This is a genomic window from Sphingobacterium sp. CZ-UAM, from assembly GCF_002000245.1.
Classification (GTDB): Bacteria; Bacteroidota; Bacteroidia; order Sphingobacteriales; family Sphingobacteriaceae; genus Sphingobacterium.
Genome location: NZ_MTCM01000002.1, coordinates 749729 through 912244, shown reverse-complemented (window position 1 = coordinate 912244; position 162516 = coordinate 749729). Strand labels below are relative to the sequence as shown.

Annotated in this window: 147 protein-coding genes, 3 tRNA genes, 1 rRNA gene and 1 pseudogene (1 of these 152 running past the window's edge); 86 read left to right on the top strand and 66 right to left on the bottom strand. The window is 38.8% G+C overall.

Features of this window, described 5'->3' with window-relative positions; all coding sequences use genetic code 11:
• The 3 genes from BWD42_RS13910 to BWD42_RS24770 form a co-directional block, all read right to left on the bottom strand.
• Positions 1 to 183, bottom strand: a 16S ribosomal RNA gene (locus BWD42_RS13910); the annotation flags it as partial.
• A gap of 77 nt (positions 184 to 260) precedes the next feature.
• Positions 261 to 566, bottom strand: coding sequence for a hypothetical protein (locus BWD42_RS13905; RefSeq protein ID WP_139351156.1), 306 nt, complete (start codon positions 564 to 566; stop codon positions 261 to 263).
• Positions 567 to 1237: 671 nt separating this feature from the next.
• Positions 1238 to 1411: a hypothetical protein gene (locus BWD42_RS24770; RefSeq protein WP_175992061.1), complete on the bottom strand. Its 174-nt coding sequence runs from the start codon at positions 1409 to 1411 to the stop codon at positions 1238 to 1240.
• Between the two features lie 370 nt (positions 1412 to 1781).
• Between BWD42_RS24770 and BWD42_RS13895 the strand changes: the two genes are divergently transcribed.
• From BWD42_RS13895 to BWD42_RS13870, 6 genes are all read left to right on the top strand, one after another.
• On the top strand, positions 1782 to 2966 hold the full coding sequence (locus BWD42_RS13895; RefSeq protein WP_254846234.1) for a Pycsar system effector family protein: 1185 nt from the start codon (positions 1782 to 1784) through the stop codon (positions 2964 to 2966).
• Positions 2967 to 3014: 48 nt separating this feature from the next.
• Positions 3015 to 5027, top strand: coding sequence for a polyphosphate kinase 1 (gene ppk1, locus BWD42_RS13890; protein ID WP_077436969.1), 2013 nt, complete (start codon positions 3015 to 3017; stop codon positions 5025 to 5027).
• Positions 5028 to 5031: 4 nt separating this feature from the next.
• A complete protein-coding gene (locus BWD42_RS13885) occupies positions 5032 to 5928 on the top strand; it encodes an SdiA-regulated domain-containing protein (RefSeq protein WP_077436968.1) in 897 nt (298 codons plus the stop codon).
• Positions 5929 to 5933: 5 nt separating this feature from the next.
• Positions 5934 to 8543 carry a BamA/TamA family outer membrane protein gene (locus BWD42_RS13880; RefSeq protein WP_077436967.1) on the top strand — a complete coding sequence of 870 codons (2610 nt, stop codon included), beginning with the start codon at positions 5934 to 5936 and terminating at the stop codon, positions 8541 to 8543.
• Between the two features lie 13 nt (positions 8544 to 8556).
• On the top strand, positions 8557 to 10917 hold the full coding sequence (locus BWD42_RS13875) for a GAF domain-containing protein (RefSeq protein ID WP_139351155.1): 2361 nt from the start codon (positions 8557 to 8559) through the stop codon (positions 10915 to 10917).
• Positions 10918 to 10983: 66 nt separating this feature from the next.
• Positions 10984 to 11595 carry a trimeric intracellular cation channel family protein gene (locus BWD42_RS13870; RefSeq protein WP_077436965.1) on the top strand — a complete coding sequence of 204 codons (612 nt, stop codon included), beginning with the start codon at positions 10984 to 10986 and terminating at the stop codon, positions 11593 to 11595.
• A gap of 56 nt (positions 11596 to 11651) precedes the next feature.
• Here BWD42_RS13870 and def read toward each other — a convergent pair whose 3' ends face one another.
• On the bottom strand, positions 11652 to 12233 hold the full coding sequence (gene def / locus BWD42_RS13865) for a peptide deformylase (RefSeq protein WP_077436964.1): 582 nt from the start codon (positions 12231 to 12233) through the stop codon (positions 11652 to 11654).
• A 267-nt stretch (positions 12234 to 12500) separates the two neighbouring features.
• Between def and BWD42_RS13860 the strand changes: the two genes are divergently transcribed.
• The 3 genes from BWD42_RS13860 (at position 12501) to miaA (ending at position 15413) form a co-directional block, all read left to right on the top strand.
• Positions 12501 to 13280 carry a hypothetical protein gene (locus BWD42_RS13860; RefSeq protein WP_077436963.1) on the top strand — a complete coding sequence of 260 codons (780 nt, stop codon included), beginning with the start codon at positions 12501 to 12503 and terminating at the stop codon, positions 13278 to 13280.
• Positions 13281 to 13344: 64 nt separating this feature from the next.
• Entirely contained in the window at positions 13345 to 14517 is a 1173-nt protein-coding gene (locus BWD42_RS13855; protein ID WP_077436962.1) for a Gfo/Idh/MocA family protein, read from the top strand.
• Complete coding sequence (miaA, locus tag BWD42_RS13850; protein WP_139351154.1) at positions 14514 to 15413, top strand: tRNA (adenosine(37)-N6)-dimethylallyltransferase MiaA; 900 nt, start codon at positions 14514 to 14516, stop codon at positions 15411 to 15413. The genes BWD42_RS13855 and miaA overlap by 4 nt, the downstream gene beginning before the upstream one ends.
• A 50-nt stretch (positions 15414 to 15463) precedes the next feature.
• On the opposite strand, the gene BWD42_RS13845 is transcribed toward miaA, so the two are convergent.
• The 5 genes from BWD42_RS13845 to BWD42_RS13825 all read right to left on the bottom strand — a co-directional run bounded on the left by BWD42_RS13845 (position 15464) and on the right by BWD42_RS13825 (position 21006).
• Positions 15464 to 17017, bottom strand: a complete 1554-nt coding sequence (locus BWD42_RS13845) for a ribonuclease E/G (RefSeq protein WP_077436961.1) — start codon at positions 17015 to 17017, stop codon at positions 15464 to 15466.
• A gap of 305 nt (positions 17018 to 17322) precedes the next feature.
• The gene (locus BWD42_RS13840) at positions 17323 to 18159 is read right to left on the bottom strand and encodes a tetratricopeptide repeat protein (protein WP_077436960.1); all 837 of its coding nucleotides are present in this window, start codon (positions 18157 to 18159) and stop codon (positions 17323 to 17325) included.
• Between the two features lie 18 nt (positions 18160 to 18177).
• Positions 18178 to 18462 (bottom strand): HU family DNA-binding protein, encoded by a 285-nt coding sequence (locus BWD42_RS13835; protein WP_028071165.1) that lies wholly within the window; start codon positions 18460 to 18462, stop codon positions 18178 to 18180.
• Between the two features lie 247 nt (positions 18463 to 18709).
• Positions 18710 to 19756 carry an aminotransferase class I/II-fold pyridoxal phosphate-dependent enzyme gene (locus BWD42_RS13830; RefSeq protein ID WP_077436959.1) on the bottom strand — a complete coding sequence of 349 codons (1047 nt, stop codon included), beginning with the start codon at positions 19754 to 19756 and terminating at the stop codon, positions 18710 to 18712.
• 281 nt (positions 19757 to 20037) lie between these two features.
• Complete coding sequence (locus BWD42_RS13825; protein ID WP_077436958.1) at positions 20038 to 21006, bottom strand: D-2-hydroxyacid dehydrogenase family protein; 969 nt, start codon at positions 21004 to 21006, stop codon at positions 20038 to 20040.
• A 169-nt stretch (positions 21007 to 21175) separates the two neighbouring features.
• Here BWD42_RS13825 and BWD42_RS13820 point away from each other — a divergent pair, with 169 nt between their 5' ends.
• The 4 genes from BWD42_RS13820 to BWD42_RS13805 all read left to right on the top strand — a co-directional run bounded on the left by BWD42_RS13820 (position 21176) and on the right by BWD42_RS13805 (position 26098).
• Positions 21176 to 23323 carry a carboxypeptidase-like regulatory domain-containing protein gene (locus BWD42_RS13820; protein ID WP_077437019.1) on the top strand — a complete coding sequence of 716 codons (2148 nt, stop codon included), beginning with the start codon at positions 21176 to 21178 and terminating at the stop codon, positions 23321 to 23323.
• Positions 23324 to 23466: 143 nt separating this feature from the next.
• Positions 23467 to 24081 carry a tetratricopeptide repeat protein gene (locus BWD42_RS13815; protein WP_077436957.1) on the top strand — a complete coding sequence of 205 codons (615 nt, stop codon included), beginning with the start codon at positions 23467 to 23469 and terminating at the stop codon, positions 24079 to 24081.
• Positions 24082 to 24088: 7 nt separating this feature from the next.
• On the top strand, positions 24089 to 25156 hold the full coding sequence (locus BWD42_RS13810) for a sensor histidine kinase (RefSeq protein WP_077436956.1): 1068 nt from the start codon (positions 24089 to 24091) through the stop codon (positions 25154 to 25156).
• 192 nt (positions 25157 to 25348) lie between these two features.
• On the top strand, positions 25349 to 26098 hold the full coding sequence (locus BWD42_RS13805) for a LytR/AlgR family response regulator transcription factor (protein ID WP_077436955.1): 750 nt from the start codon (positions 25349 to 25351) through the stop codon (positions 26096 to 26098).
• A 119-nt stretch (positions 26099 to 26217) separates the two neighbouring features.
• On the opposite strand, the gene BWD42_RS13800 is transcribed toward BWD42_RS13805, so the two are convergent.
• From BWD42_RS13800 to BWD42_RS13780, 6 genes and pseudogenes are all read right to left on the bottom strand, one after another.
• The gene (locus BWD42_RS13800; RefSeq protein ID WP_077436954.1) at positions 26218 to 26682 is read right to left on the bottom strand and encodes a hypothetical protein; all 465 of its coding nucleotides are present in this window, start codon (positions 26680 to 26682) and stop codon (positions 26218 to 26220) included.
• 10 nt (positions 26683 to 26692) lie between these two features.
• Positions 26693 to 27169 (bottom strand): hypothetical protein, encoded by a 477-nt coding sequence (locus BWD42_RS13795; protein ID WP_077436953.1) that lies wholly within the window; start codon positions 27167 to 27169, stop codon positions 26693 to 26695.
• Positions 27170 to 27314: 145 nt separating this feature from the next.
• Positions 27315 to 28442, bottom strand: coding sequence for an SH3 domain-containing protein (locus BWD42_RS13790; RefSeq protein WP_077436952.1), 1128 nt, complete (start codon positions 28440 to 28442; stop codon positions 27315 to 27317).
• Positions 28439 to 28585, bottom strand: a complete 147-nt coding sequence (locus tag BWD42_RS24765; protein ID WP_175992060.1) for a hypothetical protein — start codon at positions 28583 to 28585, stop codon at positions 28439 to 28441. The genes BWD42_RS13790 and BWD42_RS24765 overlap by 4 nt, the downstream gene beginning before the upstream one ends.
• Positions 28586 to 28596: 11 nt before the next feature.
• Positions 28597 to 28986: pseudogene (locus BWD42_RS13785) on the bottom strand (CPBP family intramembrane glutamic endopeptidase); the annotation flags it as partial.
• 503 nt (positions 28987 to 29489) lie between these two features.
• Entirely contained in the window at positions 29490 to 30527 is a 1038-nt protein-coding gene (locus BWD42_RS13780) for a LytTR family DNA-binding domain-containing protein (protein WP_077436950.1), read from the bottom strand.
• Between the two features lie 437 nt (positions 30528 to 30964).
• Here BWD42_RS13780 and BWD42_RS13770 point away from each other — a divergent pair, with 437 nt between their 5' ends.
• From BWD42_RS13770 to BWD42_RS13755, 4 genes are read left to right on the top strand one after another with little or no spacing between them, the layout of a single operon-like run.
• Positions 30965 to 31774 (top strand): hypothetical protein, encoded by an 810-nt coding sequence (locus tag BWD42_RS13770; RefSeq protein ID WP_077436948.1) that lies wholly within the window; start codon positions 30965 to 30967, stop codon positions 31772 to 31774.
• Positions 31774 to 32538, top strand: coding sequence for a methyltransferase domain-containing protein (locus BWD42_RS13765; protein ID WP_077436947.1), 765 nt, complete (start codon positions 31774 to 31776; stop codon positions 32536 to 32538). The genes BWD42_RS13770 and BWD42_RS13765 overlap by 1 nt, the downstream gene beginning before the upstream one ends.
• A gap of 10 nt (positions 32539 to 32548) precedes the next feature.
• Positions 32549 to 34720 carry a 7TM diverse intracellular signaling domain-containing protein gene (locus tag BWD42_RS13760; protein WP_077436946.1) on the top strand — a complete coding sequence of 724 codons (2172 nt, stop codon included), beginning with the start codon at positions 32549 to 32551 and terminating at the stop codon, positions 34718 to 34720.
• Between the two features lie 59 nt (positions 34721 to 34779).
• A complete protein-coding gene (locus BWD42_RS13755) occupies positions 34780 to 35865 on the top strand; it encodes a hybrid sensor histidine kinase/response regulator (protein WP_077436945.1) in 1086 nt (361 codons plus the stop codon).
• Positions 35866 to 35890: 25 nt separating this feature from the next.
• Here the strand turns inward: BWD42_RS13755 and BWD42_RS13750 are convergent, their stop codons facing one another.
• The gene (locus BWD42_RS13750) at positions 35891 to 36355 is read right to left on the bottom strand and encodes a response regulator (RefSeq protein ID WP_077436944.1); all 465 of its coding nucleotides are present in this window, start codon (positions 36353 to 36355) and stop codon (positions 35891 to 35893) included.
• Positions 36356 to 36604: 249 nt separating this feature from the next.
• On the opposite strand from BWD42_RS13750, the gene BWD42_RS13745 reads away from it, so the two are divergent.
• The 8 genes from BWD42_RS13745 (at position 36605) to BWD42_RS13710 (ending at position 45528) form a co-directional block, all read left to right on the top strand.
• Positions 36605 to 37078 carry an RNA polymerase sigma factor gene (locus BWD42_RS13745; protein WP_077436943.1) on the top strand — a complete coding sequence of 158 codons (474 nt, stop codon included), beginning with the start codon at positions 36605 to 36607 and terminating at the stop codon, positions 37076 to 37078.
• A complete protein-coding gene (locus BWD42_RS13740) occupies positions 37068 to 37658 on the top strand; it encodes a hypothetical protein (RefSeq protein ID WP_077436942.1) in 591 nt (196 codons plus the stop codon). The genes BWD42_RS13745 and BWD42_RS13740 overlap by 11 nt, the downstream gene beginning before the upstream one ends.
• Positions 37659 to 37666: 8 nt before the next feature.
• On the top strand, positions 37667 to 39553 hold the full coding sequence (locus BWD42_RS13735; protein ID WP_077436941.1) for a serine hydrolase domain-containing protein: 1887 nt from the start codon (positions 37667 to 37669) through the stop codon (positions 39551 to 39553).
• 101 nt (positions 39554 to 39654) lie between these two features.
• Positions 39655 to 40080 (top strand): hypothetical protein, encoded by a 426-nt coding sequence (locus tag BWD42_RS13730; RefSeq protein WP_077436940.1) that lies wholly within the window; start codon positions 39655 to 39657, stop codon positions 40078 to 40080.
• Between the two features lie 542 nt (positions 40081 to 40622).
• Complete coding sequence (locus BWD42_RS13725; protein ID WP_175992058.1) at positions 40623 to 41468, top strand: helix-turn-helix domain-containing protein; 846 nt, start codon at positions 40623 to 40625, stop codon at positions 41466 to 41468.
• Positions 41469 to 41793: 325 nt separating this feature from the next.
• Positions 41794 to 43005 carry a TCR/Tet family MFS transporter gene (locus BWD42_RS13720; protein WP_262507832.1) on the top strand — a complete coding sequence of 404 codons (1212 nt, stop codon included), beginning with the start codon at positions 41794 to 41796 and terminating at the stop codon, positions 43003 to 43005.
• A gap of 664 nt (positions 43006 to 43669) precedes the next feature.
• On the top strand, positions 43670 to 43849 hold the full coding sequence (locus BWD42_RS13715) for a hypothetical protein (RefSeq protein ID WP_077436937.1): 180 nt from the start codon (positions 43670 to 43672) through the stop codon (positions 43847 to 43849).
• 41 nt (positions 43850 to 43890) lie between these two features.
• A complete protein-coding gene (locus tag BWD42_RS13710) occupies positions 43891 to 45528 on the top strand; it encodes an FISUMP domain-containing protein (RefSeq protein WP_077436936.1) in 1638 nt (545 codons plus the stop codon).
• A gap of 449 nt (positions 45529 to 45977) precedes the next feature.
• Here BWD42_RS13710 and BWD42_RS13705 read toward each other — a convergent pair.
• Positions 45978 to 46050: transfer RNA gene (locus BWD42_RS13705), tRNA-Lys, on the bottom strand.
• A gap of 221 nt (positions 46051 to 46271) precedes the next feature.
• Here BWD42_RS13705 and BWD42_RS13700 point away from each other — a divergent pair.
• From BWD42_RS13700 to BWD42_RS13665, 8 genes are all read left to right on the top strand, one after another.
• Entirely contained in the window at positions 46272 to 47405 is a 1134-nt protein-coding gene (locus BWD42_RS13700) for a tyrosine-type recombinase/integrase (RefSeq protein WP_077436935.1), read from the top strand.
• 118 nt (positions 47406 to 47523) lie between these two features.
• Entirely contained in the window at positions 47524 to 48537 is a 1014-nt protein-coding gene (locus BWD42_RS13695) for a hypothetical protein (RefSeq protein ID WP_077436934.1), read from the top strand.
• A 151-nt stretch (positions 48538 to 48688) separates the two neighbouring features.
• A complete protein-coding gene (locus BWD42_RS13690) occupies positions 48689 to 49165 on the top strand; it encodes a hypothetical protein (RefSeq protein ID WP_139351153.1) in 477 nt (158 codons plus the stop codon).
• Positions 49166 to 49258: 93 nt separating this feature from the next.
• Complete coding sequence (locus tag BWD42_RS13685) at positions 49259 to 51112, top strand: hypothetical protein (RefSeq protein WP_077436932.1); 1854 nt, start codon at positions 49259 to 49261, stop codon at positions 51110 to 51112.
• Between the two features lie 469 nt (positions 51113 to 51581).
• On the top strand, positions 51582 to 52049 hold the full coding sequence (locus BWD42_RS13680; protein WP_077436931.1) for a RadC family protein: 468 nt from the start codon (positions 51582 to 51584) through the stop codon (positions 52047 to 52049).
• Between the two features lie 274 nt (positions 52050 to 52323).
• On the top strand, positions 52324 to 52605 hold the full coding sequence (locus BWD42_RS13675) for a hypothetical protein (protein WP_077436930.1): 282 nt from the start codon (positions 52324 to 52326) through the stop codon (positions 52603 to 52605).
• A gap of 178 nt (positions 52606 to 52783) precedes the next feature.
• A complete protein-coding gene (locus tag BWD42_RS13670) occupies positions 52784 to 53098 on the top strand; it encodes a hypothetical protein (RefSeq protein WP_077436929.1) in 315 nt (104 codons plus the stop codon).
• Positions 53099 to 53155: 57 nt separating this feature from the next.
• Entirely contained in the window at positions 53156 to 53788 is a 633-nt protein-coding gene (locus BWD42_RS13665) for a hypothetical protein (protein ID WP_077436928.1), read from the top strand.
• A 472-nt stretch (positions 53789 to 54260) separates the two neighbouring features.
• Here the strand turns inward: BWD42_RS13665 and BWD42_RS13655 are convergent, their stop codons facing one another.
• The 4 genes from BWD42_RS13655 to BWD42_RS13640 form a co-directional block, all read right to left on the bottom strand.
• Complete coding sequence (locus BWD42_RS13655) at positions 54261 to 56897, bottom strand: type I restriction endonuclease (RefSeq protein ID WP_077436926.1); 2637 nt, start codon at positions 56895 to 56897, stop codon at positions 54261 to 54263.
• Positions 56898 to 57004: 107 nt separating this feature from the next.
• Positions 57005 to 57943 carry a hypothetical protein gene (locus BWD42_RS13650; protein ID WP_077436925.1) on the bottom strand — a complete coding sequence of 313 codons (939 nt, stop codon included), beginning with the start codon at positions 57941 to 57943 and terminating at the stop codon, positions 57005 to 57007.
• A gap of 1039 nt (positions 57944 to 58982) precedes the next feature.
• Positions 58983 to 59849 (bottom strand): carboxypeptidase-like regulatory domain-containing protein, encoded by an 867-nt coding sequence (locus BWD42_RS13645; RefSeq protein ID WP_139351152.1) that lies wholly within the window; start codon positions 59847 to 59849, stop codon positions 58983 to 58985.
• Positions 59850 to 60128: 279 nt separating this feature from the next.
• Positions 60129 to 63332 carry a S41 family peptidase gene (locus tag BWD42_RS13640; protein WP_077436923.1) on the bottom strand — a complete coding sequence of 1068 codons (3204 nt, stop codon included), beginning with the start codon at positions 63330 to 63332 and terminating at the stop codon, positions 60129 to 60131.
• A 501-nt stretch (positions 63333 to 63833) separates the two neighbouring features.
• On the opposite strand from BWD42_RS13640, the gene BWD42_RS13635 reads away from it, so the two are divergent.
• Positions 63834 to 65024, top strand: a complete 1191-nt coding sequence (locus BWD42_RS13635; RefSeq protein ID WP_077436922.1) for an MFS transporter — start codon at positions 63834 to 63836, stop codon at positions 65022 to 65024.
• Positions 65025 to 65324: 300 nt separating this feature from the next.
• On the opposite strand, the gene BWD42_RS13630 is transcribed toward BWD42_RS13635, so the two are convergent.
• Together BWD42_RS13630 and BWD42_RS13625 are read right to left on the bottom strand one after the other, a co-directional pair.
• A tRNA-Arg gene (locus BWD42_RS13630) sits at positions 65325 to 65396 on the bottom strand.
• Positions 65397 to 65722: 326 nt separating this feature from the next.
• Positions 65723 to 65803: transfer RNA gene (locus BWD42_RS13625), tRNA-Tyr, on the bottom strand.
• A gap of 287 nt (positions 65804 to 66090) precedes the next feature.
• Here BWD42_RS13625 and BWD42_RS13620 point away from each other — a divergent pair.
• From BWD42_RS13620 to BWD42_RS13595, 6 genes are all read left to right on the top strand, one after another.
• The gene (locus BWD42_RS13620) at positions 66091 to 66723 is read left to right on the top strand and encodes a peroxiredoxin (RefSeq protein WP_077436921.1); all 633 of its coding nucleotides are present in this window, start codon (positions 66091 to 66093) and stop codon (positions 66721 to 66723) included.
• 85 nt (positions 66724 to 66808) lie between these two features.
• Entirely contained in the window at positions 66809 to 67123 is a 315-nt protein-coding gene (locus tag BWD42_RS13615) for a thioredoxin family protein (protein ID WP_077436920.1), read from the top strand.
• A complete protein-coding gene (locus tag BWD42_RS13610) occupies positions 67104 to 67358 on the top strand; it encodes a DUF6952 family protein (RefSeq protein WP_077436919.1) in 255 nt (84 codons plus the stop codon). Before BWD42_RS13615 ends, BWD42_RS13610 begins: the two co-directional genes overlap by 20 nt.
• A gap of 391 nt (positions 67359 to 67749) precedes the next feature.
• A complete protein-coding gene (locus BWD42_RS13605; protein ID WP_077436918.1) occupies positions 67750 to 70203 on the top strand; it encodes a PIG-L family deacetylase in 2454 nt (817 codons plus the stop codon).
• Between the two features lie 9 nt (positions 70204 to 70212).
• Positions 70213 to 70422: a hypothetical protein gene (locus BWD42_RS13600; RefSeq protein WP_077436917.1), complete on the top strand. Its 210-nt coding sequence runs from the start codon at positions 70213 to 70215 to the stop codon at positions 70420 to 70422.
• A 97-nt stretch (positions 70423 to 70519) separates the two neighbouring features.
• Entirely contained in the window at positions 70520 to 72235 is a 1716-nt protein-coding gene (locus BWD42_RS13595; RefSeq protein ID WP_077436916.1) for a sodium:solute symporter, read from the top strand.
• Between the two features lie 201 nt (positions 72236 to 72436).
• On the opposite strand, the gene BWD42_RS13590 is transcribed toward BWD42_RS13595, so the two are convergent.
• From BWD42_RS13590 to BWD42_RS13555, 8 genes are all read right to left on the bottom strand, one after another.
• Positions 72437 to 73306 (bottom strand): N-acetylmuramoyl-L-alanine amidase, encoded by an 870-nt coding sequence (locus BWD42_RS13590; RefSeq protein WP_077436915.1) that lies wholly within the window; start codon positions 73304 to 73306, stop codon positions 72437 to 72439.
• Positions 73306 to 74343 carry a DUF3078 domain-containing protein gene (locus tag BWD42_RS13585; protein ID WP_077436914.1) on the bottom strand — a complete coding sequence of 346 codons (1038 nt, stop codon included), beginning with the start codon at positions 74341 to 74343 and terminating at the stop codon, positions 73306 to 73308. Before BWD42_RS13585 ends, BWD42_RS13590 begins: the two co-directional genes overlap by 1 nt.
• A gap of 21 nt (positions 74344 to 74364) precedes the next feature.
• Positions 74365 to 75117 carry a hypothetical protein gene (locus tag BWD42_RS13580; protein WP_139351151.1) on the bottom strand — a complete coding sequence of 251 codons (753 nt, stop codon included), beginning with the start codon at positions 75115 to 75117 and terminating at the stop codon, positions 74365 to 74367.
• A 70-nt stretch (positions 75118 to 75187) separates the two neighbouring features.
• Positions 75188 to 76018 carry a glucosaminidase domain-containing protein gene (locus BWD42_RS13575; RefSeq protein WP_077436912.1) on the bottom strand — a complete coding sequence of 277 codons (831 nt, stop codon included), beginning with the start codon at positions 76016 to 76018 and terminating at the stop codon, positions 75188 to 75190.
• A gap of 15 nt (positions 76019 to 76033) precedes the next feature.
• Positions 76034 to 76555 (bottom strand): glucosaminidase domain-containing protein, encoded by a 522-nt coding sequence (locus BWD42_RS13570; RefSeq protein WP_077436911.1) that lies wholly within the window; start codon positions 76553 to 76555, stop codon positions 76034 to 76036.
• 22 nt (positions 76556 to 76577) lie between these two features.
• Positions 76578 to 77213 (bottom strand): O-methyltransferase, encoded by a 636-nt coding sequence (locus BWD42_RS13565; RefSeq protein WP_077437018.1) that lies wholly within the window; start codon positions 77211 to 77213, stop codon positions 76578 to 76580.
• Positions 77214 to 77454: 241 nt separating this feature from the next.
• Positions 77455 to 78084, bottom strand: coding sequence for a GTP cyclohydrolase I FolE (gene folE / locus BWD42_RS13560; protein WP_077436910.1), 630 nt, complete (start codon positions 78082 to 78084; stop codon positions 77455 to 77457).
• A 28-nt stretch (positions 78085 to 78112) separates the two neighbouring features.
• Positions 78113 to 78526, bottom strand: a complete 414-nt coding sequence (locus tag BWD42_RS13555; RefSeq protein WP_077436909.1) for a 6-pyruvoyl trahydropterin synthase family protein — start codon at positions 78524 to 78526, stop codon at positions 78113 to 78115.
• A 173-nt stretch (positions 78527 to 78699) separates the two neighbouring features.
• Between BWD42_RS13555 and mqnB the strand changes: the two genes are divergently transcribed.
• The 3 genes from mqnB (at position 78700) to BWD42_RS13540 (ending at position 81308) form a co-directional block, all read left to right on the top strand.
• Positions 78700 to 79341 carry a futalosine hydrolase gene (gene mqnB / locus BWD42_RS13550; protein ID WP_077436908.1) on the top strand — a complete coding sequence of 214 codons (642 nt, stop codon included), beginning with the start codon at positions 78700 to 78702 and terminating at the stop codon, positions 79339 to 79341.
• A 123-nt stretch (positions 79342 to 79464) separates the two neighbouring features.
• The gene (locus BWD42_RS13545; protein WP_077436907.1) at positions 79465 to 80451 is read left to right on the top strand and encodes a pyruvate dehydrogenase complex E1 component subunit beta; all 987 of its coding nucleotides are present in this window, start codon (positions 79465 to 79467) and stop codon (positions 80449 to 80451) included.
• A gap of 101 nt (positions 80452 to 80552) precedes the next feature.
• Positions 80553 to 81308 carry a DUF6263 family protein gene (locus tag BWD42_RS13540; protein WP_077436906.1) on the top strand — a complete coding sequence of 252 codons (756 nt, stop codon included), beginning with the start codon at positions 80553 to 80555 and terminating at the stop codon, positions 81306 to 81308.
• A 159-nt stretch (positions 81309 to 81467) separates the two neighbouring features.
• Here the strand turns inward: BWD42_RS13540 and gcvH are convergent, their stop codons facing one another.
• Positions 81468 to 81848 carry a glycine cleavage system protein GcvH gene (gene gcvH, locus BWD42_RS13535; RefSeq protein ID WP_077436905.1) on the bottom strand — a complete coding sequence of 127 codons (381 nt, stop codon included), beginning with the start codon at positions 81846 to 81848 and terminating at the stop codon, positions 81468 to 81470.
• Between the two features lie 100 nt (positions 81849 to 81948).
• Between gcvH and BWD42_RS13530 the strand changes: the two genes are divergently transcribed.
• Complete coding sequence (locus BWD42_RS13530) at positions 81949 to 83145, top strand: anhydro-N-acetylmuramic acid kinase (RefSeq protein ID WP_077436904.1); 1197 nt, start codon at positions 81949 to 81951, stop codon at positions 83143 to 83145.
• Between the two features lies 1 nt (position 83146).
• Here BWD42_RS13530 and BWD42_RS13525 read toward each other — a convergent pair whose 3' ends face one another.
• The 10 genes from BWD42_RS13525 to BWD42_RS13480 form a co-directional block, all read right to left on the bottom strand.
• Positions 83147 to 83818: a DUF2461 domain-containing protein gene (locus BWD42_RS13525; protein ID WP_077436903.1), complete on the bottom strand. Its 672-nt coding sequence runs from the start codon at positions 83816 to 83818 to the stop codon at positions 83147 to 83149.
• Between the two features lie 7 nt (positions 83819 to 83825).
• The gene (locus tag BWD42_RS13520) at positions 83826 to 84626 is read right to left on the bottom strand and encodes a phosphatidate cytidylyltransferase (RefSeq protein ID WP_077436902.1); all 801 of its coding nucleotides are present in this window, start codon (positions 84624 to 84626) and stop codon (positions 83826 to 83828) included.
• A 1-nt stretch (position 84627) separates the two neighbouring features.
• Complete coding sequence (locus BWD42_RS13515) at positions 84628 to 84837, bottom strand: DUF2007 domain-containing protein (protein WP_077436901.1); 210 nt, start codon at positions 84835 to 84837, stop codon at positions 84628 to 84630.
• Complete coding sequence (locus BWD42_RS13510; protein ID WP_077436900.1) at positions 84812 to 85735, bottom strand: CPBP family intramembrane glutamic endopeptidase; 924 nt, start codon at positions 85733 to 85735, stop codon at positions 84812 to 84814. The genes BWD42_RS13515 and BWD42_RS13510 overlap by 26 nt, the downstream gene beginning before the upstream one ends.
• Positions 85736 to 86121: 386 nt before the next feature.
• Positions 86122 to 89442, bottom strand: coding sequence for a S41 family peptidase (locus BWD42_RS13505; protein WP_077436899.1), 3321 nt, complete (start codon positions 89440 to 89442; stop codon positions 86122 to 86124).
• Positions 89443 to 89655: 213 nt separating this feature from the next.
• A complete protein-coding gene (locus BWD42_RS13500; RefSeq protein WP_077436898.1) occupies positions 89656 to 90408 on the bottom strand; it encodes a zinc ribbon domain-containing protein in 753 nt (250 codons plus the stop codon).
• Complete coding sequence (locus tag BWD42_RS13495) at positions 90408 to 91508, bottom strand: Nif3-like dinuclear metal center hexameric protein (RefSeq protein WP_077436897.1); 1101 nt, start codon at positions 91506 to 91508, stop codon at positions 90408 to 90410. Before BWD42_RS13495 ends, BWD42_RS13500 begins: the two co-directional genes overlap by 1 nt.
• Positions 91498 to 91983, bottom strand: a complete 486-nt coding sequence (locus BWD42_RS13490) for a hypothetical protein (RefSeq protein WP_077436896.1) — start codon at positions 91981 to 91983, stop codon at positions 91498 to 91500. The genes BWD42_RS13495 and BWD42_RS13490 overlap by 11 nt, the downstream gene beginning before the upstream one ends.
• 17 nt (positions 91984 to 92000) lie before the next feature.
• On the bottom strand, positions 92001 to 92759 hold the full coding sequence (locus BWD42_RS13485; RefSeq protein WP_077436895.1) for an alpha/beta hydrolase: 759 nt from the start codon (positions 92757 to 92759) through the stop codon (positions 92001 to 92003).
• A 218-nt stretch (positions 92760 to 92977) separates the two neighbouring features.
• Positions 92978 to 93688, bottom strand: a complete 711-nt coding sequence (locus BWD42_RS13480) for an SAM-dependent methyltransferase (RefSeq protein WP_077436894.1) — start codon at positions 93686 to 93688, stop codon at positions 92978 to 92980.
• Between the two features lie 149 nt (positions 93689 to 93837).
• On the opposite strand from BWD42_RS13480, the gene apaG reads away from it, so the two are divergent.
• The 4 genes from apaG (at position 93838) to BWD42_RS13460 (ending at position 100164) form a co-directional block, all read left to right on the top strand.
• The gene (gene apaG / locus BWD42_RS13475; protein ID WP_077436893.1) at positions 93838 to 94224 is read left to right on the top strand and encodes a Co2+/Mg2+ efflux protein ApaG; all 387 of its coding nucleotides are present in this window, start codon (positions 93838 to 93840) and stop codon (positions 94222 to 94224) included.
• A 364-nt stretch (positions 94225 to 94588) separates the two neighbouring features.
• Complete coding sequence (locus BWD42_RS13470; protein ID WP_077436892.1) at positions 94589 to 96454, top strand: ABC-F family ATP-binding cassette domain-containing protein; 1866 nt, start codon at positions 94589 to 94591, stop codon at positions 96452 to 96454.
• Between the two features lie 93 nt (positions 96455 to 96547).
• A complete protein-coding gene (gene mnmG, locus BWD42_RS13465; protein ID WP_077436891.1) occupies positions 96548 to 98407 on the top strand; it encodes a tRNA uridine-5-carboxymethylaminomethyl(34) synthesis enzyme MnmG in 1860 nt (619 codons plus the stop codon).
• A 77-nt stretch (positions 98408 to 98484) separates the two neighbouring features.
• Positions 98485 to 100164, top strand: coding sequence for an Ig-like domain-containing protein (locus BWD42_RS13460; protein ID WP_077436890.1), 1680 nt, complete (start codon positions 98485 to 98487; stop codon positions 100162 to 100164).
• A 49-nt stretch (positions 100165 to 100213) separates the two neighbouring features.
• Here BWD42_RS13460 and BWD42_RS13455 read toward each other — a convergent pair whose 3' ends face one another.
• Complete coding sequence (locus tag BWD42_RS13455) at positions 100214 to 100720, bottom strand: gamma carbonic anhydrase family protein (protein ID WP_077436889.1); 507 nt, start codon at positions 100718 to 100720, stop codon at positions 100214 to 100216.
• A 5-nt stretch (positions 100721 to 100725) separates the two neighbouring features.
• Positions 100726 to 102318: an L-aspartate oxidase gene (gene nadB, locus BWD42_RS13450; RefSeq protein ID WP_077436888.1), complete on the bottom strand. Its 1593-nt coding sequence runs from the start codon at positions 102316 to 102318 to the stop codon at positions 100726 to 100728.
• Positions 102319 to 105049: 2731 nt separating this feature from the next.
• Between nadB and nadA the strand changes: the two genes are divergently transcribed.
• Positions 105050 to 106045, top strand: coding sequence for a quinolinate synthase NadA (nadA, locus tag BWD42_RS13445; protein WP_077436887.1), 996 nt, complete (start codon positions 105050 to 105052; stop codon positions 106043 to 106045).
• Positions 106046 to 106196: 151 nt separating this feature from the next.
• Positions 106197 to 107249 carry a thiamine-phosphate kinase gene (gene thiL / locus BWD42_RS13440; RefSeq protein ID WP_077436886.1) on the top strand — a complete coding sequence of 351 codons (1053 nt, stop codon included), beginning with the start codon at positions 106197 to 106199 and terminating at the stop codon, positions 107247 to 107249.
• 116 nt (positions 107250 to 107365) lie between these two features.
• Here the strand turns inward: thiL and BWD42_RS13435 are convergent, their stop codons facing one another.
• Entirely contained in the window at positions 107366 to 108154 is a 789-nt protein-coding gene (locus tag BWD42_RS13435; protein ID WP_077436885.1) for a segregation and condensation protein A, read from the bottom strand.
• Positions 108155 to 108315: 161 nt separating this feature from the next.
• On the opposite strand from BWD42_RS13435, the gene dxs reads away from it, so the two are divergent.
• Both dxs and dnaA read left to right on the top strand, forming a co-directional pair.
• Positions 108316 to 110244: a 1-deoxy-D-xylulose-5-phosphate synthase gene (dxs, locus tag BWD42_RS13430; protein WP_077436884.1), complete on the top strand. Its 1929-nt coding sequence runs from the start codon at positions 108316 to 108318 to the stop codon at positions 110242 to 110244.
• Positions 110245 to 110776: 532 nt separating this feature from the next.
• On the top strand, positions 110777 to 112201 hold the full coding sequence (dnaA, locus tag BWD42_RS13425) for a chromosomal replication initiator protein DnaA (protein ID WP_077436883.1): 1425 nt from the start codon (positions 110777 to 110779) through the stop codon (positions 112199 to 112201).
• A gap of 223 nt (positions 112202 to 112424) precedes the next feature.
• Here dnaA and BWD42_RS13420 read toward each other — a convergent pair whose 3' ends face one another.
• The 7 genes from BWD42_RS13420 to BWD42_RS13390 form a co-directional block, all read right to left on the bottom strand.
• Positions 112425 to 112835 carry a hypothetical protein gene (locus tag BWD42_RS13420; protein ID WP_077436882.1) on the bottom strand — a complete coding sequence of 137 codons (411 nt, stop codon included), beginning with the start codon at positions 112833 to 112835 and terminating at the stop codon, positions 112425 to 112427.
• Positions 112836 to 112905: 70 nt separating this feature from the next.
• Positions 112906 to 113292, bottom strand: a complete 387-nt coding sequence (locus tag BWD42_RS13415) for a hypothetical protein (protein ID WP_077436881.1) — start codon at positions 113290 to 113292, stop codon at positions 112906 to 112908.
• Between the two features lie 386 nt (positions 113293 to 113678).
• Complete coding sequence (locus tag BWD42_RS13410) at positions 113679 to 114047, bottom strand: hypothetical protein (RefSeq protein ID WP_077436880.1); 369 nt, start codon at positions 114045 to 114047, stop codon at positions 113679 to 113681.
• An 81-nt stretch (positions 114048 to 114128) separates the two neighbouring features.
• Positions 114129 to 115178, bottom strand: a complete 1050-nt coding sequence (gene lpxK, locus BWD42_RS13405) for a tetraacyldisaccharide 4'-kinase (protein WP_077436879.1) — start codon at positions 115176 to 115178, stop codon at positions 114129 to 114131.
• On the bottom strand, positions 115178 to 115642 hold the full coding sequence (locus tag BWD42_RS13400; RefSeq protein ID WP_077436878.1) for a gliding motility lipoprotein GldH: 465 nt from the start codon (positions 115640 to 115642) through the stop codon (positions 115178 to 115180). Before BWD42_RS13400 ends, lpxK begins: the two co-directional genes overlap by 1 nt.
• Positions 115643 to 115696: 54 nt before the next feature.
• Positions 115697 to 117079, bottom strand: a complete 1383-nt coding sequence (locus BWD42_RS13395) for a stage 0 sporulation family protein (protein WP_175992057.1) — start codon at positions 117077 to 117079, stop codon at positions 115697 to 115699.
• A gap of 10 nt (positions 117080 to 117089) precedes the next feature.
• Complete coding sequence (locus BWD42_RS13390; RefSeq protein ID WP_077436876.1) at positions 117090 to 118232, bottom strand: ATP-binding protein; 1143 nt, start codon at positions 118230 to 118232, stop codon at positions 117090 to 117092.
• Between the two features lie 209 nt (positions 118233 to 118441).
• Here BWD42_RS13390 and dnaN point away from each other — a divergent pair, with 209 nt between their 5' ends.
• The 10 genes from dnaN to BWD42_RS13340 all read left to right on the top strand — a co-directional run bounded on the left by dnaN (position 118442) and on the right by BWD42_RS13340 (position 126245).
• Complete coding sequence (gene dnaN, locus BWD42_RS13385) at positions 118442 to 119563, top strand: DNA polymerase III subunit beta (protein ID WP_077436875.1); 1122 nt, start codon at positions 118442 to 118444, stop codon at positions 119561 to 119563.
• 14 nt (positions 119564 to 119577) lie between these two features.
• The gene (locus BWD42_RS13380; protein ID WP_077436874.1) at positions 119578 to 120240 is read left to right on the top strand and encodes a DedA family protein; all 663 of its coding nucleotides are present in this window, start codon (positions 119578 to 119580) and stop codon (positions 120238 to 120240) included.
• Positions 120241 to 120265: 25 nt separating this feature from the next.
• The gene (locus tag BWD42_RS13375; protein ID WP_077436873.1) at positions 120266 to 120913 is read left to right on the top strand and encodes a DedA family protein; all 648 of its coding nucleotides are present in this window, start codon (positions 120266 to 120268) and stop codon (positions 120911 to 120913) included.
• A gap of 43 nt (positions 120914 to 120956) precedes the next feature.
• The gene (locus tag BWD42_RS13370; RefSeq protein WP_077436872.1) at positions 120957 to 121529 is read left to right on the top strand and encodes a CAP domain-containing protein; all 573 of its coding nucleotides are present in this window, start codon (positions 120957 to 120959) and stop codon (positions 121527 to 121529) included.
• A gap of 93 nt (positions 121530 to 121622) precedes the next feature.
• A complete protein-coding gene (locus tag BWD42_RS13365) occupies positions 121623 to 122498 on the top strand; it encodes a YicC/YloC family endoribonuclease (protein WP_077436871.1) in 876 nt (291 codons plus the stop codon).
• A gap of 2 nt (positions 122499 to 122500) precedes the next feature.
• Positions 122501 to 123070 carry a guanylate kinase gene (gene gmk / locus BWD42_RS13360; protein WP_077436870.1) on the top strand — a complete coding sequence of 190 codons (570 nt, stop codon included), beginning with the start codon at positions 122501 to 122503 and terminating at the stop codon, positions 123068 to 123070.
• A gap of 8 nt (positions 123071 to 123078) precedes the next feature.
• Positions 123079 to 123654, top strand: coding sequence for a nicotinate (nicotinamide) nucleotide adenylyltransferase (gene nadD / locus BWD42_RS13355; RefSeq protein WP_077436869.1), 576 nt, complete (start codon positions 123079 to 123081; stop codon positions 123652 to 123654).
• A gap of 236 nt (positions 123655 to 123890) precedes the next feature.
• On the top strand, positions 123891 to 124646 hold the full coding sequence (locus tag BWD42_RS13350; protein ID WP_077436868.1) for a hypothetical protein: 756 nt from the start codon (positions 123891 to 123893) through the stop codon (positions 124644 to 124646).
• Positions 124627 to 125406, top strand: coding sequence for a hypothetical protein (locus tag BWD42_RS13345; RefSeq protein WP_077436867.1), 780 nt, complete (start codon positions 124627 to 124629; stop codon positions 125404 to 125406). The genes BWD42_RS13350 and BWD42_RS13345 overlap by 20 nt, the downstream gene beginning before the upstream one ends.
• Positions 125403 to 126245 carry an SUMF1/EgtB/PvdO family nonheme iron enzyme gene (locus BWD42_RS13340; RefSeq protein WP_217700074.1) on the top strand — a complete coding sequence of 281 codons (843 nt, stop codon included), beginning with the start codon at positions 125403 to 125405 and terminating at the stop codon, positions 126243 to 126245. The genes BWD42_RS13345 and BWD42_RS13340 overlap by 4 nt, the downstream gene beginning before the upstream one ends.
• Positions 126246 to 126272: 27 nt before the next feature.
• Here BWD42_RS13340 and BWD42_RS13335 read toward each other — a convergent pair whose 3' ends face one another.
• From BWD42_RS13335 to kduI, 3 genes are all read right to left on the bottom strand, one after another.
• On the bottom strand, positions 126273 to 127037 hold the full coding sequence (locus tag BWD42_RS13335; RefSeq protein WP_175992064.1) for an SDR family oxidoreductase: 765 nt from the start codon (positions 127035 to 127037) through the stop codon (positions 126273 to 126275).
• 5 nt (positions 127038 to 127042) lie between these two features.
• Positions 127043 to 128170, bottom strand: coding sequence for a DUF4861 family protein (locus BWD42_RS13330; RefSeq protein ID WP_077436864.1), 1128 nt, complete (start codon positions 128168 to 128170; stop codon positions 127043 to 127045).
• 89 nt (positions 128171 to 128259) lie between these two features.
• Complete coding sequence (gene kduI / locus BWD42_RS13325) at positions 128260 to 129105, bottom strand: 5-dehydro-4-deoxy-D-glucuronate isomerase (RefSeq protein WP_077436863.1); 846 nt, start codon at positions 129103 to 129105, stop codon at positions 128260 to 128262.
• Positions 129106 to 129637: 532 nt separating this feature from the next.
• On the opposite strand from kduI, the gene BWD42_RS13320 reads away from it, so the two are divergent.
• From BWD42_RS13320 to BWD42_RS13265, 11 genes are all read left to right on the top strand, one after another.
• Positions 129638 to 130639, top strand: coding sequence for a helix-turn-helix domain-containing protein (locus BWD42_RS13320; RefSeq protein WP_077436862.1), 1002 nt, complete (start codon positions 129638 to 129640; stop codon positions 130637 to 130639).
• Positions 130640 to 131259: 620 nt separating this feature from the next.
• On the top strand, positions 131260 to 131880 hold the full coding sequence (locus BWD42_RS13310) for a hypothetical protein (protein WP_077436860.1): 621 nt from the start codon (positions 131260 to 131262) through the stop codon (positions 131878 to 131880).
• 126 nt (positions 131881 to 132006) lie between these two features.
• Complete coding sequence (locus BWD42_RS13305) at positions 132007 to 132687, top strand: hypothetical protein (protein ID WP_139351150.1); 681 nt, start codon at positions 132007 to 132009, stop codon at positions 132685 to 132687.
• A gap of 126 nt (positions 132688 to 132813) precedes the next feature.
• Positions 132814 to 133623 (top strand): 5'/3'-nucleotidase SurE, encoded by an 810-nt coding sequence (gene surE, locus BWD42_RS13300; RefSeq protein WP_077436858.1) that lies wholly within the window; start codon positions 132814 to 132816, stop codon positions 133621 to 133623.
• Positions 133613 to 133873, top strand: coding sequence for a hypothetical protein (locus tag BWD42_RS13295; protein ID WP_077436857.1), 261 nt, complete (start codon positions 133613 to 133615; stop codon positions 133871 to 133873). Before surE ends, BWD42_RS13295 begins: the two co-directional genes overlap by 11 nt.
• A 75-nt stretch (positions 133874 to 133948) precedes the next feature.
• Entirely contained in the window at positions 133949 to 134818 is an 870-nt protein-coding gene (locus BWD42_RS13290) for a menaquinone biosynthesis family protein (RefSeq protein ID WP_077436856.1), read from the top strand.
• A gap of 321 nt (positions 134819 to 135139) precedes the next feature.
• Positions 135140 to 138427, top strand: a complete 3288-nt coding sequence (gene secA, locus BWD42_RS13285) for a preprotein translocase subunit SecA (RefSeq protein ID WP_077436855.1) — start codon at positions 135140 to 135142, stop codon at positions 138425 to 138427.
• A gap of 20 nt (positions 138428 to 138447) precedes the next feature.
• A complete protein-coding gene (locus BWD42_RS13280; RefSeq protein WP_077436854.1) occupies positions 138448 to 138906 on the top strand; it encodes an SPOR domain-containing protein in 459 nt (152 codons plus the stop codon).
• 13 nt (positions 138907 to 138919) lie between these two features.
• Positions 138920 to 140110, top strand: a complete 1191-nt coding sequence (locus tag BWD42_RS13275; RefSeq protein ID WP_077436853.1) for a M20 family metallopeptidase — start codon at positions 138920 to 138922, stop codon at positions 140108 to 140110.
• 10 nt (positions 140111 to 140120) lie between these two features.
• The gene (locus tag BWD42_RS13270) at positions 140121 to 140693 is read left to right on the top strand and encodes a hypothetical protein (protein ID WP_077436852.1); all 573 of its coding nucleotides are present in this window, start codon (positions 140121 to 140123) and stop codon (positions 140691 to 140693) included.
• Positions 140690 to 141187, top strand: a complete 498-nt coding sequence (locus BWD42_RS13265; protein WP_077436851.1) for a GNAT family N-acetyltransferase — start codon at positions 140690 to 140692, stop codon at positions 141185 to 141187. Before BWD42_RS13270 ends, BWD42_RS13265 begins: the two co-directional genes overlap by 4 nt.
• On the opposite strand, the gene BWD42_RS13260 is transcribed toward BWD42_RS13265, so the two are convergent.
• Positions 141184 to 142488 (bottom strand): M20/M25/M40 family metallo-hydrolase, encoded by a 1305-nt coding sequence (locus tag BWD42_RS13260; RefSeq protein WP_077436850.1) that lies wholly within the window; start codon positions 142486 to 142488, stop codon positions 141184 to 141186. The genes BWD42_RS13265 and BWD42_RS13260 overlap by 4 nt on opposite strands.
• A gap of 266 nt (positions 142489 to 142754) precedes the next feature.
• On the opposite strand from BWD42_RS13260, the gene BWD42_RS13255 reads away from it, so the two are divergent.
• Genes BWD42_RS13255 through BWD42_RS13245 form a run of 3 tightly spaced genes read left to right on the top strand, consistent with a single transcriptional unit; the run spans position 142755 to position 143611 of the window.
• Positions 142755 to 143069, top strand: coding sequence for a rhodanese-like domain-containing protein (locus BWD42_RS13255; protein WP_070562591.1), 315 nt, complete (start codon positions 142755 to 142757; stop codon positions 143067 to 143069).
• Between the two features lies 1 nt (position 143070).
• A complete protein-coding gene (locus BWD42_RS13250) occupies positions 143071 to 143367 on the top strand; it encodes a PLDc N-terminal domain-containing protein (protein ID WP_077436849.1) in 297 nt (98 codons plus the stop codon).
• 1 nt (position 143368) lies between these two features.
• The gene (locus BWD42_RS13245; RefSeq protein ID WP_077436848.1) at positions 143369 to 143611 is read left to right on the top strand and encodes a DUF6358 family protein; all 243 of its coding nucleotides are present in this window, start codon (positions 143369 to 143371) and stop codon (positions 143609 to 143611) included.
• Between the two features lie 82 nt (positions 143612 to 143693).
• Here the strand turns inward: BWD42_RS13245 and gcvT are convergent, their stop codons facing one another.
• The 6 genes from gcvT to BWD42_RS13215 all read right to left on the bottom strand — a co-directional run bounded on the left by gcvT (position 143694) and on the right by BWD42_RS13215 (position 148093).
• A complete protein-coding gene (gene gcvT / locus BWD42_RS13240) occupies positions 143694 to 144776 on the bottom strand; it encodes a glycine cleavage system aminomethyltransferase GcvT (protein ID WP_077436847.1) in 1083 nt (360 codons plus the stop codon).
• Between the two features lie 80 nt (positions 144777 to 144856).
• Entirely contained in the window at positions 144857 to 145675 is an 819-nt protein-coding gene (locus BWD42_RS13235) for a DUF6929 family protein (RefSeq protein ID WP_077436846.1), read from the bottom strand.
• Positions 145669 to 146361 carry a pseudouridine synthase gene (locus tag BWD42_RS13230; protein WP_077436845.1) on the bottom strand — a complete coding sequence of 231 codons (693 nt, stop codon included), beginning with the start codon at positions 146359 to 146361 and terminating at the stop codon, positions 145669 to 145671. The genes BWD42_RS13235 and BWD42_RS13230 overlap by 7 nt, the downstream gene beginning before the upstream one ends.
• Position 146362: 1 nt before the next feature.
• Positions 146363 to 146731 carry a DUF4359 domain-containing protein gene (locus tag BWD42_RS13225; protein WP_077436844.1) on the bottom strand — a complete coding sequence of 123 codons (369 nt, stop codon included), beginning with the start codon at positions 146729 to 146731 and terminating at the stop codon, positions 146363 to 146365.
• A 145-nt stretch (positions 146732 to 146876) separates the two neighbouring features.
• The gene (locus BWD42_RS13220; RefSeq protein ID WP_077436843.1) at positions 146877 to 147374 is read right to left on the bottom strand and encodes a DUF4112 domain-containing protein; all 498 of its coding nucleotides are present in this window, start codon (positions 147372 to 147374) and stop codon (positions 146877 to 146879) included.
• Between the two features lie 2 nt (positions 147375 to 147376).
• Complete coding sequence (locus tag BWD42_RS13215) at positions 147377 to 148093, bottom strand: SIMPL domain-containing protein (protein ID WP_077436842.1); 717 nt, start codon at positions 148091 to 148093, stop codon at positions 147377 to 147379.
• 162 nt (positions 148094 to 148255) lie between these two features.
• Between BWD42_RS13215 and BWD42_RS13210 the strand changes: the two genes are divergently transcribed.
• Entirely contained in the window at positions 148256 to 148447 is a 192-nt protein-coding gene (locus BWD42_RS13210) for a cold-shock protein (protein ID WP_046672593.1), read from the top strand.
• 116 nt (positions 148448 to 148563) lie between these two features.
• On the top strand, positions 148564 to 148770 hold the full coding sequence (locus BWD42_RS13205; RefSeq protein ID WP_077436841.1) for a hypothetical protein: 207 nt from the start codon (positions 148564 to 148566) through the stop codon (positions 148768 to 148770).
• Between the two features lie 105 nt (positions 148771 to 148875).
• Here BWD42_RS13205 and BWD42_RS13200 read toward each other — a convergent pair whose 3' ends face one another.
• The 3 genes from BWD42_RS13200 to BWD42_RS13190 form a co-directional block, all read right to left on the bottom strand.
• Positions 148876 to 149364: a DUF805 domain-containing protein gene (locus BWD42_RS13200; RefSeq protein WP_077436840.1), complete on the bottom strand. Its 489-nt coding sequence runs from the start codon at positions 149362 to 149364 to the stop codon at positions 148876 to 148878.
• Positions 149365 to 149608: 244 nt separating this feature from the next.
• A complete protein-coding gene (gene recO, locus BWD42_RS13195) occupies positions 149609 to 150331 on the bottom strand; it encodes a DNA repair protein RecO (RefSeq protein ID WP_077436839.1) in 723 nt (240 codons plus the stop codon).
• Complete coding sequence (locus tag BWD42_RS13190; protein WP_077436838.1) at positions 150315 to 150581, bottom strand: hypothetical protein; 267 nt, start codon at positions 150579 to 150581, stop codon at positions 150315 to 150317. Before BWD42_RS13190 ends, recO begins: the two co-directional genes overlap by 17 nt.
• A 218-nt stretch (positions 150582 to 150799) precedes the next feature.
• On the opposite strand from BWD42_RS13190, the gene rpmB reads away from it, so the two are divergent.
• The 7 genes from rpmB to BWD42_RS13155 all read left to right on the top strand — a co-directional run bounded on the left by rpmB (position 150800) and on the right by BWD42_RS13155 (position 159515).
• Positions 150800 to 151033, top strand: a complete 234-nt coding sequence (gene rpmB / locus BWD42_RS13185; RefSeq protein WP_046672597.1) for a 50S ribosomal protein L28 — start codon at positions 150800 to 150802, stop codon at positions 151031 to 151033.
• 78 nt (positions 151034 to 151111) lie between these two features.
• Positions 151112 to 151294: a 50S ribosomal protein L33 gene (gene rpmG / locus BWD42_RS13180; RefSeq protein ID WP_002998409.1), complete on the top strand. Its 183-nt coding sequence runs from the start codon at positions 151112 to 151114 to the stop codon at positions 151292 to 151294.
• Between the two features lie 54 nt (positions 151295 to 151348).
• Positions 151349 to 151516, top strand: a complete 168-nt coding sequence (locus BWD42_RS13175; RefSeq protein WP_077436837.1) for a DUF4295 domain-containing protein — start codon at positions 151349 to 151351, stop codon at positions 151514 to 151516.
• A gap of 134 nt (positions 151517 to 151650) precedes the next feature.
• Complete coding sequence (gene ftsY, locus BWD42_RS13170; protein ID WP_077436836.1) at positions 151651 to 152613, top strand: signal recognition particle-docking protein FtsY; 963 nt, start codon at positions 151651 to 151653, stop codon at positions 152611 to 152613.
• Between the two features lie 145 nt (positions 152614 to 152758).
• Positions 152759 to 154096, top strand: coding sequence for a 30S ribosomal protein S12 methylthiotransferase RimO (rimO, locus tag BWD42_RS13165; RefSeq protein ID WP_077436835.1), 1338 nt, complete (start codon positions 152759 to 152761; stop codon positions 154094 to 154096).
• Positions 154097 to 154502: 406 nt separating this feature from the next.
• Complete coding sequence (gene bshC / locus BWD42_RS13160; protein WP_077436834.1) at positions 154503 to 156092, top strand: bacillithiol biosynthesis cysteine-adding enzyme BshC; 1590 nt, start codon at positions 154503 to 154505, stop codon at positions 156090 to 156092.
• 243 nt (positions 156093 to 156335) lie between these two features.
• On the top strand, positions 156336 to 159515 hold the full coding sequence (locus BWD42_RS13155; RefSeq protein WP_077436833.1) for a TonB-dependent receptor: 3180 nt from the start codon (positions 156336 to 156338) through the stop codon (positions 159513 to 159515).
• Positions 159516 to 159674: 159 nt separating this feature from the next.
• Here BWD42_RS13155 and ctlX read toward each other — a convergent pair whose 3' ends face one another.
• Positions 159675 to 160628 carry a citrulline utilization hydrolase CtlX gene (gene ctlX, locus BWD42_RS13150; protein ID WP_077436832.1) on the bottom strand — a complete coding sequence of 318 codons (954 nt, stop codon included), beginning with the start codon at positions 160626 to 160628 and terminating at the stop codon, positions 159675 to 159677.
• Between the two features lie 559 nt (positions 160629 to 161187).
• Here ctlX and gcvP point away from each other — a divergent pair.
• On the top strand, positions 161188 to 162516 hold the 5' portion of the coding sequence (gene gcvP / locus BWD42_RS13140) for an aminomethyl-transferring glycine dehydrogenase (protein ID WP_077436830.1). The gene runs 1545 nt beyond the window's last position; only the first 1329 of its 2874 coding nucleotides appear in the window; it begins with the start codon at positions 161188 to 161190; the stop codon falls past the right edge of the window.

The following is a 162516-nucleotide window of genomic DNA, read 5'->3' as shown; positions in this document are numbered from 1 at the left end:
TTATGCGGTGTTAATCTCTCTTTCGAGAGGCTATCCCCCTGATAGAGGTAGGTTGCTCACGCGTTACGCACCCGTGCGCCACTCTCACCAGTGGTAGCAAGCTACCACTGGATCCCGTCCGACTTGCATGTATTAGGCCTGCCGCTAGCGTTCATCCTGAGCCAGGATCAAACTCTCCATTGTAAAATGAAGTTTTTGATTCTAACTATTTACATAATCAGAATTCTTTTTTTATATCTCTGATCTTGGATCGAATTGAACTAATTCTTGAATTTGTTCATGACTTTCGTTTGTCTACTCGTCACGCTACATGATTGTGTTTTCTTAAAGAACTTTTTGCGCTTCAACTTCCGTATCCGCTTTATTCCGATGGACATTGCATCCCTCTTTATCTTTTTCTGTTTCCCTCCGTTTCCGTTGGGACTGCAAAGGTAGAAATCTTTTTTGAACTTCCAAAAAACTTTTGAAGTTTTTTTTTCTTTTTCTCTTTTCTGATTTCCGCGTTTAAAATAAGCTGAACGGGATTTTAAATCCTGCCAGGCTCTCTTAAACCTTTCTTTTTTCATGGCTGCCTGCTCTGGCGGCAACCGTCCCTCCCTTGCGGAGTGGTGCAAAGATAGGGAGTTTTTATAATCACTTCCAAGCTTTTTGTTCTTATTTCTTTTATTTTTCTGCTAACTGGCTGGAACGGTGGGGGATTGTTTTTCCCAGCAGGGGGGGCTAGTGGGGCCGTGAGGCTCCGGCGGGGGCCGACAGCGGCGAAGGGGGTGTCGGTAAAGACAGATGGTGGGTTAGTACCGGATCTGCGGCGGGATTGGGGGCGGGATTGGAGACGGCGCTCCGGAGGAAAGGCTCCGGAAGGGGGAGGATAGTACCGGGAATACGGTACGGGCAGGGATACCACGGACCGCAAAGGGGCTTTCGCCGGGTCCCCTAGCGCAATGGCGAACCGAAGGGCGGCGGGTTCGGCCTTTCTCCGTCACCTGTCCGTACCTGCTTCGCCCTTCCTTCGGCTTCCACCTATCTTTTACCTATCGTTTCCCTATCCATTCCCTATCATTTAGATAGGTGGACGATAGGGAAACGATAGAGAATGGATAGGGAATTTCCGAACAGGGGGCGAAGCGGGGGCGAACGAGACCCGAACCGGAGTAGAAAAAAGCCGATTTTGTCTTATACTGAAATAGGTTTACATCTACCGAACAGATTACTATATAGATTTTACATCCTATTTTTTCTACTGGATATGTTTGTCATTGTCCGTTTTCTTACTGTTATCGTTTGTCCTTTCCCAGACCACAGTTTCCCTAGTTTTGCTGCGGGACTTTTTAGCTTCAGGGCTACGTCTTTGAAACACCTTCGGAACTTTATGGTTCTGCCATTGCTGATGTGCCTGCTGTGGAGATATCATGTCGCAGGCCATATGTGGTCTAAAATGATTGTATATTTAAACTGCTTTGACCAGCTGTGCAAGTGCCGTTTTGTAGTTCGGAAAAGTTTCAGATATTCGATATTCGCTTTTTAGGATACCATTCAGCCTTTCTGCCACAGCATTGTCGTATATGATCAAGTATGCGCAGAGATTTAAATTCATTACGAAAGACAAATGACTAGAATAATGGTAAACAGTAAAAAGACATCTGGTATAAAAAACGATGACTCTCATCTTACTTAGGATATTAAATTGATCTAGATCAAAAAATTACGAAAAGGAGGGAGTACATATACTAGATATTAAAGATATTGAATACTTTTATTCTAAATAAAATACCCTACTGGTCATGATAGATTATAACGAACTTCTAAAACAAGTCGAAGAATATTCTAACACTTATATTATACAGAATATCTCATCCTGCCATTGTTTTCACAACAGTCTGCATACGCATTCGGTAGTTCAGGCGGCCGAAGAGATTTCATCTTATTATAAGTTAAATGATGAAGATCATTTTATTGTGATCAGTGCGGCCTATTTTCATGACTTAGGTTATGTAAAATCTGACAATGCAATCGGTCATGAGAAAAAAAGCGTAGAGATCGCCATGGATTTCCTAGCGGATAAAGGCATATCCGAAGAAGCGAAAGAAAAAATAAAAGGTTGTATTCTGGCGACAAGAATGCCTCAGGATCCAAATAATCTATTAGAACAGATTCTTTGTGATGCTGATCTGTTTCATTTCGGGAATGATGATTTTGAGAACAGGAATAAGCTCATGAAGGCCGAAGCTGAAGCCGTTTTAGGTAAAGAAATTGACAAGGATGTTTGGCGTGCTGGCACAATAAAACTCTTGTCAAGCCATCATTACCACACAGCCTATGCACAGCAGAAGCTCAATGCGAAGAAAGAAGAAAACTTAAAAGAACTTGAACGTAAGCAGGAAAAATCCAAGGACAAAAAAAAAGAAGACAAGAAAGAAATAAAAAAAGAGAAAGACAAAAGCGTGAAACCGGAACGCGGTATAGAAACCATGTTTCGTATAACATCGTCCAACAATCAGCGGCTGAGCGACATGGCAGACAATAAGGCTAATATATTATTAACGGTCAACTCCATTATCCTATCTGTCGTTATCGCGGTCTTATTTAGAAAATTAGATAGTAACGAACATCTGATCTTCCCGACAATTATTCTAACGGTAATTGTCGTGGCAACCATGGTCATGGCCATATTATCGACTATTCCGAAAATACCATCCGGGAAATTTTCAAAACAGGAAATTGAGAATAAAACCGTCAACCTATTATTTTTTGGGAATTTCTATAAAATGAAACTCGATGACTACAATGAGGGGATGCAAAAAGTAATGACTGACTCCGAATTCTTATATGGTATGCTTACAAAAGATGTTTATTCCCAAGGCGTGGTTTTAGGCAGAAAATACAAGTTGCTACGGTATGCCTACGGTATTTTTATGTTTGGCCTGGTCATTTCTGTTATTTCTTTTGTGATCGCAACCCTATTATAAAATAGTGAAAGCATCGCTAACCTTATTGCTTCTTAGATTATTTTGCAGATGAAAAAAAAAGACTTATATATCAATAGAGATATCAGTTGGCTATCGTTTAATGACAGGGTACTCGACGAAGCGGGGCGTCAGGAGGTTCCACTGTTGGAGAAATTACAGTTCCTCGCCATTTTTTCATCAAATCTAGATGAGTTTTACCGTGTACGGATGCCGGTATTGATGGCATGGAAGAAAATTAAAAAGAAGAGCAGTGATCAAGAGGTTCCGAATCTCGATATTGGAACCTATAAAAAGGCTACTAAAATTATTGATAAACAGCAGGAAAAATTTGGCCTATTTTTAACTGATATCATTCATCAGCTAGCTAACGAAAAGATTATACTGATCTATAACCAGGAAATCCCATTAGCGATAAAATCGCTTGTAGCTAATTATTTTTTTAGTACGATTGCTTCTTATCTGCAAATAATTCGCATAGACGAAGAATTTTCCTTTTTTCCGATCAACAACTGCCTGTATTTTGCCCTGACCGACAATAATACAACAGATTTATTCATTGTCAATATACCTTCAGATCGTATCAATCGTTTCTTTACATGTCAGTTCGATGCTAGTACGTACGTTGTCTTTATCGACGATATCATTAAGCTATTTCTGCCTGACTTAATAAAGAATAGCAATTTAAATTTCTATTCTTTTAAAATTACCCGTGACGCTGAACTCAATCTACAAGATGAGTTCGATGGCGATATCGCACAGAAAATAGAAGCAGAGGTCAATAAAAGGGACCTTGGCTATGCCACCCGATTTTTACATCAGCCTGGTTTTCCAGATTCGCTCATTGAAAAGCTTGCCGTTCTTTTCGACCTTCGAAAAAGTAGTATTGTTGCAGGGGGGTATTACCATAATCTGAAAGATTTTTTCTCCTTCCCCATAAAACGGAACGAACTGTCTTTTCCGAAACAGCAGCAGCTAGCAGCACATCAGGATTTTGAGCGCTCCATTTTTGAACAGCTCGATCAGCATGATATGCTAATCTCTACGCCTTATGAGTCCTTTGATCCCATCCTTCGTTTTTTTAACGAGGCCGCAATAGATCCTGATGTAGCCGAAATTCATACTACACTCTATCGAATTGCCAGCGATTCACTTATCGCCCAAGCACTGGCTACCGCAGCAAAGAATGGCAAGAAGGTACATGTATTTGTTGAATTGAAAGCTCGTTTTGATGAGGCCAATAATATGCGTTGGTCAAGAATTATGAAAGAGCAGGGGGTAAAGATCAGTTACAGTATTCCAAATCTTAAAGTGCATGCTAAAATTGCACTTGTCAAACGAAAAGACGGAAAAGAGAGCGCATTATTCGGGACAGGCAACTTAAATGAAAAAACAGCCAAGGTATATACCGATTACTTCTTAATGACATCCAATCGTCTATTAACAGCAGAGTTAAGCCTGTTATTTGAGTTTCTGCCCAACAGAAAGAAACCGGACAAGCCGACAGATATCCCATTTCAACAGCTTCTGATCGCTCAATTCAATCTAAAACAGACTTTTGTTACTTTGATCGATGAAACCATTGCTCAGGTAAAAATGGGCATCCCCGCATCTGTAAAAATTAAGTTAAACAATTTAGAGGAAGAATCGTTAATCAATAAACTATACGAAGCCAGTCGGGCAGGGGTGAAGGTACAATTATTGGTCAGAGGCATCTGCAGGCTAAAACCCCAGGTCAAGGAGCTAAGTGAAAACATTGAAATAAAACGGATCGTAGGTCGCTATTTAGAGCACGGGAGAATCTTTATATTCCAATATGGAGCGCAGACAAAGGTGTATTTAGGTTCCTCAGACTGGATGAATCGCAATATCTACCGTCGGATAGAAACCTGCTTCCCGATTATGGACCCTGCATTGGCCAACAGGATTCAGCAACTCTTTGAAATTCAGTTTGCCGATGATGTTGAAGCAACTCTCCTTGATGAGATGGGCCGTAATATACCTGTCGAACATTCGATTGGCAATAAATCGCAACAACAAATTGTTGACTACTTAAAAAAATGAACTGATGAAAGACGCTACACGACTAACAGCTCTTGCTTTCGGAATGATTTCCACTGCATTACTGGCTTGCAACCCCAGTAATGGAAATAAAGAACGTACAGCTAATGTAACCAACGTTACAGCTGATAAACAGCAGCAACCGACAATTCCGTATAAATTATCATCCGGAAAAAAGATAAACTTGCCCGATGAACTGCTCGAAATATCAGGAATCGCATTTCTCGAAGGACAGGATGAAGATATTTATGCCATTCAAGATGAACAGGGGCTGCTTTTTAAATACCATTTATCCAACCAGAAGCTTACATATAGTCCCTTTGGAAAGGACGGTGATTACGAAGATATCGGCATTAGTAAAACCCACTTCTTTATTTTGAAGAGCAATGGATCTGTGTATTCCTTTCCCATAACGGAAAAAGATAACATACAGACGGTCGTTGAGCAAAAAGATATTTTGCCGAAAGGTGAATATGAGGGACTTTTTGTGGACAAAACAAGTAACCTGGCCTATGTCCTCTGTAAAGAATGCCGGGTAGACAAAAAACAATCACAAACAACCGGATATATTTTCGCCATTGAGCGTGACGGCAAATTTACCCCGAAAGGTGAATTTGCGATTCAGATTCATGAACTGAAGCAATTTGATCCAAAAATCAAAAAAACATTCAAACCTTCGGCCCTTGCAAAGAAAACCGACAGCAACGAGTGGTATATTTTATCCTCGATTGATAGGGCTCTTGTGGTAACGGATGAGAGTTTCCGTGTCAAATCCATAACATCCTTAGATCCAAAGCTATTCCCTCAACCAGAAGGGATCAACTTTGATTCAAAATCCAACCTTTACATCAGCAGTGAATCTGGTAATCAGGATAAGGGAATCATTTATAAATTTGAAAAATAACAAGTATGCAACTGGTTTTACCATTCGTTTTACTTTTTCTCGCGATACAGACGTCCGCCCAGCAGAAGAACAAGTCCAATCCTGCGGCTGATGCCCACAAAAACGAGGCTCTCCCACAGGCTTTGATCAAAGACAGCACGACTGTCGTAGCAAATGCGAAGTACGGGCAGGCGAGCAGATTTAAGAAATCTTTTCTTGGGGAAAATTACCGTAAAGAATGGGCGGCCGAAACGACATTGCCACTGCTGCAGCTCTCTACATTATTTGGCGGTCTAACACCGCTCAAACAGGGTGGCGGGATGCAGTCTGTATCCCTCAGGCTGGCTGATCCGACAGGAAGGGAATGGGCGCTTCGCTCGGTCAATAAACGGACAGAATCTTTGATTCCGGTAGAATTACACGGCACTTTTGTACAAGATGTGCTGGACGATGCGACGAGCGCACAACACCCTTATTCCGCATTGATGATTCCTGCGCTGGCCAATGCGGTCAATGTGCCACATGCACACCCGATTATTGGCGTAGTTGCTCCAGACACAATCTTGGGTGAATACGCACCATTATTCGAAAATACGGTTGCCCTTTTGGAAGAACGGGAGCCTTTAGGCGACTCGGACAATAGCCTAAAAGCGGTACGCAAACTGCAGGAGGACAATGACGATAATTTTAAACCGAAGGCTTACCTTAGAGCTCGTATGCTAGACGTTATTGTAAGTGACTGGGATCGTCATGAAGATCAATGGCGCTGGTATAATGAAAATCAAGACACGGACGATAAAGACAAAGACTATATCCCAATTCCACGCGACCGTGATCAAGCCTTGCGCGTGACCCAGGGTTTTTTGATGAAGGACATTTACCAACGTTTTGTGAATCCGGTTATGCAGGGGTTTACGACAGGTATACCAAATATTCGATATTCGCTTTTTAAATCCAGATTTTTAAACGCACATCCCAGTAACCAACTCTCCCATAAAGAATGGACAAAAGAGGTCGAACAGTTTGTCGCCCGCTTGACAGACTCGGTACTCCGACAGTCTGTCAACAGTCTACCCCAATCGTCCATTGCCATTCGCGGGGAACAGATTTTCCGTACCCTTCAGAGCAGGCGTGATGCTTTGCCCGCTGCAATGGAAGAATATTATCGTTTTATCAATAATATTGTCGATATCCATTTCAGTGATAAAAACGAAAAGGTAGCGATTGCCAACACCAAAGATGAGGGCTTAAAAATCATTGTCTCCAAAATCAACAAAGATGGGAAGGTGACCAAAACCCTGATGGATAAAACTTATGAAAAGAACCTAACAAAAGAAATCCGGCTATACCTTTCTGAAGGTCAGGACTCGATATCCATAAATAACGTAAATTCGCCTATAAAACTGCGTATTATTGGCGATAGCCTGCCAAAGACCTATATAGTCAACAAGAGCAGATCAAAGATAAAGCTCTATGAGAACACGCGTAACTCTACATTTTTAGGAGAAAAAAGCAGGATCAGGCTTCATCAGGGTAAAGATAGCCTGAATACACAGTTCGTTCCCGTGAATTTATACAATTCCTGGTTACCCTTATTAACGGCGGGCTATAATGCTGATGATGGCTTTTCTCTCGGACTTGGTGCCGCATATACACATCAGCGGGGATTTAGAAAAGTACCTTTTACCTATAAACAGCAGGTTACTGTAGCTGCGGCATTCCGAACAGGGGCCTATAAAATTCATTATCGTGGCGAATGGGAAGATGTTATCGGCAATGCAGACTTCGTCATTGATGCATTGGCAAAAGCGCCTGACAATACACAGAACTTCTTTGGTGTAGGTAATGGTTCGCAATTTTTAAAAGATCAGTATGGCGCGAAATACTACCGTAGCCGGTTCAATATTTTCAATGTCAATCCGCTACTGCGGTGGCATCCATCATCTACACTGAATTATGCTATCGGCCCCCATATCCAGTTCTATCACCTCGATCCAGCTGAAAATCAAGGTCGTTTTATCTTAAATCCACAGGCACTGCACTCTTATGATAGTGTTTCTATTACCAATGACAAAGCTTTTGTCGGGTTAAATGCTTTTCTGACACAGGATACACGTAACCGCAAGATCAATCCAAGTAAAGGAGTATTTATTAAGGCAGCATTACATTCTTTCTTGGGCCTAAATAAATATTCAAGAAATTCAGGGCAACTAAGTGCAGAAATGACAGGCTATTTTAGTGCTCTAAATGAAGGTATTGTATTCGCTAATAGAGTAGGCGGTGGAACCGTGGTGGGTAACCCTACATTCTATCAATATCTATTTTTAGGTGGTCATGAAAACCTTCGTGGTTTTCGTCAATATCGGTTTGCTGGCGAACAAATGGTATACAATAACCTAGAAGCCCGCGTCAAGATTCATGAGGTAAAAAGCTACGTTCTACCGGGAGAATTAGGAATCATGGGAATGTATGATATCGGGAAAGTGTGGGCAAAAGACCACAACAGTAAGACAGTCCATCAAGGATTCGGTGGCGGACTTTATTATATCGTCGCCAATGCATTGCCGCTTCATTTTGTAATGGCCAAATCCAATGAAGGTTGGTACCCCTATTTTAGTACCGGATTCCGCTTTTAAAAGTGTTCGATACATGGAAATCAAAAAAGTACAACTGACTAAAGTCAAGACCACATTGTATAACTCGGATAAAAAACTTCTATTTGAGCCTTTTTTTCGGTACCTGGAATCCTTTACTGGAAGCGCTGTATCTTCTGATGACATGATCCCACTAGTTGCACTAGAACGGGTAAGAGAAATTGAACAGGTTAGTGGCAAACTCTGCGATCGCAATCTTAATGCCTATAAAGATATTTTGCAGCTCATTTATAGTCTTTCGGTGTCCCTGATCGATACTGATCCCAAGCAATATTGGGCCCTGGGAACAGCACTCGCTGAAGAAACATTTTATGGAACAGAGGCTTTTTTCAAACTCTGGAAAAATAAACTGGTGGAACAAGAGATACAGGATCAAATGCAAGATGAAGGAATTCTGAACAATCAGGAAAAGCTGCTGTATACACTGATCTTCGAGCGGCTGTACGGTCTCCCCACTAAAGAAAATAACACAATTGTCTACCATCACCTAAATGAACAGGGCGAAATCATTGACTATTACGATCTAAATATAGATTTCAAATTTGTTGACATTAAGCCCAAAAAAGAACTCCCGAAATTTGATGTAAGGAGTTTGACCAAGAACACCAACGATGTTTCTTTACTTGATTGGAATAATATTGTCAACGCCATTAAGATCGAAGATTTTGAATTGTCGGGTTTCACCATCCTTACCGCCCAAAAGAGTAGTCTAGCACATACCCGCACGAGAATACAATCTATCTTATTGGATCTTGCAACCTATAACTATCATCTTTTTTTATCAGATCTGGAAAAGATTATTGCTCCGATCCTCAAGGGGAAAGATACAATTTTCAGTCTGTTTCCGTTGTTCCAGCTCAACGGCCTGCCTTTTTTTGATTATTCCATTACAAATAAAAGTATTTTAATTTCCGAACCCTACACCAGCAACAGGTATACGAATATCAATCCAGCAATCGCTAATTATTTAAAACATCCGCACTTTATCTTTTACAATACCCTTGATACGATTAAAAATACCACATCTATTTTTGACGAACGCATCAAGGCCTCGGGTGTCAAAACTTACCTGTGCATCCCACTGGTACATAACCATGCATTATCTGGTATCCTAGAAATATACAGTCATCAGCTCGATCAGCTCGATAATGAGACGATACACTCTCTCCGTGAGCTTGTGCCTTTATTATCCCAGCTTTCACATGATATCACAACAGAGTTCAAAAAACGTATCGACGAGATTATCATCAACCGATTTACCACCATACAACCTGCAGTTCAGTGGAAGTTTAATCATGTTGCGGCTCAATATATCCAGGAATTCGAACAAGATGAGCAGAATGTACATATCAGACCCGTTATTTTCGAAGAAGTTTATCCGCTCTATGGGGCCATAGATGTAAAAGATTCTACCATCATCCGCAATGCGTCAATTTTAAAGGATTTTAGTTTCAAAGTGAAACAATTGGCGCTTCTTATTGACGAATTGTCATTGGACGGCAGGCATCAACTCATTGTTGATTTTTCAAAACGGGTCGATCAGATTACCGCGTCGCTGGATCAAATCTCCTTTGACGAGTCTATGGTCAGGATCATTGAATTCTTCCGGAAAGATGTACAACCTTTTCTCGATGCGGCGAGAAAGCAGTTCCCTACAAAACATGCGATTATCGAGCATTATGCGCGTCACTTTTTTACCAATCGAGAAACGGGGGAGTTCTATCGGAATGAATTTGAGACTTCATTACGCCGGGTAAATCATATTATTAGTAAGGAGCTCAATCATTTCAACAGCTTTATCCAGGGAAATTATCCATCCTATTTCCAAAAATTCAGAACTGATGGTATCGAATACGATATCTATATTGGCGAATCTATTACACCGCAGCAAACATTCAGCAAAGAATTCATCAATGTCTTTCGGCGGCAACAGATTATCTCCATGGCCCGGATTGCACTGAAAACATATCATGCGAAGCAAGATTTACCACTTTCCCTGGAGACAACACAGCTCATCTTCATCAATCCACATAGCATTGATATCAGTTTTAGGGAAGACGAGCGGCGATTTGATGTAGAGGGATCATTGAATATCCGTTACGAAATCATCAAAAAAAGAATAGACAAGATAAGGATAAAACGCACAAAGGAAAGGCTCACACAGGTCAACAAAATTGCCATTGTCTATCTTTCGGATGAAATCTTAGAAGACCTAAATCTGAGTATACAGGCGATTTATGATATGGGAATTATTGAAAATAGTGTTGAACATCTAAAACTAGAGGATGTACAAGGAATTGTAGGATTAAAAGCCATTCGTCTTACAGTGAACTTAAACTACAGAGATTTCTCCTAAATTTGTCGGAATCTTGCATAGATAGATTAAAGAAATAGGGAAAATATTTTTAAATACGTATTTACAATGATAACAGATGCCAACTACTTTTATTTGAGCGATTTGCTTGGCACCTTATTTTTTGCGATATCGGGCACCTTGTCCGCGAAACGTAAGGATATTGACATCTTTGGGGCCGCATTCCTCGGTTTTGTGACCGCTATTGGCGGCGGATCCATGCGTGATGTATTTTTAAACTTGCGTCCAGTATGGGTAAATGACAGCAATTATCTCATTGCCATTTTTCTGGGTATCTTGATTGCCATTATTTTCAATCGGCAGCTGTATAGTTACTATCGTACACTAACCCTCTTTGATGCTATAGGAATCAGTTTTTTTACCATCTTAGGCGTACAAAAATCGTTAAATTATGAAAGTAACGTCTATGCGGCCATCATCTTTGGAATGTTTACTGCCGTATGTGGTGGCATGACACGTGATATACTCCTGAATGAGACGCCTTTGATTTTTAAAAAGGAGGTATATGCAACAGCCTGTCTAGCCGGCGGATTAATTTATATCTTGCTTGTTCATCTTGACCTTGATCTATCCTGGGCAGCTTTTATTGCTGCCGGAGTAGTCTTCCTGATCCGAATGACCGCTGTTAAGTACAGGCTATATCTACCGCGGTTGGATTGAGCGGGGAAATCTGAACGAAATCCTTGTCGATAAAATAAAAAAAGCGTTAGTTTGGACTAACGCTTTTTCTTTTGCTGTGGGAATTTCATTTTGTAACCCACCCGGATATTGCCTTTGGCAATCGCATCCAATCTACCCTTCAGCATCGTTTTCTTCAGGGTGCTCAATTTATCCGTAAACAACTTCCCTTCAAGGTGATCATATTCGTGTTGTACAACACGTGCCGCCAATCCCGTCAGATCCACTTCGTGCTCTTCAAAATTCTCGTCCAAATAATTGATACGGATATTTTTATGGCGAAGTACATCTTCATTAATATCAGGGATACTCAGACAACCTTCACCAAAGGCCCATTTTTCCCCAGATTCTTCAACCATTATCGGATTGATAAACACCTTTTTGAAGGACTTCAGCATTTCTTTATTATCTTCATCATCTTCCGCAAAAGGTGTTGCATCAATAACGAAGATACGTATTGGCAGGCCCACTTGTGGTGCTGCTATCCCAACACCATGCGCCGCATACATGGTATCGAACATATCGTCAATCAGTTTTTTTAAATCTGGATAGTCTTCATCTATTTCTTCAGCAACCTTTCTTAGTACTGGGTCGCCATACGCCACTATCGGAAGTTTCATATGTAAATAATTATTTTATAAGTGTCGATGTTCACTATTATATATGAACTCTTACACTCGGTTTGTTTTTTTAAAGTCCTATGGAATATCCCCTTATCTTATCTAGCACAAGTGTCTCTCAATACCCTCTATCCCGCTTCATGTCCCTCTCTGTATATATCTTCAAAACTCGGTATTTCAAGGTGCTATTATATTTTGCACAAAGATACGGATAATTATTAAAAGCGAATATTTCGTCGGAACTTCCCTAAAAGTTACTTTTGTTTTATGAATGCATCCTTTAAAGATCTCGTTATTCGGCTTAAAAACGAACTCGGGCGACAACTCGAGCTGGGACTAACCCTGCTCGAAGGAGATGGATTTATACAAATTGAATCTTCTGAATCAACAAAAAAAATCTTTCTTTACCCCAATGAGCGACGTCTTCGCTTCCTAAGCATTGATTCTGGTATCCATATAGATGAAGATCAATTGGAACAAAAATTCGATCTTATTGTCCAACGTATCGTTGCTCAATCGATAAACAACCGTCGTATTTATGCACGAAAGACTGTTGTTGCCCGACTTGATAAAAAAGTAAGTCAGCAGTTTCTCCTGGAACATCATCTGCAAACACCAATCTTGGGAAAATATCGATATGGGCTGTATGAACAAGGTGAATTAGTTTCCATTGCTATCTTTTCCGGAGGGCGACGTATGAATGATAAAGACGATGCCTATCGCTCCTTTGAATTATTGCGTTTTTGCAATAAATCCGGTTACAATGTAATCGGCGGATTGAGCAAATTGATCAAAGCTTTTGTGAAAGACTTCTCGCCGGGGGATATCATGACCTATACAGACCGCGACTGGAATCAGGATTCCTCGTTGGAAAAAATCGGCTTTATAGCGAAAGAAATTACGGCGCCCATCCACTTCTGGGTAACAGGAGCAAACAGGTACGCATATCGTACCGAAGATGAGCTGAAAGCATTGATAGCTCAGGTTCCAATCGGCTTTCCTAAGGAAAACTTGGGGAGCATCAAGATGATTTTATATATAAAATAAGCTAAATTGTGTATATTGTACACTGTAAAAATTTGAAAAATAAATAATCAAAAATAATAACGTTATGAAGAGAAAACTTCGCATGGGTATGGTCGGAGGCGGAAATGACGCCTTTATTGGAGCTGTACACCGCATCGCTGCTTTTATGGATGGCAAGATTGAGTTGGTTTGTGGTGCATTTAGCATCGATCCCCAGATTTCAAAACAATCTGGGGAGGACTTATTTGTCGCTCCAGAGCGCGTTTATTTAAGCTACGAAGAGATGATCGAGAAAGAATCTCTGCTTCCCGAGGGTGAACGCATGGATTTTGTAACGATTGTTACGCCCAACTTCCTACATTTTGCTCCAGCAAAATTGGCCATGGAAAAAGGTTTCGATGTTGTGGTTGAAAAACCAATGACTGTATCTGTTGAGGAAGCAAAAGAATTGCAGGAGATTGTAGAGCGTACAGGCCGTACATTATGTCTGACACATACTTATTCAGGCTATCCAATGGTCAAACAGGCCAAAGCGATGATAAAAGAAGGGCACTTCGGTAAAATAAGAAAAATTGTTGTTGAATACCCACAAGGCTGGTTGAGCCGTTTAACCGAGCGTGAAGGCAATGCTGGTGCAGCATGGCGCGCAGACCCTAAACGTTCGGGTAAATCATTGGTGATGGGCGATATCGGTACCCATGCGGCCCATCTTGCGGAATATGTTTCGGGATTAAAAATTGAAGAGTTATGTGCTGATTTGACAACATTTGTTGAAGGCCGACTATTGGATGATGATGGTTCGGTATTGTTGCGTTTCGAAAATGGTGCAAAAGGGGTATTAATGGCATCACAGATCTCAGCAGGAGAGGAGAACGCTGTCCGTATCCGTATTTACGGGGAAAAAGGAGGGTTAGAGTGGGCCAACGAAGATCCGAACAACCTGATCATCAAAATGCTTGATCAGCCACGTCAATTGTACCGTACCGGAAATGCATATGCAGCTCCATATACATTGAGTTCTTTCGCTACGCATAATACACGTATTCCTGCTGGTCATCCAGAAGGTTTATTGGAATCCTTTGCAAACATTTACCGCAACTTTACATTGACGGTCACTGCAAAACGAGAGGGCAGAACCCCGACCGCTGAAGAACAAGATTTTCCAACTGTATACGATGGTGTAAGAGGTATGACTTTTATTGACACCGTTGTAAAAAATAACGAAGGAACAGAAAAATGGACTAAATTTGTCGTGTGATAGACAGATTAAGACATATACTTTCTCTTTTGGAACAGGAAAACGTTCCAAAAGAGAAAGTTATCGTTATACTGGGGCCTACAGCCTCCGGAAAAACCAAACTGGCCGTTCAACTTGCCCAACGAATTGATGCCGAAATCATCAGTGCGGATTCCCGTCAAATTTACAGACGCATGGATATCGGTACCGGAAAAGACCTTAGTGAATATCGAGATATTCCTTATCATCTCATTGATATACAAGAACCCGGAACAAAATACAATCTTGGAAATTTCATTATAGATTTCAATCAGGCGTATCAATCCGTTTTGAAAAAGGATAAATATACAATTCTGTGCGGAGGTACGGGCTTATATCTGCAGAGCGTTATCCAACAGAAGCCTTATGCACTGATTCCTAGTATAACAGGATTCAAAGAAGCGCTTGTGGGCCAGACAAGGCCTGCGTTAATGGACCGGCTAAAGACCTACACCTGTCCCTTAGACTTACAGATAGACTGCTCAACAGATAAACGCATTATACGGGCCATCGAAATATTGGAGTTTCTCCAACAAAACCCGGACTTCAAACCCCAGCAGCAAGCGCCAGAAGTGTTCGTTATTGGTCTAAATCCACCTTTAGAGAAAAGGCGAACAGGCATCAGCAAACGACTGAAAGAGCGCATAGAAAACGGTTTTTTGCAAGAAGTCGAACAATTACTGGCCGGAGGGCTTACCCATGAACAGTTGCAATACTACGGTTTGGAGTACAAATATGCCTCACTCTATCTTCTTGGAGAAATGGATTACAGCATTTTCTTCACCAAGTTAGAAACAGAAATACACAGATATGCCAAACGCCAGATGACTTACTTCCGAAAAATGGAAAAAGATGGGATCAACATCCATTGGATATAAACAAAAAAGGGTTAGTATCACTACTAACCCTTTTCGTTAATCTCTTTCTATTATAACTTGATTTCTTCATCCTTCGCATTGAAGAAATGGAATTCCGTTAGATAATACGAGGTCATGGGATTTACTTTTATCCATTTTCCGTACTTCATAAACCATTTCATTCTTTTAGAAATCAGACCAGACTTAATGTAGGCGTCTATGTAAGGGTGAACACACAAGGTCACCTTCTTTTCGTTTTGTTCTTGAAGAATAAAGCTCAAATTATTTTCAATATCATCCATTAGGACAATACTTGATCGGATTTCACCTGTACCATCACAAGCCGGACATTTCTCGTTTGTGACAATATTCATCTCAGGTCTTACACGTTGACGGGTGATCTGTACCAGGCCAAATTTACTTGGCGGCAGGATCGTATGTCTCGCTCTATCCGACACCATACATTCTTTTAAGAACGTATACAACTCTTTTCGATGATTGGGCTTATGCATATCAATGAAATCAATGACTACAATTCCCCCCATATCACGCAAGCGCAGTTGTCGCGCAATTTCCTTTGCTGCTTCCATATTGACCAGCAATGCATTATCCTCCTGATTCTCCTTATTTGCAGAACGGTTACCACTATTGACATCGATTACATGCAGGGCCTCGGTATGCTCGATAACGAGATACGCGCCGCCGGGCAAAGTAACAGTTTTGCCAAAAGCTGCCTTGATTTGCTTTTCAACTCCGAAATGGTCGAAAATTGGTTCTTTATGTTTGTAAAGTTTTACAATTTTCTCCAGATCAGGAGATATATCGTGTATATATGATTTTGTTTCTTCGAAGATCGAAGGATCATTAACATAAATATGCGAAAACTCATCCGTCAGGATATCCCGTAGAATAGTGGATGCACGATCCATTTCGCCGAGAACCTTTTGTGGTGGTTCAGCATTACGAAGACGTTTGGTAAATAGCTCCCATTTTGAGATCAGGTCCAATAAGTCACGTTGTAGTTCCTCGACACCTTTACCTTCGGAGACTGTACGGATAATTACACCAAAATTAGCGGGTTTAATACCTTCGACAATCTTTTTGAGGCGGTTACGTTCGTTACTACCTTTGATACGTTTGGAAATGGAAACAGTACTTGAGAAAGGTACCAAAACGACAAAACGACCTGCAATTGAAAGGTCTGAGCTCAGACGAGGTCCCTTTGTTGAGATGGGTTCTTTGGCGATTTGTACTGGCACGAGCATGTTTTTGCTCAAGACATCAGAGATCTTACCAGCTTTATCGATATCCTTTTCAAGTTTTAAACTATTGAGCAGTTTCTCTTGATAACTGCCATTCTTTACGATACGCGTAAGCTTTAGCAAAGATTGAACCTGAGGACCCAAATCCAGGTAATGTAGAAATGCATCCTTTTCGTAGCCTACATCTACGAAAGCCGCATTTAGCCCCGGCATTATCCGCTTGATTCGTCCAAGATAAATATCCCCGACAGCGAAATTGTTATTTGCGGGCTCGCGGTTAAGTTCAACAAGCTGCTTATCTTGTAGTAAAGCAATAGTTACCCCTTTATCAGGAGTTGAATCGATAATTAATTCCTTTACCAAAAGCTACTCATTTTTGATACCTATGCAATATCCTATCGCAATTTTTGGTATCTGATTAAACATTTAAAGAACGTTGTTACGAAAAAAACAATCTACATATCCTTTAAAAGACATGTAGATCATTTCGTAAAGCTATCTCAGCAAAATGGGCCAAGATGTTTAAAAGCTCATCACAAGACTATTTTTTCTTGTGTCTATTTTTTCTTAAACGTTTTTTACGTTTGTGAGTAGCCATCTTGTGTCTTTTTCTTTTTTTTCCGCTTGGCATAGCTAAATTTTTTAATGATTATAAAATAATAAATTAATTACTTGCTCAATTCCCCGATCTTGCGGTCGATGAATTGTGATAGGGATGGATCAGCAGCCAGCTCCTTGCTTTTTTGAAAAGCAGCTACAGCTTCCTTTTTCATCCCAATATTTTCATAGCCTGTGGCTAAGTAAAAGTATGACTCTGCATCGGGCTTCTGATCGATAACGGTCTTAAAGCGCTCGATAGCTTTGTCAAACTGACGGGACTGTAACGAAAACAATCCCAAAGTTTTATTTGCTTCTAAATTTTTCGGATCAGCAGCAACAACTTCACGCAATAAAGCAATACCTGCCATTGGGTTGTTTGTGCCAGATACCATTGCGGCACCTAACCCTGTTTTTGCATCAAGACTACTTGAATTTGCTTTTAATGCCGCCTCATACGCATGAATCGCATTCTGGTTAAGCGCTTGGGCTAAAGTAGAATCTTGCAAGTTTGTGTAAGCTGCACGATACGCATTACCCGCTTTCAACCAATACTCAAATTGAGGAGAAACCTTTGCCATTTCCTCATACACAAATGCCTGAGGGGCTGGTTTTGCGACATCGTCCCACTTATCTGCCAACTGTTGCAACAGCTTTATCTTATCTTCACCAGAAGCTTTTGCAACTTGGGCCTCAATATCGGAAATTTCTTTGACTAAACTAGCATCTAAACCTTGTTTTGTCATCGAAGAGATATTTTCCAAATTTACTTCATTGGAAGGTTTCGATTCAGATGCTGCAGCAGTTTGTTTTTCTTTGTCCACCAAACCTTTAATAGGCTGCGCAAATAGCACAGCAACTAAGGCTACTACTGCTCCTATGACTATTATCTGTTTGGTTTTTGCCATTTTAATCTATTTTAAAGATTATTTATTGCCGTTTTTTACTTTCTCAACGAAAATCTTAGCTGGCTTGAAGCTAGGAACAAAGTGCTCTGGAATAATGATCGCTGTATTTTTTGAAATGTTTCTTGCAGTCTTCTCAGCTCTTTTTTTGACTACGAAGCTACCAAAACCTCTTACATATACATTTTCTCCTCCGATCATTGCGTTTTTGACAACTTTGAAGAACGCCTCTACGGTCTCTTGAACATCTACCTTCTCTAAGCCAGTTTTGTTAGAGATTTCTGCAATAATTTCTGCTTTAGTCATATCTATTTTACTGTAATTATTTATTTTTCAACCCTTAAGCCAACTAATGTTTGGGGATGCAAAAGTATTGTTTTAAAATGAGGAATGGAAATTATTTAAATACTTTTTTGATAAATAAGCTTCCAAAAGCCAAACATTTACAATCAATTAACGAGATTACACAACGCGCAAACCGCTAAATAAATTCCAAAATTAACAACAATTTCCTAATTTACAACAAGTTGATTCATTGGATGTCATAAAAAAATCAAGATACGCCAATTGCATGGCTAATACGTTTTAAATCTTCCAAGGTATGATGTGCATTGACAACAATTCTATTCAATAATGGGTCTGTAGCAAGCGGATAAGGAAAACTTGACACCACTATACCTGCCTCCATCAGCCTTGCATAGAGACCGCTATCTGCGGAAGAGAAGACCGGGAAATTAGCGGTGGCATTTAAATGTCCGTGGGCAAGTGATCCGAAATACTGGATGTTCGCCTGTAACTTTTCAAATTGCCGGCGATAGAGGTGCTCCCCATTTACAAAAGCATAAAGACTCGCGGGTGAACTCGGGGAGGCTCCAGTATAAAAATTTGATTTTTTAAGCTGTGCTATCCGTTTCTGGCTGGCCAAAATCAGGCCCGCGTCTGTCGCTAAGCCCTTTGCCAAGGAGGCCACGACAATCAGCTCGATATTGTCTCTCAGAAAACCACGATCAGCTAAGGAAATGCCATTGTCATACAATACGCCTATACCATGGGAATCGTCCAATACCAAAGTCACTTGCTTATTCGCTGCAATTGTATCAAATATTGAAAAATCATACTGCTCCGGCTTCATATTATCCAGGCTATTGCTAACGATAACAAATGAATTTGTTTTGGACTGATTGATATAATCGACTGTACGTGCACTCCAAGACTTAAAATCACCGCCTATATCCGGATTCATATCAAGCCACAGAGAAGGATGAGTCGCTGGTGCATAAAGCATTTCACCTTCCTTTGATAACGTTTTAACAACAAATTGGGTTGCCAAGTAACCGCTTGACAGCAATAACCCTGCATCAAATCCAAATCGCTGGGCCGCATATTCTTCCGCTTGGTCAAATATAGCCTGCTGTACATTATTGTTTCGGGAAGTCCCGTTGTTAATCCCATAACGTTGTACTCCCTCAATAAAAAGTTCGGCATAAGCTTTATCCGTTGCCAAGCCCAGATAGGATGTTCCTCCAAAAAAGAGGTATTCCTTTTCATCCAGGTATATCGAACGCCCCGTAGGCTGATCAAGTTTTGTGAAATTTCTCATTTAAACTCTTAGGCGGCTGTCCTCTAAAAGGAAAGACAGCCCATTTTTCTTTCATACTGCTCGTGTCCTCAAACACCCTTCTTTAAATTTTTCAATTACCGAGGGGAGCGCTTTTCCTTTTGGACAGTTTGATTTCAATCAATAATACACATTTGGTTTGACATCTATCCCATTGCGGCGGGACATTTATTCCCTAATCTTTTGATCTACTCATAAACAAAGGGTAGCGTTTCAAGTTACAATTTCCTAGATTACGAACCAACTGTCAATAGACATTCCCATCAGTCCTTCAAAACCTCTGGGTTGGCGATATGTTGTGGTGTACCTTTCTCAAAAGCAACAATATTTTCAAAAGCTAACTTAAACAGCTGTTCATAGCCATTCTCTTCCACGTAGCCCAAATGCGGGGTGCAGATCACATTTGGCATCTGGAGCAAGGAATAATTGGGATCCACGATCGGTTCTGACTCGTAAACGTCAACCGCAGCTGCACCTGGAACCCCACTTTTCAATGCGTCCAAAAGTGCACCTTGTTCAAGCAATTCCGCACGCGAAGTATTTACGAATAGCGCTGATGTTTTCATGGAACGTAGATCTTCCAACTTTACGATACCTCTGGTTTCTGGCACCAACCTTAGGTGCAGTGTTACCACATCCGCAAAATGAAAGAAATCCGACTTACTGGACGCGGCTAAGAACCCATCTTTTACAGCCTCTTCCCGAGAATTCTCGCTACCCCATACAATCACCTCCGCGCCAAAGGCCTTGGCATACTGGGCAACACGGCGCCCAATCTTTCCGTAGCTCCATATCCCTATCGTTTTCCCCGCCACAGACTGCCCTATATTCGTCTGCCATTGCCCTGCTTTCATTGCTGCAATCGCTTGTGGCAGTCGGCGCAGACCGTTCATAATTAACAGCCAAGTCAATTCTGCAGGCGCAACAGGGGAGCCTATGCTTTCTGCCACAGCGACCTGATAAGCACTGCAGGTCGCCAGATCAAGGTGGTTGGAAATTTTACCGGTTTGGCTGATGAGCCGGAGATCTGGGAGCCTGCTGAGCAGATCTGCCGTGATTTTCGTCCGTTCCCTGATCAGTACCAATGCCTCCGTATTTTTTAGCTTTTCTGCCAATTCAAGGGGATCTGAATAGGATTGTTTCAATATCTGAACATCATGACCATCAAGTATTTTGAAACAATCCAACTTTCGGACAGCATCTTGATAGTCATCTAAAATGGTAATTCGCATCTTTCCGTGACTTAATTTAACCGTCCATTAAGATGACCGGCTTCATTTTAGACATTAATTTAAAGCATAAAATCGGAATACCACATTTCATCATGATATTTTGACATTTCATCCACTCTTTTTCGGGGAAGCAGTTGCTGCATTCCATTTTTGGGTAAAAATCAACAAAATGAAGCTTCTATTAACCTTACTATTTTTAAGTACTTCCACTATTTTCGCACAGTCTATTCTCAAAGGCAGGGTAGTAGCGAAAAATGGTAAACCTATCTATTTAGCTAATGTTTATATAGAAGGTACCTACGATGGGAGTACAACAGACTCGCTCGGAAATTTTACTTTTGAAACCAATGAGCGGGGTGCCAAGACAATCAAAGCGTCCGTTGTAGGTCGTCCACTGTATAGCAAACCTATTGAATTACCATATAAGGAACTTTTGATCATTCAATTGCAGGGTAGTGAGAATCGATTGCAAGAGGTCAGTATTCAGGCAGGGGCCCTTCAAGCCAACAGCTCAGGCAAAAACACGGTGATGAGCCCCTTGGACATCGTCACGACAGCAGGAAGCATGGGCAACATCATTAGTGCTTTGTCAACATTACCGGGCGCACAAGTTGCGGGAGAAAACGGCCGTCTCATGGTTCACGGCGGAGATGCCTCCGAAACACAGACTTACATTAATGGAATACGGGTAGCGCAACCCTATACCGCAACCCCAAATGAAGTTCCTGTCAGGGGTCGGTTTTCGCCAATGCTCTTTAAGGGCGTCAATTTTTCTACCGGAGGTTATTCCGCGGAATTTGGCAATGCCTTATCCAGCATTTTGGCCCTTAGTACAGAAAACACCATTGAACAACCCGAGACAGAAGTTTCCTTATCATCTGTAGGCCTTGGTCTTGGGCATACATTACAATGGGGTAAAAATTCACTGACATTCAACAGCAGCTATACAAACTTAAAGCCCTATTCAAAAATCATTACCCCTGATATCAGATGGACCAAGCCCTATGAAAACGCTTCCGGAGAACTGATCTATCGCCATCAGTTTAAAAAAGGTTTTCTAAATATTTATGGGGCGTACAATTTTGAGAATATGGGGCTTTATCAATCCGACATCAATTACGAAGAGCCTATCCCATTGAAAAAGAAGTCAAACAATAACTACGCCAACATCACCTATAGTCAAGACCTAGGAAATCGCTGGGCATTCCATTCAGGTGTTGGAATAGGCTATCTGAGAGACAAGCTCCATTACAGTGATATTTACCTGCCCAACGACGAAAAGAGCCTCCATTTAAAAGGAACCATAAGGAAAACCTGGAAAAACAGTATAAAAAGCATTTGGGGAATAGAATATTTTGACAACAATTACAAAGAAGAATACCATCGCCAAGAACTCGCCTACAGCTATGGATACCATAGCAAAATGACTGCACTGTTTACCGAAACCACTTTTGGCCTATTACCTAACCTTATTGGAAAGATCGGACTACGGGGAACTACCTCCAATTTACAAAGCAAAAAAACAATAGAGCCAAGGGCATCCTTGGGCTACGCTTTGAACAAGTACACTCAGCTCTCGCTGGCCTATGGAACGTTTCATCAACAAGCCCCCAGTTCACTTTTAAAATATGATCCTCAGCTGGGTTGGCTAGCCGCCAAACATTATATCGCAAATTACTTTTACGAGAAAAGTGGACACCTGTTGCGTCTGGAAGCCTACCATAAGACATACGACAACCTGATAAAATATAACAGCCAAACAGCAGGGTACGACAGTCAATATGACAACAATGGCAACGGCAAAGTCAAAGGCTTTGATGTATTTTACAAAAACACCGGTAGCGTAAAGAATCTACAATACTGGATTTCATACTCCTACACGGATAGCAAAAGAGATGAAGCGAACTATCCCCATACAGTTACTCCCTCTTATGTTTATAAGCATAGCCTTTTTATTGTTGGAAAATACTGGTTTACAAGCCTCCGTTCACAGCTCAGTTTGACAAATTCGATTGTTTCAGGAAGAAATTACAACGATCCTAACCAAACCACTTTTATGAATGGTCACACCAAAGGATATAATAATCTATCTATGAGTTGGTCATTCCTCTACAGTCAGCAAAAAATTATCCATTTCTCTGTCAGTAATGTGCTCGGAGCTTCACCAATCTATGGATATCAATATGCAGACCGACCGAATACTCAGGACATTTATGACCGGAGACCTATTGTGCCTACAGCTAAACGCTTTGTCTTTTTGGGCTATTTCTGGACAATAAGTAAAAATGAAAAAAACAATCAACTGGATAATCTATAACAATCAACAACTCATCATCAAAATATGTCGGTTCATCCAAAATTATTCCCGATTGCCGGCAACTATTGGCAACTTCACTGGAGTTCAACAAAATATGAACCCGCTATCGAAGAATCAAAATGTTAACTACTAAACGAAAAATCATGAAATCAATTATTATCGCCATTATCTGCTTCATAAGCAGCACCGCATTTGCACAAAGCAACTATGAAAAAAGTATGAGGCAAGCCATGGGCCTATGGCAGTCTGGAGAGATACAGAAAGCGTCTGCACTCCTGGAACGAATCAGCCAAGCCGAAAAAGACAATTGGATTCCGATCTATTATCAGGCAATGATCCTAACGACAGCCGCCTTTAGGGAAAAGAACAAAGAAACGCAAGCAAAATACATACAATCTGCCGAAGACATCCTGAATAACAGTACGCAGGACAACAACTCGGAATGGCTTGTGTTGCGGGCAATGAATAAAACCGCATTAATGGTAACCGATCCCATGACAAAAGCCAAGGAGCTATCACCGACCATCATTGGTTTGTATAAAAAAGCATTGGCAATCACGCCAAATAATCCACGGGCGATGTTAGGGCTAGCTGAATTCCGGATGAACGCCAAAAAATATTTCAATCAGGACAGCAGTAAAGAATGCGAGGATGTCAAGAAAGCCCTATCTTTATTCAATGAAGAAAAAGTGACTGCTCCATTTTCCCCTTCTTGGGGTAAAGACCGGGCAGAACAAATACTGAAAGAGTGCAAATAATATTGCTGTGAAAAGATTCCCATTTAAAGCCATTATTCAGGCCATATTAGCAAGTGTGGTTGTCTCCATCTATTTTGTAGTTGTAGCCAAACTCGATCATAAAGATGTCCCTTTGTTATCGATCATCTTGCACCCTAATATGGTCAGAGGTATATTGTATGGTTTTTTTCTCTTTCTGAGTCATGGCTATCTATCAAAATGGGTGGCGGATAAGTACCCAAACAGTAAAGACTTTGGAAAAAAAATGGTTGTTTTTTATAGCATCAGCTTTATCTTGACCATATTTGTCGTTTTTTTAGTGAATGCTTTTCTTTCGGGTCTTTTTATCCCGACTGGTTCCAAAGACTTTCTCCAGCGCTTCAATCATTTCATTAATCAGCAGCGTGTTGCTTACTACTTTCAACTTGCGATTATTTCCTGGTTTATTTCAATGCTGTTTTTTGGATTCTATTTTTATAAAAGGTTCAAAGACTATCAGATTAAAGAATCTGAACGGGAAAAACAACAGATCACGGCGCAGTTCGAATCTTTAAAAAACCAATTGGATCCACACTTTCTGTTCAACAGCTTAAATGTGCTGAATGGACTGATTGAAGAAGATCCCAAAAAGGCTAGCCTTTTTACCACAGACCTATCCAAGATATACCGCTATGTACTGGATCACAAAGACAAGAGTCTTGTTTCTTTACAGGAAGAGATTACGTTTTCAAAAGCTTATTTGAATCTTTTGAGTCTACGGTTTGAAGCAGGTATCCAGATTGATCTACATATTCATGAAAACGAGATCAATGGTTTTATTTTACCGCTTTCGCTTCAATTGCTCATCGAAAATGTAGTCAAGCACAATGTTATTTCGTTAAAGAGTCCACTGATGCTAAAGATTTATCGTAAAAAGGACTATTTATATGTTGAGAACAATTTACAGAAAAAGAAAGTGCTCAACGGCAATTCCGGAATCGGTTTGAAAAATATTCAGGAGCGTTATGCATTACTGTCCGATCAACCAGTTTACATTGAGGAAAGCGCGGATTTCTTCTCTGTCGGGCTGCCGATTATTGCCGAAACAGTAGCATGAAAACCAGCGAATTCAAACATAAGTCAATGCAGTAACATTTGACGACAAGGATCAATCCGGTCCAAGAGGCCATTAAATAAAACAAAGAAAATACCAGTAGCAATTAAATGTCATAAGCGGGCAGGTATGACCTGAATGCGAAATAAATAAACCACTCAGGGATCAGACGATCAATGAGAACGAAAATATGCAATGAAAATATTAATTATAGAAGACGAACTTCCTTCTGCGAGACTGCTCCGAAGAAAATTGGAGCGGCTCGGTTATACGGTGTCAGCCACACTACAGACCGTAGAAGAATCGATTGAATGGTTTAGATCAAACGACGAGCCTGATCTACTTTTTATGGACATTCAACTTGCTGATGGCATATCGTTTGAGATCCTCGAGCAGATAAAACCTAGTTCGGCCATTATTTTCACGACAGCGTATGATGAATATATGTTACGGGCATTTAAACAAAACAGCATCGACTACCTGTTAAAGCCAATTGAAGATGAAGAACTGGAAAACGCGATTGAAAAGTTTCTGCAGTTTAGGCGTCCAGTCTCTCCATTTGATCTAGCAACTTTTAAGGCATTATTTAAAAATACCACTCAAACATTTAAGGAGCGTTTTACCATCAGGATCGGCCAGAGCCTCAAGGTTGTGACCACCCGACAGATCGAGTGCATTTACAGCGAAAACAAAGGCACCTATTTATATACCAATGAAAATGGGAATTATCTGTTTGACCAAACACTGGATGCCTTAACCCCACAATTATCACCCAAAGAATTCTTTCGGATCAACCGAAGTGCTATCGTGCAATTTGATGCCATCAAAAACATTGCAGTACATTCCAATGCGAGATTAAAAATATACCTCAAGCATTATGAATCTGACGAGCTGATCGTTTCGAGGGAGAAAGTCGCTGCTTTCAGAAATTGGCTTGATAAATAACCTAGGATTGAACACCCGATTTACTATTCGTGAAGCTGTTAAATCACATCCAATGATCCAGGCTCAAGTCATCGAACGAGCACTTAACGGCAAGGAAAAGAAGAATATAGTGGGAGGGGTTACATATTGAGCCTATAATTCAGTGGAATACTGAATCTAAGGGACACGGCAAATCCTTTCATCGGCCGATAATCTTTTTTGTCATTGATGGAAAAGCCATATCCAAAATCGAGATCTAAAAGTGTTGCCAGGCTGGCACCGATTTTCGGGGTAAAAGTATAAGGCGTCACTTCCGCACGTACAAATGGAGTCAGCACATAGGTTTGGGGATAATAGGTTAAAGCCGCTTCCGGGATAACCGCAAATTTCTTTTGAGTCCAGGTGAAGTTGGCTGTTGCATCTGCCCGCAAGATGTTATCACCTACAAATGGAAATGCAAAATAAGCTCCGGTTTTGATGATACTCCCTTTTTGGAACTGATAACTCAGGGTCGGACCGATCAAATGGTCCTGTGCTGCTGCCTTTTTTCCAAAAGCAAGCAAAATAACCATACAACCTAACCAAAGTATATTTTTATTTTGCATGACTCATCATTTAATAGAGATGAAAATTCAATGGTATATTCACTCCTACAGATACGGTAAGACCATCTATTGGCTTGAAATTTTTCTTCGTATTGTAATCAAAGCCATAACCTATACCCAGATCGACAATGGAAAATAAACTTGCGCCAACTTTAGGCGTAATCGTATAAGGAGTAAGCTCAGCCTTAACAAATGGGAACAGGACAAAGTCATTCAAATAATAGGTGAAGCCCACTTCCGGAATGACAGTTGTTTTGTTATCCATCCAACTGAAATTTGCACCAGCGTCTATTTTCATGTACTGAAAGTCGTTGGGTGCAAACAGCCCCCAACCGGAAACTTTTAGAAAATTGCCGCTTTGGTACTGATATCCCACAGAAGGGCCCCATATCCATCTGTTATGCTCCTTCCAAGATTTATCTTGAGCCTTCAAGAAGAAGGATGAACAACATAGTGCGACAAATAACAGTAGGGTTTTTAATTTCATCCAGCTAAATTACAAACTATAATCTATTTTATGGAATACAACAGGCGCACTCCAGAATAGTTTTACTTAAAACCGAAAATAGTACCTATACGGGTTCGATACCTATAAATTTGTTGCGATAAGATTCCTATTTAGAAATACTATTTTAAGGTTCTAGCAACTTTATTCTGATAAATTGAGAGCGTTCGCTTAAAGAACCGTCTTCACCCCAGTAACCATTTACATGATTGGCCGCCGCATAGATATGTCCATCTTTTCCCCAAAATAATAATTCCTCTTTCCAACTTGGCATCCATTCTTTAAAACTTACTGAAATCAGTGGGCTCACTTTCCCTTGTTTCACGTGGAAGAGTTGCAGGTCACCCGTCGATTCATAGGGATCAGCATGCAAAGTCATCAGATATTTTTTGTCCACGGAAAAGAAAGGATAATCGCCACATTCCACAATAAGATGCCCGTCCTTTCGGTCAAAAAGCCGTACATCAGCACTTTCCCAATAGTTTCCCGCAACGACAAAGGCATTCAGGAAATCGTAATGCCCCATGTAAGAATAGCGAGCTTCCGATTCATTGTCTATATCTTTATCTGTAAACGTCAATGTCTTCCCGTTTGTCAGTGGTAACTCCAAAACGTCCCCGTTTTTGCTATAAGACAATGTATCCTTAATCAGATAATTTTTTGCCGTACTTCGGGCGGCTAGAAAAGCCTGCTCATCGATCAATTCCACAAAAAGATACTTTTCCAATGGATGCCCTTTTTCGTAATAGCTTTCCTTTCCGTTCACCGTCTGCGAGACAATGATATTTAGATCCTTAGGTGAGATTGTAATTTTATCCTGTTTGCCCAGTTTAGATTTTTCCACATATACTTTTTCCCATTGTGTTACATCAATGGCTTCGCCGTTAGCCCCTTTATAATCCCGTTGAATACGATCCATCACAGCAATCCACCCGCCCTCCTCACCGATTACATCCAGTTTGGTACCATAAGGATACTTTCCAAGTGCCGGAGCACTTTCATCAGCGCCCTGACGTAACACCACACCAGCACGGTCGACCACATAGAGGTTTTTCAAGACCTTTGTCTGATCATAGTTGATCGGCAATGGAGGAAATTTCTCCGTTACAGCAGTATCCTTGACTGCAAAAGAATCCATTTGAATAGAATCTCCCTTTTTGGCCGTCTTTTCCGATCTATCACCACAGCCTAACATTCCGATGGAAATAGTCCCGCCGACTAGCATACACAGGGGTAAAAATAACAGTCTTTTCATAAGGGTGAAGATAGCGATTCCCCTGCCGAAAAAAAATACTGGTATTCAGGGGTTCTTACCTCCCGGTATAAATATGAAAAAGCCAACAGGTTTGGTTCATCGCTATTTTGAGTAACGGCCACCGCAATTATTGTCTTTTTCATTCACAATAATTTTAGCTTTTTCGCCAAAGCGTCTTACGATTCACCTGAAGACCGTTGTGCATTCTTTTTGCCTTAATTACTGTCCATGTGATAACGATCGCGATCGTCAAAAAGCGGAAGATATTCGCGTACCAGTTTCCGGCGGCAGTATCATCGACATCAAAGAGCATCCAAGCCAGATTCATCAGGATATGTAAAGCAATGGGAACCCAGATATTAAACTTCCATTCGGTATACAACCAGCCAAACAATACCGATCCTAAAAATGTTGTCGTGAAAATGAGCGCCAATTCCATCGGATCCTGACTTTGATATAAATGTAATAACGCAAATACGAAAGACGTCGCCAGAATAGCGGGTATAAAACCCAAGCGTGTATAACGGTAAACAAGACCAAAAAAATAAGCCCTAAGATAAGCTCTTCAAAAAATCCAGCAGATACAGTATTAATCATCAAAGAATTGAAATCAGGTTCTTTGATCAAGGAAAACTTAAATGCATACCCGATAAACATCGGGAGTGTTGCCAACACACCGATAGCTAGCCCCGATATTAATGATCCATTCAAACCAAATTTAGAAATCAGGCTGTCTTGATCTTTTGGACGAAGTAAAAGCGCTCCTACAAGCAGAGGGAGTAAGCTAAGTCCATAGGTTGATATATGCCCCAAGGTTCTGTTGTGAAAGATGCTGGTCATTTTGGAATGGACAGAAGCAAAGAATAATTGATCCAAACCAAAGTAAACCCCGAAAAACAAAAACAAAACAAATAAATTCAAATTTGTGCGATTCATAACTTTTTGGGACAAAACTAAAGGACAATCTCAGGATTGACAAAAGTAAGTGGCGGATAGCAAAGATTAGGGACGAATGGCAAACAGCAGCTTAGAACTAATTAAGCAAGATTATTTCACTAAGTAGGACTTTACCGAAAGAAGCATCGAACGGGACACAAAGGCATTCTCCTCCATACCCTCGAAACGCAATAGAAATCCTTGCGCATTGCCCTCTTTGCTCAATATCCTATCGAAGTTAACCAGATATGATCTATGGCAACGGTGGATATTTGCATCTGTCAGCAACGCGGCTAGCTTCCCTAGTGTAATACGGACGATCTCTTTTTTTACCCTATTATCTTCGTACAAATAGACTATGCAATAATTATCCATGGATTTGGCAAATATAAAATCCTGTCGACCAAAATATAAATGCTGGCTTCCATTGGCAACACAAACAATAGCATTGGTACCAGAAATAAGAGCATGCTGATCCGTTAAACCTATCCGTATTGGAGAAGCAGGCTTCTGAAAGATGGCGTTCGATATATGCAGTTCAGGTAAGTTCGCCTGTATCGGCAAAACAGCGTCTAGAGAAACAGGATCTGGAGAAACAGAGGAGAGAGAGACAGAGTTTGACAGATGCTCATCAAGTAAGCTTTTCGGCACCAGAGAGGCCGGTCTCTGAGGCGCAGAGCTCGATACCGACGTAGTCGGCTTAGCCCGATTTATATGTAAACTTGCTAAAAAATAGATCAGCCCAATGGGCACATAGAGAGATAGGGTATAAAGCCCCATATATACGAGGTTAATCCATTGCATGGGGACTTGACTAACAATCAAACTATTATACAGAAAATTCAATATTGAAGCTGATACATATACCAATAGCATGCGTACCAATTCCTTTCGTATGGTCCATTCACTCCCCCAGGATAATACAAAAGAAGCCAATAGATAAGAAAAAGCGAAAATAGCCCCATAACCGGCCAATAGTAGGTACTTGCTGGAATCTTCGAAATTGTAAGTGCCAAAAGGCTGAAAAATAATTAAAAAAAGATAACAGGATACCCCCAACAAAGAAGCATACCCCAGCGAAGTCCGGAAAGAAAATATCACCGTGACCATCAATTGTCTATACCTTATCCATGGTGTTGTATTGATCATAATCAGCGACAATTTACTAAAATTTTATCGTTTCATATCGTACTTTTCGGTCGCACAGAGACTTTCAAGCCAATTATAGTGATTACAACGCATAAGCTGACAGAGCATATATACCGAAAAACCCAACTCCATCGAAGATCTGCCATGGCGGACTTACTCGCTGTTTATGGTAATCCACCTAAAGAGCTAGGGCTGCTCGGTAGCCCCCTCCAAAAATTCCTTACTCAACTGTCAAAGACAGAACCTACCCATAACAATAGTTTACAAAACGTTGATATAGCAATCATAGACCCGTTTAAGTCACCTCTTGGATGGTTTCTCTCTGAAATATGGTATTTTGTAAAAGAGAGATCATAAATCGGATTATTTGAAGGGCCGATAAACAGCTTTGCTTTTTATTGATTAGTTTTGTGTTTCAACGATAAATTAGCATTTCGGTGGCATTATTATTCAACGAAGGACGTCCGGTAGTTAGACTAAGAGCATTTCGTGCTATCGACGATCCCAAAACCTGTGAACGTTTTATAGAAGGGCATGCCCATGTCTTGACAGCAATCGGTGTCAAGAAAGTTACTTCATCCAAAAATGACTGGATGTATAATCCTGCATCTTTCGTACTTATTGTAGAGTCACTTGATGGCGAGAAAGTATATGGCGGAGTCCGGATACATGCCGCTGGAGGGAGTGAGCCGCTACCGATAGAACAGGCTACAGGCGCTATGGATGCACGTATCTACGATTTAGTATACGACTACGCCCTTCACGGTACCGGAGAGGGCTGTGGTCTATGGAACTCCCGTGAGATTGCAGGTTATGGCATCGGCAGTATCTTCCTCACAAGGGCCGGAGCAGCAATCAGTACACAGATCGGGATCAAGTCACTGTTTGCTTTATGCGCTCCGTATACGGTAAAACTAGCTGAGAGTGTAGGCTATCGAATAGATACCAGCGTCGGTAACAACGGGACTTTTTACTATCCCAAGTTGGATCTATTGGCAACAGTTATGATTATGAGAAATCTGGACACATTGACCGAAGCGGATCAGGAAAACAGGGCGGCAATATTTTCACTCCGAAACAACTCCAATATCGTCCGGATTGAAACCCTGCGAAATAAAGAGATTGAAATTCACTATCAAATCGACATTCCCCACCTAGACCGTTGGGATCTTGATGAAGTCATAAAAAATTTGCAACACACATCTGCTGATCTCAAAGTAGATCATCGTAATCTAAATATTTTGTAATGGATACTAAACACTATGGTGCCGGTTATTTACAGGACACCGGAGACTTTCTTAAGCAACTAAAAATACATTCCTATAGCCCTTTCCACACCATCAAAGAGGGACTCGTCGCCGATCTTGGATGTGGTACCGGGATGGACGCTATTAACCTTGCAAACATGTTAGGAAGTGCTGTACAGATCGTTGGCGTGGACCACGACGCTGCGCTGATAGAGCATGCTAAGTCAGTCAGTAAAGATATCCCCAATGTTCGTTTTGTACAAGGGGAGGTATACCAGCTCGATTTTGAGGATGAAAGTGTATCGGGCGTACGGATGGAACGCCTTGTTCAGCATCTGACGGCTCCGCAGGACATGTTTCGCGAGGTTTATCGCATCTTGCGTAAAGCTCAGCCCTTGGTTATCGTAGAGACCATCTGGAATAGTCTGACTTTTTACACACAACATGTAAATATAGAAGCCAAGATATGTCATTATCTGACCGAAGAGAAAGTCAACAACGGCTGGGCAGGGAATAAGCTTACCGCTGATCTCCTTGCCAATGGATTTCAGCAGGTTCAATTGCAAACATTCAATATGGTTGCACGTTCTAGGGAAGAAGCTAACCGTTATTTATTTTTGGACAGAATACTATTGGAAATGTTCGAAAAAGGTAAATTAAGTCAAGCTGAATATGACGCTTTTCAGTTAACACTGAATCAATTGGATGAATCGGGCTGTTTTTTGGTTTCCATGAATTTAGTAATCGCGCAAGCAGAAAAATAGTGTACTAGAGATGAAGTTCTGGTTTCTACTGTTCTATTTATTTATAGGTGCATGTCTACCCGCACATGCCCAGCTGACTGTCGACGATCCTGGGCAACGGCTGCTGGTCGGACATTCGCTTGCACGCTATACTGGCCCCGAAAACTCAGACTTTTCGATAGTTTCATCTTCTTCAGCCTTTCAATCCTTGAATAGGGATGTCCCTAATCTCGGGACATCACCAAATGCCATTTGGTTACGCCTCCCGATCAAAAATAATAATCAACAAGATTTAGATTTTCTTTTAGAAATTGCCTACCCCTTATTGGATGAGATTGAATTATACAGTCCTTCCGAAAATGGCGCTTATCAATCCATAAAGTTAGGAGAACATCAAAATTTTTCCAGCCGGAAATATAAGGTCGCCAATTATGTCTTTGATATCCATCTGCCCAGAAAATCTGAAAAGGTATTCTTTCTTCGTATTAAAAGCACTGAGCAGGTTATCTTACCCATTTATCTGAGCAGCAAGCGCCAATTTGTGAGACAGATGAATAGTGATAGTCTCCTGAGTGGTATTTATATCGGGATTGTATTCATTATGGCGATCTACAACCTTTTTCTGTTCTTTTCCGTACGGGAGAGAGGTTACCTTTATTACGTATTATATGTCGCCTGCGCCGGGATCACCCAAATGGGTATCAAAGGTTACAGTTTTCAATATTTATGGCCTTCCTGGCCCTACTTTGCAACCAAAGGCCCCATTATTTTCGGTTGTCTGTCCGGGCTTTTCGCGTTGCTCTTTGCTGGTTCATTTCTTCAGTTATCAAAGAATGCTCCTCGATCAAGGCCTATCATCGCCATTTTTATAGCGTTCTTTGTATTGGGTACAATTCTGGCATTGACCGGTCAGACACAACTAGCATTTTTCGTGATGCAAGTGACTACTGGAGCCGGCTCACTGTTTGTCCTTTATCTATCTTACCGCATCATGATAAGCGGCTATAAACCGGCCAAATACTTTGTCTATGGCTGGACAGTGCTCCTCCTTGGATCTGTTGTATTTTTGTTAAAGGATTATGGCATACTAGATTATAACAACTTTACAAGCAATGCGGTACAGATTGCTTCCGTGATCGAAATGGCTTTACTTTCGTTTGGTCTGGCTTACAGTATCAATATACTGAAACAGGAAAATGAAGAGGCCTATAACCGGGAATTGGCGATTTCTCAAGAAAATGCGCGACTTATCAGTGAACAGAATGTAATATTGGAACAGAAGGTCGGGGAACGGACGCGGGAACTAACAGAATCCAATACCTCATTGCAGACCACACTGGAGCACCTCAAGGAAGCCCAGTCGCAACTTGTCGAAGCTGAAAAAATGGCTTCCCTAGGACAGCTGACCGCGGGAGTTGCGCACGAGATCAATAACCCAATAAACTTTGTCACGGCTAATATTACCCCGCTCAAACGTGATATCAACATGATCTGGGCAACGTTGGACGAAGTCGAACGTATTGCATTTAACCCGGATATTTCCGATAACGAAAAACAAGTACAGATCAAAAAATTTAAAGATGATCTAGATATTGACTATCTAAAGACCGAGGTAGATTTTCTATTGCAAGGAATGGGTGACGGGGCTCATCGCACAGCAGAAATTGTAAAAAGTTTACGTATCTTTTCCCGTGTCGACGAAGACACCTTAAAATTTGCCGATATCAATGAAGGGCTGGCCTCTACCTTGGTGATCCTGAACAGTTTGATCAACAATTCGATCGAAGTGGAAAAGAACTATGGTAATCTACCAAGGGTAGAATGCTACGCAGGAAAATTGAATCAGGTATTTATGAATATTATCACTAATGCCGTGTATGCCATAAATAAAAAATTCGCTGATGACAGCGGCGGAAAATTAAGTATCGAAACGGGAGTTACAGCGGATGAATCCGGTATTTTTGTTAAAATTGCAGACAATGGTATCGGCATTCCGGAAAACATTCGGGATCGAATTTTTGAACCTTTTTTCACGACCAAAGATGTCGGCGAAGGAACAGGCTTAGGCATGTCCATTGCTTATAATACCATTGCTAAACATCATGGTAAGATTATTGTGGAATCGGAAGTGGGGGAGGGTACAACTTTTACATTGCACATTCCTATACAACAAAGGGATTGGCACCAAAATAATCCCGAATAGTTCGATAAATTATCATTAATTTCGTTCATTTTTGGGAAGATAAACCAGATAATAAAATTATGCAGCAGGAGCTTGAAATATTATATATTGATGATGAGGCTAATAACTTGGTTGGTTTTAAAGCAAATTTTAGATACGATTATGTCATTCATACCGCATCGAATACTGCCGAAGCCGAAAAAATACTTCTTTCCAATCCGAATATCCGTGTGATCTTTTGCGATCAGCGCATGCCGGGAGAACTGGGAATAGATTTTCTCCACCGCATCAAAAAGGATTATCCGAAGCCAATCCGCATTTTATTGACAGCCTATGCTGACATGAATACGGTTATCGATGCGATCAATAAGGGGCATATATTCCGATTTGTTCGCAAACCTTGGATGGAGGAAGAAATTATCTCAGCGATCGAAGAAGCCAACAAATTTTATGTTGCAAATTCGCTATTGGAAACGAGGAACCAAGAACTGCAGAAAGCATACGACGAACTGGATAAGTTTGCCTATAGCGTGAGTCATGATTTACGCGATCCACTGACAGGTGTTCTATCCGCTGTCAAACTCGGGCTGGAATTTGACAATATAGACCGGATCCATGAGTTGCTTAGCCTAATGGACAGTTCACTGGTCAGCCTAGATGCCTACATCGATAGCCTACGGGACTACTATCTCTTGCGAAGAGGCGAACTGATGTTATCTGAAATTAATTTTGACGAGCTTTTCGCCAATGTTAGACAGTTCTATAATATGTATACACAAAATAAGGAGGTAACATTCGATATTCATGTGGAACAGAAAGAACCCTTCTATTGCGATAAAGCCATACTGGAATTGATTTTACATAACCTGCTATCTAACGCGTTCAAATATCAGCAAAAGGAGCATACGAATCCTTTCGTCAAATTATCCGTTGATGTCTCAGACCAACAGGCGACTATTATCGTGAGTGATAATGGTATTGGAATTTCGCCTGAACATATTAGCGATATTTTCAAACTATTTTTTAGAGGCAGCGATCAGGCCAAGGGAATGGGATTTGGCTTATACAATGTACAAAATGCACTAATCAAGCTACAAGGGACGATCGATGTACAATCACCGGCAAATACAGGCACAACATTTACGGTTAGAATACCTAGCAAATAAGAACTGCTATCCTAAAATACAATTTTTAGGATAGCAATTTTTGACGTAGCATAAACTCCAATTGATCATTAGACGTTTCGAGCTGCGCATTTGTTTCTATTATTTTTTGTCGTTCTGTATACACTTCATAGGCACGTTGAATCGTTTGATCGAGTTCCGTCTCGCTCCAGGGTTTATTGAGGTAATGAAATATCTTTCCCTTATTGACAGCATCGACTACCGCCGCCATATCAGCATAACCTGTTAAAAGTATACGCATTGGTGCGGCGTCAATTTTTATGATTTCTTCCAAAAACTCCACGCCCGTCATTTCAGGCATCCGCTGATCCGTGATAATAATATCAATGGGATTGCTTTTGACAAGTTCTATCGCTTTAGCACCACTGATAGCGGTAAACACGTTATATTTTAATCGAAATGTCGCTTTAAAGGAAAATAGATTATTTTCCTCATCGTCGACATACAATATCGAAATCTTCTTGTTTTCCATAAGCTTATTGTCTCCGATGCAAATTTACGGAATAAATTTTCTGATTAAGTAACGGGAAAGTAGTTTTTACAGCCTTGCTCTTGCCTTGCCATACCTTCTCATTAAAACGAAAAATCCTACAACGTATTTGCGAATTTTTTCTGAAAAAATTTTTAAGCAATGAGATAACCCATACGGAAGTATAAGGCTTTGTAATAGATTTGAAAATAATTTGTAACATTTTATCGCTTCCTGTATTTATCTCTTATAATGGAATTTGAATATCTATATAAAAATTATTCAAGCAAAATATTTAGAGTTTGCTTGGGGTATTTTAATGATGTTGAAAAGGCAAAAGATGTGATGCAAGATACATTTATTACAGTATTCACGCACATGGATGAACTGACACATCATGAGAATATCCCGGGTTGGATATATAGAATTGCAAGCAATAAATGCCTGAGACAAATAGAAAACGAAAAGAAAAAAGAACTTATTAAAGATTATGGATTTTTAAGATCCAACGAAGTAGATCCCTATATGGAGGAGAAAACCTTTGTTAAACTCCATCAATGTATAGCTGATCTGCCCGAATTGGATAGACTTATCATAGGCTTTTTTCTAGAGGACCTGAAACAGGAAAAGATTGCTGAAATATTGGGAATTACGCATTCTAACGTCCGGGTGAGGATCCATAGGATAAAAGAAGTTTTGTCAAAAAAAATGAAAGATGATGAATAATGACCTAACAGCCTTAAAGAAAGTTTGGCAGACAGCCGAAACAGATACGGATAAAAATCTCAAAGAATTCCACCAGGAATTGCGTCGCTGGAGAAAAAAAAAGAAAAGGGCAGTATTCTTCTGGAGTATTTCAGCTATCCTATTTTCCAGTATTTCCCTCGGCTACATCATCTATACGGATGAATTGAACAGCATTTCTAAAAGTATCTCCGAAATAATTGTACTCTTGATCTCAGTTTATCTTTTCAGTTACTCCTGGCTAAAGATCAATAAGGAACGAAAGGAGTATTTGTCAAACAGTAGTGATTTTATAAGGACTTTATCAGCTATCCACTGGGAGCAGAAGCGCACAGAGCTGAATATATTCACAATTGGAATGACTCTTTTTTTCATTGCGATTTTTCTCTATTGCTTAGACTCCTTAAATCATTCATCAGCTCTGATAATATTTGCACTATCAGCTCTGCTAATTCTTACCCTCACTATATGGCTGATAATTAAGCCTCTCCTTTGGAAAAGGGCAAAAATCAAGAACCAGACATTGTCGGCCAAAATAGCTCAAGTCCTTAAGCATGATTAAAAAATTTTATGCATACGTTCGATTATCACCCAATGACGGAGGATGTCAGACTAGGTCCCTTCGGTTTAAAAACTCACCTCTTTTTATCGGATATGAAAGTTTTCTTACTTACTATATTTATTTCCCTGTCTTTATTTGTCATTGGCCAGCCCATACAAAATAAGATAGACCATCTTCTGAAAAAAGAAGCGCTAACAGGAGCCGTTTTTTCGGTTGTGAACAATGGTCATATTACATGCTATAGTTCCGGGTTAAAAAATATGGAGACCCACGAACCTATGCTTAAAAATACCAAGATACATGTAGGTTCAATAACCAAAACTTTTCTTGCGATGGGCGTTTTGCGACTGGCCACGGAAAACCGGCTCGATCTGGATGATCCAATCAAGAAATATCTGAAAGATTTACCCATGAACAACCCCTGGGAGAGCTCACATCCTGTCACAATTAAACATTTACTTAATCATACCGCTGGTCTTTCCGACATTCGGCTGTGGCATTTTTTTAGCACAGAAGTTAGTCCCCAAACACCATTAAAAGAATTTTACAGAAGAAATCCCCAGGTATTGGATATACATATTTTACCAGGAACGTTGTTCTCCTATTCTAATATGGGATACACTCTATTGGGAATGCTGATAGAAAGTGTTGTGAAGGAACCTTACGAAAACTATCTTGACAAGAATCTCCTGCAGCCTATTGGACTACACAACAGTACATTTCACTTCACTTCCCAAAAGGAAGATAAAGAACTAGCGATGGGACATTTGGATAATGGCCGGCCCGCCTTTGCCATGCCGATCTATGTGCGTCCGGCAGGTCAATTCACAACTACTGCTCAGGATATGGGAACTTTTTTGGAATTTGTTCTCAACGAGGGGCGGTTAGATGGTAAAGAATTTATCAGAAGCGAATTTATTAAACAATTTGGACACCCCGAACAGACCATTGCCGCAAAGAACGGGCTGAAGCTCGGTTACGCCTTTGGCGCTTTATCCAGAGATCGCCATGCTGTAATTGGAATTGTTCATTCGGGGAATACAATCGGCTTTCGGGCAATGTATTACATTTTCCCAAAGGAGAAAAAAGCTTTCTTTATAGCCCATAATATGGACAGTGAAACAGCAGACTATGAGGTGTTTAACCAAGCCTTGATCGATAATTTGCATATACATCCGATGCGGGCAACCGTTCCTTCAAAAAAAGAAACAGCCCCCACTCTGTGGGACTCGGACCGAAACGGATACTATGTGCCCGTAATTACAAAGATTTATCCCATGGAACTTTTGGATATCATCAGCTCTTATACCTTGGTAGAAAATCACAAAACGCCTATTTCGATAAAACCCTTCCTTAAGAAAGAAACACTCATAACAGCCGACGATAGTCAGCTCTATATTGCCCAAAATAAGACAGAAGCTTCGCATTTATTCTATCGGGATGAACATGGGGAGTCATATCTTACGACAGGCATAATGACTTTAAAAAAAGTGAACGGTTGGAAAATCGTATTACTGGCACTTTCTATTACGCTTGGAGCGCTGGCAGCTTCCGTCCTGTTGTTACTTTTCATGTTTAATATGTATAAAAAGAAGTGTAACCATTTCAGATCAGCAGAAGTTCCCTGTTCAATTGCTTTATTATTACTTGTGTTTTCGGGGCTTATCGTATTCAGCAATGATATTACCCAGATAGGGAATAAATCTTTTTCAGCGATCCTGTTGTACGGTGCAACAATTTTATTTCCTGTGGGAACTTTCACATCCATTATACAATACGGATTGAACCTAAAAAAAAGCATTAAACGCTTTGATTTTTGGCTAGTTGTCCTGGTTGCCCAATGCCTGATAACACTTTGGTGTTATCATGTAATCCCTTTTGCAACATGGGAATAATGGTCTTTAGATACGGATAAAACAAGTCCCGTTTTGTAAGGTGGGACTTTTATGGACAGCTGTTTCTTTAGTTTTGAATCTCTAATTAAAAATAGAATAAAATGAAAAAGACAAATTTAAAAGTTAGGTTTAGTAGTGCTTTGATCATTATTTTTGCGTTGATATCTTTCGTTGGTTGCAGCAAAGATAAGGATGACAACCCTGGTTCAGATAGTGGCTCCATCGATGTGGCAATAGGTACATATAAGGGTACCTATAGTATTGGAACTGTCAATCATTTTAATGCTGTTCTGATTGTTACGAAAGTAGATAATAATCGACTTAAATTTGTAGCCAAATCGGGGGAGCCGTATTCAAATGTTGCAACTAAAACAATCCAAGCAAAAGCAGATGTACCGGGATTGGTGGATGGGCATGATTCACAAGGGCAATTTACTTACAAAACAGCAGAAAAAGACCTAACTTTAGTTGCAAATGCAACATCGTCATCAGAATTTGCTTATAGTTTTGAAGGACAAAAACAATAGCTTACAATCTGAAGTGCAGATCTATCTTACTAAAGAATTTGTTGTGTAATATATTTTACGCAGCAAATTCTTTTTTCCAGTTAATTTCAAACCATTTAAATTAATTTTGTAGAGATGTCTGGATTTATGGAGTACATTGATTTAAAGTTAACCGGACAATTAGCTTTTAACGAGTAATTTGTTAAAAAACAGCAATTATTTCTGCTTATTTATATCCCGTTATGAACTTAGCTTGGCTATTTATTTATTTTTTTGGCGTTAGCATCTCGTTATTTCTTTTTCTGTTACTCCTGACCAAAAAACGGAAAAATGTTGCAGACAAAATTTTAGCATCTTGGCTTTTTTTTGCTTTTTTTGACCTTATTCTCATAGGGCTTTATGGCTCGGGCGAAATACAAAAAATACCAAAGCTAATTGGCTGGGAATTGCCATTTCCATATCTACATGGCCCATTTTTGTACTTATATATTGTTTTTGTAAGTGGTCAACAGAAATGTACATGGCACTATTTGTTTCATTTTATTCCTGCTGTTGTAATAGCTATGGCGTTAGTTTTTTTATTGCCCGTTGCAATTGTTACCACAAAAGGATACCACCATGTTGCGCCTGAATTTGATCTTGTGTTTTTGATTATGGAGTCTGGTCTTATGATTTCTGGAGCTACATATATTATTTTATCCACGATCCTTTTATATCGACACAAGCGAAACATTAAAGCACAGTTTTCCAATACCAACAAAATTACGCTGAACTGGATGCAATATCTTGTTTTCGGAATGGGGGTTATCTGGGCAATTGTAATAACGGTACAGATCCCGCCGGTCTTATTTATAGGGATAACACTATTTATTTTTTTTATCGGATACTTCGGTATCCGACAGGTAGGTATCTTTTCAAATGCATTGTCAACACATGAAGTACTTCTTCCCAAAGAGATTGAACGAACGATAAATCCACTGTATACCGCAGCTGTTGGTAAAGAGGAAAAATCTGATAAAATTAAATATGAAAAAACAAGGTTAGAAGATACCGAGAGGAACAGAATTTACGCTGAGCTTACCCAGTTGATGGAAGATAAGAAATGTTACCAAAATCCAGATTTGACATTAGGTGATCTGGCAATCCTCCTGACTATTCCACCCGGTTCACTTTCTCAGGTCATAAATTCGATAGAAGGCAAGAATTTCTATGACTACGTCAATTCATTTAGGGTGGAGACATTCAAACAAATAGTCCTAATACCAGAAAATCGAAAATATAATTTAGTGTCATTGGCATTTGAATGTGGATTCAGTTCCAAAACAAGTTTTTATCGGAACTTTAAAAAGGTTACGAATATGTCACCAAGTGATTATCTACGGCAAAACAATATCATTGTTACGATTTAAATAATTTGAATAGGCTTTTGAAGCAACTATACTATAACGATCTTCAATAATACAAGTAGCTGGAATAATAACACTTGCCGTTGAAAAAGATCGAGCGGCCAATTTGCTAGGAGATTTTTGGTCTGATTATCCGACATCTACAAGGAGATTTCAGCGAGAAAAACTAAGAATGTTACAACTCTTTTCCATAATTATGTAATAGCACAAGGCACTAGTATACTGACCTTTACTGCATATAATTTGAACAACATAATTTCCAATAGGCAAAAATGGCTAAATTATTCAATTATAAATCAGGTATTACTAAAAGGAACCAGGAACGAAACTGCACAACGCTGCCTTAGTATTTATTTTTATTACCATCACGATCGACGCTATTGGTTTTGGGTTAATCATGCCTATTATGCCCAGACTCATTTCGGAGCTAAGAAACGTTTCCATTGGTCAGGCAAGTATTTGGGGTGGCTATCTACTTACGGTATATGCCATTATGCAATTTATCTTTTCGCCGTTGGTAGGAAATCTGAGCGACAAGTATGGAAGGCGACCGGTAATACTTATTTCATTACTTGTTTTTTTTGCCGACTATTTATTGCTTGCTTTGGCACACACGTACACGCTGCTAGTTATTGGAAGGGTGCTCTCCGGCATTACCGGAGCCAGTTTTACAGTGGCTACCGCTTACGTAGCCGACATAAGCACGGATGAAAATCGCACAAAAAATTTTGGCGTGATAGGGGCCGCTTTTGGTTTGGGTTTTGTTGTAGGACCTGCTCTTGGCGGATTGCTTTCCGTATGGGGATTACGTGCGCCTTTTTATGCTGCGGCCTTACTTTGTTTTTTAAATTTCCTACTCGGTTATTTTGTTCTTCCCGAATCCTTAAAACCCGAAAATCGCCGACCTTTTGATTGGAAAAATGCCAATCCCATTGGTTCGCTAAAGCTGTTTGTAAAATATCCTGCAATCTTTGGATTAGTAGTTTGCTTTTTCGTTTTTAATATAGCCGGTTATGCCGGGCAAAGCACTTGGAGCTTTTTTGTCATGGATCAATTTGACTGGACAGAAGTGCAAGTAGGTATTTCGTTAGCCATACTAGGTGGTATGATAGGTTTGGTACAGGGGGTGCTTATTCGTTACACGACCCCTCGATTGGGGAATGAAAAAAGTGTGTACCTCGGTTTGCTTTTGTATGCCATAGGTATGGTACTTTTTGCCGTTGCCACCCAGGGTTGGATGCTTTATGTGTTTTTAATACCTTACTGTCTTGGAGGCATAGCCTATCCCGCTTTGCAATCGCTCATCACGGCACAAGTGCCATCCAATGAACAAGGTGCACTACAAGGCGGAATAAATAGTGTATTGAGCCTTACCGCAATCTTTGGTCCTTTGCTAATGACCCAAACTTTCTATTATTTCAGCCACAAAAAAGCACCCATATATTTTCCCGGTTCAGCCTTTATCCTTGGCGCTTTGTTGATGTTGTTCAGTCTGTTATTGGCATATTATTATTTGCATTATAGAAAAAGAAGGCGATAATTTCTCCATGAACAAAAAGCCGTCCTACTTATGTAAAACGGTTTTTCTATAAGTGACCGCTATTTTCCGATTTTTTTATTGCTTGTAGTTCAACTGTTAAAGAGACTGAGGCTCTTTACAACACGGTTGAAAATTTTAGAAGTTGATCACAAGACGGATGGAAGTATCACCAATGATACATTGATATTTAAGAAGGCTGAATACTTTATTGAAAAAGGAGGCTTAGAAATAGCAAAAGCCCTTTTTATTCAGGTATGGTAATGCAAGAACGGAATAAATACGATTCAACTATGACGTATTAAAGAGAAGCTTAATCTTATGTAATAAAAATGATGCAAGGGCCTTCTCAGAAAGGAAAAACTGAAAGCGACGGTAACCGGACCTTACACGCTTATAAATAATTTTTATAACTCTTGTAATAATTCTTGAAACTATATCGGTCCCGATTCTTCCTAATTTTGAAAATGTTAATAGTAAGTATTGATCTTGCAAGCAGGATTCAAAGATCTTAATCACTGAAATGTATATGTTGACGGAGGAAACATGTTTGACTGTCATTCTATAAAATAGGAATTATTCTTCTAAGCAAACACCTTTTTGGCAAATTACATTGTTTAGATGGCTTGTTAATCCTAAAAAATTACTAACATAAAAAATAACGGTCATGGTAAAGAATCAAGAAAGAAAAAAGCTCTATTTAACCCCTAAAATTGAAATTACAATAATTGCAATGGAAGAAGGCATAGCTGCTGGATCTGCAAACATACAGCCTGGGGATAATACAGGTTCGGTCAAAAGCGAATGGGAAACTGCCGACGATAACAACAGCAATATGGGCTGGTAAGTCTTGTAAGCTGACTTTTTATTAAATCAATATGAAATTGTATGTTAAAAAATAGTATAAAATATTCAAGTTTGTTACTGGCATTTGTAATCAGTTTAGGTGCCTGTAAAAATGAGCAGGGTGATACGTTACCGGAAGGTAAAGCAGCTATTCGTGTAAATTTATCGGGTGCCGAGTTTGATCAAGGTGGCGTGATTGGCTCCAAAGCTTCTACAGGTAGTACTGCATCTAGTTTGCAGCGTCAGGTGGTTGCGATTAATAAGGATCTAAGCATAGTCTCTGAGCTTATCCCTGTCACTCAAGAGGCTACATTAGGTAAAAACGCTTCATTAGGCGGTAAGCGTGCCGCCGTAGTACGGGAAGATTTGCCGGAAAATGTTAAATATAAAGTGGCGGTCTATGATGCCAGTGAAAACTATGTGACTGAGCGTGATTATACACGTGGTCAAGAAAGCAGTACTGAGGCCCTGATCCTGAACGGTGGTGAAAACTATACGTTTATTGCTTATTCGGTAGGAAGTACTTCTGTATTACCTGCTATCACTTTTTCAGATGCGAACAATAAGACCTTGGCCGGGTCTAGTGTAATGGATGTGAATGCGGACTCGACTGATCTCATGTATTTCCGAAAGGATATGCAATTGGTGAGTAATGCGGACAATAACCTAGAAGTGATACTGAAACATCAGTTTAGCGAGATTACCACAAAAGTAGATGCCACGGCTACAGGTTATAATATCGTTGATATCCGGGGAGGAATTTATGACCATTATGCGCAGGCAGACATTGCTTTACAGGACGCTGCGATTACGCGAAAAGGTACTGTAGGCGAAGCAGGGCTTGATTTTTCAGGTCTAAATACCATGGTCGTGAATGCTGCTCCCCGAAAACTCAATGCCAACACGACGACCGGAATGTTACACTTTTCAGGTTTCGCCATCGGTGAGATTAGAGTAACAAATTTGACAGCTTTGGCGAATCTGAACATTACCCCTGGGGTGAAATATAACCTCAATCTCACCATTGTTCCCAATGATATTTATCTGACCTATCAGGGACAATCTGCAGCCCGCATCAATGGCAAGATCTGGATGCGCCATAATTTGGGTGCGAATACAGATGTTAATCCAGACCTGGATCCTGTGATTTCCTCCTTGGGGGGGAATTTTTACCAATTTGGACGTTCGGCCGTGGTTGCAAATGCAAGTAGTTCCGAAAATGCGATTTCAAACTGGAATACGACAGCTGCACCGGCCAACGCTTGGAACAGCGGCACAACAACGGCACCGCAGAAGACAGCCAATGATCCCTGCCCAAGCGGTTACCGTATCCCAAGTAAGAATGAATATGACCAATTGCTTCAGGATATGAGCGTAAGCAACAATAGTGGTACCTGGGGAACAACAGCAACAAACGTAGCTTATGGACCTGCAAAAATACTAACCAGCAAGCGGAACCGATCGGTTATACTCACTTTTCCGGCTTCCGGCTTTCGTGACAGCAGAGATGGTAAATGGGCGTGGCGCGGAGGAAGCGGACCGTTCTGGACATCGGAGCTTACGACGGTGGATCAGGTTTACAGATTATCAATCCTTCGGGACATCGCCACAGTGCGTAACACAGCGAATGTTGGACATACAGCCGTCTCGGGATATTCGGTACGCTGTATTGCCGAATAAGAGAGGAATTTTGGAACACTGGAATTAAATGCCCTAGCAGCCAATGAATGTGATATGCAGGACGGAATTTTCAGGATACCGGAATTCTATACCCCTCTTGCTAAGGATGTTAAACAGTCCTAATGTTATAGCTTCTCAAAAGACAATAAAGTCATTTTGAAGTATTATATTCATATCGTTGATTTTTATTTACTACCTGTATATTGGTTTGCAATATGCAGGTAGTTATTCTTCAACAATTAGCTATAGCTCGAACGCTATCAGGTATATTAAAGCAGTCTTTTGGGTCCTATTACTTATACTTTGTGACGGTTTTACGTGAAGTTCAACAAAAAACTATGCAAAACACACCGTTTTGAGGGATTTCAAAACGCATGGGGTATAATTCCCTAAACTACCCTAAAAACGAAAAAAGCCATCCTACTACGTAAAACGGCTTTTTTAAAAAGTGACCCCGCTGAGGCTCGAACTCAGGACCCACAGATTAAGAGTCTGTTGCTCTACCAACTGAGCTACGAAGTCATTCGATAAATCAAATGTAAGATTCAGCGGAGAGAAAGTCAAGTGGAAAAGAATATTTTTTTGACTTTTATGACATTCAAGGGAGATTTTTGGCCATTTAGCAAATAGATATAGCCTATTGATTGGTTAATTCGTTACACGACTCTTATAATAATTACCTATACATAGAGATAGTTTAAATAGATGTAATTTATTGGGAGAACAGTGCGAGAACAACTATAATGATCAAAGCACAAATTTCAATATCCACTACCGACGACCTAACGAAACGCTCATACATCTATATCAAAATTGGAGATAAAAAATACAAAGAATATACGGGCATCAAACTAGGGCTAGACATACAGCCCAATTCGTCCATAACTATTAAGGAGCGCACAGAACAATTAAGACTTCTAGAGTATGAATTTAGAAAGGCTATCGAATTTGGTAAATACCCTGTCAACCAATCGAAGCTAAGGATCAAAACAACAGAAAATACTCCCCTAAAAGACTTATTAGATATTGCAATAAACAATAAAAGAAAAGCAAATCTATCACCTAAATATGTTTATCATCTAGAAAAGCTCACTGAAAAATTGAAGCAATTTCTCTCACCCGAAGAATTGAACGGAAACATCAACAACTTACAACGATCGAGAATTCAAGAATACATGAACCAATTCAATTCAAGTGCTTCTAACTATATGATTTCTAGGCGCCATATAAAAGCGATCTTTGCCGAAATTGATAAAGATTTCGAGTTTAACACCTCAATAATTAATAGAACAGATAAGAGAAAGGCTACACCAAAGCTACATCAAATATATTCCGACAACCAAATTAAAGAGGTATTGTCATTTCTCAAGACTAATCACAAAGACCTCTATCTTTGCTGTTTAATGAGTTATGGATGTTTATTACGTCCACATAATGAAATCAGATTGCTTAAACGTTACCATTTCAAAAATAACGTCACCGAGATACATCTTTCAGGAGATGAAAATAAAGGAAAGAAAATTAGAACGGTCCCAATACCTCATTATGTTAGAGAACTAATAATAGAAAGACTAGAAGGTCTATCATACGACGACAATCTATTTACAAGAAAGCCTGAAATTCATAACCCTTATTACTTTAGCACCGCATGGACAAGGATGTTTAAGTTAATGGAGAAAGAAGGTATTATTGAGAAGAACCAAACAATCTATTCGTTCCGCCATACAGCTTCTGTAAACGTCTATAAGAAGACAAAAGACCTTCATATACTCCAACAACTGTTGGGGCATTCTGATATGATTGTAACGCTTAAATACCTTCGTGGATTAGGTGTTCATAATGCGGATGAATTGAAGCATGTTATGCCTGAACTTTAAAGTGAGACACGAAAAATAATATTTATACCCCCTTGTAAAAAATCATGTCTCAATATTTTTGGGAAAGCCTATTGTTAATTTGATAGGCTTTTCCAATTTTTGGTAAAAAACATACCTAATGCCAAAAAAGATATCCATCACCTATACTATTGATCCAAAAAGCTTGGAAACATACTATCAATACGAGCCTGAATTCTCCAGCGTAAATAGTGAAAATGTAAAAGAACTAAATATAAATATAGAAAGATATGTTGAGGGGGAGGACTGGAATATTCCCTATTTCATTCAATTGTATTTTCAGCCAATAGAATTTAGAGATTTTCGAGACGAAGAAATTTTGGTCATCACTCGCCTATTTGAAGAAATAACAGCTATTACATATTTATTCGCTAAATATGAATGGAATACATATTATAGACATCTTTATGAATCCTATGATGCATATTCTGAAACTTCTAAAAGCAGAAATATTTCTAACGAAGTCGAACAACTAAAAGAAATCATAAATATCCTTCTCATGAAGGAACATCTTGATAGGAGTGATGCAACTTTTCGGTTGAAAGCTGAAAACAAAGACGTCATCAAGGAGAATACCCTCAAAATTGGCTTGGAAGAAAGGGATCTTGTTTTAACTCTATTGTTAGAGCGGAGAATAGAAGAATGGTTTTCAAAGCATCTTTCTGAAGAAGATGTGAAATTTTTCATTCGATCATTGAATAAAAAACATACCTATTCAAAAAATCTTCCTATTGTCCAAGTAATAAAAAAAATGAATAGCACGACTTCGCAAGCTATCATGAAGATATTTCAAGATGAGGAATTATACCCCAAAATTGAGCTGAACTATTTAAATAAACTACATTCAGAGATAATGGAAAATTGGCGATGGGACGAACGTGCATCACCTTTAAATAAATTCAATAGTTTGATTGCAAAAACACTGGATAGATATCTATCAGATAAATCAAATGAATTAAATGCAGTATTTAGAATAGGCATGAGAAAACAGAAAGAACATATTATTTTTTCATGTCTTCGATTTTTTGGCTTTGTTCCACAGAATCCAAAATTGAATTTTGACCAGCCCTCGGATTTAAAAGAAGATTATATCAAAGATCTTTTGAAAAAATAAAAAAATACTATATATCTCATTTTCAACAGGGGGTATTCTTTATCAAAGAAAAAAAATACCATACGGGGCATTTTCTCAAAATTTGTACTGTCCGAAAGGGATAACACTTGAACAATAAGGCGCCAAAGTTCAAGTGGTAAAACGAACTGGGATGACAGAGAAAAATCAATTTAAAAGAATTTTGAAGATGAATATCATTCAATTACAATTAAACAAACGCTCTCAAGAGCAAAAACAATTACTTACTAGCACAACAAAACGTGCTAGTGCAAAGAGCGCTAAGTATACACTTTCAAATAAAAATTTCTTTATTGAAAACCATAAATATTTTGGAGTGGTTTCAAAAAAATATTTCATAGAATACTATAGATCGCTTAACAACGAACAGCGATTAGGTCTATGGTTATTATTGAACAATCTTTCGAATGGAAAAAAAATGGATATATCCGAGGTTCGGTTCAATGAGGATAATGTTTCTTACGTCCAAGTCGAAACTAAATTTAATAAAAAGCAAATTAAATTTGATCTATACTACATGAGAGGCTTGTTTAAGCTGTTGGATTTTGCGTCGTATACCAAATACGACCTTGACCTCAAGGAATTGCTGAAAATAGCAAATCAAAAATAAATCGTCACAAGCTGGGGGGATCTCCCCAGCCTATTTTAAAAATCATATTAAAATATAACATCACACATTGTGTGAATAGATACTTATTTTCCAATGAAAAAGAAAACTATAAAATTAAAAAGTCAATTTCTAACCGACGCCATTCCGTCCAATACAATATTTTGTAAAAATCAGACTGGAATAGGAGCAACATATTTCGAATTGAATGTTGCCAATAGAAATTCTCTTATCATCGCACCCAATGTCCCTGTTATCATCGGGAAAACAAAAGGGCGTCACGATATATTGGGCGTATATGAAGGTGTGACAAAATCTCAGATAGAGAGTTATTTACGAAGCGGAACAGAGCATAAAAAGATTATTACTACCCCAGAATCTCTAAGAAAGGTTATTGCTGTTTTCCAAACAATGGAAATAGATTACCTAAATACTTATTTCATGCTCATTGATGAATGCGATAAATTGACGAAAGATATTGATTACAGAGCATCTATTACATTGTCTCTTGACTATTTTTTCGGGTTCAAAAATAAAGCATTTGTGAGTGCTACAGCATTAATTCCTAGTGACCCTCGATTTAGGGAAAATGGTTTTTCAATCCATAATATAATTCCAACATATAAAATAGATCGAGATATCAATGTAATTACGACAAACCATTCTCTATCTTCTTTAAATAAGATACTTCAACAATCGAAAGCGGACAAAGTATTTATCTTTTTAAATAGTGTCGTCGGATCAGCCAGTATTATCAAATCTTTGAAAATTGATGCTTTATCCTCTATCTTTACTTCCTCAGATGGAGTGAAGAGCTTTAAGTTAGATATAAAAGACGTTAACCCAAATCATATTTCAGACGAACTGGACAATGAAAAATTTAGCAAATATAATTTTCTAACGAGCCGATATTTTTCAGCTGTCGATATTGATATCGAAGAAAGCGTTGATATTGTCATTATATCAGATATTGAGAGCTTCCCTCACAGTCTTATCGATCCGAACGCAGATATTATACAGATAGTCGGACGCCTACGTAAGAAGCAATATGTTGGATCAATCAATTTTATCGCAAAAATATCCCGTGATATCGAATATGTGTCTGAGAAATCAATAAAAGACATTTTTGATTTTGGAAGGAAGTTGAGGGATTTCTTGGAAATAGCATTTATCTCTACACAAAATGAGGAATTGAAAACATATATCAAGCAACTTGTTAATATAAATTCTGATCGTGCGTTCTTTAATAATGATTTTACACCCAATTATTTTATGATGGATAATTATAGACTGGAAAATAAAGCCTTGTCCTTTTATAGAAAAGAGGATAAGCTTATTCGAGCAATTAGAAACCTTACTATCAGAGGCACAGATATTAGATATTTTAATGTTAATCATATCAATGAATCATACGATTCTTCCAATCCCACAATAAAATTAATATCAGCAAGAAAACAATTTAAAGATAAGTTTGAAGATCTGATCGCTAGTATGGAAAGTATACAGAAATCCAAAAGAGAAAAATCTGAAAATATCTTTCTAATTGATAAAAGCGAAGAACTAGAAAGTTATATTGTTAGGGAGTATTTTGAAATGTACGAGGTGTTTTTAAACGAGGGATCAGCAAAAGTTCGTGAGATTGGCGCAAGTCAGAAAGCTATAAAAGATTATTACTATCTAAATCATGATAATGAACATCTAAAAAATACTCCTTTGCTCCAAGAGTTGTATAGTAAATTTCGGATAGGAAAAAAATATGAGCAGGGTGAATTTCTAGACTCGTTTATGGCAATCTACTCAAACTATGATCTCAAGGCTAGAAAAGAAGTTTATATTATTGAGAAATTCTATAAAATAAAACGGTCAAGAGAAAGACACAATGGCCGTCAAAAAAGAATGATCTTATTAGAGGATACGAAATTTGAAGTATCCAAAGAAGCTAAAAACTAAAACTTATGGGAATGACACACCATTTCTAACATTATATACCCCTTGTAAATTTTGGTGTCTCACCATATTTGTTATTTGATAAAAAAAGACAGTATTCTATAGTATAGTTGCTGTCTTTATCCGTTATGGACATTGGCTACCTTCCTTTAGAAACCCATCAATTCCAATACGTCCAAAAAACTTCATCATTTTAGACCTTATATTTAAGCTCGATCCGAACAAATAGTTTAATTAACTATTATTCAGTGTCTTATATCTAACCAAGCGATTGAACCGAAGACAAGTCTCTAAAAGCCAGCAAAATGACCACCAATTTTCCCAATCCGTTATATTGATTTTAACATATAGCTTTTCCTTTTAAAAACCCAATCGCTTGAAAAATTATGTATCTCCCGCTCACTAAGGGTATTCATTTACAACCCCCACCTTGATTTTAGGCGAAAGTCATTTATTTAAACACTATCACGTTATGAAAAATCTACTCAATGTTTCAGAAATTCGGGTCGAGTTCGTTCCTGAATTTAAAATTTCAGAATGTCCATTAATTACCAATTCACAGCAAGCCTACAAAATATTGATGGAGGTCTGGGACAGGTCAGTTATGAGCTTTTTAGAAGAGTTTAAGGTTATCTTACTAAACAATGCTAACAAAGTACTAGGAATTATAGACCTAGCAAGAGGGGGCAAGGATTTCGTTCCTGTGGATATGAAAGTTATCTTTTCCATTGCACTAAAAGCATCAGCATCTAAAATAATACTGGCACACAATCATCCATCAGAACAACTTCAACCGAGTTCCGCAGACAGAGCAATTACAAAGAAAGCAATTGAAGCAGGTAAGTTCTTAGATATTGAAGTTTGCGACCATCTAATAGTAACGCATGATAAATACCTCAGTTTAAAAGATGAAGGATATTTTGATATTGGTAATCAATAATTATTTATCTTTGCATTGTATTAAAATATTGAAGAAATAAAGCGTTAGCTTGAAGTTCTTGTGAAAGAGAAAACCTAGGAAATTTTCAATTGCACAACAAGAGCGGATAAGGTGACGTTCTACGCTATATATAAGCGTGGGACGTGCCTATCTGTTTTGTTTGTGCAGGGTTCTCCTAGGTACCTCTCTCAGCAATCAGCTCTAGGTTACGTCCCACGCTTTTCCATTTATTAACCACCGTTAAGGGACTCACCGGTTATCAATTTATTGACAAATGAAATTCAAATCTTTTTTTATTGCTCTTTTTATGGGCACATTATTTCTAGGCTCTTGTGCATCTGGAGTTATTTGGAGCAGGATCGGTATGACTGAAACAGAATTCCTAAACACCAAGAAAAATCGTAAGCGTGTGCATCTAGTTCAGGAGAGCATGACTAAATCTATTTACAAGGCAAATGATTTCAATTTTTTCTTTTATTTCCAAGACAAAATTTTAGTTGAAAAAAATGAGGGTCAAAGACAATCTGACTTTATTCTCGAAAATAGAAACAGGTAAAATTATAAAGCAAAATTTAGAAGCACACAGTTTTAGCAATCATTATATTTTTGGCAGTGCTTTTTTGGTTTAATTCACAAGGTGTCTTACATAAATCCAAAAATATTACATTCCTCATTATTCTAGGGTTATGCGTCATCGTAAGCTTTCTTAATACAATTTTTATAAAATAATTATTATGGCCATAACTTATAAAACACGAGATGGAGGTAATTACAGAGGCTGGGACTACGATATTTCATCAGACTGGAAAGATGATTTAGTTATTTCTATTTCACCTGCTTTGGTATACAATAGTGCCGAAAATTTTTCCAACAAGCTTTTTGAAATTCGTGCAAAAAACACGTATACCTTTGTAAAGAAATTCCGTTTTCTAGGAATTTTTTCTTCTCCTATACCTCAAATTCATAAAGGACATGCTGTTGCTAAAGAATATATAGACGAAAAACTAGGGGATTGCAATTACAAAGAGATTTTTAAATCTATCCTGTAATAAGATATAGCCTCTTCGATGAGAAGAGGCTTTCCAACCTTATAAAATTTATTTCAAATGATACGACTTTATCTAGCAATATTCGCTGTCATTCTAATTGGCTTAACATTGAGCGAAATACAAAATGGTGAATCTATCGTGGTTATTATCATTTTAGGCACCCTAGCCTTGATTGTTTGCTCCTACTTAGTGTATAGTATTTTTCACGATGTCTTCTTTCTAAAAAGGGTCAAACGTGCATTTGAGAGGTTATCATTTGAGAGTCTTTTACAGGGCAACAATCAAACTTATATAGTCGAAAGCTTAATGTTTGATTGTTGCCCTACATCACCTGTCACCACTGTTGAATTTACAATTTCAGCCCAAAAGGAAAATGAAACTGAGGGTTTCCTTCATATAATCGACCATTTAGAGAACAAAAGCTATAACCTATATATATTTAATATTCAAATATCAAAAGACGTTCACATTTTTAATGGAAAATACAAGGATCAGATACAATTCAATCTATATGACCCACTTGTTAAAGCTAGGGGTAAAAAGAATTTGTTGTCGGTCAAATTCGACCGAGAATATAAATCGGGGAAGTTGCGTTTTTCCTATACAGTGGAAGTACCATCTAAAAAGATCGGGGAATCTGAATACTGTATTGATTCAAATTGGGGGTATCTAAAAGGGTTGAAATTTTAATAAAAGGTCTTATTTAATTCGTAAACTCTACATCTTACCTATAATCATCCCACTCACTTGAAACTTGGAGGGTTTCGTGAGTGGGATTCTTCTATAAGGACTTTTTTAATTTCAAAAATACCACACAACAACGAATAACGATCCAATGCTAGATCCTTCGACAATAACATATTTCCATTTAGAATCAATATTAGGTTCAGCAAAAAGATTACTTAATATAGTGGTTCGGTTCCTTTTATTTTTTCAATAATTTCCAGAATTGTTTGAACGACAAAAATTTGGTTCCCTACATAACTCACCTGAGTTTTCGATCCATCCTTTGAATCCTTCAACTCAGTAAGATAAATAATATTATCTACGTTGAAGACAACTTTTTTACCACTAGCGGTATTTAAATGTATAAATTTTACCATAACATATTTTTGATAAATAATTCTGTATCTCTTAAGCTCGAACGAACAGAGCTATTCTGTTAATCATCTGCTTCATTTGGTTTAATTTCAGCAAGGAAATACTTATTATGACTCTCATTAAATGACAACACCTTAACTTTTATTATATCTCCCTTTTCTGAGTTTATTTCAAACTCACTATCAGATATATTTTCTTTGGGAAGGTATCCGACGTATTTAGAATCCTTAAATGTCACAAAAATCCCGATAGAAGTCAATCCATTTATAGTACCTTCAACTTCCTCTCCGTCTTTAAATTCTCTTAGCGCTATTTTCGAATGTATAAACTTATAATTGTCTAAAGAATTTATAAACTCATCATAGTTCAATGGGAAACCAATATAATCAGAGTCAACGATTTCTGAATAACTCTCATAATATCTTAAATGGTAATCTTTCAAATACTCTACGAGAATTTTAGCATGTGATACTATCGATTCTAAAGTTAAATGTGAATAACCAGCCTTATTTAATAAGTTATCCCTAATTTCCACCGCAATTTCTTTATTATCATAATAGGTATCCTCGCTACAAGCGCTCAAATAATCTATATTCTTTAATAAATCTAAATGTGTTTTTCCAGAGGTACTGATTGATACTAAATCTGATAAATTCAATGAGTTTACATCCTGCGTTTCAGATACTATAAGTTTGCTACGCAGTAAATTCTCCATTTCTGCTTTAATATTCGCAGAGTCAAAGCCAATTGCACTCAGATCCTTCTGAATTGATGAAGCTGTATGAAATCCACTGACGCCACTAGGCCCTTTTATCTTATAATTATTATTCAACCATTGCAAAATTTTCAAACGTGTAAACGGATTAGGAACCTTATCATCCGGATCAGAATTAAACAGATTCTTTATTCTTGAGACATCGTCTTTATAATATAATCTATCTCCTCTAAAAAATACTTTACTAATTATATGGGTCGGCAGTTTGTGTTCGCCTTTACTGTGTCTAATCTTAAAAATCTCAGTATCAGTAATATGTCCACTTTTACAAAAATCCAAGAATATTTCAATCCCTAATCTGACATCACTACCTGCTAAGCCGGTCATTAATATCTTAAAAAGGTGATTTTGGAATAAAGATGTTAAAATACTTTTGATATAATATGTCTCTTCATTCTTCGGATAATCCACTTTCATCCCGTTTTCTAAAGTATAAAAGCTCTCCGCATCTTCCTTATCTTTGATTAATCTATTCGCATATTTTAATCTACTATAAAGTACCTTTTCAAGAGAAGGGGGAATAATTCTAAATGTCAGATCCTTTATGACAGTATCCAACGGTTTTTCATATCTATGAAGATCATACGTCGTATCTCTCAAAGGTAAAAACACTATACATTTAATAGTTTCTTTAATCCAGTTAGCAACTTCGAACATTAATAACTGTTCTTCTAGATTTCTTTTATCACAATTATCAAGAACAACTATTAGACTTTTATTTCTCGATATAATTTGCGTATGTATAAGCCCCTCAATCAATTTATCATGATTGCCCTTCAATTCAATCAAAATATCAAATAATTTTTCATTAAATTTTTCGATAGGTAACAACTGAGCAAGTTCATTTAACGGTCTTAATTCCTTTTGGAATATTTCCTTCAAAATCTCTAATGACTCAAAATTAATTTGATTAAACCATAGTTTTATCTGAGTTATTAAATTTGTTTTGATCCATTGATAAATTTCATGACGGTTTACAGGAGCATTATTCAGGTCAAGCGTAACCCAGACTAATTTTTCCTTAATATCTTCACCTAATGCTACCTCGCGTAAATAGGTCATAAACGTTGATTTTCCTGAACCAACACCACCGATAAGCAGTAAAACTTCATTGGTATAAGATTGAGAAATTTCAAGCTTTGAAATTATCTCCTTAGGGAACTCACTATTTTCAATCAAACTCGAATTAGCACTTGAAGGTGTAATTTTTTTTCTGATTAATCTATCAATGGGATTGATATGGGACTCATGTTTATTAACATTGATATAAGCGTTCCTAACTATCTCTATTTTTTCGACTTCTTTGCTAGGATTGAAGATATGCTTATACTGTATTGATATTTTTTCTCCAAATGTATTATTTATTTGTTTGTTTTGAATAAACTTCCCCCCAAGCATTTTTACTGGCTTTACAAAGACTCTTTTCTTTCTTATTTTAGCATTTAATTTTGTTGCCTCATTATCAAGAGCTTTCTTTGAAAAAAGTTCTATAAAAGATTCAAACGAGGAACTTAAACTTTTAACTTCACTTATAAGAAATTCATCGCTATGGGAGGTATCCCAATATCCATATCTAACGGTGTAACCATCACAAACTAGAATATAATTACATGGATTTAATCCATTTTCATACCATTTGTTTATCTCACCCGCGTACAAACAGGCTTCTCTATACGCTTCTTCTAAATCTTCATATGGACGCTTTGCTTCAACAATCATTAAAGGTAAGCCCTTAAGAGAAATTAAAAAGTCTGGAATATAATGCTTCTGTTTTAGCCCTTTTTCAATTTTAATTCTCTTTAAATTCGGCTTAGTTTGGATCTCTATCTCATCATAATCTAATCCAAAAGGTAATTTTCCGGTTAATAGTGGATAAATCACTTTTTGCTCAACATCGCTTTCCGTATTTAAGTTATTTAACATAGAAAATTGAATTAAATGGCTCCGCTTCTTAAATTATAGCATTAAGATACACCAAACTTTAGAATTATGGAACCTTATTACATAAAAATTCAGTTTTGTATATATAACTAATTTCCCCTAACTTTTCTATTCTTTCGCAATAATTTTCTATTCTGTCTATTCTCCTTGAATTTGTCTAACAGAGTATAAATCCTACCGAGAATAAAATACTGGAAGAAACTTAGCGGAACAATCTTTTCTTGATCTCCATGAAGAAGTTCTTTTGACTTCTTAATTTCACTTTCAAAGTCTATTACAATAATTTTCTTCCAATCTAAGACTTTCTTTTTTCTTTGCTCATTAAAAAAGTTCCTTACTTCCTTAGTATTCATATTCAGACAATCGCCTATATTTAAATCTTTAAAATTGTATAATTGGGTCTTAGTATTCATTATAGGAACAACATAATTTTCGCCGTTTCTAAACTCTAAGTCTACCAAATATTTGACATTTGATCCATAGGATTTCCCCTTATAATTCAAACGGATAGGCCGAATTATTGCCAAATAAAAATTATCAAAAAACTGTGATGTTGCACTCCATAACTTGCGATTAGATTTGGGATAAACTTTGCCTTCAGAAGTCGCAAGAACTATCCTCATTCTATCACGTAATTTATTTGATTCCAATATGGAATTTAATTTGACCTCCCGTACCCCACAGTCGTAATATATTATTGGATCATAGCTTTTGGAATAAATGGAATATGGATCCAATACTAAAGGATTGCCTTCAAAATTGTCTAATTCCATCAAGATATTGTGTCCAATTTGAAGATAAATTTGAAATATAACAGAAGATTTATCTTTTAAATTTTCAATAGTTATGTTTGAAATATAGCAGTCTTGACTTTCTACTGTAGATGTTCTAGAAAATGTGTACCGTAAAAACTGTCCTCGTTTTAAATGGAAAGTTGTTACTGTGTAATACAGAGCTATAATAGAAATTATTAAGGCTACGACTGCTATTATTAATTCGATTAAATCTTTTAAACTTAAAGAATCCATTAGATAATAGGTTATATGGCATTCCGTTTCGGAATCACTAGCATAAAGATATGCCAAACCAAGTTAAAAAAGAAATCGGATTGCATCCCAATTCTTTTTTAATGCTACGCAGTTTGTCATACTTGATGCCTTAGTAATCCCTCCACTTCATAAAAGCACCTAAATCTTTTTAATAAGTGCTGCGCACCCATTAAAAATCTTCAAGCTTTTAGAGTTTGGCTCGCCTGCTGTTCTCTCAGGCTTCGCTCTTGTCACTATTTTTGATAAGCCCAGGTCACAAGCCCCTTTTTTCAAAAATACCGCCAAGATGCTTCGTCTATTTCATAGATATCGTTGAATCGTCCTTACGGACTTTTCTTCAACGACCTTCGTTCAACTCGCAGGACGGCGAGCAATAAAATAAAATTTTTAGAGTTGAGTGAGACACCGAAAATTACTTTATATACCCCATGAAAATTTTCGTGTCTCAATAAAGCACATTATTAGTGCCTATCGGTATAACTTCAAAAATCAAAAAATCCTCCTTAACTTTATAAAAAGAGAAAGGAGGATTTTCATATAAATTAGAGAGAACAAATGCGAGAACAGAGGCCTAATTCAGGCTGTAAAAACAGTGTTAATTAACAATATTTTTAAATTACTGCTCTAACAATAAATACATCTAATATCTTTTAAATCAGGAAATTGAAAGGAAAAATTAAGCTTTAAATGATTAATTAAGAGTCTGTTGCTCTACCAACTGAGCTACGAAGTCATTCGATAAATCAAATGTAAGATTCACCGAAGAGAAAGTCAAGTTTAGAAGTAAGTTTTTATTCTTTGTCTTTCATTTTCTGCTCCATCGCCTCGATTGCTTCAAATGTGCGTTCATACATGGGGTCTGAAAAGCCTGATGCTAGCACATCCCATTTCGGGACCAAAACGGGGATTATGAGCGCTATTCCAAACTTGCAGGGCTCCAAAAAAATTAGACATCCGCTTTCACAGCATCCTCGCAGAATGGCGCTCAAGCAATTCGGTAACTGCAATACATCATAGACTAATATTTATTCATCGTAGGAATATGCTCTTGCTTCATTGGAGCAGCTATCTTTCCCATGATCATCGGCCGAACTTCCATCTCTATCGGTTTGTTTATTATTGTTTTACCCCCCTTTTTTAATGGGATGACAACTGTTCGATAGCCGATCATTTCTGCCCGAAGTTCCTGATTCTTGTTCAGGAGGGATTGTGGCACCCAAAGTTCAAAATTACCCTTTTCATCAGCCTGTGTATGGTAGTTTCCTATGGTCACATTCGTCCCCATCATATTGTCCCCACCAGAAGCGCAGACAATTTTTCCGGTAATCTTTACTTTACTGCTATCCTGATTTGATGATACTTGACTGTTGTTACCTCGAAGGTTTGAACTTGTTTTTTTTCCATCAGATTTACTTGTTCCATCTCCTTTCGATTGTACCACAATCACTTCTCCTGTAGTCGTATTATTGACAGGATGGTCTGGATTTATTTGTTTCCCAGCGGGTTTTACACCTTTTTCTTTTGATTGTACGGTCGTTCCTTGTTCAGTTGTCACAGCCCATCCCTGAGCTTGTACCATAGGAAAACTCAATGAACCGATCAACATCAGTCCTGCAGCAATACCACTCCATCGATTGAGCCATAGCGGATTTTTTGCAAAGGAAACGCTGGCATCCAGTTCACGTAGCAGCTGGTCTTCATAAAACCGGCCACAAAGCCCTCTACTGGATTTTTTGATCTGATCGATAATTTCCTGATCGCTCATCTCCGAGAAGTCAACGACCACCTTTTCACACTTGCCACAAAAGCGGCCCTGTTCCTGTGCTGTCATTTTACCCCAATCTGCTGTGCAGGATTCTTTTACTTGTAATATGATCTTTTCCATGTCTATGTCTTTATGTTTGGTGAGGGATGCAGAAAAATTCAAGATTCCACAAGTGCGGAATAAAATAATTTTAAAACCTGTAAAGAGGGAATAGAGGAATACAAGTAAAAATAAAAAACAGGCTGTGTCCAAAAAATGCTCGGACACAGCCTGTTCACCATCTTCAATATCGCTTTCAAATCAAATTCGGAAGCTATTTTTCGAAATAGACTTTAGATATGGTAAAGCCATAGCTGTAGGGAATCCGCCAGCTTATAGCCATTTATTCATGTTACCGCACTATTTGAGATCAGCTAATATTTCCTTCACTGCACGCTCCAGTTGCGGATCTTTGTTTTCCATACGGTCCTGCACCGTATTTTTGACAAAGATATCCGGCGCCACACCAGTCTGCTCTAAATCCTGACCATCGAGGGTATAACATCCCCAGGAAGGTAAGCGGTAAAAAGAACCATCTACCAATCCTTTGCCAGAGGTAAAGATGATCCAGCGATAAGTTTCATTACCGATGATCTTGCCCAGTTTTAGCGCTTTGAATCCCGCTGCGGTCATTTCGGCATCACTCAACGATTGCTCATTGATCAACAGCACGATCGGTTTGGCTGCGGGTGCAAAATTACTTTGGGGTGCACGCTTTCCGCCACGATATTGCCATTGTAGATAAGGACGCTGCGACAAAAAGCGTAACACCTCATCATGTACATTTCCACCGGTATTGTAACGTAAGTCCAGGATAATCCCCTGTTTGTTATTTTCCTGCTCAGCCATGTCGATGAGAAAGCGTTGCAACTCTCCACCCGACATATTCTTCATATGCGAATAGGCAATTTTATTGTCACTTAGCCTATCAACACGGCCGCGGTTATCCTTGATCCATTCATCATAAATCAATTCCCTAAAAGCTGAACCGGAAATTGGTCGCACATGGGTATGGATTTCTTTACCATTACGGTTTAAAGTCAGCTGCACTTCCTCTTCCAATGATGGCCAGGTAAAATAACTATCCCGGTCTGCCGCAGTATTTAATTTAACACCATTGACAGCGACCAGTACGTCACCGGATTTAATATCCACTTCTTTCTTTGCAGCCGGCCCATTGGTCACAATGCGACTGATTTTATAAGGATTTTGACTATCGTATTCCACGCCGATTTCATTGGTCACGAAGCCAAATGGTTTGCGTTCTTCTGCGCCCATGGAACTAAAGCCAAGGTGAGAGGAATTCAGCTCCCCTAACATATCGTTCAGGAGAATACGCAAGTCATTGCGGTCATTGATTCCGGGCAGATATTTCTCATATTTCTTTTTGGTTGCTGTCCAGTCTACACCATGGAAATTGTGGTCATAAAAGTTCTCTTCCAGATTGGCCCAGGTCTCATAAAACATCTGGTTAAACTCTTTCTCAAGATCTCTATTGAATTTATAGCTCATGGTTATCGCATCGAGCTTATTCGCCTCCAGATTATACTTCTGTATGATACCTCGATGCAGCACAAAGTACTTACCGGCAGATTCCTGCACCAGGCCCATACCGCCTTCGATAACCTTCTCTGTTTTGGGAGCCGTGAATGGTTCATAAACCGTACGGTAGGCGCTGAACTTGCCCTCATGGTCAGACCCATAGAAAACATAGGTCTTGTCTGCCTTTTGGATCACCAAAGGGTTATATTGTGTCCCAAATGCAGGGCTGACCTGCTCAATACGATCCCGCAACCCCTCAAGATCAAGCTGCACCAAGACGGTTTTCTTGGGTTCCGGACTAGAAGCTGCCGGTTTATTCTTATCCGCATTGACCTTGCTCTTATCCTTGGCATCATTTTCTTTTTTAGGCGCTGTTGGCTTATTTGCGACCGAATCTTTTTTTACTGTTGGCTGAGCAAATAATTCGTCAAACTTCGTACTGCGATAAGGTTGGTCAAAATTGGTCAGCGCCATACGGAAGATGCTCGAATTTTGCATTCCGGTAGGGTATGAGGGCTTTGTTCTATTACTTGCAAAATAAATATACTTGCCGTCTGGCGACCAATAGGGGCTGGTCTCGGAGACACCGGTATTGGTCAGGTTGGTCGTTTGTCCACTCTTGAGGTTATGGACAAAGATGTCCTGCTCAAAATTACGCATTGCGGTAAATAGCAAATAATTGCCGTCTGGCGAAAATGAGGGCGAAGAATTTTGGAATCCCCAGATTTCGTCTTTGACTATGGTCTGGCTCTTGAGACTAACGAGATCCAAAGTACGCACCTCATCACGGCCACTTAGGTATACCGCTTTAGTACGATCAGTATTAAAGCTAATATCACGGTTGTTTCGAAGATCCTGGGTCAGCTGTTTCACTTCACCTTTGCCATCCGCCGTGCGGGAAAACCAATTTTGATAGCCCTGGAATGTCTGGCTATAGAGTAGGGTTTTGCTATCCTTAAGCCATTTGACCTCCATGACGCGCTCACCCTGCCCCGACATCTGACGGACAAACTTGCCCTCGCTATCGGAGACAAAAAGCTCGCCTCTGGATACAAAAGCAATTTTTTTGCCGTCTGGGGAAACATCAAAATTGCTGATATTCCCCGTGATATTGAACTCTTTCAACTTGCCAAGTACCTGATTGCGGTTCAAGGCAATATTAGGCTGCAAGGTTTTCTTTCCATTGACATCGTAAATATAGAGCTGATAACCCTTTTCAAATACGATCTTCTCGCCGTTTGCTGACACAAAGGGCCGTTTAATAGATTCCGGAAAGCTTGTCAACGCTGTTTTGGCCTTTCCGTTGAGCTGATACAGGTTGTATTCGCCGTTGTTTTCATCCGAAACGTAATATATCGTTCCTTTTTGGTCTATCGTAGGCCATAGGTCTTTTCCGACGTAGTCTGTATACTGTTGAAAGGTTTTTGTTTTGGGATTATAGGAACGGATATCCGGGTTGAATGCTCCTTTATAGCGCTTGCGGTTTGCCGAACTATATCCTTCCCAGCTATCGTTGAATAGGAGCTCTCCTGATGGGGTAGGAACAATACCGCTGATGTAATTAAAAAAATGTGGAAATAGGCGTGTTGCCGTACCGCCATCTACTGAGACCTGATAACCACCCATACGATTATAACGTGTCGAAGTAAAATAGAGTGTTTTACTGTCCCAGCTCCAACTATCCACTTCATCCGCGGCATCATGTGCGGTCAACTGACGGATGTCCCCGCCCGCCAAGGGCATGACATAGACGTCCATATTCCCATTTTGATTGGCCGAGAATGCTAACCATTTGCCATCTGGGGAGATTCGGGGATTGATCTCATTACCTTCCATCCCGGTAAGCCGGACAGCAACCCCACCTTGGCTTGCCACTTTCCAAAGATCACCTTCATAACTGAATACCATCTCCTTCCCATCGGGCGTCAATGCAGGATGAGAGAGGAATGTCGGTTGCTGCGCAACAACATAAGCAGTTCCACCATAGGCGAGAACTGCACTTAAAAGCAGTTTTTTTATCATTATATCTAGGCGGCTAATAATTGTTTGCCTTTAACAAAAATAGAATAGCTTATTGAAAAACCGTTGAAGTATTGCGAATTTTACAATTTTATTGAATTTAGCTGGATGTTAGAGGTATTGATTGAACATCTTCGTATATTTAATGTAAAATACGGGATATATATTCAACATCTGGCCGCTGAACATAGCAGCAATCAGCAAGGGCTAACCAGAAACAGGAAACATATAGGTCACTGATAATAAACTATTTAAAATCAAACTAATTTATCCAACAAAGAGACGAAGATAATTATCACAACCACTATATTTGATCAACTAAACAGAAGACGATAATTAGAGCGCGTTTTGACGATAATTATCACTTGGCTTTAATTGCTTATTGCTCGCTCGCTCAATTTAACGATCATTTTTTCTGTTAGGACCGGACTGCCAAATTTCTTTACTGATCCTATCGTAAAATGAAATACTTATCCGTAACTTTGCACGCTCAAATCGAATACTATGGACGCAACGTTAACTCTCTCAGAGGAAGAACTTTACAACAAGCGCAATCGCATACGGATTGCGGTATCACTTTTCTTTTTTTGTCAGGGCATTGCTTTCGCATCCTGGGCCAGTCGAATTCCTGTTATCAAGGAGCGCCTCCATTTGAGCGAAGGACAACTGGGAACAATTCTATTGATGCTTCCTGTAGGACAACTGGCGACAATGGCTCTTTCGGGCAAGTTGGTTACCAAATATGGCAGCGCCAAAGTCCTACGTATCGTACCGATTGCTTACGCATTGGTTCTGTGCGCTATCGCCTTTGCTCAAAATGCCTGGCAACTGGGTGCTATTCTATTTCTTTTTGGCGTCACAGGTAATATGTGCAACATCTCGGTCAATACACAAGGGGTCGCTACAGAGCAGATCTATAAAAAGTCTATTATGACTTCTTTTCACGGAGCCTGGAGTATCGCTGGTTTTACCGGAGCGTTAGTTGGACTGCTGACCATGAACCTTGGCCTGGATACACTGCCCCATTTCTTGATCATACTGGCTTTCGTCACGGGCAATACCTTGATTAATCAGCGGTATCTGGTTCCGGGAAAATCGCCACAGAAAGAAAAGCGGAGTTTCTTTTCCAAACCGGAGGGAAGCCTTTTACAACTGGGTATCATTGGCTTTTTTAGTATGGCAACCGAGGGAGCCATGTTTGACTGGAGCGGGGTATACTTTAAGGAAATTGTACATGCTCCCGAAAAATTCGTAGTCATGGGCTATGCGTCTTTTATGATCATGATGGCTATAGGCCGTTTTGTGGGTGATGGTGTAATTCGTAAATTGGGAAGAAAAAGAACCTTACAATATAGCGGGCTCCTGATGTTTGTGGGCATGATGACCTCGGTCGTTTTCCCCCAGTTTATTGTATGCACCCTTGCTTTTATGCTTGTGGGGATCGGTGTTGCCTGTAATGTACCGTCTATCTATAGTATCGCTGGCCAAAACAAAAATGTACCATCAGGCGTGGCATTGGCTATGGTTTCCAGTATTAGTTATCTCGGTTTTCTAATGGGGCCGCCGCTGATCGGTTATATCGCAGAGGTTCTTAGTCTCCGATATTCATATGGTGTTTTCGCCTGCTTCGGCCTGCTTATGTTCGGCATGGTTGGAAGGTTATCCCTATTTAGGGAACCGCAGCCAAATTCGTAACAGTATTCGCTTTAATAATATCTTCTTAGTATACTTAGTTGTTTTTGATCTGCGCTATTTTATTGATGTCTTACCACTGTTCCCTGCGATATTTTCGGCGGTCTCGGTTTACCATGTTTACTCTGGCCTGAAGATCATCCTTATTTAAGAAAAACCAGTCCAATTAGCAGCGTTATTGGAAGAATAGCTATAGAGAGAATAGCAAAGATGATGGTATCCTAAAATAAACAGGAGAAGTACCTTTTATGGTATTTCTCCTGCAATCGAAAAGCGACATTGCTGACGTCACTTCTTTCTATGTAGCCCCGAGCAGAATCGAACTGCTATCAAATGTTTAGGAAACATCTATTCTATCCGTTGAACTACGGGGCCATTTCAAAAGCCAAACTTAGGTTTATTTTATAAATAAGTCAATAGCTACATGAAAATCCGCACTATATTTTTTTTGGCTCTATTACAAGAAAAAAATATTCGATAATATTCAACAATGCCTCAACTACCGCCACATGACTATATACATCCAATAACGGAAGTAGCTAAGGATTAATCTGGAGTAGCCCCAGACACCCCTGCGACAGTCCACTCATAAATATAGACGCAACAGCCCAAAGCAGCTACCTTAAACAGATTGCCCTCTTTGCAATGTGTTCATCTATTTGGCAGGAAATTTAAAGTGACTTTTATAAAGGGAAAAAATGTGGAGGGAGAAGGATTCGAACCTTCGAAGCCGAAGCAACGGATTTACAGTCCGTCCCATTTGACCGCTCTGGAACCCCTCCAGCATTGCGCTATTTTGAAATAGAACGTCGCAAAAGTAGGTTTTGCGCAGCAGATGTGCAACTATTTTGACGCATTAATCTGTAACTACCCCAGTATGAATTGTTTTATTTTTATCGAAATGTCCCCGATCCCATATAAACGCATCATCAAGGCCATATTAATATAATAAAAACTTATTGTTATATTCCAGTCATAATAGATTTTGATGATAGTGTATTGGTAAAATCAATTCGCTTTTTGATCGGAGTTGCCTTATCTTTGTGCCAACAAAAAAGAAAGATATATTATGAGTTTCACAGGTAAAAGTTTTCCAAGCATTACAGTAGATGCAATCGATTATTTAGGCGACAATTTGCAGATCAACATTTTCGAAAAAGCAGTTAAAGAAGGTAAAAAAGTACTTTTGTTCTGGTATCCAAAAGATTTCACTTTTGTATGTCCTACAGAGTTACATGCTTTCCAAGAAGCTGCTGCTGAATTTGAAAAACGCAACACGATCTTAATCGGTGCTTCTTGCGACACAAACGAAGTTCACTTTGCTTGGTTAAACACTGCAAAAGATAATGGCGGTATCGAAGGTGTTGAATATCCTATTTTAGCTGACACTAACCGCAACTTGTCTAGCGTATTGGGTATCTTGGACGTTCAGGAAGTTGAGCACCCTGAGTACGGAACATTAGCACAAGGATCTGCTGTTACTTACAGAGCTACTTATTTGATCGACGAAACTGGCCGTGTATTCCACGAGTCTGTAAACGATATGCCTTTGGGTCGTAACGTAAAAGAATATTTACGTCTTATCGACGCTTATGCTCACGTACAAAAATTTGGCGAAGTATGTCCTGCAAACTGGGAAGAAGGTAAAGATGCAATGAATGCAGACAGAAAAGGTGTAGCTGACTATTTAGCTAAGCACTAACAATAAAAGACCCTAGGTCTTATCAACAGGGGCCTTTATCCCGGCTCCTGTTGATTTCTCCATCAATCACCTTAATAATAAAATCATGTTACAAGAATTAGAAAACGATAATTTACAAGAAATTGTAAACAATAACGATATTGTGATGGTTCAGTATGCCGCTACCTGGTGTGGTAACTGCAAAATCATGAAACCAAAATTCAAGAAATTGTCCGGCGAAAATGAGGATGTTCCTTTTATCATCGCTGATGCGGAGAAATTTCCGGAATCACGCAAATTGGCTAACGTCAATAACCTACCTACATTTGCTGCATTTAAAAACGGTAAATTGGTGAATCAAGTACAAACAAATAAGTTGGACGCATTAGTAGAATTATTCAATGAAGCTGCCGGTAATTAAACATCTTACAGAATTCATCGAACAGAACGATGTCGACTATGTACTGGAGACCATCGAGACATTGGAAGCGCTTACCGAAGCTCCATTGAAAGATGAGGAACTCGACGTGATCGGTGAATTAATTTCTAACCTATACGGAGCTGTAGAGGTTGATAAATTGATAAAAGAAGGCAATTCGAAAAAAGATGCTTTAAATATGTTTATGAAACGTGTTTTAGGAGCTATTGACAAATAATTTTGCTTGATCAAACACCCTAAAGTGAAACTTTCTTTTTCATATTTTTAGTTGCCCAAAAGCTAAATTGTTGACAAAATTTAGCAATGTGGAAAACTAATTGAAGGAATCTGACAGAACTAAATATTTTCTACATATATTTACTATGTTAAAGGTTGCCACTTGGAGCGAAGCGACAAAATAACTATTCTCTAAAAATTCGTTTCAGGAAAAAATATTTTAATTGTTAAACGGAAATTTCAACTTGGTTGGAATTTCCGTTTTTTATTTAAGATGAATATGAGCTAACTTGTTTATTTTCGTGCGGTTTCATCTACTTTATAGCGAATAATATACATTAAAATTACAATGCACAACGATGCGGTTTTGGATGAAATCTTTATCTTTAAACATGCGAAAACCCTTTCTTTCTGTCCTTATTCTATTGGCGAGTATCTTGTCAAAATCAACTGCACAAGCACAAAATCCACAGTGGAATGCCGCCGAGATCAAGCTTAACCTAGAAAAACTGAATGTTTTAGGCTCTGTTTTGTACTTTGCAGCGCATCCAGATGACGAAAACACCCGTCTGATCGCCTGGTTGGCCCAGGAGAAAAAATATCGAACAGGCTATTTATCCCTGACACGTGGTGACGGGGGGCAAAATCTCATCGGTACCGAACAGGGCATCGAACTGGGACTCATCCGTACGCAGGAACTTCTTGCCGCACGAAAGATTGATAAAGGGGAACAATTTTTCTCCTCAGCCTATGACTTTGGGTTTTCCAAAACACCCGAAGAAACGTTTGCCTTCTGGGACAAACAACGGGTGCTCGCCGAAGCAGTATGGTTGATCCGCAAATTCAGGCCTGATGTCATCATAACAAGGTTTCCCCCCGATGCCAGGGGCGGACATGGCCACCACCAGGCCTCAGCGATGTTGGCACACGAAGCTTTTAAGGCCGCAGCGGATCCCAAACAGTTTCCCGAACAGCTCCAATACGTAAAAACCTGGCAGGCGAAACGCCTCCTTTGGAATACATTTAATTTCGGCGGACAGGACAATACAAGTGAAGATCAGCTGAAGGTGGATATCGGCAACTATAATGCGCTTATAGGGGCTTCCTATGGTGAAATTGCCGCACATAGCCGTTCCTCACACAAAAGCCAGGGCTTCGGATCGGCCGCTCAACGCGGTTCTTCCATCGAGTATTTTGAATATGTCGACGGGACTCCCGCCAAAGCTTCCCCGTTGGAAGGAATAGATACTTCCTGGAAAAGGATCGCAAATAGCGAAACAGTACAGGCACTGATCACAAAAATTAACCAGAACTATCGGATAGATAGACCAGAATCCTCTTTACCTGACCTGATCCAGCTCTATAAAGCCCTTGATCTGATCAATGATACATACTGGAAAAATGAGAAGAAAAAGGAGGTAGAGAAATTAATCTTAGCCTGTGCCGGAATTTGGTTTGAAAGTATCGCAAAAAATCCTGAATATGCTGTAGGTGATCAGATCAATGTCGACAACGCCATTATTGCACGACGTCCGGATGTTACCGTACAATTAGCTAAGCTAAATGGCAAAGAGGTGCATAAAAACCTTGTCAACAACCTTCTTTTAAAAGATGCTGCTACCGTTAGCGCAACAAATTCAACACAGCCTTATTGGCTAAATGAACGTCACGCCAAAGGAAAATTTAATGTCAGTGATTTCAATCTAACCGGTTATCCCGAAAACCCCAATAATCCAAAAGTACGGTTTGAATTATTGATCAATGGGACCGCAATTGCGTTTGACCAGCATATACAATATAAATATACGGATCCCGTTCGCGGCGAAATCTACAATCCGATAGTTGTCCTTCCACAACTTACTGCAAAGAGCTCCAGCCCGCTGGCGCTCACTCAAAATGCCCAATCCGTTAAAGTAAACCTCATGTTCAAAAAAAACGGACAGGATCAGACACAATCATTCAATGTAAAGGCTATCGGTGCAAAAGGCTGGAAGATATCACCGGCTTCGTTTGAACTCCAGTTTGCCTCAGATGTCAGCAATCTCTCCAAAGAGATCACCATAAGCCCCTTAGATGCCACTGTTTCGTCTATTGATACCCTACTTTTCCAAGTCGATCAAAAGGATAGGCTAAAAGAGATAAAATCAATAGGTTATAACCATATTCCGGAGATCGTTTACTTTCCTGATGCCGCTGTCAGGATGAGCAATATCCATCTGAACAACGAAATTAAGAAAGTAGCTTATATCCATGGCGCTGGGGACCTCATTCCGGAGTCGCTCAACGCTATTGGTATTTATGTAGATGTCCTAACGGGCGAGCAGCTTTTAAAAAGCGACCTTTCAGGTTATGATGCGGTTATCCTGGGCGTAAGGATCTTTAATGTCAACAAAGATATCATTCAGATTCAAGATAGACTGATGGACTATGTCAGTAAGGGTGGAACTGTTCTTGAACAATACAATGTCAGCAATGGCTTGGTTTCGAAAAATTTTGGTCCCTATGCGTTTAGCCTTGGAAGGAGCCGGGTTACTGATGAACTTGCTACTGTTCATTTTGACGAAAAAGATCCTGTTTTCAATTATCCCAATAAAATTACAAAAGCTGACTTTGACAATTGGGTACAGGAGCGGGGATTGTACTTTGCTGAAAATATTGACAAAAGATACCGTACACCGATCAGCATGCAGGATCCGGGCGAGCCTTTGCATAAAGGATCTCTTTTGATTGCTGACTACGGGAAAGGGAAATTTGTGTATACATCCTTATCTTTTTTTAGACAATTACCTGCGGGAATTCCCGGAGCTTACAGATTATTTGTAAATTTGTTATCAAAATCAAAATAGAATATCATAATGGAAAATCAGATTGACAACAACTGTACAACAATAGATGCAGGAAAAGCTAAAGGAATTATCCTTTTAGTTGCTGTAGTATTTGGTGCATTAATTGGCTTCACTGCAAATGAGACATTTTTAAGTATCATTGGCGGTGCTGTTATCGGATTGATTATCGCTGCATTTTTTAACAGTGTTATCTATCCTCAAAAAGCCTCAGATAGATAAAAAACAACATGAATAGCTGGAAACGTTACTATTGGATAGTCGTTATCTGGCTATTTATATTTATCCTTTTTCTGTACTTTTTTACGAAACATTATTCATGAGTACGGTAGATTGGATCGTTCTATTGCTAACACTTTTGTCGATTGTCGTCTATGGCATCTATAAAAGTCGAGGGATAAAAAATATTGATGGTTATCTTTTGGGCAATCGTTCTTTGCCTTGGTACCATGTCGGGCTTTCGGTAATGGCCACTCAGGCGAGTGCCATTACTTTTTTGTCTGCTCCCGGATTAGCATACTCCTCTGGGATGAGTTTTGTACAGTTTTATTTTGGTCTCCCTTTGGCCATTATTGTACTCTGTATTACCTTTATCCCAATATTTCACAGACTTAAAGTCTTCACTGCCTACGAATTTCTGGAGAAACGATTCGATGTCAGGACCCGTGGGCTCACCGCATTGCTATTTTTGATCCAGCGTGGTATTTCAACGGGTATCACTATTTTTGCCCCATCGTTGATCATTTCGGCTATTCTCCACATAGACCTGACACTAACAACGCTGATTATCGGAAGTTTTGTGGTTATCTACACCACCTATGGGGGCACTAAAGCTGTATCTCACACGCAATTGCTCCAAATGAGCATTATATTTGGGTCACTTCTTATTGCTGGTGTGCTCGTCATCCATTTGCTCCCGGCAGATGTTGGCCTTTCTAAAGCGTTGCACATTGCCGGCAAATCAGGTAAAACCAATGCCCTTGACTTCACTTTTGACCTCAACAACAACTATACGCTGTGGACAGGGTTGATCGGTGGTTTTTTTCTGCAGTTATCTTATTTCGGAACAGATCAAAGCCAGGTAGGCCGTTATCTAACCGGATCGTCCATAAAGGAAAGCAGAATGGGATTAATTATGAATGCCCTTTTAAAGATCCCCATGCAATTTGCCATCCTATTGATCGGTGTCCTCGTATTTACTTACTACCAATACCACCAACCGCCTATCTTCTTCAACCAGGTCGAAGTACAGAAGTTGAAAGAAAGTCAATATGCCGCTTCCTATCAAGAACTGGAACAAACACATACTCAGTTATTTCAGCAGCGTGAATCTATCGTCAATGATCTCAATACAGCGCTAGATAAGAATGATGAGGAGAACATTGAGACTTCCCGTTCGGCATTGCATCAACTGAATGCACAAATGCAGCAAGTGAAAGACAGCACACTGACACTTATCAAGAAAAACAATCCGGCAGCCGAGACAAACGATAATAACTATGTATTCCTGTCCTTTGTCACCAAAGCCTTTCCCAAGGGGCTGATCGGCCTGCTGATCGCCGTTATTTTTCTGGCCTCCATGGGTTCTACCGCCAGTGCAATTAATTCGCTGGCTTCAACAACAACGATAGATATTTACAAACGTTTTATAAACCGCAATGCTACTGAAAGACAGGATCTCCTTTGGTCGCGTATATTTACCTTAGCCTGGGGTGTCTTTACAGTTGTCATCGCCCTATATGCAAACAGACTGGGCAATCTTTTGGAAGCGGTAAACATCTTAGGTTCTTTATTCTACGGTACGATCCTAGGCATATTTATCGTTGCCTTCTATCTAAAAAAAATTCAGGGAAAGGCTGTTTTCATCGCCGCGATTCTCTCTGAAATCATGGTCATTGGTATTTGGTACCTGGACAAGATTCCTTTTCTATGGCTGAATCTCATTGGCTGTGTGGCGGTAATGATTATCGCTTATTTGATACAGCTTTCGCTCAAAAGAGATGCGACTATATCCGACATAAGCAAGACACAATAGCAACAATCCGGAAGAAATAGGATAATAGCCCCCATACAAAGGCGCTGATTACGAATCGGAATTTAATTTAGAGAGGCTTCTTAATGTCCGCGAACATAAAAAAGTCCGGATTCATAGCAACCCCGGACTTTTCGTTTTATAGACCGAGATACCAACGTCTTATTTGGTATCAGTGATCAGGATTCGCCTTTTGACAGCTTATTAGTATTTCTTGTAAATATTATAAAGTACACTTTTATCATAAACCGTCAACTCGGGCGTTGTATCGCGTACGATAAATTTACGTTTAAAGGCAACGATCGCGGCTTTTAGATTAGATGTATCATACCCAATGATCTTAAGCGCGTCAATGGCATTAAAACTATCGGGAGGGGCAACGAGCTGACCTTCATCATACCAGATGCCAAATCCTTTTTCCGCCAGCTTCTTCCAGGGAAAGAAAACACTGGGATCATTTTTACGTGCCGGAGCGATATCCGCATGACCGATAAAATTATTGTCAGGAATCAGATAACGTGATTTTAATGTATCCAAAACAGTGATCAGTGAATTGATCTGCGCATCGGGAAAGGGTTCCCTGCCATTATTGTCCAATTCAATTCCGATAGAACAAGAGTTCATGTCCACAATAGTTCCCCATTTAGCTACACCGGCATGCCACGAACGCACGTAGTCATTCAACATCTGGATAATCTCACCGTTGCGGCCGATCACATAATGTGAACTCACTTTGGTGCGCGGGATCTGGAATGTCTTGATCGTCTGGCCTACACTATCCTGTGCCGTATGGTGGATAATCACAAAATTTGGTTTGCGGACATCATAGTGTATAGCTTCAGCCTGCCGCCAGTAGGGGTGTTCACCTGTCTTCTGTAAGAAGATCACTTTTCTTTCCTGCGGTGTCAATTGATTTGTATCGGGCTTGACCACAACCTTCTCCTCCAATGCTGCACCAGGGAGGAAAGAAGCAACCAATGGTTTGGCCATAGCAGCAGCTTGTCCCTTGGATTTACAGCTCGCCAAGGACATCAACACAGCAAATACAATCCCAACTGACACTGGTCTAAACATTATTTTGGTAAACTATAGACAATTCCCATAGCCAATGACTGGCTCAATTGCACTCTTGAAATCACATCTGGATCATAGATCATAATTCCATTCAGATTGACGTTGATTACCCGGGTCACTTTTGCTGTTACGGTTACATCAAGGCGATGGGTAGGATCCGAAATCTTCTCATAGTCCGCAAATAAATTGTAACGTGCTTTTACATTCAATTTATCTGTAAAATTCTTATCTAAGTTGCCCGTAAGCTGGAATGCCAGCGCATTGGCAAAAGAACGGTCTTCTTTCACCCCAAATCTCTCCCCAGTACCTACCGTAGGATTGGCAGGATCTCTATAATAGCCGTACTTTTGATAAAATCCTTCTCCAGAACGAGGTTTTACACGCTCATCCAAAATAAAGGTCTGCCGTGCGGTACCCGTACCAAAACGCAACGAAAACTCATTGCTCGGCTTATACTCAAGACCGAATGATTCTGTTAAATAGGCCGGCGCCATAAACGCATTTTCAATATAATCAATCGTGTCCTTACCATTTACAGCTTTATATTTATAACCCGCATCAAATTGTGACTCGAAGGTTACCGATGTAAACAAGGCCCAGTTTGCCGACAATTTATAAGATAACTTGTTATCCCAAAATATACGGTCATTATTCTTTTTTGCGATATTATTTGTATTCTTGATCTTACCATAACGGAGATCAACTTCGGTCACAAAATTAAAGTTGTCACGGGTATAATCTGATTTGTGATTGGCATTGAGACCAATAGCGATAGATCCGACACCGCCCCCCTTCCAATTATCGTTAAAGGAAGCCTGGTTTAAGTTGATACCAAATTTAGTCCAATGTTTCCAGTAATCGACTTCAAGATTGAGTTGGGGTACAACCGGACGAATGGTTTTTATATTTAAAGGTAGCTCTTCTTGTACAGAAATTACGGTATCTGGTTTTGCTCTAAGATCCTTCAGATCCTGCGCCTTTATACTTGTAAAAGAAAGGCAAAGCAAAGCCATGCCGACAAAATTGAATAACTTCATTCTGAAAACTCTATTTTTTGTTTACGGTACTAATTTATAATTAATTGTTGGAAAAGGCTCAATAAAATATTGCGAAGGATTCATTCGGTAACGTGAATAGCAATCTTTGATGTAATTTGTGACTTCGTAATCGCTTGCCGCCAGGATAAAAAAATAGGATGGTCTAAATATTCTTCTAAACCGTTCTGACTCCTCAACATTGAGCCCCGTAACCTTACTGATAAGTTCTTTCGTAAATTTGTAGTCGATCACATTTTCCTTATAATCGTTTTCTATAGTCTTCGTCAGTCTACGCGCTCTCTTGGCTTCTTTACTAAATAGACTATAAATGGAGTTGATACTCAATCCTGCCCCGCTAGGTCCCACTGAAAATACATCGCCATATCCCGCCAAGCGGTAGGCTTTCTCATAATCTTCTTTAGCCTTTTTCAGAATTTCCTCGGGGTTCTTTCGTGCGGACACCTGAACCTCATCAATATAGATAGACTCCCTTCTCAAATGAAACAACAACAACCCTTTATTGTCAACAGCAAGGGTATCTGAAAAATATTCCTTGCTCATGGCAACAATCTGATCACCTATCCGGGCCAGAAAATCGAATTCACCTTTAGTATTATTATAGAATACCTCGCCTGTCCTTAAATTGGCAAGTTTCACATTTCCGATACGTTGTTTGGTTTTTTTGTCAAATACAATTCCTTCAACTTTCTTTTCCTGACAAAAAAGTAGGGGAGAACTGCCCAATATGGCTACGAACAGAAAAATATAACGCATTAGTTTCACTTTCGTAAAACTACTATATCGCCATACAAAACTGAAATATTTAACATCTTTTAAAGCGTAACTATTTAGATATAACCAATAGCTGTCCTAGGGACAATGCTTCATCTGTAAGACCATTTAAAGATTTGATTTGCTCCACAGAGACATTATAGAGTTTGCTCAGTGAATAGAGGGTTTCCTGCGCTTTCACTTCATGAATACGCATTGCTACTGGGCTTTTGATCTCTTCCGTTTTCACAACAGCGGGAGGTGTTTCCTCAACATTATGGACAATCTCCTCTTTCACGACCTCTTCACGCATGACCTTTTGTGTCGGCGTCTCTTTCCGGTCGTATTGGTCAAGATGATAGCGTTCGATCATTTCGATCAATAAATCCGGATAGCGGGGATTGGTCGCATATCCTGCAGCCTTAAGCCCTTTTGCCCAACCTTTGTAATCATCCTTGTCCAATTTGAACAAGGCCGAATAGCGGGGACGTAATAAAAACTCCGAATGATCCCTAAACGACTGTTGAGGATTGTCGTATACACGGAAGCAATCGTTAATATTATCATCAGGACGGGTCACGGATTTGCCTTTCCATACGCCACCACACTTGATACCGAAATGATTATTTGCTTCACGAGCCAGGAAGCTATTACCATTGCCGGATTCTAGCAAGGCCTGAGCGAGTTTAATACTGGCCGGAATACCATATTTGTTCATTTCTGCAATGGCAATGTCTTTATAATGCGCAATGTAGTCATTCCCAGCCATGGTGGGTCGGCCTGTTGAAGATGAAGAAGTTTTTGAATTGGATCCGGATTTAGAGGATGATAAGGTGCCTCTCCGGCTTGAACATGATGTAATCAACATCATGAATACAATCATGCCATAAAAAAACTTCTTCATGCAATACTGTCGTGCTTATTTTTTAGTAGACGAGAACTTATTTTGCTTGGAATCGTTATCAAACATATCAAGGTGATAGAGTTTGATCGTTTTAAGTACTTTCGCTGTCCAGTCTCTACTCGTGGAGTAACCTGAACGAGCTATTGCCTTTACCCAAGCTTCATATTTTTCCCCTGGATGTTTTTCAAAAAGGCTTTGGGTAGTCTTCTTTCTCTTTACTATTCCTACAAAGTCATCATACGAGTCCAATACAGACCGATAACCTTTGTAAGCTGATCGAATAACAGTGCTGTTATTCTTTCCTTTGACACCAAAATGGTTATTCAAATTTTTTGCTATCCTGCTACCACCATTTCCGCTTTCATGCATAGCGATGGCTAAGATAACCGATGCTGGAACACCGTGTTCCTCCATCATTTCTTTTGCTATTGGACTGTACTTATCGACATATGCCGCACTTTGAGCTGAAACTTTTGAAATTCCAAAAGTTGCTAAAGCCAGTACCAGTACAAAGCTTTTTAATTGTTTTAAATTCATGAAGAATGTTTTAGTTCACAAATTACTTCTTGCGCAACGCAAAAAGTCCGTCTCGAATCGGTAATATTACCTTCTCTACGCGCTTGTCCTGAGCTAAACGTGCATTCAAATCAATGATCTGCTTTGTTTGGTTGTCTGGTTTTGAATCTAACACCTTACCTTTCCATAAGACGTTGTCAATCAAAATGAGTCCCCCAGACGGAACTTGATTTATTATTGTTTCGAAATAATATAAATTTCTCTTTTTATCAGCATCAATAAATACCAGATCAAATGTTTCATTTAATGTAGGTATGATCTCCGCTGCATCGCCAATATGATATCGGATCTTATCTGCGAATTCAGACGCATCAAAATATCCTTGGACCCGTTCTTGTTGCTCTTCATTGATATCAATGGTGTGTAAAACTCCATCTTGCTGAAGCCCTTCTGCGAGACATAATGTTGCATATCCCGTAAAAGTTCCGATCTCCAAAATACGTTTTGGAGCAACCAATTTACTCAATAAAGAAAGAACTCTTCCCTGGTAATGACCAGATAACATATGGGGCATTGTTTCCTTCAAATATGTCTCCCGATTTACCCTTTTCAGTAACGAATTTTCATCGTCTGTAGTATGTTCCAAATAGGACTCCAAATCGTTGGCAACAATTTCCATAACCACAAAGGTACCAAAAAACATATTTATGATAAAAATATTTTTTTATAAAACACTGAAAAACAGCTATATATAATTATTGGTTTGTAAAGGAATTTTGTAACGAGTCGCCTTAAAAGCTCAAAAACGCAATATCCTCATTTTTCGAATTTTGTGTTTTTTTCAAGATTTCATCAAAAAATACGCCCTCGAGAAGAGGTTCTTCTCGAGGGCGTATTTTTATTATTTAACAACAAAAATATTAAGCTAAATCTGCTGTGATCAAGCGTAAAAATTCAGATCGGGTCACGTCGTTTTGAAATGCACCTGTAAATGCGGAGGTTGTTGTAACGGAATTCTGTTTTTGCACACCGCGCATGGCCATACACATATGTTTGCACTCCATAACAACTGCAACACCACGGGCACCTAACGTTTCCTGAATACAATCCCGAATCTCGTTGGTAAGACGTTCCTGTACCTGCAAACGACGGGCAAAGATATCCACTACACGCGGAATTTTACTCAAACCTACAATATGTCCGTTCGGAATATAAGCAATATGGGCCTTTCCAAAGAAAGGTAACATATGGTGCTCACATAAAGAATACACTTCGATATCCTTAACAACTACCATCTGGCTATAATCTTCCTCAAACATGGCTCCTCTGAGTACTTCAGCAGCATCGATATCATATCCATGTGTCAAAAACTGCAGTGCTTTGGCCACGCGCTCGGGGGTCTTTACCAAGCCTTCACGCTTGGGATCCTCTCCTAGGCATTCCAAAATATCTGTATAATGAGAAGCGATGCGATCTACTTTTTCAGTATTGTATTTGTCGATCTTAATATATCCATCCAACTCTTCGCTGTCAAATGAGTGTTGACCCATAGTTTCTACTATTTAAATGTATTAAAGATTAATCGCCAAAATATTCGACGTAGTTATTTTCGGTTTCGTGTAAACGAACACTATGCAAGGCCACACCCTGTGCTTCAAACTGTGGTTTCAGGATCTTAAATATCTCTATAGCGATATTTTCGGTAGAAGCCATGACACCCTTCATAAACTCAACATCCAGATTGAAATTACGATGATCCACTTTATCAATGATACTGTGATTGATAATTTCCTTCATGATCTTTAAGTCGATCAAAAAACCAGTTTCGGGATTTACCTCCCCCTTGACTGTGACAAAAAGGTCATAATTGTGCCCATGCCAATTTGGATTAGAACAGAGCCCGAAAACTTGTTCGTTTTGTTCATTGCTCCAATCTTCACGATACAGCTTATGTGCTGCACAAAAACGTTCACGACGAGTTATAAATATCATAATAATACAAAGATACGGCTTTGAGCCCAATTTTAACATTTCTATTTTAGGAATGCCGTCAGAATATGGTAATATAATTGAGAGCTAAAGATCACGCGCCGATTTTTATTTTAATGTGCTAAAGACCTCCGCGATAATTCGTAATTTTCGCATACTATTAAAAGAAGTCTGTCATGAAGATATTAATCGTTGCCGCTACGCAATTCGAAATTCAGCCTTTTCTGGAAGTTGCCGCCAATTACCCCAATTGTGACACGCTGATCACTGGCGTAGGCATGGTTGCGACAGCATTTGAATTAGGAAGAGTACTACACGAAAACAAATATGATCTCCTTATCAATATAGGCATTGGGGGCTGCTTTGACCGCAACTTGAAAATAGGTACGGTGGTGCAGGTCATTGCGGAATCGTTGGTAGAATTGGGGGCAGAAGATGACCTAGAGTTTATCCCGATCGAACAGTTGGGCTATGGAAAGTCAACATTTGAGTCTTCTTTGCTTCATGGTAAACAGCTATCGCTTCCTTTTTTAACCCAGGGATATGGCATTACAGTAAATAAAGTACATGGGAATGCCGACAGTATTGCAAATGTACAGCAGCTACAGCCCAACAGCTGTATCGAAAGCATGGAAGGTGCAGCAGTTTTCTTTGCTGCTGACAAAATGGATCTTCCGGTGATCGAACTTCGTGGAATCTCCAATTATGTCGAAAAAAGAAACCGTGCCACGTGGAACATTCCGCTGGCGATAATGAATAGTAATAAGGCACTTATACAAACCCTGGATTTCTTGCCAGACTTATTTTCCAAAATTTAATACAAAAGTCATTTACTTATTAAAAAATGACATAAAACTATACAATTAAGCTAGTCAAATCTTCAAAATATCAATTTTAAATAGTAGATTTGTGATCTAAAAATTGATACTATTTTACAACTGATGAGAGAAATACAATTCAGAGAAGCACTTCGTGAAGCAATGAACGAAGAAATGCGTAAAGACGACAAAATATTTTTATTAGGTGAAGAAGTTGCTGAGTATAACGGTGCTTATAAAGTAAGCCAAGGTATGCTTGATGAATTCGGTGCAAAACGTATCATTGATACACCTATTGCTGAACTAGGTTTTGCTGGTATCGCTGTTGGTGCAGCAATGAACGGTTTAAAACCAATTGTTGAATTCATGACATTCAACTTTTCACTTGTTGCAATTGACCAGGTGATCAATGCTGCTGCAAAAATCCACTCCATGAGCGGTGGGCAGTTTTCTATTCCGATGGTTTTCCGTGGCCCAACAGGAAATGCAGGTCAGCTAGCTGCACAGCACTCTCAAAACTTTGAAAACTGGTTTGCAAATACTCCAGGATTAAAAGTGGTTGTTCCTTCGAATCCTTACGAAGCTAAAGGTTTATTGAAATCTGCTATCATTGATCCAGATCCGGTGATCTTCATGGAATCTGAGGTTATGTACGGTGATAAAGGTGAAGTCCCTGAAGAGGAGTACTACCTAGAAATCGGAAAAGCAAACATCATTCAGGAAGGTACTGATGTTACTGTTGTTTCTTTCGGTAAAATGCTTCCTCGTGTTGTAATCCCTGCAGTTGAAGAACTTAAAAAAGAAGGTATCAGTGTAGAATTGATCGATTTGCGTTCTGTACGTCCTATTGATTACCCTACGCTTATTGAATCTGTAAAGAAAACAAACCGTCTGGTTATCGTAGAAGAAGCTTGGCCATTGGCATCTATCTCTACTGACCTAGCATTTAATGTACAGCGCAATGCATTTGATTATTTGGACGCTCCGGTAATCCGTGTGAATTGTGCTGATGTACCTCTTCCTTATGCACCAACTTTGATCGAAGCTGCGTTACCTAGCGTAGAAAAAGTAGTGAAAGCTGTAAAAGAAGTATCTTACATCAAAAAATAACTGAATTCTTTTTGAATCAAATAACAATCCCTTTTACTGACGTAAAAGGGATTTTTTTTTATATTTACCTGTCCTGTTATTAACAACAAAAAATCCAATAGATGAAAAAACTGAAAACAATGGCCTCAACTGCTTTATTTGCATTGATCGCCCTATCTGTATCGGCTCAAAAGAAATATACCCTTCGGGTGAACCCCGAGGAGGGCAAGAAAGTAGCGCAAAACGTTATCATGGCCATGGATATCGAAACTAGCGGACAAAAGATTGTGACAGATTTAACGATGGGATTTGATATTACAAATACCACAAAGAAAGATAACTCTTTTTTATTTGAACTTAAATATACCGGTATCAATATGAAAATGAGTGGCGAAGCCATGGAAATGACTTACGACTCCAAAAATCCAGAAGCAAATGAATTTTCGAAGCAGATGCATGCTACAGTAGGAAAATTGGTAGATAGTAAGATCAGCTTCTCTATAGATCAATTGGGAAAATCCTCAAATATTACACTGCCCGAGGGGGTCAACCTTCCATTTGATCGGAGCATGTTTGAAAATATCAGCACAGTATTACCAGAGAACCCCATTGGCATCGGGGAATCATGGACTTCAAAAGCCGAATCGGAAGAGTCGGGTCTATTAATCGAAAACAAAATGACACTTGCAGAAGTAAATGAGCAAGGCTATAAAGTAAATGTGGAGGGGAAGATGTTTGGATCTGATGCAAAGCAAGTAGGTAACATGCAGGGATTCTATGTATTGGATAAAAAGACTTGTCTGACTAAAATAACGGAGATGACAAGTGATATCGATATGCCCGAAGCAAAGATTAAAACGGTCATAAAATGCCAGTAGATGGCAGCGACTGAAGGTTCGTTACGGCCGATATGCCGACCGCGGCGAGTGAATTGGTCATTTCGTAAAAAAATACGAATCAATAAAAATAAATGCTTTTAACAAAAAAGACGGGGGTAATTATAAAAATTACCCCCGTCTTTTTTTATCACGCTGATATTATGCGTTGATTTCTTCTTTGTATTGATCTGCAGATAGTAATGCATCCACATCTGCTGCATTATTCAATTTGACACGGACAATCCAGCCTTCACCGTAAGGATCAGAATTCACCAGTTCAGGAGAAGCATCAATTGCATCATTAACCGATAAAATTGTAGCTGCTACAGGTAAAAACAAATCAGAAACTGTTTTTACAGCTTCGATCGTACCGAAAACTTCATTTGCGGCAACTTCCTCACCTACAGTATTAATGTCAACAAAAACGATGTCACCCAATTCACGTTGAGCGAAATCAGTAATCCCTACAACTGCTTCATCACCTTCAACACGAATCCATTCGTGATCTTTGGTGTATTTCAATTCTGCTGGAAAATTCATTGTATCTAATTTTTTGATTTTTAATGCCGTGAAGTTACAAAATATCTTCAATTGTCAAAAATGATATTCATTATAACATTTTTGTGTTTATTTTTAGATTATGAATCCGCAAATCGAAAAACTTTATCAGATCGCACTAAAAAAGGAGCGTTTTATTATTGGCTTAATGTCCGGGACCTCCTTAGATGGACTAGATGTCGCATTATGTCGTATTGAAAACGCGGGAAAGGCCACCAGGATAAGTTTAGAAAAGTTTATTACAATGGACTATGAAGATATTTTTAGAACCAAAGTCCGTGAAATATTCGCCAAAAGGACCATCGACCAGCAGTTACTTTCGGGACTTAATGCATACGTAGGTATCACCCACGCGAACCTGATCAATCAAGCAATAGCTAGCTGGAACATCTCAGCTGATCAGATAGATTGTATTGCTAGCCATGGACAAACGGTCTACCATGCCCCCCAATCGTTAACGAAAGATCTGAATTGGCCCAATAGTACGCTACAAATCGGCGACGGAGACCATATTGCGATACATACGGGAATAATTACATTATCGGATTTTAGACAAAAGCACATTGCCGCAGGAGGAGAGGGCGCACCTTTGGCAGCCTATGGGGACTACCTCCTTTTTTCCCATCCTACTGAAAACAGATTTTTACTGAATATAGGAGGTATTTCCAATTTCACTTTTATACCAAGTCATCAAAATAATCTGGAAGCCTATGCGACAGATCTAGGGCCGGGAAATACAATGATGAACCAGTATATGAAAGCTCATTTTGATCAGGAGATGGACAGAGATGCTATCGTTGCAAAAAAAGGTACAGTTAATGCCCCGTTATTAGAGCAGCTCCTTGCCGAAGAATTTCTAAATCTAGCGTTTCCTAAAACAACAGGACCGGAATTATTTAACCTGGATTACCTGAATGAGGCTCAAAGGCGTTCAGATACTTTAGGTTTATCAGCAGAAGATGTCATGGCCACGCTCAATCGCTTTTCAGCGCAGGCCATGATCGATGGCATCTGTAAACAGGCCAAAGGTTTATCCAATGTTTCGGTATACATCAGTGGCGGCGGGTTACATAATCCTTTGCTTTTTGACTACATCAAAGCAAATCTACCGGACATCAAGGTGGACAGTTTCGCCTCCCTGGGTATTGACCCTGATGCGAAAGAAGCCGTTCTTTTTGCCCTATTGGCCAATGAAACTCTTGCAGGAAAAAAATCCAATGTCACGCATATAAAAGATTCTCCAGCGGTCTGTATGGGTAAAATCAGCCTACCACAGTAGACTATTCGCTGTCGATCGCCTCTTGTAAAAACTCCTTGAACGGTAACATCTTTTTGTAAGAGGCGATGATATTATCCAATGCACTTTTGTCGGACAAATCTTTGATCGTCAGGGACTGATCCAGAACAAAACTTTTTAGCTTGATAAAATCAATATAAGGGTTATCCTCCGCGTAACCGGCGGGAGCACGTTTAAGTAGATCTTCTTTAAACAATGTTATTTTTCCATCATCCAATGTACGATTGAGAATTGTCGCTATTTGTTCACCGTTATAGTCAATCTCCTGCCTAATCGCTTCCAGATGCAGTTTTTCTGGCCTCCAATAACCACAGGCTATAAATGAATTTTCGGCGCCGATATGAATATAATATTCGGGGCCATGCAACTTTCTTCCGTCAACAGATATTCCGGCTCCGAACCAAGTCTTATAGGGAGTTTTGTCATTTGAAAACCGTGTATCTCTATAGATACGGAATAAACATTTATTAGCTTGAATAGAGGTATTTATTTTTGGATCAAATTCACTGAGTGCAGCGATCAAGTCAGTTATAAAACTCCGTACATCCGCCAGTGCAGATTCATACTTTTCCCGGTTCTCCGCAAACCACTCCCTTGAATTATTTTCCTTTAATTCTACCAAAAAATCAAAGGTAGATTTCTGAATATGACTCATAATTCTTTTAACTGATTAAAATTAAGAAAACATAAACCATCGGTGCTGCCAATAACAAGCCATCAAAACGATCGAGAAAACCGCCGTGTCCGGGCAGAATGTTACCCGAATCCTTTACATGTAAGCTCCGCTTTAACATCGATTCAACCAGATCTCCCAATGTACCAACAATACTAATGATCATGGCCACGATAATCCATTGCCACAAGGGTAAACTTCCAAAATATTTTTCAAGATTTATAGCGACAACAACGGCCAAAATAAAGCCCCCAAAGAATCCCTCCCAGGTCTTTTTTGGAGAGATCCGCTCAAACAGTTTATGCTTTCCAAAACTCCGCCCTGCAAGATATGCGCCAGTATCATTCGTCCAAAGCAATATTAAAAACCCAAGCGGAATATAATGATTGAAAACGCCACTGATAAAGCCCAGTTGCGCAAAAAGGAAGAAAGGTAAGGTCACATAACAGATTCCCAAAAATGTATAGGCTATATCATTAAAAGGAAAACTTCTTTTTTGAAAAAGTGAAATAATATAGGTCAAACTGACCAATGGTGTGATAAGCCATAGGAATTTAGGCGCCAAATCACCTATAGCTACCATAGATCCTAGGACAAATAGTGCCACGGCTAAGAGAATTCCGAGTGGCTTATTGGGCGCTCGTTCTTCCGATGATACGATACCATAAAATTCATACAGGCACCATGCACTCAACAGCGTAAAAAAAACACTGTATAAATATGGCCCGAATAAGGTAGATGCCACCATGACAGCTACAAAAATGGCTCCGGTTATCGCTCTTGTCTTCATTCTAATTTTCTCCCGCTGCTTCTTCCATCAGTCTTTCGGCAGTTTCAACCGAATTTTCACTCACATACAGCTCTATTTTTCCAAACAGATAAGAAGAATCCTGTTTATTCAATACCACAGTAGGAATACCGTTCTCCTCCAGCATCTGTTTTACTATTTCAGCCTGAATAGCATTTGTGTATGTTTTAATTTTCTTCCAGTCGTTCTCCATGGTTTTCTTTTTGTGTTGAGAGATAAAATAAGAATACAAAAATAGCAGTAAAAATGAAGCCTACAACATATATCCACCAAGATTGCACTTCAAATGCATTGATTTCATCATAGCTTTTACCATTTCTGGTATAATAAAATGCCATGATTGTAGCCCCTGCATTGTTGACGAAATGGCCGAAAATAGGTAACCAGATATTTTTGCCCCACAGATAGAGGTAACCAAAAAATGCTCCCAATAACATCCGTGGTATAAAGCCAAAAAACTGCAGATGTATGGCACTAAAAACAAAAGCTACAATCCAGATGACTACGTGGGGATTAGATATCCATCTTCCGACAATATTTTGAAGGATACCACGAAATAATAGCTCTTCGCCTATTGCTGGTATCAAAGCCAAAACAACCAAGTTAAACAGAAATCCTATAAAACTTGTTTCTACGATAATCCCCTCTATCAGATCGCCCGATTCCCGCTCACTACGTTCCATCCAAACCTGTACGGATCGCATATTGTCCGGCAGCTGTAACGATTCATTCCAATGTCCGATTAAACTCATCAGTGGCATAAAAGCGAGCATAGCGAAAAAGATATAAGCGAACTGCTTTGCCCGCGGCTGATATTCCTGCTTAAAATAACGGATTCCATACCCCTCGCGGGTATTCATCAGATAAGCTGGTACAACAAATGAGCCCAGACTACTCAACAATAACAAAAAACGCATTTCATTTGGAGAACCTTGCATAAGTATGGCCAATGAGAATACCTGTCCTGTAAATTTGTAGTAGAAAAAGAGGATAAGGATACCGATAACCTGTGAGATAAAGGTAAATCCGATGACCAACAGGACCAGACGCAATAAAGATTGAAATGGGGATGTAGTTTGCTCGGGGTACATAAATTTTAAATATGCTTTAAAGATAACAATAAAAGCATGTTACTTTATAAAGTAGCCACAATTCAATCAAGCTTTCCGGATCTTAGCTACTGAACACGAAGCAACAAACGCCCTAAAACTGCTTTAAACAAAGGAATATTTATTTAAACACCATAAAAAAGCACTATATAAAAGGAAACCTTTTCTTAGTAAGATAGGGGTCGACAGTACGATATAAAAATTTGGCTACCAGCTCAAGATGACTTTTTGAGAATGAAAAACGGGCAATTTTCGATCTGAAAATTGCCCGTTTTAGTAAACCAATCATTTGCTCAAAACTTAAATTTGCAAAGATTTACCAAAATCGACTTTATAAATACAGCCTTTTCTCTATCGATATTGACTTATTAATTTACCCGTATTGGATCTGCTGGTTTCTGTAGATTTTTGTAAGGATAAGTTTTCATTTCTTCCAATAAAATCTTCACCGTTCTTTCCAATTGAGGATCGCGTCCCTCTAACAAATCTTTCGGTAATTGCTCAACAAAGATATCCGGAGCAACACCCTCATTTTCTATAATCCAGTTTCCTTTCAGATCATATACGCCAAAGTTAGGTGAGGTAATACGTCCACCATCCAACAACGGCGGATATCCACTGATACCGACCAGAATACCCATTGTTGTGCGGCCAACCAGCTTACCAAGACCTTTAAAACGGAACATATAAGGCATCATATCACCGCCCGAACCCGCATTTTCATTGATGATCATTGCTTTTGGACCGTAAATACCATTGCCCGGCGTCGTAAAACCTCTACCATCACGGATGCCCCAGCCGGAAATCAATTCCCGGGATAGCAAATCAATGACATAATCGGCTACCCAACCACCACCATTGTTTCTTTCGTCCATCAGAAGGGCCTTTTTATCCATCTGAGAGAAATAATATCGGTTGAAGTAGGTATAACCCTCCGGTCCGGTATTTGGCATGTATACGTAAGCTATTTGTCCATTACTTAACTGATCAACCTTCTTGCGGTTGCGCTCCACCCATTCCATGCTGCGCAAGCTCATCTCGTCCGCAAAAGAAATCGGTTTTACAACAACTTCGCGGGCGCCAACCAGCGACGGTTTGGAATTAATTTTTAACGTTACCTGTTTGCCTACAGTGTTATCAAATAAACTATAGATATCCTTTTCTTCGGTTAATTCTATACCGTTTACAGCAACGATATAATCCCCTTCTCTGATATTCAAACCCGGCTCTGCCAGCGGCGCTTTAAACGAAGGATTCCATTCTAAACGTGTAAATAACTTCCCAATCTGATAATAACCATTTTTGATTGTATAGTCAGCACCCAATACACCTACCGAAACCGACGGAGTGGAAGGTTGATCCCCCGGATAAATATAGTTATGTCCAACAACCATTTCACCCATCATTTCGTTCAGTAAATAACCTAAATCCGAACGGTGATTAACAAATGGAAGGAATTTTTCATATTTGGCTTTCATCGCTTTCCAGTCAGCACCATGCATGTTTTCTACATAGAAATAGTCTTTCTGCATAGCCCAAACTTCGTTGAAGACCTGTTTCCATTCTGCGACAGGGTCTACCAGCTGTTGGATCCCATCCAATTTTATTGCGCCCGCAGTCGGAGATGCGACTTTCTGTCCAGCCGTCACGATATTATAACCATTTCCTGTCTGATATAACATTTTCTTGCCGTCGGCACTAATCACAAAACTCCGTGCGTTTTCAACCAATGTCTTATTTTCCAGATCTTTAAAATCGTAAGCACCGATAGTGCCACCGCGTTGGTAAGTCAGCTGGTTTGGAACCAGGCCATTCAGATTCCAATAGGTACCTACCGGCAAAGGCAGAGCCACGATACGGTTCTCGATACGATCAAAATCTACCTGAATGGATTTATCTTCAGGCTTGCTTGCCGGAGTTTCCTCCTTTTTATCATTTTTCGGTGCTTTTTTATCGTTCTCTTTTACGCGTGCTGTTTTGTTGCTCTCTTTTTCTGCAGGTTTGTCTGCCTTTTCTTCGCGAATCTGTTCTTCATCACTTTCGTTCTTAAAGAAAGAAGGGGTTTTGCTGGATAGAATAAAAGCATATACTGCGTAATCGACATTACGTTGCGTAGCCGACATATGCAGACCGGAATTGGTTAATCCGGTATTGGTACTTGCTGTAAAGAAAAGGTATTTACCATCCTGTGAAAAAGCAGTGCTACGAACAGAACTCATACCATCTGTAATCTGCTGCGTTTTCTTTGAATCCAAATTGTACATAAATACCGCCGGTACCCCATTTTCTAAAGTACGTGTAAATGAAATCCATTTTGAGTCTGGAGACCAGCTTGGCTGGAAATGGTTGGATACTCTACCGGTTTGCCCACTCAGTTTATCATCAGCAACCTTCACAATAGCCTTCGATGCAATATCAATGTAGTATAGATTGAGGTGGGCATCGTTATAAAATAATTTTTTCGAATCCGGAGACCAGGTAGGTTCAAAATAAAAATTCGTTTCGCCCAGATTGAAATACAAAGGCTGGTCTTTTCCAAACTGATCCACTAAAACTAGCTGGTAAGCACCATTTTTATCCGAGATATAAGAAACCCATTTTCCATTTGGTGACCAATCTGGAAAACGTTCGTGTGAGCCCGGAGAATTCGACAAATTACGGGCTTCACCTTTTTCCTTAGGTACAGTGAAAATCTCTCCTCGCGACTCAAACAGGGCACGTTGACCGGTAGGAGACAGTGCCACATAGCGAATGTCTTCCTTGATATTTTTGTAGAAAGGACGCTTAAACATGGCATCCGTATTTACACTAATGTGTAAGGCAGTTATCTTATTATTGTTATTCAGGCTTAATGTATTCAAAATGCCTGCGTATTCAAAAATCAATTCATTGCCATTTCCATTTAGCGAGCGAACATCATAATCTTTGAAATCAGTTAGCTTTTCAACTTTCTTTGACTTGGTATCATAACTGAAAATATTGACTATTTTATCGCGATCTGATAGGAAATATACCTTGTTACCTAACCATAGGGGTTTGACATCGTTGCTTTTTACCTGTGGAATGGCTTCTATTTCCTTGGTTTTTGTATCAAAGATCCAAATGGTAGGTGTACCTCCACCACGGTAGCGTTTGAACGCCACGCGATCGCGCTCCGTTGGATCGGTATTTTTGATATAAGCCCAATAGCGCCCATCTGCGGAAGGGCTGCCTTGCGTTGCTTCGGGCATCAATAAAGCCTTATCCATTCCCAGTCGCTGAATATTAGAACTGTATAACCGTGGACTTAGCGCATAGGTGAAATCACGTGATGTGGTATAATATACTTCATCATTATTCAACCAGCCACGTAATACATCTGAAGAAGGATGATAGGTAATACGTTGAGGCTCTCCTCCTTCAATAGGAAGGACATACACATCGGTGTTACCATCGTAATTGCCCGTAAAAGCAATTTTCTTCCCATCAGGGGAGAACATCGGATTTTGTTCGACACCAGGATTTGTGGTCAGACGTCTCGGGTTTCCACCATTCTTGTCTGCTAACCAGATATCTCCACCGTACACAAAAGCGATATTACTGGCACTGATACTTGGATTTCGGAGTAATAAAGTCTCTTGCCCTTTGACCTGTAGAAATGAAGTACCGATCAAAAGTGCCGCAATAAACTTAAAATGAGTTTTATTCATAAATTTTCAATGGTTAAAATTAATATGCAAAACTACTGTTTTATAGTACCTGCGATTCGCATACCAACTTCATAAAAATATAAAGGTTAAAATTACAATACAAAGCTACTATTTTGTCCAATAAATCACTTCGTATATCAACAAAGTTGCATAAAAAATATCTTAAAAAAAAAGCCCTGCTCAAAAAGCAGGGCTTTATTCTGTTATTAACGATTAGAAACCGTATTCTTGTTCAATTTCCAATACGATACCTTCGTCTACCAAAACGCGACCACAATGTTCGCAGATAATGATTTTTTTACGTTGACGAATCTCCGATTGCATCTGAGCAGGGATTTTATTGTGACATCCTGAACAGCTATCACGATCGATAGAAACGACCGCCAAACCATTTTTGAAAGAATTACGCAAACGGTAATAAACTTTTACCAAACGCTCTTCTATATTAGCTTCCGCTTCAGCAGCTTTAGCCAATAACGCATCTTCTTCCTTTTGGGTTTCAGAAGTAATTGTTTCCAATTCTTTCTTTTTACCCTCAAGTTCGTTTTTGCTATATTCCAGGTTACCTACGGTAGCATCGTAGTTTTCTGTTTTATTGCGAATCTCGAATTCTGCTTCTTTGATTCTTTTTTCACAAACCTGAATCTCAAGACCTTGGATTTCAATTTCTTTCGAAATAGCGTCATATTCACGATTATTTTTTACCTCATTTAACTGCGACTCATATTTCTTGATAGCAGCCTGGGCATCTTTAATCATGTTTTTACGCTTAACGATTGAATCTTCTAAATCGTCCAAGTCTGTTCTGATCTTCTCAATACGAGTTTCTAAACCCGCAATCTCATCTTCAAGATCTGCAACTTCCATAGGCAATTCACCACGAACCTGGCGAATCTTGTCTATTTTAGTATGTATGGCTTGCAAAAGCCATAATGCTTTCAATTTTTGTTCTACGGTTTGTTCCATCAACTGTAGTATTTTATAGGATTTGTATCTATTTCTGTTGTTAAGGTTGCAAAGTTAGGAAATTTTTTCGTAATAATGTCGTACAATAATTCTTGCGTAAATTGTTCGCTCTCAAAATGTCCCGTATCTGCTATGACAATCTCACCTTCTGCATCAAAAAACTCATGATATTTATAATCTGCTGTGACAAAAAAATCAGCACCAGAACGCTTTGCCGCCCCCAATAGGAAGCCACCTGCACCACCGCAAACTGCAACTCTACTCACCTTCTTTCCCAGAAGGGCTGTATGGCGAATTACATTTAGCTTGAGATTCTCTTTCAAATAAGCCAAAAATTCCAATTCATCCATGGGCTCGGATAAATTACCAATCATTCCAGCTCCAATTTCTCCAGCTGTATTCTGTAAATCGAAAAGATCATAAGCAACTTCTTCGTAAGGATGTGCTTCATAGAGAGCCAAAAGAAGTTTTCTTTCAATAGAACGTTTATAAATCACTTCAATGCGTGTCTCTTCGACACGTTCCTGTGTTCCTATTTCGCCAATAGCGGGTTCAGCCCCCGCCAAAGGCCTAAAACTTCCATAACCGGCAGTATTAAAACTGCATTGATCATAATGTTTTCCAATTTGACCCGCTCCGGCATCAAACAAGGCTTGCCGGACTTCTTCTACATGACTCCTGGGCACAAATACCACCATTTTGCGCAGTACATTTGGCTTGGATTCCAATATAGCCTGGTTAACCAGTCCCAGTTTATCAGCTATTTTGGAATTGACCCCACCGGTGACATTGTCCAGATTGGTATGTATCGCATAGAGCGCAATGCCATTTTCTATTGCCTTTATGACCGTACGTTCTACATAGTTCTTTCCATTGAATTTTTTTAATCCTTTGAAAACAATGGGATGATGTGAAATAATTAAATTACATCCCTTTTCGATCGCTTCCTGTACCACCTCCTCCGTACAATCCAACGAAATCAATACTTTGGTAATCTCCTGATCTGCATTGCCGACAATCAATCCGGCATTATCATAAGTTTCCTGCAAATCCAATGGAGCCAAATGCTCCAGATGTTGAATAACCGCTTTAATTTTCATCGTTTATAATAACCTCCTTTTCTCGAAATTTATCATGTTCTTCCAAAATTCTACGATTTGCGCTGATATTAAACCAATAGTTAGCCAAGGTGACAAAATGCATGATAACCAGCAGGCCTGAAATAGGAATCGGCAACGGAATATTTGTCGCCAGATAAATCCAGGCATATAATGATCCTTTCCGAAAGGTCGGATTTTCCTCAACCGCGATCTTGCGGTCGTAAAACTCATTGATAAGGGAATCTTTCAAACGGGAAGCGACTTGAAAATTCCAATAAATATTGACTAAAGGAATGGCTACCAGCCAAGATTGATTGGGTGTCATCAATCTATTTTCTACCGCTATCAGGTTTAATGTCCTACGAATGGTATTCGCAAATAACAACCAAATAATAATGCGTATAACAACGAGGCCTAACGCCGCGTATAATACTTCAGGTCTACTTAACTCTTTTATTAATTCTTCTTGTGACATTGAAATCTTACTCTTATTTATCGTTCCTGTAATAACAAATCTACTAATTCTTTCAGCTTTTTTATTTGCGGGTTGTGATCACCGATCAATTCAATAGTTTTGAAATGCTTCTTTTTTGCTTTCGCATAAAATTGAAAAAAATCATCTTTTTCCATGGGCTGATCTCCCTCGTAGGTCAGGATATAAGTTGCCGGAATTTTCTCCCTTTCCGGATTATTCAAATTGATTCCATCGCTCATCGTCTTCAAAGGGTGGGGGACATCCCGCGGAAACTTCATATCGTCTTTTACCCAAAATGGGATAATAAAACCTTCTTTTCCATATTTTAAAAGTCCATTGTTGCCATCCGCCTTACCCATCAAAGTCAGAACGGACTCCTGATCCTCCGGAAGAATGGCATCTAAATATACCAACTTTTTTATCCGATCTGGAAGGCTATCCGCAACTCCGGTTATAACCATTCCACCATAGCTGTGGCCAACCAGTACAATATCCCGCAAATCTTCAAATAATATCGTATTGATAACATCATTGATATGGGTCTGTAAACGAATGGAAGTATCTGCTAAGTGATAACGTTCACCTAGCCCTGTTAGTGTGGGTCTATAAACTTTATGACCTTTTTTCTCCAATTCATTTGCTGTCTTTTTAAATTGCCAGGCGCCACCCCAGGCACCATGTACAATAACATAAGTAGTTTGCTGTGCATAAGCAGATTTTAAGCCTACAACTAATGAAAAAAACAATATAAAATAACCTAATTTATTAAATTTCACTACATTATGTTTAGTAAAATTGACACATCACTCCTCCTAAATCTACTCAACAATTTGCTATGTTCCAATAAGCATTTTCCATTTTGCAGTCGAAAATGACGTATGTGAGTAATTACTCAGAAAACCACACCTAGCTTTATCCTTATTTAAAGAGAGATTTCATATTAAAACTGCCCCAACAGCTAAAGCAGGGTAGGGGAGGAACTCAACATAACTTGTTAGACATACAGCAAAAATATTGTCGGTTTTTTATGGTAATCCGCTTTCTGTTTTTTCCATTCAGCAACAGTCAGACTTTTTATAGATTCGTCTGCCGAAGTCACATTACACGCGACACAAAGTTGCGTACTGGATTTACAGGTTTTGAGAAGATCCTCCAAAAGATGATTGTTTCGAAAAGGTGTTTCAATAAAAATCTGAGTTTGTTTCTCACGCATGGATTGCAGTTCCAGATCTTTGATCTTTTTTGTACGCTCGTTTTTATCGATAGGTAAATAACCGTGGAAAGCAAATTTCTGCCCACTAAATCCCGAAGCCATAAGTGCAAGCAAGATGGAGCTGGGACCAACCAATGGTACCACTTTAATTCCAAGCTGATGAGCATGAGCAACAATAGAAGCGCCAGGATCGGCTACCCCCGGACAACCAGCCTCGGACATCAAACCGACATTTCGACCTTGTTTAAGACCATCAAAAAAGTCATTAATATTTCCTTTGTCCCGAGCATGTTTCCCATAATCGTGTATCTTCAATGCATTTTGGGGAATTTTAAGTCCTGCTAACTTCAGAAACTTTCTTGCCGTCTTCTCATTTTCCACGATATACTCATCCAGCGTATTTATTGTCTCTACCAAATAAGGAGTAAAAGACTGCAATGCTGCGTCATCGCTCAAAGGAACGGGAATTAAATATAATATACCTTTTGCCATATACAAACCTACTAATTTAAGGATCACTTGACTACAGTAATTTTAAACTTAGCATAATTTAACCTTTAAAAATGATTAAGTTTGCGAATTTTAAACTCATTATTAGTATTTTAGCATAAGTATTTGTTGCAACAATAAACATCATCCAAATGATCACACAAATTACAGAAGGCGTAAAAATCTCGGTTGAAACCATCTATCAATCGGAGTATTCGAATCCCGACCGTGAACATTTTATGTTTGCTTATCACATTAGCATAGAAAATTTGAGCGATTACACGGTTCAATTGATCAGTCGTTATTGGAAAATATTCGATGCTAAGGGCGACTATAGGGAAGTATCCGGTGAAGGTGTTGTAGGTGAACAACCGATAATTGAACCGGGCAAGGTACATCAATATACTTCGGGATGTAATCTTAACAGTGAATTTGGTTTCATGGAAGGCCATTACAACATGATCCGTTCTTTGGATAATAGTAGTTTTCAGGTTGAAATACCACGCTTCAATCTGATTGCTGATTATGCATTGAATTAAATTTATCAAGGTAATATCATTATTGCCGTTTTATCACACAACGAAGCTTTTTTCGCATCGAATAAGAAACTATTTCTTTATTTTTGCGTGCATTCTAAATCAACTTGTTACTGAGATTACGCTAAACAGGATTTCCGGCTTAGCTTCTGATTTACTCCATTAACATGATAGAAAGCCCCATTAAGATTTAATTAGTCAGCAATCAAAAGATTATTGATTCACTATATAAATAATTGAAAATCGAATAAAAAAATAGTATATAATTGATTTTCAATGTGTTAAATAAAAATTTTAAGAATAAAGGATTCTTGAAAGGGATTTTTATTGTATAAAAACGACTAAGATTAATTTAGGGTGATATAACGTGAGTATTTTAGCTACAGAACAAGTAAGCCATTCCTTCCATGATAGATGGCTTTTTAGAGACTTACACTTCGGACTCCAAAAAGGGGAGCGGGTGGCTTTGGTTGGCATAAATGGTACAGGCAAATCAACGTTGCTTTCTATTTTGGCAGAGCGTACCTTACCAACTTCGGGAAAAGTTGTAAAAGAAAAAGGAATAAAAATAGGTTTCCTTGAACAAGATCCTGATTTCACAGGATTAAAATCGATCAATGATTTTATTTATAGTGCCGACAACGACCAGCAGCGTCTCATAAGAGAATATGAAGAACTTCTTGAAAATAGTGATATTGATCAAAAAAAATTAGAAGACCTCACCGAAAAAATAAGTTCACTGAATGCCTGGGAGTATGAACATAATATAAAGACGATTTTAAATCGTTTAAACATTATGGATTTTAAACAAGATATTAAAAGTCTATCCGGTGGTCAACGTAAAAGATTAGCTTTGGCTAAACTATTGATTGACGAACCAGACGTATATATTCTTGATGAGCCAACCAACCACCTGGATATTGAGACCATCGAATGGCTCGAAAAGTTACTCACTACCGGGAATAAAACAGTACTTTTAGTCACTCACGACCGATACTTTCTTGACAATATCTGTACGGAAATTCGAGAACTGGATAGGGGAAACCTTTTTATTTACAAAGGTAACTATGCCTACTTTTTGGAGAAAAAATCAGACCGTGAAGCAATTGATGCCGTCATGGTTGAGAAGAGTAGAAATTTACTTCGTAAAGAGTTAGAATGGATGCGTCGGCAACCTCAGGCACGAGGAACCAAATCAAAATCTCGTATAGAGGCTTTTTATGATCTAGAAGAAAAATCGAAATCAATTAAAGGAAATGACTCTGTACAGTTGAGCGTAAAGGTAAGCAGGCAGGGATCAAAAATTCTTGAACTGGAACATATCGCTAAGCATTATGGAGCAAAAGAAATTATAACTGATTTTTCTTACATATTCAAAAAAGGAGACCGTATAGGGCTAGCGGGTAGAAACGGAACGGGTAAATCGACTTTTCTAAATCTGATTACAAAAGAAGAAAATCCGGACAGCGGGACGATCGCAATAGGAGATACAACGGTATATGGATACTATAAACAAGGCGGGCTTGAAGTAAGCGAAAACGACCGTGTACTTGATGTTGTGAAAAACATTGCGGAATATATCGAGATGGCAAATGGAGAAGTAATTACAGCATCCCAATTGCTCACGCACTTTCTATTCCCCCCTGAAAAGCAGTTTGGTTTTGTAAACAAGCTTAGCGGTGGAGAGCGGAAACGCCTCCAGCTTATGCGCGTGTTAATGAAGAACCCTAATTTTCTTATACTGGATGAACCTTCTAACGACTTGGACATTGATACACTAAATGTATTAGAAGAATTCCTTGATAACTATAATGGCGTACTTATATTGGTCTCTCACGACAGATATTTATTGGATAAGTTGACAGATCAACTTTTCATTTTTGAGGGTGAAGGTAAGATCCGTATTTACAACGGCAACTACGCAGACTTCAAAATAGTGCAAGAAGAACTTCAAAAATTAGAAAAGGAAAAGCAAAAAAAGACTATTCAGGAAATTGCAAAACCTCAGGTAAAAGAAGAAAAGAAAAAACTCTCCTATAAGGAACAGCTTGAATATAACAAACTCGAATCAGAAATAGAAAATCTAGAATTACTGCTAAAAGCGAAAACGGGAGAACTAAATCAACTGACAGATCATATCAAACTATCAGCAGTATCAGAAGAGATAAAAACGATACAGGAACAAATAGACCAAAAATCAGAAAGGTGGTTATATCTAGCTGAATTTATGTAAAATTTTCTATTGCGTTTCACGTGGAACGTAAAGAAAAGAGTAAATTTGTAAACAAATAAAAAGCCACGTTTCACGTGGAACAAGAATTAAAAGATGTTTAAAAAATATAATGTAATTGTAGTAGGTGCCGGACATGCCGGATGTGAAGCAGCGGCAGCAGCGGCTAATCTGGGGTCGTCCACTTTACTTATTACAATGAATATGGGTGTGATAGCTCAGATGAGTTGCAACCCAGCTATAGGTGGTGTGGCCAAAGGACAAATCGTAAGAGAGATTGATGCGATGGGGGGATATACCGGGATCATCGCAGATAAATCAACTATTCAATTTCGCATGCTTAACCTTTCGAAAGGCCCAGCCATGTGGAGTCCGCGTACACAGAATGATCGCATGCGATTTGCAGAAGAATGGAGGTTACAACTAGAATCTCTTCCAAACTTAGACATGTGGCAGGACACCGTAAAGGAAGTCATCGTCAAAAATGGAAAAGCATGCGGAGTAATTACCTCCATGGGAATAGAAATCGAATCTGATGCCGTTGTACTAACAAATGGAACATTCCTAAATGGGGTGATCCATATCGGTGATAAAAAATTCGGTGGTGGCAGGACAGGAGAGAAGGCCGCTACCGGACTAACTGAACAGCTGGTTTCGCTGGGCTTCGAATCCGGCAGAATGAAAACAGGCACGCCACCGCGGATAGATGGACGTAGTCTTAACTATTCGCTCATGGAAGAGCAGTGGGGTGACGAAAAGAAAGGCCGTTTTTCTTATACTGATGTCGAGATGCCAACAGAACAACGTTGCTGTTGGATCACATATACCAATGATAAAGTACACGAAATGCTCCGAACAGGGTTCGAAAAATCACCTATGTTTACTGGTCGGATTAAGGGATTAGGCCCGCGCTATTGTCCTTCAATAGAAGACAAAATAAATCGTTTTGCAGAACGTGAACGACACCAAATTTTCGTAGAACCAGAAGGTTTCAAAACTGTAGAAATTTACGTAAATGGCTTCTCGACCTCACTTCCAGAAGATGTACAGCTAAAAGCATTGCAACTGATTCCGGGTTTTGAAAATGCAAAGATGTACCGTCCTGGATACGCCATAGAATATGATTACTTCCCGCCAATGCAACTTGATCTCACATTGGAAACTCAGCTGGTAAAACATCTTTTCTTCGCTGGACAGATCAATGGAACTACAGGCTATGAAGAAGCAGCGGCGCAAGGTTTCCTTGCCGGTATAAATGCACATCAACGTGTCAATGACGATAAAGAACTTATTCTAAAAAGATCAGAGTCTTATATTGGAGTATTAGTCGATGACCTAGTCACAAAAGGAACTGAAGAACCATATCGCATGTTTACGTCAAGAGCAGAGCATCGTTTATTATTACGCCAGGATAATGCAGACATCCGTCTGACACCACTAGCTTATAAACTAGGATTAGTGGGAGAGGAAAGATTAAAGAAAGTTCAGGATAAGATCCAAAATTCAAACAGCATTATTGAATACCTCAAACAGAATTCCACAAATCTGGAAAAGATGAATATCGTTCTGTCAGAAGTAGGATCGAGCGCACTTGCTCAGAAAACACGTTTAAGCAACGTGCTTGCCAGACCGCAGGTTAATATACAGGACATCGTAAAAGGCGACGAAGGCTTTGCAGCGTATGTTTCGCAATTTGACAATGAAACCATAGAGCAGGCCGAGATTAATCTGAAATACGAAAGCTACTTTGAAAAAGAAATCGATATTGTCAACCGCATGAAGAAGATGGAAGATCGAGAAATTAATCCGGATTTCGATTATAGTTTGCTAACTTCACTCTCAATAGAAGCTAGACAGAAATTGGCAAAGGTAAAACCTAGAACATTAGGTCAAGCGTCCAGGATTTCGGGTGTATCACCGTCGGATATCAGTGTTTTAATGGTACACATGAGTTAATATATTGATTATCAAGTTTTTACAAATAAAAATAAACAAGCTTAAAATAAGCGATTTACGACAATATTTTATTTTTTATGACAACTTCCTTAGAAAGCAATAAAAGTAGCTCAGAAAGGCTAAAAAATAGCTTAAAAGCGAGATTACTTATTTTAAGCATGTTTATAATGCTCATTGGCTTGTCTATACAATGCGCGAGTATACAACAACCAACGGGAGGACCAAAAGATTCCATTCCACCAAAGATTCTACAGGAAAGTCCTGCAAACTTTTCAAAGAATTTTACCGATAAAAAGATTGTCATCACATTTGATGAGTATGTCAAATTGGCTAATCAACAAAAGGAATTCAGCATCACCCCGGATATGGGGAGCAATCCCGATTTCAAAATCAAGAAAAAAAATCTGGAAATCACATTACCGGATTCTCTTGAAAAAAACACGACCTATAGCATCTATTTCGGTAAAGGTCTTGTAGATTATAACGCAGGAAATGCATTGGTAAATTATGCCTATGTATTTGCAACAGGTGATAAAATAGACTCGCTTAGTATATCGGGAAATGTAAAGAGTGCTATAACAAAAGAGGTCTTAAAAGAGGTTAAAGTTCTCTTAATTCCCACAAGCCAGGATTCTATTTTCGGAAAAAAGAAAGCAAATATCTTTACAATCACAGATACAGCCGGAAATTACAAGCTTAATAACCTACGTGAAGGGACATATCGCATCTATGCGCTCCAGGAAAAGAACAATGACCGAATCTATAATGCACCCGATGAAGAAATAGGTTTTCTGAAAGATTCAATTGTATTGGAACATGATTTAACAAATATCGATCTCGAAGTATTCAAAGCAATTCCAAAGAAATTCCGTACCCAAGAAAAGAAATTTGAAAAAAATGGAAGTGTACTGCTTGTCTTCAATAGAAGGATAGATAAACCAAAACTGAGTATACTGAATGATGAATTAAATAACAAGGATAAAATAGTCCGCTTTTCAAAATCTTCAGACTCCGCGTCGCTATTTCTTCCGAATCTAAAAATAGATTCGCTAAAATTAGTGCTAACGGAAAATGAAAACCCGCTGGATACGATCCTTGTCAGAAAGGGAAATGTAAAAATAGAGCAGGTAATTGATCCTCAATTCACACCCAATAATGGAAAAGTAGATCGGATCAACCATTTACAGGTATCGGCTTTTACACCAATAAAAAATATAGATAAAGCGAAGCTCAAATTCAAAGAAGATTCTCTCGTAAGAACAAATTATCAATTGGCAGTGGACACAAATGACGCCAATATCTACCATATCCGCTATAACTGGAGAAAGGATAAAAAATATCAAATTGAATTTACCGAAGGTGCTATAACAGGGTATTTCGGAGAGCATAATAAAGAGAAAAAATTTGATCTTACCTATGATGATAGTGAGAACTATGGGGATCTAACATTTGATTTTACGGATCTGGATAGTAATACAACCTATCTGGTCGAGCTTATCAGTGAGAAAAAAGATAAGATCTATAGGATAGACAAAATCAATAGCAATACTCCCTCGGTAGCCTATAAACAGTTTCCAGGAGGTAAGTATACCCTACGTGTCATTCGGGATAACAATAATAATGGAATATGGGATACCGGCGATGTTGAAAAGAAGACTTTCCCTGAACCTGTTGTCTACTTAAATAAAGTTTTTACCATACGGGCGAACTGGGAACAAAAAGATAGCTTTTCATTAAGTGGACTCAAAAAGGAATAAAATTCAGTTTTAAAAAATATAACGAAAAGCTATTGCTAATACGTTTAAGCTAAAACCAGGAGCTATATAATACATAATTATGTGGCAACTGTTGCAAAAGCGCCTTCTGTTCGTCAGTTAGCGCTTTTATCTTTTTGGCTGGAACCCCGGCATACAAAAATCCGGACTCACATCGTGTATTCTCCAAAACGACGGCACCGGCAGCGATAATGACATTAGATTCTATCACGGCATTATCCATCACTATCGCCCCCATTCCAATCAACACATAATCCTCCACTATACAACCGTGTACCATTGCCTGATGGCCTATGTTAACATAATTACCAATGGTTGTACCGCTTTTTTTATACGTGCAATGAATAACAGCACCGTCCTGTACATTCGTATAATGACCAATACGGATATAATTGACATCGCCACGTACTACGGCGTTAAACCATATCGAGCAATGGTGCCCAATCTCCACATCCCCTACAATAGTCGAATTCGGTGCTAGAAAGCATTCTTCTGCAATCATAGGAGATTTGTCCAGAACAGGTAAAATAAGTGCCATGTTTATTAGAATATAGTATCTTGTAATACGGTTGAATGCTGAGGATAGTCGGTTGTATAATGCAGACCTCTACTCTCTTTTCTTAACATAGCGGACTTGGTCACAATATAGGCGACCTGGATCACATTACGCAGTTCGCAAAGCTTTACAGATAGCCTAGTATTACGATAAAAATCCTCCGTTTCCTCATATAATAGATGTAGGCGTTTTAGCGCCCGTTCTAACCTAAAATCTGATCGTACAATGCCCACATAATCACTCATTATTTTCTGGCACTCCCGTAGATTGTGACTCACCAAAATATCCTCGTTAGAAAGTGAAGTCTTGGAGTCATCCCAATCAGGAACGTTGGCAACATATTGCATTGATCCAATAGTTTTGGTAGCGTCCAAAAATATCCTATGGGCATATACAAGAGCTTCGAGCAGTGAATTAGACGCTAAGCGGTTTGCTCCATGCAATCCAGTTGACGAGCACTCGCCACAAGCGTATAAATTGCGTATAATACTTCTTCCGAAATCATCCACATAAATGCCCCCACATAAATAATGCGCGGCCGGAGTAACAGGTATAAAGTCTGTAGCCATATCCAGCCCTATAGAAAGGCATTTTTCATAAATATTCGGAAAGTGTTTGATGATGTCCTCTTTATTCCTATGGGTAATATCCAGATATACGTAATCCATACCCGACTTTTTCATTTCCGCATCGATTGCCCTTGCGACAATGTCCCTAGGAGCCAATGAAGCTCGTTCGTCATATTCCTCCATAAAAGACTCACCATTTAAACGTCTTAGGATCCCTCCAAATCCACGAACAGCTTCAGAAACCAAAAATGCCGGAGAATCTTTAGGATTATATAAAGAGGTTGGATGGAATTGCATAAACTCCATATTACGTACCTTTCCCTTAGCACGATAAACCATTGCTATACCATCACCGGTCGCGATTGTCGGATTAGTGGTACTTGAGTATACATGTCCAGCTCCACCGGAGGCCATAACGGTTACTTTACTTAAAATTTTGTCCACCAGGTGTGAGGAAGTATTGAACGCATAAATTCCATAGCAGGTAATATCATCCCTGTTCTTATCCACATACTCCCCCATATGATGCTGGGTAATTAGATCAATAGCAAAATAATGTGTCACAATATCTATATTGGGATCATTATGTGCTTGTTCCAATAAAGCTCTTTCTATTTCATAACCGGTTATATCTTTATAATGAAGAATCCGATGAGCGGAGTGCCCCCCTTCTTTAGCAAGGTCATATACGCCGGATTCCTCCTTGTCAAAGGAAGTTCCATAGGCGATAAGTTCAGCAATCCGATCTGGCGCCTCCCGAACTACGTTTTCCACAATTTCCACATCGCATAATCCGTCTCCAGCTATCTGAGTATCAACGATATGCTTTTCAAAGCTATCAGACTTATCCACAACGGCAGCCACTCCCCCCTGTGCATATTTCGTATTAGACTCATCCTCATTGGACTTGGTGACTATCAATACTTTACCAAATTTAGAAGCTTTTAACGCAAAACTTAATCCGGCAATACCTGATCCAATGACCAAAAAATCTACCTTTCTATCTGCCATATATTTTAAAATTCACAAATTATCCCAAAAGTGACGGTTCAAATTAACGAAAAATGTGGAAAACGTGTAAATAAAAGGTTAAATAAAAATGAAAAGTATTTAACAATCCACAAATCCCCTACTCTGGCCAGGAATTGTCATTATTTTTCCGCACAAAATTTGACAGATTTCCACATTTTTTAGACATGAACTATTCAACAAAAAAATATTGAAAATAAAAAACGTCAAAAATTAGAATTTTAAAAATCAGCTCTTTAATCCATAAATTCTGTTGAAAAATTGTTGAAAACTCTGTAAAAACCTAAAATCAAAATTCACAGAGATCAATTTATACCACTTTTCCACACCCTAATAAACAATAAGAGAATCTCTATTTTAAAAAATTAGTATTTATTGAAAAAAAAGATTGTGGAATACGTTCGAAAATCTTTGTTTAGTTTTGTCAACATCGAAACAAACCTATTCAGAATGGAATATTTGGTTGGGGATAAACTCTCCTATTTAAATATTCCATTCTGAACGAGTTTATTTTGAAAATTTAGATTTTAAAGGTTTTTTTAACCTTTTTAGAGTTAGATATTTTTTTAAAAACTTTTTAAATAACTTTTTATGAAATTATAAAAGAGCTTGTATTGGGATTTCTGTAGATTTTAAAATAAAAATTGATTTTTTGCTCCTTTTAGAGCAAGTTATTTGGCCGCATTTGGTTTCAATTTCATTTTATGAGAAGCTCAAGCGGTTTAAAATTTTTTGATATAGAAATTTTTGTGAATTAAATCGCTTAGATTGGCATATTTTTATTTTTTTCCGAATTTTTTACGGTGATTTTAATGTGAAAGCGTTTTTCCGAGTGTTTTCCAGAAATAAGTAGATCCGAAATTGGGATGTAATTGATTTTTATGCAGCCTGAAGTCGTTTAGATTTTGGAATTGGACTTTAAAATATTTTTTTTTCATTTTACCGTAATCTAAGGGCCTCTTTGTAATAAAGTACATAGCCGTCAACGTTTTGAAGGCTTATTTCTTTGGGATATATAATTCTTCGCAAAATTTATTTGTATTTAGCGTATTCTGGAACATTTTGATATAAATTTTTGAAAAAATAAACTCGATTACAATTGAATATATGTTTTTGAGATGTTCTCTTAATTTTTTATTGGATTTTAATACAGTTTGAAAGTATATGGGGAAGGAAAAGCACCTTGCAAATCGTTTAGGTATTGGATGATATCTAATTATTATTAGAAATTTCATTGTTGAACAAACATTCTTACTATATTTGCGAGCCAAAGTCATTTTTTGATTTTGAGTGTTATAATTTAAAGTCTTTTAGATTTCGATAAAAGCTCTGATCGGATACAATGTACGTTTTATCCTATTCTCAGCGAGCTTGTTTCAGAATTAACCGGCTCAGCATGCTGTAAATTTTTATTGTTGATATGCCATTTGATTTACCAGATTCTAGCGGCCTTTTTTCATCGAACTAGAAATAATTTTTTTAATATTTTTAGTTATAATATAAAATTATAACTTTATATTATAAAAATTATATATATTATTTAGAATGCATAGTTTATCTTTTCTAAATCTCCAGTTTCCAATCTATTTAAATTAAGAAGCCTGGCTAGGACTATTAGTTTAAAGCCATTGAGGTTTTGATTTAGAAAAATTTATATTCTTTTTGCATAAATATCAAATTGTATAGCTGTTTACTTATGATATACCGGTAAAGGCTAGTTAGAAGCGCTGAGTGTACGCTATTTTCTCCCGCTTTTGTAGATAAAAATTCTAGCATATTCTAAGGAGCTTTGGACCAAGAAATTTGTCATCTTTTTGCATTATGGATGAGCCTGTGTGGAGCTACTGCTTTGGCTACCCTGATAAACATAACTGTTCCGATGGCTCGACCTGAGAGTTTGGTTTGCACGTACAACAAGAATTTTTTCTGTTTATAGCCCCTGAGAATGCTTTATAATACATCATATCACAGCAGATTAAAAATATCCGATTCTCATCGACCTTAATTAAGAATGGATTGTAAAAAATACCTTTATTGAATTTTACTTTGATTATTATCGATTTAAAGAATAAATTTGAATGAAATAAAGGTCATGAGATTTTGTTAAAAACCTTCCTTCCTACTATCCTACCTAAATATTGTATTCTAAAAGACTTTATTTCCTAGATTTTTAGATTCTATTTGGCTGATATCACCCCGAAAATGATCTGAAGTGATTGTATCGAATACTACGGTCGCTCGATGTATTTTATTTCCAGCTTCGACGTCTTTAGATTTCTATAAACCTTACTGTTTCCCAATTCTTATTTGATTTTGGATTCTACTGGGTAGACGATCCTTTACTATGAAAATGTTAAAAAATAAAGCTTCCGTTTGTGCTATATTTTTACTTGCTTTGTATTATGCCTAAGAACGTTCAATGAGCAAGAAAATGGGAGAAAGTGATTTTCTTGGTTTGAAAGAGTTTGAAACAAAGTCTTTGAGCTTGCGATAATGCGGAGGCTGTTTGGTATTTTTCCGAATATTCGACTCTAAAAGGGTTTAAATCGAGATATATTTTTAATTATTTCTTTTAATTATACTTTTTTAACTTAAAATATCTTATATATAGCTATTTGTTCCAACGACCGATTTGATTAATTTGCTTTTTATTGACTTTTATATTTATAACAATGTGTATTTTTGTTGTTCATAAACTGTTGAAAGTACCCGCATGGAAATTGTAAATTATGAGCTTCAGGCAAAAGGATATAATGATGCTCCGATTGATCCTTCATTGGATTTAGTAGCTGAAATCCAACGATTAAAGAAAGAAAAGAATGCTGTAATTTTGGCACATTACTATCAGGAATCTGAAATTCAAGATATTGCAGATTATATTGGGGATAGTCTAGGTTTATCCCAGGAAGCTGCAAAAACGGATGCTGATTTAATAGTCTTTGCCGGAGTGCATTTTATGGCGGAGACGGCAAAGATACTATCTCCATTAAAGAAAGTAATCCTGCCAGACGCTAAAGCTGGCTGTTCGCTGTCAGATTCCTGTCCACCACACCTGTTTGCTAAGTTTAAGGAGCAATATCCAGATCACTTGGTAATTACTTATGTAAACTGTACGGCCGAATTAAAAGCCTTATCAGATATTGTATGCACATCAAGTAACGCTGTCCAGATTGTTGAGAGCCTCCCTATAGATCAGAAGATCATCTTTGGACCCGATCGTAACCTTGGTGCCTATGTAAAGAAAAAAACTGGACGTGATTTAGTGCTTTGGAATGGTGCTTGTATGGTTCATGAAATTTTTTCACAGGATAAGATCGATCGCTTAAAGAGTGAATATCCGGAAGCTAAATTTATTGCGCATCCTGAATGTGAGGATCATATTTTGGCTAAAGCAGATTATGTAGGCTCTACTGCAGGAATGCTTAAGTTTACGCAGACAGATAGCGCGCAAGCTTATATAGTTGCGACAGAATCTGGTATTCTATACCAGATGCAAAAAGCTAGTCCTGAAAAGACTTTTATTCCTGCACCACCAAATAATGCCTGCGCATGTAATGACTGTCCTCACATGAAGCTTAATACGCTTGAGAAGCTTTATAATTGTTTGAAATATGAATCACCTGAAATTCTGCTTCTTGAAGATGTTATACTTCGCGCACAACGCCCGATTGAGCGCATGTTAGAGATATCAGCAAGTTTAGGACTTTAGTAATTTGCATATTATTTGATAATAATCGATATGATAACAGATTGTTTTTCATATCGATATATTTTGTATTGCTGTTAGCTGTCCAATCCATCCGGGTTATGGCAATATTCGTAATGGCATTATGATATTTTGAAATTTAAAATTTTTTGACATGTTTGATTTTGATAATACTGAGCGTACCAATTTGGAAGAAATGGGTGAGTTTGGTTTAATTGATTATATAAGTAAGGCGGTAGAGCTGACTGAAAAATCTACCATTAAAGGAATTGGTGACGACGCGGCCGTATTGGATTTTCAGGGAAAGAAAACTTTGATCTCCACTGATTTGCTCCTGGAGGGTATTCATTTTGATCTGCGATATGTACCTCTAAAACATTTGGGATATAAGGCAGTACAGGTAAACTTGAGTGATATCTATGCGATGAACGGAATTGCTTCCCAAATTACTTTTTCTATTGGGTTATCTTCCAAATTTCCACTAGAGGCAGTAGAAGAGATCTATCAGGGTGCTTTGATAGCTTGCAAAAAGTATAATGTTGATTTGGTCGGCGGAGATACTTCGGCTTCGGCTCAGGGCCTCGTAATTTCTGTAACTAGCATAGGCTATGCCGAGGCAGACAAGATTGTTTATCGTAATGGAGCAAAGGAAGGTGACCTATTGTGTGTATCTGGGGATTTGGGAGCTGCCTACATGGGATTGCAGCTATTGGAAAGAGAAAAGAACATTTATCTGGAAAATCCAAATGTGCAACCAGATCTTGAAGGCAAAGACTATATTGTTGAACGTCAGCTAAAACCGGAAGCAAGAAAAGATATTGTTGAATTATTTGCAAAATTAGCGATTATACCCACTTCGATGATGGATATTTCGGATGGTTTGGCTTCTGAAATACTTCATATCTGCCGGCAATCGGACAAAGGATGTAGATTGTATGAGGAAAAAATTCCATTGGACCAGATGACCTACGATACGGGACGTGAGTTCGGTATCGACCCGACCGTAGCAGCACTTAATGGAGGTGAGGATTATGAGCTCCTATTTACAATTGCTCAATCGGATCATGATAAGATCAAGAATCTACCTGACATTAGTATTATAGGCTATATGACTGCGGCTTCAGAAGGCTGCGAAATGATTTCTAAATCCGGAAATCTCTATCCAATTACTGCACAGGGCTGGAATGCTTTCAAAAAAAAGGATTAAACTAAAATGCCTATAGGAAACAGCGGATTTTTCAATGAGTGGTATTGAAGTATTTTGATGTTGAAATGTTTACGCAATAATAAAAACGGTTGTCCAGCTTATTGAACAACCGTTTTTTATTGTTCTAATTCTTCTTCGAGTACTAAATCCTCTTGTTTGGGATCCCGTTCTTCGACATTGAAATTGTTATATCCCAATCCTACTTCAATCTGCAGAAGTCGTTGCTGCAGCATTTCTAAAATTGCTAGGAAGTTATAGACGAATTGAACCTTGTTTTCAGAGTTTTTCAGCAGTTCCTGAAAATCTAATTTTTTATTGATTTCAATAAGTTCGGCTATTGCCTTTTTCTGTTGTTCAATGGTATAGGGATACTTCACCACAGTGTGTGTTACCTCGGCCGGTCTATTGCGAAATTGATACATCATCTGCTCATAGATCATCATCAGACCATACAGATCAAAACTGTCCAGATTTTCACCTGTTGCATCCAATTGAAGGCGTTGACGTATGTCATACTGAATATTACCTCTACTATACAATTGAAGCCGGTTTTCCTCCATTTCTCTTAGGGACTCACATATGTCTTTAAATTGCTTATAGAGAATAAGTTTCTGAACAAGATCTTCTCTCAGATCTATTTCGTTCTCATTTTCGTCCAGCTCCGGTCTAGGAAGCAGCATTTTCGCTTTTATACGCATCAATGTAGAGGCTACAAAGATAAATTCGCTGGCCATCTCCATATTGAGTGCCTGCATTTGACTTACATAAGACAAAAAATCATCGGTAATTTTCGAAATGGGAATATCATGAATATTCAGTTCATCCCGCTCGATAAAAAATAGTAATAAATCAAAAGGTCCCTCAAATTGAGGAAGCCTGATTTCGTAACCTTCTTCTACTTGCATATCTTATACAAATTTACGTAATAAAATCTTTTGGAATCGTTCACATAGAAACTATTGCTGTTTTTATTTGTTGTAGTTCAATATACAAGTGCGATTTATTTTAAAGATTAAATAAAATTGTCGTTACTTTGTGTAAACATTTAATGTAAAATAGCGGTACTATGCAATTTGAGGCTGGAGAACTATTAAGTAAAATAAACGATCCATCTGATCTTAAAAAGCTAAAGGAGGACCAATTAGAACAACTAAGCCAGGAATTACGTCAATTTATTATTGATCAGGTTTCGGTGAACGGTGGTCACTTTGCAGCAAGTTTGGGAGTCGTTGAGTTAACGGTGGCATTACATTACGTAATGAATACTCCCTATGATCAATTGATATGGGATGTAGGACATCAGGCTTATGGTCATAAAATTCTGACCGGACGTCGTGAGATATTTCATACAAATCGTATTGAGAATGGTATTTCGGGTTTTCCGAACCGTTCTGAATCCCAGTATGACGCATTTGGTGTAGGACATTCTTCTACTTCAATTTCTGCTGCTTTGGGTATGGCTGTGGCCTCCCAAATTAAAGGAGAAAAAGACCGTCAGCATATTGCAGTTATTGGAGACGGCGCTCTGACCGGTGGAATGTCATTTGAGGCATTGAACCATGCAGGGATCGCTAAATCTAATTTATTGGTGATTCTAAACGATAATTGCATGTCTATAGATCCCAATGTTGGAGCCCTCAAAGAATATTTGACTAGTATTACAACATCAAAACGATACAATAGATTTCGGGATGATATCGCAGCTGTGCTGACCAAAATTTCTGAAGTAGGTCCAAATGCGCTCGGTATCGTTAAAAAATTAGAGAAAAGTATCAAAGGGACCTTATTAAAGAATGCTAACCTTTTTGAGTCATTAAACTTTAGATATTTTGGTCCCGTTGACGGACATGATGTAAAGAAATTGGCTAAGACTCTTGAAGATCTCAAACATATACCTGGTCCCAAACTATTGCACGTGGTCACAGTTAAGGGAAAAGGGTTTGCATTAGCTGAAAAAGATCAGACGAAGTGGCATGCACCGGGCTTATTTGATAAAATTACTGGAGAGATAAAAAAATCTTCGAGTGAAAAACCAGTGGCACCAAAATATCAGGACGTTTTTGGACATACTATGGTCGAACTTGCAGAGGCGAATGAAAAAATAGTTGGTATAACACCAGCGATGCCTTCAGGTTCTTCAATGAACATCATGATGAACGCAATGCCGGACCGGGCATTTGATGTTGGTATTGCCGAACAACATGCTGTCACTTTTAGTGCTGGCTTGGCGACACAGGGACTATTACCTTTCTGTAATATCTATTCATCGTTTATGCAACGTGCCTATGATCAGGTCATACATGACGTTGCTTTACAAAATTTAAATGTAGTATTTTGTTTGGATCGCGCAGGTGTAGTAGGTGCGGATGGAGCTACACATCATGGTGCTTACGATATCGCTTTTATGCGTTGTGTTCCGAATATGACTGTTTCTGCTCCGATGAATGAAGAAGAGCTCAGAAACTTAATGTATACGGCGCAATTGCCTAACAAGGGGCCTTTTGTCATTCGTTATCCAAGAGGAAATGGTGTAATGCCGGATTGGCGCCGTCCATTTGTAGAAATTGAAATTGGTAAAGGAAGGGTGATTACTGAAGGGGAAGAACTTGCTATTCTAAGTTTTGGAGCTATTGGAAATGAAGCTGTCAAGGCTGTACAACAATTGAACGAATTGGGAATACATCCTGCACATTATGATTTGCGATTTGTGAAACCTTTAGACGAATCTTTATTGCATCAGGTCTTTAAAAAGTTCAAAAAAATAATTACAGTTGAAGATGGCTGCCTTCAAGGCGGAATTGGTTCAGCTGTGTTGGAATTTATGGCTGACCACGGATACAATAGTCAGGTTGTACGATTGGGAATCCCTGATCGTATTGTTGAGCATGCTGAACAGAATGCACAGTGGAAAAGTTCTCATTATGACGCAGCTGCCATTGTGGAAGAGGGAAAGAAAATGTGCGATGGAAAATTTACCCATACGATGGTGGGCTAAATTCTGCTATATATTTTCAAAAAAAGGAAATCCTACTATGGATTTCCTTTTTTTTTGAATTAAATTGGATTCTATCTTGTTACAGAAATAACTGTTGTACAGCTTCGAATCGACCGTCTTTTTTGATTTGATAAAGCCTTAAGAGGCGATAAAGAGAAGCTCAGTAAGGTTGTTAAGCCTACTTTAAATTCTTATAAATTTAATATTAAAAATATATGAACTAAAGGTTGTATTTCGCTTTTATTTTGGTTAATTTAGGACTATACGTTTAAGACTGAACCGTAGTATGTTTACTACTTTTTTTGTTCTTTTTTTTGAAATAAATTTGGAATGTTAATAATTATTTTTAGAGATCAATTTTAGCTCGAGTTTTCCACAATTTTACAAGGTAACTGACTGATTTATAGAATTTTGATATTTTTTTTATATTTTAGTTTTTTAGCTGATTTTTTTTTGTCATCTTCGTTCTCAGAGAAAGTTATCAACATATTTTTTGTCGCGTATTGTAAATCAACTTATTAACAATTTTAGAATGGAAAAAACGTATTCAAGTGTCTGGAATAATTGTCTTTCGATTATCAAAGATAATATCCCAGCGCAAAGTTTCAAGACCTGGTTTGAACCTGTGAAAGCAGTCCGTTTGGAGGGTGACGTTTTAACTATTCAAGTACCTAGCTTATTTTTTTACGAGTGGTTGGAGGAGCACTATGTGGGTATCCTTCGCAAGACCGTAAAGAAGTTTCTAGGAGAGCAAGGTAGATTGGAATACAATATTGTAGTTGAGAAGTCATCGGCTTCTCATCCCTATACGACTAATCTTCCATCGAATGGCAATGGGGCAGAGGGTAAGAGACAATCTATTCCTGTACCGGTATCTTTGAACAGAGATATCAAAAATCCGTTTGTTATTCCTGGATTAAAGAAATTGCAGGTTGACCCGCAATTGAATCAAAACTACACATTTGAGAATTTTATTGAAGGTGAATGTAACCGTCTTGCTCGTTCTGCAGGCTATGCAGTAGCAAACAAACCGGGAGGTACATCATTCAACCCTTTAATGATTTATGGTGATGTAGGTTTGGGAAAGACACACCTTGCCCAAGCTATCGGTAATGAAATTAAAAGAAATCTTCCCGATAAGTTGGTCATTTATGTGTCCTGTGAGAAATTCTGTCAACAGTTCGTCGATTCATTGAAAAACAATACGATCAATGATTTCGTCAATTTTTATCAAGCAATGGATGTCATTATCATGGATGATGTGCACAACTTTGCTGGTAAAGAGAAAACACAGGATATCTTCTTCCATATATTCAATCATTTGCATCAATCTGGAAAGCAAATTATTTTGACTTCTGATAAAGCACCGAAGGATTTGGCTGGCTTAGAAGAACGTTTGCTTAGTCGTTTTAAATGGGGATTATCTGCAGATATTCAAATTCCAGATCTCGAAACAAGAATGGCGATTTTGAAGAAGAAGATGTACTCTGATGGCATTGAATTACCTGAAAATGTCGTGGAATATGTTGCAACACAGATCGATAACAGTGTTAGGGAGTTAGAGGGAGCAATGGTTTCTTTATTGGCTCAATCAACATTGAACAAAAAGGAAATTGATCTGGGATTGGCAAAATCGATGTTGAAGAATTTTGTGAAAAATACACATAAGGAAATTTCAATGGATTTTATTCAAAAATTAGTTTGCGAATACTTTGAGGTTCCTGTGGATATGGTAAAGTCAAAGGTCCGAAAGCGTGAAATCGTGCAGGCCAGGCAAATTTCGATGTATTTAGCGAAAAGCCACACAAAATCTTCACTTAAATCGATTGGTGCATTCTTTGGAGGAAGAGATCATTCAACTGTCATCTATGCATGTCAAACCGTTGAGGATTTAATTGAAACTGACAAGAAATTTAAAACTTATGTCAGTGACATTATGAAAAAGTTGAAATCATAGTGTCGCCTGATATTGAGTTAAAGGAAAGGGGCTATCCAAAATGGGTAGCCCCTTTTTATGCTATTTTATACGTTCTTTTAAAGCATTATTTAAGCTATTAAATTATCAAGTGTTAACTTATTTTTTGGGATATCCGCTGTTATCGCATAAATAATGGTTTAAAAAAAACTCCGAATATGCCAAAGCATATCCGGAGTTTTAATAATTCCATCAAACGGAATTATTATTGTTGTTGTTGATTGCTGTTTTCGTTCGTATTTTCCTTTTGTTCCGTTGGTGTCGGTGTTGTAGGAATGCTTACTGGAGGCCGCTCTTCGATATATTTTTGAAAAGCTGCTTTCTGTTCATCTGTCAATAGCTGAGCAATCTTGTTATCTGATTCGCCTTGGAGTTTTGCAATACTCTCTTTTTTCACATCCGGAGTAGTTGTAGAATCCTGTATTAGAGCTGCTACTGCTTTTTCTTGGTCCAGTACAATTGTTGATACAGCAGTTTTCTGTTCGTCATTCAGCGTAAGCTTCGTGACCAATTCGGTTACAACTTTAGTGGCATTTTCCTCTGGAGTTGCTTGTTGAGCGAAGGTAAGGCTCATCGCTAGGAAGAAACCTATACCGGTTAAAAATAACTTTTTCATGATGTTTAATTTTAAATGAATTATTCAATGAATCTATAAATGTCTTTTATTGTTAAATACCAATATTTTGTTAGTTTGAACTGGATTCTGTTTTAGAAGGTTCGGTCGTTGTCGGAACAGCTTTTGCCGGACGTTCGGCAATTACCTTCTGATAAATAGTTTTTTGATCTTCTGTCAGTAATTGACTGACTTTTGTATCTACTTCTGTTTGAAGTTTATTCAGAGTTTCTCCTTTCGCAGCAGCCGTGGAAGTGCTGTCTTTTAGAATCGTTTCTTCTGCTTTTGCTTGATCCAATAGAATAGAGGATACAGCAGTTTTCTGTTCATCATTCAGATTCAGCTTTTGTACCAGTTCGGTAGTAGCTTTCGCAGCGGTTTCTTCAGGTGTAACCTGTTGGGCGAATGTCAGGCTAAGTGCCAGACACAATCCTATACTTGTTAAAATTAGCTTTTTCATATCTATTGTATTTAAAAAGTTACAACTATGATCTCTTGATATAAAAACTATTAATGTGGGGGTTATATTGTATCAAGTATGTTACTTTAACAAATTTTTAACGCTACATGTTTGTGTATCTTGTTTATTATCAATGGTATATGTGTTTTTTCTGCAAGATACAATAGATAACGATTGTTTTGTTTTAAATAAAGGGTGGGAATCGCTTTTGATATAAAAGAAAGGATAAGCTTACTTGGAAGGATAAATGGTCTTAAAAGACCTAATAATGGTATTACAAGGCTTTATAAGTCCTATGTTATAGAGAAGTATACTTCTATTATTTGGAGCTAACCATAGATTAAATCATAAAAAAGGTCGATAAATAATCGACCTTCTCCATTAAATTAGTTTTCAGAACGTTTTTTCATTCTCTCCTTCATTTTTTCTTGCTGTTCATCGAATAGCTTTACCTGATCCGGAGTGAGCCAGGATTTTATTTTAGTTGCCTGCGCTTCTTGAAGCTGTTTAAACTTTTCCATATTTGCTTTGCGGTCTCCACCATCACTTTTTATTGCCGCTCGCTGTTGGGCTTGGCTTAATGTAAGATTATAGATGGAATCTTTTTGCACTTGATTAAGTGTGAGTAGTTTGTCAAGATGTTCCACACGCATCTTTGCCTGCTCTTCGGGACTACGTTGTTGGCGCTGTTGCGCAAAAGAAACTGTTGTCGCCAGAAGTAGGCCGCTTATTACCATTAAAGTTTTCTTTTTCATCGCTTTATATTTTAAGTTTACTTTCTTTTTGAATATAAATTTGACTAAAAAGTTTACTAAAATGTTAGCCCTTAACAAAATTTAAGGTTGATTAACACTTAATGCGACTGTTTCACTTATAATATTACAAAAGTGATCTCTTTGCTCTGGATCATTAAATTTAAGTCCAATTGGTAAATAGATGAGTTCTATCGTATCGAAACGATCTTTATATGGCTTTAGCCGTTGATAGTCCTTTTCCGTGGTTAATACTATTTTATTGCTGCTATTTAGCGATTGGAAAGCTTTTATGATTTGGTCAATATCGGAGTCGTTAAATGTATGGTGATCTCCAAAAGAAATATGATTGACAGCGTTCGCTTTTTTCTTGACGTGATCTAGCAACGGCTGTGGCCTGGCAATACCAGTCACTAATATGATATCCTTATCTCGGATATCAATTGGTCTCCCATCAGCACTAACAGGCTCAAAATAGTCTATATGACTAAATGCGATCAAGGCCTCTCTATTATAACGACGGAGTTTTTCTTCTATGTGTATCTTTTCCTCACTAGAAATGTTAGGCGGACATTTTGTAACGACTATGATTTGCGCTCGTTTAGATTCAGTAAGTAAGTCTCTGAAATTTCCTGCAGGAAAAACAAACATCGGTTGAGAAAAAGATCTAAAATCGAATAAGAGGATATTAAATGATGCTGATAATTTTCGATGTTGAAAGGCATCATCCAAGATAATAAGCTGATGATCCGACTGAAGTTTTTCTATTCCAGTACAACGATCTTCACATACCGCTACTGTGACATTTGGAAGCTTGTTTTTGAATTGCAATGGTTCATCGCCTACATCAGTTGCCAAAGAATCTATTTGTACTGTCCGGAATCCTTTGGTCTTCCGGCCATATCCTCTGCTGAGGATAGCTACCTTGTAGTTACTACTGAGATAGGAGACAACAAATTCGGTCATGGGGCTCTTACCGGTACCACCAATAGCTAAATTACCAATTACGATGGTAGGAATTTGAAAAGATTGGGCTGGTAGCAAATGGAAATCATATAGCCGATTTCTTAACCATACGACTAATCCAAAAATAATGGAAAAAGGAAGAAGCAGATATCGTAGGAAAGTCCACATTATTTAGGTATTACGGTTAATCCAATATCTGTAATTTCTTGCAAGGGGTTTTCCCGCATATTCTGTTCAATGGATATCGTATATAATCCGGTGTCCGGAAATATATAATCTTTATGCAGGATAGCCTGTTGATTGTAGAGGCTACCGGATGATTTTCCCGCCCATCTTCCATCTGATTTTGCCAATTTAATTTCCTTGCGGAAGGTATGTGTTTTTTTATCAGGATTTTGCTGATAAATCAAAACAAAAAGATTAGAGAAAGCATATTCTGGAGTATGGCGTACATCCATTAATACATCATATTTCTTCGTATTGTCGCTAATATGAAATTGAAAACGAGGATGTGAAGTATGTAACCAAGTCTTATTTTCGATAGGTTTATTTTCATTTAAAATGGCAGTTTGGTCACAAGATGTCCATACACCAATACATAAAATTCCAAAAAGAAAAGCCTTTAGTTTCATTTTAAATCTATATAAATAGAATATGCCTAATATTTTTAATTAGGCATATCCGTTTTATTCTGTTTTTGAGGCAGTGTTGTTATTGTTGCCTTTGTTTTTATTTCTATGACGATTAAAGCGTTTTTTTGGTCGATTATTTTGACCTTCTTTATTCTCTTTGCCCGTCGGTGCCGTGTTTGCATTATCCGTATTGCTCTGCTGTTTTGCTACCACCTGCTTTGGAGAGTTTTGTTCAGCTTTATCGTTTTTCTGGCTATTTTTATTTTCCGGTTTGGCATTATTGCTTTTCGTTTTCCGTTTTTTCTTCCTTTTATTGCGATCATCCAGACGTGTCAAACTATCTTGACCGACTACATTCTCGTAATCGTAATTGACAATCTTTTCCTCTCGGATTTCTTCGGTATCTATTACACTTGATATAGCCTCAGGTTTAATTCCCTGCTTGTTCATTTCAACAAGTTCTTTGACCTGTTGAACTGGCATAGCAATCCAGTTTTCTGCTCCTGGGAAAGAAAACCACATCATTTTTTTGAAGATATCAGTTTTCTGGAGATAAGCGACACCTTTTTGTGTCTCAATACGATCTATATTATTTGGAATGTCTTTCAATGCATCCATATAACTATCCAATTCATAATTGAGACAGCATTTCAATTTGCCACATTGCCCGGCCAGCTTTAACGTATTTAATGATAAGTTCTGATAACGGGCGGCTGAAGTCGATACCGTTTTAAAGTCTGTCAGCCAAGTAGAGCAGCATAGCTCGCGGCCACAGGATCCGATACCGCCAAGACGGCTTGCTTCCTGTCGCATACCGATCTGTCGCATTTCAATCCGTATACGGAATGCTTCGGCCATTTTCTTGATCAATTCACGAAAATCCACACGACCTTCTGCTGTATAATAAAACGTTGCTTTCGTTTTATCCCCCTGATAGTCTACGTCGGAAATCTTCATCGATAAGCCTAAGTCTAAAGCAAGTTTACGCGCTTTATGCATGGTTTCCCATTCAAGATCTTTTGCCGCATTATACTTTTCTACATCCACTTCATTCGGTTTCCGATAGATTTTTTTTGTTACCATCTCCGGGGTAACATTATTCTTTTTTAACTGTAATCTAACCAATTCACCAGTCAAAGAAATGTGGCCTACATCATATCCACCTGTTGAGGGCTCTACAATGACCATTTCGCCCATTTCAAGGTAAAGGTTGTCTACATTAATAAAGAAATCTTTTCGAGATCCTTTGAACCGTACTTCTACGATATTGAAGGGTTTATAGTTTGATGGCATATCCATATCGGAAAGCCAGTCATATACATCTAATTTATTACATCCGCTGGTCATGCAAGAGCCATTATTTTGGCATCCCGCCGGTGTACCATTTACTGTGGTAGTACCGCAACCTCCGCCGGATGAGCAACTGCCACATCCCATAGTTTTCTATTTATATATATTGAGTTCCTTTCGGAAACGTTTTGTATTTGTACATTAATGTTAATTGCAAAGATAAATCTAAAAATAATATTTTGGGATTCGCATTTCTTTCGACAAAATAGTGCGTTTCCTCAAATAGATTTATTGTTGCTTCAATTTGTTCTATATCATAATGAACTGCAAATTTTTGAACAAAGTCCAATTCTTTCGCAGGTAAAAATACCAAACTGGATAGCCCCTCTTTGATCAAAATAATCTGTCGCATTATATTGATCGCATAAAAAAGAAAGCTTTTTTGATTTTCACGCCCCATTTTAGACAATTCCTCTTCTACCAAAGAGATCATATTTGTACCAGCATCCGATACAATAAATCGTAACCAGTTGACCAGAATACCGAAATGATTATTGGTCTGTGTGTTGAGTTGATTCAATGCTTCCTGTATGTTTCCGTCCGCTATAAAAGCTATCTCGGATGCTTCTTGATCGGAAAGATGATGCATTGTTTTCAAGTAATCAACGACTTCGGTATGACCCAGTTTTTTTATTTTTACCAGCTGTGTCCGTGAAATAATGGTATTTAAAATTTTATCTTGATTTTCTGCAACAAGAATAAATAACGTTTTTTCGGGCGGCTCTTCAATCAATTTTAATAATGCGTTGCCTTGGGTATCCAAGTATTCGGGCAACCACATAATCAAAACTTTATATTCAGCTTCGAATGCTTTAAGACTTAATTTCTTGATGATACCATGTGCTTCGGCAATATTAATATTGACCTGTTTATTATCTGCATCCAACAGGTTTCGCCAGTATTCCAACCCCATGTAAGGATTGGTTAAAAAGGATTTTCGCCAGTTTTCAGCATAATCTGTCGCTGTATCTTCCTTGTGCTTGGCAATAAACGGATAAGACATGTGCAAATCTGGATGGATCAGTTTGCTGTATTTTCGGCAGGAAGGGCATTCGCCACAACTATCGGTCGTTTGTTTATTCTCACAGTTTAAAAACTGAGCATAAGCATAGGCTAGCGCAAGGCTTCCGGATCCCTCTGGGCCAAGAAATAATTGCGCATGACTCACACGGTTTTCATGAACCGTACGAACAAGATGTTCTTTGATGTCTCTATGCCCAATGATATCTTTAAACTGCATACACTATTGCTATTATACAAATGTAATAAATATTGTGATTTATAAGGGTGTATTTGCTTTCTATACTTTTGGAAGTGTGCTTATTAATTGAAATACAATCGCTTATTTACGTGTAATAAATCTTCGTATGTGGAAAGAAAGGCAGTTACAAAACCGAAAAATATTGATTAATTTGTGTATTATTGCACATAATAATTAGTAATTAGGAAATGAGATTCATTGTATCAACATCAATTTTATTAAAGCAGTTACAAGCTATCAATGGAGCATCTAGTACAAGTACTGTTTTACCAATATTGGAAAACTTTCTTTTTGAAATAAAAGACAATAACTTGACTATTTCTGCTACCGATCTGCAGACAAGTATGGTTACTTCTTTACAGATTGAAGCAAAAGAAGAAGGAAGGGTAGCAATGCCTTCAAAGATTTTGATAGAAACATTAAAAACTCTCCCTGATCAACCCGTTGCTTTTTCAGTAGACATGAATACATTGGCTATTGAAATTAGTGCTGGTGACGGTAAATATAAATTGAGCGGAGAAAATGCAGATGATTTTCCTAAAATTCCGTCTATTGATAACGGATCTATTATCCAAATGCCTGCTCCGGTTCTTTCAGAAGCTATCAGTAAAACCATCTTTGCGGTGAGCAATGACGAATTAAGACCGGCAATGTCTGGGGTTTTGGTACAATTGGCCGAGAAAAATGTAACTTTCGTTTCTACAGATGCACATAAATTGGTACGTTACACCAGATCGGATATCAGTGCTGAAAAACCTGCTTCACTTATTTTACCTAAGAAAGCACTTTCTCTGCTTAAGTCTTCACTACCTTCGGATGATACAACAGTATCTATCGAATATAATCAGACAAATGCATTTTTTAGCTTTGGCAATATCAATTTGATCTGTCGTTTGATTGATGAGCGCTATCCTGACTATGCTGCAGTGATTCCGCAGGTTAATCCAAATAAGCTAACTGTTGATAGACTACTTTTCTTAAATACATTAAGAAGGGTTGTAATTTTTGCGAATAAAACAACACACCAGGTACGTTTGAAGATCTCAGGTAGCGAATTGAATATCTCAGCTGAAGATCTGGATTTCTCTAATGAGGCACATGAACGTTTGTCATGTCAATTTGAAGGCGATGATATGGAAATAGGTTTTAATGCCAAGTTTTTGGTGGAGATGTTAAACAACCTTGAAAGCGAAGAAGTGGTTATCGAAATGAGCACACCAAATCGTGCCGGTTTGTTGATTCCTGCTACATCCGAAGATCATGAGGATATTTTAATGTTGGTTATGCCAGTAATGTTGAATAACGCTTAATCTCCTGATCGGTTTTGGAAATAATTACACATCTTATTGACTTTATTCTCCATATTGATAAGCATTTGGTTGAAATCGTCAACGACTATCAGCTATGGACATACCTTATTTTGTTTCTCATTATTTTTGTTGAAACAGGTGTTGTTGTCATGCCTTTCTTGCCCGGAGATTCCCTATTGTTTGCTGCCGGAATGCTTGCTGCACAACCAAATGACCTTAATGTGTGGTTAATGATCTTGATTTTGTTGATAGCAGCGGTAACTGGAGATTCGCTGAATTACTCCATAGGAAAGCACTTCGGGATGCGATTAACAAAAATCAAACTTTTTGGCAAACAGGTTGTCAAGGATGAGCAGATTGCCAAAACACATGCTTTCTATGACAAATATGGTAGTAAAACAATTGTAATTGCCCGTTTTGTCCCTATTGTACGTACGCTAGCACCATTTGTTGGCGGAATCGGAAAAATGAATTACGGCACTTTTATCACTTATAACGTTGTTGGGGCGGTATTGTGGGTCGGCGGTATAACGTTAGCTGGCTATTTTTTGGGTAATATTCCAATTATTCGAGATAACTTTTCGAAAGTGGTACTACTGATCATTTTTATTTCAGTACTGCCTATTATATTTGAGTTGGTCAAAGAAAAAATAAAAACTAAAAAGGGAGTTCAATAGGGCTCCCTTTTTTTATTTATCAAATATGGAGATTGTTTCTCAGCTGGTCGATTTTATCCTACATATTGATCAACACCTGTTGCAGATTGTCAATACCTATGCTGGATGGACTTATTTCATTCTATTCTTGATTATATTTGCTGAAACAGGATTTGTGGTTACACCATTCCTTCCGGGAGATTCAGTATTATTTGCATTGGGAACCATTATTGCCCGACCAGAAAGCAATCTTTCACTGTCACTTTTCCTATTTATTCTAATATGTGCGGCTATTTCTGGCGATTTTGTGAATTATGAGATAGGTAAATATTTTGGAATTCGAGTTTTTAAACCAGATTCAAAAATTTTTAAACCATCCTATCTTCAAAAAACACAAGATTTCTATGCAAAATATGGTACTAAAACCATTGTTTATGCTCGTTTTGTACCTATTGTCCGAACTTTTGCCCCTTTTGTAGCTGGTATTGGCAAAATGCCATACCGCATTTTTGGCAAATACAATATAGCAGGTGGTATATTATGGGTATCGTTATTTATTCTAGCGGGTTACTTTTTTGGGCAGATTCCTTTTTTCAAGCAGAATTTTTCCTTGGTTGTATTAGCTATCATATTTATTAGCCTAATACCCATGTTGATACAGTTTTTAGTGGTTAAAAGGTCAAAAAAAGATTAAACGTTAAATACTAAAGTCAGTCTTTTAAGGTTAAAGGATTGATATGAAATACTTCATTTTAGCATTTACCTTATTTGTCACACAGCTTGCTTTGGGGCAACGTGTCTCTGTCGATCGTCACCAAGCGAAAGAAGCCTACGATCTCTTGAATAAAATCCGAACAAATCCTGAGAGATATAAAAAGGAACTGAAGCTTTTTAATTTGCATAAGGTTACCCGAACAAAGCTTAATTGGAACAAACAACTTGCCGAAGTGGCAGAATATCGTGCTAAGGATATGGCCAAACGGTCTTATTTTGATCATGTCTCTCCTGAGGGTTATGGCCCCAATTATTTTATCGAAGAAGCCGGATACCCGCTCAATCAGGCTTGGTTAAAAAAAAGGAATGCCAATAATTTTGAATCCATTGCTGCTAATCGTGCCAGTGCGACCGATGCGATTAAAGCATTGATCATCGGTAGAGAGGCACCCGGTTATCATCACCGTACACATCTGTTAGGTATGGATCAGTGGAATGGCTCGCTATATGATATCGGAATCGGCTATGTAAAGTGTAAGGGGGCCAGACCTTACGAAAGCTATCTCGTTGTTATTATTGCTAAGCATGACTGGTAAATAAAATATCCTATTTGAAGGTAATTTGAGGAGTATCAGCAATTAATCTATGTTGCGTCTTCAACTTTTATTCGAAAAGTCATACCTTTGCATATGATAAAATCCATGACAGGATATGGCACGGCTTCCAAAGAAAACGGTAAAGTCAAGTATAGTGTCGAAATAAAGTCCTTAAATTCAAAATTCCTTGAATTAAATCTTCGTCTGCCCAAAGTAGTTTCGGACAAAGAATTGACCTTGCGCACAGAGTGCAGTAAACTTATTGAACGCGGAAAAGTTAATCTGAACGTGACCGTAGAATATACTGATCAAACAGCCAAGGCTTCATCCATCAACGCTGATTTACTGAAAAAATATTATGGTCAATTGCAGCAGATTGCAAATGAACTAAATGATAACCAAGTTAATCTATTTGAATTGGCGTTGAATATGCCGGAAGTTGTCACCAATAACGATGATACAGTTGATGATGAAGAATCCAGCGTATTGATGGATGCTTTTTACGATGCGGTCAGACATTTCAATACATTCCGTGAGGACGAGGGAAATGTACTGGCCCAAGATCTAAAAAAGAGAGCTGAACTTATCTTGACTTATCTGGGTGAGGTGGAAGGTTTGGAAGTTGAGCGTATCCCATTGATCAGACAACGTATAGAGCAATTTCTAAATGACAGCGTGGGCAAAGAGAACGTAGATCAAAATCGTTTTGAACAGGAACTTGTTTATTATATCGATAAATTGGATGTCACTGAAGAGAAAGTTAGATTGCGTTCCCATTGTAACTATTTTCTGAAAGCCTTTGATTCTGCTGACTCCAATGGTAAGAAACTAGGTTTTATCTCTCAAGAAATGGGCCGTGAAATCAATACCTTAGGGTCCAAAGCTAATCATGCCGGTATTCAGCAAATCGTGGTCAGAATGAAAGAAGAATTAGAAAAAATAAAGGAGCAATTGCTCAACGTATTATAAGGATGAGCGGTAAATTAATTATTTTCTCAGCACCGTCAGGGGCGGGAAAAACAACTATAGTAAGAGACCTATTAAGTAAACATGGTGATAAAATAGAATTTTCTATTTCTGCGAGTACCCGCGATCCCAGGGGACAGGAAGTCGATGGAAAAGACTACTACTTTATGTCCAAGGAAGAATTTTTGCATAAAGTGGCCAAACAAGAGTTTATCGAATTTGAAGAGGTATATTCGGGTACATTCTATGGCACTTTGCGTTCAGAAATCGAACGCATCTGGAAAGAGGGTAAAAATGTTATTTTCGATATCGATGTTGTTGGTGGGTTGCGCCTGAAATCTAAATTCCCAGAACAGGCTATCTCCATATTTGTACAGCCACCTTCCTTGGAAGTGCTTAAAGAACGTCTGACCGGACGCGGCACAGATTCGGAGGAAAAGCTGCAAGAGCGATTTGCTAAAGCTGAATTGGAACTTACCTATGCGAATAAGTTTGATGTGATCCTGAAGAATTATGATCTGGCGACGGCCTGTGCTGAAGCAGAAGAAATTGTCATGGGTTTTATCAATAAATAAAGCGCTAGATGAAAAAGATTGGTTTGTTTTTTGGTTCTTTTAATCCGGTGCATGTTGGGCATTTGATTATAGCAAATTACATGGCCAATTTTACCGGGCTGGATGAAGTTTGGTTTGTAGTATCGCCACAGAACCCCTTTAAGAAGAAATCAACCTTAGCAGATCCCTATGACCGTTTGGAAATGCTAAATCTTGCGGTTGAAGATTGTGAACATTTACGCGTAAGTGACATCGAATTCCATTTGCCGGTACCATCCTACACCATAGATACATTAACCTATCTAAAGGAAAAATATCCGACTAGAGAATTCGTGCTTTTAATGGGTGAGGATATCTTAGAATCATTGGAGAAATGGAAGAATGCTGAGATTATTTTGCGTGATTATCATATTTATGTGTATCCCCGGCCAGGCTATCATGGTGGGAAGCTAAAGGATCATCCTTCCATAACCATGACTGATACACCCTTAATGGAACTTTCCTCTACCTTTCTGCGAAAGGCAATTAAAGAGCATAAGAATATTCAGTTTTTCACGCCGCAAAAAGTGATTGATTTTATAGATAAAAAAGGGCTTTATTCATAAGGATTGCAAAATATACAAAGTGAATCCCCGGACTTGCTAAAAGGTCCGGGGATTTTTGTTTTCTATGTCCTTTGAAAACTAATGGAGCAGCGCATAGCTTTGGAAAATGTAGATATATCGAAAGTAATGCCATTAGGGATCAGAAGTAGATAAAGTTTATGATATTGGATTTGAGAAATGGAATTGTTTTTGGTAGGAATAATTTTATTACTTTTAAATAGCATTAATTATATTTTATGAGAGGTTTATTTTTAATACTTATTTGTCTAAGTAGCCTGACCCGTGTTTTTGCGCAGACAGAAAACGAAGCGGGAAGTGATTATATCATGGATCCCGCTGCTATTGAATTCAGAACGAAGATGACAATACCACCCTATGGATTGGCTAAAGTCAAAGCAATGATAGCAAAATTATCCCCAGTAGCGGATAAAGATGGTACAGATACTGGAGTATTGGCTCTCTCCGCAGTTGATTTTAAGAATCTTAGTTTACGTGAAAAATTTACGTATACGATGATCCACGCTGAAGTATATGCTCAAAATTGCGATATACCCGAAAACCAAAAGGCCATCGATAAGAAGATATTTGGCAAGTTGCTCGATGGTTTTAATGAAGCGTGGTGGTCGGAGAGGCAGACAGATTTTCTACAGGAAAATAGGGATTCAGTCATGAGGCTCATCCAGGAGTCTGTTACAAGAAGTAAACGGATGGGGGTGAATTATAAAGAAACTATTGAACAGATCAATGGCTGGCAAATGATTCCATTTATCATTGAATATGCAAAGAATACCCCTAAAGATAAGGATGCATTGACTTTATTGTTATTACTGATGAAACGTGGCGAGTATAGCGAATTCATGAAGTCAACTTCATTCAAAAAGCTATATGGCGATACGAGTAACTACTATTCCTATTTAGACTATAATAAGGAGAATGAAGCATTAATCTATCGTAGAGCAATGGGGTATTACAATGAAAAAAAAGGTAAATAAAATATGGGCTTGTTGGCTGATTTTGCTTGGCTTTATCAGCAGTCCGAGTTTTGGTCAAGAATATAAAGATGCCGCCTGGGATGAACCGCGATCAAAAGATTCACTTTATTATGCTATGCGGGAAAGGGCAAGCATACCCCCTTTTGGTCTCAAGAAGGTTCAGGACCTAGTTAAACAACGACTGAAGAGTCTGCCAGATGAGGCATTGGTAGACTATGATGCTGGAATTTCGCGCACCAACTTTGACAAGTTGAGCTTCGAAGAAAAGTTTACTTATACCATGATCTATCCGGAAATCTATAGTCAGGCTTGTGCCGAGCGAATGTTTGTATTCGAACCCCAGAAGAAGATATTTGGGCATTTACTTTTTGTTTATAATGGTGTCTTCTGGAGTGAACGGCAACTCCGGTTTATGAAAGATAATAAAAAAAGAATAATCGATTTGATTAGGAATCAAGCGAGCCGAAATCGTTCCCTTGGATTAAACTATAAAACTGCTTTGATAGAGATTGATGGATGGGAAAGTATTCCTTTTTTGATCAGTTTTTATAAAAAAAATCCGAAGGATAAGGATATATTGACCACTTTGCTCCAGTTATTAAAGAAATCAGATTTGGAAGGGTTTGAACAATCTAAAATATACAATACGTTATACGGAGCAGATACACATTATGATAGTTGCATAAATTTTTCGAGCGCCAACGAAGCGTATATTATTGAATCCGCTAAAACCCTCTACAACAAACGTCAAAACCAGTGAGATTAGCAATATTGATATGGGCCATATTTCTCCTAAACTGTCTATCATTAATGGGGCAGGAGAAGGGATATGTTTTAATTCCTGGGGGAGATTATCAATTGGGGGATACGATGAGTCTGGATAATCCGAAAAGAACAGTACACGTTGAACCTTTTTGGATTGCCCAATACGAACTGACCAATGCCGAATTTGAAAAATTTATACAGGCGACGGGCTATCAGACTTTGGCAGAACGATATCATAATGCGATGGTATTTGAGCCTGGGCTTGCGGAATTCCGGTGGCTGCAGGATAGTACTGCTTATTGGCGTTTTCCAAATGGGATAAGCCGGGGTGGTATAATGGACAAAATGGATCATCCTGTTACTTGTATATCTTTTAAAGACGCATTGGCTTTTTGCGCTTGGGCTAATTGCCGCTTACCCACTTTTGAGGAGTGGGAGGTCGCTGCGCGAGCGGGAAATGATGGACGTTATTTTGATGGGGTGAATAAGGAAAATATAGGTCAATATGCCAATATATGGCATGGTAGGGATCACCTTAAAGCTGACTTATCCGACGGTTATATGTATACTTCTCCGGTAGGGGCATTCAGACCGAATCCATGGGGACTTTATGATGTATTTGGTAATGTATTTGAATTTTGTTGGGGCAAGCTAAATAGGGATGGGGAGCGTTATGTGGCTCATGCAAGAGGAGGGTCATGGTGGTGCAGTAGAAATAGCTGTTCGGCATTCAATACAGTCTATATTGGTTCTGTTAGCCCGAATGCCTCATTCAGTAATCTCGGATTTAGGATCGTAAAAAAAGTCTTTACCCCGAAGGACAAAGACTTTTAAAACGAAAAATCCTAAAAGGTTGATTTTTTATCTTCCCATCCAGCCACCATCGACAGTAAGGATGGTGCCATGTACGTAATTTGCTGCTTTTGAAGCAAGGAATACCGCTGGGCCTTTAAAGTCTTCCGGCGTACCCCAGCGTCCAGCAGGTATACGGTCCAGGATAGATTTAGAACGCTCTGGATCGTCTCTCAATGCTTCCGTATTATCCGTTGCAATATAACCTGGAGCAAAACCATTTACATTTACTCCCTTAGCGGCCCATTCATTTGCAAAAGCCTTTACCAATGACCCTATTGCACCTTTGGAGGCTGCATATCCAGGAACGTTTATGCCGCCTTGAAAAGTCAATAACGATGCCGTGAATACAATTTTTCCAGTTCCACGTGAAATCATATCTTTTCCAATTTCCCTTGTCAGGATGAATTGTGCATTTTGATTGATTTCAATGATTTCATCCCAGTACTCATCGGGATGTTCAGCTGCTGGTTTACGTAGGATATTTCCGGCGTTGTTGAAAAGGATGTCTATGGTTGGATGCTCCGATTTTACTTTTTCAATAAATTGATAGAGTTCGGTTCTTTTTGAAAAATCACATTGATAAGCATAAAAATTCCTTCCTAATGCTTGGATGGATCTTTCTACCGCCGACCCTGTTGTCTCCAGCGATGCTGAAACACCAATGATATCTGCCCCAGCTTCCGCTAATGCTTCGGCTATAGCTTTACCTATGCCTCTTTTACAGCCAGTTACCAAAGCGACCTTCCCGGTCAAATCAAAAGATTGCAGTATGGACATTATTTCGAGTATTTTATCGTTAATGGTTGATTTAAGTTATTTCTGAATTCTCTGATATAGGATTGCCATTGATCAAAACTGGTTATTTTTCCCGCTTTGTTGAATGCAGCTCCAGCAAAATAGGTCAAAGGGCTGTTGTTTGTGACCGTAGTTGCCAATAAAAACTGTTTTGGGCTATCCTTAAATATATATTTTACTTTGTTAGGCAAGATCACGGCGGTCCCAGTGATTTTATCCCCCTCTGCAGGCTCCCAATAAGCTAAAATACCATTTTTGGTGTCATTTAAGAGCTGAGGTTTATCCTCTTTTCGTTTGGCAAGACCAACGACTACAGGGGTGCTGCTTGAAGTCGTATTTTTGATTGCATAACGTATTTTGTTCAGTTGGCTTCCCGCGTCCAGCGAGACTGTTTTTTCAACTTGTATATTTTGACCCTTGACATTTTCTGGTTCATAGATAAGCTTAAACGTCGTGCGTAAGGGACCATTATCTAAGACTTCATATTGACGATAATGTTTGTGATAGACGACCTGCTGATCAATAAATGGAGTTGCGTCGCCTACTCCTAGAGTTTGACCCACAGAATAGTAATCTAAGCCTTTACCATGATCGGCATGATAATCCCCTGTTTTATACCATTCGTCAATAATAAGGTCATTTGTTCTCTTAGCCCAAAAATCAAATCCTTGGGCATCTTCAGAGCTACCCTCTAATGCTTTTCCATAGGCCCTGAATGCAGCAATGTCATTTTCCCAGGCAAAGTCATCCTTACGTTCGGGGACATAACGTGCAAATGTTTTGGTCGCAACGGTTTTTGGATTATTTCCAGTTACACCAAAAGTCAAAGCACTTCGAGGCGCAATAGATACTTGTATCAGTACATTTTGAGGGGTTGACTGTCCTAGCTTTTCCAATTGGTAAGCCAGTTCCGCTTTATCCTTGCTATCAACAATCGTAAAGACATTTTTCTTCAACTCGAAATGTTTTTCGAATGTTGCATAAGGAATACTGATCAGCTCTGTTCTAGATACTGCTGAAGGATTTTTAACCGTAATCGTCTTATTGTTTTGGGCAAAAGCGATACTCGAAAGCCCTAGCGTTAAACTTAATATGAATGTTCTCTTCATTTGATAAAGGATTAAAGAAAAAAGATTAAAGACAGTGTTTGTAAGCGGGATGCTTGACCAGCCAAGATCTCAAATCTATTATCTAAATACTACTTAAGTTCGGTAATAGCACATTTATCCATATCATCGTAGTCGAGGTTTTCGCCCGCCATACCCCAGATAAATGTATAGTTGGATGTTCCAGCTCCTGAGTGAATTGACCAAGGTGGAGAAATGACAGCCTGATCATTATGCATCCAGATATGACGTGTTTCGTCTATCGGTCCCATAAAATGAGATACAGCCTGACCTTCTGGCAATTCAAAGTAAAAATAAACCTCCATACGACGGTCATGCGTATGCGATGGCATCGTATTCCATACGGATCCTGGCTTTAGCTCTGTCATTCCCATTTGTAGCTGACAGGTCTGTACAACTTTATTCAGCAACATCTGATTGATGGTACGGTGGTTGGCTGTTTCCAGAGATCCTAATTCTATTTTATTGGCATCTTCCTTAGTGACCTTTTTGGTAGGATAACTCTGGTGCGCTGGAGTTGAGTTTAAATAAAACTTTGCCGGATTCGCACTGTCTTGGCTTGAAAAATAGATATCTTTTGCGCCTTGTCCGATATAGAGCGCTTCTTTGGTTTTAAGTTCATACAATGTTCCATCTACCTCTACCTGCCCATTACCGCCGACATTGATAATACCCAATTCTCTTCTAGAGAGAAAGTAAGGTTCTTTTAATAATTCAGGGATTGTTTCTAATTTAATTTTAGAATTTACAGGCATTGCCCCACCGGCCATGTAACGATCATAGTGTGTATACACAAAGTTAATTTTATCCGTTTCAAAAACTTTTTCAATGAGAAAATTATCTCTTAATCCTTGTGTATCTAACGTTTTGTATTCTTTAGGCCCGATTGCATAACGGGATTCAAAATTAATGCTCATAACTGAATGATTTTTCTTTATTTGAAAGCTAAATTTAGGGCTAATATTTTTCAAAAACGATACAATCTTACGCAATCGATGTCGTATTGATTTGCTATAAATTTTTTGTCCTTATTTTAACTACTTGAGCCGGGTTATTTTAGTAAATTTCTGGTTTTTTCCACGATAGCACCTGTACATTGTTTCGGATGATATCTTCATCAGCACCATAGATTAGATGAGGGTTCGCTGTTTGAGGGCTGACCAACTCAGCAAAGTATTTTAAATTTTATTGTCTTTAATTTTGAGATATCTTGAAACTAATTTTGAAATATCTGATGTTAAACTTTGAAATTTCATAAAGTAAACTTTGAAAAATCTGTCGTAAAACGATTAAATAATCTTATTGATTTCAAGATTCAGGATAGCAGTAATATTCGATCTGTTACAGCCCTGGGAGAAATTTCCGGTTTATAGGTCGTAACAAAATTATGGCCTGTTTTGTTGTTACACATAAAGTCATTAAATTTAATGTAAGACACCAATTATTTGCATGCTCAAGCAGAATTTTGTTCAATCACTATATACACGATCAAATACCAATAGAAAATACGATGGTTATTTGGCTTTTTTGCCAGAGTCTGAGGAGGGGCAACTACTGTTGCCAATAGCAATAGCAAACCAACGCATATTCCAGACCGCTGACTTCGCGTGGATTGAATGCAAGCAGGAAAGCATTGATAAGCCATTTTCTGTTCCTATAAAAACGGATGATTATTCCTTTTGGATCCATCTTCATTTCGTTGGCAATGGAAAACTTAAATTGACAGCGCCATTAGTGATTTCATCGGGACAGGCTCATTGCTATCAACTGAAAGAACAGTCGCCCGAATTAGTACTTCATGAAGGAAAGTCATGGTTTCTGACATTGGGGATCGCGGGAAAACATTTGGACGGTTTAATGATCGAGTATCCCAAACTGAAGACTTTAATAACCGGTAGTAATCAACAAACTGAATTTTATTTTGGCCATACCCCGATCCAGAGCAAGCTATATGCTATTTTAGCGTCGTTGCAACGTTTTGAATTTCGCTCTTTTGGTACAGGCTTTCAGCTAGCAAATTGGAACTTGCGGTTATTCCAGCAACTGTTTCAGGACTTAAAGCCAGCTCAACCTGCTGCTGATAACAGCGATGCAATGCTTTATCATAACGCTGTTCGTTATATCCGTCAACATTTTAGTGACGAGGATATCTCGGTCACCAAGATCGCCGATGCAATGAATGTAAGCGTGCGTAAACTCTCACGTAGCTTTGAAGGGAAATCCTTTACCGTCGTCGGTATGATCCTCGAATATCGATTGTTGGATGCAAAAGAATATCTGCTGCACACCGATGATACATTAGCTTCCATCGCATTCTCGCTTAATTTTGCTTGTGCAAAGAACTTTTCCCGACAATTTAAAAAGCGATTTGGAATAGGTCCCAATGAATTTAGAGCTCAAAGACGTAAAAAAGAGCCTTTTGTTAAGAAATCAATTCGTTCACTGGGATAAAATTATGCCTCATCCTATTCGAACAAGACCTGGTTTCTCTAATCCCATAGTCCATTTGTGTCAAAAGCAAGCAAGCTCGCTTCAAATGAGGATGCTGTTGTTGTAAACGAGATCAGTGATGACCGAGATGAGTTCATCTTTTGTTCAAATGAGTTTAACGTCAGCTCAACACTGCCTTCATTTGAGCAAACAGTAAGATCGTTTCTCTTATCCTTGATTACATTTCCTCTAAAACAGCTCTGCTTTGGTCCATTCGAGATCAGCGATCATCCAAATGGATTAACTTTTTGATCAAACGAGATCAAAATATTGTCAAGTCTGAACTCATTTGGTTCATCGCTGATATCATTTGGTTCATCACTGGTATCATTTGATGAAAAGCTGAATGCATTTAACCAAAAGCAGGATCCCAACAGTAAGTGTTTGCTTACCACTAAAATGTGACTTTAAGGGGGAGCTGGTTATGATTTTTAGTCTATTTTTCAATGGAGGGGGCAAAATCGGCAACAGAAAGTCCTGTTTCGCCGAAAAGTTGGCCGATTTTGCCCCCATTTTCGCCAGGAGGCTGTCGTAGATTTGAGCCATTAACAAATTTATTTACATTTTAAATTATTACAATTATGGCAAAGCCAACAGTATCAAATCAAACTAACACTGAAGCAAAACTGCTTAAGTATGCTGAAAATGTTTTCAAAAAATCTACTGAAAACGCAAGTCTTTTCCCCGAAGCCACGACACTTCTGGCGGATCTGGGTGTAGTTCTCGAGCTTTTCCGAGATGGTATTACCGAAGCGAATTATCGCGATAAGCGTCAAGTCGTTATCAAAAATCAGCACGGAGCTAGGCTGAAACAGGCTTTGTACCATCTTTCATTACATGTAGAGCTTGTCGCAAACGGAGATGCCAACCTAATTCTGGCAGCGGGATTTATTCCGTCAAAGGACAAAGCAAACGCAGGCTACGTCGGTATTTCTCCGAAGCCAACCAGATTGACCGTACAATTGGGGGCACAAGGCTTGCTGATGGCTGAGCTGGGAGTCAAATCATGGCAATCAGCGCGCTTCTACCAATTTGAGTACCGTGCGGTCGGTGCAAATGCCTGGACAACAGTCATTAGTCCAAAATCGAAGGTTTCAATCAGAGACCTCGAACATTTGCAGGAATACGAGTTTCGTGTAACTTATTTGGGACCCGATCCTACACCTGTTTACAGTGATTCCGTACGATGTTATATCGTGTAACGGTTAATAGTGGTAATTTCCCTTAGGCATAGCAGAGGGAAATTGCCACTTTTTTACCGAATATATTTTTTCTTTGTTAGCTTTAAATAAGCGATTGCCAATTTAGAATAAACAATAACCATGGATATGAGAAATATCACGATCAACCATCCGTTAAGAACGATAAATTACCTGACAGAGGATATTGGCTCCCCTAGCCAATTGGAAGAAGGAGCATTATTGGCGTATAGAAAATCACATGATCAAGCCTGGTTCATGAAAACTCGCTTCGTAGAGGAAAGAGGGAATACCCTATTGGAGTCCATCGCGCTGGCAGATCTTGATGCAGAAATTGCCGACTTGACAGATATGCTGGAATGGTACAAGGAGACAGGAGAGCTAAATCAGGAGCAGCCGCTGGCTGATGTGGATATCAAATTACAGATCGAACTGCGTGACTGTTACCTAAAAATTGAAGAAGCGCATCGGCGTACGGTGAGATTCTATGATCGTATTGCCCTGCGTGAGCAAGTATACAATGATATTGTAGATAAGTATTACAGATATGAAAAACCATTAGATCCTTTAAAATTCAAGGTACTGGATGAGGTATTTGAGTTTGCCAGCGATATGAATGTCGATGTTGAATCGTTGAGCACTGACCTAGAGGATTTCCTGTCCGTATTATTACAGGTATATGATCTGCTGGAAGATTATTTTGTAGCTTATCATGATCTTTACAAAGGCTATGGCGACACCGTACATAAAATGGCATCGTTGACCAAATCGGCGCAGATCCTCCGCCCGTTTTGGCAAGCTCAAAGTTAATCCTTTTGGGTTCTAATTCCTAGAAAACGAGACCAATCCTGTACTCAATAGCCCCAATGAGCGTTTCTATGAATTAAAATTGTCCTTATTATTTACATCTCGGTTTCAGATTTGCTAACTTCGTATATGGTAAAGAAGAAACCGAATATTTTAGTTGTTAACGACGATGGTATCACAGCTCCGGGGATTAAGGTGTTGTTGGAAGAAATGCAAAAGATTGGCAATGTGGTTGTCGTCGCACCGGATTCAGCACAATCGGGGATGGGACATGCGATCACGCTCGGTCGGCCGCTGCGATTGGATAAAATCAATCTCTACGAAGGAGTGGAGATGTATCAATGTTCAGGAACACCCGTTGATTGTGTCAAGCTTGCGGTGAATAAAGTCTTCAAAGGGCAGAAGCCGGATATCTGCGTGTCCGGGATTAACCATGGACTCAACAATTCCATCAATGTGCTGTATTCAGGAACAATGTCCGCTGCGGTGGAGGGGGCGATCGAAGGAATACCGTCTGTCGGTTTTTCGTTGGATAATTTTTCTCATGATGCAGACTTTAGCTACTGTAGGCCATATGTAATTTCCATAACAGAACAGGTCTTGGCCAACGGCCTACCTAAAAACACCTTGCTGAATGTTAATTTTCCGCAAACGCAAGGGTTCAAGGGGATTAAAATCTGTAGACAGGCTGGAGGACATTGGGTGGAGGAATTTGATGAGCGTATAGACCCCCACAACCGTGATTATTATTGGACCACGGGAAAATTTGTTTTGCAGGATCGGGGGGAAGATACGGATAGCTATGCGCTGGCAAATGGCTATGTATCGGTTGTTCCTACGCAGTTTGATATGACTGCACATCATGCCATACCCGAACTGAATTCATGGAGTTTTGACCATTTGGAAGGTACAACAAAACATAGCAAAGGTGAAAAATAATCTTTGGGTAGGCTCGGGCATAGGAATTGCTTTTCCCTTGCTGGCATTTTTGTTGGTGCGTTTCACCGATATCGAACTTCATTTTCTGCCCGAGAAGCCAATGGCAACCTATACCATTGCCGTATTGATCAATTTGATTTTCTTAAGGTTTGCATACCGTTCAGGTAATGATCAAATAGGAAAAGGAATTATTCTCATGACATTTTTAGCCATGATATTATATTTAATTACACATAAAGTGACGGTATAAAACAACATGTAAATAAGTGGCAGCACAGTACTTGTTTACGAAATTTTTATCTGTCCATATTTTAAGAAGAATAAGATGAAATTAACATTGGGGTTTTCTCCCTGTCCAAACGATACATTTATATTTGACGCCTTGATTCATCATAAGATCGATACAAGAGGGCTGGAGTTTGAAGTAGCGTATCAAGACGTTGAGACATTAAATTTAAAGGCCTTCCAAGGAGATCTTGATATCACCAAACTGAGTTATCATGCTTTTGCTTATGCCGTTGAAGACTATGAACTCTTGGATGCAGGTAGCGCTCTGGGCTTTGGTGTAGGGCCAATGCTTATTGCTAAGGATGCCGACTTGGCAAAAAAACTTCAGGATAAACTGCAGAATGGTGAAGGTTTAGGCGAATTTGATAAGTTGAAGGTCGGATATCCGGGTAAGTTTACAACGGCGAATTTCCTGTTAGGCCTGGCATTTCCGGAATTAACCAATAAAATAGAGCTGGTTTTTTCCGATATTGAGGGTGCATTATTGGATGGTTCAATTGATTTGGGACTTATTATTCATGAAAATCGGTTTACTTACGCAGAAAAAGGATTGTATAAGGTGGTTGATCTCGGCGAATATTGGGAAAGTACGACAAAATTTCCGATTCCCCTGGGAGGTATCGTCGTGAAGAGGTCGTTGCCAAAGGATGTGAAAGATACGCTTAACACAATTTTAAAAGAGAGTGTAGAGTTTGCTTTTTCAAATCCAAAGTCCGGCTTGGAGTTTATCCGTAGCCATGCGCAGGAAATGAGCGAGGAGGTGATGTATAAGCATATTGAGCTTTATGTCAATAAGTATTCGGTCGAACTGGGGGCTGAAGGGCGTAATGCCATTACTAAAATGTTTGAAAAAGCACAGGAAATGGGCTTTATCCCGCATTCGGATAAAAAACTTTTTCTTTCATAGTATTGCCCAACTTTATTTAGCCCTTGTATACTTTAATCGTCTGTACGGAAAGGATCAGCCATGTTTTTAAGTATTGCTATTTTTGATCTGGATAGAAAACGATAGGGATAATTATAGCAAGAAAACATAGAGAGTGGGATAATTAGCGAAAAGGAGAATAGGCTGCATATCCGGCGGAAAAAAATAACGCAAAAAAAATAAGGGTAAGCTGTTAGATATCATATCTAATAACTAAATTTGCCCGATTAGTGTCAAATTGTCTGCAATTTTACTTTGGAGTCATTATTGTACAAAATCTTTAGTTGAGATAGAAAAAAAATTATGTTAAAGTTTTTAAGTAAATTATTTGGAAGTAAATCCGAAAGAGATATCAAGGGGATTCAGCCAGTTGTAGAGCAAATCAAAGCTGAATATGATAAACTTTCAAATCTAACCAATGACGAGTTACGTGCCAAGACCGCTGACTTCAAAGAAAGAATTAAGAATTACCTCGCAGATATTGACCAGGAGATAGATACGCTAAAAGCAGAGGCGGATCAAGACGAGGAAGATATGGCAAAGAAAACTTCGATTTACGAACAAGTGGACAAATTGTCCAAAGACCGTGATAAGAAGTTGGAAGAGGTATTGAAGGACATTTTACCAGAGGCCTTTGCCGTGGTGAAAGAAACCTCAAGACGTTTGACTGAAAATGAAGAACTGGAAGTTACTGCCAGCGATTTTGACAGAGAATTGGCTGTCTACAAGCCGAATGTTATCATCAATGGAGATAAAGCCATTTGGAAAAACAAATGGATGGCTGCAGGGACTGAGGTTACCTGGAACATGGTACATTATGATGTACAGTTGATCGGTGGTATCGTACTACATAGCGGGAAAATTGCCGAGATGGCTACGGGTGAGGGTAAGACATTAGTTGGAACCCTGCCAACTTACCTGAACGCGCTTTCTGGACAAGGGGTACATATCGTGACTGTGAATGACTATCTTGCACGCCGTGACTCTGAATGGAACGCTCCGCTATTTGAATTCCACGGTTTATCGGTAGATTGTATTGATAAACACCAACCAAACTCTCCTCAACGTCGTAAAGCTTACCAAGCTGATATCGTATATGGAACGAACAACGAATTTGGCTTCGACTATTTGCGTGATAACATGGTGCAGACGCCAGATGCATTGGTGCAGGGAAAATTGCATTTTGCGATGGTCGATGAGGTTGACTCGGTATTAATTGACGATGCCCGTACACCTTTGATTATTTCCGGACCGATCCCTCGTGGTGATCAGCATGAGTTCTATCAATTGAAACCACGTATCGAGCGTTTGGTACATGTTCAGAAAGCCTACATCAATACCGTATTAAATGATGCCAAAAAAGCTTTGGCTGCAGGTGATTCTGATGTAGAAGGCGGAGGTCTGGCTTTATTAAGAGCTTATAGAGGTTTACCTAAAAATAAAGCATTAATCAAATTCTTAAGTGAAGGTGCGAACCGTTCTATTTTGCAAAAAGTAGAGAACTACTATATGCAAGAGCAAAATAAAAATATGCCTAAAGTTGATGCAGAACTTTATTTTGTCATTGATGAGAAGAATAATCAGGTTGAACTGACAGAAAAAGGGATTGAATTGATCACAGCGACAGGCGAGGATCCTTCATTCTTTATTTTACCTGATGTGGGTACTGAGATTGCGGAAATTGAAAAGTCTTCGTTGACTTTGGAAGAAAAAGCAGCTCAGAAAGAGGACTTATTGCGCGATTATTCGATTAAGGCTGACCGTATTCACTCAATCAACCAGTTATTGAAAGCATATACTTTGTTTGAGAATGATGTGGAATATATCGTGGACGAGGGTAAAGTAAAAATTGTCGATGAGCAAACTGGCCGTATCATGGATGGGCGTCGTTACTCAGACGGTTTGCACCAGGCTATCGAAGCGAAAGAAAATGTAAAGGTCGAAGATGCGACACAAACGTACGCGACGATTACTTTACAGAATTACTTCCGTATGTACCACAAACTTTCGGGGATGACTGGTACTGCTTCAACAGAAGCTGGCGAGCTTTGGGAAATCTATAAATTGGATGTTGTTGAAATCCCTACAAATCGTGGTATCCAACGTGAGGACCGTCAAGATTTGATTTACCGTACTGCGCGCGAAAAATACAATGCGGTAGCAGAAGAAATTCAACGATTGACAGAACAAGGTCGCCCGGTGTTGGTTGGTACAACATCAGTTGAAATTTCCGAGTTGTTGAGTCGTATGCTTCAGTTACGTAAAATCAAACATAACGTATTGAATGCAAAATTGCACCAAAAAGAGGCTGATATTGTAGCCGAAGCAGGTCGCCCCGGACAAGTAACTATTGCCACAAATATGGCTGGTCGTGGTACGGATATTAAATTGGCCGAAGCTGTGAAAAACGCGGGAGGTCTTGCCATTATCGGTACTGAAAGACATGAATCCCGTCGTGTTGACCGTCAGTTACGTGGTCGTGCAGGTCGTCAGGGAGATCCGGGATCATCACAATTCTTCGTTTCGTTGGAAGATAACTTAATGCGCTTATTTGCTTCTGAAAGAATCTCCAATATCATGGTGAAAATGGGTGTTGAAGAAGGTGAAGTGATGCAACACAGTATGTTGACCAAATCTATCGAGCGTGCACAGCGTAAAGTCGAGGAGAACAACTTTGGAATTCGTAAACGTCTATTGGAATATGATGACGTCATGAACTCCCAACGTACAGTAATCTATTCAAAACGTAAAAATGCTTTGTTTGGCGAGCGTTTGGATGTGGATTTGAATAACATGATTTTTGATGTTGCTGAAGAGATCGTTGCCGAAGCAAAAGAGCAAGGTAACTACGAAGACTTCCAAATTGAGGTTATCCGTATCTTTGCTATTACACCAGAAATCACTGCTGAAGAATTTGCGCAAGGAAAGATCGAAGGGTTGACAGACCGTCTTTTTGACCAGGCAATTAGGGCATATCACCATAAAATAGATGCTATTGGTGCATTGACAGTTCCTGTATTAAACAATGTATACGCAGAACGCGGTCAAATTGTTGAGAATGTCGTTATTCCATTTACAGATGGTGTACGTGGTATCCAGGTTTCTGCTAATCTGAAAAAAGCGATCGACACCAATGGTAAAGAGGTTTTCAAATCTTTTGAAAAAGGTATCGTCCTAGCATTGATCGACGAAGCATGGAAAGAGCATTTACGTGAAATGGATGATCTAAAACAATCCGTTCAAAATGCTGTTTATGAACAAAAGGATCCAATCATTATCTATAAAATGGAAGCCTTTAACTTGTTCAAGTCTATGTTGGCTTCTATGAACAAGGATGTCGTGAGCTTTATTTTCAAAGGTGAGATCCCAGGACAGGAAACAACTTCATTACAGGCTAGACAAGTAACTCAAGCTCCTGTAAAGACGGTTGAAACAAAAGCAGAGCTGGTTTCCCCTACAGGCGTTAGTGAAGAGGATGTGAATGATGGCCCGAAAGAGCCTGTCCGTAATGAGAATACAGTAGGACGCAATGACGAATGTCCTTGTGGTTCTGGAAAAAAATATAAAAATTGCCACGGCGCAAATAACTAATCGATAAGAAAGGTTAAACTATGCTGAAGAGAGGATTGATTTTCATACATGCACTTGTGCTATTTACGATTGTTCATGTAAAAGCACAGGAAAAGGGCGGAGTTATTGTAACCAAAGATTCTTTGATTACACAACTTCAAAATTTTAGGGCAATAATGGGAATCAATCCTATCGAAAGCAAAACCACCACAGTCCCTTCTAAACCTGTTGTTCGTTCTGCTGCAACACGCGTCAAGGTACGGGGTTTTCGTGTGCAGATTTTCGCTGGATCCAGCCGAAATCAAGCTTTTTCAGAACAAACTCGTTTCCGGGGAATGTATAAAGATGTTGACACCTATATCACCTATGATGAACCTAATTACCGGGTGAAGGTGGGCGACTTTAGAAGTCGTTCCGAAGCAAATGCGTTTATGCGTGAGCTGCGTCAATATTTTAGTAACGTTTTCGTCTTTTCAGAAAGCGTTTTTGTCTATCAATAAATCAAACAACCTCATGGCAAGTACGAAAGAAAAAGTCCTGGCCTTAGCCCATCAATATTTTGAAGATACAGTCGCTAACCGTAGACATCTTCATCAAAACCCTGAACTTTCCTTTGAAGAATATAATACTTCGGCATTTGTAAAGACACAGTTGGATCAACTAGGCATTCCTTACGAGGCCAAAGCAGATACGGGTATTGTTGCACTAATTCGTGGCGAACTTCCTTCTGACGAAGTTATCGCTTTACGTGCGGATATGGATGCATTGCCCATTCAGGAAATCGAAGGAAGACCTTATGGGTCCAATAACCCAGGTGTCATGCATGCTTGCGGCCATGATGTTCATACATCCTCGCTTTTGGGGACCGCGAAGATATTACATCGTTTGAAAGCTGAATTTGGTGGTACAGTGAAATTAATCTTTCAGCCAGGCGAGGAACGTTTGCCCGGAGGAGCATCCATTATGATCAAGGAAGGCGCGTTACAAAATCCTGCACCTTCCGCTATAATAGGTCAACATGTAATGCCCTTTATCGAGGTAGGCAAAGTCGGATTTCGTGAAGGGAAGTATATGGCTTCCTGTGATGAGCTGTTTATGACGGTAAAAGGAAGGGGTGGACACGGTGCACATCCCCATCAGAATATCGATCCTATTGTTATCACAGCACATATAATTACCGCTTTACAACAGGTTGCGAGCCGCTTTGCGGACCCCCGCACTCCGACGGTGTTGTCTTTTGGTAAAATCATTGCGAATGGTGCGACAAATATTGTACCTGATCAAGTGTATCTCGAAGGTACATTCCGAACATTCGATGAGCGCTGGCGTGCTGAAGCACATGAAAAGATGGTGAAAATGGCTGTCGGAATCGCTGAAAGTATGGGTGCTACCTGTGATTTTGAAGTTCGAAAAGGCTATCCATTTTTAATCAATGAGCCTGAACTGACGAAGAGTGCGCGTACTTTTGCGGAGGAATATCTTGGAAAAGAGAATGTCGTGGATTTAGATCTTTGGCCAGCTGCGGAAGATTTTTCCTACTACTCACAAGAAATCAATGCTTGTTTCTACCGACTGGGTACAGGAAATAAATCGAAAGGAATAACTTCTGCGGTGCATACACCGACCTTCGATGTTGACGAGTCCTCGTTGGAGATCAGCACAGGGTTAATGGCGTATATCACCTTGCGCAGATTAGGTTATTAGATCTTTCGAAATGTCATCACATCATATTGTCCGAGAGAACCAGGAACCCGCTCTGCTGATTGAAGACCTTTTTCTGATCGAAGAAGAAGATTTGGGACAACTGTTGGAATGGAGCCCTACTATTGCTATCGAAAATAATCTCGTTGATCCACTGGATGCCAGGGGATATAAGTTTGACATTGTTTTTGCGAAAAGGCTTGCCGATCCAATTCAGGAAAATTCAAAAGTCATCCCCTATCGTGATAATTTTTTACAATCGGCCATTGAATACCTTATTAAACATCAATATAAGGCAGTTAATATTATTACAGATCAAATAGATCATACACCCTATCAGCCCTATTTGGACCAGATCAATATTGTATTATTGGCCCGGGGCATGCGTTATTATTTTGTCACAACCGGTTTTACAAAATGGAAAATGGGCGGTGAACAACTAAGAATAGACTCCCGGGGAGAAGAAATCACAACAGCAGGCCTTCGGAAAATAGGAGCTGACCTGTATGAAACTGAAAGGGATGGTTTATTTAAGCTTGAGTTTTCGAAATCAAAATATATTTTAATAGGAGAGACAATCTCATGATAACAATAGAATTAGCAGAACAGACAGATATCCGTAGCATTTCCAATATGGCCCACATTATATGGCCTGACGCCTATGGAGAAATACTTTCGAAAGAGCAGATTGATTTCATGTTGGAGAAAAGTTATACCGTCGAGGGCTTAGCTGAGGGAATGGTAAATGGACAGTTTTTTTATATATTAAAGGAAGATGGTATCGGCCAGGGCTTTGTTGCACTAAAGACTTTTGAAGATAAACTCCGTATCGAAAAACTTTATTTGATGCCTCATGTGCAGGGAAAAGGTTTTGGGAAGGCATTAATTGATTTTGCTGTTGAAAAAGCAAAAACCAAAGGCAAAGATATATTGGAACTCAATGTCAATAGAAATAACCCTGCTTATCATTTCTATCTAAAGCAGGGTTTCCAGGTTGTCGAAACTGTCGATATTCCGTATTATGATTATGTATTGAATGATTATGTGATGCAGCGGACAATAGACCGCACCGCCTATTAATCCTTTAATTTTTCTACACGTGAAGGCGTTTGTTTGCCTTCTACAATGCCTGATGTACCGATCGCGATTGCTTCTATACTGGAAATAATATTTTGAACGTTTAAGGTGCTGACTTCGTCCTTTACCGTATGGTAATACTCATCTTTGTCCATTTGGGAGGTAGAAAACGAATGTGCGGGAACACCTTTTGCCGCTAACACGGCATTATCACTGCGATAGAATAAATTTTGTTTTGTATAAGGATCTGGGTAAAATTTGAAAGCCGTGTTTTTTAGGTTTTCCTGCATCAATTTACCCAAGTCAGATTGATCATAGCCTGTTATATATACTGTATTAGGACCAAATTTTGAATCTTTTCCGATCATCTCCATATTGATCATAGCTACGACCTGATCGGCATTGATGTGGTTGGAAAAATATTTTGAGCCATACATTCCGAGTTCTTCGGCTGTAAAGGCCACAAAAATAAGCGTCCTTTCATTGTTATTTTTCTTCTTGTAATAATCTGCAAGGGTGAGCATCGCTGTTACTCCCGAAGCATCGTCATCTGCTCCATTGGCTATCGAATCCTGTCCAACAGCAGGTAATATACCAATATGATCATAATGGCCAGAGAAGATTACATATTCATTTGGCTTACTCTTTCCGGGAATAATTCCGGCAACATTAAAAAGTGGGAAGTGCTGAAGATCACGTTGGATATGAATATCAAATGTTTTCGGTTTTTCTGAGCTTAGCAGATAAACTATGGACGGTTTTTGTATGTTCGGATCCTCCACAAATTTAGGCTTGTTGAGCATCTGGCCAAAACGAACAAAAGAGGCTTCAAACGAAGGGTCTACCAGCACGAGCGTATTTTCCTTTGATAAGGACTGTTCCCGAAAGGCTTGAGAGAAATCAGCCCCAGAAGCGATATGGGTGATCCTTACAGGACTTTTTTCGTTCCATTTGAGGTCAACATGGCTGCCCAGTGATATGATATGCTCAGCAGCAATCGCTTTTTCATTGATCGCGGCCACATTGCTTTTGGGCGAGAGTTTGTCCAGTTGGAATGTCTGTCTGAAAGATTCTTCCGCATAAGGTTTGAGCCCTATTTTTTTCATTTCTCCGGCGATAAAATCTGCCGCCGGCTCAATGTCTTTTGTCAGGGCCGATCGTCCACGCATATCATCCGATGCCAAAGTATTTAAGATACGGCTCACGCCCTGACGTTGTTGTTCGGAAATCACTTGCTGTCCAAATGTCATGGAGCATAGGGCGATTAGCGAAAATACTAAAGATATTTTAGGTGCTGAATTCATAAAATTAGTTATGTTCGGATGAAGATAATGATTTCGGCTGTAATTTTTGTAGAAATTCGTGCTAGCAAACCCATAATGGGTAAATACCGTTACCCTCAAAACTGTAAAGTTTAAATGAAGGATCTTGTTGGCCCTTCAGGAATGAAATGCATTCAATAAAATTTCGTCGTTCTATTATTAGCGACAAGCATGAATGTTCCTGATGGCTTTTGAAGAAAGACAATTCAGAAAAAAATGTAGTATATTTGATTATAAATTATTTGACAATGAAAGAAGTATCTGTACAAGAATTAAAGAATAAGATCGATAACAATGAAGATTTTCAATTGATTGATGTGCGTGAGTCATTTGAATATGAAGTTTCAAATCTGAACGGTTTGAATATCCCCCTATCAGGAATCCTGATTGAAGCAGATAAGATTGCGAAGGATAAACCCGTTATCGTTCAGTGTCGTTCCGGAAAACGTTCAGCACAGGCAATTATGTTGTTGGAGCAACAAGGATTTGATAATCTAGCAAATTTAAAAGGCGGTATCTTGGCCTGGAAAGAGGAAATCGATCCAGAGTTAGACGTTTATTAATATGAAAAACTTGGAGCATCAGACTAAACAAGCTTTCTTGTTTAGTCTTGCTTTTTATATCGTAGCCCTATTAACTCGGCTCTTAAACTTAGGGATCTTCCCTGTATTAAGTAGCCTCTCTATTTTATTGTCCCTCTTATGGGTGATATTGGCCTTGCGGGAAATTATGCTTTCCAGGACTATTTCCAATGCTGAGCGGATGTTGATGGCACTTGCTATTGTACTGTTTAATATTATCGGCGGAATTTTCTATTTCTTTGTGTGGCGACCACGTGTATTGGGATTAACAAAAAAGTAATATGACAAAATATTTTATACTGAATATTGTATTGAACTTGGCCATTGTATTTTTGGCGTATTGTGGATTTGAAGGGTATAAAGCCGGAAATATGTTGGTGACAGGATTGTCTATCGCATTTTTGGTTGTTCTGATTTACCTTAAGGTCGTCTTAAGCAAGCGGATAAAAGTCGTTATCCAAGAAAAGGATCGTGAAAAAAAGCAGGCATATGCTGCTAAGCAAGCGAAAGGAAAAAATAAATAAGAGTGGAGTTTCTTACTTATAACATACAAAAAGAGCAGAAAACGATCGTCTTCTGCTCTTTTTGTATTGTCTACATTTGTTTTTATTTGACAAATGGAGGTTTCGTTACTTTAGCTTTAACTTTTTGATTACGGATATGGATAAAGATATCTGTACCGTCTTTTGCGAACGCAGTATCTACGTAACCCAAACCTACCGATTTTTTCAATGTCGGAGATTGCGTTCCCGAAGTAACCCGACCGATTACATTGCCATCAGCATCTACGATCTCATAATCATGACGCGGAATACCTCTGTCGATCATTTCAAAACCAACTAGTTTCTTTTTAAGTCCAGCTTCTTTTTCAGCTTTAAGTGCGGCCGAATTCACAAAGTCCTTTGTAAACTTTGTTACCCAACCTAAGCCAGCCTCTAAAGGAGATGTATTGTCGTCGATATCATTTCCATAAAGGCAGAAACCCATTTCTAGACGTAATGTATCACGAGCGCCCAATCCGATAGGTTTAATTCCGTAAGCTTTTCCGGCTTCAAAAATAGCATCCCAAACTTTTTGTGCATCTTCATTGGCTACATAAATTTCGAAACCACCTGCGCCAGTATAGCCGGTGGCTGATACCAATACGTTTTCTACACCAGCAAAAGTACCTTTGGCAAAAGTATAGTATTCCATTGGGGCAAGCTCGATATCTGTCAGCGATTGTAAAGCATCCGCTGCTTTAGGTCCTTGAACAGCAAATAAAGAAGTCTGGTCAGAAATGTTTTTCATTTCTACACCATCGGTATTGTATTTGGAAATCCAGTTCCAGTCTTTTTCGATATTGGAAGCATTGACAACCAGAAAATAGGTCTTATCGTCTATACGATATGTTAGAAAATCGTCTACAACACCACCTGTTTCGTTCGGAATATAAGCATATTGAACTTTGCCGTCATATAATTTCGATACATCGTTGGAAGAGATTTTTTGAAGAAGATCCAGTGCTTTTTCACCTTTAAGGATGAATTCGCCCATGTGGCTTACATCAAAAACTCCTACACCTGTACGAACTGTTTCGTGCTCATCATTGATACCAGTATATTGCACTGGCATGTTGAAGCCTGCGAAGGGAACCATCTTTGCTCCTAAAGCAATGTGTGTCTCCGAAAGGGCAGTATTTTTTAACATAAAAATTAAGTTTTAATCAGTTGCAAATTTAATAAAATATACGTGATTCCTAGCTTTGAATCTATTTTAGAACAAACGATTTAATTCGTTACTTTCAACGAATAAACCGTCAGTTCAGCATCTTCTGTATCAGCATCTTCGCAGAGTAAGAAAATTAAACCGTTGTCGGTTTTCTCCTTGAGGGTGATTCCCTCAAACTTGTGATTTTCGGGTATTTGAAATACTTCCAGTTTGGAAGACAGATTTGCTGATATCTTACCAAGTAAAGATCCAGCGATCTCGCCATCGAGATAGGTCGATTTTGCATCTTCTGCAGTTGCGATAAAATAAATGTCATCACCGACAACTGTCGCGTCGGAAAAACCAGTACTGATCCCATTTAACTTGGGTAACTCGATTGGAATACAGCGCGATTTCTCTTCAGCTTTACTGTTGTATTCTAAAATCGCATTGATACCTTTTGGGCCATTTCCTCTGTTGAAAAACAAGATACGGTCGTCAATATGCAGCACTCCCTCGATGTTGAAGTCCGATTTACTGATCTTAAATTTCCTCATTAAACGCGCATAGATTTCGCTATAGTCTTCCTTCACGACTTTGTTTCCGTCCCAAATAAACCGGTTGTTTCTCTTTTCAGTTGACCCTGAGCCATATAGGTAGTAGCGCTTGCCATCGAAAGTAATGGATTCAAGATCCATTTTGTTCGCTTTACTGATATTTTCCATGGGTTCAGCTTCCAATAGAGCCGTTTTGGATAGGCGTTGCTGAGCAAGGTTATAGCTATATAGATAATTGCTGTTATCTGATACAATATGGAGTTCATCATTATTATAGACGATCCCAGATGCCGCGGCGATGCCTGATATGCTGATAAATGCTTCGAGAATTAATTTTAACATCGTTCATTTATATTTAAGATTCCAAGTACTTTCCGGAATTCGGATTGGATTGCTGCTTTTATATGAATAGTTTCGCCTGACTGGGGATGTCTGAAGGTTAATTCAGAGGCATGCAGTAGCATTGTATCCATCTGATAATTCTCTTTCCAGAATTTATTTTGCTTATTACAGCCATGCGGACGATCACCGATAATGGGATAAAAGATGTGCGCAAAGTGACGCCGCAGTTGATGCATGCGGCCAGTAAGTGGGTTGGCTTCAACAAGACTGTAACGCGAGGTTGGGAATTTTCCGAAAGGAATATCCAATTCACTTTTGGCGAGTAGCCTGAACGATGTCTGGGCTTCCTGTATGGTGCCATTTTCTTTTTTCAATGGATAGTCAATCAGACCTTCCTCAGGAGCGAAGCCTCTCAGTAAGGCCAGGTACTTTTTGTCTATCTGATGTTCCTGAAAACTTTTTTGGAGATATTGGTCCGTTTCTTTGTTTAGTGAGAACAAAAGCACCCCGCCGGTTTTACGGTCAAGGCGATGAGCAGGATATACCGTTTTCCCGAGCTGATCACGTAGTATTTGAAGGGCAAATTCGGAGGTGTCACGCGCAATCGAAGAGCGATGCACCAAAAGGCCATGCGGTTTATTGATGGCTACGATGGATTCGTCTTCGTAAAGAATTTCTAAAGACATATTAGATTTTTTTCAATGCGGCAATGATTTCATCCGCTTTTTCATCAATCTTGGGACTCAACCAAACCTGTTTAAATGCGCCACCACCGATAATCTGTTCCGTGCCTTGCCATTTTATCTTGGTGAGAGAAAAGAGGTAATAATTGTCTACAACGATCGAATTCTGGACAAAATTGTCCACTAAATTATTTCCGAAAAGTTGCATCCCCAAGCCGAAAAAGGCTTGATCTTTTGCATGAAGCTGATTTTTTAATAATTGCTCAGCTTTTGCACGGACAATTTTTTCGTGCTCTTCCTTACTCGGGTTTGTTAGAATGGCCGCAAGCATGATGGCAACCAGAAGTAGGGCAAATATTCTTTTTTTGCTCATTTTTTAATGCTAAAATTAGTGTTGGGAGATCGCCTCACTACGGGATCTACTGCTATCAAAATTATTAAATAGATATTAGATATGCACAATTGTTTTTATATCCAAGCTGTACTGCAAGGGGAAGTGATATAAAAAGGGCTTGATCTTAGAAAGAAATCCCGTTTAGCAGCGAAAATGCCCATGAAAAGAAAACCCAGATCAGATAACAGGTGACAGCGATTAAAATAAAAAGGATCAATACGATCGTTAAGATAATCCCGATGCCTGAACCTTTATGTCGGCCCTCATAATAGTGCTCACGTAGAAGCCGGATATTCTTCTCGTTGGCCTTGCTGTAAAAATCGAAAATATTACCCAAGAAAGGAATACTTCCCAAGATAGCGTCGAGGCTGATATTGAGCAGCATACGGATGACTAATTTTGGACTAGCTCCATTTCGCCACATGGCAATGACTAGGACTAATGACGTGCCAAATCCGGCAATAGCACCCCCTAAGGGAATCAGATTCAAGATCGGATCCAATCCGAACCGGAAATTGCCAATCTTGAACTGATTATCCATTAACCAGGATATTCGGTTGATCCAACCGAAATCATGGTCTAATCGTTTCTTTTTATCTTCTGGAGATAATTCTCTATGCATGATTACAATAGTTCGAAAGATGCGCTGATTTCGCTGGTCACTTTCATTGGCCTGATATTTAAGTCAAGGCCATTTTCACCAGCAGCGTCTGCCGCTTCAGCCATGGCGCCTTTGTACATTGCATTGCGCATCATCGGTTGGACACCAAAGATAATTTGTTGCGGTGTTTCCGAAAGGACGATCGCTTTACCGATTTTCTGTCCTGCTGCTTCGGCAAGAATCTGCGCATTCGCTTTCGCATCCAACACAGCTTTCGTTTTTAAGGTTTTTTCAAGCTCTTTTTTCTTAGAATAATCATATTCACTGATGTAAGTGCTTTGAATGCCTGCTTTATCAACTCCATCCAATAACTGATCTAAGTTGTTTAAGTTCGTTACTTTAATTCGGTATTGTCTCGAAAGTAGTATATCCGTGTCCTTTTTCTTTTTTTCAGGGGTATTATAGCTCCAGATATTCTGTATCGTAAAATCTTCTTTTTTAACACCTGCTTTTGTTGCAGAGTCAAAAAGATCTTTTTCCAACTTGTCTATTGCAACCTTTTTCTTCGTGTTTCCATTATCATAAAACTCTTTTAGTGTAACATCTATATAGATGATGTCCGGAGTCACTTCTTCTTCTGCGCGACCCACTGTAGATACAAATTCTTTATTTACCATTTGTTGAGCGTTTAGTTTTGTCATCAAACCTAAAAAAGCCAGTCCTAATAATATTTTTTTCATGTTTTACGATCTTAAAGTTTTATAATAATACGATTGCTATTATCGCATTGCTACAAGATTGGAGCCAAAGTTGACAAAAAAGTTTAACGGATAAAAAAAATAAAAACGTTAAGATTTTTGATTTTATTTCTATACCTTTAGGGAAATTAATAAAATAGTGCCATGCAAGAAGGTAAAGTAAAATTCTTTAATGAGACCAAAGGTTTCGGTTTCATCATCCCTAATTCAGGCGAGAGCGAAATTTTTGTTCACGTTTCAGGATTAGTTGACAAAGTTCGTGAGAATGATAATGTATCTTACGAAGTTGAACAAGGCCGTAAAGGTCTTAATGCGGTAAATGTAAGAGTTATCTAATTAGATTCAAGATATATTTATTGTGAAAAAGCCTATGCCATCCGCATGGGCTTTTTTATTGGATAATAATTTGGACTGATAATTGCATAGATCTATTTACAAATAGATAGTTTAACATGAAACGTACGTTATTATTGATTTTTGCTGCTGTCATGACTATTTCGATGTCGGCGTGTTATTCCACACATCATGGACATGCGCATGGACATAGACACAAGCATAAATCAAAAGGTATGCCTCCCGGTCAGGCAAAAAAATATTATGGAGAGCAATCTGCAAGAGATTTTGCTCCTGGGCAACAAAAGAAAAAGCATAGACATTGATCGCAGAGGTCTTTTGCTGAAAATTCAGCATTTACTAAAAAGAATACATAAAAAGAGCGTTCATTTAATAAATGAACGCTCTTTTTATGTATTCTGCTTGATCTACTATGCGAATGGATCTCTATCAGCGGGCGGAGTTGAAGGTGAATCAGGTGCCTGTGAGCTACCAAACGGATCTCTTGATTGTGAAGAACCAAATGGATCTTGTGCTTGATTGAAGGGGTGATTTGCTCCATTTTCCTCTGCCTTAGGATCGGGACCATACTGATTTGGACCTTTGTCGCCTTCAATAACCATCAGGTAAATCAAGTATAAGTTGACCAATGGGATAAGTGCCAATAGTAAAAACCAGCCCGATTTATTCGTATCATGTAATCGACGTACTGCAACAGCAATGCCTGGAATAAGTAGAGCTAAGCTTATTAGATAAGAAATGTAAGAAAATACACTTGCAATTTGCCCGAGTATTCCAAAGACTACTCCAATGAGAACATTTGCCAGAAAAAACATCCAGTACTCTTTACGACGAGCACGTCCATTAAAGTTTGCATAATTGTCCCTTACAACTTTTAAAAACCAATCTTTAATTTCCATATAATTTTGAGATTTTAGGTGAAAAATATGTGTTAGTAAATCATTTGTTAATGTGATTCTGTTACAATAAATGTACCAAGAATTTATCTGATTAAACAATTATTAGGGGGGATGATGAGGGGCAATTAATGATAATTTAAAATAGCACTTTCCTGTTGTGTATTTATACGCTATTGTGTGTATTTTTTGTGCCAGAAATATATTGTCGTTGGGGAGATCTATTTAAAATAATTGCTGCCGCGTGCTATCGGAAGATTTCCTCTAGGATATACAGTGATTTTATTTCTCTGAAATTTGTGCGGTGGATTCTATAAAAGTCCAGTAACTTTTCCAATAAAAATTGTCGATCTGTACTAGACATTTTAATATGGTCACTAGTCGAGTATTCGGATTCGATTAAGCTGCGGAAAATGGAAGTGTGTGGCTCCTGAAGTACCAGCGGGTGTTCTGGGAGACTATTTGAGAAAGTTGCCTCATGTAAGTTAAAATAAGGCAGCGATTGCTTGGTTGTGGTTGGATAAAAACCAAGAAAGCGTGTCAGTTTTATTAAAAATACCAAATGGAAATTGGCCAGATTTAAATGTGTTTCATCCAGCCAACGGATCGACTGATGGATAAATTCAAATAAATAAGGATCGCTTTCCTGTTCTTTCAATACTTTATATAAGATTTCATTTAAGAAAAGTGCGAGCGAGCTTTTTACAATATCATAAGGAATTTCCTGCAATACCGGCGTTTGCCGGGCTTCCGAAATACGTTGTAGTGAACCATTATCCTTATGTGTTGCGATGATTTCGAGAAGATGTAAAGGCTGTAAGATGTTGGCTTTGATTTTTGCTTTGGGCTTACGTGCGCCAGCAATGAGGTAAGATTGCATACCAAATGACTCGGTATATATTTGTGCGACAAGGCTGCTTTCCGAATAATTGGTTGTTTTTAGGACAATACCCCTAGTTTTGTTCAGCATCTCCTTCTTTATCTTTTTTATGAATATCTTCCTTATGGGCCTCTTCCCGCATCTCAATAATTGCATTGCGGTCTACTTTTCGAATCATTCTATAGATTAATGTCAGAAAGCCGATACTGAAGGTAATCACTCCGATGAGCATAGCTAACTTATACCAATTGGACCGTTGTTCCATCAGGTAGTAACCAAGGATAACCAATAATACACCAATGATTATTTCTCTTAAGCCCTTGCGAAGATATTTGTTCATAAATGTGAATTGTTGAAAACTATTTTTCTTTACAGAGCAAATATAATACAATAAAATGCTTTATTTTTGCCCATACCATTCCTGTGTAGAACTATTTTTAAAAATAATTCCCATAATGTTGTTGCTTATCTAAAAAAAAATATAGATATTTGCAAACTCTTTGCAGAGAGTGCAAAGGATTAATATATTGTAATAAAGACAACAAAAAAGATAATATCATGTCAAGAATTTGTGATTTAACAGGCAAAGCAGCGTTAACAGGAAATAACGTTTCTCACTCAAACGTTAAAACTAAACGTAAATTCTATCCAAATTTACAAACTAAACGTTTTTACATTCCAGAAGAAGATCGTTGGATTACGTTGAAAGTATCTACTTCTGCTATCAAAACTATCAACAAGAACGGTATTACAGCTGCGATCAATAAATTTATCGTTAAAGGATCAATTTAATATTGATTTATCGCCTGTTACATTAAGATTATTCATGAATTTCAATCCTAGCATTAGGATTCAAAATAAAGTAAAACAATGGCTAAAAAAGGAAATAGAGTACAAGTTATCTTAGAATGTACTGAACACAAAGAAAGTGGTCTTCCGGGAATGTCTCGTTACATCACTACTAAAAACAAAAAGAACACAACTGAGCGTTTAGAGTTGAAAAAATTCAACCCAGTATTGAGAAAAGTTACTGTTCATAAAGAAATTAAGTAATTCACCCATCTTAGCACTTGCAATAGAGGGCTGAGTAAAAATATTTAAAATACCATGGCAAAGAAAGCAGTTGCATCGTTACAAAAAGGTGGCGGTAAAGAATTTACAAAGGTTATTGTTACTACTAAATCTGCAAAAACTGGCGCGTATACTTTCAAAGAAGGTATGGTTCACAACGATAAAGTGAAAGACGTAGTTGCAGAAGCTCAAAAAAATAACTAGTAGCATTTTCCTTTTTTAAAGTTTTTCTTTAAAAAGAATTCGATAAAAATAGCCGTTTTGGTATCCTACCGAAAGGGCTTTTTTTGTTGAGGACATTTGTTTATATTTGGACATCAATTTTCACTAAACACTCCATGGGATTATTTGATTTTTTTAAGAAAAAGCCACAAACACAAGAAGAAGAACAGGCCTTAGACAAAGGCTTGGAAAAAACCAAAGAAGGATTTCTTTCCAAGATAACGAAAGCGGTAGTTGGTAAATCTACCGTGGATGATGATGTCCTTGATAATCTGGAAGAGGTTTTGGTTACTTCTGATGTCGGAGTTACAACCACTTTAAAAATCATCGACCGTATCCAGGCGCGTGTTGCCAGAGATAAATATGTCTCCACTTCAGAATTGAACAATTTATTGAAAGAGGAGATTCAGACCTTACTCGCTGAAAATAATAGCTCAGATTTTGAAAACTTTAATTATGGGGATCATAAGCCTTATGTTATTATGGTCGTCGGCGTCAATGGTGTGGGGAAGACAACCACAATTGGTAAGCTTGCGCATCAGCTTAAACAGGCAGGAAGTAAGGTGGTTTTAGGAGCTGCAGATACCTTTAGGGCTGCTGCAGTTGATCAGCTTAAACTGTGGGGTGAGCGTGTTGGTGTACGAGTTGTGGCACAAGCAATGGGTTCTGATCCCGCTTCGGTAGCTTATGATACGGTTAAATCTGCTGTAGCGAATGGAGAAGATGTTTGTATTATTGATACCGCCGGCCGACTGCACAATAAGGTTGGCTTGATGAATGAATTGACCAAAATTAAAAATGTCATGCAAAAAGTCGTTCCCGGCGCTCCGCATGAAATTTTATTGGTCTTAGATGCTTCTACAGGTCAGAATGCCATAGAGCAATGTACCCAATTTACACAGGCTACGGATGTAAATGCACTGGCACTGACGAAATTGGACGGAACCGCAAAAGGAGGCGTTGTCATTGGGATATCCGATCAGTTCAAAATCCCAGTGAAATATATCGGCGTCGGTGAAAAAATTGGTGACCTCCAATTATTTAATAAAAAGGAATTTGTAGACTCCCTTTTCAAATAGAATACTAAAATAATTGTCAGAAATAAGGCTTTCAGTCATTTTTGGGAATGGTTAATAATCAGATTAAGGATCTAGTGAACATGTTTAATCCCTTGTTTTCTTAGTCAAGAATTCCCTTTGTTTCTAGACAAACCCTTCTAATCATATGAAGACAAAATATACGAAACCTGCCCCATCGATCAATAAACCCCGTGTCAACGTGGTTACTTTGGGCTGTTCGAAAAATATTCACGATAGTGAAGTGCTGATGGGCCAGTTGAAAGGTAATCAGATGGAGGTGGTCCATGAAGCATCAAATATACAGGAGAATGATATTGTTGTCATCAATACTTGCGGTTTCATTGACAATGCCAAACAAGAATCTATTGATGCAATTTTGCAATATTCCGAATTAAAGGACCAGGGTAAGATTAACAAAGTGATTGTCACCGGATGTCTTTCCGAACGTTATAAGCCCGAATTGCAAGCTGAAATACCAAGTGTGGACGCTTATTTCGGGACAAATGATCTGCCTGATTTGCTTTCTTCTATCGGAGCAGACTATCGCCATGAATTACTGGGCGAACGCTTATTGACCACTCCTTCCCACTTTTCTTATTTTAAGATCGCAGAAGGTTGTAACCGCCCATGTTCATTCTGTGCAATACCCTTGATGCGTGGTAAGCACGTTTCCAAATCAATTGACGATCTAGTTAAAGAAGCTAAATTCTTGGCGTCAAACGGAACCAAGGAATTGATTTTAATTGCACAGGATTTAACTTATTATGGATTGGATATCTATGGTAAACGTAATCTTTCCGATTTGATGCGTCATTTGTCTGATGTGGATGGTATTGAGTGGATCCGTTTACAGTATGCTTATCCTTCCGGGTTTCCCATGGATATTTTGGATGCAATGAATGAGCGTTCAAATATCTGCAATTACCTGGATATGCCATTACAGCATATCTCAGACCCCATGTTGAAATCCATGCGCAGAGGAACTACTAAACAAAAGCAGATTGATCTGGTTAATGCTATTCGCGATAAAGTACCCGATATTGCATTGCGTACGACATTGATCTGTGGATACCCGGGGGAAACTGAACAGGATTTTCAGGAAATGTTGGAATGGGTAGAGGAAACCCGTTTTGATCGTTTGGGCTGTTTTACCTATTCTCATGAAGAGAAGACGCATGCCCATACCCTAGAAGATAATGTCCCGCAAGAAGTAAAAGAGGAGCGTGTTGAGGCTATTATGGAAGTTCAACAGGGTATTTCTTATGAGATCAATCAATCGAAAGTGGGTCATACCTATAAAGTGCTGGTTGATCGTGTGGACGGCGATTATTTTATCGGACGTACAGAATATGATTCGCCAGAAGTGGATAATGAGGTATTAATTTCAGCAGCTGATTCCTATGCGCGCATTGGTGATTTTGTGCAGGTAAAAATCGACCGTGCGGAGGATTTCGATCTCTATGGTGGAATCGTCAAAAGATAATACCGGACTGATCGATACAGATCATGAATAAAATATATGGAAGGAGCTGCCCAAAACGGGTGGCTCCTTCTGTCTTTTTTTATTTATGTACTACAGCGCGGTTCGAAAATGTCCAATTCTCAGACAACTGATCTACTTTTTTAAACGGCAATTTTTTTAGAAAGTGTCTGCTTTTGATTGAGTCGTTTTTTCTATTAAGGCATTAACAAAATCTACACCTTGGTTTAATGACGAAAAGCTTCCCTGTCGATTTTCATAACGCGTACTGCCTATGAAAGTCTCCGGATTTTATTTGGACATTTGTCAATAGAATGATATAATTTAAAAGTGCAACGGGCTTTTTATTAAAAATCAGTATTTTGTCTGCCTAAACTAAATACATTTGTATATCGTACAATAAGCATATATGAAAGCAACTTATATCGAATACAGTGAGACAAACAGTTTCTCCAAAACATTGTTGGCCTATTTGGCTCATGATGAGGCGCTGAAACCCTTTGTTGGACATTGGCCTACATTTGATGGATTTGAGAAACAGGTGCAAGAAAAGAAACCATTTGCTCACCGTGCTATCCTCGTAGAGCGCCTAAAAGAGCAATATGCGACCTTGTTGCGAGATTCTCCTGTTGTGGCCAAAAATATAGATTTGTTGTTGCTGGATAATACCTACACTATTACTACTGGTCACCAATTGAATATCTTTACGGGTCCATTATACTTTATATTTAAGATCATGACAGCGATACGTCTGTCAGAAGACCTGCGGAGTAAACATCCGGACAAAAACTTTATACCCGTTTATTGGATGGCAACTGAGGATCATGATTTTGAAGAAATTAATCATACCAAAGTGTATGGGAAGAAAATTGTTTGGGATACTCCCACGGTGGCGGCCACGGGACGAATGGATACAGGATCGATTGCCGATGCGGTAAAACAATATACCAATATTCTTGGTCTCTCGGAGAATTCCGCTAAACTTACACATATTGTCGAACAGGCCTATCTGAAGCATAGTAAGCTGGCCGATGCGACCCGTTATATGGTGAATGAGCTTTTTAAATCTTACGGTCTCCTGGTTATTGATGCTGACGATAAAGAGCTGAAAGAATTATTTAAGCCGATTATTAAAACGGATATTTTATCCGAAAATAGCTTTAAAGCCATTACGGAGCGATCGAAAGAACTCGAGTCAAAAGGCTTTTCGACACAGGTGCATGCCCGTGAGATTAATTTCTTCTACCTTACAGATGAGTTTCGGGAACGCTTGGTGCTAAATGCTGATGGTCGATATGAGGTGCTGCATCAAAATATATATTTTACCAAGGAAGAGCTGGAAAGAGAAATAGATGCTCATCCCGAACGCTTTAGTCCAAATGTGGTAATGCGCCCCATGTATCAGGAAATTATCCTTCCTAATTTGGCTTATATTGGTGGTGGTGCTGAGATGGTCTATTGGATGCAGCTGAAATCTAATTTTGATCAGTACCAAATAGATTTCCCCATCTTGATCCCGCGAAATTCAGCCATGATTACTGAGGATAACGTTGCAGCAAAGCTTTTCCGTGTCGATCTAACTTTTAAAAGTATCTTCCGCCCTGCGGAGGTTTTGAAGAAAGAATATGTGCGTCGCCATACGAAGGAAAGATTGAATCTTAATGATGAGTGGATGGAACTGAATGCGATCTTTGGAAAGATAAGGTTACGTACACACAAAATTGATCCTAGTCTAGGACCCAGCACCGAGGCGATAAAAGCTCGTTTGAAAAAGGCGATGAACAATTTGGAGAAAAAGTTGATGAAAGCCGAAAAACGAAACCATCAGCATGCATTGGCAGATATCGACAATGTAAAAGAAAAACTCTTTCCCGGAGGAGGACTACAAGAGCGATCTGAAAATTTTGCGTTGCTGTACGTAAAATATGGTGATAACCTTTTTAGAGATCTATACAAATACTTTAACCCCCTGGATTTCAAATTCACAATCTTATATTAAAAGCCGGTATTTTACTGGCTTTTTTTATTTTCAAATGGTAGCCTATTGTGCTACTAGCATTGTGGTTGCTGTCATGCTCGTAGAATTCTCGAGTAATTGACAGACTATTTTTGGCCGCGTTGTACAAGTCTGCATTTTTACAAAATATTTTAGAAAGTTTTGTTTATAATTTCATAATATTTCGTTTAGCTTCTGTTAATACGATGGAAGTAGTTTTGTTGCCGTATTACAACCAACAACTAAATGAAAGAAATATTACTTACGACTTGTGCCATTGCGATAGGAACAGGTTTGTATGCGCAAACAACCCAGGCAGGATTTTCCGGAAAGATTACGGACGAGAATAACAAAGGGGTTCATGGAGCTTCAGTGGAGGTTCGTAATGAATCTACGGGTTTTACCACCAAAACATCGACCAACGCTAATGGCGATTTCAATTTCAAGGAGCTTCCATTAGGAGGTCCGTACATCATTAAAGTTACCTATATCGGCTATGGAGAGCAGATTCGTTCGGGCTTTACACTAAACCAGGGCGATATGATTCGCTTGAATATTCCGATTCAAAATGCATCTAACATATTGGAAACGGTTGAGCTCACAGGTGTAAGTACATTGAAAAATAAAATTGAGAACCTTGGTGCTGCAACTGCGGTGACGGCCCGGGATATTGCGAAACTACCGGTAAATGGTCGTAATTTTACTTCTTTAATGGATCTATCTCCATTGAGCAAGGGTGATAATATCGGTGGTCAACTTGGGTCTTCTACTAATTTTACCATTGATGGGATGAACGCAAAAAACCCGACTTCTGCCGGCTCGACAACAAGTCGGAGTGGCGCTCCTTTCTCGATCTCTATTGAAGCGGTACGGGAGTTTAAAGTCGTGACTAACCAATATGATGTCACCTACGGAAGAGCTGGGGGGGGAACAGTCAGTGCGGTGACTAAACAGGGTACAAATAAAACGCAAGGTAGTGTCTGGTTATATTCCCGAGCAGACTGGTTGTCCAGCCCATACGATATTCGAGGAAACAAACGAAGCAATGATTTCTCCACTTATCAATATGGCTTTACTTTGGGTGGTCCCATTATAAAAGACAAACTTCATTACTTTGTTGCATGGGATCATCAACAAGACTCCCGCCCTTTGATTATCGCTGATATCAACTCTGAAGCCGATGAAAAAAGATTTAATGTTACAAACGCGACATTGGATGAATTTGTCAATATCGGGCGGAAAAAGTACGGATTGGGGAACGAACGCCAATATGGCGCTTTTGATAAAAAAAGAGGCTCTGACGCGATTTTTGGCCGTATTGACTGGCAGATTAATGATAAAAACTTATTGACAGTCCGTAACAACTTTACAAGTGATAACAATAAGCTGGGGTTGCAGGACAACAAGCCAATTACTTTATATGAATCTTACGGGAATGATAAAAATATTGACAATAGCCTATTGGCTACTTTGCGTACCACCGTTTCCCCTAAGGTAACCAATGAGCTAAAAGTACAACATCTCTATACCTATCAGAAAAGTAGTCCGGGAGACCTTTTGCCTGGTCAGAATATTCCACGTGCCATTGTTGAAGATGCGGTTTCCAAAATTGCTGGGGAAGATAAAAAGACCACATTACAATTGGGAGGGCATCGTTTTGCACAGGAATCTTTTAAAAATAACGTATTTCAGCTTGTTGATAATATCTATTACAGCACTGATAATATCAATTACACCTTTGGTGTAGACCTGATGTATACCCATGCAAATTCCATTTACGGAAGTGAGGTCAATGGCCGCTTCCACTTTCGACCAAGTGACGGAAAGACGGCTATGCAGAACTTTGAGGATATGAAACCATATGCTTACTATCGTGAAGTTCCTTTGATGAGTGATCCTGCAGTGGTCGGTAAGATATTCAATGCCGGTGTGTATGGACAATTGCAAACGAAGCTAGCGCAGGGACTGGACTTAGTCGCCGGCTTACGATTGGATTACGGCCATTATCCTACCTCTCCTCTGAATGAGGAATTGTTAAGAGAAGTCGGTGTCCGTACAGATCATAAACTCAAGTCTTTTGTCGTGCAACCACGTTTCCAAATGACCTGGGATGTGAACGAAGAAAGAAAGGATTTCTTTCGAGTGGGAGGCGGGATATTTGCATCGGATATCAATAATTATATGACGATCAATAACCTTACTTTTGATGGGAAGCATTTTGCTACTGTTGATGTTCGCGGTGCGGATGTGCCCACACCAAATTTTGTCGACTATAGAAAAGACCCATCATCCACACCTACTTTGGCTCAGTTTCAGGTGCCTACCATCAATACTTATGGTCCAGATGCTAAAATCCCGGTTGTGTACAAGGCTAATTTATCTTATACGCACTTTTTCACAGAAAAGTTGAAGGCAAGCCTTTCGGGATATATGAATTTGGGACGCAATAATTATATGTATGTAGATCGTAATATGGTGAAAGACCCTTTCTTTAGACTTGCAAATGAGGATAATAGAGGTGTATTCGTTCCTGCAGCATCCATCGTCGATGGAGCTCCGGACTGGAAAAAAGGACGGATTTCAGATAAGTTCGGCCGAGTTCTAGAATTGAATTCTGAGGGTAAAGTCAACCAATTTGCTGTCGTATTTGATGCAAGTTATCAGTATTACAAAGATGGAACGATTTCGCTTAGCTATACTTGGAATGATGCGAAAGACAATACTTCATTCAATGGGAATGTGGCCAATACGGCGACCTTATCCTTAGCGGTAAAAGATGATCCTCGCGATTTGAGCAAGATGAGCTATTCGAACAACCAATTCCGTAATAAAATTGTTATTTACGGAACTTTGCCAACATTTTATGGTGTCAGTGTGGGTGTTCGCTACTCGGGTATCGGAGGTACACGATATAGTTTGCTCGCCGGCGGAAATATCAATGGAGACTTTGTCGCCGGAGACAATGATCTGGCCTATATTTTTGACCCGAATAATTCCAATACTTCAAAACAGTTGGTCACGGGGTTAAATAATCTGTTGAATAACCCGGAAGCGAGTCAGAGTCTTAAAGATTATATCAAGAAATATCAGGGTAAAATAGCGGAACGTAATGGTGGGGTGAATGGTTTTTATGGTGTGATTGACTTACGAATTGCTAAAAAATTCAATTTATATAAGAACCATGCGCTGGAAATATCAGGGGATCTTTTCAACGTTGCCAACTTGTTCAAGAAAACTTGGGGCATAAATGAGTCTCTAGGCAATCAAAATCTATATGCTTTAGGTGGGAAAAATGCTGCCGGGGAAAAGCTGATCCCTTTTGATCCTGCAAAGCAGCAGTTTAATTACAATGTAAACAATTCCGGTATCGTTACCCCTTCTGGTAACCCATACCAATTCCAACTGGGATTACGTTATTCTTTTTAATCTGTTTTAAAAAAAAGACAAAGAGCTGTATTAAAAATCGATTTTGGCAAATCGCTCTAAATAAAATTTTAAAACTTCATTAAATCAAAAGAGAAAGGACCAAAATTCATTAAGACTTTGGTCCTTTCTCTTTTGATTATCTATAGAAGTGATGAATGCCTAGGCATTCATCATTTTTTCTTTTGGAAGGAATACTTCTGCCATCATATGGCGCACACTACCACCACCGCAGGTTTCAATAACGTGTAAATCTTGATGGATGATTTTACCATGTTTTTCCAATTGCGCTGTTTGGTACAGTGTTAATGATGACAACGCTTTATCACTTAGGACAATAAAACGGTTCCCATATTTATTTCTCACCTGGAGACAATTTGCTGCAAAATTTTCCAGTTGGTTTTCGTTGATCTCGATGATTTCTTTTCCGGTCTCTTTTAGTTTTTTTATTAATGTATCGCGCTCCGATTGATGATCAATTGCGGTGGGACATAAGATGGCAAAATCTTCTCCTACGGCTAATACCACATTGGTATGATAAATGGGTCTGCGTTCGCCATTGACTGTCTGAAATGCGTGGAAGACAATAGGAGTATAGTTTTCTGTTCTACAATATTCGTCTAACATTGCCCGGTCCGCCCGTTCAGATAGTGCACAATAGGCAATACGATGTGTGCGGTCGAGTACCAGAGCGCCTGTTCCTTCTAAATATTGTCTGTTATTTTCGGCCTCGCTGAGGTCTTTGATTAGCTTTACATAGTAACCATTTTGTTTCAATGGACCCTCAAAGTCCAATAAATGTTCTTTTCTGCGGTTGGGCGCAAACATCGGATAAAAGATAATCTTCCCGTCCTGATGGAAAGAGACAATATTGTTCGGAAAAATACTGTCTGGGCTTTCGGATTTTTCATCATCCTGGATGACCGTTACTAGGATACCGTGTGATTTTAATTCATTGACAAGGGCGTCAAATTCCCCCTGTGCTTCTCTATTTACTTCTTCGCCGCTTAGATTTTCAATGTCCTTTTGGAAAAAATTATTGACTGCGGTCTGTTCATTTTTGCGGAAGACAGAGGGTCTTACGAGGAGTACACTGTCTGTTACCTGTTTTCTCATGATTTATAATCGTTACTTCGCTGGTTTATATTTGTTAAAAAAGAAATGATATTCTTACCGTTATGAGCCCTACTGTAGGAAAGAGAAAATACCTGTTTTTCGATATTTTTGAGTGAATCAGCGTATTTTGGAATATGCGTGACATTTGTTTTGAATAATTTCGTTCTGTCAGCAATCACTTTTACAATTGGTACTTATACTAATGTATTGAAAAATCAGCTCGATTGCAAAAAGAATATCTCTAAAAAGAAAAAAGGTGGGTGGAAAATTAATAGCATAATCTTTTGTTTTTTGTCATTATGTCAAGCTATCTTTGGATTGATTGGTATATTTTTAATGTGAGTTGCTGTTGGTTATCTTTATTTGAATTTTAATATGGAGAGGGCAATCGATTGCGCATTCGTTTGTACTTAAAACTGACTTTTTATCCACTTTTTTGCTTCGTTTTCAGTCATTTATTTTGCTATCTTTGCTCATCCAAAAAACGACTGTTTATAAGAGAGTTAATTACCTAATTGTTATGTCGCTAACTGTCTATAAGCGTTAACTTTTTGCACACATGAGCAATATACACTTCCAAGAAAAATTCGAAAATCGCCACAATGGCCCAAGTCCAGTTGAAGCGAATGAAATGTTGGCCAAATTGGGCGTAACGTCAATTGACCAGCTAATCGACCAAACGGTCCCTTCTCAAATCCGCGCTCCAAAACCTTTAAATCTTCCAAAAGCATTGTCTGAGGTTGCTTATTTAAAGCGCATAGCGGAAATCGCAGAGAAAAATAAAGTTTTTAAATCTTTTATTGGTCAAGGATATTATGACGTGATCCTTCCGGGTGTAATTCAACGTAATGTGTTTGAAAATCCGGGATGGTATACACAATATACTCCTTACCAAGCAGAAATTGCACAAGGTCGTTTACAGGCACTGTTAAACTTCCAGACTGTTATTTCTGATTTTACTGGATTGGAAATTGCAAACGCTTCATTATTGGATGAAGCTACAGCTGCTGCTGAAGCGATGTTTATGCTTTACTCAGCACGTAAAAACAAAGATGCGAATGTATTTTTGGTTTCTGAAAATGCTTATCCACAGACGATTGACGTATTAAAGACGCGCGCGCTTTCTTTCGGTATCGAACTTAAAATCACAGCTATTCAAGAGTCCGAATTGACAGATGATGTTTTTGCTGCATTTGTACAATACCCGGCAGCAGACGGATCGATCGTTGACTACAAATCATTTGCTGAAGCTGCTCACAGTAAAAATATTACAGTATGTGCTGCTGCGGATCTGATGAGTTTAGCCTTATTGACTCCTCCAGGAGAATGGGGTGCAGATGTTGTTGTCGGTAACTCCCAACGTTTTGGTGTCCCTATGGGATTCGGTGGTCCTCATGCGGCATTCTTCGCTACACGTGATAGTTTCAAACGTAATATTCCAGGACGTATCATTGGTGTAACTTCTGATTCGAATGGAAAATACGCTTTACGTATGGCTTTACAAACTCGTGAGCAACATATCCGTCGTGATAAAGCATCTTCGAATATCTGTACAGCACAGGCTTTATTGGCTATTATGGCTTCTTTCTACGCTGTTTACCATGGCCCAGAAGGAATCAAAAATATTGCATCCCGTATCAATGCATTAGCCAATCTATTGGATCAGGCTTTACAGTCTTTGGGGTATACTCAATTGAATAACGCTTACTTTGATACACTACGTGTAGATTTAGGCGCGCATGCGGGGGCATTAAAATCCGAAGCGTTGAATAATGAGTTGAACTTCTACTACAATGGTTCACAAGTTTCTATCGCTATCGATGAAACAACAACATACGAGGATATCAAAACAATCGTAAAAGTGTTTGCAAAAATTCAGGGCAAAACA

Excerpts from the sequence above, each read along its gene's own strand:
- BWD42_RS13420 (WP_077436882.1), bottom strand. The coding sequence starts at position 112,835 with ATGAAAAAGTTATTTTTAACCGGTATAGGTTTCTTCCTAGCGATGAGC.
- BWD42_RS13670 (WP_077436929.1), top strand. The coding sequence starts at position 52,784 with ATGGCCATAACTTATAAAACACGAGATGGAGGTAATTACAGAGGCTGG.
- BWD42_RS13715 (WP_077436937.1), top strand. The coding sequence starts at position 43,670 with ATGGTAAAGAATCAAGAAAGAAAAAAGCTCTATTTAACCCCTAAAATT.
- BWD42_RS13585 (WP_077436914.1), bottom strand. The coding sequence starts at position 74,343 with ATGAAGTTATTCAATTTTGTCGGCATGGCTTTGCTTTGCCTTTCTTTT.
- BWD42_RS13755 (WP_077436945.1), top strand. The coding sequence starts at position 34,780 with ATGCAGCAGGAGCTTGAAATATTATATATTGATGATGAGGCTAATAAC.
- BWD42_RS13200 (WP_077436840.1), bottom strand. The coding sequence starts at position 149,364 with ATGGAAATTAAAGATTGGTTTTTAAAAGTTGTAAGGGACAATTATGCA.
- BWD42_RS13735 (WP_077436941.1), top strand. The coding sequence starts at position 37,667 with ATGCATACGTTCGATTATCACCCAATGACGGAGGATGTCAGACTAGGT.
- secA (WP_077436855.1), top strand. The coding sequence starts at position 135,140 with ATGTTAAAGTTTTTAAGTAAATTATTTGGAAGTAAATCCGAAAGAGAT.
- BWD42_RS13290 (WP_077436856.1), top strand. The coding sequence starts at position 133,949 with ATGAAATTAACATTGGGGTTTTCTCCCTGTCCAAACGATACATTTATA.
- BWD42_RS13750 (WP_077436944.1), bottom strand. The coding sequence starts at position 36,355 with ATGGAAAACAAGAAGATTTCGATATTGTATGTCGACGATGAGGAAAAT.
- BWD42_RS13835 (WP_028071165.1), bottom strand. The coding sequence starts at position 18,462 with ATGACTAAAGCAGAAATTATTGCAGAAATCTCTAACAAAACTGGCTTA.
- BWD42_RS13490 (WP_077436896.1), bottom strand. The coding sequence starts at position 91,983 with ATGTCACAAGAAGAATTAATAAAAGAGTTAAGTAGACCTGAAGTATTA.
- BWD42_RS13565 (WP_077437018.1), bottom strand. The coding sequence starts at position 77,213 with ATGGAAATTGTTGCCAACGATTTGGAGTCCTATTTGGAACATACTACA.
- BWD42_RS13725 (WP_175992058.1), top strand. The coding sequence starts at position 40,623 with ATGGCGTTAGTTTTTTTATTGCCCGTTGCAATTGTTACCACAAAAGGA.
- BWD42_RS13710 (WP_077436936.1), top strand. The coding sequence starts at position 43,891 with ATGTTAAAAAATAGTATAAAATATTCAAGTTTGTTACTGGCATTTGTA.
- folE (WP_077436910.1), bottom strand. The coding sequence starts at position 78,084 with ATGGGTCAACACTCATTTGACAGCGAAGAGTTGGATGGATATATTAAG.
- BWD42_RS13525 (WP_077436903.1), bottom strand. The coding sequence starts at position 83,818 with ATGAGTCATATTCAGAAATCTACCTTTGATTTTTTGGTAGAATTAAAG.
- BWD42_RS13790 (WP_077436952.1), bottom strand. The coding sequence starts at position 28,442 with ATGAAAAGACTGTTATTTTTACCCCTGTGTATGCTAGTCGGCGGGACT.
- BWD42_RS13765 (WP_077436947.1), top strand. The coding sequence starts at position 31,774 with ATGGATACTAAACACTATGGTGCCGGTTATTTACAGGACACCGGAGAC.
- BWD42_RS13210 (WP_046672593.1), top strand. The coding sequence starts at position 148,256 with ATGCAAGAAGGTAAAGTAAAATTCTTTAATGAGACCAAAGGTTTCGGT.
- nadB (WP_077436888.1), bottom strand. The coding sequence starts at position 102,318 with ATGGCAGATAGAAAGGTAGATTTTTTGGTCATTGGATCAGGTATTGCC.
- BWD42_RS13815 (WP_077436957.1), top strand. The coding sequence starts at position 23,467 with ATGAAATCAATTATTATCGCCATTATCTGCTTCATAAGCAGCACCGCA.
- BWD42_RS13655 (WP_077436926.1), bottom strand. The coding sequence starts at position 56,897 with ATGTTAAATAACTTAAATACGGAAAGCGATGTTGAGCAAAAAGTGATT.
- BWD42_RS13695 (WP_077436934.1), top strand. The coding sequence starts at position 47,524 with ATGCCAAAAAAGATATCCATCACCTATACTATTGATCCAAAAAGCTTG.
- recO (WP_077436839.1), bottom strand. The coding sequence starts at position 150,331 with ATGCTGAACAAAACTAGGGGTATTGTCCTAAAAACAACCAATTATTCG.
- BWD42_RS13435 (WP_077436885.1), bottom strand. The coding sequence starts at position 108,154 with ATGCAAGTAGAAGAAGGTTACGAAATCAGGCTTCCTCAATTTGAGGGA.
- BWD42_RS13590 (WP_077436915.1), bottom strand. The coding sequence starts at position 73,306 with ATGTTTAGACCAGTGTCAGTTGGGATTGTATTTGCTGTGTTGATGTCC.
- BWD42_RS13685 (WP_077436932.1), top strand. The coding sequence starts at position 49,259 with ATGAAAAAGAAAACTATAAAATTAAAAAGTCAATTTCTAACCGACGCC.
- BWD42_RS13410 (WP_077436880.1), bottom strand. The coding sequence starts at position 114,047 with ATGAAAAAGAAAACTTTAATGGTAATAAGCGGCCTACTTCTGGCGACA.
- BWD42_RS13390 (WP_077436876.1), bottom strand. The coding sequence starts at position 118,232 with ATGCAGTTTAAAGATATCATTGGGCATAGAGACATCAAAGAACATCTT.
- BWD42_RS13175 (WP_077436837.1), top strand. The coding sequence starts at position 151,349 with ATGGCAAAGAAAGCAGTTGCATCGTTACAAAAAGGTGGCGGTAAAGAA.
- BWD42_RS13245 (WP_077436848.1), top strand. The coding sequence starts at position 143,369 with ATGACAAAATATTTTATACTGAATATTGTATTGAACTTGGCCATTGTA.
- BWD42_RS13270 (WP_077436852.1), top strand. The coding sequence starts at position 140,121 with ATGTCATCACATCATATTGTCCGAGAGAACCAGGAACCCGCTCTGCTG.
- BWD42_RS13595 (WP_077436916.1), top strand. The coding sequence starts at position 70,520 with ATGAGTACGGTAGATTGGATCGTTCTATTGCTAACACTTTTGTCGATT.
- BWD42_RS13680 (WP_077436931.1), top strand. The coding sequence starts at position 51,582 with ATGAAAAATCTACTCAATGTTTCAGAAATTCGGGTCGAGTTCGTTCCT.
- mqnB (WP_077436908.1), top strand. The coding sequence starts at position 78,700 with ATGAAGATATTAATCGTTGCCGCTACGCAATTCGAAATTCAGCCTTTT.
- BWD42_RS13880 (WP_077436967.1), top strand. The coding sequence starts at position 5,934 with ATGCAACTGGTTTTACCATTCGTTTTACTTTTTCTCGCGATACAGACG.
- BWD42_RS13855 (WP_077436962.1), top strand. The coding sequence starts at position 13,345 with ATGAAGAGAAAACTTCGCATGGGTATGGTCGGAGGCGGAAATGACGCC.
- gcvH (WP_077436905.1), bottom strand. The coding sequence starts at position 81,848 with ATGAATTTTCCAGCAGAATTGAAATACACCAAAGATCACGAATGGATT.
- BWD42_RS13415 (WP_077436881.1), bottom strand. The coding sequence starts at position 113,292 with ATGAAAAAGCTAATTTTAACAAGTATAGGATTGTGTCTGGCACTTAGC.
- rpmB (WP_046672597.1), top strand. The coding sequence starts at position 150,800 with ATGTCAAGAATTTGTGATTTAACAGGCAAAGCAGCGTTAACAGGAAAT.
- ppk1 (WP_077436969.1), top strand. The coding sequence starts at position 3,015 with ATGAAAAAAAAAGACTTATATATCAATAGAGATATCAGTTGGCTATCG.
- BWD42_RS13305 (WP_139351150.1), top strand. The coding sequence starts at position 132,007 with ATGAGAAATATCACGATCAACCATCCGTTAAGAACGATAAATTACCTG.
- BWD42_RS13220 (WP_077436843.1), bottom strand. The coding sequence starts at position 147,374 with ATGCATAGAGAATTATCTCCAGAAGATAAAAAGAAACGATTAGACCAT.
- BWD42_RS13455 (WP_077436889.1), bottom strand. The coding sequence starts at position 100,720 with ATGGCACTTATTTTACCTGTTCTGGACAAATCTCCTATGATTGCAGAA.
- BWD42_RS24765 (WP_175992060.1), bottom strand. The coding sequence starts at position 28,585 with ATGAAAAAGACAATAATTGCGGTGGCCGTTACTCAAAATAGCGATGAA.
- BWD42_RS13870 (WP_077436965.1), top strand. The coding sequence starts at position 10,984 with ATGATAACAGATGCCAACTACTTTTATTTGAGCGATTTGCTTGGCACC.
- BWD42_RS13255 (WP_070562591.1), top strand. The coding sequence starts at position 142,755 with ATGAAAGAAGTATCTGTACAAGAATTAAAGAATAAGATCGATAACAAT.
- BWD42_RS13645 (WP_139351152.1), bottom strand. The coding sequence starts at position 59,849 with ATGGAAAAGATCATATTACAAGTAAAAGAATCCTGCACAGCAGATTGG.
- BWD42_RS13205 (WP_077436841.1), top strand. The coding sequence starts at position 148,564 with ATGAAACGTACGTTATTATTGATTTTTGCTGCTGTCATGACTATTTCG.
- rimO (WP_077436835.1), top strand. The coding sequence starts at position 152,759 with ATGAAGACAAAATATACGAAACCTGCCCCATCGATCAATAAACCCCGT.
- def (WP_077436964.1), bottom strand. The coding sequence starts at position 12,233 with ATGAAACTTCCGATAGTGGCGTATGGCGACCCAGTACTAAGAAAGGTT.
- BWD42_RS13860 (WP_077436963.1), top strand. The coding sequence starts at position 12,501 with ATGAATGCATCCTTTAAAGATCTCGTTATTCGGCTTAAAAACGAACTC.
- BWD42_RS13665 (WP_077436928.1), top strand. The coding sequence starts at position 53,156 with ATGATACGACTTTATCTAGCAATATTCGCTGTCATTCTAATTGGCTTA.
- BWD42_RS13520 (WP_077436902.1), bottom strand. The coding sequence starts at position 84,626 with ATGAAGACAAGAGCGATAACCGGAGCCATTTTTGTAGCTGTCATGGTG.
- BWD42_RS13530 (WP_077436904.1), top strand. The coding sequence starts at position 81,949 with ATGAATCCGCAAATCGAAAAACTTTATCAGATCGCACTAAAAAAGGAG.
- BWD42_RS13760 (WP_077436946.1), top strand. The coding sequence starts at position 32,549 with ATGAAGTTCTGGTTTCTACTGTTCTATTTATTTATAGGTGCATGTCTA.
- BWD42_RS13370 (WP_077436872.1), top strand. The coding sequence starts at position 120,957 with ATGAAATACTTCATTTTAGCATTTACCTTATTTGTCACACAGCTTGCT.
- BWD42_RS13745 (WP_077436943.1), top strand. The coding sequence starts at position 36,605 with ATGGAATTTGAATATCTATATAAAAATTATTCAAGCAAAATATTTAGA.
- BWD42_RS13365 (WP_077436871.1), top strand. The coding sequence starts at position 121,623 with ATGATAAAATCCATGACAGGATATGGCACGGCTTCCAAAGAAAACGGT.
- BWD42_RS13395 (WP_175992057.1), bottom strand. The coding sequence starts at position 117,079 with ATGGGATGTGGCAGTTGCTCATCCGGCGGAGGTTGCGGTACTACCACA.
- BWD42_RS13740 (WP_077436942.1), top strand. The coding sequence starts at position 37,068 with ATGATGAATAATGACCTAACAGCCTTAAAGAAAGTTTGGCAGACAGCC.
- dxs (WP_077436884.1), top strand. The coding sequence starts at position 108,316 with ATGCAATTTGAGGCTGGAGAACTATTAAGTAAAATAAACGATCCATCT.
- thiL (WP_077436886.1), top strand. The coding sequence starts at position 106,197 with ATGTTTGATTTTGATAATACTGAGCGTACCAATTTGGAAGAAATGGGT.
- BWD42_RS13545 (WP_077436907.1), top strand. The coding sequence starts at position 79,465 with ATGAGAGAAATACAATTCAGAGAAGCACTTCGTGAAGCAATGAACGAA.
- BWD42_RS13500 (WP_077436898.1), bottom strand. The coding sequence starts at position 90,408 with ATGGAACAAACCGTAGAACAAAAATTGAAAGCATTATGGCTTTTGCAA.
- BWD42_RS13265 (WP_077436851.1), top strand. The coding sequence starts at position 140,690 with ATGATAACAATAGAATTAGCAGAACAGACAGATATCCGTAGCATTTCC.
- BWD42_RS13495 (WP_077436897.1), bottom strand. The coding sequence starts at position 91,508 with ATGAAAATTAAAGCGGTTATTCAACATCTGGAGCATTTGGCTCCATTG.
- BWD42_RS13555 (WP_077436909.1), bottom strand. The coding sequence starts at position 78,526 with ATGATATTTATAACTCGTCGTGAACGTTTTTGTGCAGCACATAAGCTG.
- BWD42_RS13805 (WP_077436955.1), top strand. The coding sequence starts at position 25,349 with ATGAAAATATTAATTATAGAAGACGAACTTCCTTCTGCGAGACTGCTC.
- BWD42_RS13650 (WP_077436925.1), bottom strand. The coding sequence starts at position 57,943 with ATGGATTCTTTAAGTTTAAAAGATTTAATCGAATTAATAATAGCAGTC.
- BWD42_RS13225 (WP_077436844.1), bottom strand. The coding sequence starts at position 146,731 with ATGAGCAAAAAAAGAATATTTGCCCTACTTCTGGTTGCCATCATGCTT.
- BWD42_RS13635 (WP_077436922.1), top strand. The coding sequence starts at position 63,834 with ATGGACGCAACGTTAACTCTCTCAGAGGAAGAACTTTACAACAAGCGC.
- BWD42_RS13505 (WP_077436899.1), bottom strand. The coding sequence starts at position 89,442 with ATGAATAAAACTCATTTTAAGTTTATTGCGGCACTTTTGATCGGTACT.
- BWD42_RS13350 (WP_077436868.1), top strand. The coding sequence starts at position 123,891 with ATGAGAGGTTTATTTTTAATACTTATTTGTCTAAGTAGCCTGACCCGT.
- BWD42_RS13230 (WP_077436845.1), bottom strand. The coding sequence starts at position 146,361 with ATGTCTTTAGAAATTCTTTACGAAGACGAATCCATCGTAGCCATCAAT.
- nadA (WP_077436887.1), top strand. The coding sequence starts at position 105,050 with ATGGAAATTGTAAATTATGAGCTTCAGGCAAAAGGATATAATGATGCT.
- BWD42_RS13780 (WP_077436950.1), bottom strand. The coding sequence starts at position 30,527 with ATGATCAATACAACACCATGGATAAGGTATAGACAATTGATGGTCACG.
- BWD42_RS13275 (WP_077436853.1), top strand. The coding sequence starts at position 138,920 with ATGGCAAGTACGAAAGAAAAAGTCCTGGCCTTAGCCCATCAATATTTT.
- dnaN (WP_077436875.1), top strand. The coding sequence starts at position 118,442 with ATGAGATTCATTGTATCAACATCAATTTTATTAAAGCAGTTACAAGCT.
- BWD42_RS13215 (WP_077436842.1), bottom strand. The coding sequence starts at position 148,093 with ATGAAAAAAATATTATTAGGACTGGCTTTTTTAGGTTTGATGACAAAA.
- BWD42_RS13460 (WP_077436890.1), top strand. The coding sequence starts at position 98,485 with ATGACAACTTCCTTAGAAAGCAATAAAAGTAGCTCAGAAAGGCTAAAA.
- apaG (WP_077436893.1), top strand. The coding sequence starts at position 93,838 with ATGATCACACAAATTACAGAAGGCGTAAAAATCTCGGTTGAAACCATC.
- BWD42_RS13320 (WP_077436862.1), top strand. The coding sequence starts at position 129,638 with ATGCTCAAGCAGAATTTTGTTCAATCACTATATACACGATCAAATACC.
- BWD42_RS13330 (WP_077436864.1), bottom strand. The coding sequence starts at position 128,170 with ATGAAGAGAACATTCATATTAAGTTTAACGCTAGGGCTTTCGAGTATC.
- BWD42_RS13800 (WP_077436954.1), bottom strand. The coding sequence starts at position 26,682 with ATGCAAAATAAAAATATACTTTGGTTAGGTTGTATGGTTATTTTGCTT.
- BWD42_RS13190 (WP_077436838.1), bottom strand. The coding sequence starts at position 150,581 with ATGAACAAATATCTTCGCAAGGGCTTAAGAGAAATAATCATTGGTGTA.
- BWD42_RS24770 (WP_175992061.1), bottom strand. The coding sequence starts at position 1,411 with ATGATATCTCCACAGCAGGCACATCAGCAATGGCAGAACCATAAAGTT.
- BWD42_RS13700 (WP_077436935.1), top strand. The coding sequence starts at position 46,272 with ATGATCAAAGCACAAATTTCAATATCCACTACCGACGACCTAACGAAA.
- BWD42_RS13515 (WP_077436901.1), bottom strand. The coding sequence starts at position 84,837 with ATGGAGAACGACTGGAAGAAAATTAAAACATACACAAATGCTATTCAG.
- rpmG (WP_002998409.1), top strand. The coding sequence starts at position 151,112 with ATGGCTAAAAAAGGAAATAGAGTACAAGTTATCTTAGAATGTACTGAA.
- BWD42_RS13795 (WP_077436953.1), bottom strand. The coding sequence starts at position 27,169 with ATGAAATTAAAAACCCTACTGTTATTTGTCGCACTATGTTGTTCATCC.
- BWD42_RS13825 (WP_077436958.1), bottom strand. The coding sequence starts at position 21,006 with ATGCGAATTACCATTTTAGATGACTATCAAGATGCTGTCCGAAAGTTG.
- BWD42_RS13615 (WP_077436920.1), top strand. The coding sequence starts at position 66,809 with ATGTTACAAGAATTAGAAAACGATAATTTACAAGAAATTGTAAACAAT.
- BWD42_RS13600 (WP_077436917.1), top strand. The coding sequence starts at position 70,213 with ATGGAAAATCAGATTGACAACAACTGTACAACAATAGATGCAGGAAAA.
- BWD42_RS13640 (WP_077436923.1), bottom strand. The coding sequence starts at position 63,332 with ATGATAAAAAAACTGCTTTTAAGTGCAGTTCTCGCCTATGGTGGAACT.
- BWD42_RS13575 (WP_077436912.1), bottom strand. The coding sequence starts at position 76,018 with ATGAAGAAGTTTTTTTATGGCATGATTGTATTCATGATGTTGATTACA.
- BWD42_RS13730 (WP_077436940.1), top strand. The coding sequence starts at position 39,655 with ATGAAAAAGACAAATTTAAAAGTTAGGTTTAGTAGTGCTTTGATCATT.
- nadD (WP_077436869.1), top strand. The coding sequence starts at position 123,079 with ATGAAAAAGATTGGTTTGTTTTTTGGTTCTTTTAATCCGGTGCATGTT.
- BWD42_RS13155 (WP_077436833.1), top strand. The coding sequence starts at position 156,336 with ATGAAAGAAATATTACTTACGACTTGTGCCATTGCGATAGGAACAGGT.
- BWD42_RS13375 (WP_077436873.1), top strand. The coding sequence starts at position 120,266 with ATGGAGATTGTTTCTCAGCTGGTCGATTTTATCCTACATATTGATCAA.
- BWD42_RS13260 (WP_077436850.1), bottom strand. The coding sequence starts at position 142,488 with ATGAATTCAGCACCTAAAATATCTTTAGTATTTTCGCTAATCGCCCTA.
- BWD42_RS13400 (WP_077436878.1), bottom strand. The coding sequence starts at position 115,642 with ATGAAACTAAAGGCTTTTCTTTTTGGAATTTTATGTATTGGTGTATGG.
- BWD42_RS13540 (WP_077436906.1), top strand. The coding sequence starts at position 80,553 with ATGAAAAAACTGAAAACAATGGCCTCAACTGCTTTATTTGCATTGATC.
- BWD42_RS13895 (WP_254846234.1), top strand. The coding sequence starts at position 1,782 with ATGATAGATTATAACGAACTTCTAAAACAAGTCGAAGAATATTCTAAC.
- dnaA (WP_077436883.1), top strand. The coding sequence starts at position 110,777 with ATGGAAAAAACGTATTCAAGTGTCTGGAATAATTGTCTTTCGATTATC.
- BWD42_RS13280 (WP_077436854.1), top strand. The coding sequence starts at position 138,448 with ATGCTGAAGAGAGGATTGATTTTCATACATGCACTTGTGCTATTTACG.
- BWD42_RS13235 (WP_077436846.1), bottom strand. The coding sequence starts at position 145,675 with ATGTTAAAATTAATTCTCGAAGCATTTATCAGCATATCAGGCATCGCC.
- ftsY (WP_077436836.1), top strand. The coding sequence starts at position 151,651 with ATGGGATTATTTGATTTTTTTAAGAAAAAGCCACAAACACAAGAAGAA.
- lpxK (WP_077436879.1), bottom strand. The coding sequence starts at position 115,178 with ATGTGGACTTTCCTACGATATCTGCTTCTTCCTTTTTCCATTATTTTT.
- BWD42_RS13510 (WP_077436900.1), bottom strand. The coding sequence starts at position 85,735 with ATGTACCCCGAGCAAACTACATCCCCATTTCAATCTTTATTGCGTCTG.
- BWD42_RS13310 (WP_077436860.1), top strand. The coding sequence starts at position 131,260 with ATGGCAAAGCCAACAGTATCAAATCAAACTAACACTGAAGCAAAACTG.
- BWD42_RS13480 (WP_077436894.1), bottom strand. The coding sequence starts at position 93,688 with ATGGCAAAAGGTATATTATATTTAATTCCCGTTCCTTTGAGCGATGAC.
- kduI (WP_077436863.1), bottom strand. The coding sequence starts at position 129,105 with ATGAGCATTAATTTTGAATCCCGTTATGCAATCGGGCCTAAAGAATAC.
- BWD42_RS13610 (WP_077436919.1), top strand. The coding sequence starts at position 67,104 with ATGAAGCTGCCGGTAATTAAACATCTTACAGAATTCATCGAACAGAAC.
- gmk (WP_077436870.1), top strand. The coding sequence starts at position 122,501 with ATGAGCGGTAAATTAATTATTTTCTCAGCACCGTCAGGGGCGGGAAAA.
- BWD42_RS13690 (WP_139351153.1), top strand. The coding sequence starts at position 48,689 with ATGACAGAGAAAAATCAATTTAAAAGAATTTTGAAGATGAATATCATT.
- BWD42_RS13580 (WP_139351151.1), bottom strand. The coding sequence starts at position 75,117 with ATGCGTTATATTTTTCTGTTCGTAGCCATATTGGGCAGTTCTCCCCTA.
- ctlX (WP_077436832.1), bottom strand. The coding sequence starts at position 160,628 with ATGAGAAAACAGGTAACAGACAGTGTACTCCTCGTAAGACCCTCTGTC.
- BWD42_RS13875 (WP_139351155.1), top strand. The coding sequence starts at position 8,557 with ATGGAAATCAAAAAAGTACAACTGACTAAAGTCAAGACCACATTGTAT.
- BWD42_RS13345 (WP_077436867.1), top strand. The coding sequence starts at position 124,627 with ATGAAAAAAAAGGTAAATAAAATATGGGCTTGTTGGCTGATTTTGCTT.
- BWD42_RS13830 (WP_077436959.1), bottom strand. The coding sequence starts at position 19,756 with ATGAGAAATTTCACAAAACTTGATCAGCCTACGGGGCGTTCGATATAC.
- BWD42_RS13250 (WP_077436849.1), top strand. The coding sequence starts at position 143,071 with ATGAAAAACTTGGAGCATCAGACTAAACAAGCTTTCTTGTTTAGTCTT.
- surE (WP_077436858.1), top strand. The coding sequence starts at position 132,814 with ATGGTAAAGAAGAAACCGAATATTTTAGTTGTTAACGACGATGGTATC.
- gcvT (WP_077436847.1), bottom strand. The coding sequence starts at position 144,776 with ATGTTAAAAAATACTGCCCTTTCGGAGACACACATTGCTTTAGGAGCA.
- bshC (WP_077436834.1), top strand. The coding sequence starts at position 154,503 with ATGAAAGCAACTTATATCGAATACAGTGAGACAAACAGTTTCTCCAAA.
- BWD42_RS13840 (WP_077436960.1), bottom strand. The coding sequence starts at position 18,159 with ATGGCAAAAACCAAACAGATAATAGTCATAGGAGCAGTAGTAGCCTTA.
- BWD42_RS13605 (WP_077436918.1), top strand. The coding sequence starts at position 67,750 with ATGCGAAAACCCTTTCTTTCTGTCCTTATTCTATTGGCGAGTATCTTG.
- BWD42_RS13620 (WP_077436921.1), top strand. The coding sequence starts at position 66,091 with ATGAGTTTCACAGGTAAAAGTTTTCCAAGCATTACAGTAGATGCAATC.
- BWD42_RS13905 (WP_139351156.1), bottom strand. The coding sequence starts at position 566 with ATGAAAAAAGAAAGGTTTAAGAGAGCCTGGCAGGATTTAAAATCCCGT.
- BWD42_RS13885 (WP_077436968.1), top strand. The coding sequence starts at position 5,032 with ATGAAAGACGCTACACGACTAACAGCTCTTGCTTTCGGAATGATTTCC.
- BWD42_RS13820 (WP_077437019.1), top strand. The coding sequence starts at position 21,176 with ATGAAGCTTCTATTAACCTTACTATTTTTAAGTACTTCCACTATTTTC.
- BWD42_RS13570 (WP_077436911.1), bottom strand. The coding sequence starts at position 76,555 with ATGAATTTAAAACAATTAAAAAGCTTTGTACTGGTACTGGCTTTAGCA.
- mnmG (WP_077436891.1), top strand. The coding sequence starts at position 96,548 with ATGTTTAAAAAATATAATGTAATTGTAGTAGGTGCCGGACATGCCGGA.
- BWD42_RS13675 (WP_077436930.1), top strand. The coding sequence starts at position 52,324 with ATGAAATTCAAATCTTTTTTTATTGCTCTTTTTATGGGCACATTATTT.